This is a genomic window from Pseudomonas sp. SA233 (assembly GCF_054792385.1).
The window spans coordinates 4,925,001-5,152,892 of record NZ_CP096449.1 but is presented as its reverse complement, the minus strand read 5'-3'; the positions used below and the strand labels follow the sequence as shown (position 1 = coordinate 5,152,892).

The following is a 227,892-nucleotide window of genomic DNA, read 5'->3' as shown; positions in this document are numbered from 1 at the left end:
AGGCCTACACCCAGGACGCTGATTTCTATGCGTTCTACCGTAGTCTGCAGGCGTACCGCGAGAGCTTCTCGAGCAAGAGCGACGTGCTGGTCCTGGATCCGAAGAACGAGTTCTTCCGCTTCCTGGACAAGAGCAGGCCGTGATGCTCAGGCCCTGATTTTCATGCGGCGGCGCCCCGCCTGGCAGCTAAAACGCCAGGCGGGGTGCATCCTGAATGAAAAGGGGTGTATGATGAGGCAGCCGGGAAATTTCCCGGCTTTTTTGCGTCTGCAAGGTTGATTGGCAAACCGCCAGTTGGCGGATTGGTCAGGTCGCAAGGCAATTCGAGGGTGTCGGGTACGGTGGCTGCGCTGGGATCAGTGCTGCCCGCTGCTGTGCGCGATACCGGCTTTACTGACGGCTCGCCTGCTGGCAAGCCGCCCGGACCAGAGGGGAAATGGCGTAATGGCAACGGTAGACCGCTGGCTGCTGCCAGATGGCATCGAGGAAGTACTGCCACCTGAGGCCGCGCGAATCGAGATCGCGCGCCGCCAGGTGTTGGACCTGTTCCAGAGTTGGGGCTACGAGCTGGTCGTCACCCCGCATATCGAGTACCTGGAGTCGCTGCTCACCGGCGCCGGCCAGGACCTGGATCAGCGCACCTTCAAGGTAGTAGACCCGCAGTCCGGTCGCCTGATGGGCTTCCGCGCCGACTTCACCCCGCAAGTGGCGCGCATTGACGCCCACACCCTGCGCCGTGAAGGCCCGAGCCGCCTGTGCTATGCCGGCAGCGTGCTGCACGCCCAGCCGCGTGCCCTGTCCACCTCGCGCAGCCCGATCCAGCTGGGTGCCGAGCTGTACGGCGATGCCAGCCCCACCAGCGATGTCGAAGTCATCAGCCTGATGCTCGCCACGCTGCAGCTGACCGATGTGCCGGATGTGCACATGGACCTGGGCCACGTCGGTATCTACCGCGGCCTGGCCCGTGCTGCCGGCCTGTCCGGCGCGGTCGAGCAGCAGCTGTTCGACGCCCTGCAGCGCAAGGCCGTGGATGAGGTTCAGGTGCTGACCGCCGACCTGCCGAAGGACCTGGGCAACATGCTGCGCGCGCTGGTGGAACTGTGCGGTGGTCGCGAAGTGCTGGCCGAAGCCCGTGTGCGCCTGGGCCGAGCCCCGGCCAGCGTGCTGGCGGCGCTGGACGACCTGCTGGCGATCGCCGATCGCCTGGCGTCGCGCTTCCCGGACCTGCCGCTGTACTTCGACCTCGGCGAGCTGCGCGGTTACCACTATCACACAGGCGTGGTGTTCGCCGTGTTCGTGCCGGGCGAAGGCCAATCGATCGCCCAGGGCGGGCGCTATGACGACATCGGCGCCGATTTCGGCCGGGCCCGCCCGGCCACCGGTTTCTCCACGGATTTGAAGACCCTGGTCACACTGGGGCGAGCGGAGGTCGTATTGCCAACTGGCGGCATCTGGATGCCGGACAGTGGCGACGCGGCCCTCTGGCAGCAAGTCTGCCAGTTGCGCAACGAGGGCCAGCGTGTGGTCCAGGCCCTGCCTGGCCAACCGTTGAGTGCTGCTCTCGAGGCGGATTGTGATCGGCAATTGATTCAGCAAGACGGGCGCTGGCAGGTTCTGCCGCTGGCCCAGTGAGTTTCTGCGCCGGCAGTAGGCCGGCAACCAAGTTTGCGTGAATGAGGACCAATGTAATGGGTAAGAATGTCGTCGTCCTGGGCACCCAGTGGGGTGATGAGGGCAAAGGCAAGATCGTCGATCTGCTGACCGAACATGCTGCCGCCGTAGTGCGCTACCAGGGTGGCCACAACGCGGGTCACACCCTGGTGATCAACGGTGAAAAGACCGTTCTGCACCTGATTCCGTCCGGTATCCTGCGTGAAGGCGTACAGTGCCTGATCGGCAACGGCGTGGTCGTTGCCCCGGATGCCCTGATGCGTGAAATCACCAAGCTGGAAGAGAAGGGCGTACCGGTGCGCGAGCGCCTGCGCATCAGCCCGGCTGCACCGCTGATCCTGTCGTACCACGTTGCCCTGGACCAGGCCCGCGAAAAAGCCCGCGGCGAAGCCAAGATCGGTACCACCGGTCGCGGTATCGGCCCAGCCTACGAAGACAAGGTCGCACGCCGCGGCCTGCGCGTGGGCGACCTGTTCCACCGCGAGCGTTTCGCCGCCAAGCTGGGTGAGCTGCTGGACTACCACAACTTCCAGCTGGTGAACTACTACAAAGAGCCGGCCATCGACTTCCAGCAGACCCTGGACGAATGCATGGCCTACGCCGAACAGCTCAAGCCGATGATGCTCGACGTCACTGCCGAGCTGCACAACCTGCGTCGCGCCGGCAAGGACATCATGTTCGAAGGCGCCCAGGGCTCGCTGCTGGACATCGACCACGGTACCTACCCGTACGTCACCAGCTCCAACACCACCGCTGGCGGTATCTCCACTGGTTCTGGCGTTGGCCCGATGTACCTGGACTACATCCTGGGTATCACCAAGGCCTACACCACTCGCGTAGGTTCCGGTCCGTTCCCGACCGAACTGTTCGACGAGACTGGCGCTACCCTGGCCAAGCGTGGCCATGAGTTCGGCTCCACCACCGGCCGTGCGCGCCGTTGCGGCTGGTTCGATGCCGTGATCCTGCGTCGCGCCATCGACGTCAACAGCATCTCGGGCATCTGCCTGACCAAGCTGGACGTACTGGATGGCCTGGAAACCATCAACATCTGCGTTGGCTACAAGAACGAGAACGGTGCCGTCATCGACGCGCCTTCCGATGCCGACAGCTACATCGGCCTGGAGCCGGTGTACGAAGAGATGCCAGGCTGGAGCGAGTCGACCCTGGGCGTGAAAACCCTGGAAGAACTGCCAGCCAACGCTCGCGCCTACATCAAGCGCATCGAAGAGCTGATCGGCGCGCCGATCGACATCATCTCCACCGGCCCGGACCGCAACGAGACCATCGTGCTGCGTCATCCGTTCGCCTGATCTGCCTTCCAGGCTGATCTGACGCCGTAGCCCTGAAAGGGGCTGCGGCGTTTTCATTTGTGGGGTCTGCCTGTCCCGGCCCTTTCGCGGGTAAACCCGCTCCCACAGGTCCTGCACAGTCCTCAGGACCTGCGCGGTCCATGTGGGAGCGGGTTCACCCGCGAAGAGGCCCGTGCGGGCAACCTCATTGCTAGACCTTGGCACATTTCCCTGCTGCCCCCGGCACAACCCTTGCTGTAAGAAGTTTCTGTAGATGCCATCAGAATAGTGGCGCCAGAAAACACGAGGGTTACACCGTGTCTGCCATCCTCTCACTGTTACGAAGCCGCCTTTTGCGGCCTGTGTTTGTTGCCCTTGGTATCGCTCTTTTGGTGCAGGTGCTGGTCGCCGTTGCGCTTACCCGAAGCACGGTCACCGCCCTGGAAGCCGACCTGGGTGAACGCCTGGGCAATGACAGCCGCCAACTCGCCAGTGAGTTGGAGCAAGCCGGGCAAGATGTGCGCTCAGGCCTCGACGGCCTCTCCAGCAGCACCCGCCAGCGCCTGAGTGCAGGTTTGTCGGCACGCCTGCAAAGCGAGCAGCAGCAGCTGCGGAGCACGCTGGAGAAGAACCTCAAGGACTCCGCTAACGATATGGCCGAGCTGCTGGCTTCGGTCGCCCCGCGGGCGATCTGGGACAACGATGTGCCGGTGCTCTCCGACTTCGCGCGCCGCGCCCAGCGCAACCCCAACGTGCTTTTTGTGGTTTACGACGACGCTCAGGGCCAGCACCTTACCCGCTACCTGAACCGGCAGAACCCGATCAACCAGGCGTTGATGGAAAAAGGTCAGGGCGAGCGTGCGCTGGACAAGGTGATCGACGCGGCACGGCGGGACCCGGCGGTGTACTTCGTCGAGGCCTCGATCAGCCCCAATGGTGCGGAAATCGGCAAGGTGGTGATGGGTGTTTCCACGGCTGGCATCGACCAGGAGCTCAAGGCGCTCGACCAGCGCTTCGCCGCCCTTATCACCAGTGGCGAGCAACTGGTCGGTGACAGCCTGGTCGGTGCTGCGGCCGAGAGTGGCAACACCCTGCGCGAGCGTTTGGAAAAGGCCCAGGGCAGCGCCGCCGCGATGCAGGCCAATACAGCACAGACGGTTCGCGATGCTGCTGCAGAGCTGCGTTGGCGCATCGGCCTGGGGCTGGTGCTGGTCGGCCTGGGGGTGCTGCTGGTGGTAGCCGTGGTGCTTGGCCGGCGGGTGTTGAGCAAGCTGCGCCTGCTGATCGCTGCACTCGACGACCTCGCTGCCGGTGAAGGCGACCTGACCAAGCGCGTGCTGCTCGACAGCCGCGATGAAATCGGCGACATGGCCTCGGCGGTGAACCGCTTTGTCGACAAGCTGCAGCCCATCGTGCGCGAGGCCGGCGAGGTGGCGCAGCGTACCGGCGTTGAGATTGGCGCAATGGCCCAGCGCAATGCCGGCGCCGATGCTGCCGCTGCGCTGCAACGCGATGAAGTGGCGGCCAGCCTGCGCGACCTGTCAAGCATGGCCGACGAGGCCCAGGCTGAAAGCCACGCGATGCAGGCAGCCCTGCAGCAGGTGGTGGATATCCGCCAGGCAACTGACGAGAACAGCCGCACATCAACCCAGCTAGCCGGTTTGATCGAGAACCTGGCCGGGCAGGTGGAGGCCGGCTCCCAGGTGATCGAGCGCCTGGCCAAGCAGAGCGAGCAGATCGAAGTGGTGCTGACGGTGATCCACGGCATTGCCGAGCAGACCAACCTGCTGGCCTTGAACGCGGCCATCGAAGCCGCCCGTGCTGGCGAAACCGGGCGCGGGTTTGCCGTGGTGGCCGATGAGGTGCGGGCGCTGGCGAGCAAGACGCAAAGTTCCACGGGTGATATCCAGGCGCATATCGCCGCGCTGCAGAAGGGCGCCAAGGAAGCCGTCGCCACCATCAGCCAGGCGGGTCTCAAGGCCAGTGAAGGCTTGCTGGTGCTGCGTGACAACGAGCGCCGCCAGCAGTCGGTGCAGGCAGCGGTGGAGCAGGTGCATGCGGCCATCGGCCTGGCCACCCGGGCGGCCGAGCAGCAGGCGAGCGGGGCGCAGGCAGTGCGTGGACGGGTGGAAACCATACACGCCCAGGCCGAACGCTCGGCCGAGGTGGTGATGCAGACCACCGCCAGCAGCAAGGTGCTGGATGACCTGGCCGCACAGCTGCGTGCCAGCCTGGGGCAATTCAGAGCCTGATGCGGTCCCTGTAGGAGCGGCCTTGTGTCGCGAAAGGGCTGCGCAGCGGCCCCGGGACTTCTGCTTGAACGCTGAAATTGCCGGGGCCGCTGCGCAGCCCTTTCGCGACACAAGGCCGCTCCTACAGCGAGTCATGTTGCTAAGCTGTCGGCGACACATGACAAAGGGAGTTGCTCATGTCCGCCCAACTGGTCGCCGCCAAGGCATGCCTGGATTTTCTCCACACTGACAGCGTGCAGCTGACGGTACCGCTGACCGCCCTGCAAGCCTACTGCGCCATGACCTCGGACGTCCCCGGCTGGCTGGCCTTGGGTTTTCACATTCGCGACTTCATCTCACGTCGTTTCAATGTCGCCGATATCCACGGCTTCACTCGCCGCGATCCAGAGCATGTACCAGCCGTCGGCGAGGGTCTGGACTTCTTCACTGTCGAGGCCATCAGCGACCAGCAACTGGTGCTGACCTCGCGCGATACGCACCTAGCCGTCATGGTCTGCATGGATGTGTCGACAGGGGAGTGCGGCTTCCCGCAGTTGAACGTGACCACCTCGGTGAAGTGCTTCAACACCTTTGGGCGTTTGTACATGGTACCGGTTGGATGGGTTCATGGCGTGATCGTGCGGCGGATGCTGAGCAACTTGCAGGGCCATCGTTTCGAGCGTCGATAAGCAGCAGATTCTTACCTGATAAATCAGAATTTTTACCTGATGTTGTAGGTAACTTCCCAAAGTCTGCCTTGGTGAGCGCGTGCTATTGCGTGGCTTGGCACAGGGAACTAGTGTCAACCGGGCCTTGAGGCGACAGCGCTAATCCGCCGTGAGCTTTTCAGGCACAACCGCAAGACGACAATGTCAGAGCGTTGTCGTTATCAGCCCAAACATTACCAGGGAGAGGTAAGCATGGCTTTCGATGCTTATATTCAAATCAACGAAATCGCTGGTGAGGCGCTGGACGAGCAGTTCACTAACTGGATCGAGATCGCTGGCTATAAGTTTGGTGCCAACCAGAGCACCTCTGCCACCGCCAGTTCTGCGGGCGGCGCATCATCAGGCCGCACCACCCTCACCAACTTCTCTTTCACCAAGCACCTGGACAGCGCCAGCTGCAAGTTGCTGGAAGCCAGTTGTGCCGGCCAGCACCTGAAAGAAGTGAAGTTGGTGCTGTGCCGAGCGGGCGGCGACAAGTTCAAGTACTACGAGGTCGTCCTCGAAGAAGTGATTATCGCCGACTACACCCAGAGCGCCAGTGCCGGCGTGCCGATGGAGGTGGTGCAACTGAACTATGGCCGCATCAAGACCACCTACACGCGTCAGAAACGCCTCGATGGCGGTGCCGGCGGCAATGTGACCGGCGGCTGGGATCGCATCAGCAACAAGAAATATGCGTGAGGTGCGACCATGTCCGAGGCACGTAGCTTCATCAATCCCCAGGCACAATCCTATGAGTCGTTGAAGGCCGGCACGCCGATGTCGGCCAATCAGCGGGCCAAGTTTGATGTGTTGAATGCGCATATCGTCAATAGCGTGGTTGTCGGAGGGGAGCTGGTGATTGTTGGAGATCCCAGTACCCCATCCTGTACGAGCCATGAAGCATATTTGATGGCAGAGGCGGCGGGGATACACCATCAGCTTGAGATCAATGGCGCTGGGGTGGATGACTTCTTTCTGGATAACTATGAGATGTTGAAAGGCTTGCTCTCTCATACCTCCATGGGGGCAGGCGTTGTGAGCGATGGTTGGAGCAGATACCTCGATGCGATCAAGAGGACGTTGGAAGAAATCGAGATATTACATCGGGAGTATTTGAAAAACGGCACGCTAAAAGCGCGTGACGAATTTTATGCCAAGAGAGTGGCATTGTTTATGAAGTTGGAAGGGCAGTTGAACAACATGGCTGCGTATGGTTCGGGCCTGCAAAATAAGGGATCGGTGAAAAGAGCGCTCGAGATATCTACCAAGAGCTACCTACATACAGGTGAGATTGCTGGATATGCCGAAAAGATTGCTGGCGTCTCGAAAGCGGCAAGTCTGATAAAGAAGGGCACTTATATCGGCTTGGGGCTCGACGTGGCTTCAACAGGGCTAAGTATCCATCATGCATGTACCTTTGGACGCTCTGAAGATTGCAGAAAGGCCAAGTATGTGGAAGGAGTCTCTCTGGTCGGCAGTACGGGGGGGCTCGATCGCGGGCGGGTCGATTGGTGGATTTCTAGGGGGAACTGGATGCGTACTTTTCCTCGGAGTGACGACAGGCGGTCCGGGGGCCCTCGCGTGTACTGTCATTGGAGGCGCCGTGGGTGGTGCTGCAGGCGGTTCGGTCGTAGGTGATATCGGTGAGATGTTTGGTGAGTTGTTATATGAGGTGATGCAATGATTGGCTTCGACGCCAGGTGGTTAGGTCTTCCTTTAATGATGGCTATGTTCATGGTCATATTTATATGGGTTTATATTTCAGTTCGCTATGTGAGTTACATAGAGTCGTTGCTTTCTAATAGTTCAATGGTTTCTGGTAATAAAAAGATTTTTGGTCAGGCGGGTTTGCTGGGTAAAGTGATGCGTACCGGCTCCGCATCCGTAATGTTGTCGATGAGGGCGATTTGCATTCGTAAAGGCCTTTTGGATCTTCAGGATGTAAAGAAATTTCCTGGTGGTTTGCGCCGTATGCTTGTGGGCTTGTGGTTTGTTCATGTCGCTATTTTTTTGTCGCTCATAGGTCTTTGGAGTTGGTTGAAATTGGAAGGCTATTAATTTGGTGTGTGGGTAGGCGAGTTTGCGCCGATCGCCGGCAGCACGGTGCCGGCGGCGGTGGAGCAAGTGCAATCTCCAGGCGCAATCGTATGAGTCGCTGAAGGCCGGCACGCCGATGTCGGCCAATCAGCGGGTCAAGTTTGATGTGTTGAATGCGCATATTGCCAATAGCGTCGTTTTCCCTGGCGAACTCGTGATCGTGGGTGATCCAAGCACCCCCTCCTGCACTAGTCATGAAGCTTTTCTCATGGGTAAGGCGGCTGGGATACACCTTGATATCGAGTTGAACGGAGGGGGAATCGATGGATTCTTCCTAGAGAACTATGACCTGTTGCAGAGCTTGTTGACCCGTGCGTCTATAGGTGCAGGTGCAGCCAGTGATGCCTGGAACAAGCATCTTGAGGCTATCAAGAAAACGCTAGAGGAGATTGATCAACTGCATCACAGCAGGTGCAGGGGCTGTCGCTTGCGTGGTGCTCGGCGGGGTGGCTGGAGGTAGTGTAGGTGGGGCGTTAGGAAAAATGGGTGGCGAGTTTCTTGGAGAAGTTTTATATGAGGTGCTGTAATGACCAATGTGCAGGTCGCGGTGCTCGGAGTGTGTTTGTTTGCATCACCATTTTTAATGTTTGGAACGTGGATTGTAATTGCATACCGCTTCCTTGATAAGGTCGAGGCAAGCTTCTCAAATAGTCCCATGGTTGTGGGAAACAAAGCAATGTATGCCCGTGCTGGTATGCTTGGGCAGATTATGCGTTTGGGGTCAGTTTCCGCGATGCTATCAATGAAGGGTTTTTGCATTCGCAAAGGTATGTTGGACAGTGAAGATGTCCGCAATGCCCCTCAAAGCCTTAAAAAGCTACTGGTTTGGTTATGGCATGCTCACGTGCTGCTTTTTGTCTTGCTGGCTATGTTCTGTGTTTGGATAAGGTTTCTGAGATGACGGGTATATATTAATGAAATCGGGTTGGTCACCAGTCTGGACTCGTTCTCCGCCTTATTCAAATACATCCGTATAGTCAGCAAATACACCGGTAACCCGATGCCACGATCTACAACGCCGCATAAGGCGCCGCCGCCGCGAAACAGCAGGTGCTTAGCCGGATGGCGTTGAGCGCACGTTATCGCGGGCAGTATTTACAAGCATAGACGCCAGGGGGCGTAACAGACATGCTGGAGAACGAAACCTTCAATCGACTCGGAACCAATCATAAAATATCGGCGAGCATCTACAATCTGATCCTCGGCGCAGTGCTGCTGTGGGGCTTCTTCGTCAACTGGTATCTGGTAATCACGGTGCCGCCCGATATTGTTCGGTCCATCCCCATGATGCTGTTCCTGGTTGGTTACCTGATCACCGCGTTAGCGGGTGTCGCGATCATCTTCAAATCTGAAAAGCCGTTGTACAGTTTCCTCGGCTACAACCTGATCGTGATTCCGGTCGGGTTGCTGCTTGTCATCGTCCTCCCAAAGTACTCACATGAAAACATCGTGAATGCCTTGCAGGCGACCGTCTTGCTAACCGTTACCATGATGTTGCTGGGGTCTGTATTCCCCCGCTTCTTCAAGCGCATCAAGGCGTCATTATGCATAGCTTTGATAGCTGTGATCTTCGTTGAATTGGCGCAGGTTTGGTTATTCGGTATCCATCTCGGGGTAATGGATTGGATCACTGCACTGATCTTCTGTGGCTATATCGGGGTTGATTGGGGGCGTGCGAACCAGATTGAGCGTACCGTGGATAATGCAATAGACAGCGCTGCATCGCTGTATCTAGACATTATCAATCTGTTTCTGCGGGTCTTGCGGATCATGTCCAAGAAGTGAGTTGCCCAAGTGGCTTAATGCCCAGGCCGCATGGCGGCCTGGGCAAGCTTTCAAGTCTTGTTCAAATACATCCGCGTAGTCAGCAGATAAACCGGCAACCCCGAAACCACAATCAACAACGCCGCATAAGGCGCTGCCGCCGCGAACTCGACGTTGGCCGTGTGCGCCCACACCTCGGTGGCCAGGGTGGTCATGCCGGTCGGGCTGAGCAGCAAGGTAGCTGTCAGTTCCTTCATGGCATCCAGGAACACCAGGGCAAAAGCTGCCGCCATGGCCGGGAAGATGATCGGCAGGGTCACCCGGCAGAACGCGGCAAAGCTGCTTGCGCCCAAGGTCCGTGCCGCTTCCTCCAGGGTAGGTGAAGCCTTGTTCAGTGCGGTGCGCACCGGCGACTGCGCCAGCGGCAGGAACAGCAGCGCATAGGCCAGCAGCAACAGTGCCGTGGTCTGGTACAGCGCTGGCACGTAATGCAGGGCGAAGAACACCAGGGTCAGGGCAATCACCAGGCCGGGCAGGGCGTGCAACAGGTATGGCAGGCGCTCGGCCCAAATTGCCAGGCGGCCCTTGTAGCGCACCACCAGGAAGCTGATTGGCAGGGCCAGTAGCACGCAGAAGCCGGCGCCGCTCAGCGACACCGACAACGAGGTGAACAGCGCCTTGGAAATGGCTGCCACTGGGAATGCCGCCGATGAACCCACGCTCAACCAGTAGCCAAGCATGGCCAGAGGGATACCGCTGCCTAACACCGCCAGGCCCACGCAGAACAGTTGCGCCAGCACTGCCCAGCCACGCAGCCGCACCGGTTGTGCTCGCCGCGCCACACCCTGGCCGATGCGCACGTGACGGGCCTTGCCACGTACCCGCAGTTCAAGCCACAGCATCACCAGGCACATCGCCAACAGTACGGCGGACAGCATGGCCGCGTTGGCATTGCTGAACTCCAGTTCGAACTGCTGGTAAATCGCCGTGGTGAAGGTTTGCAAGCCGAGGATCGACAAGGCGCCGAACTCCACCAGCATGTGCAGGGCGATCAGCAGCGCGCCGCCCAGCATCGATGGCCACAGCAGCGGCAGAGTGACCTTGATGAATACGCCCCAGCGGCTGCAGCCCAGCGTACGTGCCGATTCCTCCAGCGAGGTATCGAGGTTGCGCAGGGTCGCGGCCACCGGCAGGAACACCAGTGGGTACTTGGACAGGGCCATGACCATGATCGCCCCGCCCAGCCCTTCGAAGTCCGAGCTCAGCGACACCCAGGTGAAGCTGCTGACGAACGACGGCACGGCGAACGGCAGGCACAGCACCACGCCCCACAACCGCCGGCCGGCCAGGTTGCTGCGCTCCAGCAGCCAGGCCAGGGCCAGGCCGACCACCATGCAGGTCAGCGTCACCCCGACCATCAGCATCAGGGTGTTGCGCATCAGCCCCCAGACAAACGGCCGCCACAGCAGGTGCAAGGCTTCGCGCCAGCCGGCCTCCCAGGCTTTCATGGCAACGTACAGCAAAGGCAGCAAGCTCATCGCTACCAGGAACAGCACAGGCAGCACCACCCAGACAGAGGGGCGCTTGCGGCGCGGTACGAAGCGAACCGGCACCGGTTCGGACAGGGCGGCAGTCATCAGAGCAGGCCGACCTCGCGCTCAAGCTCGATCGCTTCCTCGGCATTGCCCAGGTCGGCTGGTGAGATCTTCGGTGGGCGCAGGTCTTCGAACGGCTTCAGGCCGCGGTCGGAGACCATGCCTTTGTGCAGCGGGTACTCGGCGGTGGTCTGGGTGATCACGCGCTGGCCTTCTTCGCTGGCCATCCAGTTGAGCAGCGCCTGGGCTTCTTTCGGGTGCTTGCTGGCCTTGACCACGGCTGCGCCGGAAATGGTGACCAGGTTGCCGGCATCGCCATCGGCCAGGTAGTAGAGCTTGGTATCCAGCTTGCCGCGCTCGCGCTCCAGCGCATACCAGTAGTAGTTGTTCACCAGTACCGCAGCCACTTCGCCTTTTTCCACGGCTTTGAGGGCGACCATGTTGTTGGTGTAGGTCTTGCCGAATGCCTTCAGGCCGGTCAGCCATTCTTCGGTGGCTTCTCGCCCGTGCATCTTCAGGATGGCCACGGCCTGTTCCTGGAAGGCGCCGCTGGTGGGCACATAGCCAACGCGGCCTTCCCACTCGGGGTTGGCAAAGTCCATCACTGTGGTCGGCAGGTCTTTCTCGTCGACCTTCTTCGGGTTGAACACGACGATGCGCGTACGGGCGGTAATGCCCATCCAGGTGCCGTTGGCGCCAACGTACTCCTTGGGCATCATGTTCGCGGTGGCGTCGTCGATCTTCGCCAGCAGGCCCAGTTCGCCCAGGTTGTTCAGGGGAGGGGACTCTTCGGTGTAGATGATGTCGGCCGGTGAGCGTTCGCCTTCCTCGATGATCTGGCTGGCCAGCTGGTTGCTGCTGCCCTTGCGGATATCGATGTGGATGCCGGTCTTGGCCTCGTAGGCCTTGGCGATGGCCTCGCCGATTTCCTTGTGCTGACCGTTGTACATGGTCAGGGTGACCGGTGCGTCTGCCATGGCGGCCGGAGCGCCGATGGCCAGGCTCAGCACGGCGGCGGCCAAGGTACGCATCAGCGGTTGCGGGCGGATCGTCATGCGGGTACTTCCTCGCTTACGGCTACATATTTGGAAACAATGGTAAACGAAATCGTTTCTCAAGTGGCCGGGTGACGAGAAATTCATGGTCAGACCATGGTGCAAGAGTCTGAAGGTGTCAGGTATTTCACTAGCCGGAAGGCCTGTGATGATTCTGTGGGAGCGGGCGCGCCCGCGAAGAGGCCGGCACAGGTTTGCACCTATGACCGAAAAGAGGAGGGATACAAAAATCGCAGGCAAGAAAAAACCCACTAGCAAGCTAGTGGGTTTTTGTATGGTGCCCAGGAGAAGACTCGAACTTCCACGACCGTTAAGTCACTGATACCTGAAACCAGCGCGTCTACCAATTCCGCCACCTGGGCAAAGCTTTACATCATCTGAGGAAGGCGACTATCGTTCGCTTTCACACAGTAGTAACAGATCCTTGGTCATCTGTTACTTGAAAATATTTGGTGCCCAGGAGAAGACTCGAACTTCCACGGCCGTTAAGCCACTGATACCTGAAACCAGCGCGTCTACCAATTCCGCCACCTGGGCACACATTCGAGATTACTTGATGCTTTACAGCGCCGCTCATCTCTACTACAACTTCGGGGTTGTCCGTCGTTGTGGTGCGCACTATACGGACGGTCCGGGGGGCTGTAAACCCCCCAAGCAAAAAAAATTTCAAAAAATTCAACTTGTTGATTCCGCAGGCCTATTCGTCCTCGCCAGACACGCCGGTGGGGCTGTCCAAGGCTGACATTTCCGGTTTCAATACGCCTATGCCAGAATTCCTATCTATATACCCCAAGGTGAACCCCTTCTGATGGCCGATTGGCAATCCCTCGATCCCGAGGCCGCTCGCGAAGCGGAAAAATACGACAACCCCATTCCCAGCCGTGAGCTGATCCTGCAGCGCCTCGCCGACCGTGGCGAACCGGCCGCACGCGAGGAGCTGGCGGCCGAGTTCGGTCTGTACGACGAAGACCAGATCGAAGCCCTGCGCCGCCGCCTGCGTGCCATGGAGCGCGATGGCCAGCTTATCTATACCCGGCGCGGCACTTATGCCCCGGTAGACAAGCTGGACCTGATCTGCGGCCGCGTCTCCGGTCACCGCGACGGCTTCGGCTTCCTTATTCCGGACGACGGCAGCGAAGATCTGTTCCTCAGCCCGTCGCAAATGCGCCTGGTGTTCGACGGTGACCGCGGCCTGGCCCGCGTCTCTGGCGTCGACCGCCGTGGCCGCCGTGAAGGCGTGCTGGTCGAAATCATCTCCCGCGCCCACGAAAGCGTGGTCGGCCGTTACTTCGAAGAAGGCGGTATCGGCTACGTGACCCCGGACAACCCGAAGATCCAGCAGGAAGTGCTGGTCACTGCCGGGCGCAACGGCGGTGCCAAGATCGGCCAGTTCGTCGAGATCAAGATCACCCACTGGCCGACCCCGCGCTTCCAGCCGCAAGGCGATGTGGTCGAGGTCATCGGCAACTACATGGCGCCGGGCATGGAAATCGACGTTGCCCTGCGCAGCTACGATATCCCGCACGTCTGGCCCAAAGAGGTGATCAAGGAAGCGCGCAAGTTCCGCTCCGAAGTCGAAGAGAAGGACAAGGAGAAGCGCGTCGACCTGCGCCACCTGCCGTTCGTCACCATCGACGGCGAGGACGCCCGCGACTTCGACGATGCCGTCTATTGCGAGCCGCTGGGCAAGCTGCGCCTGTTCTCCGGTGGCTGGCGCCTGTATGTGGCCATTGCCGACGTGTCCAGCTATGTGCGCCTGGGTTCGGCCCTGGACGTCGAGGCCCAGCAGCGCGGCAACTCGGTGTACTTCCCCGAGCGCGTGGTACCGATGCTCCCCGAAGAGCTGTCCAACGGCCTGTGCTCGCTGAACCCGCATGTCGATCGCCTGGCCATGGTCTGCGAAATGACCATGAACAAAGCCGGCCAGATGGTCGACTACCAGTTCTACGAAGGCGTCATCCACTCCCACGCCCGCCTGACCTACAACAAGGTCAGCAGCATGCTCGAGCACTCCCGCACCCGTGAGGGCAAGGCGCTGCGCGAGGAGTACAAGGCAGTCGTCCCGGACCTGAAGAACCTGTACAACCTGTACAAGGTGCTGGTGGAGGCCCGTCACACCCGTGGCGCGATCGACTTCGAGACCCAGGAAACCCGCATCATCTTCGGTGACGAGCGCAAGATCGCGGAAATCCGCCCGACCGTGCGCAACGACGCCCACAAGCTGATCGAAGAATGCATGCTGGCGGCCAACGTGGCCACCGCCGAATTCCTGCAGAAGCATGGGGTGCCGGCCCTGTACCGCGTCCACGACGGCCCGCCGCCGGAGCGTCTGGAAAAGCTGCGCGCCTTTCTGGGCGAACTGGGCCTGACCCTGCACAAGGGCAAGGACCCGTCGCCGAAGGATTACCAGGCACTGCTGGCGAGCATCGCCGGGCGCCCGGACTTCCACCTGATCCAGACCGTGATGCTGCGTTCGCTGAGCCAGGCGGTGTACAGCACCGACAACAACGGCCACTTCGGCCTGAACTACGAGGCGTACACCCACTTCACCTCGCCGATCCGTCGCTACCCGGACCTGCTGGTGCACCGCGCCATCCGCAGCATCATCCGTTCCAGGGTCGACACCCCGCACGTCAAGCGTGCTGGCGCCATGAGCATTCCCAAGGCGCGTATCTACCCGTACGACGAGAACACCCTCGAGCAGCTCGGCGAGCAGTGCTCGATGACCGAGCGCCGGGCCGATGAAGCCACCCGTGACGTGGTCAACTGGCTCAAGTGTGAGTTCATGAAGGACCGCGTCGGCGAAACCTTCCCGGGTGTGATCACTGCGGTAACCGGTTTCGGCCTGTTCGTCGAGCTGACCGATATCTATGTGGAAGGCTTGGTGCACGTCAGTGCGCTGCCGGGTGACTACTACCACTTCGACCCGGTGCACCACCGCCTGTCTGGCGAGCGTACCGGTCGCAGCTTCCGACTGGGCGACACGATCGAGGTCAAGGTCATGCGCGTCGACCTGGACGAACGCAAGATCGACTTCGAAGTGTCGGAAAAGACCCTCGCCGCCCCGATCGGCCGCAAGCAGCGTGGTGCCGCACCGGCTGCCGGCCAGGCCGAGCAGGCCCCGGTCGAGGCCAAGGCCACACCGAAGCCGCGCAGCCGCAAGAGCGAGACCGCCGAGGCGTACTTCCCGAAAGACGCTGTGCAGCGTAACGCCGAAGTGCGCAAGAGCCGCGAAATGAAGAAGGCGCTGATGAGCGAGGCGCGCAGTGGCGGCCATGCCAGCAGCAAGTCGGACAAGGGTGGCAAGGCCTCCGGCAAGCCGACCAAGCACCGTAAAGGCCCGTCGAAGTCCGGCGCGCCACGCAAGAGCAAGAGCAAGTCATGAGTCAGCTGGAAAAGATCTACGGCGTGCACGCCGTGCAGGCATTGCTGCAGCACCATCCGAAGCGGGTCAAGCAGATCTGGCTGTCGGAAGGGCGCAGCGAGCCTCGCCTGCAGGCGTTGCTGGCGCTGGCTGCGGAAAATCGCGTGGCGGTCGGCCAGGCCGAGCGTCGTGAGATGGATGCCTGGGTAGAAGGCGTGCACCAGGGTGTGGTCGCCGAGGTGAGCCCGAGCCAGGTCTGGGGCGAGTTGATGCTCGAGGAGTTGCTCGAACGCACCGAAACACCCCCGCTGATCCTGGTGCTGGATGGCGTGACCGACCCGCACAACCTTGGCGCCTGCCTGCGTACCGCCGATGCCGCCGGTGCCACGGCAGTGGTGGTGCCCAAGGACAAGTCCGCAACCCTGACGCCGGTCGTGCGCAAGGTGGCCTGCGGCGCGGCGGAGGTGATCCCGCTGGTGGCCGTGACCAACCTGGCGCGCACCCTGGAAAAACTGCAGCAGCGTGGCCTGTGGGTGGTAGGTACCGCCGGCGAGGCCGAGCAGGAGATCTACCAGCAGGACCTGACCGGGCCGTTGGTGATGATCATGGGCGCGGAAGGCAAGGGCATGCGCCGGTTGACCCGCGAGCATTGCGATTTCCTGGTGAAGTTGCCGATGGGCGGTAGTGTCAGCAGCCTGAACGTGTCGGTGGCGACTGGCGTGTGCCTGTTCGAGGCTGTGCGTCAGCGTCAGGCCAAGCGCTGATCTTCAGCCTGTACCGGCCTCTTCGCGGGTAAACCCGCTCCCACAGGGATCGCACAAGGCCTAAGCACTGTGGGGTATCTGTGGGAGCGGGTTTACCCGCGAAAGGGCCGGCAGTCTGTAATGTGTTTCAGGCTGTTCAAATATTCACCAATCACCTTGCTTGTATGCCTCGCCTTCTCTACAATTGCGCCCCTTGCCGAGCTGGCAGGCGCTCATGTGCCTCCCCTCCGTGCAAGACATACAGTGTCATTCACTCCTTGTCTGACCAGATTCGCTGGCAGACTACTAACCCGTAAGGAGCATTCATGCGTCATTACGAAATCATCTTCCTGGTTCACCCGGACCAGAGCGAGCAAGTCGGCGGCATGGTTGAGCGTTACACCAAGCTGATCGAAGAAGATGGTGGCAAGATCCACCGCCTGGAAGACTGGGGCCGTCGTCAACTGGCCTACGCAATCAACAATGTTCACAAGGCTCACTACGTGATGCTGAACGTTGAGTGCACCGGCAAGGCCCTGGCCGAGCTGGAAGACAACTTCCGCTACAACGATGCCGTTATCCGTAACCTGGTCATCCGTCGTGACGAAGCCGTTACCGGCCAGTCCGAGATGCTGAAGGCTGAAGAAAACCGCAGCGAGCGCCGTGAGCGTCGTGAGCGTCCTGAGCATGCTGAATCCGCCGACGGCGACGACAGCAATGACAGCGACTCCAGCGATAACGCTGACGAGTAATCCACGGACCTTTAGAGGAGCCTATTAAATGGCACGTTTCTTCCGTCGTCGTAAATTCTGCCGCTTCACTGCTGAAGACGTGAAAGAGATCGACTTCAAAGATCTCAACACCCTGAAAGCTTACGTATCCGAAACCGGCAAGATCGTTCCAAGCCGTATCACCGGTACCAAAGCTCGTTATCAGCGTCAGCTGGCTACCGCTATCAAGCGCGCCCGCTTCCTGGCCCTGCTGCCCTACACCGACAGCCACGGCCGCTGAGACCGGGTCGTCGACAAGCAGTAAGGGATTAGCATGCGAGCGTTAGCAAGTTTCATCATGCGCGGTCGTGTGCAGGCCACCCTGGTGGTGGTCATCAGCGCGGTACTGCCGCTGCTGTTCTGGTTGAGTGCCGCTGCCGGCAGCCTTGTGCTGCTGCGGCGTGGGTTCAAGGATGCTACAACGGTCATCGCCGGCGGCCTGCTGGCCGGGCTGGCCGTGTGGGTCATGGGCGATCCCATCACCTTTCTGGTGATCGCGGGTGCCCTGGGCTTGGCTGCGCTGTTGCGCGCCGAGCATCCCTGGAGCCGGGTGTTGCTGGTCAGTGCCGTGTTCGCCGTGGCTTTCAGCCTCGTGCTCGATCTGGCGCTGGCGCAAACCTTCGATGTACTGGCCAAGGCCTTTGCCGAAGCCATGCCGAAAATCGAGGGGCAGCCGGTGCTCTCCGGTGAGCTGATCCGCCCTGTGCTGGTCGCTTCCACAGCAGTGACGGTGCAATTGTTCAGTGTGCTGGCCTTGGTGCTGGCGCGCTACTGGCAGGCAGCGTTGTACAACCCTGGAGGCTTCGGTCGCGAGTTTCGCGCCCTGAAGTTGCCGAAACAGACCATGGCGGTCTTGGTGGCAGTGATGGTGGTGGCCCCGTTCATCGGGCCGCAGTTCATCGTCCTGGCATCGGCCTCGAGCCTGGTACTGGTGCTGGCCGGCATCGCCTTGATGCACGGGCTGGTGGCACAGGGGCGACTGGCCGGTTTCTGGCTGGTGGGCATGTACGTGACGTTGCCGCTGATCATGCAGCTGATTTATCCGTTGCTGGTGGTTCTGGCCATTGTCGACAGCCTGATTGATTTTCGCGGTCGCAAGTCCCCCAAGGGGAATGACTCCGCGAACGGTGAAGGTTAAAAGTTAAGAGGTTTTACCAAATGGAACTGATCCTGCTGGAAAAAGTCGCTAACCTGGGCAACCTGGGCGACAAAGTAAAAGTTAAGGCTGGTTACGGCCGTAACTTCCTGCTGCCATTCGGCAAGGCCACCGTTGCCAACGCCGCCAACCTGGCTGCGTTCGAAGAGCGTCGCGCCGAGCTGGAAAAAGCAGCTGCTGACAAGAAAGCTTCGGCTGAAAGCCGCGCTGCCCAACTGGCCGAGCTGGAAGTGACCATCACTGCCACCGCTGGCGACGAAGGCAAGCTGTTCGGTTCGATCGGCACCCACGACATCGCTGACGCCCTGACCGCCTCCGGCGTTGAAGTGGCCAAGGCTGAAGTTCGTCTGCCGAACGGCACCATCCGTCAGGTTGGCGAATACGACGTAGCCGTGCACCTGCACAGCGACGTTGAAGCCACCGTACGCGTGGTCGTCGTAGCTGCCTAAGCTGCGCTGACTGTCTGGCTCCTTGTGGGGCAGGCGGTTAACATCGGGCACGGTCCTGTTTTCGACAGGCCGTGCCCTTTGTCTTTTTCATCCTCCAGAATTCTTTCGTGGCCATGAACGAGATCACCACTTCCGAACAGCTTGACCTGCAAACCGCAGCCCTGAAGGTGCCGCCGCATTCCATCGAGGCCGAACAGGCCGTGCTCGGTGGCCTGATGCTGGACAACAACGCCTGGGAGCGGGTGCTGGACCAGGTATCGGATGGCGACTTCTACCGGCATGACCACCGCCTGATCTTCCGTGCCGTGCACAAGTTGGCCGACGCCAACCAGCCATTCGACGTGGTGACGCTGCACGAGCAGTTGGACAAGGAAGGCCTTTCTTCGCAAGTCGGTGGGTTGGCTTACCTGGCCGAGCTGGCCAAGAACACCCCGTCGGTGGCCAACATCAAGGCCTACGCCGCGATCATTCGCGAGCGCGCCACCCTGCGCCAGCTGATCAGCATCAGTACCGATATCGCCGACAATGCGTTCAACCCGCAAGGGCGCAACGCCGAAGAAATTCTCGACGACGCCGAGCGGCAGATCTTCCAGATCGCCGAGGCTCGCCCGAAAACCGGCGGCCCGGTTGGGGTCAACGAACTGTTGACCATGGCCATCGACCGCATCGACACGCTGTTCAACTCCGACAGTGACATCACCGGCGTATCCACCGGTTTCACCGACCTCGACGAGAAGACCAGCGGCCTGCAGCCAGCCGACCTGATCATCGTCGCCGGCCGACCGTCGATGGGTAAGACCACTTTCGCCATGAACCTGGTGGAAAACGCCGTACTGCGTACCGACAAGGCGGTACTGGTGTTCTCCCTCGAGATGCCAGGTGAATCGCTGATCATGCGTATGCTCTCGTCCCTTGGCCGTATCGACCAGACCAAAGTGCGTTCCGGCCAGCTGGACGACGATGACTGGCCGCGCCTGACCTCGGCGGTGAACCTGCTCAACGACCGCAAGCTTTTCATCGACGATACTGCCGGTATCAGCCCCTCTGAAATGCGCGCGCGTACCCGTCGTCTGGCCCGCGAGCACGGCGAAATCGCCATGATCATGGTCGACTACCTGCAGCTGATGCAAATCCCGGGCTCGGCCGGTGACAACCGGACCAACGAGATTTCCGAGATCTCCCGCTCGCTCAAGGCTTTGGCCAAGGAATTCAACTGCCCGGTCATCGCCCTGTCGCAGCTGAACCGCTCCCTGGAACAGCGCCCGAACAAACGCCCTGTGAACTCCGACTTGCGTGAATCCGGTGCGATCGAGCAGGACGCCGACGTGATCATGTTCGTCTACCGCGATGAGGTGTACCACCCCGAGACCGAACACAAGGGGGTGGCGGAAATCATCATCGGTAAACAGCGTAACGGCCCGATCGGCTTCGTGCGGCTAGCGTTCATCGGTAAGTACACCCGCTTCGAGAACCTTGCACCGGGCATGTACAACTTCGACGACGACGAATAAGCCACCGGCCTCATCGCCGGCAAGCCATGAATCCGACAACCATCGTCGGATTTGGTCAAAATTTGTGCTATATTCCGCGCCCGCGATTTCCCTGCACACCAGAACCGGTCACTGACATGCAAGCAGCCAAACCACTCTACGACTATCCCAAGTACTGGGCCGAATGTTTCGGGCCAGCACCTTTCCTGCCGATGAGCAGGGAGGAGATGGATCTGCTCGGCTGGGATTCCTGCGACATCATCATCGTGACCGGTGATGCCTACGTCGACCACCCGTCGTTCGGCATGGCCATCATCGGCCGCCTGCTGGAGGCACAGGGCTTCCGCGTAGGCATCATCGCCCAGCCGAACTGGCAGTCGAAAGACGACTTCATGAAGCTCGGCGAGCCGAACCTGTTCTTCGGTGTGGCCGCGGGCAACATGGACTCGATGATCAACCGCTACACCGCGGACAAGAAGATCCGTTCTGACGACGCCTACACCCCTGGTGGCCTGGCCGGCAAGCGTCCGGACCGTGCCAGCCTGGTGTACAGCCAGCGTTGCAAGGAAGCCTACAAGCACGTGCCGATCGTACTGGGCGGCATCGAGGCTTCGCTGCGCCGCATCGCCCACTACGACTACTGGCAGGACAAGGTCCGTCACTCGATCCTGATCGACGCCAGCGCCGACATCCTGCTGTTCGGCAACGCCGAGCGCGCGGTGGTCGAGGTGGCCCAGCGCCTGTCCAACGGCGAGAAGATCGAGACCATCACCGATGTGCGCGGCACTGCTTTCGTGCGTCGCGACACGCCTCAGGGCTGGTACGAGATCGATTCGACCCGCATCGACCGCCCGGGCCGCGTCGACAAGATCATCAACCCGTACGTGAATACCCAGGACACCCAGGCATGTGCCATCGAGCAGGCCAAGGGCGACCAGGAGGACCCGAACGAAGCCAAGGTCGTACAGATTCTCGACAGCCCGAGCATGACCCGGGAAAAGTCGGTGATCCGCCTGCCGTCGTTCGAAAAGGTGCGTAACGACCCGGTACTCTATGCCCATGCCAACCGGGTGCTGCACCTGGAGACGAACCCGGGCAACGCCCGCGCCCTGGTACAGAAGCATGGCGAAGTGGATGTGTGGTTCAACCCGCCACCCATCCCCATGAGCACCGAGGAAATGGACTACGTGTTCGGCATGCCCTATGCCCGTGTGCCGCACCCGGCCTACGGCAAGGAGCGCATCCCGGCCTACGAGATGATCCGCTTCTCGGTGAACATCATGCGTGGCTGCTTCGGTGGCTGCACCTTCTGCTCGATCACCGAGCACGAAGGCCGCATCATCCAGAACCGCTCGCACGAGTCGATCCTGCACGAAATCGAAGAGATGCGTGACAAGGTGCCGGGCTTCACCGGCGTGGTCTCCGACCTTGGCGGCCCGACTGCCAACATGTACCGCATCGCCTGCAAGAGCCATGACATCGAGAAGCACTGCCGCAAGCCGTCGTGCGTATTCCCGGGCATCTGCGAAAACCTCAACACCGACCACAGCTCGCTGATCGAGCTGTACCGCAAGGCTCGTGCCCTGCCGGGTGTGAAGAAGATCCTGATTGCCTCTGGCCTGCGTTATGACCTGGCGGTGGAGTCGCCGGAGTACGTCAAGGAGCTGGTCACCCACCATGTCGGTGGTTACCTGAAGATTGCCCCTGAGCACACCGAGCGTGGCCCGCTGGACAAGATGATGAAGCCGGGTATTGGCACCTATGACCGCTTCAAGCGCATGTTCGAGAAGTTCTCGAAAGAGGCGGGCAAGGAGCAGTATCTGATCCCGTACTTCATCGCCGCCCACCCAGGCACCACCGACGAAGACATGATGAACCTGGCCCTGTGGCTGAAGGGCAACGGCTTCCGTGCCGACCAGGTGCAGGCGTTTTACCCGTCGCCGATGGCTTCGGCCACGGCCATGTACCACTCGGGCAAGAACCCGCTGCGCAAGGTGACCTACAAGAGCGAGGGTGTGGAGATCGTCAAGAGCGAGGAGCAGCGTCGTCTGCACAAGGCGTTCTTGCGTTACCACGATCCGAAGGGCTGGCCGATGCTTCGTGAGGCGCTGCAGCGCATGGGCCGTGCCGACCTGATCGGGCCGGGCAAGCACCAGCTGATCCCGCTGCACCAGCCGCAGACCGATACCTACCAGAGTGCTCGCCGCAAGAACTCGACCCCGGCGGGTAGCCACAAGGTGGGCAAGGAGCAAAAGGTCCTTACCCAGCACACCGGCCTGCCGCCGCGTGGCAGTGATGGCAGCAAACCGTGGGACAAGCGTGAAAAAGCCAAGGCCGAAGCGTTTGCACGTAACCAGCAGGCGGCCAAGGAGCGCAAGGAAGCGGCCAAGGGTGGCAAAGGCAACAAGAAGCCGCGTCAGCCAGTGATCCCGCGCTGATCTCGGGGGCCGCTTTGCGGCCCAATCGCCGGCAAGCCCACACACAGGATTTGCACAAAGCCCAAGGCTTGCACTGTACTTGTGGGAGCCGGCTTGCCGGCGATCGGGCTGCAAAGCAGCCCCTGTTACAGGTTTAGTCGGGCTTCTTGTCGACCCACTTCGGCGCCACCGGCGCAACAAAGCTGTCCATCCCGTCCAGCAGCTCATCGGGCTGCTGCCCCAGCAGCAACATCGCCCGATGCTGCGGCCGCACGAAGCCTTCTTCGACGATATGGTCGAGGAACCCGCCCAGCTTCTCGTAGAAACCGTTCACATCCAGCAGCCCCAGCGGCTTGGCGTGATAGCCCAATTGCCCCCAGGTCCATACCTCGAACAACTCCTCCAGCGTACCCAGCCCACCGGGCAGGGCGATAAAGGCGTCGCTCAGTTCGGCCATGCGTGCCTTGCGCGCGTGCATGCCGTCGACCACTTCCAGGCGGCTGAGGCCCTTGTGGCCGATTTCGGCATTCATCAGGCTCTCGGGGATGATTCCGATCACTTCGCCACCGGCCGCCATGGCCGCGTCAGCGACGGTGCCCATCAGGCCAACTGCGCCGCCGCCATAGACCAGGGTCAGGCCGCGACGGGCTATCGCCTGGCCAAGCGCGATGGCTGCTTCACGGTAAGCGGGGTTGGCACCAATGCTGGCGCCGCAGAACACACAAACGGAACGTACGGGCATTGCTCATCTCCAGTCACTCAGGCTGACAGGGTAAGGCCCATGTCCTACAGTTCCAAGGCTGGTTTCACTCCGGTCGGGAGAATTCGCAGATGGCGCCGGTCGCTCCATGGGCGTAGGCCGCCAGCAGGCTGTTCATCAGGCTACCAAGGGTCATTTCGTATTGCTCCTAAATGAGAGGTTGTCCCATCGTCCAATAAAAGGGCATGATGTGCCCTTGAATTGGTTGTATACAATCCATTGAACAATTCTACTGGCTGGCCTCTTGACAGCCCCTTGACCCATATCAGCAAGGGGCTGAACGGTTTCAGGCAGTCTCGCAATTGATAAAACCCTGCCAAGGAGATTCATGATGTTTGCGAAAGCTGTAGCGGTATCCCTGCTGACCCTCGCCAGCGCTTCTGTCTTCGCAGCCGAGTGCTCGGTGACTGTCGACTCCACCGACCAGATGTCCTACAACACCAAAGAAATCACCGTCGACAAGAGCTGCAAGGAATTCACCGTCAAACTGACCCACTCCGGTAACCTGCCGAAGAACGTCATGGGCCACAACCTGGTGATCAGCAAGACTGCCGACATGCAGGGCATTGCCACCGAAGGCATGAGCCAGGGTCTGGAAAAGGACTACATCAAGGCTGACAACGCCGCGATCATCGCCCACACCAAGATGATTGGTGCTCCTGAGAAGGAGACCGAGGTGAAGTTCGACGCTACCAAGCTGGAAGCCGGTGGCGACTACAGCTTCTTCTGCACCTTCCCGGGCCACATCTCGATGATGAAGGGCAAGGTCGTCGTCAAGTAATCAAAGGCTGACGGTGAACCCTGTGGGAGCGGGTTCACCGGGGCGCCGAACCCGCTCCCACAGGTCTTTCTACAGCCTGATCAAGGGGCGAACGGCAGTTCGCGCTTGTGCTGGGTCTTGCGGTAGGTAGCGACGATGATATCGAACGCTTCCTGGTCAACCGGCTGCCCATGCAGGAAGGCATCGATCTGCTGGTAGGTCACGCCATGGGAGGCTTCGTCCGGCTTGCCCGGTGCCAGGTCTTCCAGGTCCGCAGTCGGCACCTTCTCCACCAGTGACTCCGGCGCACCGAAGCTGCGCGCAATCGCCCGCACCTGGTTCTTCACCAGCCCGCTCAGCGGCGCCAGGTCGCAGGCACCATCACCGAACTTGGTAAAGAAGCCCATCACTGCCTCGGCGGCGTGGTCGGTGCCGATCACCAGGCCTGCGCGGGCACCGGCGATGGTGTACTGGGCGACCATGCGGGTGCGTGCCTTGACGTTGCCGACCACGAAGTCCACCAGCGTCGGCGAGCCGTTCTTCAACTCCACCACTTCAGCCGCCAGCGCCCGTACTGCCGGGGCGATATCCACGGTGTGCACTTCGTCGGCCTTGATCACTTCCAGGCACGCCTGGGCGTCATGCTCGTCATGCTGGACCTGGTAAGGCAGGCGTACGGCGATGAAGGTGTAGGCCTTGTCACCGGTTTCGGCGCGCAGCTCGTTGATGGCGCGCTGAGCGAGCAGGGCGGCGGTCAGTGAGTCGACGCCGCCGCTGATGCCCAGCACCAGGGTCTTGAACCGGGCGTTGGCCAGGCAATCCTTGATGAACGCCACACGCCGGGCGACTTCGGCCTCGAGCGCGGCGGCGTCGGCGAACGGCGGCTGTACCTTCAGCGCCTGGGCAATCTCTTGCTGAACCGCTTGCATGGGTTACTCCTTGCTGGGGACTTTGAATACATGGCGCATGTAGGCGACGAAGTTCTCGTCGCGGCATTGGGTCTTGGCGGCTTCGTCCGAGATCTTCGCTACCGGCGCGCCGTTGCAGTCGGTCATTTTAAGCACGATGCTCATCGGGGCCACACCCGGGATGTCGCAAGTCAGGTTGGTGCCGATGCCAAAGCTGACGTTGATGCGACCGCGCAGGGCTCGGAAGATTTCCAGCGAGCGGGTCAGGTTGAGACCGTCGGAAAACACCAGGGTCTTGGTCATCGGGTCGATACCCAGTTTCTGGTAATGGGCAATGGCTTTTTCCGCCCATGCCACCGGTTCGCCCGAGTCGTGGCGCAGGCCGTCGAACAGCTTGGCGAAGTACAGATCGAAATCGCCAAGGAAGGCATCCATGGTGATGCAGTCGGTCAGGGCGATACCGAGCAGGCCGCGGTACTCGCGCACCCAGCAGTCCAGCGCGGCGATCTGGCTGTCGATCAGTCGCGGGCCGAGTTGCTGGTGGGCCATGATCCATTCATGAGCCATGGTACCCAGCGGCTTGATATCCAGTTTCCATGCCAGGTCGACGTTGCTGGTACCGACGAAGCGGCCTGGGAAATCGTCGCGCAGCACGCGCACCACCTCTTCCTGCACGCGGCTGGAAAAGCGTCGGCGGGTGCCGAAGTCGGCCACCTGCAGTTCGGCCAGTTCATCTTCGTTGGCATGCGCGCGCAGCCAGTCGAACTTGCGGTATAGCTGGTCGCGGGCCTCGGCCAGGCGCATGCGCGGGTGCAGATGGCGGTTGCGCACTTCGCTGATGATCGCCAGCAGCGGCACTTCGAACAGGATCACATGCAGCCACGGACCTTTCAGGCGCAGGAACAGCTGGTCGTTATCTATCCCCAGGCGTACGTAGCGCAGGTTGAAGCGGAACAGGCGCAGAAAGCGCAGGAAATCTGGTTTGAGAAAGCTGATTCGTTCGAGAAAGGCCAGCTGGCCGTCATCCAGGGTGAGGTCGCTGAGCAGTTCTAGCTGGTTGCGGATCTCGCCGAGGTATGGGCGCAGGTCCTCGCCGTTGCGACAGCGGAATTCCCATTCAACGTCGGCATCCGGGTAGTTGTGCAGCACGCCCTGCATCATGGTGAGTTTGTAGAAGTCGGTGTCGAGCAGGTTGTGCACGATGCGCTCGGCGAATGCGCTCTCGCTCATCAGTGGGGCTCCGGAAGCGGCGAATGGCGGACATTGTGCCAGCCTTTTTGGCCTTGTTGTGTCTGGGCTGGCCTCTTCGCGGGTGAACCCGCTCCCACAGGGCCGCGTATCTGCCAAAACCGCGTGTTTTTTTCGTGCACCAGCTAGCCTTGAAACGGTGCCGCCTGTAGCAGTCGCGCACCAGCTGTGTGCAGTTCGGTGACGTCCGCTGTTACAGGGCGGTTGCACGTAAACACTTGCCAGGGTTGCAATGATGGCACTCGACGGTTGCTCCTTGTCTGTACGTCTGGTGGCGCCTGCCGCGTGGCAGACGGTTGCACGCTCAATAAAGAAAAGGCCGTCGGTCGCCTGCAGGCAACCTGCGCAGTGTGTTTTGCCGGAAGACAAAACCTATGGCACGGCCCTTGCTCTGAGCACAGGGCTGAGAAGTTGTAGTGCCAACCAAAAAAACTCTAGGAGCACCACCTCATGTCGCAGACGTTTTACAAGAAAGGTTTCCTGGCTCTGGCCGTAGCTACGGCACTGGGTGTTTCTTCGTATGTTCAGGCCGACGTCAAGATCGGTGTAGCGGGCCCGATGACCGGGGCTAACGCAGCGTTTGGCGAGCAGTACATGAAAGGTGCGCAGGCAGCGGCCGACAAGATCAACGCCGCCGGTGGCGTGAATGGCGAGAAAATCGTACTGGTCAAGGGCGATGACGCCTGCGAGCCGAAACAGGCCGTGGCCGTGGCCAACCGCCTGGTCGACCAGGACAAGGTGATTGGCGTGGTAGGCCACTTCTGTTCTTCCAACACCATCCCGGCCTCCGAGGTGTATGACGAGGCTGGCGTCATCGCCATCACCCCGGGCTCCACCAACCCACAGGTTACCGAGCGCGGTCTGGGCGCCATGTTCCGCATGTGCGGCCGTGACGACCAGCAGGGCATCGTCGCCGGCGATTACATCGTCGACGTGCTCAAGGGCAAGAAAGTCGCGGTGCTGCACGACAAGGACACCTACGGCCAAGGCCTGGCCGACGCGACCAAGGCACAGCTGGAAAAACGCGGCGTCAAGCCGGTGCTGTACGAAGGCCTGACCCGCGGCGAGAAGGACTTCAGTGCCGTGGTCACCAAGATCCGTTCCACCGGTGCCGACGTTGTCTACTTCGGCGGCCTGCACCCGGAAGCCGGCCCGCTGGTACGCCAGCTGCGCGAGCAGGGCCTGAAGGACGTCAAGTTCATGTCCGATGACGGCATCGTCACCGACGAACTGGTGTCCACCGCTGGCGGCGCGCAATACGTCGATGGCGTGTACATGACCTTCGGCGCCGACCCGCGCCTGCTCCCGGACAGCAAGGCGGTGGTGGAGGAGTTCCGCAAGGCCGGTACCGAACCTGAAGGCTACACCCTGTACGCCTACGCCTCGCTGCAGGCCCTGGCTGCCGCGTTCAACGGCGCCAAGTCGAACAAGGGCGAAGACGCTGCCAAGTGGCTCAAGGCCAACCCGGTGAAGACCGTCATGGGCGAGAAAAAGTGGGACTCGAAGGGTGACCTGACCGTCTCCGACTACGTGGTTTACCAGTGGGATGCCCAAGGCAAGTACCACCAGCTGGAAAAACAAAAATAACAACGGCCCACGGCCCGGGCGCGTCAGCCCCCGGGCCAAAGCCCCGCGGTACCTGTCTTTATCCGTAGATCTGCACAGTACTGCGCTGCGAGGGCCGCCTGTTCCAGGCCCGCCGTGGTCGGCGCTCGTGCAATCTCAATCAGGTGAGATTGCGTTATGGATGGTATTTTCCTGCAGCAACTGGTCAACGGCCTGACCCTCGGGTCGGTCTATGGCCTGATCGCCATCGGCTACACAATGGTCTATGGCATCATCGGCATGATCAACTTCGCGCACGGCGAGGTGTACATGATTTCCGCGTACCTCGCGGCGATCAGCCTGGCATTGCTGGCTTATTTCGGTATCGAGTCGTTCCCCCTGTTGATGCTGGGCACCCTGTTGTTCACCATCGTCGTCACCGGCGTGTACGGCTTCACCATCGAACGCATCGCCTACAAACCCCTGCGCAACTCCACCCGCCTGGCACCACTGATCAGTGCCATCGGCATCTCGCTGATCCTGCAGAACTACGCGCAGATCAGCCAGGGCGCCCGCCAGCAAGGCGTGCCAACCCTGCTGGAAGGCGCCTGGCGTGTCGAAGTGGGCACCGGCTTCGTGCAACTTACCTACACCAAGATCTTCATCCTGGTGGCAGCCTTCGTTGGCATGGGCCTGCTCACCTATGTGATCAAGTACACCAAGCTCGGCCGCATGTGCCGTGCCACCCAGCAAGACCGCAAGATGGCCTCGATCCTGGGCATCAACACCGACCGGGTGATTTCCTACGTGTTCGTCATCGGTGCGGTTATGGCTGCCCTGGCCGGCGTGCTGATCACCATGAACTACGGCACCTTCGACTTCTACGCCGGCTTCATCATCGGCATCAAGGCGTTTACCGCCGCGGTGCTCGGCGGTATCGGCTCGCTGCCTGGCGCCATGCTCGGCGGGATCATCCTGGGCATTTCCGAGTCGCTGTTCTCTGGCCTGATCAACTCCGACTACAAGGACGTGTTCAGCTTCTCGCTGCTGGTGATGATCCTTATCTTCCGCCCACAAGGCCTGCTGGGTCGCCCGCTCGTGGCTAAGGTGTGAACATGTCCATTGCCAAAACTGCCTCTGTTCCTGAAACCAAAAGTTTCGATATCAAACGCAGCCTGCTGGAGACCATCGTCGCCGGCCTGCTGGCACTCATCGTGTTCGGCCCTGTCGTTGGCGTGGTGCTCGACGGCTACACCTTCAATGCCGAGCCGCGGCGTGTGGCCTGGCTGGTTGGCGGGGTGATGCTGGGCCGCTTCCTGCTCAGCCTGTACTTGCAGACAGCTGCCGGCTCGCGCATGCTCCAGGGCTTCGAAAGCGGTGGCTCGGGCGTGCATGTGCGCGCGCCGAACTACGTATCGCGGCTGCGCTATATCATCCCGGCGCTGGTGGTGATCGCCATCGTCTTCCCGATCTTCGCCAACAAGTACCTGCTGACCGTCGTCATCCTCGGCCTGATCTACGTGCTGCTGGGCCTGGGGCTGAACATCGTGGTCGGCCTGGCCGGCCTGCTCGACCTGGGCTATGTGGCGTTTTATGCCATCGGCGCGTACGGCCTGGCGCTGGGTTATCAGTACCTTGGCCTGGGCTTCTGGAGCGTGCTGCCACTGGCGGCCATAGCTGCGGCGCTGGCGGGGTGCATACTCGGTTTCCCGGTGTTGCGGATGCACGGCGACTACCTGGCGATCGTGACCCTGGGCTTCGGCGAGATTATCCGCCTGGTGCTGAACAACTGGTTGTCGTTCACCGGCGGCCCCAACGGTATGCCGGCACCGGCGCCGACCTTCTTCGGCCTGGAGTTCGGCCGTAGGGCCAAGGACGGTGGGGTACCAATCCACGAGTTCTTCGGCTTCGATTACAACGCCAACCTCAAGTTCGTGTTCATCTACGCGGTGCTGTTCATCGTCGTGCTTGCAGTGCTCTACATCAAGCATCGCCTGACCCGCATGCCGGTCGGCCGTGCCTGGGAAGCGCTACGCGAAGACGAGATCGCCTGCCGCTCGATGGGCCTGAACCACGTACTGGTCAAGCTCTCGGCGTTTACCCTGGGTGCCTCCACCGCCGGCTTGGCCGGGGTGTTCTTTGCCACCTACCAGGGCTTCGTCAACCCGTCGTCGTTCACCTTCTTCGAGTCGGCGCTGATCCTCGCCATCGTCGTGCTCGGTGGTATGGGCTCGACCGTAGGCGTGGTGATTGCCGCCTTCGTGCTGACCGTGGCACCCGAGCTGCTGCGCAGCTTCTCCGAATACCGCGTGCTGCTGTTCGGTGTGTTGATGGTGCTGATGATGATCTGGCGACCGCGTGGGCTGATCCGCATCAGCCGTACCGGTGTGACCCCGCGTAAAGGAGTGGCGCCATGAGCGACGATATCATTCTCTCGGTCGACAACCTGATGATGCAGTTTGGCGGCATCAAGGCGCTCAGCGATGTCAGCCTGAAGGTCCGGCGCAACCAGATCTTCGCCCTGATCGGCCCCAACGGTGCGGGCAAGACCACGGTGTTCAACTGCCTGACCGGGTTCTACAAGGCCAGTGGCGGGCGCATCGAACTGAACGTGCGCGGTAGCCACACCAATGTCATCCAGCTCCTTGGCGAGCGCTTCCAGGCGGCAGACTTCGTCTCCCCGGCGCGCTTCGCCAACCGCATGTACTACAAGATGTTCGGCGGTACCCACCTGGTCAACCGCGCCGGCCTGGCACGCACCTTCCAGAACATTCGCCTGTTCAAGGAAATGTCGGTGGTGGAGAACCTGCTGGTGGCGCAGCACATGTGGGTCAACCGCAACCTGCTGGCCGGGGTACTCAACACCAAGGCCTACCGCAAGGCCGAGAGCGACGCGCTGGACCACGCGTTCTACTGGCTGGAAGTGGTCGACCTGGTCGATTGCGCCAACCGCCTGGCTGGCGAGTTGTCGTACGGCCAGCAGCGCCGCCTGGAAATCGCCCGGGCGATGTGCACGCGGCCGAAGATCATCTGCCTGGACGAACCGGCGGCTGGCCTGAACCCACAGGAAACCGAGGCCCTCAGCCGCATGATCCGCGTGCTGCGCGACGAGCACGACATTACCGTGGTGCTGATCGAACACGACATGGGCATGGTCATGAGCATTTCCGATCATATCGTGGTGCTCGACCACGGCAACGTGATTGCCGAAGGCGCGCCGCAGGATATCCGCCACAACCCGACGGTGATCGCCGCCTACCTGGGTGCAGATGAAGAGGAACTGGTATGAGTGCACCCATTCTGGAATTGAAGGACCTGGACGTGTTCTACGGCCCTATCCAGGCGCTGAAGAAAGTCTCGATGCACATCAATGAAGGTGAGACGGTCAGCCTGATCGGCGCCAACGGCGCTGGCAAGTCGACCCTGCTGATGTCGATCTTCGGCCAGCCGCGGGCGGCGTCGGGGCATATCGTGTACCGCGGCACCGACATCACTCGCAAGTCGTCGCATTACATTGCCTCCAACGGCATCGCCCAGTCGCCGGAAGGGCGCCGGGTGTTCCCCGACATGACGGTCGAGGAGAACCTGATGATGGGTACCATCCCCATCGGTGACAAGCATGCCGACGAAGACATGCAGCGCATGTACGAGCTGTTCCCGCGCTTGAAAGAGCGGCGTAACCAGAGGGCCATGACCATGTCTGGTGGCGAGCAGCAGATGCTGGCAATTGCCCGCGCGCTGATGAGCCGGCCAAAGTTGTTGCTGCTGGACGAGCCATCGCTGGGGCTGGCGCCGATCGTGGTCAAACAGATCTTCTCGACCCTGCGTGAGCTGGCCAAGACCGGCATGACCATCTTCCTGGTTGAGCAGAACGCCAACCATGCGCTGAAACTGTCGGACCGGGCTTATGTGATGGTCAACGGGCAGATTCGCATGAGCGGGACGGGTCAGGAGCTGTTGGTCAACGAAGAAGTGCGCAACGCCTATCTCGGCGGGCATTGAGTCGCATTCGGGGGCCGCTTTGCGGCCCTCGAAGCCAATGTGGACAACCTTTCGAACACCTCTCCCCAATTACTCCACAACCCCACCACAAACCCTTGTTTCCACAGGATCATTTTTTCCACGGTTAATGTGGAACCGCCTGTGGAAAACATGGTGGCATCTCGCTCAAGCCCTTTGATACCAAGCCCTGCAGCTTCATGATCATTTTTTGATCACAGGCGCCTTGTGGATGATTTTCCCAGGTTTTTCAAAGCCCTGCATTCATTCCAAGGCTCGCGCAAAACCTGTGGATAACCCTGTGAAAAAACCTTGGACAGACCGCTGCAGACGGCATGCTTGAAAGCCTTGCGCCATCACCGAAAAGATATCCACCGACCATAAGTCGCTGAAAGGGTTCCGTACCGTGGACAAGTTGCCCCCAATCCGTGGGGAAAGCCTTGTGGATAACGTGCGCATAGCTGGTGCCGAGCCGTCTGCTGTAAGGGTTTGCCACATATGAGCAAAAAATGAACAGTATTCCGGGCGGGTTGCTGCAAGCACGCGGCGCGGGCATGCTGCAAGACTGCCGATGACAATCCACCGTGAGGAACAGAGCATGACGTCCACCGTATTCATCACTGGCGCGACTTCCGGTTTCGGTGAGGCCACTGCCCGCCGCTTCGCCGAAGCCGGCTGGAAGCTGGTGCTCACAGGCCGCCGCAAGGAGCGCCTGGACGCCCTGTGTGCCGAGCTGTCTGCCAAGACCGAAGTACACGGCCTGGTGCTCGACGTGCGTGACCGCAAGGCCATGGAGCAGGCCATCGCCAACTTGCCGGCCGGCTTCGACAAGTTGCGCGGCCTGGTCAACAACGCAGGCCTGGCGCTAGGGGTGGACGCGGCGCAGAACTGCAGCCTGGACGACTGGGAAACCATGGTCGATACCAACATCAAGGGCCTGATGTACACCACTCGCCTGCTGCTGCCACGGCTGATCGCCCATGGCCGTGGGGCGTCGATCCTTAACGTAGGTTCCGTGGCGGGCAACTACCCGTACCCAGGCAGCAACGTGTATGGCGGCACCAAGGCCTTCGTCGGCCAGTTCTCGTTGAGCCTGCGCTGCGACCTGCGGGGTACGGGCGTGCGCGTGAGCAATATCGAGCCGGGCCTGTGCGAGAGCGAGTTCTCGCTGGTGCGCTTTGGCGGTGACCAGGCCAAATACGACGCCACCTACGCCGGTGCCGAGCCGATCCAGCCGCAGGACATCGCCGAGACCATCTTCTGGATCCTCAACCAGCCGGCGCATATCAATATCAACAGCCTCGAGCTGATGCCGGTGAGCCAGGACTGGGCAGGGTTCTCGATCGACCGGTCGGTCAAGGCCTGATCAAAAGGCGGGGCCGCTTTGCGGCCCATTCGCAGCACAAGGCTGCTCCTACAGGATTGGCACTGGTTTCAGGTGCGCCGCTTTCCCTGTAGGAGCAGCCTTGTGCTGCGAAAGCGTCAGCCCAGGCGCTGCAACCCTTCCAGGCAAGTCGCCAAGTGGTAGGGCGTAGTCGAAGGCATATCATGCCGGCTGACACTGCCTTGCCCATCCCGGCACTCATACCAGCCCGCCTCACGCAGGAACCGCGTTTCCAGAGCCTGCAACTGCCCGGCAAGCTTGCTCTCGCCCCCTGTCCGCAACACCAGCGCCCGCAGGTATTCCGCCTGTGCCCAGATCCGCTGGGTGGCGTCGAGCACCCGGCCATCCACATCCAGCATCGCCAGCACAGCGGCATCCTTCACCCCGTATTGCTCGGCGTAGCCGAAAGCCCGGTCGATGGACGCATGCAGCGGCGTATCTCGCAGCAGTGGCGAGGTATGCAGGAGGTAGAACCACTCGAACTGGTGCCCCGGCTCGAACCAGTTATCCACAGTGCCGCGTGGCTTTTCCAGCATCAGGCCGTGGGCGGGGTCGATGAAGTGTTCCTGCAGCGCGTCGCACAGGTGCAGCAAGGACTGCCGGGCATGCTTGTCGTCACGCACCGCCAGCACCTGCAGGAAGGCTTCGGCCAGGTGCATCTGCGGGTTCTGCAGCGGGCCGCTGCCAAGGTCTGCCCAGTCTTCAGCGAGGCTGGCTTCGTACAGGCCGTCGTCGCGGGCGAACTGCTGGTCGATGATGTCCAGCGCGGCGTTCAGCGTGGACTCCACCAGGTTTTCACGCACCTTGCCCCAGTAGTGCGCACAGGCGAAGACGATGAACGCGTGGGTGTAGAGGTCCTTGCGCCGGTCCAGCGGTTTGCCCTGGGCGTCGATGCTGTAGAACCAGCCGCCGTGTTCGGCGTCGTGGAAGTGCTTCTGCAACGAGCGGAACAAGGCCGCCGCACGCTCGGCTGCGCCCGGTTGCCCGATGCGGCTGCTGAACAGGTAAAGCTGACGCGCGCAGGCCATGGCCCGGTAGCGCTGCACCGGCAATGGCTGGTGCTGGGCGTCCAGTGCCTCGTAAGGCAGGGCCATGTCGGCGTTCCAGCCCGGGCCTTGCCACAACGGCACGATGCGTTCGGCGAAGTGCTGGTTGAAGCGGGCCAGTTCGGGCAGGGTGGGGCGGGGGTCGGACATTTCGGCGCTCGTCGCTGTCGGGCAGGGCGCCATGGTAGCAGAACAGGCTACCGATCAGCTCGGGTTGCCAAGCCCCTGCCAATGCCGCGCCCCTACGAAGATGAAGCGCAACTGCTGGGTGATCTTTTCCTGGGGCGTCAACGCCTGTGGATAACCCGCTTCGGGGCTGTCGATAAGCTCTGGCAAGGTGGCGAACACGGTTTTCACCACCAGGTCGGCCATCACCGCCAGCGCGGCGCTGTCCAGGTGCTGCCAGCGCTTCATCCGCGCCAGGTCGGTGGCCAGGTCGTCGCTGATGTCCTGGCGCAGGCGGGCAATGGCCTGGCGTACGGCCTGTGAACCGCCGTACTGCTCACGGGCGAGGAACAGGAACTGCGCACGGTGGGCGGCGACCACATCGAGAAAGATGCGCACAGAGGCGTCGGTGATGCCGCCCAGTTCGAATTCGTTCTGGCGCACCAGGCGGATGGTCTGGCGGAAGGTGGTGTCGACCTCGGCAACCAGGGCCAGGCCCAAGGCGTCCATGTCGGAAAAATGCCGGTAAAAACCGGTGGGTACGATGCCGGCCGTCTTTGCCACTTCGCGCAGGCTGATACTGCCGAAACCACGGCCACTCTCCATGAGCTGGCAGGCAGCATCGAGCAGGGCCTGGCGGGTCTGTAGCTTCTGTTCGGCGCGCGGCAGCATGGTGCGGGCTTCTATGGCGGTAAGGCTGGGCACTCTAGTTAAAAAAACAAAGCCCGGTCAATGGACCGGGCCTGGAGGGGAGCTGGCGTTGTGACATAGGTTGTTCTTTTCAGTCATGGCGATCAGCTCACACGGCTGATTTCAACCAGGCGATCGGAACCACCCTCGGCAACACGGCCAGTACGTTCGATCAGGCGATCGGAACCACCCTCGGCAACGCGACCAGTACGTTCGATCAGGCGATCGGAACCACCCTCGGCGACGCGGCCAGTACGTTCGATCAGGCGATCGGAACCACCTTCGGCAACGCGGCCACTACGTTCGATCAGGCGATCGGAACCACCCTCGGCAACGCGGCCAGTACGTTCGATCAGGCGATCGGAGCCACCTTCGGCAACGCGGCCAGTACGTTCGATCAGGCGATCGGAACCACCCTCGGCAACGCGGCCACTACGTTCGATCAGGCGATCCGAGCCGCCTTCGGCAACACGGCCACTACGTTCGATCAGGCGATCGGAGCCACCTTCGGCAACGCGGGCACTACGTTCGATCAGACGATCAGCACCACCTTCAGCAACGGTCTTCAGCGGCTGGGCGATTTGAGCAGCGCTGGAGCGCGATTCGGCGGTCAGGTGTTGCTCGTCGGCTGGCAGGGCAAAAGCGTTGGCAGCCAGGATGGACAGGGTCAGGGTCAGCAGATGGCGTTTCATGATTTCGGTGCTCCTCTCGGGGGCTGGAAAGTGGGTACGGAGCCAATGCTACGCCGCGTAACGCCAGAGAGAAGTTCATACGGGTAATGGTAACAATCGACCGTATTGATAGAGATTTAAAACTGCTCTAGAAAGTGCTTTACAGGCCGTTAGATGGCAATTTGATGGCGCTTTTTGCAGGTAACACGCACGGTCTGGCGCGACGATTTGCTGAGCAAAAGGCCAGGAAAAACTTCGCTATCATGGCGCCATCGATAAAACCCCACGGGTTTTCATCAGTCCGAGATATTGAACGCCACCGCTGCACCTGTTCTGTGCCATACCGCAAGGAGAATCACGCAATGACGCGTCCCGCCAGAATCCTCGTCTGGACCTTCACCAGCCTGCTGACCCTGCTGGCGATCCTGGTGGTGGTGATTGCCACCTTCGACTGGAACCGCGTCAAGCCCCTGCTCAACGAGAAAGTCTCCGAGGCTCTGCAGCGGCCCTTCGCGATCAATGGCAACCTTGCCGTGGACTGGCGCACCGAACCAGAAGAGGGGGGCTGGCGTGCCTGGGTGCCCTGGCCGCACTTCATTGCCGAAGACCTGACCCTGGGCAACCCCGAGTGGCTCAAGGAACCGAAGATGGTCGGCCTGGAGCGCGTGGCGTTCCGCCTGGCGCCGCTGCCGCTGCTGTTCCAGCAGATCAGCATCCCGCGCATCGACCTGACCAAGCCCACAGCCAGCCTCACCCGCCTGGCCGATGGCCGCGCCAACTGGGCCTTCGACTTCGGCCCCAAGGATGAAAATGCAGAGCCTTCCAAATGGCAGCTGGACATTGGCGCCATCGGCTTCGACCAGGGCAATGTCAGCTTCGATGACCAAACCCTGAAAACCAGCATGAAGGTGCAGATCGACCCGCTGGGCAAGCCTGTCCCGTTCAGCGACATCGTCGGCAAGGCCAGCGCCGAGAAGGCCGGTGCCGCGCAGGACTATGCCTTCGGGCTCAAGGCCCAGGGCCGCTACAAAGGCCAGCCGGTGTCCGGTACCGGCAAGATCGGCGGCCTGCTGGCCCTGCAGGACGCCAGCCAGCCGTTCCCGCTGCAGGCTGATGTGCGCATCGCCGACACCCATGTGGTGCTTGCCGGCACCCTGACCGACCCGCGCAACCTCGGCGCCCTCGACCTGCGCCTGCGCCTGTCCGGGGCCAGCCTGGGCAACCTCTACCCGTTGACCGGCGTAACCTTGCCCGACACCCCGGCCTACTCCACCGACGGCCACCTCAGCGCCAACCTGCACGCGGCGCAAGGGGCGACCTTCAACTACCAAGGCTTCAACGGCAAGATCGGTGACAGCGATATCCACGGCGACCTGGCCTTCGTTGCCAGCCAGCCACGGCCCAAGCTGTCCGGCAACCTGGTGTCCAACCAGTTGCTGTTCAAGGACCTGGCGCCGCTGATCGGTGCCGACTCCAACGCCGAGCAGAAAGCCCGCGGTGGTGCCAGCAAGCAGCCGGAGGGCAAGGTGCTGCCAGTGGAAGAGTTCCGCACCGAGCGCTGGCGCGCGATGGACGCCGACGTCACCTTCGCTGGCAAGCGCATCGTGCACAGCGCGCAACTGCCGTTCAACGACCTGTCGGCCCACGTGATCCTGGAGGACGGCCTGCTGCGCCTGGAGCCCCTGCGTTTTGGCGTGGCTGGCGGCAACCTGGCTTCCAGGATTCGCCTGGATGGCCGCAACGTACCGTTGCAGGGGCGTGCCCGGCTGACGGCGCGGGGCTTCAAGCTCAAGCAGTTGTTCCCCTCCTTTGCGCCGATGCAGACCAGCTTCGGTGAGTTGAATGGCGATGCCGATATCACTGGCCGGGGCAACTCGGTGGCCGCCTTGCTGGGCACGGCCAATGGCGACCTGCGCATGCTGATCAACGATGGTGCCATCAGCCGCAGCCTGATGGAGATTGCCGGGTTGAACGTGGGCAACTATGTGGTCGGCAAGCTGTTTGGCGATGAGGATGTGAAGATCAACTGCGCGGCGGCTGACGTGGGTATCAAGGATGGCCTGGCGACCACGCGCCTGTTCATCTTCGATACCGAGAACGCGATCATCTACATCAACGGCACGGCCAATTTCGCCACGGAGCAGCTGGACCTGAAAATTACCCCCGAATCGAAAGGGTTGCGGCTGTTCTCGCTGCGCTCGCCGCTGTATGTGCGCGGGCCGTTCGCCAAGCCCAGTGCGGGGGTGCAGGCGGTGCCGCTGGCATTACGCGGAGCGGGAATGGTGGCGTTGGGCGTGGTTGCCGGGCCGGCGGCGGGGTTGCTGGCGCTGATTGCGCCTAGCAGCGGGGATGATCCCAACCAGTGCACGCCGCTGTTGCAGCAGATGAAGGCGGGCAAGGCGCCGGCGGTGGTGAAAGAGAGGAAATAGCAGGGGGCCGCTTCGCAGCCCATCGCGACACAAGGCCGCTCCCACAGGTATTTCACAGCCCTAAAGACTTGTGGAATACCTGTGGGAGCGGCCTTGTGTCGCGAAAGGGGCGCAAAGCGCCCCCAAGAATCACAACCCTTGCAACAGGTCGGACATATCGTCCGCGTGCTCTTCTTCCTGCGCGAGGATGTCTTCAAAAATCCGCCGCGTAGTCGGATCTTTATCCCCGATGTACCGAATGATCTCGCGATAGCTATCGATGGCGATCCGCTCCGCCACCAGGTCTTCCAGCACCATCTCCTTCAATGAAGTGCCCGCCACATATTGGGCATGGGACCGCTTGCTCAGGTTGTCCGGGTTGAAATCCGGCTCTCCACCTAACTGCACAATCCGTTCGGCAAGCTTGTCGGCATGCTCGGCTTCCTGGTTGGCATGCTCGAGGAATTCATCGGCAGCCACGCTGGCCTTGATGCCGCTGGCCATGAAGTAGTGACGCTTGTAGCGCAGCACGCAGACCAGTTCGGTGGCCAGTGAATCATTGAGCAGGCGCAGGATCTGTTGGCGATCAGCATCGTAACCCTCGGTCACTGCACCTTGCTCGACATGCTGACGGGCACGTTCGCGCAGTGTTTGTACATCGGTCAGTTCATTCGCATTCATGTTCATCTCCTGGAACATCAGGGTGGTCATGGATATGGCCTGGAAGGCTTAGGCGCCGTGGACGGCGTCGCTGTCTTCTTCGCGTTGTTTGCAAGTCTTGAAGCCCTTGGCGTCGACATGGCCGGTGGCGTCGAAGCGCACGTAGTAGGGCTGCTGGTGGCCATCGTGGTTGAGGATGTAGTCGTTGCAGGTGCCGCCATGGGGGAGGTCGATGACGTTGGACGGGCTGCCGCCGATGGCGATGACTTTCTGCATGGTCATGCCTTTTTCCACCTGCTTGACCAGCGGTTCGTCGCGGTAGGTGACGTAGTCCACCGGGTTTTCCGGGCGGCTGCCGCAGGCGACGAGGGTGGCGCTTGCCAGAAGGATTGCCAGGGTCTGCTTGTACATGGTCCCGCTCCTTGCAAAGGGTCTGTGTGGTTTGGAACCGCAGCGCGCGGCGGGAGTTCGATTGCGATGGTCATCAAGGCCGCTGTAGTGTTGGCCGGTCGTCCACGGAAAGGGGCTGGGGCAATGCAGCAGGAATTGGCCACGCGATACCCGTTGGTGCTGGTGCCGGGCATGCTCGGTTTTGTCCGGGTAGTGCTCTACCCCTACTGGTTCGGCATCGTGCCGGCCCTGCGCCAGGGCGGGGCGCAGGTGTTCCCGGTGCAGGTTTCGCCACTGCATTCCAGCGAGGTGCGCGGCGAGCAGTTGCTGGCCATCATCGAAGACATCTGCCTGCGTACCGGAGCGGAAAAGGTCAACCTCATCGGCCACAGCCAGGGCGCCCTGAGCGCGCGCTACGCGGCTGCCAGGCGGCCTGGGCGGGTGGCTTCGGTCACTTCGGTGGCGGGGCCCAACCATGGCTCGGAACTGGCCGACTACCTGGAACGCACGGCACCGGGCGATTCCCCGCAGGGGCGCATCCTGAAGGCCGTGCTGCATGGCTTGGCCGTGCTGCTGGTGTGGCTGGAAACCGGCTGGCGCCGTGACCCGTTGCCGGTGGATGTACACGCCTCGCACCAGTCACTGACCAGTGCAGGTGTGGCGCTGTTCAACCAGGCTTACCCACAGGGGTTGCCAGACACCTGGGGCGGGGAGGGGGCCTATGAGGTCGATGGCGTGCGTTATTACTCCTGGTCCGGCACCTTGCAGCCCGGCCTGACCGACCAGCGGCGCAACCGTTTCGACGGCAGCAGCCACTTCTGCCGCCTGTTCGCGCGCAGTTTCGTCAAGGAAAAGGGCTATTGCGACGGAATGGTCGGGCGCTTCAGTTCGCACCTGGGGCAGGTGATCGGCGACGATTACCCGCTCGACCACCTGGATATCGTCAACCAGTCGCTTGGTGCGGTGGGCAAGGGTGCCGAACCGGTGCGGCTGTTCACCGAACATGCCGCCCGGCTCAAGGCGGCAGGGCTCTAGCGACGGATCGGTGTGGTCCAGCGCTCGGCCAGCACCACGCCCGCCAGGGTCAGCAGGCCGCCGACCAGGTGATAGCGGGCCAGCTGCTCATCGAGCACCACGGCGGCGATCAGTGCCGTCACCAGCGGCAGCAGGTTGAAGAACAGCGTGGTGCGGCTGGGCCCCAGGCGATGCACGGCCTGCATCCACACCAGGGGCGCGATCATCGAGGCCAGCACGCAGGCGTACAGCACCAGGCCGACGTTGCGGCTGTTCAGGCCAGTCTTGTCCGACAGCAGGAACAGCGGCAGCAACACGACGATGGCTACCAGCACCTGCAGGTACAGCAGCTGCATCGGCGGCAGGCGCAGCTGCCATTTCTTCAGCAGGAAGCTGTACAGCGCGTAGGCCAGTGTGGCCACCAGCATCAGCAGGTCGCCGCTGTTCAAGCCTTGTTGCAGCAGGCTGGCGGGGTGGCCGGCGCTGACCACTTCAAGCACGCCGAAAAATGACACCAGCGCGCCCAGCAGGGCACCGTAGCTCAGGCGCTGGCCCAGCCAGGCGATGGACAATGCCAATGACATCAGTGGCATCAGCGAAAGGATGATGCCCATGTTGGTGGCGCTGGTGATGCCGGCGGCAAAGTAGGCCAGGCTCTGATATAGCGCCATGCCCAGCACGCCCAGCACGAAAACCTTGCCCAGGTGTGGGCGAATGGCCGCGCGATTGCGCCACACGGCGGGCAGCAGGAACGGGGTGAACAACAGCGCAGCCAGCAGCCAGCGGTAGAAGCCGATCTCGGCGGGGTGGATGGCGCCGGCGGACATCTTGGTGACCACGGTGTTGCCGGCCCATATCAGGATGGCGGTCAGGGGGAACAGGTAGTTCATGTAGCGGCTTACTCGTTTTGGACTGATTGGGGCTGCTTTGCAGCCATCGCGACATACAGGTATCGCACAGGCCCGGAAGGCAACGCGGGTCCCTGTAGGAGCGGCCTTGTGTCGCGATGGCCTGCGCAGCAGGCCCCGATGGCAGCCATTATCAACTGTCTGTCCACAAGCCTATACTCCTATCCAGACAACCCACCCCGCAAAGCAGACAGCATGCCGCGCAAATACCTCGATATTCCCCAGTTCACCCGGCTCCCGGCCCCGGTGTACTTCCGCCACGACGAGTTCGGTGCCGACACCCGCAGCGCCCTGCATCGCCACGCCTGGGGCCAGCTCAACTACACCGCCCACGGCGTGATGCACCTGGAGGTAGCTGGCCAGCACTTCCTGTCGCCGCCGCAATACGCCGTTTGGGTGCCGCCCGACACCGAGCATGGCTGTTACAACCCGCAGGCCATCGTCTACCGTTCGGTCTACCTGGACCGCAGCCTGTGCGCCGCACTGCCGCAGCAACCGTGCAGCCTGATGATCAGCGACATCCTCAAGGCCATCCTCGCCGACTTCGCCCGGCGCGACCTGCGGGTGGCCGAGAGCGAGCGCGACCAGCGCCTGGCGCAGGTGCTGCTCGACCAGCTGCTGCTGGCGCCAACTCAGGCTTGCTACCTGCCGTTTGCCCACAGCGAGGGCTTGCGCCAGGTGCTCGATGCCCTTGGTGCCGAGCCGGGCGACAACCGCCCGCTGGGCGAATGGGCCGCCCAGATTCATGTCAGCGAACGTACTTTGGCCCGGCAGTTCCTGCGCGAGCTGGGCATCAGTTTTGGTGAATGGCGGCTGCGCCTGCGCTTTTTGCGCGCCATCGAGGCGCTTGAAGCCGGCCAGCCGATCCAGGCCATCGCCTTCGACCTCGGCTACAGCAGCGCCTCGGCGTTCATCGCCATGTTCCAGCGCCAGGCCCAGTGCACGCCCGAGCAATACCGTCGCCAGGCACGGGCAGGGCGTTGAGAATTCTTGGCTACACTCAGCTCGACCCCCGTGCATCGGGCGCGGAGCCAAGGAGATACTCCATGAAAGTGCTGCAAATCCCCTTACTGGTATTGGCGGTGTTGTTCAGCGCACAAGGCTTCGCCGCCAATACCGCGCAGCAGGAAAAGATGAAAACCTGCAACGCCGACGCCACCGCCAAGGCCCTCAAGGGCGATGAGCGCAAAGCCTTCATGAGCACCTGCCTGAAGAAGGATGTGCCACAAACCCAGCAAGAGAAGATGAAAACCTGCAACGCCGACGCCACCACCAAGGCCCTCAAGGGTGACGAACGCAAAGCGTTCATGAGCGACTGCCTGAAGAAGAAATGACCTGCGCCTATGCCTGCAGACGTAAGGCTGGCAGACTGCGGGTCTTTCCCGTTGTCTGCCGTTGAGGCTGTATGACCTTCACCCCCCGCCAGGTCACCCTGGCCAGCTGGATCATCGTATTTGCCGGCCTGTTGCTGGCGTTGCCCCTGAAATTGCTGCCAAGCCTGCTGGCCGGCCTGCTGGTGTTCGAGCTGGTCAACATGCTCACGCCGCGGCTGCAGCCGCTGCTCGCCGGGCAGCGCGCCCGCTGGCTGGCTGTGGCGCTGCTAGGCACGCTGGTAGTCAGTACCCTGACCCTGCTGTTTGCCGGTGCCTTCAGCTTTTTGCTGCACGAGGCGGAAAACCCCGGGGCCTCGCTGGACAAGTTCATGGCCCTGGTGGAGCGCGCCCGTAGCCAGCTGCCGCCGTTCATCGAAGGCTACCTGCCGGCCAGTGCGGCGGAGTTCAAGGTGGCCATCGGTGACTGGATCAAGAGCCACCTGAGCGACCTGCAGCTGGTGGGCAAGGGTATGGCGCACATGTTCGTCACCTTGTTGATCGGCATGATCCTCGGTGCCATCGTCGCCTTGCAGCGCATCCCCGACATATCCCGGCGCAAGCCGCTGGCAGCGGCGCTGTTCGAGCGCCTGAGCCTGCTGGTGAAGGCGTTTCGCAATATCGTCTTCGCGCAGATCAAGATTTCGCTGCTCAACACTACGTTCACGGGTATCTTCCTGGCCGTGGTGCTGCCGATGTTCGACGTGCACCTGCCGCTGACCAAGACGCTGATCGTGCTGACCTTCCTGCTGGGCCTGCTGCCGGTGATCGGCAACCTGATGTCGAATACCCTGATCACTATCGTCGGCCTGTCGCTGTCGATCTGGGTGGCGGCGGCGGCGCTGGGTTACCTGATCGTCATCCACAAGGTCGAGTACTTCCTCAACGCGCGGATCGTGGGCGGGCAGATCAGTGCCAAGTCTTGGGAACTGCTGCTGGCGATGCTGGTGTTCGAAGCGGCATTCGGGCTGCCTGGGGTGGTGGCGGGGCCGATCTACTATGCCTACCTGAAGAGTGAGCTGAAGCGGGCCGAACTGGTCTGATTCTTTGTTGACCACTACCGGCCTCTTCGCGGGTAAACCCGCTCCCACAGGACGCCACTTCTCTCAAGACTTGCGGGGACCCTGTGGGAGCGGGGTTACCCGCGAAGAGGCCGGCACAGGTGAAAGGGATGGCTCAGGCTACGCCGTAGCGCTTGCGCGCCTCGATGGCCAACCCGCTACCAATGCTGCCAAAGATGTTGCCTTCCACATGACGCGCATTCGGCAGCATCGCCGACACGCTGTTGCGCAGCGCCGGAATCCCGCTGGAACCGCCGGTGAAGAACACCGTATCGACCTGGGTCTCGCTCACTCCAGCCTTGGCCAGCAGTTCGCTCACGCTACCACGCACCCGCTCCAGCAACCCTTCGATAGCCCCCTCGAACAGCGCTCGGGACAGGTCCACGCCCAGATCGCGCTCGATGCGGCCTAGGTCGACGTGGCGGCTCTGCTGTTCGGTCAGCTCGATCTTGCTGGCCTCCACTTCCATCGCCAACCAGTGGCCGGCACGCTCTTCGATCAGTTTGAACAGGCGGTCGATGCCCAACGTGTCCTCGATGTCATAGCGCATGCTGCCCAGCGCCAGCTGCGACTTCTGCGAGTACAGGGCGTTGATGGTGTGCCAGGTGGCGAGATTGAGGTGATAGCTGGTCGGCATCAGCGCGCCGCTCTTCATGCGGCTGCCGTAGCCGAACAGCGGCATCACGCCCTGCAGGCTCAGCTGCTTGTCGAAGTCGGTACCGCCAATGTGCACACCGCCGGTGGCGAGGATGTCGCTCTGGCGCTCGGCGACCAGGTGGCGCTCGGGCGACAGGCGGATCAGGGTGAAGTCCGAGGTACCACCGCCGATGTCGACGATCAGCACCAGTTCTTCGCGGCTAATGCTCGACTCGTAGTCGAAGGCCGCGGCAATCGGCTCGTACTGGAAGGACACATCCTTGAAGCCGATCTTGCGCGCCACTTCGGCCAGGGTGTCCTCGGCCTCCTGGTCGGCGGCCGGGTCTTCGTCGACGAAGAACACCGGACGGCCCAGCACCACCTGCTCGAACTCCCGTCCAGCAGCGGCCTCGGCGCGTTTTTTCAGCTCGCCGATGAACATGCCCAGCAGGTCCTTGAACGGCAGGGCGCTGCCCAGCACGCTGGTATCGTGCTTGATCAGCTTGGAGCCCAGCAGGCTTTTCAGCGAACGCATCAGGCGGCCTTCGTAGCCTTCCAGGTACTCGTGCAGTGCCAGGCGGCCATATACCGGGCGACGCTCCTCGATGTTGAAGAACACCACCGAGGGCAACGTGATCTTGCCGTCTTCCAGGGCAATCAGCGACTCGGCGCCTGGGCGGTGCCAGCCGACCGTGGAGTTGGAGGTGCCAAAGTCGATGCCCAGGGCGCGGGCCGGGGATACGTCAGACATGGGAAATGAGCTTCCGGAGGCAAAACGGCCGCGCAGTGTATGCCAGTTGGCTACAGAATCAAGACCGATCGTCTGCCATGGAGCAACCCCAAGCTGGTCTTGAAAGGCTATGCTTGACCCCTATCTTCTCTTGCAACACGCACATTCACATTGGTGATCCATAGATGGACTTCAAAGACTATTACAAGATACTCGGCGTAGAGCCCGCGGCGGACGAAAAGGCGATCAAGGCCGCGTACCGCAAGCTGGCGCGCAAGTATCACCCCGATGTCAGCAAGGAGCGCGACGCCGAGGAAAAATTCAAGGAGGCCAACGAGGCCTACGAAGTGCTGGGCGACGCGCAGAAACGTGCCGAGTACGATGAAATCCGCAAGTACGGTGGCCAGCATGGCCGGCCGTTCCAGGCGCCACCGGGCTGGGAGAACCGTGGCGGTGGTGGCGGCTTCGAAGGCGGCGATTTCTCCGACTTTTTCAGCTCGATCTTTGGTGGCCGGGGGGGCAACCCGTTCGGTGGTGCCCGGCAGCAGCAACGCAGCGCCGGCAGGCGGGGGCAGGACGTGGAGCTAGAACTGGCGGTATTCCTTGAAGAGACCCTGAGCAAGGAGTCCAAGCAGATCAGCTTCCAGGTGCCGCAGACCAATGCCATGGGCCAGCGCACCGGCTTCACTACCAAGACCCTGAACGTGAAGATCCCGGCCGGTGTGACCGACGGCGAGCGCATCCGCCTCAAGGGCCAGGGCGCGCCGGGCAGTGGTGGCGGGGCCAATGGCGACCTGTTCCTGACCATTCGCATGGCACCGCACCCGCTGTTCGATGTCGAAGGTCATGACCTGATCATCACCGTGCCGCTGGCACCGTGGGAGGCAGCACTGGGCGCCAAGGTGGCCGTGCCGACCCTGGACGGCAAGATCAACCTCACCATCCGCCCCGACAGCCAGAGCGGCCAGCGCCTGCGCGTACCGGGCAAGGGCCTGGCCAACAAGAGTGGCGAGCGTGGCAACCTTTACGCGCAACTGAAAGTGGTCATGCCGCCAGCATCCGACGAGTCTGCCCGCGAACTGTGGACCAAGCTTTCCGAGAAGGCTGCGTTCAACCCGAGGACACAATGGAGTAAGTGATCATGAGCAGCACCCTGATCGTTCAACTGGACATGCGTACCTTGTGTCAGGAGGCCGATCTCACGGCTGACTGCGTGATCGAAATCGTCGAGCACGGCATTGTCGAACCTTCCGGGCGAACGCCGGAGGACTGGTTGTTCGACGATCAGGCGCCGTTGCTGGCCAAACGCGCGGCGAAGCTGCATCAGGAGCTGGAACTGGAGTGGGAAGGGGTGGCGCTGGCGCTGGAGTTATTGCAGGAAGTGCGGCAGCTGCGCAGCGAGAACAGCATGCTGAGGCAGCGGTTGGGCAGGTTTACCCAGATGTGAGGTTTGCAGGCCCGGCCTCTTCGCGGGTGAACCCGCTCCCACAGGGATCGCACGATTTCTGAGATGTGTGCAGTACCTGTGGGAGCGGGTTTACCCGCGAAGAGGCCAGTACAGGCAAAATCGAATTCAGCTTGGTTCTGCACCCGGGTTCAGCACCAGCTGCATGAAGGTCAAGTCCAGCCACCGGCCAAACTTCACCCCCACCTGCGGCATCTGCCCGGTTACCACGAAGCCCAGCCGCTCGTGCAGGCGCACCGACGCTGCATTGCCGCTCTCGATGGCCGCCACCATGACATGCTTGCCACACTCGCGCGCACGCTCGACCAGCGCTGCCATCAGCACCGGCCCCAGCCCCTTGCCACGCTGGTCGCCGCGGATATACACCGAATGCTCAACGGTAAGGCGAAAGCCCTCGAACGGCCGCCAGTCGCCAAACGACGCATAGCCCAGCACACCGCTCCCATCCACCGCCACCAGGATCGGGTAGCCCTGCTGCGCCCGTGCGGCGAACCAGGCCAGGCGGTTGGCCAAATCCACCGGGGTTTCGTTCCAGATCGCCGTGGTGTTGCGCACCGCGTCGTTGTAGATGTCGAGGATGCCCGGCACGTCGGTAGGCAGGGCGTCGCGGATTTCATGACTCATGACAGCGTCTCGCAGGGTCGTTGCTTGCAGATTAAATGGTTACCAGCCCACGCACACCCTCGGCTTGCATGTTTTCGCCACGGCCCCGCTGGATGATCTCGCCACGGGCCATCACCAGGTACTGGTCGGCCAGCTCCTCGGCGAAGTCGTAGAACTGTTCCACCAGCAGGATGGCCATGTCGCCACGCTCGGCCAGGCGGCGGATGACTGCGGCTATCTCCTTGATCACCGAAGGCTGGATGCCCTCGGTGGGCTCGTCGAGGATCAGCAGGCGCGGGCGGCAGGCCAAGGCGCGGCCGATGGCCAGCTGTTGCTGCTGGCCGCCGGACAGGTCACCGCCACGGCGTTGTTTCATCTGCTCCAGCACGGGGAACAGTTCGTAGATGAAGGGCGGTACCTCCCGAGCTTCACGGGCGGGGAAGCGCGACAGGCCCATCAGCAGGTTTTCCTCGACAGTGAGGCGGGGGAAGATCTCGCGGCCCTGGGGCACGTAGGCGATGCCGGCGTGGACCCGTTGCTGGGGCTTGAGGCTGGTGATCGGCTTGCCTTCCCATTCGATGCTTCCGTCGCGGGCGGGTACCAGCCCCATCAGGCAGCGCAGCAGGGTGGTCTTGCCCACGCCGTTGCGGCCCAGCAGGCAGGTGACTTCGCCGACCTTGGCTTCGAAGGACAGGCCCCGGAGGATGTGGCTGCCGCCGTAATACTGGTGCAGGGTGTCGATCTTGAGCATGTGTGTATTCCTGAAATTGTTGCTGTGCCTGTGCCGGCCCTTTCGCGGGTAAACCCGCTCCCACAAGGACCGCGCAGCTCTTCAGGCCTGTGTGGGAGCGGGTTTACCCGCGAAGAGGCCGGCACAGGTTTCAATGTCTAGCGGCCCAGATACACCTCGACCACCCGCTCATCCGCCTGCACCTGCTCCAGCGACCCTTCCGCCAGCACGCTGCCCTGGTGCAGCACGGTCACATGGTCGGCAATGCTGCCGACAAACCCCATGTCGTGCTCCACCACCATCAGCGAATGCTTGCCAGCCAGCCCCTTGAACAGCTCGGCGGTGAACTCGGTCTCGGCATCGGTCATGCCCGCTACCGGCTCGTCCAACAACAGCAGTTGCGGCTCCTGCACCAGCAGCATGCCGATCTCCAGGAACTGCTTCTGCCCATGCGACAGCAAGCCCGCCTGGCGCTGGGCCAGCGGCAGCAGGCGCAAGGTGCCCAACACCTCCTCGATGCGCTGGCGCTGCTCCCCACCCAGGCGCGCTGCCAGGCTGGCCCATACCGACTTGTCGGTCTTCAGCGCCAGCTCCAGGTTTTCGAACACCGTCAGCGCCTCGAACACCGTGGGCTTCTGGAACTTGCGGCCTATGCCGGCCTGGGCGATCTGGTATTCGCTCATGCGGGTCAGGTCGAGGGTGTCGCCAAAATAGGCCGTACCGGTGTCGGGCCTGGTCTTGCCAGTGATCACATCCATCATCGTGGTCTTGCCGGCACCGTTGGGGCCGATGATGCAACGCAGCTCGCCCACGCCGATGTACAGGTTCAGCGCGTTCAGTGCCTTGAAGCCATCGAAGCTGACGCTGATGTCTTCCAGGCTCAGCACCGTACCGTGGCGGGTGTCGAGGCCGGTCTTGCGGCTTTGGCCCACGCCGATGGCGTCGCGGCTGGCGCCGAGGTTGTCGAACACCGGTTCGAGCATGAATTCCGGGTGTACCGGGGGCACGCCTCTCATGGCTGGCTCCTTTTCTTCAACAGGCCGACCACGCCCTTGGGCAGGTACAGAGTGACGAGGATGAACAACGCGCCGAGGAAGAACAGCCAGAACTCCGGGAAGGCCACGGTGAACCAGCTTTTCATGCCATTGACCAGGCCGGCGCCGAGCAGCGGGCCGATCAAGGTGCCGCGCCCCCCCAGGGCCACCCACACGGCGGCTTCGATGGAGTTGGTCGGCGACATCTCGCTGGGGTTGATGATGCCCACCTGCGGTACGTACAGCGCACCGGCCAGGCCGCACAGTACGGCGCTTAACACCCACACCAGCAGCTTGAAACCGCGTGGGTCGTAGCCACAGAACATCAGGCGGTTCTCGGCGTCGCGCACGGCGGTGAGCAAACGGCCGAACTTGCTGCGGGTGAGGCGCCAGCACAGGTACAGGCTGGCCAGCAGCAGGCCGACGGTGAGCAGGAACAGCACCGCGCGGGTGCCTTGGGCGGCGATGTCGAAGCCAAGGATGGTGCGGAAGCTGGTAAAGCCGTTGTTGCCGCCAAAGCCGGTTTCGTTGCGGAAGAACAGCAACATGCCGGCGAAGGTCAGCGCCTGGGTCATGATCGAGAAGTACACGCCCTTGATCCGCGAGCGGAAGGCGAACCAGCCGAACACCAGCGCCAGCAGCCCGGGCGCCAGCACCACCAGGCACAGGGCCCAGGCGAAATGCTGGGTGCCAGCCCAGTACCACGGCAGCTCGCTCCACGACAGGAAGGTCATGAACCCTGGCAGGCCGTCACCCGCGGCCTGGCGCATCAGGTACATGCCCATGGCGTAGCCACCGAGGGCGAAGAACAGCCCGTGGCCCAGCGACAGCAGCCCGGCGTAGCCCCAGACTAGGTCCAGGGCCAGCGCGACGATGGCGTAGCAGAGGATCTTGCCGACCAGGGTCAGGGTGTAGGCCGACACTTGCAGGGCATGGTCCGCCGGCAGCAGCGACAGCAGCGGCAGGGCAACCAGCAACAGGACGACGACGGCGCCGATGGCCAGGGTCAGGCGTGGCCCGGCCTTTTGCGTAGCGGTGACAAGCAGTGGCTGGTTCATCAGTCGATTACCCGTCCCTTGAGGGCGAACAGGCCTTGCGGGCGCTTCTGGATGAACAGAATGATCAACGCAAGGATGAGGATCTTGCCGAGCACGGCGCCGATCTGCGGCTCCAGCAGCTTGTTGGCGATGCCAAGGCCGAAGGCTGCCCACAGGCTGCCGGCCAATTGGCCGACGCCGCCGAGCACCACCACCAGGAACGAGTCGATGATGTAGCTCTGGCCCAGGTCCGGGCCGACGTTGCCGACCTGGCTCAGGGCAACGCCACCAAGCCCGGCGATGCCCGAGCCGAGGCCGAAGGCGAGCATGTCGACGCGCCCGGTGGACACGCCGCAGCAGGCGGCCATGTTGCGGTTCTGGGTGACCGCGCGCACGTTCAGGCCCAGCCGCGTGCGGTTGAGCAGCAGCCAGGTGAGCAGTACCACGGCCAGGGCGAAGCCGATGATCACCAGGCGGTTGTATGGCAGTACCAGATTGGGCAGCAGCTGGATGCCCCCCGACAGCCAGGCCGGGTTGCTGACTTCTACGTTCTGCGCGCCGAACAGCAGGCGGATGGCCTGGATCAGGATCAGGCTGATGCCCCAGGTCGCCAGCAGGGTTTCCAGAGGGCGGCCATACAGGTGGCGGATTACCGTGCGCTCCAACGCCATGCCGACGCCGGCACTGACGGTGAAGGCCACCGGCAGGGCGATCAGTGGGTAGAACTCGATGGCGCCGGGGGCGTAGCGCTGCAGCAGTACCTGGACCATGTAGGTGCTATAGGCGCCGAGCATCAGCATTTCGCCGTGGGCCATGTTGATCACCCCGAGCAGGCCGAAGGTGATGGCCAGGCCAAGGGCTGCCAGCAGCAGGATCGAGCCCAGCGACAGGCCGCTGAAGGCCTGGCCGAGCAGTTCGCCGGCCAGCAGCTTGCGCTGCACCTGGGCCAGGCTGGTTTCGGCGGCGGTGCGCACGCCCGGGTCGGTTTCCGCGTTGGGTTGCAGCAAGGCTTCGAGGCGGGTGCGGGCCAGCGGGTCACCGGTTTCGCCGAGCAGGCGAACGGCGGCCAGGCGTACTGCCGGCTCACTGGCGCCCAGTTGCAGGTTGGCCAGGGCAAGGCCGAGGGCGGCGTGCACGGCGGCATCCGGTTCGCTGGCGAAGCGCCGGTCGAGGAAAGCCATTTGCGCCGGTTGCGCGCTTTTCTGTAGTTGTTGGGCAGCGGCCAGGCGGATGTCGCTGTTGTCGCTGAGCAACTGGTGGCTAGCCAAGGCATTGTCGATCAGGCCACGCAGGCGGTTGTTCATGCGTACCTTGCGCGTGTCGTCGGCGGCGATGCGGCCCTGGCGCAGGTTGTCCAGCAGCGCCAGGCGCGCGGTATCGGGCTGTGCGGCCCAGCCTTCGAGCAGGCGGGCTTGCTCGGCGGGCTTGGCAGCGAGGAAGAATTCGCCCTCGCTGGCCTGGGTTGCCAAGGGCATCAGCAGGAGAAGAGTTAGCAGGAGTCTAAGCATGCGAGCAATCCTGGAATACAGCGGTGGATTCTTCGCGGGTAAACCCGCTCCCACAGGGACCGCACAGGTTTCGAACCTTGCATCGAACCTGTGGGAGCGGGTTCACCCGCGAATGGGCCGCAAGGCGGCCCTAACGGCTCTCAGTTACCTTTCACGGCGTAATCAGGGCGCTTGTCGTTGCCGGGAATGAACGGGCTCCATGGCTGCGCCCGCAGCGGTTGCTCGGTCTCCCACACCACGCTGAACTGCCCGTCATCCTGGATCTCGCCGATCATCACCGGCTTGTGCAGGTGGTGGTTGGTCTTGTCCATGGTCAGGGTGAAGCCGGACGGCGCCTCGAAACTTTGCCCGGCCAGTGCCTCGCGCACCTTGTCGACATCGGTGGACTTGGCTTTCTCCACCGCCTGCGCCCACATGTGGATGCCCACGTAGGTGGCCTCCATCGGGTCGTTGGTCACCGCCTTGTCGGCGCCTGGCAGGCCCTTGGCCTTGGCGTAGGCCTTCCAGTCGGCGACGAACTTCTGGTTGACCGGGTTATCCACAGACTCGAAGTAGTTCCACGCCGCCAGATGGCCCACCAGCGGCTTGGTGTCGATGCCGCGCAGTTCTTCTTCGCCCACCGAGAACGCCACCACCGGCACGTCGGTGGCCTTCAGGCCCTGGTTGGCCAGCTCCTTGTAGAACGGCACGTTGGAGTCGCCGTTGACCGTGGAGATGACGGCGGTCTTGCCTCCGGCGGAGAACTTCTTGATGTTGGCGACGATGGTCTGGTAATCGCTGTGGCCGAACGGCGTGTACACCTCTTCGATGTCCTTGTCGGCCACGCCCTTGCTGTGCAGGAAGGCACGCAGGATCTTGTTGGTGGTGCGCGGGTAGACGTAGTCGGTGCCCAGCAGGAAGAAGCGCTTGGCGCTGCCGCCGTCCTCGCTCATCAGGTACTCAACGGCCGGGATGGCCTGCTGGTTGGGCGCGGCGCCGGTGTAGAACACGTTCGGCGACATCTCTTCACCCTCGTACTGCACCGGGTAGAACAGCAGGCCGTTGAGCTCTTCGAACACTGGCAGCACCGATTTGCGCGACACCGAGGTCCAGCAGCCGAACACCACTGCCACCTTGTCCTGGGTCAGCAGCTGGCGGCTTTTTTCAGCAAACAGCGGCCAGTTGGAGGCCGGGTCGACCACCACCGGTTCGAGCATCTTGCCGTTCACGCCGCCCTTGGCGTTGATCTCGTCGATGGTCATCAAGGCCATGTCCTTGAGCGAAGTCTCGGAAATGGCCATGGTCCCCGACAGCGAATGCAGGATGCCGACCTTGATGGTTTCGGCGGCCTGGATGCTCCAGCTCAGGCCCATTGCGGCAATCGATGCGCTAAGGGTGAAGGCCTTGATCAGACTGCGTCGCTTCATGTGCTCTCTCCGCTGAGTTTTTATGTGTTGGGCAAGCGGGGAGGGGTGTTGCAAGGGGTGTGCCTAACGGCGGAAGGTGCGCAATAGAGGGGTTGTGCGAGGTGTTGGGGCGTTGGTTGGATCCAGGTTGGTGCCTGATGGATTTGTGTGCACAGGATTGGGGCTGCAGAGCAGCCCCCAGGGTCATCAGCCGTTACGCACTGCCGTGCGCGGATGGCGCTTGCTACGCACCCCCTGATAGGTCACCGCCAGCAGCACGAACCAGATCGGCGTCACCAGCAACGCCGCGCGGGTATCGTCCTCCAGGCTCAGCAACACCAGGATGAAAGCAAAGAACACCAGGCATACGTAGCACATGAAGCGCCCGCCCGGCATCTTGTACTTCGACGCCTGGTGCAGTGCCGCGCGGTTTTTGCGGTACTGCAGGTACGACAGCAGGATCAGCGTCCAGACGAACATGAACAGCACCGCCGAAACGGTGGTGACCAAGGTGAATGCCTCGACCACGTTCGGCACCAAATAGATCAGCACTGCACCCAGCAGCAGGCAGGTGCAGGAGAAATACAGGCCGTTGGCAGGTACCGAGCGGCTCGACAGTTTCTCGAATGCCTTGGGTGCGTCACCCTCCTGGCTCAGGCCGTAGAGCATGCGGCTGGTGGAGAACACGCCGCTGTTGGCCGACGAAGCCGCCGAGGTCAGCACCACGAAGTTGATGATGCTCGCCGCCGCTGGCAAGCCGGCTAGCACGAACAACTCCACGAAAGGGCTCTTGCCCGGCACCACGTCGCGCCATGGGGTCACGGCCATGATCGCGATCAGCGCCAGCACATAGAACACGATGATGCGTACCGGGATCGAGTTGATCGCCCGTGGCAGGGTGCGTTCCGGGTTCTTCGCTTCGGCGGCGGTTGTACCCACCAACTCGATGCCGACGAAAGCGAACACGGCGATCTGGAAGCCGGCGAAGAAGCCCATCAGGCCATTGGGGAACATGCCGCCGTCATTCCACAGGTTGGCCAGTTGCGCGGTGCGCCCGCTGGGCGAGGTGAAGCCGGTGATGACCATGTACAGGCCGGTGGCGACCAGGCCGATGATGGCGACGATCTTGATCAGGGCGAACCAGAACTCCATTTCACCGAACATCTTCACCGTCACCAGATTCAGCGACAGCAGCAGCCCTACGCAGGTCAGCGCCGGTATCCACTGCGGCAGTTCGGGGAACCAGAACTGCGTATAGGCCGCGATCGCGACCACGTCGGCGATGCCGGTGACCACCCAGCAGAACCAGTAGGTCCAGCCGGTGAAGTAGCCTGCCCAGGGGCCGAGCAGGTCGGCGGAAAAATCGATGAACGACTTGTAGTTGAGGTTCGACAGCAGCAGTTCGCCCATGGCGCGCATGACGAAGAACAGCATGAAGCCGATGATCATGTAGACGAAGATGATCGACGGCCCGGCCAGGCTGATGGTCTTGCCCGAGCCCATGAACAGGCCGGTACCGATTGCGCCGCCAATGGCGATCAGCTGGATGTGGCGGTTGGTCAGGTTGCGCTGCAGATGCTGTTCATCTGGCGCTGTGGGTGAGGTTTGCGTCATAGGCTGCATTCCGTTGGACGGTCGGTCGTCTTGTCAGAGGTAGCCGGCTAGGCTAACACGCGCGTTCCAGTTCGGGGCGCGACAGATCGACTCGACTTTTGGGTAGCAGTCTCATGCCTGTGCCGGCCTCTTCGCGGGTGAACCCGCTCCTACAGGGACCGCGCTGCCCTCAGGCCTGGCGCAGAACCTGTGGGAGCGGCTTTACCCGCGAAAGGGCCGGCACAGACAAAGCAAGGCTCAAGCGCTGGCCAGCACCCGGCCGCGCCTGACCACCAGGCTATCCACCAGCCACATCACCACCATCGACACCCCCACCAGCGGGAACATCAACCCCAGCACCAGCATCACCCCCACCGCCGCCTTCCAGCGCGGCAGGTCATGGCGCAGCGGCGGCACGCCCAGCCCGCCGGCCGGCCTGCGCTTCCACCACATCACCAGCCCGCTCACCGAGCCCAGCAGGATCATCAGGCACACCAGCAGGATGATGATCTGGTTGAGCGCCCCGAACATCTTGCCTTCATGCAGCATCACGCCCAGTTCGGTAGCGCGCGCCACCGGGCTGTAGTCCTGCCAGCGCACATCGGCCAGCACCTTGCCGGTGTACTGGTCGACATGCAGGGTGGCGTCGTTGCGTGGGTCGTCGGCGAACACCGCAATGGTGAACACGCCATCGGCCGTGGTCGGCGCGGTAATGCTGTAACCCGGCTCGACCTGGCGCGCGGTTGCGATGTCTTCGACTTGCTGCAGGCTTACCTGTGGCGCTGCGGGCGCGCTCGACGTCATGTGATGCCCGGCATGTTCGGCGTGTGCACCGGACTGTGGCATCGGCGTGTTTTCCATCGCCCACGGCACGGTCTGGCGGTGTGCGCTGTTGAGTTCACCCGCCTGCTGGTCCGATTTGGGCACGTCGTTCCACATGGCCGCCGGAAAGCGGTTCCACAAGTCGGCGTACTGCTTGCCCCACAGGCCGGTCCAGGTCATGCCGCTGAGCAGCATCAGCAACAACAAGGCCGAGCCCCAGAAACCGGTCACCGCATGCAGGTCGCGCCAGAACATTCGGCCGCGTGCCGAGAGCCGTGGCCACAGCACGCCAGCGCCATTGCGCCCGCGTGGCCACCACAAGTACAGGCCCGACACCACCAGCACGATGCCCCAGCCCGCGGCCAGTTCTACCAGGCGGTCACCGATCGTGCCGACCATCAGTTCGCCATGCAGGGCGCGGGCGATGGCCTGCAGGTTCTGCTTGCCATCCTGTACGCCAAGGACTTTGCCGCTGTAGGGGTCGACGAAAACGTTCAGTTCGCGCCCGGCGTCATGTACCACGAATTGCGCGCTTCGCTCGGCGTCCAGCGGCGGCAGGTACTGGCCAACGTGGCCCTCGGGGTAGGCCTTGCGCACTTCGGCCAGAATCGTGTCCGCGCCCTGTCGGTGGTGGCCGGCTTCGACCACCATCAGCTCGCGGTACAGCAGCGGGTCGAGCTGCGGCTTGAACAGGTAGATGATCCCGGTGATTGCCAGCAGGATCATGAACGGGGCCACGAACAGCCCCGCATAGAAGTGCCAACGCCAGGCCAGGTTGTAGAAGTTGATGCGTGTTCCTCTCATGGGAACCTCCTGTTTGACCAGCAGATGGGCGCGACCTGCGCCGCGCCCGTTGTTGTTGTCAGAAGCTGAAGTCGACCTTGGTCCAGAAGGTCCTGCCTGGCTCGTTGACCGGCTGTGGATCGCTAGCCGGGTAGCCGAACCCGGCGTTCCCGGCCAGGTTCAAGTGCTCGGCGTAGGTTTTGTCGAACAGGTTGTCGACCCCTGCGCTGAGCTTGAGGTGGTTGCTTACCTTGTAGGCGCCATTGAGCGAGAACACGCCGAAGCCCGCGCTGTTGTCGTAGTCCTTGCCGACCACGTTGCCCTGGTTCTCGGCGATGCGGTTCTGCGCCGCCACCAGCCGCCACAGTGCGCCGACGCTCCATGCATCGCGGCTGTAGGTCAGGCCCAGGCGGCTTTCCAGAGGCGGCATTTGCGGCAGTGCTGTGCCGTCACTGCTGTTCTTGCCCCAGGCGTAGGCCAGCGTGGCGTCGGCCTTCCAGTTTTCCGTCAGCTGGTAGGCCGCGCCCAGTTCGCCGCCCATGATGCGGGCGTCGATGTTGCGAGCCTGGGAGCTCATTCCCTGGTAGTCGAACAGGATGTAGTCACGGATCTGCCCGATGTAGCCAGACGCCCAGGCTTCCATGCGCTCGTCGCGGTACTGGACACCGAAGTCGAGCTGGGTGGTCTTCTCTGGTTTGATACCGTCGAAAGCATTGGCCGCACCGGGTGGTGCCAGCTTGGGCGAGAACAGCTCCCAGTAGTCGGGGAAACGCTGGGCATGACCAAGGCCGATGTACGTGGTGGCCGGGATGGCTGCCAGGTCGTGCTCGTAGCGGACGAAACCGCTGGGCAGGGTATCGGCGCGGGTGTCGCCGTTGGTGGCGCTGGTTGCGCGGAAGTCGCGGGCCGAGGCGCGGTCCAGGCGGGCACCGGTAATCATGCGGTCCTCACCGCTGACGTACCAGGTCAGCTCGCCGAAGGCACCGTAGTTGTGGAAGTCGGCGTCCTTGGTCCAGGCCTGGCCCTTGTGCGCGTCCACACCCATGCCGCCGCGTTTGCGATGTTCGTTGGTCTGCGCGTCGATGCCGCCGATCAGTTGCACATCGGCCCAGCGCCAGGTGGCCTTGATGCGCGCGCCCATGGTGCGGCGGTCGACGTTGCTGACCATCGGCATGCCCATCATGCCGCTGCCCGAAGGCGTGCGCAGGCTGTAGTTGTCCATCACGTGGTCGGCGTAGTTGTAGTAGACCTGCGCCTCGACCTTGTCGAGCACCTCGCCGAGGTTGGACTTTTCAAACCGCAGGCCCAGGCTTTCGCGCTTGAACTGCGAGCCGTCCATGCCGCGCCCGGCATAGCGGGCCTCGCCATCGCCCTTGCCGGCGGTGAGTTCCAGCAAGGTGTCCTGGTCGGGCGTCCAGCCGAGGGCGACATCGCCGTTCCATTTGTCCCAGCGTGACGGCACGGTGTTGTCGCTGCCGTCATGGTAGTCGTCCGAGCGCGACTGGTTGCCGACGAAACGGGCGTAGCCCAGGTTGTTGCCGGCGGCGGCGTCCAGCACCTTGTCGAATCGGCCGTTGGAACCGGCCAGCAGGCTGGCGTTGACCCGGCTGCCGAGGGTGCCGAACTTCTCCGGCTCGCGCTCGAAGAGGATGGTGCCCGCCGAGCCGCCCGGGCCCCAGATCACGCTTTGCGGGCCTTTGATCACGGTCAGGCGGTCGTAGGTTTCCGGCGAAATATACGACGTGGGGGCATCCATGCGGTTGGGGCAGGCGCCCAGCATCAGGCCGCCATTGGTGAGGATGTTCAGGCGCGAGCCGAACATGCCGCGCAGTACAGGGTCGCCGTTGGTGCCGCCGGCGCGGATGGCCGAGAAGCCGGGGATGGTCTTCAGGTAGTCGGCGCCATCGCTGGCCGGCACCGGCTGGCGCGGGTCTTTCGGGTTGGTGACCACGGTCAGCGGCGAGCTCGGGGCCACGGCGGTGATCACCGTCGGGCTCAGCTCGGGGGCGTCGTGTGCATGGCCTTCATGGCCTGGGTCGGTGGCCAGGGCCACGGGCGCGAGCAGCGAGCCGCACACGGCGGCGATGGTCCCACGCAGGGACAAGGCAAAAACAGGGGTGCAGCCGGACATAATGATTCCAGTCGATCAGTCATGGGTCAGCGCGAAGCCTCCTGGCTCCGTGCGCAAAAAATGTGGGTTCAGACGTTGATCGAGGAAGGTGGGGCGCGGCTGCGCGCGCCGGGGAATACAGCCTGCCGGGCATGGCCCTGGCGCGTGGGTGCGAACAGGTGGGTGGTGGGTACGACGCTGCTGGCACTGAGCGGGCTGAGGGCCTGGGGCAGGGCCGGGCAGTTGAACAACAGGCTGCAGTAACCGCACTTTTCCCACATCACATGCAGCTGGCCATCGCCAGTCTGGCCGTGATGGGCGTCGCCGCCATGCTGATGGGCGGTGGCCATCGGCATGTCCATCGGCATGCTCATGCCGGCGTGGTGGTCCATCGGCATCGACTGGGAAATCAGCGGGCCGATGAAGATCATCCACATGGCGAACAGGCTCAGCCATCCGCCACCGGCGCGCCTGCGGTCAGGGCGGGTGGTACGGCTGATGCTGTTGCGCGGCAGGCTCATGACGAGTGCCTTTCAGCGGGTGATCAGTGCGCGTGTTCGTGGGCTTGCGGCTGGTCCGTCGGCGCCTGCTTCTGCACGGCCACATCGACGGTGATATCGCCGGCCTTTTCGAAGTGCAGGGTCAACGGGAAGCGCTTGCCGTCGCTGAGCAGGCTGCGGTCCTTGGGCTGCATCAGCATCACATGGTAGGCGCTGGGGGCGAAGGTCAGGTCCTTGCCGGCGGGCACCACCACGCTGGGTACCTGCTGCATCTTCATGGCACCGCTGGCGCTCATGGCATGCTCGTGCAGTTGTGCGTCATCGCTGATGGGGCTGTCGACACCGAGCAGGCGGTCGTCGGCCTGGCCATTGTTGTGCACCACGAAATACGCCGCGACGTTGGGGGCGTTGGGGGGCAGCTGCAGTGACCAGGGGTGGGCGATGTGCAGGTCACCCACGCTGTATTCATGGGCATTGGCAAAGGCGCCGGGCAGCAACAGGGCGGCCATGACGAGGGCGTGCTTGAGCATGGTGAATCTCCGTTTCTGTTCAGGTTCAGGCAGACAGCGTGATGAACTCAGGCCAGCGGAGAGGCACGGGGGTTGAGCGCCGGCCAGAGTTGGCGCGGCGTGGCGTGGTAGTCGGCGGGTGGCGGCAGCAGGCCGGCCAGCAGTATCGGCGGGTTGTGCAGCTGCGGCGGGTAGCCGGGCAAGGCCAGCAGTGGCGCGGCACCGGAGCAGCACCAGCAATTCATCATGCTGGCGCTGTCGTCGCTTTGCGGGCCGAGGTCGATCTTGGCCAGGGCCTGGACGTCGACCTTGGCCTTGTTGGCCATGCTGGAACAGAAGGCCCCCCACAGCAGCTGCTCGGCCGGGCCCTTGGGCGCGGCGGAAGACAGCGGCATGGCCAGCAGGTTGAACAGCACTGCAAGGCAGGCTATCCAGGCGATGTGCCGACGTGGGGGCATGGAGAGATCCGGTCAGGAATCGTGGTGGGTATTGTAAGGCGGAGTATAGGTAAAAATGGCGGGGTGCGGTGAAGTGACGCAGGCCGGGCCCTTCGAGGGGCAGCTTTGCAGCCCAATCGCCGGCAAGCCAGCTCCCACGGGGACCGCACAGATTTCAGGACCTGTGGTAAACCTGTGGGAGCTGGCTTGCCGGCGATGAAGATCAAAGTACCCTCAAGCCTTGTTGCGGCCCATCAACCCTCGCACGGTCTCCTGCAGGTCCGCCGGCAGCACCACCACCTTGGCATTGCTGCTGCCCGCCAGGTTCTCCATGGCCCCCACATAGCGCTCGCCCAACAGGTACATCGCCGGCACGGTCTCGTTGCCGACCGCGTCCTTGACCAGCGAAATCGCCCGTGCCGAGGCCTCGGCCAGGCTGATCTGCGCTTCGGCATCCAGCCTGGCAGCCTGCAAGCGTGCTTCTGCTTCCAGGATCGCCGCCTGCTTGGCCCCTTCGGCACGGGTCACATCGGCCTTTCGTTCACGCTCTGCTGCAGCTTGGCGCTCCATGGCCAGTTGCATGTTCTCCGAGGGTTTGATGTCCTGGATTTCCACCGAGCGTACGGTCACGCCCCAGTCTTCGGTCTGCTCGGACATCGCCTCGCGCAGGCGCGCCTTGATCTGCTCGCGGCTGGACAGCGCTTCGTCAAGGTCCATGGCGCCGACGATGGCGCGCAGCGAGGTCATGGTCAGGCTGGTGACGGCGAACGAGAAGTCCTGCACACCGTAGGAGGCTTTCTGCGGGTCGACCACCTTGGCGAAGCACAGGGCGTTGGCCACGATCACCGCGTTGTCCCTGGTGATGATTTCCTGCTGCTGTACATCGAGGATGATGTCCTTGGTCGGCAGGCGGTAGGCGACCACATCCATGTACGGGATGACGATGTTCAGGCCGGGCTTGAGCGTGCTGTGGTAGCGGCCCAGGCGCTCGACGATCCATTCCTCGCCCTGGGGCACGATGCGTACCCCCTTGAACACGGTGATCAGGACGAACAGGGCAATGGCGGCGACGACGATGAGGCTGGTCATGGTGCGAAATTCCTTTTAGTGCGGACTCAGGCCCGGATGACCCGGGCGATGTTCCCTTCGATGGCGGTCAGGCGTACCCGCTCGCCGGCCGCGATCTCGCTGTCGGCGATGCAGGTCCATTCCTCGTTGCCGAGGATAGGCTTCTGGAAGCGCACACGGCCTTTCTGGAACTCCGATACACCAGCAGTCAGCAGCCCCATTTCACCGATCACGCTTTCGGCGGTCCAGCGCACGTCTGGTTGCTTGCGCCGGAACAGCTTGAACCACAGTGCCGTGGTGACTGACGACATCAGCACCCACAGCAGCACCTGCATGTCCAGTTGCAGGCTGGGGGCGGCCAGTGAAATGAGCGACACCAGCACGGCGCCGATGCCGAACCAGAGGATGAAGAACGTCGGCAGGACCAGTTCGAGCAGGATCAGCGCGATGCCGAAGACCAGCCAGATCCACCATTGCATTTCCATATGGGTAGCGCCTTCCGGGGGGGAGTGCCGAGTTTAAGGTAGCAGTGCGGCACATGGCCACTTCATGGTTTGCAAGAAAAGTCCGAAATGGCTGTAGGAGCAACTGTCTTGTGCAAATACATGAAAGTTGCCGCGTCCCCTGTGGGAGCGGGTTCACCCGCGAACACCGGCGAAGCCGGTGCCATGCACCGCGTTGATTTCTTCGCGGGTAAACCCGCTCCCACAGGAATCTGCGGTGCGCTTGCGGAGTTTGTCATCCGCGCAGGTCGAGTGCTGCAGCCAGGTCGGCTGGCGAATCGAATGTCCGGTCCACATCCGGCAAAGCCGGTCGCTTCAGGATCAGCACAGGTATCCCCAGCTCCCGCGCCACCTCCAGCTTCGGTTCGGTCGCTACGCTGCCGCTGTTCTTGCTGATCAGCACATCGATCTTGCGGCGCTGGAACAACGCCCGCTCATCCTCGATATGGAACGGCCCGCGCGCGCCAATCACTTCGCAGCGATCGTTGCCAGGGCACGTTTCCAACGCACGCAAGGTCCAGAACTGCTCCAGCGGTATCTCGTCCAGATGTTGCAGCGGCTCACGCCCCAGCGTGAACAATGGCCTGCGAAACGGCTTGAGTGCCTCGATCAACCCCGCCCAGTCCTCGACCTCGCGCCAGTCGTCCCCCGCTTGTGTCTGCCAGGCCGGGCGGTGCAAGGCCCAGCACGGGATACCAGCCATGCGTGCGGCGTTGGCCGCATTGCGGCTGATCTGTGCGGCATAGGGATGGGTGGCGTCGATCAGCAACGTGATACCCGCCTCGAGCAGGTAGTCGGCCAGGCCCTCGGTGCCGCCAAAGCCGCCGACCCGAACCTGGCATTGCAGGTCCTGCGGCACCCGGCCGATGCCCGCCAGGCTGTAGACATGCTGTGGGCCCAGGCGGCGAGCGATGGCCAGGGCTTCGGTGACGCCGCCCAGCAGCAGGATGCGCCCGTTCATTGCACACCCGCCCGGCCGACGATGCCACCCTGGCGATCGATGGCGAACACCTCCACCTGCACCTGCGCCGGCACCACGCTGCGGGCGAAGGCCAGGGCGTGGGCGCACACCGCGTCACCCAAGGGAATGCCGGCTGCATGGGCCAGTGCCAGGGCCTGTTGGCTGGTGTTGGCAGTAATGATCGATGCCTGCAGCGCAGCGTCGGCGCCGATGTCCGCCGCCCAGCCGGCCAGTTGCGGCAGGTCGATGCTGGAATGACGGCTGTGCAGGTCCATGTGCCCGGCAGCCAGCTTGCTGATCTTGCCGAAACCGCCGCACAGGGTCAGGCGTGGCACCGGTACTTTGCGCAGGTGCTTGAGCACCGCACCGACGAAGTCGCCCATTTCGATCAGGGCTATTTCCGGCAGGCCATAGACGCGGCGCATGGTGTCTTCGCTGGCGTTGCCGGTGCATGCAGCGATATGCGTGTAGCCGTTGGTGTGGGCGACATCGATGCCTTGGTGGATCGAGGCAATGTAGGCCGCGCAGGAAAACGGCCGCACGATGCCGCTGGTGCCGAGGATCGACAGACCGCCGAGAATGCCCAGGCGCGGGTTCATGGTCTTCAGGGCCAGTTGCTCGCCGCCCTGCACATTGACCGTCACCTCGAAGCCGCCGGGATAGCTGCATTCGTCCGCCAGGCGTTGCAGGTGTTCGCTGATCATGCGCCGTGGCACCGGGTTGATGGCCGGCTCACCCACCGCCAGCACCAGCCCCGGGCGGGTCACGGTGCCGACGCCGGTGCCGGCGACAAAACGGATGCCAGGTTCGGCCAGCAGGCGAACCTGGCTATAGAGCAGGGCGCCGTGGGTCACGTCCGGGTCGTCGCCGGCGTCCTTGAGCGTGCCCGCTTCGGCACCTTGGCTGGTTAGGCGGCAGAACTCCAGGCGCATCTGCACCACCTTGCCCTTGGGCAGGGTGATGCTGACGGCGTCGTTGCTCTCGCCACCGAGCAGCAAGCGTGCTGCCGCCAGGCTGGTGGCAGTGGCGCAGCTGCCGGTGGTCAGGCCGCTGCGCAGGGGGGCGGGCTGTTCGCGGGTTTCTTCACGCATCGGCGGGTTTCACCACGTCCAGCAAGGTGATCGGCAGCGCCTGGCGCCAAGTGTCGAACGCGCCCAATGGCTGGGCATGGGCGACATGGATGCGGGTCAGCTCGCCGCCGTGGCGTTCACGGAAATGCGCCAGGGCCAGTTCGCTTTGCAGGGTCACCGCATTGGCTACCAGCCGGCCGCCGGGGCGCAGGTTTGCCCAGCACAGGTCGAGCACACCTTCGCGGGTGACGCCGCCACCGATGAAGACAGCATCCGGTTGCTCCAGGCCCTCCAGCGCCGCTGGTGCCTTGCCGCGGACCAGTTGCAGGCCGGGTACACCCAACGCATCGCGGTTGTGTTCGATGAAGCCCTGGCGGCCTTCGTCGGCCTCGATGGCCAAGGCGCGGCAGGCCGGGTGGGCGCGCATCCATTCGATGCCGATCGAGCCGCAGCCGGCGCCCACGTCCCACAGCAGTTCGCCGGGCTGTGGTGCCAGGCGGGCCAGGGTAATGGCGCGGACGTCGCGCTTGGTCAGCTGGCCGTCATGCCGGAAGGCGCTGTCCGGCAGCCCGGCCAGCCGGTGCAGGCGCGGCGCCTCGGGCGTGGCCAGGCACTCGATGGCTACCAGGTTGAGCGCGGCGACGTCGCTGTGCGGCCAGCCCTGGGCGGTGCCGGCCAACTCACGTTCGTCCACGCCACCCAAGTGTTCGAAGACTCGCAGGCGGCTTGGCCCGAAGCCCCGCTCGCGCAGTTGCGTGGCAATTGCTGCCGGGCTGTCGCCGTCGTTGCTCAGCACCAGCAGGCGCACACCGCTGTGCAGATGGGCATTGAGCGCTGCCAGGGGCCGAGCGACCAGCGATACCACCTGCACGTCCTGCAGTGGCCAGCCCAGGCGGGCGGCGGCCAGGGCGCAGGAGGAGGGCATCGACAGCACGCGTATTTCAGCGGCGGGCAGTTGGCGCGCCAGGCTGGCACCGACGCCGTAGAACATCGGGTCGCCGCTGGCCAGCACGCACACCGGCTGGCCGCGCAGGGCCAGGACCGGGGCCAGCGAGAACGGGCTTGGCCAGCCCAGCCGTTCGCCGGCCACGCAGCGTGGCAGCAAGGCCAGCTGGCGCGGGCTGCCGAAGATCCGCGCAGCGCCCAGCAGCGCGCGCCGGGCCTGCTTGCCCAGGCCGCTGAAGCCGTCTTCGCCGATACCTACTACTGTCAGCCAGGGTGCCATGTATTTCATTCCGCCATTTTTGGGGCCGCTGCGCGCCCCTTCGCGGGCTCGCCCGCTCCCACAGGTACAGCGCTGCCGTTGAGGGCAGCGGTGATTCTGTGGGAGCGGGCATGCCCGCGAAGAAGGCGACGCGGTCCTTAATTTCTACTCGATCGTCGATGATGCTCGACCACCGGCTTTTCATGCCGCCGGACAAAGCAGGCATAATACCGCGCCTTCTACACTCAAGCGCATTTTCACAGATTGCCGGACGCCCCTTTGACCCAGGCCCATGCCTCCCATGTATCGCCCCGTCCCTCGGCCTGCCCGGGGTTGTGGCGCATCGTCAGTGCCCGTGATGGCGGCATCTGCCGCATCAAGCTGCCGGGCGGCCTGCTGCTGGCCGACCAGGCCGACGCAGTGGCGGCGGCTGCCGAGCGTTTCGCTGGTGGCGTGATCGAGGCCACCAACCGCGGCAACCTGCAGATTCGCGGCATCGGCAGCGAGCATCGCGGCCTGGTCGAGACACTGCTCGCTGCCGGCCTGGGCCCACGTGATGCCGCCGGTGACGATGTGCGCAACCTGATGCTCAGCCCGCTGGCCGGGCATGACCCGGCGATGCTGCTGGACGCTCGACCGTTGGCCGGGCAGATCCTCGACCTGCTGGAGGGCACCCCGCGTTTTCACCAGTTGTCGGCCAAGTTTGCCGTGCAGCTGGATGCCGGCGAAAACCTGGCCATGCTCGAACACCCCCATGACCTGTGGCTGTCTGCCCTGCGCCTGGGGCAGCAGACCTGGCTGGCGTTTGGCCTGGCGGGTTGCCCGGCAGACGGCCAGGTGCTCGGCGCGGTGCCGGCGGACCAAGGCCTGGTGCTGGTGCGTGCGGTGCTGGAGCGCTTTCTCGACCTGACCACCCCGGCACAGTCGCGCATGCGCCAGTTGCTCGAGGTATGTTCGGCAACCGATTTCATCGACGGGCTCGGCCTGGCCATCCGCCGCGATGCCGCCGTGCTCGCATGGCGACGTGAACCGCGCAGCGCCTCGTGGCTGGGCGTTCTGCCCCAGGCGCAGGGCATCGCCTTGGGCGTTGCCCCGCCGCAGGGGCGCCTGACCCCGGCCATGCTGCGTGGCGCTGCGTGCGTTGCTCGTGAACATGGCGATGGCAGCCTGCGGCTGAGCCCCTGGCAAAGCCTGGTGCTGACCAACCTGCAAGCGCAACACATCGATCACGCCCAGGCCGGGTTGTCCGCACTGGGCCTGCTATGCCATGACCATGAGCCACTGGCCCGCATAAGCGCTTGTACCGGCGCCAGTGGCTGTGCCAAGGCCCTGGGCGAGACCAAGGCCGACGCCGTCACCCTGGCTGCACTGCTCGGCCCTGGCGTGCCCGGCAGCGTGCACCTCTCCGGTTGCCCCCGATCCTGCGCCGTGGCCCATGTTGCCCCGGCCACCCTGCTGGCGCGCGCGCCGGGCCGTTACGACCTGTACCTGCGTGATGCGCGCCAGCCGGGCTTCGGCGCCCTGCGCGCCACCGACCTTACCTTGAATGAAGCAGGCGCCATGCTCGACCTGCCGACGGAGCACCTTGATGATTGACTATATCCGCGATGGTCAGGAGATCTATCGCAATTCCTTCCGGATCATCCGCGAGGAAGCCCGACTCGAGCGGATCCCCGCAGACCTCGAAAAGCTCGCCGTGCGCGTGATCCACGCCTGTGGCATGGTCGACGCCATCGATGGCCTGCAGTTCTCCGAAGGCGCCGGCCGGGCCGGGCGCGAGGCGTTGCTGAACGGCGCGCCGATTCTGTGCGATGCGCACATGGTCGCCGAAGGTATTACCCGCGCCCGGCTGCCCGCCGACAACAAGGTCATCTGCACCCTGCGCGACCCGAGCGTACCGGGCCTGGCGAAAGACGCCGGCAACACCCGTTCCGCCGTGGCCCTGGAGCTGTGGCGACCGCACCTGGAAGGCAGTGTGGTGGTGATCGGCAACGCGCCTACCGCACTGTTCTACCTGCTGGAAATGCTCGACGCCGGCGCCCCGAAACCAGCACTGATCCTCGGTTTCCCGGTCGGCTTCGTCGGTGCCGCCGAGTCCAAGGCGATGCTCGCCGCCGACAGCCGTGGCGTGCCGTTCGTGATCATGCAGGGCCGCCTGGGCGGCAGCGCGATGGCCGCCGCCGCGGTCAATGCCCTCGCCACGGAGGTGGAATGATGGTGCCGCGTGGACGTCTGCTGGGCCTGGGCGTGGGCCCTGGCGACCCTGAACTGATTACCCTCAAGGCCTTGCGCCTGCTGCGTGAAGCGCCCGTGGTCGGCTACTTCGTGGCCAAGGGCAAGCGCGGCAACGCCTTCGGCATCATCGAGGCGCACCTGCAGCCCGAGCAGACCTTGCTGCCGCTGGTCTACCCGGTAACCACCGAAGCGCTGCCAGCGCCGCTGTCCTATGAACAGGTGATCAGCGACTTCTACGACGAGGCCAGCGTGCAGGTGGCCGAGCACCTGGATGCCGGCCGCGACGTGGCGGTTATCTGTGAAGGCGACCCGTTCTTCTATGGTTCCTACATGTACCTGCACGACCGCCTGGCGCAGCGCTACGAGGCCGAAGTGATTCCCGGCGTCTGCTCAATGCTCGGTGGCGCCTCGGTACTGGGCGCGCCGCTGGTGTACCGCAACCAGAGCCTGTCGGTGCTGTCTGGCGTGTTGCCGGCCGAAGAGCTCAAGCGTCGCCTGGCCGATGCCGACGCGGCGGTGATCATGAAGCTTGGCCGCAACTTCCCCAAGGTGCGCGAAGTGCTGGCCGAACTGGGCCTGGACGGGCGCGCGCTGTATGTGGAGCGGGCGACCATGGCCAACCAGAAAATCGTGCCGCTGGATCAGGTCGACCCACAGTCGTCGCCGTACTTCTCGCTGATTATCGTGCCGGGTGAAAAATGGCAGGGCTGAACATGCACCAGGCACCGGCGATCGTCATCCTTGGCCAGGGCAGCCTGGCCACGGCGCAGCGTATCCAGCAGTGTTATCCACAAGCATCGATCCATGGGCTGGAAGGACGGGTCGAGGGTGCCGACCTTTGCTACACCGCGTTCGGCGATACCCTGCGTGGGCTGTACCAGCAGAACACTCCGATCATTGCCTTGTGCGCGGCGGGTATCGTCATCCGCAGCCTCGCCAGCCTGCTCAGCGAGAAAGGTGTCGAGCCGCCGGTACTGGCCGTGGCCGAAGACGGCAGCGCGGTAGTGCCGTTGCTCGGTGGCCTTGGCGGTGTGAACGTGATGGCGCGCGAAATCGCTGAAGCACTGGGCGTTGCTGCGGCGATTACCACCAGCGGCGAGTTGCGTTTCGGCACCTGTCTGCTGAACCCACCGCAAGGTTACGCGTTGGCGGATATCGAGCAAGGCAAGCGCTTCGTCTCCGACCTGCTGGCTGGCGAGGCGGTGCGCATCGAAGGTGACGCGCCGTGGCTGCAGCAGGCGCAGCTGCCTGCCAGCGAGGCGGCCCGGCGTACCATCCATGTGGGGCACCAGGCGCGCCCGGCCAGCCGCGACGAGCTGCTGATCCACCCGCGTTCGGTGGTGGTGGGTGTTGCTGGCGGTAGCCTGGCCAGTATCCGGTCGGCATTGCAGCAGGCCGGCATCGCCGAGCCGGCAGTGGCCTGCCTGCTGGCCGACGAGCAAGCCATGGCCGATAGCGCCCTGTACGAGGCCGCACAGGCCCTGGGGGTTGCCTTGCGCTTTGCTGCCAGGACGCATGATCTCGCCAGCATGGTTGCCGCGGCATTGCCTGCTGCGCAGCTGATCGAGGTGGCAGACGTGGTCATCGCGGTGGCGCCTGCCCCGGTCGAAGTGGCGCAGATCGGTCGTCGTCGGGGTCGTTTGGCGGTCATCGGCCTGGGGCCGGGTGCAGCCGAGCTGATGGTGCCGGCGGTCAAGGCCGAGCTTGCGCGGGCCGAGGATGTGCTCGGTTACGAAACCTACGTGCGCATGGCCGGCCCGTTCCGTGACGACCAGGTACTGCACTGCACCGACAACCGTGAAGAGATGCAGCGTGCTCGGCATGCCTTCGAACTCGCGGCCCAGGGCCGTTCGGTGGTGGTGGTTTCGTCGGGCGACCCGGGGGTGTTCGCCATGGCGGCTGCGGTACTTGAAGCGCTGCACGAGTCCACGGACCCGGCTTGGCACCGGGTGGATCTCGAGATCCTGCCAGGGGTGTCGGCCTCGCTCGCGACGGCCGCCCAGGCGGGCGCGCCGCTGGGGCATGACTTCTGTGTGATGTCGCTGTCCGACAACCTCAAGCCGTGGTCGATCATTGAAAAGCGCCTGGACCTGGCGGCCCAGGCCGACCTGGTGCTGGCATTCTACAACCCGATTTCCAAGGCCAGGCCGCACCAGCTTGGGGTAGCGCTGGAGGTCGTGCGCCGGCACCGCGAGGGGAACACGCCTGTAGTCCTTGGCCGTGACATCGGTAGGCCGGGGCAGACGCTGAGGGTCGTCACATTGGCCGAGCTGCTGCCGGAAATGGTCGACATGCGCACCATGGTGCTGGTGGGTTCATCTACAACCTGCGTGTTTCCTCGCTTGTCGGGCGGGGTGTGGGCCTACACCCCGCGTTGGTACCCGTCGGCTGACTAGTTGCACCGGAAACCCTTCAGCGCGCTGCATCCTGGGCGTGCTGGCTAAGGTGGTCGCCCCTGACTCGGGGGGCAACCATCTAGGAGTTTCCACATGTCCACAGAAACACAAGTCACTGCGACCGACACAGCCATCCTGGTCGAAGGCAACCTGCTGGCCTGCGGCGCAGGCATGTCTTCGCAAAGCCGTCATGACGTAAAGAACGCCTTCCACTTTGCCACCTTGGTGGCTGACAAGTCCTTCGATGCCGAAAAACAGAGCAGGGAGTGGTACGACCGGTTCATCGATGTCATGCGTGATCTTGGCTTTACCATCCCTCGTCGCACCTTCGAGCTGGAAACCTCTGCCGAGTTGTCTGTCACCGTGGGCGCTGTCGCTATACGGGCGATCGGTGCGGTCGGCAATGCAGTGCTGGGTGGTACCAAGTTGGGTGTGCTGGCCAAGGCGGCTTTCGACAAACTCACCACCGTCGAAAATGACGTCAAGGTGGTCGATCACAAGCGCAAGAACAAGGTCAGGGGCATGGTCGGGATGGCCGCCTGCGTCGAAACCGACAACAACGATGTGGTCATGGTGGTGAGCTGCATCCAGGCCTCTGCCCCCAAACTGGAGGATGACATCCTGGGTATCCAGTGGAAGCTGGAAAAGACCGAGTACTACGCCGGCATGGCTGTGCTCACCCTCAACACTTTCGTCTACGACAAGGTCCGCGAAACCGTGGAAAACAAACTCGGCGTGCGCAGCGTCGAGAACGTTCTCCAGTACGACTTCTGATTGCAGGGCGGCGTTGTTGCAACGCCGCCTTGTTCGGCTCTTTGTGACGAGGCAATGCAATGGACAGAACAGCTGAACAACTGATGTTGATTGGCGGGACTGCATTACTGTATCGCGCGGACGCTGGCCAGATTCAACGCCAGGCTGCTTTCGACTCCATCCTTTACGCCCAGTTGGTGGCCAACAGGAATGCGGGGTCACGCTTTGACAACTATGAAGCCTGGTATGACGCCTATCGCGAGGCATACCGGCAACTGGACTGGATCAAGCTGGCCAGTACGCATGACTTGAAACAGCTGGGGCAGCCCGCGCCCAGCGCGCAGATACAGCCACTCGAGGCGTGGCTGAAGATGCGCTCGATCCGTCATGAGGCTGTGCTGGCTGCAGTAAGAAGTGGCCTGGGCCGATCGATCGAAGGTTTTCGTCACCAGCTGAAGTTCAGCACGCAGGGTTCGCAACTGGTGATCGAGCTTGGCTTGCTCAAGCCGGGCCCGACCCTCGATCTTTGCAGTATCACCTTCCAATTCGACGCACCGATCGCCGGCATACCCCAGGACATGCTGCTGGTCGAAAAGGCGTTGGAGGGTGAAGCCGGGTTCAATGGCGTTTCCTTGCAGCTGGATAACGGGCGTTTCCAATACCAGCGAGATGAGCTGGAGGCATTGATGAAAACCAAGGATGCACAAGGGGAGTATCGGTTCGACCTGCATTAGGCAATGGCTATGGCGCCAGGTAGCCTTTGATACCGGTAAAGATGATTTGCGCAGCCAGGGCGCAGACGAACAGCCCCATCAGCCGGCTGACGATCTGCAGCCCCTGGTCGCCGAGGATGCGCTCGATACGGTGTGACAGGTACAGCACCAGGCCGACGGTGAAGCTGGCCAGGGCGATGCTGATGATGGCCAACAGCTTGTCGTCCCAGTGCGGGTGGCCGACGCCCATTACCAGCAGTGCACCGATGGTGCCCGGGCCGACGGTGAGCGGGATGGTCAGCGGCACGATGGTGACATCCTGCTGCACGTTGTCGGCCTGTACCGCAGACTTGCCTTGGGCCATGCCCAGTGCCGAAATGAACAGCACACTGCCAGCGCCGATGCGGAAGGCGTCGGCGGTGATGCCGAAGATGCCGAAGATTGCCCGACCGAACAGGTACAGCAAGACACTGGCTATGAGTGCGGCGATGGCCACCTTCCATGCCAGCTGCTTGCGCTCCTTGCTGGAATGGCCGCGGGTCAGGCTGATGAAGCACGACAGCACGAAGAACGGGCTGTAGAGCACGAGCATTTTCAGGTAGACGCTGAACAACTCATGGAGCATGGGGGCTAGTCCAGGCAGTTATGGCTGGGCAGAGTTTATCAGCAGATTCTGTTGATAGCCTGTACCGGCCTTTTCGCGGGTGAACCCGCTCCCACAGGGATAGCATTGCCTTCAGGCCTTATGCAGTACCTGTGGGAGCGGGTTCACCCGCGAAGAGGCCGGCACAGGCGCCTCAGGTCAGGAACTATGCACCGGATCCACCTTGGCTTCCCGGTGATTGGCCCAGTACTGGATCAGCTCTCGCAACTGCGACAGTTCCACCGGTTTGGCCATGTGCCCGTCCATGCCCGCCAGGCGGGCGCGTTCCTTGTGTTCGGCAAGTATGTGCGCGGTCAGCGCCACCACCGGGGTGCGCTGGCGCTGGTTGGCGGTTTCCCAGGCGCGCAGCTGCTGGGTGGCCGAGAAACCGTCAAGTATCGGCATTTCGCAGTCCATCAGCACCAGGTCATAGCGCTGCGCCTTCATCGCCTGCAAGGCCTCTTCACCATTGCTGGCGGTGTCGGGCTCGAGGTTGAGCTTGCCAAGCATGCCGCGGATCACCTTGGTCGAGATGCTGTTGTCCTCGGCGACCAGCACGCGGAAATCGCCGGGCAGGTCCAGTGCCTGGGGGATGCCGGGCAAACTGGCTGGTACGGCTTGCTCGCGGCCGCGCTGGGCCAGTTCTTCGGCCAGGGTGGTTTTCAGCGTGTAGCCGGCCACCGGCTTGGCGAGGATCCGCTTGACCCCGGCGTTGCGCGCAATGACCTTGCTCGGCGCGTTGCTGATGCCGGTGAGCATCACCACCAGGATGTCGTGGTTCAGGCTCGGGTCTTCCTTGATCTTGGCGGCCAGCTGCATGCCGGTCATGCCCGGCATGTTCTGGTCCAGCAGCACGGCATCGAAGTAGTCGCGCAGGTGGGCCTTGGTGCGCAGCAGGGCCAGTGCTTCCTTGCCCGACGGGACCGCGCTGACGTTCATGCCCCAGGCGCTGCACTGCTGTACCAGCACCTTGCGGCAGGTGTCGTTGTCGTCCACCACCAGTACGCGAGCATCACGCAGCGGGCTGTCGAGGTCGGCCGGTGGCTGTTCCAGGCGCGAAGGGTCCAGCGGCAGGGTCAGCCACAGGGTATTGCCCATGCCGGTGCTGCTCTTGATGCCGAACTCGCCCTGCATCAGCCCGATCAGCTGCTTGGCGATGACCAGCCCCAGGTGGCCGCCCAGCTTGTTGCTGGACAGGAAGTGGTGGCTGTGCAACTCGGCCTGCAGCAAGGCTTCGCGGTCAGCGGCCGGCAACGGTTCGCCGCTGTCCTGCACGGCGATGCGCAGGCGCGGTACCTCGCCGCGCTGGTCCAGCGCCACTACCAGCAGGATCTCGCCCTGGTCGGTGTTTTTCAGGGCATTCTCCAGCAGGCTCGACAAGGCCTGGCGCAGGCGCGTCGGGTCGCCGCTGATCACCCGTGGTACCTGCGGTTGGGTGAAGCTGATCAGTTCGATGTTCTGCTGTTCGGCCTTGGCGCGGAAGATGTTCAGGCAATCTTCGATCAGCGCGTTGAGGTCGAACTGCACGTCATCGAGTTCGATCTGCCGGGATTCCAGCTTGGAAATGTCGAGAATCTCGTTGATCAGCGTCAGCAGTTCGTTGCCGGCGCTGTGAATGGTCTGCACGTAGTCGCGTTGCTTGACCGACAGCGGCGTGCCCAGTAGCAGCTCGGTCATGCCCAGCACACCGTTCATGGGGGTACGGATTTCGTGGCTGATCTTGGCCAGGAACTCGGCCTTGGCGTTGATTTCGGCATCGCTGGCGGCCAGTGCGCGGCTGGCGCTGAAGCGCTCCTCGCTAATGCGCCGCAGGCGTTCACTGACGGCCAGGTTGAGCAGCAGGCCGCTGGCCACGGTCAGGCCCAGCAGGATGCACAGCAGCCAGGGCGTCGAGGTACGGGTCAGGCCCAGCAGCGCTGGCAGCAGCACCAGGCCACCGAGGTTGAACACCACCATGGCCAGGCTGAACAGACGTGCGGGCGCATAGCCCTTGTACCAGTGGTAACTGCTGACCAACAGCATGCTCACGCTGCCCAGGGCCATCAGGGCATAGGTCATCAGGTTGAGGGGCAGGGTGTCGACGAACAGCAGCACCAACCCGCTCACCCCGACCAGCAGCATCTCGCCCTGCAGCAGACGGTTTAGCCGTGGCGAGTTGCATGGCGAGAAGAAATGCTGGGTGAAACCCAGCCCCGCCAGGCCGGCCAGGACCAGCGTCAGGTATGCGGCGGGTGTTTGCGCGCTATGCCAAACGTGCCACCAGGGGCCGCTGAGGTTCAGCAGGATCAGGCCGCTGAGCAGCATCAGGCCGTGGTACAGCGCCAGGATCAGGGTGGTGCTGGAGCGGCTGTAGAGGAAACGGATCAGGTTGTGCATGATCAGCATCACCAAGCCGCCGAACAGCATGCCGAACAGCAGTGGCTGGCGCTGGTCGGAGGCTGCCACGGCCGCAGGCTCCAGGCTGATGGCCGGGCGCAACTGGTGCTCGGAAACCAGGCGCAGGTAGATATCCAGGGGTTGCTTGCTGTTGGGCAGGGGTAGTACATGGTCGCTGCCACGCAGGGTCGGGCTGGCATTGCCTGCCTGGCGCCCGTGGTGCAGCTGACGCAGAAGCTTGTCGCCCTCGAGGGCGTAGAGGTCCAGGCCAGAAAGGTCTGGGGCGAAAACCCGCAGCAGTTTTTCCTGCTCGCCGGGCTCCAGGCGGTAGTGCAGCCACAGGGCCTGTTCCGCAGGAGCGGCATCCAGGTCGGCAAGTACCAGCGGGCTGAACTGGTTGCGGTAACGTTCGGAGCGCACGTCGCTCAGTTGCAGGTTGGCCTGTTCGTCGAGCATAACGGCCCAGCCTCCGTCATGTTCGGCCGCCGCCGGGAACATGCAGAGCAAGGTCAGCAAGCTGACGATCAGAGCTGAGGCAATCCGAAGCCGACGCACTACGAAATCCCTTCTTAGCCTAGGTGCCGGGTATTAACTATGCGCGGCGCGCCAAGTCGAAGGCAAGGCCCCTTGGGGCCCTGTCGACGAGCCGGATGCCGCAGGCGCAAGGTGCTGGGGCGCGCTGCGGACGTCCGGTACAACTTACTGCTGGTGCTCACCGCGTTCGCGGGCGATGGCCCGGTAGCCGATATCGGTGCGGTAGAAACTGCCGTTCCAGCTTACTTCCTTGGCCAGGCGGTAAGCCTGCTGCTGCGCGTCGGCAACGGTGCTGCCCATGGCGGTGGCACACAGCACGCGCCCGCCGTTGGTGGTCACCTTGCCATCCTTGAGTGCGGTACCGGCGTGGAACACCTTGCCTTCGATCTTCGCGGCAGCGTCCAGGCCGTTGATCACGTCACCCTTGGCGTAGTCGCCCGGGTAGCCGCCGGCAGCCAGTACCACGCCCAGGCTCGGGCGCGGATCCCACTGTGCTTCGACCTTGTCCAGCGCCTTGGCGAAGGCGGCCTCTACCAGCAGTACCAGGCTAGACTCCAGGCGCAGCATGACCGGCTGGGTTTCTGGGTCGCCGAAGCGGCAGTTGAACTCGATGACCTTGGGGTTGCCCGCCTTGTCGATCATCAGGCCGGCGTAGAGGAAGCCGGTGTAGACGTTGCCTTCCTCGGCCATGCCGCGCACGGTCGGCCAGATCACCTGGTCCATCACGCGCTGGTGAACTTCGGCGGTGACTACCGGGGCAGGGGAGTAGGCACCCATGCCGCCGGTGTTCGGGCCGGTGTCCTGGTCGCCGACACGCTTGTGGTCCTGGCTGGTGGCCATGGGCAGCACGTTCTGGCCGTCGACCATGACGATGAAGCTGGCTTCCTCGCCGTCGAGGAACTCCTCGATCACCACGCGGGAGCCCGCATCGCCGAAGGCGTTGCCGGCCAGCATGTCACGCACAGCGGCTTCGGCTTCTTCCAGGGTCATGGCGACGATCACGCCCTTGCCCGCGGCCAGGCCGTCGGCCTTGATCACGATCGGCGCGCCTTTTTCCTGCAGGTAGGCCAGCGCCGGCTCGATTTCGGTGAAGTTCTGGTAGTCGGCGGTCGGGATCTTGTGACGCGCCAGGAAGTCCTTGGTGAAGGCCTTGGAGCCTTCCAGCTGGGCCGCGCCCTTGGTCGGACCGAAGCAGTCCAGGCCGCGGCTGCGGAACAGGTCGACCACGCCGATGACCAGCGGTGCTTCCGGACCGACGATGGTCAGGTCGACGTTCTTCTCGGCGAAGTCAGCCAGTTGCTCCAGGGCGCACACGTCGATGGCGACGTTCTCGCACTTGGCTTCAATGGCGGTGCCGGCGTTGCCCGGGGCAACGAAGACTTTCTCCACGCGTGGGTCCTGGGCGACTTTCCAGGCCAGGGCGTGCTCACGGCCGCCGCTGCCGATGATCAAAACTTTCATGTCAAAACCTCTGTTTGGCGGCAATCCTCGTACCCTGTGGGAGCGGGTTCACCCGCGAATGCGGCGGTGAATCCAACATCGCATTCGCGGGTGAACCCGCTCCCACAGCGGCCTAGGATCGGCCGGCCATCTTGATTAGTGGCGGAAGTGGCGCATACCGGTGAAGACCATGGCGATGCCGGCTTCGTCAGCGGCAGCAATCACCTCGGCATCACGCATCGAACCACCTGGCTGGATCACGGCGCTGATACCCACTTTAGCCGCATTGTCGATGCCATCACGGAACGGGAAGAACGCATCCGACGCCATGACTGCACCCTGCACCTGCAGGCCGGCATGCTCGGCCTTGATTGCAGCAATGCGCGCGGAGTTGACGCGGCTCATCTGGCCGGCGCCGACGCCGATGGTCTGGCGCTGCTTGGCGTAGACAATGGCGTTGGACTTGACGAACTTGGCCACTTTCCAGGCGAACACCAGGTCGTTGATCTCTTGCTCGGTTGGCGCACGCTTGGTGACGATCTTCAGGTCATCGGCAGTGATCATGCCGATATCGCGGCTCTGCACCAGCAGGCCACCGTTGACGCGCTTGAAGTCCCAACCGGCAGCGCGCTCGGCAGGCCACTCGCCGCACTCCAGCAGGCGTACGTTCTGCTTGGCGGCAACCACTTCGCGGGCAGCCTGGGAAATTTTCGGGGCGATGATCACTTCGACGAACTGGCGGTCGACGATGGCCTTGGCGGTTTCGCCGTCCAGTTCGCGGTTGAAGGCGATGATGCCGCCGAACGCCGACTCGGTGTCGGTGGCATAGGCCAGGTCGTAGGCCTTGCGGATGCCGCCTTCGTCTTCAGGTACCACGGCCACGCCGCACGGGTTGGCGTGCTTGACGATGACGCAGGCCGGCTTGACGAAGCTCTTCACGCACTCCAGCGCGGCATCGGTGTCGGCCACGTTGTTGAACGACAGTTCCTTGCCCTGCAGCTGGATGGCGGTGGAAACGCTGGCTTCGCCTTTCTTCGCTTCTACGTAGAACGCCGCGCTCTGGTGCGGGTTTTCGCCGTAGCGCATTTCCTGGGCCTTCACGAACTGGCTGTTGAAGGTGCGCGGGAACTCGCTGCGGCCTTCAGTGCTCAGGGTTTCTTTGGCCTGGTCGATGGTGCCCATGTAGTTGGCGATCATGCCGTCGTAGGCAGCGGTGTGCTCGAACGCCTTGAGCATCAGGTCGAAGCGCTGGGCGTAGGTCAGGCCACCGGCCTTGAGGCCTTCGACGATGCCGGCGTAGTCGCTGGCATTGACCACGATGGCCACGTCCTTGTGGTTCTTGGCAGCCGAGCGGACCATGGTCGGGCCGCCGATATCGATGTTCTCGATGGCGGTCGGCAGGTCACAGCCAGGCTTGGAGATGGTGGCTTCGAACGGGTACAGGTTGACTGCTACCAGGTCGATCGGCTTGATGCCGTGCTCGTTCATGATGGCGTCGTCGGTGCCGCGACGGCCGAGGATGCCACCGTGGATTTTCGGGTGCAGGGTCTTGACCCGGCCATCCATCATTTCGGCGAAGCCGGTGTAGTCGGCCACTTCCACCGCATTGACGCCGTTGTCCTTGAGCAGCTTGTAGGTGCCGCCGGTGGACAGGATCTCGACACCGAGCTGCTGCAGCTCACGGGCAAATTCGAGGATACCGGTCTTGTCGGAGACGCTGATCAGGGCGCGGCGGACTGGCAGGCGGGTAGTCTGGTCGGTCATTTCGGGTTCCAATAACGCGGTGGAGTCAGCAAAAAAGGCGCCTCTGTTCAGGGAGCCGCCTTTTCTGGTTGGGATTCTGGCTTACAACAAGTCGTACTGCTTGAGCTTCTTGCGCAGGGTGCCTCGGTTCAGCCCGAGCATCTCGCTGGCCTTGGTCTGGTTGCCCTTCACGTAGTTCATCACGCTTTCGAGCAGGGGCGCCTCGACTTCGGAGAGCACCAGGTTGTACACGTCCGTCACGGTCGCGCCTTCCAGGTGGGCGAAGTAGTTGTGCAGCGCCTTCTCGACGCTGTCGCGAAGGGTTTGGCCCTCTTCGCTCGGCGTGTTGAGGTGCTGTTTCAGGTTGGCGTTGTCGCTCACGGGCGTTGTTCCACTCACAAATGTCTCGGTCATCATCGTCATGCGGCCACCCCTTGTCCGTCCTCTGTCTCAAGGCTCTGTCGACGTTCGCTGAAAAACGCGCGAACGTTGGCGCACTGCGCTTGTGTGTCTTCCAAAGCGTTGAACCGGGAGCGAAACTCCTTGCCGCCGGGTCGTGTTGCCAGGTACCAGCCAACGTGCTTGCGGGCGATACGTACGCCCATCACATCGCCATAGAAGGCATGCAGCGCGGCCAGGTGCTCCAGCAGGATGCGTTCCACTTCCTCCAGCTGCGGCGCTGGCAGGTGTTCGCCAGTGCGCAGGTAATGCTCGATCTCGCGAAAGATCCATGGCCGCCCCTGGGCGGCCCGGCCGATCAACAGGCCATCGACCCCGGTGGCGTCCAGCACCGCCCGGGCCTTTTCTGGCGAGGTGATATCGCCGTTGGCAAAAACCGGGATCGACACCGCCTGCTTGATGGCAGCGATGGTGTCGTATTCGGCTTCGCCGGTGTACAGGTCGGCGCGTGTGCGGCCATGCACCGCCAGCGCCTGGATGCCGGCCTGCTCGGCAATCTTCGCCACGTTCAGGCCGTTCTTGTTCGCCCGGTCCCAGCCGGTGCGGATCTTCAGGGTCACCGGGACGTCCACGGCGCCGACCACGGCGTGGAGAATCTCGCTGACCAAGGCTTCATCTCTCAATAAAGCAGAGCCTGCGGCTTTGTTGCAGACTTTTTTTGCCGGGCAGCCCATGTTGATATCAATGATCTGGGCGCCTGCATCGACGTTGGCCTTTGCCGCCGCTGCCATCATCTGCGCATCACCACCGGCGATCTGTACCGAGCGTGGCTCGGGATCACCTTCATGGATGCGGCGCAGGCTCGACTTGCGGCTGTTCCAAAGGCTCATGTCACTGGAGACCATTTCCGACACCACCATGCCGGCGCCCAGGCGCTGGCAAAGTGTACGGAAAGGCTGGTCCGTGACCCCGGCCATGGGCGCGAGGATCAGGTTGTTACGTAGTGTGTATGGGCCGATGCGTACCGCCGACATAGGTGATCCCTGTTGTGGGGCCGAATCTTGGAGTTCGAAAAAGGGTTGGCATGATACCCGCTCTCGGTGACCGGATAAAGATGGATTTGGATAAAATCTGAACAGTTGTCGGCTTATGACTTTTGGTATGGGTGAGTATCCAGGACCTTGCGCGGCCCCTGTGGGAGCGGGCCTGCCCGCGAAGCAGGCGGCGCAATGGATGGCACGGGCTTCGCCCGTGTTCGCGGGAACGCCCGCTCCCACAGGGCTGCTGGTTACTCCGGCGAACGGAAGCTCAAGCTGTAATTAACGGCCTTCGGCCCTGGGTCGAGGATGTCCAGGGCGATGTGGATCGGTGTCTGGCTTGGCATTTCGCCGCGCCCGGCCAGTTCGCCGGACAGGTATTCGCTGGGCTTGAAGCGACGGCTGGCGATCAGCTGGCCATTGAGGTCGGCGAAGCGCAGCTCCAGCAGCGGGAACGGCTGGGCGAACGGCGCGCGGTTGTAGATGATCGCATCGACGATCAGTGCGCCCTTGAAGTCCGGGTGGCTGCGTACTACCAGGTTGCTGCTCTTGATTCGAGCGATATCGACGCGGGTCGGCACTTCGCAGCCGACCAGCGGGCAGACTTGCTGGAAGAGCGGCCGGTACTGGTCCTGGCGGGCCATTTCGTCGAAATGGAACCAGACATACTGGAACGCAAGCAAGCCAGCGGCCAGCAGTGTCAGGAAACCCCACAACAAGCGCTTGCCCCAGTTGGGCGCGGGCTGTTCCCAGCCCAGTTGCAGTGGGTCGTCGACCACATCTACCAGCGGCTCCTTGCGCGCCGGGCGCTCGGCTTTGCCGGCAAGGCCTGGTTCCAGGCGTTCGTCGGGAAGCGGCTCGACAGGTTCGTCGTCGCGCGCTGACAGGCGCAGCTCCAGCGGCTCGTCGTCCCGGGCGCTCAGGCCCCGTACAGGGGCCTCATCATCGCTGGCCCGCAGCGGGTCGTTGAATTCGGGGTGGTCATCGATTGCGGCGGTACTGTGTACCGGTGGTTCGTCGTCGATGTCCAGGTCAAGATTGCCACCTAACGTCGGCTCGGTACGCTCGCCTGGGGCGGGTTCCAGGTCCAGCTCCAGGGGCTCCGGCTCCCGCAGCACGGGCGTGGGTTCTACCGCCTGTTGCGGCTCGAACGGCTCATCGGTTGCCGTACCGAACAGGTCGTCGGCATGTTCGTCCGGGTGCAGTTCGTCACGCCGCGCCTGCAGGCCGTCATCCTGGCTTGCCGGGCGAGCCGAGGCCGGTTGGCCGCGGCGCTCCAGGCGCTCCAGTTCCATGTCGAGGTCGAGCGATTCCAGCGCCTGGGTGGTGAGCGCCCAGTCCTCGTCCGAGGGGGCGCTGGGCTCGCTGGCGACTGGCTGGGGTGCGATCGCCGGTTCGACCAGCGGTTCGGCAGGTGCAGCTGGTATCGGCACCGCAGGTGCGCTGGCTCCGCTGGCGCGGTTCTGCTCCAGCAGCTGCCTGGCGGCGTTGAACACCTGCAGGCAGTGGCCACAGCGCACTACACCGCGGGCCACGCTCAACTGGTGGTGGGTGACGCGAAAGCTGGTCTGGCAATGCGGGCACTGGGTGACGAAACTGTCGGTCATGCGGCAATCCGGGAGCTGTGCAGAAAAGTATTCTAGGCCCGCTTAACGGCGGCGACCACTGATGCGCACCCAGCCATCGCGAACGACGATCGGGTCCAGTTCGAAGTCGGCGGCATAGGCTGCGGCCACTTCCTCACCTTGCTCGGCGAGGATGCCCGACAGCGCCAGCAGGCCACCTTGGCGGACCAGGCCGGACAGTTGCGGTGCCAGCGACACCAGCGGGCCGGCGAGGATGTTGGCGACCAGCACATCGGCCTGCATGGCCGGCATGTTCACTGGCAGGTACAGCGCCAGCTTCTCGTCGGCGATGCCGTTGCGCTGGGCGTTGTCGCGAGAAGCCTCGATGGCCTGTACGTCGATGTCGGTACCGACCGCCTCACGGGCGCCCAGCAGCAACGCGGCGATGGCCAGAATGCCCGAGCCGCAGCCGAAGTCCAGTACTTGGGTGCCTTCGAGTTGCTGGCCGTCGAGCCATTCCAGGCACAGGGCGGTGGTCGGGTGGGTGCCGGTGCCGAACGCCAGGCCCGGGTCGAGCAGCAGGTTCACCGCGTCCTGTTCCGGGGCCTCGTGCCAGCTGGGCACGATCCACAGGCGGCGGCCGAAGCGCATCGGCTGGAAGTTGTCCATCCAGCTGCGTTCCCAGTCCTGGTCCTCGATCACCTCGGCCTGGTGCTCGGGCAGCTCGGCGCCGGTCAGCAGGCGCAGGTGGGCGAATACCTGCTCAGGGTCGGCATCGGCCTCGAACAGGGCCAGCAGGTGGGTGTGCGACCACAGCGGAGTGGTGTTGAGGTCTGGCTCGAAGATCGGTTGATCCTCGGCGTCCATGAACGTGACCGAGACGGCACCCACTTCGAGCAGGGCATCTTCGTAGGTTTCGGCTTGTTCCGGGCTGATGGCCAGGCGTACTTGCAGCCAGGGCATGGCGGGCACCTTTGGTAAATCGACAGGGGCAGCCCTAGGCTGCGCGAAGGCTGGCAGTTTACGCGAGTGCGGGGGATTTGTGGATCTGGGCTGCTGTGCAGCCCATTCGCAGCACAAGGCTGCTCCTACAAGAGATCACATACCCCTGTAGGAGCAGCCTTGTGCTGCGAATAGGGCGCGAAGCGCCCCCGGAATGCATCAGACAAAACAGAGGGAAAGCGACTCAGCTATATAAGCAGGCTTCTCCTCACCGTCGATCTCCAGCGTGGCAATCGCCTTTAGCAGCCATTGCCCCGGTCTCTTTTCCGTCACCTCGGCCAGGTCCACCTTCAGCCGTACCTGGCTGTCGACCTTGACCGGCTGGATGAACCGCACGCTGTCCAGCCCATAGTTCACCACCATCTTCAGCCCTTCCGGCAGAACCAGGATGTCCTCGATCAGCTTGGGAATCAGCGACAATGTCAGGAAACCGTGGGCGATGGTGCAGCCGAACGGGGTTTTTGCCGCCTTTTCCGGGTCAACATGGATGAACTGGAAATCGCCCGTGGCTTCGGCGAACAGGTTGATGCGTTGCTGGTCGATCTTCAGCCAGGCCGAGCGGCCCAGTTCCTTACCAACGTACTGCGAAAGCTCTGTAACCGGTACATGGGGCATCGCGGACTCTCCGGGTTGTCAGTTGGTACGAAAGTGCAAGATCAGCACGGCGAACCGTTTCAGTCAAGTTGCACGTTTTTCGACGAATATCGGTATATGACGGCACATGCTTATAATGGCGGCCATGCCCGAGGGAGATGCTTATGCTGTTGCGTGGTTTGACCTGGCTGGTGCTATTCCAGCTGCTGGGGACGGCAATCAACCATCTGTTGGTGCCGTTTCTGCCGGGGCCGATCATCGGCCTGTTGCTGCTTTTGTTCTTCCTCATGGCCCGTGGTGAGGTGGGCAAGCCGCTGAACGAGGCCGCCAGCAGCCTGCTGCGTTACCTGCCGCTGTTGCTGGTGCCACCAGCGGTGGGGGTGATGGTGTATGCCAGGGATATCGCCGCCGACTTCTGGGCCATTGCCGGTGCCTTGCTGATCTCCTGCCTGGTGACCCTGGTGTTCGTCGGCGTGTTGATGCAAAAGCTCATCCACCGTCAGGGCCGGAGCGAGGAGCAGCCATGATGCTCGACTGGCAAGGCGCACTGGATGCGGTCGTTCATCATCCCTTGTTCGGTATCGGCATCACGCTTGGTGCCTACCAGGTGGTGCTGGCGGCCTACGAGAAGACCCGCTGGATCTTCCTGCAGCCGGTACTGGTCTCGATGCTGCTGGTGATCGGCGTGTTGCTGGTGTGTGGCATCGACTACAGCGAATATCGCAAGAGCACCGAAATCATGAACATCCTGCTGGGGCCTGCCACCGTAGCCCTGGCTGTGCCGCTCTACCTCAACCTGCGGCGTATCCGACAGCTGTTCTGGCCCACATTTACTACGCTGGTAGTCGGGGGCCTGTTCGCCACGCTGTGCTGCCTGTTGCTGGGCTGGTGGTTCGGTGCCGAGCACATGATCCTGATGACCATGGCTCCGAAGTCGGTCACTTCGCCGATCGCCATGCTGGTGGCTGAGCAGATTGGCGGCGTGGCTGCCTTGGCGGCGGTGTTCGTGCTGATTACCGGGGTTATCGGGGCAATCTTCGGCCCGGCGTTGCTGAGCCGTTTTGGCGTGCATAGCCCCGAGGCCCGTGGCATGTCTTTGGGCGTGACCGCGCACGCAGTGGGCACTTCGGTGGCCCTGCAGGAAAGTGACGAATGCGGCGCCTTTGCCGCGCTGGCGATGAGCCTGATGGGGGTGGCCACGGCGGTGTTCCTGCCGCTGGCGGTCAGCCTGGTGGCTTGAGGACTTGTGATGACGCTACCGCTGTTTCCTCTCAATACCGTGCTGTTTCCTGGTTGTTTCCTCGATTTGCAGATTTTCGAGGCACGCTATCTGGACATGATCGGGCGCTGCATGAAGCGGGGCGAAGGTTTTGGTGTGGTGTGCATCCTCGAAGGCGAGCAGGTCGGCAAGGCGCCGCCGGTGGTCGCCTCGATCGGCTGCGAGGCGGTGATCCGTGACTTCGTGCAGCAGGATAACGGCTTGCTGGGTATACGCGTCGAAGGCGTGCGGCGCTTCAACCTGGAAAGCACCGAGGTGCAGAAGGACCAGTTGCTGGTGGGGCAGGTGCAATGGCTGCCGGAGCAGGCGGACAGCCCGTTGCTCGAGGCGGACGAAGACCTGCTGGCGTTGCTGGTGGCCCTGGGTGAACACCCGATGGTCGAAGCCCTGGACATGCCGCGGCCTGTGGACGGGCGGCAGACGTTGGCCAACCAGTTGGCGTACCTGCTGCCCTTCATGGAAGAGGACAAGCTGGATCTGCTGACCCTCGACTCGCCACAGGAGCGGTTGGGGGAAATCCAGAAGCTGCTGGAGCGGATTCAGGGTGAATTGTTTGCCTGATACTGCTGTGTTGCCAGTGCCGGCCTCTTCGCAGCACAAGGCTGCTCCTACAGGCTGACGAGAGCCCTGTAGGAGCAGCCTTGTGCTGCGAAGAGGCCGGTACAGGTGACATCAATATTGATACCGCAGCAAAGCCTGCGGCAGCGCATGCATGGCAAAGAACGCCAGCAACGCGACACACGCCGGCAAAACCAGCCACCACACCCGCAGCGGCAAGGCCGGGAGGGTCTGGTGACGCTGCGCCAGTGCCAGGCTGAGCGCGCACACACAGCACGCCAGCAAGGCCCCGGCGAGGATGTCGGTCGGCCAGTGCGCCCCGAGGTACACCCGTGACAGGGCAATCGCCAGCGCCGGAATGCAGCCCAGCATCACCCAGGTCAGGCGCATCCGCGGCGGCTGACCGCGACCGGCCAGCACTGCCATTACCAGGAAGAACGCGAACGACGCCGAACTGTGCCCACTGGGCATGCTGTAGCTGGTCAGCGGGTCGCTCAGCACTTCCGGGCGGGCCCGGGCGAACAGCCACTTCAGCGTGCCGTTGGCAAACGCCGTACCCATCAGTGCGCCCGCAGCGAACATGGCATGCCGCCACTGCCGGGCAAGCAGCAGCAGGCCCGTCAGCAGCCCGCCGAGGAATAACTGAGTGCGGAAATCGCCCAGCCGGGTCACCAGCACCACTGTGCCATCGATGGCCTGGCTGCGGTGCTCCTGCACCAGTGTCATCACGCCCTGATCGAACTCGTGCAGGTAGGGCCAGCCGAGGAAGACCCCGGCCAAGGCCAGGAAACTCATGCCGGCGATCAGCCGGGTACCGTGGCGTTGATCACGAATGCTGGTGTTCAGGCTCAGCCCGATGATGACTGCCAGGGTGCCGGCGATGATCCCGGCATCCAGCCAGAAGCCTTCCGGCAAGGGCAGGCGCATGGCTGCGCCGGTAGCCCAGCCGGGCAGCAGGTAGGCCACTGCCCAGCCGGCACCGGCCACCAGGCTGACGGCGATGAAGCGCGGCAGCGGCATGTCGAACATGCCGGCGACCATTGGCAGCATAGGCCGCAGCGGCCCGATGAAGCGCCCTACCAGCAGGCTGGCGATGCCGTAGCGCTGGAAGTAGGCCTCGGCGCTGCCGATCCATTCCGGATGGTGGCGCAGCAGGGGCAGCCTGCGAATGTTTTGGTGGAAGTACTTGCCCACCGTGTACGACAACGCATCCCCCACCAGGCCGCCGAGAAAGCCCAGCAGCAGCGTTTCGCCCAGGCTGAAGGCGCCGCTGCCGGCCAGTACCGCGACCGCGAACAGCAGCACGGTGCCTGGCACGATGATGCCGGCAATGGCCAGGCACTCGATGCAGGCCACCAGGAATATCGCCAGGCCAAGCCACTGCGGGTTGGCGCTGAGCCAGCCAGTCAGGCTGTCGAGCCATTGGCCCATGGTTCAGCTTCCTTGTTCCAGAATGAAGAAGTCGCGGCCTTCGACTTGGCCGCGACGTAACGGGTTCCGCGTGCAGAAACGGGCGTAATCGGCATCGACGAAACGGTAGGGCAGGTGCTCGTCGCGGCCATGCGGGATGCCCAGGCGGGCGGCCTGGATCACCCGTGGCACGATGTTGCCGCAATCCTCCACGTACAGGCGCTCGGCGTCAAAACGCTGGGCGTCCCAGTGCGGCACCTTCAGGCCCAGGGCCCGGCACAGCAAGGTCTGGCCCGCGCACAGGCGCTCGGGCGGGCGGAGGCTGCCGCTGGCATCGGGGTTGTTCAGTTGCATCTGTGCCAGGCTGTTCGGCCCCGAGCGGGCGTCCTGCCAAGGATAGGCCGACTTGATGAGCACCGCGTTGCCTGGCCCGTGGGCGCTGAAGTTCAGCGAGTCGCCGCCGCGCGCGTAGTACATATAGATGTGCCCGCCATCGAGGAACAGCGCCTTGCGCTTTTCGGTGTAGCCGAGCGAGGCGTGGCTGCCTTTGTCGGTGAGGTAGTAGGCCTCGGTCTCGATGATGCGCGCGGCCAGCCACAGGTCGCCGTGGCGATGGCGGATGACTTTGCCCAGCAGGGCCTTGGCCAGGGTCTGGGCGTCGCGATCGAAAAAGCTGTCGGGCAAGGCTGGCATGCGGGCGGTTCGTGGCTGGGACGGCGGGGATGATAGCAATGAATAGCTTAATCGAGGCTGAATCGAGTGGGATGTTGGCAGTGCCGGCCCTTTCGCGGGCTCGCCCGCTCCCACAGGTACCTCGGAGGTCCCAGGCCTTGTGCAATCCCTGTGGGAGCGGGTTTACCCGCGAAAAGGTCCTGACAGGAGATAGAAATTTCGATAACCCCGGTTACATCTTTCCTAAACAATGCCCCCAGCCATTTTCTACCATCCGCCACCCGCCGCTGGGCGTACACCTGCGCGCCAGTTATAATCAGCCGATTTCCCCTTCGCCAAGACACCGAACCCATGACTGAGTCCGTTCTTGACTATATGACCCGCCTGGGTCGCGCTGCCCGTGAGGCTTCCCGGGTGATCGGCCGTGCCAGCACCGCGCAGAAGAACCGCGCCCTGCAAGCTGCCGCCGACGCACTGGACGCCGCTCGTGCCGAGCTGACCGCAGCCAACGAGCTGGACCTGGCCGCCGGCCGTGCCAACGGCCTGGAGCCCGCGCTGCTCGACCGCCTGGCGCTGACCCCGGCGCGTATCAACGGCATGATCACCGGCCTTCGCCAGGTGGCTGGCCTGCCGGACCCGGTCGGTGCCATCCGCGACATGAGCTACCGCCCATCCGGTATCCAGGTCGGCAAGATGCGCACGCCGCTGGGGGTGATCGGGATCATCTACGAATCGCGCCCAAACGTGACCATCGATGCTGCCAGCCTGTGCCTGAAGTCGGGTAACGCGACCATCCTGCGTGGCGGCTCCGAAGCCATCCACTCCAACCGCGCCATCGCCACCTGCATCCAGCGTGGCCTCGCCGCCGCCGGCCTGCCGGCAGCCGTGGTGCAGGTGGTCGAGACTACCGACCGCGAAGCCGTGGGCGCGCTGATCAGCATGCCGGAATTCGTCGACGTCATCGTGCCGCGCGGTGGCCGTGGCCTGATCGAACGCATCAGCCGCGATGCCCGCGTGCCAGTGATCAAGCACCTGGACGGTATCTGCCACGTCTATGTCAGCCAGCACGCCGACCTGGACAAGGCCTGGCGCGTGGCGTTCAACGCCAAGACTTACCGCTATGGCATCTGTGGTGCCATGGAAACGCTGCTGGTCGACCAGCAGGTGGCCGAGCGCTTCCTGCCGGAAATGGCCAGTCGCTTCCAGGAGAAGGGCGTCGAGCTGCGTGGCTGCGAGCGCACCCGGGCGATCATCGACGCCAAGCCCGCCACCGAGGCCGACTGGCACACCGAATACCTGGACGCAATCCTGTCGATTCGCGTGGTCGATGGGCTGGACCAGGCCATCGAGCACATCAACCACTATGGCTCGCACCATACCGACTCGATCATCAGCGAACACCAGGGTGAAGCCCGCCAGTTCATGGCCGAGGTCGACTCGGCGTCGGTCATGCTCAATACCCCGACCTGCTTCGCCGACGGCTTCGAGTACGGCCTGGGTGCGGAAATCGGCATTTCCACCGACAAGCTGCATGCCCGCGGGCCGGTTGGCCTGGAAGGCCTGACCTGCGAGAAGTACGTGGTGATCGGTGATGGCCAGCTGCGCGGCCAGGAGTCCTGCTGAGTTGAGCAAGGCCCAGGCAGTCCGGCGTATCGGCATTCTTGGCGGCACCTTCGACCCCGTGCACATCGGCCACCTGCGCAGCGCGCTGGAAGTGGCCGAGTTCATGGGGCTGGACGAGCTGCGCCTGCTGCCCAACGCCCGGCCGCCGCACCGCGACACCCCGCAGGTGGCCGCGCAGGACCGCCTGGCCATGGTGCAAGGCGCTGTACAGGGCGTGCCCTGCCTGAGCGTGGATGCCCGCGAACTGGCGCGCGACAAACCGTCGTACACCATCGACACGCTGGAATCGATCCGCGCCGAACTGGCCGCTGACGACCAGTTGTTCCTGGTGCTGGGCTGGGATGCCTTCTGTGGCCTGCCCGGCTGGCACCGCTGGGAAGAATTGCTGCAACACTGTCACATCCTGGTGCTGCAACGCCCGGATGCCGACGTAGAACCCCCTGACGAGCTGCGCAACCTGCTGGCTGCGCGCTCGGAGAGCGATCCCACCGCCTTGTCCGGCCCGGCGGGAAACATTTCGTTCGTCTGGCAGACGCCGCTTGCGGTGTCGGCTACACAGATCCGACAGCTGCTGGCCAGCGGCAAATCGGTGAGGTTCCTGGTGCCGGACGCCGTACTGGCCTACATCGAGGCGCACGAACTGTATCGTGCACCTAACTGACGGTGCCTCTGGCGCCTCATCCAACGAGTTGAACGAGTTTTATATGACCAAGCAGAAAATCCACGGCGAAGAACTGGTCGCCCTGACCAAGGCAGCGCTGGAAGACGTCAAGGCCCAGGACATCCAGGTCATCGACGTGCGCGAAAAGCACAGCCTGACCGACTACATGATCATTGCCACCGGTACCTCCAACCGCCAGATCAACGCGATGCTGGAAAAGGTCCGCGAAGCGGTCAAGGCCAAGGGTGCCCAGCCACTGGGTGAAGAAGGCAAGGGCGACAGCGACTGGGTCCTGCTGGACCTGAACGACGTCATCGTGCACATGATGACCGCCGCTGCCCGCCAGTTCTACGACCTGGAGCGCCTGTGGCAGGGTGCCGAGCAAAGCCGTGCTGCCGATGGCAAGCACCACAGCCCGGACCATGCCCACGAGTACTCCGACAAGCTCAAGGACCGGGAATAAGGAAAGCGCTGTGCGTCTGCGCCTGATCGCGGTTGGCTCGCGCATGCCGAAGTGGGTCGAGGAAGGCTGGCATGAATATGCCAAGCGCCTGCCCGCCGAGCTGTCGCTGGAGCTGGTGGAAATCCCGCTGAACACCCGTGGCAAGAATGCCGACGTCGCCCGCCTGATCCGTCAGGAGGGCGAAGCCATGCTGAGCAAGGTTCAGCCAGGGGAACGCATCGTCACCCTCGAGGTCCATGGCAAGCCCTGGAGTACCGAGCAGCTGGCGACCGAGCTGGACCGCTGGCGCCTGGATGCGCGCACGGTGAATTTGATGGTGGGCGGCCCGGAAGGCCTGGCGCCCGAGGTCTGTGCGCGCGCCGAGCAACGTTGGTCGCTGTCGCCGCTGACCTTGCCGCACCCATTGGTAAGGATACTCATCGGCGAGCAGATCTACCGCGCCTGGACCGTGCTGTCCGGGCATCCTTACCATAAATGAGCCTGTAAGCAGTCCGATGTCGCAGCCGATCCGTCTCAAGGACCACGAGAAAGACGCCCGCCTGGTGCGCAACCGCGTCGTGGTCGGCGCAGTCGCGATCATGCTGCTTATCTGCGTGCTGATTGCGCGTCTGTACTACCTGCAGGTCATCCAGCACGACTATCACTCGACGCTGTCGGAGAACAACCGGGTGCATGTGCAGCCGATCCCGCCGACCCGCGGGCTGATCTTTGACCGCAACGGGGTGATCGTCGCCGACAACCGGCCCAGCTTCAGCCTGTCGATGACCCGCGAACGTGCGGGTAACTGGCAGGAAGTGCTGGATACCATCGTCGAAGTGCTGGAGTTGACGCCCGACGACCGCGCCCTGTTCGAGAAGCGCATGCGCCAGGGCCGCCGGCCGTTCGAGCCGGTGCCGATCCTGTTCGAACTCAACGAAGAGCAGATCGCCCGTGTGGCGGTGAACCAGTTCCGCCTGCCGGGCGTGGAAGTGGTAGCCCAGTTGGTGCGCCATTACCCGCAGGGCGCGCATTTCGCCCATTCGGTGGGGTATGTGGGGCGGATCAACGAGAAAGAGCTGAAAACCCTCGACCCGGTGAACTACAGCGGCACCCACCACATCGGCAAGACCGGCATCGAGCGCTTCTACGAAGCCGACCTGCATGGCCAGGTGGGCTACGAGGAAGTCGAGACCAACGCCCGCGGCCGCGTGCTGCGGGTGCTCAAGCGCACCGACCCGAAACCGGGCAAGGACATCGTGCTGAGCCTGGACATCAAGCTGCAGGAGGCCGCCGAGGCTGCCCTGGGTGGCCGGCGTGGTGCGGTGGTGGCGCTCGACCCGCGTACCGGCGAGGTGCTGGCGATGGTCAGCCAGCCCAGCTTCGACCCCAACCTGTTCGTCACCGGTATCGGCTTCAAAGCCTATGCCGAACTGCGCGACTCGATCGACCGACCGCTGTTCAACCGCGTGCTGCGCGGCCTGTACCCGCCAGGTTCGACCATCAAACCGGCGGTGGCCATCGCCGGCCTGGACAGCGGCGTGGTCAATGCCGGCAGCCGGGTGTTCGACCCGGGCTACTACCAGTTGCCCAACTACGACCACAAATACCGTAACTGGAACCGCTCGGGCGATGGCTGGGTCGACCTGGACACCGCGATCATGCGCTCCAACGACACCTACTTCTACGACCTTGCCCACAAGATGGGCATCGATCGGCTGTCCAGCTACATGAACAAGTTCGGCATCGGCCAGCGGGTTTCCCTCGACATGTTCGAGGAATCCGCCGGGCTGATGCCATCGCGTGAATGGAAGCGCGCCACCCGCCGCCAGGCCTGGTTCCCCGGCGAAACCCTGATCCTCGGCATCGGCCAGGGCTACATGCAGGCCACGCCGCTGCAACTGGCCCAGGCCACTGCGCTGATCGCCAACAAGGGCGTGTGGAACCGCCCGCACTTGGCCAAGAGCATCGAAGGCCAGCCGCCGGTGGACGACAACCCCATGGAAAACATCGTGCTGCGTGACAAGTCCGACTGGGCCAAGGTCACTCATGGCATGGAGCAGGTGATGCACAATGCTCGCGGTACCGCACGCAAGGCGGCCATCGGCTCGCAATATCGCATTGCCGGCAAGAGTGGTACCGCCCAGGTGGTGGCGATCAAGCAGGGCGAGAAGTACGACCGCAACAAGCTCCAGGAGCGCCACCGCGACCACGCCCTGTTCGTCGCCTTCGCCCCGGCCGAGGACCCGAAGATCGTGGTTTCGGTGATGGTCGAGAACGGTGAGTCCGGCTCGGGCGTTGCCGCCCCAGTGGTGCGCCAGGTGATGGACGCCTGGTTGCTCGACGAAAACGGCCGGCTCAAGCCCGAGTTCGCGCCTGCCACCGTTACCCAGGAATCAGCCCTGTGATGAACAATTTCGATCGCATGCTCTCCAGCGAGGATGTGATGCGTCGGCGCGCCAGCTTTCTGCAGCGCATCCACGTCGACGGCCCTTTGCTGATCATTCTGCTGACCCTCGCGGCCGGTAGCCTGTTCGTCCTGTATTCGGCCAGTGGCAAGAACTGGGACCTGCTACTCAAGCAGGCCACCTCGTTCGGCATCGGCCTGGTGTCGATGTTCATCATCGCCCAGCTGGAGCCGCGCTTCATGGCTCGCTGGGTGCCGCTGGCCTACCTGGCCGGGGTGCTGTTGCTGGTGGTGGTGGACGTGATGGGCCACAACGCCATGGGCGCCACGCGCTGGATCAACATCCCCGGGGTGATCCGCTTCCAGCCCTCGGAGTTCATGAAGATCATCATGCCGGCGACCATCGCCTGGTACCTGTCCAAGCGCACGTTGCCGCCGCATCTGAAGCATGTGGCGATCAGCCTGGTGCTGATCGGCGTGCCGTTCATCCTGATCGTGCGCCAGCCCGACCTGGGCACGGCGCTGCTGATCCTCGCCTCCGGGGCCTTCGTGCTGTTCATGGGCGGCCTGCGCTGGCGCTGGATCCTCAGCGTGCTGGCGGCTGCGGTGCCAGTGGCGGTGGCGATGTGGTTCTTCGTCATGCACGACTACCAGAAGCAACGGGTACTGACCTTCCTCGACCCGGAAAGCGACCCGTTGGGCACTGGCTGGAACATCATCCAGTCGAAGGCGGCGATCGGCTCGGGCGGTGTGTTCGGCAAGGGCTGGCTGCTCGGCACCCAGTCGCATCTGGATTTCCTGCCGGAAAGCCACACAGACTTCATCATCGCCGTGCTCGGCGAGGAATTCGGCCTGGTCGGCATCTGCCTGCTGCTGATCGTCTACCTGCTGCTGATCGGCCGTGGCCTGATGATCACCGCCCAGGCGCAGACCCTATTCGGCAAGCTGCTGGCGGGCAGCCTGACCATGACCTTCTTTGTGTACGTGTTCGTCAATATCGGTATGGTCAGCGGCCTTCTGCCCGTGGTGGGCGTGCCGCTGCCCTTCATCAGCTATGGCGGAACTTCGTTGGTGACGCTGCTGTCAGCGTTTGGCGTTCTGATGTCGATCCACACGCACCGCAAATGGATCGCTCAGGTTTGAATAAGGTGAAGAACTTCATGCAAGCAGTGCGTAACTGGGCTGCCCGTTGTGCGCCGTGGATCGGCGCGGTGGGCCTGTTCGGCGCTGTACAGCTGGCCCATGCCGGCGATTATCAGGGCTCACCGCAGGTGGCCCAGTTCGTTGGCGAAATGAGCCGCGACTATGGCTTTGCCCCTGAGCAGCTGATGGGTGTGTTCGCGGAGGTGCAGCGCAAACAGTCGATCCTCGACGCCATTTCGCGCCCGGCCGAACGGGTAAAGCCGTGGAAGGACTACCGGCCGATGTTCATCACTGACGCGCGTATTGCCCGCGGTGTGGACTTCTGGCGCCAGCACGAGGCGGTGCTGGCCCGTGCCGAGCAGGAATATGGCGTGCCGGCGCAGTACATCGTTGCCATCATCGGCGTGGAAACCTTCTTTGGCCGCAACACCGGTAACTACCGAGTGATCGATGCCTTGTCGACCCTGGGCTTCGACTACCCGCCACGGGCGGAGTTCTTCCGCAAGGAGCTGCGCGAATTCCTGCTGCTGGCCCGTGAGGAACAGCTCGATCCGCTGACGCTCAAAGGCTCCTACGCTGGTGCAATGGGCCTGCCGCAGTTCATGCCGAGCAGCTTCCGCAACTTCGCGGTGGACTTCGACGGCGACGGCCACATCAATATCTGGAACAACCCGGACGACGCCATTGGCAGCGTGGCCAGCTACTTCAAGCGCCACGGCTGGGTGGCCGGCGAAGGTGTGGTCAGCCGCGCCTGGGTGGACGGTGGGCGCGCCGACGAAGGCCTGACCACCGGCATCGAGCCGGTAAAAACCGTTGGGGAGTTGCGCACGCTTGGCTGGTCGGTCCATGATTCGTTGCGCGATGATCTGCCGGTTACCGCCTTTCGTCTCGAGGGCGACAATGGCCCCGAGTACTGGATGGGCCTGAAGAACTTCTACGCGATCACTCGCTACAACCGCAGCGTGATGTATGCCATGGCGGTGCATCAGCTATCGGAACAGCTGGTTCAAGCACGGGGCGTCAAGTAATGCGCGCAATCATCTCTGGCAAGTCTTTCAAGCTGCTCACCTGCCTCGCCGTGGGCGTGGTGCTGGCCAGCTGTTCGTCCAACCGCCCGCCCCAGCAAAGCAGTGGCAACGTGGTGCGCACCCAGCCGGGCCTGGACATCAACCGCGCGCACAAGGACGGCGCGCCGTGGTGGGACGTGGATGTGAACAAGATCCCCGACGCCACGCCAACCGTGCACACCGGCAACTACAAGGCCAACCCGTACACGGTGCTGGGCAAGACCTACTACCCGATGCAGGACTCGCGCAATTATCGCGCGGAAGGTACCGCGTCGTGGTATGGCACCAAGTTCCACGGCCAGAACACCGCCAACGGCGAGCTGTACGACCTGTACGGCATGAGCGCGGCGCACAAGACCCTGCCGCTGCCGGCCTACGTGCGGGTGACCAACCTGGCCAACGGCCGTAGCGTAATCCTGCGGGTGAACGACCGTGGGCCGTTCTATTCGGACCGCATCATCGACCTGTCCTATGCCGCGGCGAAAAAGCTCGGTTATGCCGAGATCGGTACCGCGCACGTGCGCGTCGAAGGCATCGACCCGCAGCAGTGGTGGGCCCAGCGTGGCCAGACGCCACCGATGGTGCTCAAGGAGCCCCAGGTGGCCCAGACCCAGGCGATCCCGGCCAGTACCGGGCGCGTCGAGCAATGGACCCCGCCGCCCCAGCAGCATGCGGCGCCGGTGGTGCCGGTGCAGGTGGCTGGCAACAACGTGCCGGTCGGCAGTGGCGGCAGCTTCCTGCAGGTGGGTGCCTTCGCCAACCCGGACGCCGCCGAACTGCTGCGCTCCAAGCTCAGCAGCATGGTCAGCGCGCCAGTGTTCATCAGCTCGATCGTGCGTAACCAGCAGACCCTGCACCGCGTGCGCCTCGGGCCGATCAACAGCCAGGGCGAGATCCAGCAAGCGCAGGACAGCATCCGCCTGGCGAACCTTGGGCAGGCCAAGCTGGTCACAGCTGACTGACCGCGTTGCCTTCGTCGCGGGCACGCCCGCTCCCGCAGGGCATGCGAAACCCTGTGGGAGCGGGCGCGCCCGCGAAGAAGGCAACACCAAACTGTCGGTTTTGTCATGAATTGACGGGCGCGGGCATGTACAATGTCGGCTTTTGCCCGCAGCGACATAAAGCCGCACATTGCGAGCCAGGCCTACGGCCGCAAAAACTAGACTGACTGGCGCTGGGCACATGATCTTGCCCAGGGAACATCAGACCATTAGCGATTTTCGAGAGACGGATGAACATCACCAACCTTGCCAAACGACTTTGCCTGCCCGTACTGCTGATGATCACGCCTGCCGCCTTCGCGGCTGAGCAGATGACGCCGGCGCCACCGCAACTGGCAGCCAAGTCCTACGTACTCATGGATGCGTCCAGCGGCAACGTGCTGGTCGAGAACAACGGTGACGAGCGCCTGCCGCCTGCCAGCCTGACCAAGCTGATGACGGCCTACATCGCCACCTTGGACATCCGTCGCGGCCAGATCGGTGAAAACGACCCGGTTACCGTCAGCGAAAACGCCTGGCGGACCGGCGGTTCGCGCATGTTCATCAAGGTGGGCAGCCAGGTGACCGTCAGCGACCTGCTGCATGGCATCATCATCCAGTCCGGCAACGACGCCTCGGTTGCCCTGGCCGAGCACATCGCCGGCAGCGAAGACGCCTTCGCCGACATGATGAACAAGACCGCTGCCGACCTGGGCATGGCCAACAGCCACTTCATGAACCCGACCGGCCTGCCGCACCCGGACCATTACTCGTCGGCCCACGACATGGCTACCCTGGCCCGTGCGATCATCAATGTCGACCCGGCCCACTACGCCATCTACTCGCAGAAAGAGTTCTTCTGGAACAACATCAAGCAGCCAAACCGCAACCTGCTGCTGTGGCGTGACAAGACTGTCGACGGCCTGAAGACCGGCCACACCGACGAAGCCGGCTACTGCATGGTGGCTTCGGCCGTTCGCGATGGCCAGCGCCTGATCGCCGTGGTCTTCGGCACCAACAGCGAGCAGTCGCGTGCTGCCGAGACCCAGAAGCTGCTGACCTATGGCTTCCGCTTCTTCGAAACCCAGACCTTCTACCAGAAGGGTACCGAGCTGACCAAGTCGCCGGTCTGGAAAGGCGCGACTGGCGAAGTGAAAGCTGGCCTGGCCAACGATCTGACCCTGACTATGCCTAAAGGCCAATTGAAGCGCCTGCAGGCTTCGATGACCATGAACCCGCAGCTCACCGCGCCAATCGCCAAAGGTGACGTGATCGGCAAAGTGGAAGTCAAACTGGACGAGAAAGTGGTTCACAGCGCCGACCTGATCGCCCTCGATGGCGTCGAGGAAGGTGGTTTCTTCCGCCGTATGTGGGATAGCATCCGTCTATTCTTCTACGGGTTGTTCAACTGATACGTGACCTGCATGCCCCCGCGTATCCAGCGGGGGCGTTGTTGTTGCCACGGCTTACGAGGCCGTTTCCGCCATGAGCGAACCAGACGTCAAGTCGCACAAGATCGAATTCCCCTGCGACGATTACCCGATCAAGGTCATCGGTGACACCGTTGTCGGCTTCAAGGACACGGTGATCGAGATCCTGAGCAAGCACGCGAAGGTCGACCTTTCCACCCTGGCCGAGCGCCAGAGCAAGGAAGGCAAGTACACCACCGTGCAATTGCACATCGTTGCCGAAAGCGAGAACCAGCTGCACGATATCAACAGCGCCCTGCGCGCTACCGGCATCGTGAAAATGGTGCTCTGATGTCCGCCTGCCTCGGTTTTCGCGAGCTTGGCCTGCAGCCCTACGAACCGGTGCTGGAGGCCATGCGTCGCTTCACCGAGCAGCGCAGCCCGGACAGCCAGGATGAAGTCTGGCTGGTCGAGCACCCCGCGGTCTTCACCCAGGGCCAGGCCGGCAAGGCCGAGCACCTGCTGGTGCCGGGCGACATCCCGGTAGTGCAGACCGATCGCGGTGGCCAGGTGACCTACCATGGCCCCGGGCAGCTGGTGGCCTACCTGCTGCTGGATGTGCGCCGGCTGGGCTTTGGCGTGCGTGAGCTGGTCAGCCGTATCGAGCAGACCCTCATCGACCTGCTCGCCAGTTACGATGTCCAGGCCGCGGCCAAGCCCGATGCCCCGGGCGTCTATGTCGACGGAGCGAAAATCGCCTCCCTCGGCCTGCGAATCCGCAACGGCCGTTCGTTCCACGGCCTTGCCCTGAACGTGGACATGGACCTCGCGCCATTCCGCCGAATCAACCCCTGCGGCTATGCGGGGCTGGCGATGACCCAGCTGCGCGACCTGGCAGGTCCGATCGAACTCGACGAGGTCAGGACAAGGCTGCGCGGACAGCTGGTCAAGCACCTCGACTACGCTGAGCAGACGACCCTCACGGGCGGAATCGACTGAATATGACAACTGTGCAAGAAGCCGTGCCGAACCTGATACCTACCCAGGATGCCACCCCGCGCCCAGCGCCGAAGAAGGTGGAAGCCGGGGTCAAGCTGCGTGGTGCCGAAAAGGTGGCGCGCATCCCGGTGAAGATCATCCCCACCGAAGAGCTGCCGAAGAAGCCCGACTGGATCCGCGTGCGTATCCCGGTGTCGCCCGAGGTAGACCGCATCAAGCAGCTGCTGCGCAAGCACAAGCTGCACAGCGTATGCGAAGAGGCATCCTGCCCGAACCTGGGCGAGTGCTTCTCCGGTGGTACCGCCACCTTCATGATCATGGGTGACATCTGCACCCGTCGTTGCCCGTTCTGCGACGTTGGCCACGGCCGGCCGAAACCGCTGGACCTGGACGAGCCGAAGAACCTGGCCATCGCCATCGCCGACCTGCGCCTGAAGTACGTGGTGATCACCTCGGTGGACCGCGACGACCTGCGTGACGGTGGTGCCCAGCACTTTGCCGACTGCATCCGCGAAATCCGTGCGCTGTCGCCGGGCGTACAGCTGGAAACCCTGGTGCCGGACTACCGTGGGCGCATGGATATTGCCCTGGAGATCACCGCGCAAGAGCCGCCGGATGTGTTCAACCACAACCTCGAGACCGTACCGCGCCTGTACAAGGCCGCGCGCCCGGGTTCGGACTACGACTGGTCGCTGGACCTGCTGCAGAAGTTCAAGCAGTTGGTGCCGCACGTACCGACCAAGTCGGGCCTGATGCTCGGCCTGGGCGAGACCGACGAGGAAGTGATCGAAGTGATGCACCGCATGCGCGAGCATGACATCGACATGCTCACCCTCGGCCAGTATCTGCAGCCGTCGCGCAGCCACCTGCCGGTGCAGCGTTTCGTTCACCCGGACACCTTCGCCTGGTTCGCCGAGGAAGGTTACAAGATGGGCTTCAAGAACGTCGCTTCCGGCCCGTTGGTGCGTTCTTCGTACCACGCTGACCAGCAGGCTCACGAAGCCAAGATCAAGCTCTGAGCCAAGCACAGAGCCACGCATGCCGATGCGCGCCGAAGGGCCGCATCGGCATTTTTCTTTGTGCCACACGCGCTGCAAGGAGCCGCGATGAATTGCGCCGAAACCTTCCAACCCAGCCTGCCAGCCGCGCTGCCGCGTGATGCCTGTTTTGCCATTGTCGCCCCGGCGGGCGCGGCGCGGCTGGATACGCACAAGGTCAACCAGTGGTTCGTTGATAGAGGCTACAGCTGCCGCATCTATCCGGGAGCCCTTCAGGCTCAGGGCTATCTGGCGGGGCCGGACCGGCAGCGGTTACAGGACCTGCATGATGCCTTTGCCGACCCGGCTATCGACGCCATTCTGTGCATGCGTGGGGGGTACGGTAGCATGCGGCTGCTCGACCAACTCGATTTCGAACTGATCCGGCGCAACCCCAAACCGCTGATCGGTTACAGCGACATAACCGCGCTGCACACGGCGATCTACCGGCATACCGGGCTGCTCACCTTCCATGGCGGGATGCTCAATGCCGACCTGCTGGGGGCCAAGTTGCCGCCAACCGAGACTTCGTTGCTGGCGCAGCTGGGTGGGCATGTGCGGGCAGGGGAGCAGATCGTGCACCCTGCTGACTTCGCCTTGAGCAGTGTGTTGCATGGGGTGGCCAGCGGGCCGCTGCTGGGCGGCAACCTGTCGATGCTGGGCGCGACCCTGGGGACGATTGCCGAGCTGGATACGCAGGGCTGCATCCTGTTCATCGAGGACGTCAACGAGCCGCTTTACCGGGTGGATCGCTTGCTGACCCAGCTGCGCCTGGCAGGCAAGCTGGAGGGGGTGAAGGGTGTGCTGGTGGGGGACTTTGCCGGGATTACCACTGCGGCGTTGACGCCCCTGCTGGAGGATATCTTCGCGCCGCTGGGTGTGCCGGTGCTGGCCGGGTGGCGCAGTGGGCATTGTGACCCGAATGTGTGCTTGCCGTTGGGGGCTCAGGTAATGCTGGATAGCGGGAGGCAGACATTGGTGTTGGAGCAGGATTTGTTCAAGGCTTGAGATCGCCGGGGCTGCTTTGCAGCCCATCGCGACACAAGGCCGCTCCCACAGGAGAAGTGTTATCGCTTGTGGGAGCGGCCTTGTGTCGCGAAAGGGGCGCAACGCGCCCCCAGCAATCTCACTATTTGCGCAGGCTCTCGAGCAGCTTGTGGGTCGGATACCCATCCGCCGGCCACCCCAGCCCCTGCTGGGCATTGCGGATCGCCTTGCGGGTATTGGCGCCAATGATGCCATCGGCATTGCCGGCTTCGTGCCCGTTGCTGTTCAGCAGGTTCTGCAGCTCCATGCGCTCGCTGCGGCTGAGGGGCAGGTCTTCTTTCGGCCAGCTGCCGGCAATGAAGCCCCAGCCCGTGAAGCGATCACCCAGCAGGCTTACTGCCAGCGCGTAGGACGACGAATTGTTGTACTTGAGGATGGCGCGGAAGTTGTCCAGCACCAGGAACGCCGGGCCACGCGCGCCCGCGGGCAGCAGCAGTGCGGCAGACAGCTGGTTGCTACCCACCGGCAACTGGGTACCGGCAGGCAGTTTCACGCCCATCGCCAGCCACTCGCTCACCGGCTTGCGCAGGGCGCCATCGGCCTGCCAGTAATCGAAGCCAGGCGGCACCTGTACCTCGAAGCCCCACGGCTGGCCACGCTTCCAGCCCGAACTCTGCAGATAGTGCGCGGTCGAGGCCAAGGCGTCTGCCGTGCTGTTCCAGATGTCGCGGCGGCCATCGCCGTCGAAGTCCACGGCATGGGTGTTGTAGGTGGTCGGGATGAACTGGGTCTGGCCCATGGCACCGGCCCACGAGCCACGCATGGCCTCAGGCTGGATGTCGCCGTGCTGAATGATCTGCAGCGCGGCGATCAGCTGGTCCTGGGCGAACTGCGGGCGTCGGCCCTCATAGGCCAGAGTAGCCAGCGAGCGGATCACCGACTTGTTGCCCTGAAACTGGCCGAAGTTGCTTTCCATGCCCCATACCGCGACCAGCACCTGGCGATCGACACCATAGCTTTGCTCGATGCGGGTCAGCAGTTCGGCGTTCTGCTCCAGCAGCTTCTTGCCGTTGCGCACGCGCAGAGGCGACAGGGCGCCTTCGAGGTATTCCCATACGGGGCGGGTGAACTCCGGCTGGCTGCGATCGGCCTTGATCACGTCCATGTCGGGGGTGACGCCGAGGAAGGCGCGGTCGAACGTATCCTGCGAAATGCCGGCTTGCAGGGCTTGCTGGCGAAAGCCTGCTTGCCATTGCGCGAAGGTTTGCAGAGGCTGGATTTCAGTGCTGGTGTCGGGCGTCGTGCCGGGCAGGGTCACCACAGGGGTGGGCTGGGCGGGGGCCAGCGGCAGGGCGTCGGCGGCGGTGGGCTTTTCTGCGCAGGCCACGAGCAGGATGAAACTGGAGGCCGCGATCAGCTGGCGGGTTTTCCAGCGAGGGAGAAGACTGAGGAGCATTCACAGATCCAGAATTGCAGGTCAGGTGACGACCATATCATGCCTGCGCTCTCGATGCTTTCATGCAGCCAAAAAGTAGGAAGCCTCCCAATCTCTCGATTGGAAGGCTTCGCGGCGGTAGCTGCCTTTGCCCTTGTTCGGCTGTTCCTGGCGGCAGCGGAACAGCGGTTGGGCGATGATCGACTTGGCCTTGTTGGGGCCGTGCTTTTTCGGCTTTTTGCTCATGGCGGGGTTCCCCGGTTGGGTGGGTTTCGCAGCGCACTGTAGGGCTTGGGGCAGGGTGGGGCCAATTGATTGTGTATATGGCCGAATACCTGGTTCTTATGGATTTGGCAGGGCCCTTGTAGGAGCAGCCTTGTGCTGCGAAGAGGTCTGTAAGGCAGAAGACTTTCTTCGGCACTTATGGCCTCTTCGCAGCACAAGGCTGCTCCTACAGGGCACTGAGGCAGTCTGGAGGACGATTTACTCGGGCGGGAGTGTCAGGCGCTGGCCGGCCATCAGCAGCGACAAGCGCGCCAGGCCGGTCCACGGCGAGCCCTCGGCCTGCCCCTTGATCTGTGCATCGATACGCTGGGCATCCTGCAGCAACTGCGCCCAACGCTGCGCCGACAGGCGCTGCAGGGCCTTGCTGACCAGTGGCCGGCGTTTGTCCCAGACCGGTGGGCGGGCCTGGCTGAAGGCCTTGTCCAGCGGTACACCTTGGCTGAACTGTTGGGCCAGCCCCGCCAGTTGGCGCAGCTCTCGGGCAAGGGCCCAGAGAATCACTGGTGGCTCCACGCCTTCACCGCGCAAGCCTTCGAGCATACGCAAGGCATGCGCAGCTTCGCCGTTGAGAATGGCATCGACCAGGCCGAAGACATCGAAGCGGGCGCTGTCGGCGACGGCGGCCTGCACGGTCTCCACGGTGATCTGGTTGCCCTCGGCAAGCAGCTTGAGCTTTTCGATTTCCTGTGCGGCCGCCAGCAGGTTGCCTTCCACGCGCGCGGCAATCAGGTCGACGGCGTCACGCTGTGCCGACAGGCCGGCCTGCTGCAGGCGCTGGTTGATCCACTGCGGCAGCTGGTGCACATCCACCGGCCAGATCTGGATGAACTGGCAGTGGGCACCTTCGATCAGCGCCTTGCCCCACTTGGTCTTCTGTGCGCTGCCGTCGAGCTTGGGCAGGCTGACCAGCAGCAAGGTGTCTTCGGCAGGGTTGGCGCAGTATTCCATCAGCGCAGCAGCGCCCTTGTCACCAGGCTTGCCCGAGGGCAGGCGCAATTCCAGCAGGCGGCGCTGGGCGAACAGGGACAGGCTGGCGCCAGCCTGGAGCAGGGTGCCCCAGTCGAAGTTGGCGTCGGCACTGAATACCTGGCGTTCGTCGAAGCCCTGCTGGCGCGCGGCGTTGCGGATGGCGTCGGCGGCTTCCTGGCACAGCAGCGGGTCGTCGCCGCTGACCACGTAGACCGGTGCCAGGGCGCCTTGCAGATGCTTGTTGAGTTGGGCGGGAGCGAGCTTCATGGGAAACAGGCGGGGTACCCGAAGGTACCCCGCTCGGGCTTAGTTGCCCGGTACTTCCAGTGGCGACTGCTGAGGCGTTTCGGCCTGCTGGCGGCGAGCGGCCTCCAGCGCAGCGGCTTCGGCCTTGGCACGCTCGTCGGCTTGACGCTGCAGCTCGTCCAGCTGGGACGGGGTCAGCATCTGCAGGCGAACGACCATGGCGTTGACCAGGTCGCGACGCATTTCTTCGCGGGCGCGGTTGGCTTCCTGTTCGGAGCCGGTGATGTTCGAGCCGTCCCGCAAGTAGATCTTGCGCACTTCCAGCTTGTCGCTCATCAGCTCCAGGTTGTTCAGGCCCTGGATGCTGTAGTTCAGCACGGTGGTCAGCTCGTACTCGGCGGTACGGTTGCCACTGTTGTAGGTCGCCGAGCGCTCGCGCTCCTGCTCGTTGGTTAGCACCAGTCGGTACGGTGCGCCAGCGTGCACGTTGACGCCGCTACGCTGCAGTACTTCACGCAGCTGGACCACGGTCGGGCCGTAGGCGTTGCGTGCGCTTACGTCCATTTCCTTCACGCTCAGCTCGGTGGAGCCGGTGCCACGCAGCTGGAAACCGCAGGCGCTGAGCATGACCGCCAGGCCAATTACCAGCAAATTGCGTTTGATCATGTTGTTGCTCCCTTGTGGGCCTGTTCGCCCGCCCGCAGTGCCTGCGGGCGGGCGTTGCCATCAGTTGGCGACGATGTTGACCAGCTTGCCCGGAACCACGATGACCTTGCGGATGGTCAGGCCATCGATGAAGCGCAGGACGTTCTCGTTGCTGCGCGCGGCGGCTTCGATTTCTTCGCGGCTGGCGGCGGCCGGCATTTCGACCTGGCCACGCAGCTTGCCGTTGACCTGCACCACCAGGGTGACGGTGTCCTGTACCAGGGCTGCCTCGTCGACGGCTGGCCAGCTGGCGTCGATGACGGCCTGCTGGTGGCCCAGCTGTTGCCACAGCTCGTGGGAGATGTGCGGGGTGATCGGCGCCAGCAGCAGGGTGACGGCCTCCAGGCCTTCCTGCAGCAGGGCACGGTCCTGTTCAGTGGCTTGCGGGGCCTTTTCCAGCACGTTCATCACGGTCATCACCTGGGCGATGGCGGTGTTGAACTTGTGGAACTGACCCACGTCGGTGCTGGCCTGCTTGATGGCGGCGTGGATGGCGCGGCGGATGACCTTCTGCGCGTCGTCCAGGGCGGCGACATCCAGCTTGCCCGGCAGGCCTTGGGCTACATGAGCCTGGGCCAGGCGCCAGACGCGGCGCAGGAAGCGGCTGGCGCCCTCGACGCCGGAGTCGGACCACTCCAGGCTCATGTCGGGCGGCGAGGCGAACATCATGAACAGGCGGCAGGTATCGGCGCCGTACTGGTCGATCATCGATTGCGGGTCGACGCCGTTGTTCTTCGACTTCGACATCTTTTCGGTGCCACCGATTTCCACCGGCAGGCCGTCGGTCTTCAGGCGAGCGCCAATGATCTTGGCCTTGGCATCACGCTCGACTTCGACATCGGCCGGGTTGAACCAGTCCTTGCCGCCGTTGCTGGCCACACGGTAATAGGTTTCGGCCACCACCATGCCCTGGGTCAGCAGGTTCTTGAACGGCTCGTTCGAGGTGACCAGGCCTTCGTCACGCATCAGCTTGTGGAAGAAGCGCGCGTACAGCAGGTGCAGGATGGCGTGCTCGATACCGCCGATGTACTGGTCGACCGGCAGCCAGTGGTTGGCCGCTTTCGGGTCGACCATGCCACCTTCGTAGTTCGGCGAGGCGTAGCGGGCGAAGTACCAGGACGACTCGACGAAGGTGTCCATGGTGTCGGTTTCGCGCTTGGCCGCGGTGCCGCATTTCGGGCAGCTGCACTCGTAGAATTCAGGCATGCGCGCCAGTGGCGAACCGGCACCGTCCGGCACCACGTTCTCCGGCAGGGTGACCGGCAGCTGGTCTTCCGGCACCGGTACGTCGCCGCAGGATGGGCAGTGGATGATCGGGATCGGGCAGCCCCAGTAGCGCTGGCGGCTGATACCCCAGTCACGCAGGCGGAACTGGGTACGCGATTTGCCCAGCTCCTTGCGGATCAGGGCGGCTTCGATGGCGTCGAAGGCACCGGCGAAGTCCAGGCCGTCGAATTCGCCGGAGTTGATCAGTTGGCCGTGCTCGCCATAGGCGGCCAGCCACTCGCTGCCGACTTCGTCGCCAGCGCTGGTGCGCACCACGGCCTTGACTGGCAGGTTGTACTTGTGGGCGAACTCGAAGTCGCGCTCATCGTGGGCCGGCACGGCCATGACGGCGCCATCGCCGTAGTGCATCAGCACGTAGTTGGCGACCCATACCGGCAGCTTCTCGCCGGTCAGCGGGTGCTCGACCAGCAGGGAAGTGGCCATGCCCTTCTTCTCCTGGGTGGCCATGTCGGCTTCGGCAACGCTGCCGCTCTTGCACTCGTCGATGAACGCCTGCAGCGCCGGATTGCCCTGGGCGGCCTGGGTGGCCAGCGGGTGTTCGGCGGCGACGGCGACGTAGGTGGCGCCCATCAGCGTGTCGGGGCGGGTGGTGAAGACCTTGAGGGTGCCTTCGTGGCCGATGCTGGCCAGGTCGTACGGGAACTGCACTTCCATGCCGCGCGACTTGCCGATCCAGTTGCGCTGCATGGTCTTGACCTGCTCAGGCCAGCCCGGCAGCTCGTCGAGGCTTTCCAGCAGCTCGTCGGCGTAGTCGGTGATGCGGAAGTAGTACATCGGGATTTCGCGCTTCTCGATCAGCGCGCCCGAACGCCAGCCACGGCCGTCGATGACCTGCTCGTTGGCCAGTACGGTCTGGTCCGCCGGGTCCCAGTTCACGGTACCGTTCTTGCGGTAGATGATGCCTTTCTCGAACAGGCGGGTGAACAGCCACTGCTCCCAGCGGTAGTAGTCGGGCTTGCAGGTGGTGACTTCACGTGCCCAGTCGATGGCCAGGCCCAGGCTCTTGAGCTGGGTCTTCATGTAGTCGATGTTTTCGTACGTCCACTTGGCCGGGGCGACGTTGTTCTTCATCGCCGCGTTTTCCGCGGGCATACCGAATGCGTCCCAGCCCATCGGCTGCAGGACGTTCTTGCCCAGCATGCGCTGGTAGCGGGCAATCACGTCACCGATGGTGTAGTTGCGCACGTGGCCCATGTGTAGCTTGCCGCTCGGGTACGGGAACATCGACAGGCAGTAGTAGGTGTCCTTGCCTGGCTGTTCGGTAACAGCGAACGATTGTTGCTCGTCCCAGAACTTCTGGGCGGCGGCTTCGATATCACGGGGCGTGTATTGTTCGTGCATGGCTACTTTTTGCTGAGAGGGAAGAGACCTTGTTCCAGGCAGCGGAACCTCGCTGCGTCCGGCACTCCGGTGTCGTTTAGAGTGAACGCCGTAGCATACAGCAGCGCCGCGCATCGTGGGAAACCTTCGTTGCGAATGCCCGCTGGTCGCGGCACACGGCTGCTTTTTTCAACGACGCTAAGCTCAGGTGTGGGGGGAGATATTCTTATCTTCAATGAGGTGAACGGATGGGAGAGACGCAGCTACCCGCAATCAGACCGGAGCTATACGAACGCCTGATCGACCGGCTTGGCCTGGCGCTGGAAGTGGCCAGGACCTCGGTGCGATTGCGCGACGAAATGCCAGCCGAGCTGGAGTTGCGTGGCCTGAGCCACGCAGAGTTCGAACTGATCAAGGCCTACCTGGATTCCCTCCCGGAGCGCCACAATGCCTGTGTCGGCAGTTACCCACAAGCGGAGCCGACATCGGCCAAGATCATCTGGCTCAAGGACAAGAAACGCCCCGCCAGCACGGCGAGATCCAGGACGCTGCCGCATCGCTAGCCGTTCAGGACGCCAGGCGCAGGCAATCGCGCGCCGGTTCTTAAATTTTGCACAGCTCACGATTGGCGCCGGCCACACCCTTGTTGACCGGCGTCGATCCTTCTAGGCTGCACGCCTGCCAAGGAGGTGTGGCCAATGCCGATCCGATTCTTCGTCAAACAATGGCTGATGCCGCCAGGCGTCCTGTTCCTGCTGCTGCTTGTGGCGTGGTGGCTGCGTCGCCGCCGGCCCAGGCTGGCAGCGCTGTGTTTTGCCGTGGGCCTTGGTGGCCTGTGGCTGATGAGCCTGCCGCTGGTGGTGCAGGAAACCGCCCGTGCGCTGGAGACGGAAGCGCCGCTGGCGGTAAGCGATTGGGCCGGCCTGGCAAGCCGGGCGGATGCCATCGTGCTGCTGGGCGCGGGGCGTGAGCGAGGTGACCCGGCCTGGGGTGGTAGCGACCAGCCCACGGCCACGGCGCTGGAGCGCATGCGCTTCGCCGCGCGGCTGGCCAAGGCTTCGGGCTTGCCGGTGCTGACCAGTGGCGGGTTGCACTATGGCACGCCGCCGAGCGAGGCGCGGTTGATGGCTGATCGCCTGCGTGAAGATTTCGGTGTCGAGGTGAAATGGCGGGAGGAGGGCAGCCGCACGACCTGGGAGAATGCCCGGCTAACGGCCAAGGTGTTGCAGCCGTTGGGGATGCGCCGGGTGGTCGTGGTGACCCAGGCCTGGCACATGCAGCGCTCGCGCTGGAGCTTCGAGCAGGCGGGGTTCGAGGTGGTGCCGGCGCCAGTCGGGTTCCTCGGGCGCGATCATGCGCGGCCGTTCGGCGGGTTGCTGCCGGAGAGCCGGGCGATGTGGCAGAGCGGGCAGTTGCTCAATGAAGTGGCCGGGTTGGTGGGGTATCGGCTGTTCTACTGATTTACCGGCTTACGCGATCCCTTGTAGGAGCGGCCTTGTGTCGCGATGGGCTGCATGGCAGCCCCAGATTTCAGCTTCTATGCCGGGAATGCCGGGGCCGCTTTGCGGCCCTATCGCGACACAAGGCCGCTCCTACAGTGATCTGCGTCGCCTGGTTAAACAGTCTTGGCTATACGGCCTGCCAGCAACGCCCAACCCAGCAGCAATGCACAGAAAATCGCCAGCGGCCACGACCGCCATTGCAGGTACGGCGTCAGCTTCTGCATCGGCACCACCTCGCCATACAGCACCGCCTGCTGGAACTGCGGTACCTGCGTGGTAATGCGGCCAAACGGGTCGATCAGCGCGGTCACGCCATTGTTGGTGGCGCGGATCATCCAGCGCCCGGCTTCCAGCGCGCGCATCTGTGCCATCTGCAGGTGCTGCAACGGGCCGATCGAGGTACCGAACCAGGTGTCGTTGCTGATGGTCAGCAGCAGGTCGCTGCGGGACGCCAGGCCTGCGGCGAATTCGGGATAGACCACCTCGTAGCAGATGTAAGGCGCAATCTGGTAGCCCTTTGCCTGCAGCAGCGGCTGGTCTTCCGGCCCGCGGGCGAAGTCCGACATGGGCAAGTTGAAGAACTCGATCAGGCCACGCAGCATGTCCTGCAGCGGCACATACTCGCCAAAAGGCACCAGCTTCTGCTTGAGGTAGGTGCCATCGCCTTCACCAGTGACGGTGATGCCGTTGTAGTAGCGGCGCTGGTGATGCACCACTTCACGCACCGGTACGCCGGTAATCAGCGCCGAATGCCGCTCGGCGGCAAACCGGCCCATCACGTCGATATAGCCTTGGGCCTGGTCCTTGAGCACCGGGACCGCGGTTTCCGGCCACACCAGCAGGTCTACCGGCCTGGAACTGAAGCTCAGGTCACGGTACAGCGCCAGCTGCGCATCGATGTGCGCCGGGTCCCATTTCAGGTCCTGCTCGACGTTGCCCTGGATGGCCGCCACTTTCAGTGGGTCGCCCGCCGGCTTGGTCCAGGCATGGCCCTTGAGCGCCAGGCCCAGCACCCACGGGGCCAGCAACAGCAGGCAGCCCACCGCGAGGAACGAGGGGCGGGCGCGCAGGCGGTGCACATTGCACAGCAGGGCAGCGGTCAGGGCCAGTGCGAAGGAAATCAGCCACACGCCACCCAGCGGTGCCAGGCCGGCCAGCGGGCCGTCCAGCTGGCTGTAGCCGGCGTAGAGCCAGGGGAAGCCGGTCAGGAACCAGCCGCGGAAGGCCTCTTGCAGCAGCCACAGGGCGGCAAAGCACAAGGCGTCGGCCAGTGGTGCTTCGGTGCGGCGCAGCCAGCGTGCCCACAGCCAGGTGGGCAGGGCGAAGAACCAGGCCAGGGCGGCGAAGAAGGCCAGCAGCAGCAGGATCGCCAGCAGCGGCGAGGCACCGCCGTAGGTGTTCATGCTGACGTAGATCCACCAGGTACCGGCACCGTACAGACCGAAGCCGAACCACCAGCCGCGCCACATGGCCTGGCGCGGGCTGAGCTCGCGCAGGCCGAGGTAGAGCAGGGCGATGGACAACACGGCCAAGGGCCAGATGTCGAAAGGCGCCAGGGCCAGGAGGGTGGAGGCACCGGCCGCCAGGGCCAGCAGGTTACCGGGCCAGCCGGGGCGGGTGATCCAACGCATGTTTGTCCTTAACGGGTGATCGGTGTCAGGCGCAGCAAGTGTATCCGCCGGCTATCGGCATTGAGAATACGGAACTTGTAAGGGCCGATCTCGGTGGTCTCGTTGCGCTTGGGCAGGTGACCGAAGGCGCTCATTACCAGGCCGCCGACGGTGTCGAACTCGTCATCGGAGAATTCGCTGTCGAAGAACTCGTTGAAGTTTTCGATCGGGGTAAGCGCCTTGACCAGGAAGTCGCCGCTGGGCAGCGGTTTGATGTAGCTGTCTTCCTCGACGTCGTGCTCGTCCTCGATGTCGCCGACGATCTGCTCCAGCACGTCCTCGATGGTGACCAGGCCGGCCACGCCGCCGTACTCGTCGATGACGATGGCCATGTGGTTATGGTTGGCGCGGAACTCGCGCAGCAGCACGTTCAGTCGCTTGGACTCGGGCACGAAAGTGGCCGGGCGCAGCAGGTCCTTGATGTTGAAGCTGTCGCCATTCTCCTTGAGGATCAGCGGCAGCAGGTCCTTGGCGAGCAGGATCCCGAGCACATCGTCGTGGCTTTCGCCGATCACCGGGTAGCGCGAGTGCGCGGCGTCGATCACCGCCGGCAGGAACTCGCGAGGCGACTGGCTGGCCTTGATGCTGATCATCTGCGAACGCGGCACCATGATGTCGCGAACCTGCAGGTCGGCCACCTGGATGGCGCCTTCGACGATGGTCAGCGCTTCGCTGTCCAGCAGTTTGTTCTGATGGGCTTCGCGCAGCAGTTCAAGGAGTTGCTGGCGGTTTTTCGGCTCATGGGCAAAAGCCTGGGTCAGTTTACCCAGCCAGGACTTCTGCCCGTTGCTCGATCGATCTTCGCTCATGGCGGTTCTCGTGATCCTTCGTGTTTCAGTGTGTGATGGTGTCGGTTTCATCGTCGGCGTACGGGTCGGGATGACCCAGTTCTGCCAGCAATTCCCGTTCCAGGCCTTCCATTTCCTCGGCTTCCTCATCCTCGATGTGGTCGTAGCCGAGCAGGTGCAGGCAACCGTGTATGACCAGGTGTGCCCAGTGCGCTTCCAGCGACTTGCCTTGATCGGCGGCTTCGCGCTCGACCACTGGCACGCAGATCACCAGGTCGCCCAGCAACGGGATATCGAGCAGGTCGTCGGGGACGTCGGCCGGGAACGACAGCACATTGGTCGCGTAGTCCTTGTGCCGGTAGGTGTGGTTCAGCTCGCGGCCTTCGGCTTCGTCGACCAGGCGAATGGTCATTTCCGAATCGGCGCTGCGCTGGCGCAGGGCCAGTTCGCACCAGCGGCGAAAGGCGGTGTCATCCGGGGCGGCAGCATCCGTGGCCCGTTGAATATCGAGTTCAAGCATCTTTGCCGGGCGCCTCGGGCTTGGCCTGGCGGGCATCGAAGCGGTCGTAGGCCTCGACAATGCGCTGCACCAGTGGGTGACGAACCACATCTTTGGGTTGGAAGTGGGTGAAGCTGATCCCCGGAACGTCCTTCAGCACCTCGATGACGTGTGCCAGACCTGACTTGGTGCCACGGGGCAGGTCGACCTGGGTGATGTCACCGGTGATGACAGCGGTGGAGCCGAAGCCGATACGGGTGAGGAACATCTTCATCTGTTCCAGCGTGGTGTTCTGGCTCTCGTCGAGGATGATGAAGCTGTTGTTCAGGGTGCGGCCACGCATGTAGGCCAGCGGGGCGATCTCGATCACCTGGCGCTCGATCAGCTTGGCCACGTGTTCGAAGCCGAGCATTTCGTACAGGGCGTCGTACAGCGGGCGCAGGTACGGGTCGATCTTCTGGGCCAGGTCGCCGGGCAGGAAGCCGAGCTTTTCGCCCGCCTCTACCGCAGGTCGCACCAGCAGGATCCGGCGCACCTGTTCGCGTTCCAGCGCGTCCACGGCGCAGGCCACGGCCAGGTAGGTCTTGCCGGTACCGGCAGGGCCGATGCCGAAGTTGATATCGTTGGCCAGGATTTCCTTGACGTAGCGTTGCTGGTTGACCCCGCGCGGGCGGATGTTGCCCTTGCGCGTGCGCAGCGACACGCTGACCTCGTTGACGGCCGGGTTGTCGATGTTCTCGACGGTCGATTCCTGCAGGTACAGATGCACGGTTTCCGGCGACAGGTCGCTGGCCTTTGTCTCGCGGTAGAGACGGCGCAGCAGTTGTTCGGCAGCGGAGGTGGTCTTGGGTTCGCCGATCAGTTCGAACTGATTGCCGCGGTTGCGGATCTCGATGGCCAGGCGCTGTTCGATCAGGCGCAGGTGCTCGTCGAACTGGCCGCACAAGTTGGCGAAACGGTGGGCCTCGAAGGGTTCGAGGATGAAGCGATGGGGTTGTATGGGTGCGTTCAAGGTCGTTTTTAGCCGCTCGACGGCAATGGATGTGAACTCAAGAATAACCCTTGAATGGCAGTGGCGAAAGCACTGAAACGTTCAACGGTATGTATGGCCTGTTCCGGCCTCTTCGCGGGCACGCCTGCTCCCACAGGTACCGCACCGCTTCGAAGGTGGGCGCAATACCTGTGGGAGCGGGCTTGCCCGCGAAGGGGCCGGTACAGGTATGATGCCCGCCTTTTCTTACGCATGTGTTATCCCGACGAACATGAGCAAACGCGAACCTGCCATCTATAAAGTGATCTTCCTCAACCAGGGGCAGGTCTTCGAGATGTATGCCAAGCAGATCTACCAGAGCGACCTGTGGGGGTTCCTGGAAATCGAGGAATTCGTGTTCGGCGAGGGTTCGCAGCTGGTGGTGGACCCGAGCGAGGAGAAGCTGAAGAGCCAGTTCGATGGGGTGATCCGCAGCTTCGTGCCGATGCACTCGATCGTGCGCATAGACGAGGTGGAGCGCCTGGGCACGGCGAAGATCAGCGAAGCCAAGGGCGGCGGCAACGTGATGCCGTTCCCCATGCCGATGCCGGAAAAGTAACCCTCAGGGGAGTGGCGAGAACGGCGTGCGCCCTTCGGCGTTCTGCAGTTCCAGCAGGTATTTGCGGAAGATCTGGCCGAGCACCTGGGTGGCATGCTCCAGCTCGTCGCGGGGCATTTGCTCGGTCACTTCGTCGGCCATGTCCAGCGCATCCTCGGCGCCGTTGACCGCGGCCATCTTCAGCAGGATGTAGGCCTGCACATTGTTGGCCTTGACCCCTTCGCCACGGAAGAACATGGCGCCCAGGCGGTACTGGGCCTCGGCATGGCCTTGCAGCGAGGCCTTTTCGAACCAGTTCAGGGCTTTGCCCAGGTTTTTCGGCGTTTGCGTGTAGTAGTACTCGCCCAGTTCGAATTGCGCCTGGGCATCCCCCGCCGTTGCCGTCTGCTCACAAGCCTTGAGGGCGTTTGCCAGGTCTTCAGGCTGGACATTCAAGGTGCAGCGGCCCGTCGCCGGAATGAGCAACGAGTTACCGCCCTCCGCCAGGGCCAGCAGGGGCTGAAGAAGCAACAGGCAGCCCAGGGTCAGGGCGCGGCCGGTGCGGTTCATGGGGATCGACTTACCTCTGCAAAGCTGCGGCCAATGTCTCTGGTGGCACATTATGGGATAAGCAGCGCCAACCTTACAAAGTTTTACTCGAATTTCTGCTTGGTTGGGGAAGTCAGCTGATTGTGCATGGGTATTTGTTGCCTGTACCGGCCTCTTCGCGGGTAAACCCGCTCCCACAGGGACCGCACCGCTTTCACGGGTGCGCAGTCCCTGTGGGAGCGGGTTTACCCGCGAAGAAGCCGGTACAGGCTGACAATTACTTCAGGGCTGCAAAAGCCTTTTCAGCCGCATCCAGGGTGATCTGCAGCTCCTTGTCCCCATGGGCGATGGAGGTGAAGCCGGCCTCGAACGCGCTTGGCGCCAGGTACACGCCACCATCGAGCATCAGGTGGAAGAAGCGCTTGAAGCGCTCGGCATCGCTGGCCATCACGTCTTCGAAGGTGACGATGTCGTCGGCACCGCTGAAGTACAGGCCGAACATGGCACCGGCCTGGGTAGTGACGAACGGCACGCCAGCGGCATCGGCGCGCTGTTGCAGGCCGTCGAGCATGCGGCTGGTGTAGTCGGTCAGCTCGGCGTGGAAGCCCGGGCGGCTGATCAGCTTCAGGGTGGTCAGGCCGGCGGCCATGGCCAGCGGGTTACCCGATAGGGTACCGGCCTGGTAGACCGGGCCGAGCGGGGCGATGCAGCCCATGATTTCACGCTTGCCGCCGAAGCAGCCGACCGGCATGCCGCCGCCGACGATCTTGCCGAAGGTCGACAGGTCCGGCTTGATGCCGTAGTGGCCCTGGGCGCCGCCGAGCGAAACGCGGAAACCGGTCATCACTTCGTCGAAGATCAACACCACGCCGTGCTTGTCGCACTGCTCGCGCAGGCCTTCGAGGAAGCCTGGCGCCGGCGGTACGCAGTTCATGTTGCCGGCTACCGGCTCGACGATGATGCAGGCTACGGTCTGGCCGACTTCGGCCAGGGTCTTCTCGACGGCGGCGATGTCGTTGAACGGCAGGGTCAGGGTGTGCTTGGCGAAGTCCGCCGGCACGCCCGCCGAGCTCGGCACACCCTGGGTCAGCAGGCCGGAGCCTGCTTTTACCAGCAGGCTGTCGGAGTGGCCGTGGTAGCAGCCTTCGAACTTGATGATGGCGTCACGGCCGGTGTAGCCACGGGCCAGGCGGATGGCGCTCATGGTGGCTTCGGTGCCCGAGCTGACCATGCGCACCATCTCCATGGATGGCACCAGCGAGCAGACCAGGTCGGCCATCTCGGTTTCCATGGCGGTCGGGGCGCCATAGGACAGGCCGTGCTCCAGCTGCCTGCGTACCGAGTCCAGTACCTCCGGGTGGCCGTGGCCGAGGATCATCGGGCCCCAGGAGCCGACGTAGTCGACGTAGCGCTTGTCATCCTCGTCAACGACGTAGGCGCCTTCGGCATGCTTGAAGAACAGCGGCGTGCCGCCAACGCTCTTGAAAGCGCGGACCGGCGAGTTGACGCCACCGGGGATGTGCTTCTGGGCTTGGGCGAACAGGGCTTCGGAACGGGACATGGGGATCTCTCGAATCAGGATGCGAACAAGGCGTTGAAGGCGCGGGCGCGGCGGGTGACTTCCTGCGCGCTGTCGGCACCGAACAGGCCGTGGATCACCGCCAGCAGGTCGGCGCCATGGGCGACCAGCGGGGCGGCGTTGTCGAGGGTAATGCCGCCGATCACCGCGATCGGCAGTTTCACCTGGGCGCGGGCCTGCTCCAGCAATTCGATGTTGGCAGCGGGTGCACCCGGCTTGGTGACAGAATTGAAGAAGCGGCCAAAGGCCACGTAGCTGGCGCCTTCGCTGGCAGCCTGCGCGGCCAGCTCGAGGCTGGCGTGGCAGGTGGAGCCGATGATTGCCTGGCGTCCGAGCAATGCGCGGGCCGGGGTCAGCGGGCCGTCGGTCTGGCCCAGGTGCACGCCGACGCCCAGGCGCGCGGCCAGTTCGGCGTCGTCGTTGATGATCAGCTGAGTGCCGTAGCGCTCGCAGAGCTGCATCAGCCCTTCAGCTTCGCGCAGGCGGCGTGCCGCGTCGTCACTTTTGTCGCGGTACTGCAGCAGGCACACGCCGCCTTCCAGTGCCGCCTCGACATGGGACAGGAAACGGCCAGCGAGCAGCTGGCTGTCGGTGATGGCGTACAGACCGCGTAGCTTCATTGGAGGCCTCGTGTCAGGAGCAGAAATCCAGCGGCAGGCGGCGCGGCACGAACTGGCCCTTGCCCAGCTGTTCGGCGTCACGCAGGGTGCGCCAGGTGTAGTCCAGGGCGCTGCGGACGGCGCTTTCCAGCTGCTCGCCAAGGGCCAGGCGGCCGGCCAGGGCACTGGCCAGGGTGCAGCCCGAACCGTGGTAGCTGCCCGGCAGGCGCTGGCAGGTCCAGGTGTGGTGCTGGCCGTCGCGGCTGTACAGGCGGTTGTGAATTTCGTCTTCGTCGCCGTGACCGCCGGTAATCAGCAGGTGTCTACAGAACGGCAACAGTTTCTCGGCACACTCGTCGGCGGTGCCTTCGGGCAGTTCGGCAAGGATGCGGGCTTCGGGCAGGTTCGGCGTGGCGATGGTCGCTAGCGGCAGCAGGCGTTCGCGCAGGGCGTAGCCCACTTCGTCCTTGCCCAGGCGACCACCACCACCGGCACGCAGCACTGGGTCGCAGACCAGCGGCAGATGCGGGTGGGCCGCCAGCAGTTCGGCGACGGTGTCGACCATTTCGATCGAACCGAGCATGCCGAGCTTGACGGCGGCCACCGTGGAGTCCGCCAGCACGGCGTTGGCCTGGGCCAGCACCCACTCGCGGTCGAGCACGCGGAAGTCGGAAACGTTGACGGTATCCTGCACGGTCAGGGCGGTCACTGCGGGTGCGGCGTGACAGCCTTGGGCGATCAGGGCTTCGATATCTGCCTGCAGGCCGGCGCCGCCACTGGGGTCGTGGCCGGAGAGACAGAGGACAACGGGGCGGGAGCTGTAGGTATTCATGGTCGGCGAGCTTACCACCAATCCTGTTTGGGCGGATCGTCCTACAAACGAGTTTTGTTGATCATAAGGTCAGATTTTTGCCGGTTTAATTTCTGAAAGTATTGATTTAGAGCCTTTTCTTTGTGATTGGATATGGTCGATTGCCAGGTTGCGAAGCTATGCTAGAGTGCTCGGATAACTCTACAAACGGGTTCTGCCGGATCGTGTCGTCTCAAACGGATGGGAGGCAACCGCGACTCGACTGGACAGGCCATGCTGGGGCTGTATGCGCTATTTGCTGATTGTGCTTCTGGGCTTGCTGCCCGTGCTGGCCGGGGCAGTCGATTTCGACGACGCTACGCAGCATCTTCCGCTGGGCAAGGCCATGCAGGTTTATGAAGACCCCGATGGCAGCGCCAGCATCGCCCAGGTCAGTGCCCCTGGGTTCGCCAAGCATTTTCGCCCCCACCATGAAGACGTGCTGAACGCCGGTTACTCCACCTCGGTGTTCTGGCTCAAGGTCGAACTGCGCCCTGTCGCCGCGCCCGGCGCCGCCCCACGGCAATGGCTGCTGGAACTGGCCTATCCGCCGCTGGACCACCTCGAGCTGTACCTGCCCGACAGCAGTGGCAGTTACCGCCTGGCCCGGCGCACCGGCGACGCCTTGCCCTACCAAAGCCGGCAGATCCTGCAGAACAACTACCTGTTCGAACTGCTGCTGCCGCCTGGCCAGGTGACCACCGCCTACCTGCGCCTGCACAGCCAGGGCTCGGTGCAGGCGCCGCTGGCGCTTTGGTCCGCCCAGGCCTACATGGAGGAGCAGCCCACGCGCCTGTATGTGCTGGGGATGATCTACGGCGTGTTGCTGGTGATGCTGGTGTACAACCTGTTCATCTACCTCAGCGTGCGCGACGTCAGCTACCTCTATTACATCCTCTATATCGCCTCGTTCGGCTTTTACCAGGTGTCGGTGAATGGCGCCGGTGTGGCCTACTTCTGGCCGGACAGCCCGTGGTGGGCGAATGCTTCGACGCCGTTGTTCATCGGTGCCGCTGGCCTGTTCGGCTGCCAGTTCGCCCGGCATTTCCTGCAACTGGGCAGCATCAGCCGTGGTTTCGACCGGCTGCTGCAGCTGCTGATGCTGGGTGGCGCGCTGGTCATGGTGCTGGCGGTGACCATGCGCTACGGTGTCGCTTTGCGCATGGCCACGGTGCTGGCGTTGCTGTTTACCGTGAGCATCTTCGCTGCCGGGCTGTACGCCTGGTGGCGTGGCTTGCGCGTGGCACGCTGGTTCATCATCGCCTGGACGGCGTTCCTGCTCGGTGGCCTGGTCAACACCCTGATGGTGCTGGGCTACCTGCCGAACGTGTTCATCACCATGTATGCCAGCCAGCTGGGGTCGGCGCTGGAGGTGGCCTTGCTGTCGCTGGCGCTGGCCGACCGCATCAACAGCCTGCGCGAGCAGCAGGCGCAGACCTTGCGAGACACCGGGCGCACGCTGGAGCAACTGAACCTGCAACTGGCCAGGAGCAACCGGCTGAAAGACGAATTCCTGGCCAGCGTGACCCATGAACTGCGCACGCCGATGAATGGTGTGATCGGCTCGCTGGAGCTGATGCACACCCTGCCGATGGAGGCCGAGATGGCCCAGTACCACCGCACGGCGGTGGGCTCGGCCCAGGGCATGATGGATATGGTCGATGCCATACTTACCCTCTCCGAACTACAGGCCGGCCGCCTGCGCGCGCAGTCGGCGCCATTCAGCCTGCGTGACCTGCTGCAGGGCGTACGTGCCGGTTATGCCGGGCAGGCTTTGGGCAAAGGCTTGTACCTGAGCCTGGACATCCCGGCCGATGTGCCGGACGGGTTGCAGGGTGATGCTCAGAAGCTGGCCCGCTGCCTGGGGTGCCTGGTGGACAACGGTTTGAAGTTCACCCACCAGGGCGGGGTGATGATCCAGGTGCGCGGGCGCCGGGTGGGGCCTGACGACCTGGCGCTGACCTTCATGGTCAGCGACAGCGGTATCGGCTTCGATGACCTCGACCAGGCGACCCTGTACCAGCGCTTCTTCCAGGTCGATGGCTCGATGACCCGGCGTTATGGCGGGCTGGGGATTGGTCTGTCGATCTGCCGGCAGATGGGGGAATTGCTGGGGGCACGGTTGTCGCATGAGTCGACGCGGGGGTTGGGGAGCCGGTTCGAGTTGAGTTTGAACATGGCTATTGCGCAGGTGCAGATGAGCCCGCACATACTGCAGGCGCGGCAGTCGCTGTGAAGGCATGGCATTTGGTTGTGGCGAACACCTCTCAGCCCCGCTGCATCCTCAACACATGCGCCCGCCACCACATGTTTAGTCATTAATGTCACTTTGACTGACTCGTACAGAGTGCTTCACTGGGTTTCTCAAGCCTACCCGGATCCAGGAGCCCTCGATGAACCTGCACCAGTACGCTGAAACTCACGAAGTCACCAACCAGCCACCGCCCCTCGACGGTGCCAACCTTTACCGCCTCGACCTGCCGCTACAGGAATGGTCGCGGCGTTTCGGTGCGGGTTGGGCCGAATCGCGGATCGATGCCTACGGGGCACTGGCCGGCGGCCCGCTGATGCAGGCGGGCTTCCTGGCCAATGCGCACAAGCCGGAGTTCAGCAGCCACGACCGCTACGGCCATCGCATCGACCTGGTCGAGTTCCACCCCGCCTACCACGAGCTGATGCGCACCGCCGTCGAGCACGGCCTGCCGTCGCTGCCATGGGCCGAACCCCGCGCAGGCGCCCATGTGGCGCGGGCTTCGATGACCTACCTGCACAGCCAGGCCGAGGCCGGTACCGGCTGCCCGCTGACCATGACCTTCGCCGCCGTGCCAGCGCTGCGGCTGCAACCCGAATTGGCCGAATACTGGCTGCCGAAAATCCTCGCCTGCGAGTACGACCCGCGTAACGTCGGCGACCGTCACAAGGCCGGTGTCACCCTGGGCATGGCCATGACCGAGAAGCAGGGCGGCACCGATGTACGCGCCAACACCACCCGGGCTTATCCGGTCGGCGCCGCGGGCCCGGGGCAGCCCTACGAGCTGATCGGCCACAAGTGGTTCTGCTCGGCGCCGATGTGCGATGCCTTCCTGACCCTGGCCCAGACCGAAAAAGGCCTGAGCTGCTTCCTGCTGCCGCGTCACCGTCCGGATGACAGCCGCAACCAGTTCTATATCCAGCGCCTGAAGAACAAGCTGGGCAACAGTTCCAACGCCTCCAGCGAGGTGGAATTCCGCGGTGCCCTGGCGTGGATGGTCGGGGAAGAAGGGCGGGGCGTGCCGACCATCATCGAAATGGTGGCCATGACCCGCTTCGACTGCATGGTCGGCTCCAGCGCCTTGATGCGCCAGGCGCTGACCCAGGCGACCCACCATTGCGCGCACCGCAAGGTCGGCGGGCGGCTGCTGAGCGAGCAGCCGTTGATGCAGAACGTGCTGGCCGACCTGGCGTTGGAAAGCGAGGCCGCGCTGGCCCTGAGCCTGCGCATGGGGCAGGCGCTGGAGCAGCTGGAAGACCCGCAGCAGGCGCATTTCGCCCGGCTGGTCACGGCGGTGGGCAAGTACTGGATCTGCAAGCGCGCGCCGGCCATGATCAACGAGGCCGCCGAGTGCCTGGGCGGGGCGGGTTATGTGGAAGACAGCATCCTGCCACGGCTGTACCGCGAAGCGCCGGTGAACTCGACCTGGGAAGGTTCGGGCAATGTGCAATGCCTGGACGTGCTGCGGGCCTTGTCCAAGGAGCCGGGCGTGCTCGATGCGCTGTTCGCCGAGCTGGGCGATGGCCACGGGGACCCGCGCCTGGCGGCGCACATCGGCAACCTCAAGGGGGCGTTTGCCGACACTGGCGACATGCAGTACCGCGCGCGGCAGCTGACCGAGGATATTGCCCTGGCGCTGCAGGCCAAGCTGCTGCTGGAGGCGGGCAATGCGGTGGTCAGTGATGCGTTTATCGACAGCCGCTTGACGGGGGGCGGGCGCGTGTACGGGGCGTTGCCGCGGGGTGTGGATGTGGCGGCATTGGTGGCCAGGGCTACGCCAACACAGGACCTGTAGGAGCGGCCTTGTGTCGCGATAGGGCTGCGAAGCAGCCCCAGGGGATCAGCGCAGATGCACAAATTGCCGGGGCTGCTTTGCAGCCCTATCGCGACACAAGGCCGCTCCTACAGGGACCAGCGCTGGCCTGCTGATTAACACCGATCAATGGGGGTGTATTTAGCCAAGAAGGCAGGCAAGATGGTTCACATGCATGTCCAGACAGGAAGCACAGTGTGAGCCAAGCTTTTGTAGTCGTTGATACCCCCGAACAGGCCGTCGACCGTCTGGCGGCCCTGCATGACCAGGCCACCGGGGCCCTTAGCCAGGCCCTCAAGCGTTACCTGAAGGACCGTACCGAGCCGGGCGCCGAAGAGCGCGACCTGTTCCGCTACCCGGCGCTGCGCCTGACCTATTACAGCCATGGTGAAGTCGCCGCCACCACGCGGGCCTACGCCAAGGTTCAGGTGGCAGGTACCTACAGCGTCACCATCACCCAGCCTGCTGCTTTTCGTGGTTACCTGCTGGAGCAACTGCGCCCGCTGATGCACGACTACACCGTCACGGTAGAGGTCGGCGTCAGTGAACAGAACATTCCTTACCCCTACGTGGTCGATCAGGGCGACGAACTGGCCGGCAGCGGCATCACCGCCGCGCAGCTGGCGCGGGTGTTCCCCAGCACCGACCTGTCGGCTGCGACCGACAACATCGCCGACGGCCTGTATGACTGGGGCAGTGCCGAGACTCTGCCGCTGGCGCTGTTCGATGCCGCGCGGGTCGACTTCTCGCTGCGCCGTCTGGTGCACTACACCGGCAGCGACTGGCGCCATGTACAGCCGTGGATCCTGCTGACCAACTATCACCGCTATGTCGACCAGTTCATCAGCCACGGCCTCGACCAATTGCGTGACGACCCTCGCTTCGTGCGCATGGTCCTGCCAGGCAATGTGGTGATCGAAAAGGGCATGGACCATGGTGAAACCCAGGCCCTGGTGGCCAGCGTGGTCTGGCACCGCTATCAGATGCCGGCTTATCACCTGATCGCCGCCGACGGCGACGGCGTCACGCTGGTCAACATCGGCGTCGGCCCGTCCAATGCCAAGAACATCACCGACCACCTGGCCGTGCTGCGCCCGCACTGCTGGCTGATGATCGGCCACTGCGGCGGCCTGCGGCAGTCGCAGACCATCGGCGATTATGTGCTGGCACACGCCTACATGCGCCGTGACGGTATTCTCGACCGGGTGGTGCCGCCGAACATCCCGATTCCGGCCCTGGCCGAGGTGCAGTTGGCCTTGCAGGAAGCAGCTGCGCAGGTCACCGGCGAGCGTGGTGAACAGCTGAAGAAGCGCCTGCGCACCGGCACGGTGCTGACCTACGACGACCGCAACTGGGAGCTGCGCTGGGCCCAGGAGCGGCCGCTGATCAACCTGTCGCGTGCCGTGGCGGTGGACATGGAAAGCGGTACCATTGCCGCCCAGGGTTACCGCTTGCGCGTGCCGTACGGCACCTTGCTGTGTGTATCCGACAAACCGCTGCACAGCGAGATCAAGCTGCCGGGTTCGGCCAACGCCTTCTATAACCGGGCGGTCAGCCAGCATCTGAAGATCGGCATTGCCGCCCTCGACCTGCTGCGCACCGAGCTCAACTCGCTGCACTCGCGTAAACTGCGCAGCTTTGATGAGCCGCCGTTCCGCTGAGGATCCATGTCACTGCCACCCCGTTCCAAGCCGCGCCGCCCCCAGGCGCGGCCTACCACCGGCCCGCGTCGCCAGCCCAAGGCGCCACCGGCCGAGCCGCGCCTGATCCTGTTCAACAAACCGTTCGACGTGCTGACCCAGTTCAGCGACGGCGACGGGCGCGCGACGCTCAAGGACTACATCGACATCCCCGGCGTGTACCCGGCCGGGCGGCTGGACCGCGACAGTGAAGGCCTGTTGCTGCTGACCAACGATGGCGGCCTGCAGGCGCGCATTGCCGACCCGAAGCACAAGCTGGCCAAGACTTACTGGGTTCAGGTGGAGGGGGAGCCGAGCGAGGAGCAGTTGCGGCGCTTGCGCGATGGCGTGGAACTGAACGATGGGCCGACCTTGCCGGCCGAGGCGCGGCGCCTGGACGAGCCGGCGCTGTGGCCGCGCAACCCGCCGGTGCGTTTTCGCAAGAGCGTGCCGACCAGCTGGCTGGAGCTGGTGATTCGCGAAGGGCGTAACCGCCAGGTGCGGCGGATGACGGCGGCGGTGGGGTTGCCGACCTTGCGCCTGGTGCGGGTGCGGATTGGCGACTGGGCGCTGGATGGGTTGGAACAGGGCTGCTGGCGAGAAGTCCCGGCGAAGTTGCAGCGCTAGGGGGCCGCTTTGCGGCCCATCGCGACACAAGGCCGCTCCTACAGGTGCAGCGCAAACTCAGGCATTGTGCGATCCCTGTAGGAGCGGCCTTGTGTCGCGAAAGGAGCGCAAAGCGCTCCCGGCTTTCTTGAGCCTTACACCCCTTCGAGAAACCCCACCACCACGCTCTTGATGATAAAGGCCAACACCCCCAGCCCCAGCACGAAGAACAGGATCAGCGTCCCGAACCGCCCGGCCTTGGACTTTTTCGCCAGGTCCCAGACGATGAAACCCATGAAACCGATCAGCACGGTGACCAGGATGATCATCATCCACTCTTCGAATACGGCGGGATCCATCGGTGTTCTCCAGGCGGGTTGAGCGTCCGATTATACGCCTGCTGGCGCAGGCAATTAACGCAGGTGGGTCAAGGGCAGCTCGGTGCTGGCCAGCACCTGGTTCAGCACGAAGCTCGAACGCACGCTGGTGACGCCTTCAATGCGGGTCAGGCTGCCTAGCAGCAGCTTCTGGTAGTGGTCCATGTCGGGCACCACCACCTTCAGCTGGTAGTCGGCATCCATGCCGGTGACCAGGCTGCATTCAAGCACCTGTGGCAGGTTGCGGATGGCCGCCTCGAAGGTTTCGAAACGCTCCGGGGTGTGGCGGTCCATGCCGATCAGCACGTAGGCAGTCAGGCTCAGGCCCAGCTTCTTGCGGTCGAGCAGGGCTACCTGGCGCGAGATGTAGCCATCGTCCTCCAGTTGCTTGACCCGACGCGAGCATGGCGAAGGCGACAGGCCGATGCGTTCGGCCAGTTCCTGGTTGGAAATGCGCGCATCGCGCTGCAATTCGGCGAGGATACTCAGGTCGTAGCGGTCAAGTTTGCTCATGGGTTATGCCTTTTCTGTTCAGATTGCGATGAATTATCGATCCAGGGTGAAAAATTGCGCAAGTGCTATTTATCTGAGCAATCTTCGCAATCATCTGTCGCATCCTGTCCGGTATCTTTATCCACAGAATCACTGCCCGGACATCAGTCCACGGCGACGCGTCCTAGGCGGGCGGTCGCGGCCAGCCATCCAACAGGATCTGCAGGCCCCCGGGCTACACACCTTCCAGAAGACGGTGTGAGGTGAGCCGGCGCCACAAGTGCCGAGCACGGACGACAATTCCTGAAGGGAGGCCCTGTGGCCTCCCTTTTTTCATGTCCGGAATTTAATTGGCGTGCGTGACAGGCGCGGTAGACTGGCTGTGGTTGCCTTATTTTCTACCGAGAGGAACAGCATGAAGTCGCGCATCTGGCAGTTGGCAGGTGTTGGTGTGTTGGGGTTGAGCATCTGCCTTGGGGCCATGGCCGAAGGGCCGGGCGAGGGGGCGCCGGGCCGCTCGCTCAATTCGCGTGACGAAGTGCAGCAGACCCAGCCGCCACGCCAGGGCTATTACCAGGACATTCCCCGCCGTCATGGCGATAACCGCCACTGGGAAGCCGGTGGCCCGGGGCAACGGCCCGGTGGTGACTGGCAAGGGCGCCCGGATGGTCATGGCAATGGCTGGGGGCCGGGGCCGCAGTATCACCCTGGGCACACCATCGATCATTTCCCGGACCGCTACTGGAAAGTGCCCTACCGTGGCGATGACTACTTCTACTCCGGTGGTTACTGGTATCGCCCCCATGGTGGCCGTTATGTCGTGGTGAGCCCGCCCTACGGCGTGCGGGTCGACTACCTGCCGCCTTATGCGCGGGAAGTCTGGTTGGGCGGGGCGCTGTTCTTCCTGGTGGCCGATACCTATTACCAGTACCTGGCCGACAGCCGCGAGTACGTGGTGGTCAACCCGCCGGTTGCGGCGCCGGCACCTGTAGGCGGTGGGTATGACGTGGTGGCCTACCCGATGTATGGGCAAGGGCAGGAACAGCAGGACCAGGACCGTTACCAGTGCCACCGTTGGGCGGTGAGCCAGTCAGGGTTCGACCCGGCGACGGCGACTTATGCGCCGCCGGCCAATGTGGCGGACAACTACCGGCGGGCGCTGGGCGCGTGCTTCAGTGGCCGAGGCTACAGCATCAACTAAAGCGGGACATGCGGTGCATGGCACCGGCTGTGCCGGTGTTCGCGGGTAAACCCGCTCCTACAGCTACGCTCACTGATTCACACCGGATCCGCATGCACCATCACATCCGCCTGTGGATAACGCTGGCGGATCACCTTCGAGGCCTCCACGCACAAGGCATGCGCCTCATGCAGCGGCAACTGCCCCGGCATCTCCAGATGCAACTGCACGAACCACTGGTTGCCCGACACCCGTGTACGCAGGTCGTGCACGCCTTTGACCCCGGGAATGGCCAGCACCAGCGCAGCCATGGCCTCGCCGACATCACCGGGCAGTTCCTGATCCATCAGGATGGCCGTGCTTTCCCGTGCGATCTGCAGCGCGCTCCAAAGGATATACACAGCGATGCCCAGGCCGAACAGCGCATCCAGTTGCGGCCAGCCAAAGCGTGCCAGCAGCAGGGCAAGCAGGATGCTTCCGTTGAGCAGCAGGTCCGAGCGGTAGTGCAGGGAGTCGGCCCGCACCGCCGTGGAGCCGGTCAGGCGGATGACCTTGTGTTGCAGTGCCAGCAGGGCAAGGGTCAGCACCAGCGACAGCAGCATTACCCCGATACCGACGGCGGTATCGCCCAAGGGTTGCGGGGTGTGCAGGCGTTCAACCGCCTGCACACCGATCAGCACCGCACTGACCCCGATGAACAGCGCCTGCGCCATACCGGCCAGGGCTTCGGCCTTGCCATGGCCGAATCGGTGGTCGTCGTCGGCCGGGCGCAGGGCATAGTGCACGGCGAGCAGGTTAAGGAACGAGGCAACGGCATCCAGTGCCGAGTCGGTCAGCCCGGCCAGCAGGCTGACCGAGCCGCTCAGCCACCAGGCCAACGCCTTGCTCAGGACCAGGATACTGGCCACCGCCAGCGATGCGCGAGTGGCCAGACGTAGCAGGCGTTGGTGTTCAGCCGGGGTGGTCATCATCCGTGGGTAGTGTCCCTGTGCTTCAGGCCGCAGGCACCAGGCCCAGGCTGGCCAACTGCTCGATGCTGCCGCGATGCTGGATCAGCCGTGGGTCGTTCAGCGGCAGGCGCTGGCCCAGTTCGCTTTCCAGAATGGCCTGCAACTTCAGGTTGTCGACCTTGCCATCGGGGCTCACGGCCTCACGCAGCTTGACCGGGTCAACCTGGGCGGATCGCCCGCCTGAGTAATAGATGGCGCCCGTGGCAAAGTCGATACCGAAGGCGATCAGCCCCGGGATCACATAGAACAGGATGCCGATGGCATCCATTGCGGCAACCACTGGGTCGATCTTGCCGCCGATCTGGCCGCGCCGTTCCGGGTAGAGAATGGTGCCGCAGGCGGTCAGTTGGGTCAGCAAGGTGACGATGAGGGCGCCACCGATGACGCGGGTTGGGATGCGCATGTAAATCTCCGAAAAGGTATCCAGCAGGGCAAGCGAAGCGCCTGCACCTGAAGCTAAGACCATGATAGAGCAGGCTGGGTTCGCCGTTATACTCGCGGGACTGTTCGAGGACCACCATGATTTCATTACCGATCGATGCTGTCTTGCCCGCCCTGCGCCAGGCCCTGGAAAACCGTGACGAAGCGGTGCTCGAGGCGCCACCTGGCGCGGGCAAGACCACCCGCGTGCCGCTGGCGCTGCTCAACGAGCCGTGGCTGGCCGGGCAGAGCATTCTCATGCTCGAGCCCCGCCGCCTGGCAGCGCGGGCTGCGGCCGAGCGCCTGGCCAGCGAACTGGGCGAAAAGGTCGGCGAGACCGTGGGCTATCGCATCCGCCTGGACAGCAAGGTCGGGCCGAAAACCCGCATCGAGGTAGTGACCGAAGGCATCCTCACCCGCCGCCTGCAGGCCGACCCGGCGCTGGAGGGTGTGGGGCTGGTGATCTTCGACGAATTTCACGAGCGCAGCCTTGATGCCGACCTGGCCCTGGCATTGAGCCTGAATGGCCGGGAATTGCTGCGGGACGATCCGCCGCTGAAGGTTTTGCTGATGTCCGCGACCCTGGAGGGCGAGCGCCTTTCGCGGCTGCTGAATGATGCCCCGGTGGTGAGCAGCGAAGGCCGCATGCACCCCGTCGACATCCGTTGGGGGCGGCCTTTCCAGCCGGGTGAGTTCATCGAGCCTCGGGTAGTGGACAGCGTGTTGCAGGCACTGGCTGACCAGACCGGCAGTTTGCTGGTATTCCTGCCGGGTCAGGCCGAGATCCGCCGGGTTCACCAGAGCCTGCAGGAAACGTTGGGCGAGCGTCCCGAGGTCCTGCTCTGCCCGCTGCATGGCGAGCTCGATCTCGACGCCCAACGTGCGGCCATCGACCCGGCGCCCGAGGGCCTGCGCAAGGTGGTGCTGGCCACCAACATTGCCGAGACCAGCCTGACCATCGACGGCGTGCGCGTGGTGATCGACGCAGGCCTGGCCCGGGTACCGCGTTTCGACCCCGGCAGCGGCATGACCCGCCTGGACACCCAGCGCATATCCCGCGCCAGTGCTACCCAGCGCGCCGGCCGCGCCGGGCGCCTGGAGCCCGGCGTATGTTATCGACTTTGGTCCGAGGCCCAACATGACCAGCTGGCCGCCCACGGCAGCGCAGAGATCCTGCAGGCCGACCTGGCCGGCCTGGCCCTGCAACTGGCACGCTGGGGCGTTACGCCCGAGCAGTTGCGCTGGCTCGACCAGCCCCCCACTGCAGCCTTCACCCAGGCCCAGGACCTGCTGGCACGGCTCAATGCCTTCAAGCCCGGCAGCCGTGACAACCTCAGCGAACACGGCCTGGCCATGGCCGAGCTGCCCGCGCATCCACGTATTGCGCATTTGCTGTTGCGCGGCCAGGACCTGGGCCTGGCACAGATGGCCTGTGATGTGGCTGCGCTGCTGGGCGAGCGGGATATCCAGCGCGGCGGTGGCGCCGACTTGCACAGCCGGCTGGCGCTGGTCAGTGGCGAGAGCAGGGCCGCCCGTGGCAGCCACGGTGGTGTGCAGCGTGCGCGCCAATTGGCCCGCCAGTACCGTGGCCTGCTGCGTGGCAAACCAGGCGCGCCGGTTGTGGACCCTGATCACCCGCGCTGGCTGGGCGCGCTGCTGGCGCTGGCCTACCCCGACCGCGTCGCCCAGCAGCGCCGCGAAGGGGGGGCGGAATATCGGCTGGCGAACGGCCGGGCGGCGCTGTTTGCCGAAGTCGATGCACTGATGAAGTGCCCGTGGCTGGTCATCGCCGACCTGGGCAGCCGCCAGGGCCAGCGCGAAGAACGCATCTATCTGGCCGCCGAGTTCGATCCGGCGCTGTTCGAGGGCGTGCTGGCCGAACAGGTCGAGCGGGTCGATATTCTTGATTGGGACGAGCGTGAGCAGGTGCTGCGTGCCGAACGCCAGATCAAGGTCGGCGAGCTGGTACTGGGGCGCGAACCGTTACCCAACCTGGATGACGATGCCCGCGGCAAAGCGTTGCTTGGCCTGGTGCGGCGCAAGGGCCTGAACGTGTTGACCTGGACCCCGGAACTTCGCCAATGGCAAGCACGGGTGGCGCTGTTACGTCAGCTTGATCTGGACAAAGAGGGGCAAAGCGAATGGCCTGACCTGGGGGACGAAGCGCTGCTGGCGACCCTGGAAGACTGGCTGCAGCCATACTTGGGCAAGGTCTCGCGGCTGAGCCATTTCGCCGCCCTGGATTTGTCCTCGATCTTGCGCAATCTGCTGCCTTGGCCATTGCCACAGCGCCTGGACGAATGGGCACCGGCGCATCTGGCGGTGCCATCCGGCTCGAACATTCGCCTGGACTACAGTGAAAACCCACCGATTCTCGCCGTGCGTCTGCAGGAACTCTTCGGCCTCGCCGATACTCCGCGCATTGCCCAAGGCCGTCAGCAGGTGAAGTTGCATTTGTTGTCACCGGCACGGCGGCCGGTACAAGTGACCCAGGACTTGGCCAACTTCTGGCGCACGACGTATGCGGAGGTGAAGAAGGATTTGAAAGGGCGTTATCCCAAGCACTATTGGCCGGATGACCCCTTGGTGGCCGAAGCGACCGCGCGGGCGAAGCCGCGCGGCACCTGAATGTGACGCAGAGCGGTAGCCAGATCGAGGCGGATGATCCATTGGGCGCAGGTGATGTTGGTCTGAATGTTCAGGTCTGCAGTCACCCAATCGGTTGCGTTATTCAGAGGGATCGGGATCTGGCTATCCTCATGAATCATGTAGATTCGGCCAAGGAAACTTTGTGAAGGCAAAGAAGCACACAATAGATGTGCGCTTCATCGAAGTGTTTCCTATGAACTAATATTTCGTCAGCTCGAAGGTGACGACTTGACCTTTCTTGACGTTCAGCGGGGCTAACGTTTCTTGGTCGACGTCTCGTTTGTAGTCAATAGCGCCCACGCTCTGCCCGCTTTGGTCACGCAGATGACAGATGAGAGATCCATCGAGCAGGTGCAGTGGCTCGATCATCCAGTAATCGGTGACTTCGGCATACTTGTAGAAGCCGAGGTAGCCATTGCGGCTGACACCCAACTTCTTGTCCGGTTGTTCCCAAAGGTGGATGTGATAATGCAGGCGATCTTCGGTTTTGGAGATATAACGGAACTCCAACAGTGGCGGCAACATGCGTCCGCCCAATATTAACCAGTCATTCCCAGAGGCGAAATCAAAGAAACCCTCATCGGTTTTGTCGCCACTACGACTAAGCCGAGTATTGGCATAACCACCGTCAAGGTACATTAAAAGCCGGCCTCGAAACGACTCGGCATATTGAGTGCTGATTTTTTGGTCCATGACGTTTCCCTCTAATGGCATTGGTGTGTTTACACTAATGCCACCGTCGGGCGTGCGAGCAGAATGAAGATTTTCCCGGATGCCTCAAGCCCCGGCTTCACCTTCCAGCAGCATGAACAGGCGATACAGCACCACGGTACTGAACAGCTGCAGGAAGCCGCTCAGGCTGTCCATGGCCAGTTGGGCACCCGCTGAGGGTTCGGGAAAAGCCATCAGCAATAGCCCGTCGATCAGCCAGATCGGTGCCAGCACCCCCAGCACGCAGATCATGATGCGCATGAAGTGACCGGTGGTCATGCTTGCACTGTCGCGCATCGACTGCACCACCGGCCGGCCACGCAGTACCAGCAGGTACTCGGCGAACACCAGGTTGATCATGATCCACACGCCCGGGAAGATGAACAGCGCCAGGCCGGCCATGATCAGCAGCGAGCTGATCAGGATCAGCAGGGCCAGCTGTGGCCACAGTTGCAGGGCGCGGGCGAACAGGTCGCGCTTGGCGATTTCCTGGCCGTTGCTGCGGGTGTCGAGGTACAGGATCAGCGCTGCGCTGTACAGCGGGTAGAACAGCAGGCTGACCAGCGTGCCGTAGGCCGGCGATGCCTGGTCGCCCATCTGCCGGTACAGCAGTTGGGTGAGCAAGGCTTCCAGAACCACCAGCGGCAGGCACAGCTGGAGGATGTTCGGCAGGTGGCGGCGGAAGAAGTACAGGGAGTCGCGCAGGACGCTCAGCGGATTCATCAGTCTACATCGCATGGCAGTAAAAACAGGGGCATAACTTTAGCCCAAAGCAGGCCTGGGGCTGTCACTTGCTGAAAAAAGTTTCACGCCGCCGGTGATTGAATCCCACGCCTGTACGCCCCATCTTTGACGCTGTCCGTTGTCCGCTACCCCACGAGGTCGCCCCATGAATACTGAAGAACAAACCCTGATCGACGGCCTGTTCGGCCGCCTCAAGCAAGCCGAGGACCCGAGCCAGCCACGTGATGCGCAGGCCCAGGCATGCATCGAGGAACATGTGCGTCAGCAGCCGGCGGCGCCTTATTACATGGCCCAGGCGATCCTGGTGCAGGAGGCTGCGATCAAGCGCCTCGACGAGCAGAACAAGCAACTGGAAGCCGAACTGAAGCAGGCCCGTGCCCAGGCCGAGGCCGCCCGTGCCGGCAGCGCGCCGAGCAATGGCGGTGGTGGTTTCCTGTCCAGCATCTTTGGTTCGTCTGGGCGCAATGCGGCCCCGGCCGTGCAACCGCAGCGTCCCGCTGCAGCCCCCGTGGCATCTGGTGGTGGCTGGCGCGAGCCTTCGGCGCCGGGCTTTTCCCAGCCACAAGTGCAGCAGCCTGGCTTTGGCGCTGCACCAGCACGCAGTGGTGCCAGCAGCTTCCTCGGCGGTGCGATGCAGACTGCGGCCGGTGTTGCGGGTGGTGTGTTGCTGGCGCAGGGCATCAGCAGCCTGTTCAACCACAACTCGCAGCCGGAAGAGGTGGTAGAGGTGATCAAGGAAGAGCCGGCGCCGGCCAGTGACAGCGGAGGCTGGAACGACTCGGGGGCGCAGCAGGTAGCTGACAACGGTGGCTGGGGCGGCGACCAGGGTGGTTATGCCGACAGCGGTTATGGCAGCGATGATGGCGGGTTCTTCTCGGACGACGATTCGTACGTCTGACAGGTCTGGCATACTGCTGGCAATTTGGGGGGCTGCAAAGCAGCCCCCCAGCATTCCAGGCCGACCAAGGGGTTCCAAGGTGAAAAAGATCGCGCTGTTCGCCGATGTGCAGAACCTCTACTACACCGTGCGCCAGGCCCACGGCTGCCATTTCAACTACACCGCCCTGTGGGCCGATGTCAGCCGCGAAGGTCAGATTGTCGAGGCCGTGGCCTATGCCATCGACCGTGGCGACAGCAAGCAGCAGCAGTTCCAGCAGATCCTGCGCAACCTCGGTTTCGATGTGCGCCTCAAGCCCTTCATCCAGCGCAGCGATGGCTCGGCCAAAGGTGACTGGGATGTGGGTATTACCCTGGATGTGATCGACGCCGCCAGCCGCGTCGACCAAGTGGTACTGGCCTCCGGCGATGGCGATTTCGACCTGCTGCTGGAGCGTGTGATACAGCGCCATGGCACCGAGGCAGTGGTGTATGGTGTGCCCGGGCTTACCGCACTGTCGCTGATCCGTGCTGCCACCCGTTATGTGCCCATCGAGGGTGCGCTGTTGCTCAAACACTGAGATTTTTCATGGAACGTATCGCTGTCATCGACTTTGAAACCACCGGCATCAGCCCCGGCGCCGGCTGCCGCGCCACTGAGGTGGCGGTGGTGATGCTGGAGGGCGGGCGCATCGTCGAGCGCTACCAGAGCCTGATGAACGCGGGTGTGCCGGTACCGGCATTCGTCGCCGGGCTCACTGGCATCACCACCGCCATGCTGCGCAGTGCGCCGCCGGTGGACAAGGTGATGAACGAAGTGGCCGAATTCGTCGGTGGTACCCCGCTGCTGGCACACAATGCCGCCTTCGACCAGAAGTTCTGGGACTACGAACTGGGCCGCATCGGCCGTAGCCGCAGCCAGGCCTTCGCCTGCTCCCTGCTGCTGTCACGGCGCCTGTTGCCGGCGGCACCGAACCACAAGCTGGGCACCCTGACCCGCTGGGCCGGGCTGCCGGATACCGGTACCGCGCACCGGGCCATGGCCGATGCCGAAATGGCCGCCAACCTGCTACAACACCTGGCTGGCGTGCTGCGCCAGGGCCATGGTGTACAGCAACTCTCGCACGACCTGCTCTGCCGCCTGCAGAAAACCCCTGCCGCCAAGGTTCGTGAAACCCTGGCCAGGTTCTGTTAGGGCTTCTTCTCCAGTTGCGCCAGCGGCACCCGCCGCTCCACAGCGCTGGAGAGAATGATCGAGGTCTTGCTGAAGCCGAACTGCGCGACCCGGTTGATCAGTTCTTCCAGCTCCGGCATCGAACCCACCGCTGCCTGCATGATGACGCAGGGGTCGCCGGTTACCCGGTGGCATTCGGTCAACTGGGGGATCTGGGTCAACGCTTCGTAGGCCTGCTGGTTGCCGTGGCTGGCCAGGCGCAGTTCGATCACGCACTGGATCGGCAGGCCGATCTTGCTCATGTCGACCTTGGCCTGGTAGCCGGTGATAACCCCGCTGGCCTCGAGCTTGGCCACCCGCTCGGCCACCGCCGGCGCCGACAGGTTCACCTGGCGCGCCAATTGCGCGAAGGTGGCGCGGCCATTGTCGAGCAGGGCGGCGAGCAGCATGCGGTCGTACTTGTCCATGGGTTATTCCTGCCTGGTTTCGATTCGATTGAAAAGCATCCGAATAACCATGCAATGCAAAGTGTTCGGGCAATTTAAAGCTGTTTTGTAACTTAAGTTTACACGATGGCCTTTCTAAACTAAGCCACCCGTAAACGGATTTCGAGTGTTTCCCATGCCTGCCTCCCGTCGCTTCCCGTTGTTGCTCATTGGCGCTTTCCTGGCCTTGTACCTGGTCTGGGGCTCCACCTACCTGTTCATTCGCATAGGCGTCGAGAGCTGGCCACCGATGCTCATGGCCGGGGTGCGCTTCCTGATTGCCGGGGGCCTGCTGTATGGCTTCTTGCGCTGGCGCGGTGTGCCGGCACCGACCTGGCCGCAGTGGCGGGCTGCGGGGGCGATTGGTTTCCTGCTGCTCAGCTGTGGTAACGGTGGCGTGACCGTGGCCGAGCATGCCGGTGTGGCCTCTGGCGTCGCTGCGCTGGCGGTGGCGACGGTGCCGCTGTTCACGTTGCTGTTCGGCCTGCTGTTCGGGCACCGCAATTCGAAGCTGGAGTGGGCGGGGATCGCCCTCGGGTTGGTGGGTATCGGCCTGCTGAACCTGGGCTCCAACCTTCAGGCAAGCCCGATTGGCGCAGCGCTGATCATCTTTGCGGCGGCGTCGTGGGCGTTCGGCTCGGTGTGGAGCAAGACCTTGCCGCTGCCCCAGGGGCCCATGGCCAGCGCCGCGGAAATGCTCGTTGGTGGCGCTGTGTTGCTGCTCGGCAGCGCGCTGTCTGGCGAGCGCATGACGCAGATGCCGACCGCTGCCGGCTGGGGGGCACTGGCCTACCTGGTGTTCTTCGGTTCGATCCTGGCGTTCAGTGCCTACATGTACTTGCTCAAGCACGTGCGCCCCGCAGCTGCCACCAGCTATGCCTACGTCAACCCAGCGGTGGCCGTGCTGCTGGGCATCGTCTTTGCCGGTGAGCAGATTGGTGCCGAAGAATGTGTGGCGATGGCGGTGATCATTGGCGCGGTGGTGCTGATCGGCCTGCCGCAGTGGCGCAAGGCACCTGAGCCGGCGCAGCCGTTGAAAGGCGAAATCTGCAAGTAGGCAGGGGTGATGCGGTAAACTTGCCGCCTTCGCTGAACCCCCTGACGGTATTGCCATGAATTTCGCCAAACTCGGCCTGATCGAACCGTTGCTGCGCACCCTGCAGCAACTGGACTACACCACCCCGACCCCGGTGCAGGCCAAGGCCATCCCCGCCGTGCTGGCCGGCCGCGACCTGATGGCCGCGGCCCAGACCGGCACCGGCAAGACCGCGGGCTTTGCCCTGCCTGTGCTGCAGCGCCTGGCGCTGGAAGGCGAAAAGGTGGCCAGCAACTCGATCCGCGCGCTGGTGCTGGTGCCCACTCGTGAGCTGGCCGAGCAGGTGCACAACAACGTGCGCGAGTACGCCGAGAACCTGCCGCTGAGCACCTACGCGGTGTATGGCGGGGTCAGCATCAACCCGCAGATGATGCGCCTGCGCCGTGGCGTCGACCTGCTGGTGGCCACCCCGGGGCGCTTGCTCGACCTGTTCCGGCAGAACGCCGTGAAGTTCAACCAGGTGCAGACCCTGGTGCTGGACGAAGCCGACCGCATGCTCGACCTGGGCTTTGCCGAAGAGCTGCAGTCGGTGTACGCCGCGCTGCCACGCAAGCGCCAGACGTTGCTGTTCTCCGCCACTTTTTCCGAGCAGATCCGCATGCTGGCGGGGCTGGCCCTGAACGACCCGCTGAGCATCGAAGTCAGCCCGCGCAATGCCACGGCCACCAGCGTCAAGCAGTGGCTGGTGCCTGTGGATAAAAAACGCAAGGTCGACCTGTTCTGCCACCTGCTGCGCAAGCAGCGCTGGAAGCAGGTGCTGGTGTTCGCCAAGACCCGTAATGGCGTCGATCAACTGGTGGAGCGCTTGCTGGCCGAGGGTGTGAATGCCGACGGTATCCACGGTGACCGCCCGCAGGCCACTCGCCAGCGCGCGCTGGACAGCTTCAAGGCCCGCGAAATCCAGGTGCTTGTGGCGACCGATGTGGCGGCCCGCGGCCTGGATATCGATGACTTGCCGCTGGTGGTCAACCTTGACCTGCCGATCGTTGCCGAGGATTACGTGCACCGCATCGGGCGTACCGGGCGGGCGGGCAACAAGGGCGAGGCGATCTCGCTGGTGTGTGCCGATGAAGTGCAGCTGCTGGCGGCGATCGAAGTGCTGACCCGGCAGACCCTGCCGCGTCATGAAGAGCCGGACTTCATCCCTGACCACCGGGTGCCGATGACCGACGCCAGTGGCCAGGTGATCAAGAAGCCGAAGAAGCCCAAGAAGCCGAAGGAAAACAGCGCCAAGCGCGGCTTGGGGCGCTGGATGGACAGTGCTGAATCAGGCAGTGCGGAGCCGGCGGTGAAGGCGGTGCGCAAGGTGCCGAGCTTCAATGGTGGGGCGCGCAAGCGTAAGCCGTAGATTTGCAGTGAACGCGGACTCTGTGGGAGCGGGTTTACCCGCGAAGAATGCGACTCGGTGCATGGCACGGGCTTCGCCCGTGTTCGCGGGTAAACCCGCTCCCACAGGGGACAGTGTCAACCTTTGGATTTAAGCCAATCCGCCGCCGCCCGCCCGGCGCGCAAGCCGCTGGCAAAGCACGCTGTCAGCAGATACCCCCCAGTCGGCGCCTCCCAGTCCAGCATCTCGCCGGCACAGAACACCCCCGGCATGCCCTTGACCATCAAGCCTTCATCCAGCCCCTCGAAACGCACCCCACCCGCGCTGCTGATCGCTTCATCCAGCGGCCGCGTGCGTACCAGTGTTATCGGCAAGGCCTTGATCGCTTTCGCCAAGGCATCAGGGTTGGCAAAGGTCGACTGATCGGTCAGCTCGCGCAACAGCGCCGCCTTGACCCCATCGATACCCAGCTGGCTGTGCAGGTGCTTGGCCATGGAGCGCGAACCCCGTGGTTTGGCCAGCGCCTGGGCAATCTTGTCCACAGGCTTGTCCGGCACCAGGTCGAGCAGCAACACCCCGTGGCCCTCACGGTTGATGGCCTCGCGCACCGGCGCTGACCATGCATACACCAGGCTGCCTTCCACACCCTGCGCGGTGAGGATGAACTCGCCCTTGCGCGGCACGCTGCCGGGAACGCTAAGGGCAATGTTCTTCAACGGCGCACCGGCGAACTTGTCCTTGAGCAGCGCGCTCCAGCCTGCCACTTCAAAACCGCAGTTGCTGGGCTGCAAGGGCGAGATATCCACAGCCCGTTCGGCCAGCAGCGGCTGCCAACTACCGTCCGAGCCCAGTCGCGCCCAGCTGCCGCCACCCAGCGCCAGCACCACCACGGCGGCCTTCACCAGCCGCTCGCCTTGTGGATAAGCAATCCGCAATGCACCCTCGGCATTCCAGCCCAACCAGCGGTGACGGGTGTGGATAACTACTCCGCTGTCGCGCAGGCGCTTGAGCCAGGCGCGCAGTAGTGGCGCGGCTTTCATGTCGGTGGGGAACACCCGGCCCGAGGTGCCGACGAAGGTTTCGATGCCCAGGCCGTGAATCCACTGGCGCAAGGCGTCGGCATCGAAGTCGTGCAGCAGCGCGGCGATTTCGCCCTGGCGCTCGGCATACCGGCTGACGAACGCCGGGTAGGGCTCGGAATGGGTGATGTTCATGCCACCGACACCCGCCAGCAGGAACTTGCGACCCACCGAAGGCATGGCATCGAACACCTCGACCGCCAGGCCCGCCTGGGCCAGTGCTTCGGCGGCCATCAGGCCGGCTGGGCCGCCGCCGATGACGACTGCGAGGGGAGGGGAGGCGGGGCTCAGATCAGGCATGGTGGGCAGCAGGCTGTGGAAAAGAGGCGCATTCTAGCGCAGCGCGGCCTGTGGAAGCACTGCTCAAAAAATGATCAGAGCTTTGCAGGCCTTGCCTGTAAAGGGCTGCAGCGCCTTTCCCGCAGGTTATCCACAAGCGGTTCCACAGTCATTGTGAACAACCGATGACGCGTGCCGCGCTGTGATGAAGGATGCCATGGCGCCTGGCCAGGGCTGCGCGGTCCTTGCTGTAGCCACCGCCGATCACGCCCACCACCGGGATGTCGCGGCCCAGGCAGTGGCGCAGCACCGCTTCGTCACGGGCGGCAACGCCTGCATCGGTCAGTTGCAGATAGCCCAGGGCGTCGTCCTTGTGCACATCGACCCCGGCGTCGTACAGCACCAGGTCGGGTCGATAGAGTGGCAGCAGGTAGTTGAGGGCGTCGTCCACCACCTTCAGGTAGGCCATGTCGCCCATGCCGCGGGGCAGGGGGATGTCCCAATCGCTTTGCGCCTTGCGCGCCGGGAAGTTCTGTTCGCAGTGCAGCGAGACGGTGATGGCGTCTGGTGTGTCGTGCAGGATGCGCGCGGTGCCGTCACCCTGATGCACATCGCAGTCGAAGATCAGCACCCGGTGTACCCGGCCAGCCTCCAGCAGGTAGCGGCTGATCACGGCGAGGTCGTTGAAGATGCAAAAGCCGGCAGGGTGGTCGTAATGGGCGTGGTGGGTGCCGCCGGCAAGGTGGCAGGCGATGCCGTGCTGCAGCGCCATCTCGGCGCTCAGCAGGGAGCCGCCTACGGCGCGCACGGTACGCCGGGCCAGGGCCTCGCTCCAGGGCAGGCCGAGGCGGCGCTGGTCCTCGCGTGACAGGTCGCCGTTCATGTAGCGCTCGATGTAGCTGCGGTCGTGGGCCAGGGCGAGGATGTCGTTGGGACAGATGTCCGGGCGCAGCAGGGCTTGGTCTGTGGTCAGCCCGCTGTCGATCAAGTGGTCGTGCAGCAGGCGGAACTTGTCCATGGGGAAGCGGTGTTCGGCAGGGAACTCCGGGCTGTAGTCTTCGTGGTAGATCAGCGGCAACGGCATGGGTGGGGTCGCAATCGGGGCCAGTGCTGATCTTGCCATGGCTGGAGACTGCTGTGGGAGAACCTGCCAGGCATCAATCTCCTGGCCAGCACCGGCCTTTGTAGGAGCGGCCTCGCGTCGCGAAAGGGCTGCGCAGCAGCCCCGGGGTATCAGCGCAAATGCACAAATTGCCGGGCCTGCTACGCAGCCCTTTCGCGACGCAAGGCCGCTCCTACAGGGCGTGTATGCCACGAGGGGCGTTATTTCGTGGTACTGGCCAGCACCCGCTGCCAGTCCGGCTCGTTCAGGCGGCCGAGGATGCGTGTCTTGCCATTGCCATCCACCGAAACGAACAGCGCACTGGCATAGCCGCTCTCACGCTCGCCCCCCGCAACTTTCTGCTGGCGGGCAAAATGGTCGATGCAGCCGTTGTGGGTCACCAGCACCAGGTTATGCCCCGGTCGTTTGTGTGCCAGCGCTTCGCTGGCGAACTGGCTGTCACAGCTTTCCAGCCAGCCCTCACTGGCCACCGCCTGGCCAAGGATGAAATGCGCGGTTTGCCGTGTGCGCAGTTTCGGGCTGCTGAGCATATCGGCGTTGTTAAGGCCCAGCTGGTGCATCCCTTGGCCAACACGCCCGGCAGCCTGGCTGCCGGCCACGGTTATGCCGGTGGGGTCGTCCAGGCACGGGCCGGGGGCGCTGTCGCAGCGCTCGGCGTGGCGGATCATCACGATCACCGCACCGTCGGCCCAGTCCTGCAGCAGGCCGCTGTCACTCAATTGTCGTTCGTTGCCAAGGTCCACGATGTGCGTCCTCGTCGCCAGCCAGGTGCTCAACGCCGCCACGACCATGCACAGGCCAAGGGCGGCACCGAGGGCTTTGCGGGTCAGGCGTCGCTTGCGCCGGGCGTGGATGGCAGGGTGTCCAAGGGTGTTGCTCGATAGCATGCGTTGCTCCGTTGGCATGGTCGCGGCTGGCGCGGCGGTGTTGGCTGGCATCCTGCCAACTGGCCTGTCGGGGGGCGGTGAAGGGCGTGTGAAAATTGCATTCGGGCGCGCCGGTTGGGTGAAACCTGCACCCGCGCCTACGCTGTAAACTGCAAGACGGTAAAACCGGAGCACGCCCGATGACCCCTATCCTGCAACTGGAAAGCGCGCGGCTGGTACTGCGCCAATGGCACGACGACGACCTGCGCGAGTTCGCCGCCCTGTGTGCCGACCCGCAGGTGATGCGCTACTTCCCGGCGCCGCTGACACGCCTGGAGGCAGCCGCGCTGATCGGCCGCGTGCGCGGGCATTTCAATGAGTACGGCTTTGGTCTGTGGGCTCTAGAGCGCAAGGACAGTGGTGCCTTCATCGGCATGACCGGGTTGCTGCACGTGGGCTTCGATGCCGATTTTGCGCCGGCGGTGGAGATCGGCTGGCGCCTGGCACGCCGCCACTGGGGCCTGGGTTTCGCCAGCGAGGCGGCGTGGACATGCCTGCGCTGTGCTTTCGCCCAATTGCGCCTGGAGGAAGTGGTGTCGTTCACTAGCGAGAGCAACCTGCCCTCGCAGAAGGTCATGCAGGCCATCGGTATGCAGCAGGACCTGAATGGCAGTTTCGAACACCCGCGCCTGCCCGTGGGCCATCCGCTGCGCCCGCATGTGCTGTACCGCATCGATCGCGCTCACTGGGAGCGTACCCTGCGCGCCTGAATGCATGGCCATGCCCGGCGCGAATGACAAACCCTGTATCATTCCCCTAATGGAGGGCGCTTGCCGCAAGATGTTCAGCGCCTATGAGATCGAGCGCCGCCTGGGCGGTGCATCGCGAGCAAGACTCGCTCCTACGGAGAACCCCCGATGAGTCATGTGTTGGACAACCTGGTCGACCTGTTGAGCCTCGAGTCCATCGAGGAGAACCTGTTCCGTGGCCGCAGCCAGGACCTGGGCTTTCGCCAGCTGTACGGCGGGCAGGTGCTGGGCCAATCGTTGTCGGCGGCCAGCCAGACGGTCGAGGATGCACGCCATGTGCATTCGTTGCACGGCTACTTCCTGCGCCCTGGCGATGCCAGCCTGCCGGTGGTGTATTCGGTGGACCGCGTGCGCGATGGCGGCAGCTTCAGCACCCGGCGGGTGACTGCGATTCAGAAGGGCCAGCCGATCTTCACCTGCAGCGCCTCGTTCCAGTACGACGAGGACGGTTTCGAGCACCAGGCGCAGATGCCCGATGTGGTCGGCCCGGAGAACCTGCCCACTGAAGTCGAGCTGGCCCGGGCCATGGCTGACCAGTTGCCCGAGCGCATTCGCGACAAGGTGCTGTGCGCCAAGCCGATCGAGATTCGCCCGGTCACCGAGCGCGACCCATTCAACCCCCAGGCTGGCGACCCGGTGAAGTACGCCTGGTTCCGCGCCGACGGCAACCTGCCCGATATCCCCGCCCTGCACAAATACCTGCTGGCTTACGCCTCGGACTTCGGCCTGCTGACCACTTCGTTGCTGCCCCATGGCAAATCGGTGTGGCAGCGTGACATGCAGATCGCCAGCCTCGACCATTCGCTGTGGTTCCATGGCAACCTGCGTGCCGACGAGTGGCTGCTGTATGCCACCGACAGCCCCTGGGCGGGCAATGCCCGTGGCTTCTGCCGCGGCAGCATTTTCAACCAGGCCGGGCAACTGGTGGCGTCGTCGTGCCAGGAAGGCCTGATTCGCCATCGCAAGGACTGGGCATGAGCCTGGGCGAGGTGCGCAACTGGGTGTTCGACATGGACGGCACCCTGACCGTGGCCGTGCACGATTTTGCCGCCATCCGCGTAGCGCTGGATATCCCGGCCGAGCACGACATCCTCACCCACCTGGCAGCCTTGCCGGCGGACGAGGCGGCGGCCAAGCATGCCTGGCTGCTGGAGCACGAGCGTGACCTGGCGATTGCTTCCACGGCGGCCACCGGGGCGGTGGAACTGGTGCGCGAACTGGCCCAGCGTGGTTGCCGGCTGGGCATTCTGACCCGCAATGCCCGTGAGTTGGCGCATGTGACGCTGGAGGCCATCGGCCTGGCGGACTGCTTCCCGGTGGAGCACATTCTGGGGCGTGACGAAGCGGCGCCCAAGCCAAGCCCGGATGGGCTGCTGAAGATTGCCAATGCCTGGGGTGTGACACCGGGTGAGCTGGTGATGGTGGGGGATTACCGGTTTGACCTGGACTGTGGGCGTGCCGCAGGGGCGCGCACGGTGCTGGTGAACCTGCCGGACAATCCGTGGCCGGAACTGGTGGATTGGCATGCGGCCGATTGCCGGGCATTGAAGGTGATGCTGGGCTGAGTTTTTGTGTCGCCTGTGCGGGCCTCTTCGCGGGTAAACCCGCTCCCACAGGGACCGCGCCGAGCTCAAGTCCAGCACTCAACCTGTGGGAGCGGGTTCACCCGCGAAGAGGCCGGACCTGTCTATGCTGAACCCCAATCTATTCCCTGAACGGAGACCTACCCATGACCAGCAAGGCCATCTACGTAAAACCCGGCGGCGGCTACGACAAGGTCGAGGTCGGTACCAGCGAGGCTCTCGCACCCCAGGCCGGCGAAATCACCGTGCGCCTGCACGCCAGCTCTCTCAACTACCACGATTTCGCCGTTGTCAGCGGCATGTGGGGCCCGAGCGAGCGGCGCATCCCCATGGCCGATGGCGCTGGCGAAGTGGTCGCGGTGGGGAGCGGCGTCACCGAGTTCCAGGTCGGCGACAATGTGGTCAGTACCTTCTTCCCCGACTGGCTCGACGGCCAGGCAAATGTGGAAGGCTTCGCCAAGGTGCCCGGCGACGGTATCGATGGTTACGCCCGTGAACAGGTCACTGCTCGTGCCAGCGCCTTCACCTTGGCGCCCAAGGGCTTCAGCCATGCCGAAGCTTCCACTCTGACCACGGCAGGTCTCACGGCCTGGCGCGCGCTGATGTGCGACGACCACCTCAAGCCCGGCGATACGGTGCTGGTGCAGGGCACCGGCGGTGTGTCGATCTTCGCCCTGCAGTTTGCCAAGCTGGCCGGCGCGACGGTGATCGCCACCTCGTCCAGCGATGCCAAGCTGGAGCGCCTGAAGGCCCTGGGTGCCGACCATCTGATCAACTACAAGAGCACTCCGGCGTGGGGTGAGAAAGTGCGCGAGCTGACCGGCAACCGCGGCGTCGATCATGTGATCGAAGTGGGTGGCCCGGCGACGCTGGAGCAATCGATGATCGCCGCGCGCATTGGTGGGCATGTGTCGTTGATCGGCATCCTCACCGGCGTGGCCGGGCAATTGCCGCTGGTGCAGGCGCTGGTGCGGCAGATACGCCTGCAAGGCGTGCTGGTGGGCAGCCGCGCCCAACAGCAGGCGATGGTGCGGGCGATCGCTGCCAACGGCCTGCGGCCGGTGGTGGACAAGCATTTCGAGCTGGAGCAGATCGTCGAGGCGTTCCGTTATCAGGAGAGCAACCGGCATTTCGGCAAGATCTGCCTGACCTGGTAACAGGGCCTGATGCGGTTCTCTTTGTAGGAGCGGCCTTGTGTCGCGAAAGGGCCGCAAAGCGGCCCCCGGCCTGCAATTCTGTAGCTGAAATCGAGGGGCTGCTGTGCAGCCCTTCGCGACACAAGGCCGCTCCTACAGGGGATCGTGTCAGGCCTGTTCGGGCAGTAGTCGGTCGCGGCTATTGGACAGGTGCAGGCACACCGCTGCCCGCGCCGCGTCCGGGTCCTGCCGGCGGATGGCATTGAGGATCGCCTCATGCTCGAGGTTGGCCAGGTACGCCTGCCGCGCCAGCTTCGCCCCGCTGCGTTCGGCCAGGGCCATGCGGTTGCGCGGGATCAGGCCGTTGCCTAGCTGCAACAGCATTTCAGTGAAGTACAGGTTGCCAGTGGCCTCGGCAATCAACAGGTGAAAGCGCCGGTCGGCCTCGATGCAGCTGTCGCCAGCGGCGGCCAGGTCCTGGTAGTCATCCAGCGCCTGGCGCATGCGCCTCAGGTGCCCCTCGTCACGGCGTAGCGCGGCCAAGGCGGCAGCCTGGCCTTCCAGGCCGATGCGCAGCTCCAGCAGGTCGCGCACATTCGCCGCGCTTTCCGCAGCGATGCGCAGGCCGGCCTGGGCCTGGCGCTCCATCACGAACGTACCGATACCGTGGCGTGGCTCCACCAGCCCCGAAGCCTGCAATTTCGACAGGGCCTCGCGGACCACGGTGCGGCTGACCCCATGCTCGCGCACCAGGCTGTTCTCCGAGGGCAACTTGTCGCCTGGCTTGAAGGTGCCCAGCAAGATCTGTTGAGTCAGGCTGGAGACCAGGTCATGGGCACGGCTGTGGCCGCGTTTGTGGGCTTGTTCGGTGGCCATGTTGTGATCCGATTGTTGTTGTGCTTGTACGACAAGTTAATCGATATAAATATTTTTTGCCGATTTTTCCTGTGGTCAAGTCAGCGAGTAGTTTGTCTATTTTTGCAAGATCGACGCATATAGGCTTTGCGGTAGCTTGTATTTTGTGATTTTACCGATGTTGCTGATCTTGTCGTACAACTGCGCTGCGCATATGCTCCTCCCCACTGCCATGTCAGACAACCTCGACCCGCACAAAAACAATTAGTGGGAGATCCGCAAGTGAACGATACCCTCGCTCCGTCTGCCCGGAATGAAGGCGACGCCCTGGCCAGCGCCGTGGCCAAGGTCAAGCGCCACGTCCTGCCGCTGTTCGTCATCATGTTCATCGTCAACTACCTGGACCGCGTCAACATCGGCTTCGTCCGCCCCCATCTGGAAAGCGACCTGGGCATCAGCGCCGCCGCCTATGGCTTTGGCGCCGGCCTGTTCTTCATCGGCTACGCGCTGTTCGAGGTGCCCTCGAACATGCTGCTGCAGAAGGTCGGCGCACGGTTGTGGCTGACCCGCATCATGTTCACCTGGGGGCTGGTGGCCACGGCCATGGCCTTCGTGCAGAACGAAACCCAGTTCTACGTGCTGCGCTTTCTGCTGGGCGTTGCCGAAGCGGGCTTCTTCCCCGGGGTGATCTACTACTTCACCCGCTGGTTGCCGGCCGCCGAGCGTGGCAAGGCGATTGCCATCTTCCTCAGCGGCTCGGCATTGGCGTCGCTGATTTCCGGGCCGCTGGCCGGCGCGCTGATGCAGATCCAGGGCCTGGGCATGCATGGCTGGCAGTGGATGCTGTTCATCGAAGGCATGGCCTCGGTGACGCTGTGCTTCTTCGTGTTCTTCTGGCTCGACTCCAGGCCGCAGGACGCCAAGTGGCTGAGCCAGGCCGAGCAGGAAGCACTGGTGGCCGCCATCGATCGCGAGCAACTTGAGCGCGAAGCGGTCGGCGCGGTCAGGCCATCGGCCTGGAGCCTGCTCAAGGACCGCCAGATCCTGCTGTTCTGCCTGATCTACTTCTGCATCCAGCTGACCATTTACGCCGCCACCTTCTGGCTGCCGAGCATCATCAAGCGCATGGGTGACCTCAGCGACCTGCAGGTCGGCTTCTTCAACTCGATCCCGTGGTTGATCTCGATCCTGGCCATGTATGCCTTCGCCGCCGGCTCGGCGCGCTGGAAGTTCCAGCAGGCCTGGGTCGCAGGTGCGCTGGTGATCGCTGCCATCGGCATGTTCATGTCCACCACGGGTGGGCCGGTGTTCGCCTTTGTCGCGGTGTGCTTCGCGGCGATCGGTTTCAAGTCGGCATCGTCGCTGTTCTGGCCGATCCCGCAGGGCTACCTGGATGCCCGCATCGCCGCAGCGGTGATCGCGTTGATCAACTCGGTCGGCAACCTTGGCGGCTTCGTCGCCCCCACCACCTTCGGCCTGCTGGAGCAGCAGACCGGTTCGATCCAGGGCGGCCTGTACGGCCTGGCGGTGACCTCGGTGCTGGCGGCCATTGCCATCTTCTTCGTACGCACTCGCCCAAAGGGCGTCCCTTCCGATGACCTCAAGGCCCCTTCGGCCCTGGGTCAGAGCCATTGATGATTGCGAGACAACAACCATGAACATGCAGACCCTTCACACCAGCACCCCCGTGGTCACTGATCTGCGCGTGATCCCCGTCGCCGGGCACGACAGCATGCTGCTCAACCTCAGCGGTGCCCATGGCCCGTTCTTCACCCGCAACGTGGTGGTGCTGCGTGACAGCGCCGGCAATACCGGGTTGGGCGAGGTGCCCGGCGGCGAGAAGATCCGCCAGACACTGGAGGACGCCCGCAGCCTGGTGGTCGGCCAGCCGATCGGCCATTACCAGCGCGTGCTCAATGCCATGCGCCAGACCTTCGCCAACCTTGACTCGGCTGGTCGCGGCCTGCAGACCTTCGACCTGCGCATCACCGTGCATGCGGTCACGGCCATCGAGTCGGCGCTGCTCGACCTGCTCGGCCAGCACCTGAACGTGCCGATGGCGGCACTGCTGGGCGAGGGGCAGCAGCGCGAGGCGGTGAAGATGCTCGGTTACCTGTTCTACATCGGCGACCGCCAGCAGACCGACCTGGCCTACCGCAACGAAGCCGATGCCGAGGACGACTGGTTCCGCCTGCGCCACGAAAAGGCCCTGACCCCGGACGCGGTGGTGCGCCTGGCCGAGGCCGCCGAGGCGCGCTATGGCTTCAGCGACTTCAAGCTCAAGGGCGGGGTGTTGCGCGGCGAGGAGGAGATGGAAGCGGTAACGGCGCTGGCCGAACGCTTCCCCGAAGCCCGCATCACCCTCGACCCGAATGGTGCCTGGTCATTGAAGGAGGCCATTGCCCTGTGCCGCGACAAGCACGATGTGCTGGCCTATGCCGAAGACCCGTGCGGTGCCGAGAACGGCTACTCGGGCCGTGAGGTGATGGCCGAGTTCCGCCGCGCCACCGGCCTGCCCACCGCCACCAACATGATCGCTACCGACTGGCGGCAGATGGGCCATGCGATCCAGTTGCAGTCGGTGGACATTCCGCTGGCCGACCCGCACTTCTGGACCTTGCAGGGTTCGGTACGGGTGGCGCAGATGTGCAACGACTGGGGGCTGACCTGGGGTTCGCATTCCAACAACCACTTCGATATCTCGCTGGCAATGTTCACCCAGGTGGCGGCTGCGGCGCCGGGGGAAATCACTGCGATCGACACCCACTGGATCTGGCAGGACGGCCAGCGCCTGACCCGCGAACCACTGCGCATCGTCGACGGGCATGTGCACGTGCCGGCGCGACCGGGGCTTGGGGTGGAGCTGGATGAAGACCAGCTGGCCAAGGCGCATGAGTGCTACCGCAACATGGGGTTGGGCGCGCGGGATGACAGCGTGGCAATGCAGTTCCTGATTCCGGGGTGGAGCTTCGATAACAAGCGGCCTTGCCTGGTGCGTTGAGGCTGCTGGCCTCTTCGCGGGCTTGCCCGCTCCCACAGGTACACCACAGGTTTGAGGGGGTGGAGTACCTGTGGGAGCGGGCGAGCCCGCGAAAGGGCCAGTACAGCCACAACACACCCAAATGAAAAACAAAAGCTCCAGACGGCCTGGTGACGGGATCGGGAATGCCATTCGCGACTTCTGACGTTAATGGGGATGCCCTGTCGTGATCGAACAGTTCCGGGGCGTTCTCGTGTAATTTCCCACAGCCCTGCGGGGCTTAAATGAAGCCCGACCTGCGCTGACACGTTGCTCTGTGACGCGTGCCAAATATCAACAACAGAGCGCGAGTAACGTGTCGACTTATTGATTTCAAAGGAGATATTTTCGCCTACACCTGCCCGTCCATCCTTGTGTCAGTAAAAAGAGAACAACATCAATGAACACCGTGGGATCTGATGGCAACCTTGCACAAGGTTTCAAGCCACGTCACGTAACGATGCTGTCCATCGCCGGCATCATCGGCGCCGGACTTTTCGTCGGCTCTGGCCACGCCATCGCGGCAGCCGGGCCAGCTACCATAATTTCCTATTTCGTGGCCGGGACCTTGGTGGTACTGGTCATGCGCATGCTCGGCGAAATGGCCGTGGCACACCCGGACACCGGATCGTTTTCCACCTACGCCGAGCAGGCCATCGGCCGCTGGGCCGGCTACACCATCGGTTGGCTGTACTGGTGGTTCTGGGTACTGGTAATCCCGATCGAAGCGCTGGCCGCCGGGCATGTGCTGAACGCCTGGTTCCCGCAGGTGGACAGCTGGATTTTTGCCCTGGCTTCGGTGCTGCTGCTGGCTGGTACCAACCTGTTCAGCGTGGCCAAGTACGGTGAGTTCGAGTTCTGGTTCGCCATTCTCAAAGTCACGGCCATTCTCGGTTTCATCGGCCTGGGTTTCGCCGCACTTATGGGCTGGCTGCCCAACCGCGAGGTCAGTGGCCTGAGCAGCTTGATGGCCGAGCACGGCGGCTTCGCGCCGAAGGGCTGGTCGGCCGTGGTGGGTGCGTTCATCACCGTGATGTTCAGCTTCATCGGCACCGAAGCGGTGACCATCGCCGCGTCCGAATCGAGCGACCCGTCGCGCAACATCGCCAAGGCCACTCGCTCGGTGATCTGGCGCATCAGTACCTTCTACATCCTGTCGATCTTCGTGATCATTTCGGTGGTGCCGTGGAACGACCCGCAGCTGGCGGTGGTGGGCTCTTACCAGCGTGCGCTGGAGATCATGAACATCCCCAACGCGGCCTTCATGGTCGACCTGGTGGTGCTGGTGGCAGTGACCAGCTGCATGAACTCTTCGATCTACATTGCCTCGCGGATGATGTACTCGCTGGCCAAGCGCGGTGACGCACCGGCCATGCTCAACAAGACCTCCAAGGTCGGCGTGCCACGCGCTGCGGTATTCGGCAGCACGTTGATCGGCGCGGCCATTGCCATCCTCAATTACTTCGCGCCGAAGGGTGTGTTCGAGTTCCTGCTGGCCAGCTCCGGTGCCATTGCCTTGCTGGTGTACATGGTCATCGCCATTTCGCAGCTGCGCATGCGTCGTCGCCTGGAGCGGGAAAACACCGAGCTGAAGTTCCGCATGTGGCTGTTCCCGTACCTGACCTGGGCGGTGATCCTGTTCATTGGCGGGGCACTGGCGGTCATGATGTTCACGCCTGAACACCGGGCAGAGGTGAGCTCGACATTGGGCCTGGCGATCGTGATTTCCTTCCTGGGGATCGTGACCACGCGGGGCAATGCGCAACCTGTGGGGGTGCGTTCGATGGGGTGATTGAGTTCACCTGGCGGTAGGGCAAAGGGCACCAGTGGATGGGTGCCCTTTGTTTTTTCAGCCTTTCATCATCTTGATGTATCTGATTGCCGCTGGCGCTTTCTCGAAGCGCCGGTAGATCAGGCTAAGCCACGAGCTGGCCTGGCAGTCGACAATACGCCGGTAGTGCACCTGCGGCAGGCTGATGCGCTGCACCACCGATTCCGGCACCACTGCGATGCCTTGGCCGAGTGACACCAGGGTGATCACTGCCACCAGGCTGCCCGGCTGAGGGCCGAGCCTCGGGACGAAACCACCTTGTGCGGCCACCTCCAGCGTGCCGGAGATCTGTTCGGGCAGGATGAAGGTTTCATTGGCCAGGCGCGAGGCCGGGATCTGCGGCACTTCATTTATCCGTGAGCTGGCGGGCAGGGCGAGGACGAACCCTTCCTGGTGCAAGGCGATGGCTTCGAGTTCCTCGGGCAGCTCCATCGGCGAGCGCACATAGGCAAGGTCAAGCAGGCCGTCGCGGACCATACCGGGCAGTTCGGCCATGGGCAGTTCGCGAATGTTCAGGCGTACGCCGGGGCAGGTTTCGCTGTAGCGGCCGACTTGCTGCTGGAGCATGCCCGAGTACGCGGCCGAAGCCACATAGCCCAGTTCGATGCGCCCGCTTTCGCCTCGAGCGGCCCGTTGCGCGCCCAGTTGTGCAGCATCGAACTGGCGCACGGCATGTTCGGCCTCGATCAAAAGCGCCTGGCCCGCTGCGGTGAGGTTGACCTCGCGCTGGTTGCGCTCGAACAGGCGCACGCCCAGTTCGCGCTCCATGTCCTGGATCTGCCGGCTGAGCGTGGGTGGGGCGATGCCCAGCTGTTCGGCGGCACGGGTGAAATGGCCGTGGCGGGCGACGCAGAGGAAGTAGCGGAAATGGCGGATTTCCATGGGTGTTACCTGCAGGGTAATGACGCGAGCCGCCGTGGCTAACAAGCCTGGGGGCTGGTGGCGTTATGGTGAGGCCAACACTACAAGGCTGGTGGCTTGGCGGCAAAGGCTGCCTGGGAATTGCAAGGGACCGCTTTGCGGTCCATCGCAGGCAAGGCAGCCCCGGCGATTTGACCAACCAGCCCTGCATCCGGAGCCTCACCATGCCCTCTGCGCGTTTCACCCTGCTCACCGCCTCCCTGGTCTGTGCCCTGATCATCCTCGACACCAACATCGTCGCGGTCAGCCTGCCCAGCATCGCCCGCGACCTGTCCGGCTCGTTTGCCGACATCGAATGGGTGGTCAGCGCCTACCTGCTGGCCTTTGCCGCCTGCCTGCTGCCCGCTGGCAGCCTGGCCGACCGCTTTGGCCGCCGCCGCATGCTGCTGCTCGGCCTGGCCCTGTTCGGCCTCGCCTCGCTGGCCTGTGGCGCGGCGCCCAACCTGCTGTTCCTCGACCTGGCCAGGGCAGCCAAGGGCGTTGGCGCGGCATTGCTGCTGACCTCGGCCCTGGCCGCGATCGGCAATCGCTTCCACCAACCCCAGGAACGCATGCGCGCCTGGGCCTTCTGGGGCGCCTGCATGGGCGCCACCATCACCTTTGCGCCGCTGCTGGGCGGGTTGATCGCCAGCACCCTTGGCTGGCGCTGGATCTTCTACATCAACTTGCCGTTGGTGGCAGTGCTCGCAGTGATGGTGCTGCGCAGTGTCGAAGAGTCCCGTGACAGCGCTGCGGCCCGGCTCGACCCATGGGGCAGCCTGACTTTCGCCGGCAGCCTGGGTTACCTGATCTGGGCAATGATCGATGCCAACCAGGTGGGCTGGGGCAGTGCGCAAACCCTGGGACGGCTGGTGATCAGCGCCTTCCTGTTCGGCCTGTTCGTCATGGTCGAGCGCAGCCAGGAACGGCCGATGATCGACCTGCGGCTGATGCGCAGCGGGCGCTTCGTTGGCGCCTTGCTGGGGATGTTTGCCTATGCTGCCTGCGCCCAGGTGATGATGACCCTGCTGCCGCTTTACTTGCAGAACGGCCTGCAGCTGTCGGCCCTGGCCGCAGGGGCGGGCATGCTGCCGTTTGCCGTGGCCATGCTGCTGACGCCACGCCTGGGCATGCGTCTGGCTGCACACTTGAGCCCGGCGCAGGTATTCGCGCTAGGCCTGGTTTTGGTCGGGGCGGGTAACCTGCTCTGTGCCTGGGCCACTCAGCAAGGCGGTTACGGTACATTCGCCCTGGCAAGCCTGGTGCTGGGTGCCGGTGCCGGGCTGCTGAATGGCGATACGCAGAAGAACATCATGGCTTGCGTACCGCGTGAGCGTACCGGCATGGCTTCGGGGTTGAGTACAACCACGCGGTTCGGGGCGATCGTGCTGGCCATCGGTGGGTTGGGTGGTGTGCTGGCTGCACGTAGTGGGCAGTTGCTGTATGAGGCCATGGCTGCCGTGGCGCCTGGGCAATCGGGCCAGGTTGCGGCGATGGCTATCCGGGTTGCCGCGGGTGATTTGCAGGCGGCGTTGGCGTTGCTTGAGCCCGGGTTGCGGGAAACGGTGGCACCCTTGGCCCGCCAGGCGTTCATCGGGGGCTTCGATGCCGTGTTGCAGGTCGCCGGTGTGGCGGCGCTGCTGTTTGCGGTGCTGGTCGGCGTGTTGCTGAGCCGGCCGCTGCCGGCCATGCCGGAAGTGTTGCTGGCTGAGAGGCAATCATGAAGCTGGCGGCGGGCATCACGACTTGGCGACTGGGGCGACCAGCGCTTGCTGTCACTCACGTGGTGGAAGCCGTGTTTGGGTTGAGAGACCGGTGAAGAGCAAACCGGCGCAGGGAGTATCTTTGGGAAACGCCCTATGCGGAAAAGCCTGATTCTGACTTTATGGGCTCGCACAACCCAAAATCCAGGCACAAAAAAAGACGCCCGAGGGCGTCTTCTTCTTTGGAATTTGGTGGAGCCGGGGGGATTTGAACCCCCGTCCGCCAGTACTCCGCTGTCGGTACTACATGCTTAGCCGTGTCTACTGAGTTAATCCGCAGCCGCCCGACGGGCAGGGTGCTTTGGACGAGTTGGGTAAGTTTTAGTCGCTTTGCCCCCAACGTGCTACACGACGATCCTGTTCTGTATGACAATCATTTCGGGTTTACAGGCATCCCCTGATGATTGCTGGAGCCGAAGCTACCAGAAGGTCGGGCTCGGCTGCTTACGCAGCGAGAGCGTACTCCGCCTCGAAGTTTTCGTCATTGGCAACTATAGAAAGTTGCAACAGTGGATTTACGAGTTCTGTTACCAACTCGGCATGCACCTAGAGTTTCGCTACCGGCGTCGAATCCTGATCGGCCCCACACTAGCTCTAAGCTAACGCACCTTACGGTACGTGAGGCTGAGTATACGCCATTGCGCGGGCGACGTCGACAGCCGGTCCGGTCGCCCGCTTTTGGGCTCACGCGCCGCTACCGCCGCCGCTGGTGCCGCTGCCTTTCTCCGTTTTTTCCAACCGCTCCAGGACTTTGCTGGTGATGGCGATGCATTCCTTGGTGTCCCCCGATGCCTGGGCAGCCTTGGCTTTGTCGACGTGCTCGGTGATGGCCTTGTCCAGGCCTTCGGAGGTAGCGCCGGCGGTGGCCATGCTGTCGTCGATCTTTTGCAGGTTGGCGGTGCAGAGGTCTTCGGCGGCGAATACCGGCGAAGCCAGCAGGGTGGCGGCCGCGAACAGGGCCGAAAGCGCGGTACCTTTCATGGGAGTCTCCTTCTGGGCCTCTGGAAGGTGGGCCTGTAAGGATGGACTGTAGAGGATTGGCGGGGGTTCAATCGGATGCTGGCGGGGGATGGCACCGGCTTTGCCGGTGTTCGCGGCTGAAGCCGCTCCTACAGGTACGGCGTGGGCCCAAAGCCGGCGCGGTCCCTGTGGGAGCGGGCATGCCCGCGAAGCAGGCTGCGCGGTGTATGGCACCGGCTGCGCCGGTGTTCGCGGGCTTGCCCGCTCCCACAGGGATTGCGGCAGCTATCAGGTTTTGCGTTAAACGGTCATATGCTACGCGGCCGAGTGACGCGGTCTACAAGGTAGACCAGCCCGTGGTAATCGATGCCACTATGGCTGGACAGGCCGATCTCGCAGGTGCGGCTGGTGGAGATGCCTTCGCTGCAATATTGCACCGCATCCTTCAGGCTGCGCAGCGAGTGGGCGTTGAGCTCGGGGGTGGTGAAGCCTTTGTCACCGGCAAAGCCGCAGCAATGTATGCCCTCCGGGATCACCACCTGTTTGCTGCACCGCCGCGCCAGGTCGATCAGCGCCTGGCTTTCGCCCAGGTGCTGGGTGCTGCAGGTCACATGCACGGCCACTGGTTCGTCCTGGGGGGTGAACTCCAGGCGCTCAAGCAGATGGGTGCGGATGAAGCGCACCGGGTCGTACAGGTCCAGCCGGGTGTCGCCCAGGTCCTGCACCAGGCGCAGGGTGCAGGGGCTTGTATCGCAGTAGATAGGGTCGAGGCCGCCGCGGCTGGCGTGCAGCAGGGCGGCAAGCAGTTCCTGGCGTTTGTGTTCGGCCTGCTCGGGGTAGCCCTTCGAGGCGAACGGTTGGCCGCAGCACAGGCTGTCGGCGTTGTCAGGGAACACCACCTGGTAGCCGGCTTTTTCCAGCAGGGCGCGGGTCTTGTCCAGCAGCGAACTCTGCTCGCGGTCGGCATAGGCCGGGCCCATCACCCGCGAGACGCAGGCAGCCAGGTACACCACGCGAGGGCGGGCGTCGTTGCTGGCCGGGCCGAAGTCCAGTGGGCGCAGTGGTTGTGGCATCGCCGGGGTCCACTTTGGCAGGCGGCCTTTGCTGGCTTTGTTCAGCGAGGCGCTCAGGCGGCCCAGGCGTGGGGCGCCGAGCAGCTTGCGTGCGGTATTGGCGGCGGTCAGGGTCAGGCGCGCGCCGCCCAGGGCGGTGTGGAAGTGATCGGCTAGCCAGTCGGCGGTTTTTTCGTGTTCGGCGGCCTGGCTGCGCAGTTTCTTCACCAGTTCGCCGGTGTTGATGCCGACCGGGCAGCGCTGGGCGCACAGGCCGGTGGCGGCGCAGGTGTCGATGCCCTGGTACTGGTAGGTCTGGCGCAGTTCGCGGGTGTCGATGCCGGCGCGCTGTTTGGCCTGGATGTCACGCCACATGACGATGCGCTGGCGTGGGCTGAGGGTCAGGCCTTTGGAAGGGCACACCGGTTCGCAGAAGCCGCACTCGATGCACTTGTCGACGATCTCGTCGGCAGCGGGCAGCGGCTTGAGGTTTTTCAGGTGGATGTCCGGGTCTCCACTGAGCACCACGTCAGGGTTGAGGATGCCGTTGGGGTCGAGCAGGCGCTTGAGCTTCCACATCAGTTGATAGGCGTCGTGGCCCCACTCCAGCTCCACGAACGGTGCCATGTTGCGCCCGGTGCCGTGCTCGGCCTTGAGCGAGCCGCCGAACTCCACCGCCACCAGTTGCGCCACGTCGTCCATGAAGGCCTGGTAGCGTGCGACTTCCTCGGCGCTGTTGAAACCCTGGGTGAAGACGAAGTGCAGGTTGCCTTCCAGGGCGTGGCCGAAAATGATCGCTTCATCGTAGCGATGCTTGTCGAACAGCTGGATCAGGCGGTTGACGCCTTCGGCCAGTTGCTCGATGGGGAAGGTGACGTCTTCGATGATGACGGTGGTGCCGGTCTGGCGTACGGCGCCGACGGCGGGGAAGGTGTCCTTGCGGATTTTCCACAGCTGGTTGTACACGGCGGGGTCTTCGCTGAAGTCCACCTGCTGTTCCAGTGGGAAGTCGGCGATCGAGGTCATCACCTGTTGCAGCTGTTCATGCAGCAGGCTCTGGCTGGCGGCACGGGACTCGATCAGCAGGGCGCAGGCGTTGTCCGACAGGCCTTTTACCCACAGTGGCATGCCGGGCATGTTCTGCACCGAGCGAAGGCTGCGGCGGTCGAGCAGTTCAACGGCAGAGACCGGCTGGCGCTTGAGCACGGTCACCGCGCGGCAGCAGCTTTCCACGCTGGGGAAAACCAGCAGTGCGCTGGCCTTGTGCGGGTGGTCGGGCACGGTGTCGTAGGTGACGGCACTGATGAAGCCCAGGGTACCTTCGGAGCCGACCAACAGGTGCTGCAGGATATCCAGTGGCTGGTCGTAGTCCACCAGTGCGTTCAGCGATAGGCCAGTGGTGTTCTTCAGCCGGTATTTGTGCCGGATGCGCTCGGCGAGTGCAGTGTTGGCGCGGGTCTCGCGGCCCAGGCGGGCCAGTGCTTCCAGCAGGCCGGCGTGGCTGGCCTCGAACGCGGCGACGCTGGCCGGGTCTTCGCTGTCCAGGCGCGTGCCGTCGGCCAGCACCAGGCGCAGGCCGGCCAGGGTGTGGTAGGTGTTCTGCGCGGTGCCGCAGCACATGCCGCTGGCGTTGTTGGCGACGATGCCGCCGATCTTGCAGGCGTTGATCGACGCCGGGTCGGGGCCGATCTTGCGCCCGAAGGGAGCCAGCCAGGCATTGGCCTGGGCGCCGATGACGCCGGGCTGCAAGCGGATCTGCTCGCCTTGGCCGCGGATTTCGCGGCCGTTCCAGTTATCGCCCAGCACGATCAGCACCGAGTCACTGATGGCCTGGCCGGACAGGCTGGTGCCGGCGGCGCGGAAGGTGACCGGCACCCGCTCGCGCTGGGCCAGTTTGATCAGGCCGACCACTTCGTCTTCTGACTCGACGCGCACCACCAGCTTGGGGATCAGCCGGTAGAAGCTGGCATCGGTGCCGAAGGCCAGGGTGGAGGTGGGGTCGTCGAAGCGGCGTTCGGCGGGGATCAGGCGCTCGGCATCACGCAGGAACGCGGCGGGCAGGCTCATGCAGTCTCCTCGCGGGGCCGTGGCGTCTGTGCGCCACATGCCCCGGGTCAATCAGGCGGTCGTTCTTGCGGGCGGTCAGGCGCCCAGTTCGCGTACCAGCGAGTCGCGGGTGATCTCGCTGATCGACTTGGCGCCGGTCAGCACCATCGCTACGCGCATTTCCTTTTCGAACAGCTCCAGCAGGTTTTTCACCCCGGCCTGGCCGTGCACGGCAAGGGCGTAGAGGAAGGCGCGGCCGATCAGTACGGTATCGGCGCCGAGGGCGATCATGCGCACCACGTCGAGGCCGCTGCGGATGCCGGAATCGGCGAGGATCTTCAGGTCACCTTTGACCGCATCGGCAATTGCCGGCAGGGCGCGGGCGCTGGACAGCACGCCGTCGAGCTGGCGGCCGCCGTGGTTGGACACGACGATGCCGTCGGCACCGAACCTGACCGCATCGCGGGCGTCATCGGCATCGAGAATGCCTTTGATGATCATCGGGCCGTCCCAGAACTCGCGGATCCACTCCAGGTCTTTCCAGGAGATCGACGGGTCGAAGTTGTTGGCCAGCCAGCCGATGTAGTCGGCAAGGCCGGTGGGGTTGCCACGGTAGGTGGAAATGTTGCCCAGGTCGTGTGGGCGCCCCATCACGCCGACATCCCATGCCCACTCGGGGTGGGTCATGGCTTGCAGCACGCGGCGCAGCGGGCCGTTCTTGCCGCTCATGCCAGAATGGGCGTCGCGGTAGCGGGCGCCGGGTGTCGGCATGTCGACAGTGAACACCAGGGTCTTGACCCCGGCAGCCTTGGCCCGCTCCAGGGCGTTGCGCATGAAGCCGCGGTCCTTGAGAACGTACAGCTGGAACCACATCGGCCGGTCGATGGCCGGGGCCACTTCTTCGATCGGGCACACCGACACCGTGGACATGGTGAACGGAATGCCGTGGGCCGCCGCCGCACGTGCCGCCTGCACTTCACCACGGCGGGCGTACATGCCGGTGAGGCCGACCGGGGCCAGGGCCACCGGCATGCTCAGGGTTTCGTCGAACAGCTTGGTCTGCAGGCTGAGCTCGGACATGTTCTTCAGCACGCGCTGACGCAGGGCAATGCTGGCCAGGTCCGAGACGTTGTGGCGCAGGGTGTGCTCGGCGTAGGCGCCGCCGTCGGCATAGTGGAACAGGAAGGGAGGCAGCTTGCGTTGGGCCGCGGCGCGATAGTCGGTAGAGGCAGAAATGATCATGGATTCTCGCAGCGTTGCGTGTGGGATCGCCGGGCGCGCGATGGCGCCCGGCCCCTTTCACTTTAGTGATGAACCAGCATGCCGGTCAGCCAGTAGGCCTGGATCAGGGTGATCAGGCCGACGATGGTGGCGAAGAACAGGCTGTGCTTGACGGTAAAGCGGAACAGGTCGGATTCCTTGCCAACCAGGCCGGTGGCGGCGCAAGCCACGGCGATCGACTGCGGCGAGATCATCTTGCCGGTCACGCCGCCGCTGGTGTTGGCCGCTACCAGCAGAGTGTCGTTGACCCCGATCTGGTGCGCGGTGGTGGCCTGCAACGAGCTGAACAGGGCGTTGGACGAGGTGTCGGAACCGGTCAGGAACACACCCAGCCAGCCGAGGAACGGCGAGAAGAACGGGAACGCGGCACCGGTACCGGCCAGCACCAGGGCCATGGTCGAGGACATGCCCGAGTAGTTGGTGACGAAGGCGAAGGCCAGCACCATGCCGATCGACAGGATTGGCCAGCGCAGCTCCCAGAAGGTTTCCTTGAAAGTGGTCAGACCAGTTTTGAGGTTGATCTTCAACACGGCCATGGAGATCAGCGCCGAGAGGAAGATCGCGGTGCCGGTGGCAGAGATCGGGTCGAGCTTGAACACCGCTGGCATGGCGGTTGGCGCGGCGACGATCGGTGCGGACTTGATCACCAGTTGGTCGAGGTGCGGGATAGCGAAGTTGAACACGAAGTTGTACATCGCGCCGCCCGGGGCGAAGGCCGCCTTGAACGGTTTCAGGGTCCAGATGGTGACCAGCACGGTGAGGATCAGGAACGGCGACCAGGCCTTGAAGATCTCGCCAAAGCTGTAGGGGCTTGGCTGGCTGCCGCTTGGCTGAACCACGGCGGCGCCGACGCTGCCTTTGGCTTCGGCGAACGAACGCTTGGGCTGCCAGACTTTCAGGAACAGGGTCAGGGCGATCAGGCTGGCCAGGGCCGAGGTGATGTCCGGAAGCTCCGGGCCGATGAAGTTCGAGGTGAAGTACTGGGTGACGGCGAAGCTCAGGCCGGCGACCAGGGCGGCAGGCCAGGTTTCCTTCACGCCACGCAGGCCGTCCATCATGAATACCAGCCAGAACGGTACGAACAGCGACAGCAGCGGCAGCTGGCGACCGGTCATGGCGCCAATGTGGAAGGCGTCGATACCGGTGACCTGGCCGGCCACGATGATCGGGATGCCCAGGGCGCCAAAGGCCACTGGCGCGGTGTTGGCGATCAGGCACAGGCCGGCGGCGTACAGCGGGTTGAAGCCCAGGCCCACCAGCAGCGCGGCAGTGATTGCCACCGGTGCACCAAAGCCCGCCGCACCTTCCAGGAAGGCACCGAAGCAGAAACCGATCAGCAGCACTTGCAGGCGCTGGTCGTCGGTAATCGACAGCACCGAGCTGCGGATCACTTCGAACTGGCCGCTCTTGACCGTGAGTTTGTACAGGAACACCGCGGCAACGATGATCCAGGCAATCGGCCAGAGGCCGTAGAGGAAGCCATAACCTGCAGCGGCGAATGCCATGTCGACAGGCATCTGGAAGGCGAAGATCGCCACCAGGATCGACAATGCGAGGGTGATGCTGCCGGCCACGTGGCCTTTGAGGCGGAACACGGCGAGGGCAAGGAAGAAGAAGACGATGGGGATGACCGCCGCCAGTGCGGACAGGCCAAGACTACCAAGCGGACTATAGATTTGTTGCCAGGTTTGCATATGGGGTGGCCCCTAATTGTTGTTGGTCAGGCACTGGCATTGGATAATTGGTAAGACCAATTTACAATGGCTGGGTGCTAGGTTAAAAGCGTCTTCGTGGGTGTGTCAATTTGTCCCGTGCAAAACTTTGGTCGTGTGCCGATGAGTGGGCATCTGATGGGCGGGGAAAATCGTCGCCTGGTGGGTGTTTGCAAGGCCCGGATCGGCGAGAATAGGCGCCCCCTGAAATCTGCCGGGGGTTTGTGGAGAGCATGTGATGGTTTTTGATCAGGTCCGCCAACGGCGCCTGTCCGACGACATCGTCGATCGGTTGGAAGGGATGATTCTGGAAGGTACGCTGACCTCGGGTCAGCGGCTGCCGGCCGAGCGCGTCCTTGCCGAGCAGTTCGGCGTGTCCCGCCCGTCACTGCGTGAGGCGATCCAGAAGCTGGTGGCCAAGGGGCTGCTGGTCAGCCGCCAGGGTGGGGGCAATTTTGTCGCCGAGTCTCTGGGGTCCACTTTCAGCGACCCATTGCTGCAACTGCTTGAGCACAGTGCCGAGGCGCAGCGTGACCTGCTCGAATTCCGCCATACCCTGGAGGCGTCCTGCGCCTACTACGCGGCCCAGCGCGCCACCCAGCCGGACCGGGCACGCCTCAAGGCGGCCTTCGATGCGCTGCAGGACTGCTATGCCAGGGCCGACGAAGTGACCCGGGCGGAGGAAGGCGCGGCCGATGCGCGCTTCCACCTGGCGATTGCCGAGGCCAGCCATAATGCCGTGTTGCTGCACACCATTCGGGGCTTGTTCGACCTGCTCAAGCGCAACGTGGTGACCAACATCGGCGGCATGTACCAGCAACGGACGGAGACCCGGGACATGCTGATAAGTCAGCACCGGGAGCTGTACCTGGCGATAGTCGAGGGCAGGGCAGAGGATGCGCGGGAAGTGTCCAGCCGGCACATTCTGTATGTGCAGGAGGTGCTGGAAGAGGCGCATGAAGAAGCGCAGCGAGTGGCGCGGGCGGAGCGGCGTAGCGGGCGTTGAGATTTGTACTGGCAGTGCTGGCCTCTTCGCGGGTAAACCCGCTCCCACAGAGACCGCACCGAATCTGAACTCAGTGTTAATCCTCTGGGAGCGGGTTTACCCGCGAAGAGGCCGGAACAGGCTAAGAAGAGGTATTACTCTTCCTTGCCCTTGTTCCGCACAGCCCGCTGCAGCTCGCGGTTGGAATCGCGCTCGCGCATGGTGTCGCGCTTGTCGAATTCCTTCTTGCCCTTGCCCAGTGCGATTTCGCACTTGATCAGGTGCTTGCTCCAGTACAGCGCCAGGGCCACGCAGGTGTAGCCTTTTTGCGCCACGGCCGCTTCCAGGCGCTCGAGCTCGCGCTTGTTCAGCAGCAGCTTGCGAGTGCGGATGGGGTCGGCTATGACGTGGGTGCTGGCCGTGGTCAGCGGGGTGATGTGGCTGCCGAACAGCCAGGCCTCACCGTCCTTCAGCAGCACGTAGCTGTCAGTCAGGTGCGCCTTGCCGGCTCGCAGGCTTTTTACTTCCCAGCCGGACAGGACCAGCCCGGCCTCGAACTTGTGTTCGATGAAGTAATCGTGTCGCGCCTTCTTGTTCTGCGCGATGGTCCCGGTCGGATGTTTCTTTTGTTTAGCCATAGGGGCGGCATTATAGGCAGTCGCCGCGTCGTCGGCTATGGGATTTCGGTGTGCTTGAGCCACTGCAATGAATACCGGACAATACAGCCCCTGTCTTTGCGACAGAACCTGTTTTCGGCACGCTGCGAAGCGCCGCCACCCAGCCTTGGAAGTGATGCCTGGATGACTACCCATATTCAACGCTCCGCCCTGCTGCCGTATCCCGCCCAGGCGCTCTACGATCTGGTCAACGATGTGGCCAGCTACCCGCAGTTTCTGCCTTGGTGCTCGGCCTCGACGGTGATCGAAGCCAGCGACACGCACATGCGTGCCAAGCTCGAAGTAGCCAAGGGCGGCATGAGCCAGCACTTCGTCACGCGCAATGTACTGGTGCCGGGGCAGTCTATCGAGATGAACCTGGAGGAGGGGCCGTTCACCCAGTTGCATGGCCTTTGGGTGTTCAAGCCGCTGGGTGAAAAGGCCTGCAAGATCAGCCTGGACCTTTCGTTCGACTATGCTGGCCCGCTGGTGCGCGCGACTTTGGGGCCGCTGTTCAACCAGGCGGCAAATACGCTGGTGGATGCGTTTTGCCAGCGTGCCAAGCAACTGAATGCCTGACTGAAACAGCGGCAACAAAAAGCCCGGACCAGGTCCGGGCTTTTTTGTATCTGCTCGCCGCTTATTGAGGCGAGGTTTCCAGCGGCGCTGGAGTCGGGACCGGGGTGGTCTCGATGGTGTCGATTTCGCGCTGGATAGATTCTTCCACCGAACCTGGCTTGGCCGGTTTTTCTTCAGGCTGCACGGTTGGCTGCTCTGGCTGGTTGGCCGGGCTGACCGTGGTGTCGCTGCTGCCACCGAGGATTTCCTGGTCGCGGCTGACGCCTGGCATGAAGTCGCCGGACAGGCTCACCAACTGGTCGCTTTCGTTGAAGAACACGCTCATGCGTTCCTGCTGGCGTTTGCCGCCGCCTGGCTGCAGGCTGTACAGGTAATCCCAACGGTTGGTGTTGAAGGTGTCCTGGATTAGCGGGTTACCCATGATAAACCTTACTTGCCGGCGGGTCATTCCGGGGCGCAATTGGTCTATCATGTCTTGCGTAACGACATTGCCCTGCTGGATGTCGATTTTGTAAACCCCGGGAAACGAGCAACCGGCGAGTGCGAGCAGTCCCACTAGGGTGAGGCTGGTTAGCAAGAGCTTGGTGTTTTGCATCGGTGGGCGACTTCCACTATCTTGGCTGGACAACGTAAACCCCGATCATACCCGTATTAAGAGAAGCTGCGAAGCAGCATCGGCGAGAAAGCTGACCATGGTTGAAAATAGCGAATTGCGCAAAGCCGGTCTCAAGGTGACCCTGCCTCGAGTCAAGATCCTTCAGATGCTCGACTCCACCGAGCAGCGTCACATGAGCGCCGAGGATGTCTACAAGGCGCTGATGGAGGCTGGCGAGGACGTAGGCCTGGCCACCGTCTACCGCGTACTGACCCAGTTCGAAGCGGCGGGTCTGGTGGTTCGCCACAACTTCGACGGCGGTCATGCGGTGTTCGAACTGGCCGATGGCGGTCATCACGACCATATGGTCAACGTGGAGACCAGTGAAGTCATCGAGTTCATGGATGCCGAGATCGAGAAACGCCAGCGCGAAATCGTGGCCGAGCATGGCTACGAGCTGGTGGATCACAATCTGGTCCTGTACGTACGTAAAAAGAAGTAACGATTTCTTATCGTTATAAATGACAAAGGCGACCTTCGGGTCGCCTTTGTGCTTTCTGAGGCAGAGAGCGGTGTCGTTTGTGCCGACCTCTTCGCGGGTAAACCCGCTCCCACAGGTACTGCGCAGGCTCAGGTCCGGTGAATATCCTGTGGGAGCGGGTTTACCCGCGAATGGGCCTGAAAAAAGCAGGGTTCAGGCCTTGCCGCTCACAACCATCTTGCGCGCATGCGCCAGGGATTCCTTGGTCAGGTCTATGCCGCCCAGCATCCGCGCCACTTCCTCTACTCGCTCGCGCTTGCCCAGGTTGGCCACGGCGGTGTGGGTGGTGTCGCTGTTGCGCACCTTGTGCACGAACAGGTGGTGATGCCCTTGTGCCGCCACCTGCGGCAGGTGGGTTACGGTCAGCACTTGGCCTCGCTCGCCTAGGCGGCGCAGCAATTGGCCGACGATTTCGGCAGTAGGCCCGCCGATACCGACGTCGACTTCGTCGAACACCAGGGTGGGAATGCGCGAGGTCTGCGCGGTAATCACCTGGATCGCCAGGCTGATGCGGGACAGTTCACCGCCTGAGGCCACCTTGGCCAGGCCCTTGAGCGGCTGGCCAGGGTTGGCGCTGACCAGTAGCTCGATCTGCTCCAGGCCATGGGGCGAAAGGTCTGCTCCTTCATTGGGTGTAAGTGCGATACAGAAGCGCCCGCCAGGCATGCCCAGGCGCTGGATCTCCTGCTCGACGGCCACCGCCAACTGCTGGGCAGCCTGCTGGCGCAGCGCGCTGAGCTCGAGCGCCTTCTCTTTATAATGCTGGGCGAAAGCGGCCAGTTCTTCACCCAATCGCTCGATCGACTCATCACTGGCGTTCAGGCCCTCCAGCTCTTCCATCAGTTGCTGCTGCAGGTGGGGCAGTTCGGTTGGGTGCACTCGGTGTTTGCGTGCCAGCGTATAGATAGTGTCGAGGCGTTCTTCCAGTGCCTGCAGGCGCATGGGGTCGGCGTCGAAGTTGTCGAGGAAACGGTTGAGCTCGCCCACGGCTTCCTCGACCTGAATCTGCGCGCTGGCGATCAGGTTGGCCGCTTCGCCCAGTGCCTTTGGCGAATTGGGGGCGGCACCCAGGCGGTTGAGGCTGGAGGTGAGGGCGCTGAGCACGTTGCCCGAATCGCTTTCGCTGCACTGGTCGATGACCTGGCGGCAGATGCCGAACAAGGCTTCGGCGCTGGTCAGGTTCTTGTGTTCCTGCTCCAACTGCTCCAGTTCGTATTCACCCAGGCCGAGGTTGTCCAGTTCCTCCAGCTGGTAGCTCAGCAGCTGATGGCGGGCGCGCTGCTCATCGCCGGAGTTGGACAGGCGCTCCAGCTCCAGGCGGGTCTGGTTCCAGCGCTTGGCCGCCAGCTGTACCTGACGGGCCAGGTCGACGGCGCCGGCGTACTCGTCGAGCAGGCGGCGATGGGTGTCGGTCTTGAGTAGTGACTGGTGCTCGTGCTGACTGTGGATATCGATCAGCAGCTCGCCCAGTGCCTTGAGGTCGCCGAGCGGGCAGGGGGTGCCATTGATGTAGCCGCGGCTGCGGCCTTCGGCGGTGATCACCCGGCGCAGGATGCACAAGCCGTCGTTGTCCAGGTCACGCTCGGCCAGCCAGGCATGCGCCTCGGGGATGTCCACCAGGTCGAAGGTGGCGAGGATGTCTGCCTTGTCCGTGCCGGGGCGCACCACGCCACTGTCGGCCCGGTCGCCCAGGGCCAGACCGAGGGCATCGAGCATGATCGATTTGCCTGCACCGGTCTCACCGGTGATGACGGACATGCCTCGGGCGATCTCGAGGTCGAGGTGCTCGACGATGGCGTAGTTGTGAATGGACAGGTGCACCAGCATGGGGCGGCTCCCGAAAGTCAGGTCTGGTTATTTATACAGTACTTTTTTCAGGCCTGCCAATGCCCCTTGGCAGATTCTGTTGCAGCCGGGAAAACGACCTTGCCCCTTGAAGCTGGTTTTTCCGGCCCCATATAGCCGACATCAATGGCGAGCCTGGCTCGCAGTCCACAAAATTGCGCAGGAGAGACCCCATGGCTGACGAACAGCTGAACGAGAAAGACCTTAACGTCGAAGAGACCGGTGCAGGTAATGCTGCCGATGCCCGCGTCCTGGAACTCGAGGAGCAGCTGGCCGCCGCCAAGGACCAGGCGCTGCGCGCCGTTGCCGACGTGCAGAACGCTCGTCGTCGTGCCGAGCAGGATGTCGAGAAAGCCCACAAGTTTGCCCTCGAGAAGTTCTCGGGCGACCTGCTGCCGGTGATCGACAGCCTGGAACTGGCCCTGGCGCACTCCAGTGCCGACGATGAGCACGTCAAGCAGATCCGCGAGGGTGTCGAGCTGACCCTGAAGATGTTCCAGGACACTCTCAAGCGCTACAACCTCGAAGCAGTCGACCCGCACGGCCAGCCGTTCAACCCAGAGCACCACCAGGCCATGGCCATGCAGGAAAACGCCGAAGTTGAGCCGAACAGCGTGCTGAACGTGTTCCAGAAGGGCTATCTGCTCAACGGTCGTCTGCTGCGCCCCGCCATGGTGGTGGTCAGCAAGGCGCCAAGCGCGGCGCAACCCTCGATCAATGAGAAGGCTTGAAATCCATCCGGGCATCCCCATCTAGGTGTCAAGCCTTCAAGTATTACCGCAGTTGGCCAAAGTAGTCGCTGCTACCAAATTCAAGTTTCGGGAGAGTTAACATGGGTAAAATCATCGGTATCGACCTGGGGACCACCAACTCGTGCGTCTCTGTTCTGGAAAACGGTAACGTCAAGGTCATCGAAAACGCCGAAGGTGCGCGTACCACCCCTTCGATCGTGGCCTACGCCAATGACGGCGAAATCCTGGTTGGTCAGTCGGCCAAGCGTCAGGCGGTCACCAACCCGCACAACACTCTGTTCGCAGTGAAGCGCCTGATCGGCCGCCGCTTCGAAGAGGATGTTGTACAGAAAGACATCAAGCTGGTGCCTTACAAGATCGTCAAGGCCAGCAATGGCGACGCCTGGGTACAGGCCAGTGGCAAGGACATGGCTCCGCCGCAGATCAGCGCCGAAGTCCTGAAGAAAATGAAGAAAACCGCCGAAGACTACCTCGGCGAGCCAGTTACCGAAGCGGTCATCACCGTTCCGGCCTACTTCAATGACAGCCAGCGTCAGGCCACCAAGGATGCCGGTCGCATCGCTGGCCTGGATGTAAAACGCATCATCAACGAGCCAACTGCCGCTGCACTGGCTTACGGCATGGACAAGGCCAAGGGCGACCACACCGTCATCGTTTATGACCTGGGTGGTGGTACCTTCGACGTTTCGGTCATCGAGATTGCCGAAGTCGATGGTGAGCATCAGTTCGAAGTACTGGCTACCAATGGCGACACCTTCCTGGGTGGCGAAGACTTCGACATGCGCCTGATCGACTACCTCGTCGACGAGTTCAAGAAAGAGTCCGGCATGGACCTGAAGAACGATCCGCTGGCACTGCAGCGCCTGAAAGAAGCCGCTGAAAAGGCCAAGATCGAACTGTCCTCCGCTCAGTCGACCGACGTAAACCTGCCGTACATCACTGCAGACGCTACCGGTCCGAAGCACCTGAACGTGAAGATTTCCCGCGCCAAGCTGGAATCGCTGGTCGAAGACCTGGTTGCCCGTACCATCGAGCCTTGCCGTATCGCCCTGAAGGACGCCGGTATCGATGCAAGCAAGATCGACGACGTGATCCTGGTCGGTGGCCAGACCCGTATGCCGCTGGTGCAGAAAGCCGTTGCCGACTTCTTCGGTAAAGAAGCGCGCAAGGACGTCAACCCGGACGAAGCCGTGGCCATGGGTGCAGCCATCCAGGGCGCGGTGCTGGCTGGTGACGTCAAGGACGTACTGCTGCTGGACGTCAGCCCGCTGACCCTTGGTATCGAAACCATGGGTGGCGTGATGACTTCGCTGATCGAGAAGAACACCACCATCCCGACCAAGAAGTCGCAGGTGTTCTCGACTGCCGACGACAACCAGGGTGCCGTGACCATTCACGTGCTGCAGGGTGAGCGCAAGCAGGCTGCACAGAACAAGTCGCTGGGCAAGTTCGACCTGGCTGACATTCCGCCGGCTCCACGTGGCGTTCCACAGATCGAAGTAACCTTCGACATCGACGCCAACGGCATCCTGCACGTCAGTGCCAAGGACAAGGCTACCGGCAAGTCGCAGTCGATCGTGATCAAGGCCAACTCCGGCCTGTCGGACGAAGAGATCGAGCGCATGGTGCGTGACGCCGAGGCCAACGCCGAGGAAGACCGCAAGTTCGAAGAGCTGGCCGCTGCCCGTAACCAGGGTGATGCGCTGGTTCACTCGACCCGCAAGATGGTCGCTGACGCTGGTGACAAGGTTACCGCTGAAGAGAAAGCCGCCATCGAGGCTGCGGTTGTTGCCCTGGAAGCCGCTGTCAAAGGCGACGACAAGGCTGCCATCGACGCCAAGGTCGAGGAGCTGTCCAAGGTTTCGGCGCCGGTTGCCCAGAAGATGTACGCCGAGCAGTCGGCCGAACAGCCTCAGGGCGGCGCGCAGCAGGCCGAGCCGGAAGCCAAGCACGATGACGTGGTTGACGCTGAGTTCGAAGAAGTGAAAGACAACAACAAGCAGTAATCCCTGCATGTTGTCGGCCAGTTCACCGCCGTTTGGTGGTGAGCTGGTAGGATGTCGCCGCGCGGGGGCTTGCTCCCGCGTTGGCGTATCTGGAATTCGAGAATTTTTACAGCATCTGTCGGTGGCCCTGGTGGGCAAAGGGCGGGTGCTGATGGCGTGGCGCAGATGCCAGACGCCCAACAAGGTGCAAATGACCTATGTCCAAGCGTGATTATTATGAGGTATTGGGTGTCGAGCGCGGCGCCAGCGAATCAGACCTCAAGAAGGCTTACCGTCGCCTGGCGATGAAGTACCATCCGGACCGCAACCCAGGCGACAAAGAGTCGGAAGACAAGTTCAAGGAGGCCAACGAGGCCTACGAAGTGCTGTCTGACGCCAGCAAGCGTGCTGCGTTCGACCAGTACGGTCATGCGGGTGTGGACCCGAGCATGGGTGGTGGTGGCGCCGGTTTCGGTGGTGCCAACTTCTCCGACATCTTCGGTGATGTGTTCAGCGACTTCTTCGGGGGCGGCCGTGGCGGCTCGCGTGGTGGTGCTCAGCGCGGCAGTGACCTGCGCTACACCCTGGAACTGAACCTGGAAGAAGCGGTACGTGGCACCACGGTCAGCATCCGTGTGCCGACGCTGGTCAACTGCCAGCCGTGCGACGGCTCTGGTGCCAAGAAGGGCTCGACCCCATCTACCTGCCCGACTTGTGGCGGTATCGGCCAGGTGCGCATGCAGCAAGGCTTCTTCTCGGTACAGCAGACCTGCCCGCGCTGCCATGGCCAGGGCAAGATCATTACCGACCCATGCACCTCGTGCCACGGCGAAGGCCGTGTCGAGGAATACAAGACGCTGTCGGTCAAGGTGCCGGCAGGTGTCGATACCGGCGACCGCATCCGTCTGTCGGGCGAGGGCGAGGCCGGTACCCATGGTGGCCCTACCGGCGACCTGTATGTGGTGATCAACGTGCGTGAGCACGAGATCTTCCAGCGAGATGGCAAGCACCTGTACTGCGAAGTACCGATCAGCTACACCGATGCCGCCTTGGGTGGCGAGCTGGAAGTGCCGACCCTCGATGGGCGGGTGAAGCTGAAGATCCCGGAAGGTACCCAGACCGGCAAGCAGTTCCGCCTGCGCGGCAAGGGTGTTGCCCCGGTGCGCGGTGGTGGTGCGGGTGACCTGCTGTGCCGCGTGGCGGTGGAAACCCCGGTCAACCTCAGCCGCCGCCAGCGCGAGTTGCTCGAAGAGCTGCGTGATTCGCTGGAAGGCGATAGCTCCCACTCGCCCAAGGCCAGTGGCTGGTTCGATGGCGTGAAGCGCTTCTTCGGCGATCTCTGACAAGGAAATGGCTATGCGACGTATTGCAGTGATGGGCGCGGCAGGGCGGATGGGCAAGACCCTCGTCGAGGCCGTGCAGCAACAGGCTCCCCAGGCGGGCCTGACGGCGGCGATAGACCGCCCGGACAGCTTGCTGGTTGGGGCTGATGCCGGTGAGTTGGCGGCCCTGGGCCGTATTGGTGTGCCGATTTCCGACGACCTGTCCAAGGTGGTCGACGAGTTCGACGTGCTGATCGATTTCACTCACCCTTCGGTGACCTTGAAGAACCTGGCGTTCTGCCGCAAGGCGGGCAAGGCCATGGTCATTGGCACTACTGGCTTCACGCCGGAAGAGAAGCAGCTGCTGGCCGAGGCCGGCAAGGAAATCCCGATCGTTTTTGCCGCCAACTTCAGTGTCGGCGTCAACCTGTGCCTTAAGCTGCTGGATACCGCAGCGCGCGTGCTGGGTGACGATGTGGATATCGAAATCCTCGAGGCGCACCACCGGCACAAGGTTGATGCGCCGTCGGGCACCGCGCTACGCATGGGTGAAGTGGTTGCCCAGGCGCTGGGTCGCAACCTGCAGGAAGTGGCCGTGTATGGCCGTGAAGGGCAGACCGGTGCACGTGAGCGTCAGACCATCGGCTTCGCCACCGTGCGTGCTGGAGATGTGGTGGGTGACCATACCGTGCTGTTCGCCGCTGAAGGCGAGCGCGTCGAGATTACCCACAAGGCTTCCAGCCGCATGACCTTTGCCAAGGGCGCCGTGCGTGCGGCGCTGTGGCTGGACGGGCGCGAGCCTGGCCTGTACGACATGCAGGATGTGCTCGAGCTGCGTTAAGCAGTTTGAACTGTGTTGGCTTCTTCGCGGGTAAACCCGCTCCTACAGGTACAGCGTTGCCCTCAGGCATGGCGCTATCCCTGTAGGAGCGGGTTTACCCGCGAAGAAGCCGGCACAGATGTCAGCCTGTCGCATTGATGTGTTTTAGAGGCACATCCGCGGTAGACCGAAAACGCACTTTTCTGTAAGCTACAGCTTTAGTGTGTCCACTAAAAGCGCGCAGCGAATTGAATTCAGCACATGAAAGCGGGGTGACGTGTCCATACGTCACTCCGCTTTTTTGCAACCTGCGATCGCCCTTTCATGCTTGATTTACGGGAGGTCTTCTTGACAAAGCCAGCCATACTCGCCCTTGCCGACGGCAGTATTTTCCGCGGTGAAGCTATCGGTGCCGACGGTCAGACCGTTGGTGAGGTGGTATTCAACACCGCTATGACCGGCTACCAGGAAATCCTTACAGACCCTTCCTATGCGCAGCAAATCGTTACCCTGACCTACCCGCACATCGGCAATACCGGTACTACCCCGGAAGACGCCGAGTCGAACCGCGTCTGGTCCGCTGGCCTGGTCATTCGTGACCTGCCGCTGCTGGCCAGCAACTGGCGTAACACCCAGTCGCTGCCTGAGTACCTCAAGGCCAACAACGTCGTCGCCATCGCCGGCATCGACACCCGTCGCCTGACCCGAATCCTGCGTGAAAAGGGCGCTCAGAACGGTTGCATCCTCGCCGGTGACAACATCAGCGAAGAGGCCGCCATCGCCGCTGCCCGCGCCTTCCCGGGCCTGAAGGGCATGGACCTGGCCAAGGTCGTTTCCACCAAGGAACGCTACGAGTGGCGCTCCAGCGTGTGGGAACTGAAGACCGACAGCCATCCGACCATCGAAGCCGCTGACCTGCCTTACCACGTGGTCGCCTTCGACTACGGCGTCAAGCTGAACATCCTGCGCATGCTGGTTGCCCGTGGCTGCCGCGTGACCGTGGTGCCGGCCCAGACTCCGGCCAGCGAAGTGCTGGCACTCAACCCGGACGGCGTTTTCCTGTCCAACGGCCCTGGTGACCCCGAGCCTTGCGACTACGCCATCCAGGCGATCAAGGAAATCCTCGAGACCGAGATCCCGGTATTCGGCATCTGCCTGGGCCACCAGCTGCTGGCCCTGGCTTCTGGCGCCAAGACCGTGAAAATGGGCCATGGCCACCACGGTGCCAACCACCCGGTCCAGGATCTGGACACCGGTGTGGTCATGATCACCAGCCAGAACCACGGCTTTGCCGTTGACGAGGCCACCCTGCCGGGTAACGTCCGCGCCATCCACAAGTCGCTGTTCGACGGCACCCTGCAGGGTATCGAGCGCACCGACAAGAGCGCGTTCAGCTTCCAGGGCCACCCTGAAGCGAGCCCAGGCCCGACCGACGTCGCGCCACTGTTCGATCGTTTCATCGATGCCATGGCCAAGCGCCGCTGAGCATCCTGCTTCAAGGCCCCGGGCCGGCTTGCGCCGCGCCCGGAAGCGCCTGACCCAGATTGTTCAAAGCGGCTTGCCGACTGACCCCGGATTTGAGTGACAACCATGCCAAAACGTACAGATATCAAAAGCATCCTGATTCTCGGCGCTGGCCCGATCGTGATCGGCCAGGCCTGCGAATTCGACTACTCCGGCGCCCAGGCCTGTAAAGCCCTGCGCGAGGAAGGTTTCCGCGTCATCCTGGTGAACTCCAACCCAGCCACCATCATGACCGACCCGGCCATGGCCGACGCCACCTACATCGAGCCGATCAAGTGGCAGTCGGTGGCCAAGATCATCGAGAAAGAGCGCCCGGACGCACTGCTGCCGACCATGGGTGGCCAGACTGCACTGAACTGCGCCCTGGACCTGGAGCGCCACGGTGTTCTGGAAAAGTTCGGCGTGGAAATGATCGGTGCCAATGCCGACACCATCGACAAGGCCGAAGACCGCTCGCGCTTCGACAAGGCCATGAAAGACATCGGCCTGGAGTGCCCGCGCTCCGGTATCGCCCACAGCATGGAAGAAGCCAACGCCGTCCTCGAGCGCCTGGGCTTCCCGTGCATCATCCGTCCGTCGTTCACCATGGGCGGCACCGGTGGTGGTATCGCCTACAACCGTGAAGAATTCGAAGAAATCTGCGCCCGTGGCCTGGACCTGTCGCCGACCAAGGAACTGCTGATCGACGAATCGCTGATCGGCTGGAAGGAATACGAGATGGAGGTTGTCCGCGACAAGAAGGACAACTGCATCATCGTCTGCTCGATCGAGAACTTCGACCCGATGGGCGTGCACACCGGTGACTCGATCACTGTCGCCCCGGCACAGACCCTGACCGACAAGGAATACCAGATCATGCGCAACGCCTCCCTGGCGGTGCTGCGTGAAATCGGTGTTGAAACCGGCGGTTCCAACGTTCAGTTCGGTATCTGCCCGAACACAGGCCGCATGGTCGTGATCGAGATGAACCCGCGCGTTTCGCGTTCCTCGGCGCTGGCATCCAAGGCCACCGGCTTCCCGATCGCCAAGATCGCTGCCAAGCTGGCTGTCGGCTACACCCTCGACGAACTGCAGAACGACATCACCGGCGGCCGCACCCCGGCGTCCTTCGAGCCGTCGATCGACTACGTCGTCACCAAGCTGCCGCGTTTCGCCTTCGAGAAATTCCCGAAAGCCGACGCCCGCCTGACCACCCAGATGAAGTCCGTGGGTGAAGTCATGGCCATCGGTCGTACCTTCCAGGAGTCTCTGCAGAAAGCCCTGCGCGGCCTGGAAGTCGGCGCCTGCGGCCTCGACCCGAAAGTCGACCTGGCCAACCCTGAAGCCAGCAGCATCCTCAAGCGCGAGCTGACCGTACCGGGCGCCGAGCGTATCTGGTACGTGGCCGACGCCATGCGTGCCGGCATGACCTGCGAGCAGATCTTCGACCTGACCGGCATCGACATGTGGTTCCTGGTGCAGATGGAAGACCTGATCAAGGAAGAAGAGAAGGTCAAGACCCTGGCCCTGTCGTCGATCGACAAGGACTACATGCTGCGCCTCAAGCGCAAGGGCTTCTCTGACCAGCGCCTGGCCAAGCTGTTGGGTATTACCGACAAGAACCTGCGCCGTCACCGCCACAAGCTGGAAGTGTTCCCGGTGTACAAGCGCGTCGACACCTGCGCTGCCGAATTCGCTACCGACACCGCCTACCTGTACTCCACCTATGAGGAAGAGTGCGAGGCCAACCCGTCGACCCGCGACAAGATCATGATCCTGGGTGGCGGCCCTAACCGTATCGGCCAGGGTATCGAGTTCGACTACTGCTGCGTACACGCCGCACTGGCGCTGCGTGAAGACGGTTACGAGACCATCATGGTCAACTGCAACCCGGAAACCGTCTCCACCGACTACGACACTTCCGACCGCCTGTACTTCGAGCCGCTGACCCTGGAAGACGTGCTGGAAGTGTGCCGTGTCGAGAAGCCGAAAGGCGTGATCGTCCACTACGGTGGCCAGACCCCGCTGAAACTGGCTCGCGCGCTGGAAGAAGCCGGCGTACCGATCATCGGTACCAGCCCGGATGCCATCGACCGCGCTGAAGACCGCGAGCGCTTCCAGCAGATGGTTCAGCGCCTGAACCTGCTGCAGCCGCCAAACGCCACCGTGCGCAGCGAAGAAGAAGCCATCAGCGCTGCTGGCGGCATCGGCTATCCGCTGGTAGTGCGCCCGTCCTACGTACTGGGCGGCCGTGCCATGGAAATCGTCTACGAGCTGGACGAGCTCAAGCGCTACCTGCGCGAAGCCGTGCAGGTGTCCAACGACAGCCCGGTACTGCTCGACCACTTCCTCAACTGCGCCATCGAGATGGACGTGGATGCGGTGTGCGACGGCACCGATGTGGTGATCGGCGCCATCATGCAGCACATCGAGCAGGCCGGCGTTCACTCCGGCGACTCGGCATGCTCGCTGCCACCTTACTCGCTGAGCAAGGAAGTGCAGGACGAAGTCCGCGTACAGGTCAAGAAAATGGCTCTGGAGCTGGGCGTGGTCGGCCTGATGAACGTGCAGCTGGCCCTGCAGGGCGACAAGATCTACGTGATCGAAGTCAACCCGCGCGCTTCGCGTACCGTGCCGTTCGTCTCCAAGTGCATCGGCACCTCCCTGGCGATGATCGCGGCCCGCGTCATGGCCGGCAAAACCCTGAAAGAGCTGGGCTTCACCCAGGAAATCATCCCGAATTTCTACAGCGTCAAGGAAGCCGTCTTCCCGTTCGCCAAGTTCCCGGGGGTTGACCCGATCCTCGGCCCTGAGATGAAATCGACCGGTGAAGTCATGGGTGTCGGTGACAGCTTCGGTGAAGCCTTCGCCAAGGCCCAGATGGGTGCCAGCGAAGTACTGCCGACCGGCGGTACCGCATTCATCAGCGTGCGTGACGACGACAAGCCTCAAGTGGCTGGCGTTGCCCGCGACCTGATTGCCCTGGGCTTCGAAGTGGTCGCCACTGCCGGAACCGCCAAGGTTATCGAAGCGGCCGGCCTTAAAGTGCGCCGTGTGAACAAGGTGACCGAGGGTCGCCCGCACGTGGTCGACATGATCAAGAACGACGAGGTGTCGCTGATCATCAACACCACCGAAGGCCGTCAGTCGATCGCCGATTCCTACTCGATTCGTCGCAATGCGCTGCAGCACAAAATTTACTGCACCACCACCATTGCGGCCGGTGAAGCCATCTGCGAGGCGCTGAAATTTGGTCCGGAAAAGACCGTTCGCCGCCTGCAGGATCTGCATGCAGGACTGAAAGCATGAGCATTACCAAGTACCCGATGACCGTCCAGGGCGCTCGCGCCCTGGAAGAGGAGCTGCTCTTCCTGAGCAAGACCGAGCGCCCGCGCCTGAGCCAGGCCATTGGTGAAGCGCGCGAACTGGGTGACCTGAAGGAAAATGCCGAATACCACGCTGCTCGTGAAGAGCAGGGCATGGTCGAGGCGCGTATCCGCGATATCGAAGGTCGTCTGCAGAACTCGGTGGTGATCGATGTGACTACCATTGCCCACACCGGCAAGGTCATCTTCGGCACCACCGTGGACCTGGAAAACACCGAAACCGGTGACCAGGTGACCTACCAGATCGTTGGCGAGGATGAGGCCGACGTGAAGAAGGGCAAACTGTCGAACAGTGCGCCGATCGCCCGCGCCATCATTGGCAAGGAAGAAGGGGATACCGTTGTCGTCAAGACGCCGAACGGTACGGTCGAGTACGAGATTGTCGAAGTCAAGCACATCTGACCGGCGCCTGCGGGCGCCATCCCTCGAGGGGATCCTCTGGCAACTGGCCCAGGTTTTCTGGGTCGGCGGCTTGTGGGTGTTTCACGTGGGGTTGGTGCCCGCGCTCAAGGTCAGTGGCCTGGCGCCGCTGCTGGTGCAGGATGTCGCCGGGCAGATCGACCGCTGGTTGATCGGCGTGGCGCTGCTTGGCTTGTTGACCCAGCTGGCGGTGCTGGCAAGGGTGGACGGCCTGTCGGCCTGGTGGCGGCAGTTCCGCGGCCAGATGCTGCTGCTCGGCTTCGGTGCCTGCGTGGGGTATTACACCTTGCGCTACGGTATTTCCGTTGGCGAGCGTTGGCAGCTGCTCTGTTTCCTGGTGCTGGGCTTTTCCGGCATCGTGCTGGTGGCCCAGCCGGTTCCGGTCAAGGTGCGCCGCTAAGCGGCTCGAGATCGCTGGAGCCGCTTAGCGGCCCATCGCCGGCAAGCCGGCTCCCACACCGACCGCATCGAATTCAGGCCATGCGCCGTACCTGTGGGAGCTGGCTTGCCGGCGATGGGCTGCGCAGCAGCCCCTTTGCCGTTACTTGTAACGGTGGATATTGGACAGTTGCTTGTTCGGCTGTGGGTTCTTGCGGTAGATCAGCGCTTTCTTGCCGATGGTCTGCACCAGTTCGGCACGGCCGGCCTTGCACAGTTCGGCAATGGTCTCGGCGCGCTCTTCGCGGTCTTCCGAGCGAATTTCGACCTTGATCAGCTCATGGTCGACCAAGGCGCGCTCCAGTTCGGCGATGACGCCTTCATTCAAACCGTTGCCAGCGACGATCAGGACCGGCTTCAGGTCATGACCAATGGACTTGTATTGCTTCTTCTGCTCGTTATTGAGCGGCATAATCTGACCCTTTCCGTCTGATTCTGTAAAATTGACCGGCATTTTACCCGAGGGCCACCGGCTCCGCCCAGTCAATCACGACGCATATCATCGAGGTGCCCCGTGGTACAACGTTCCAAAAGCAGCGCAAACTGGCTGCGAGAGCATTTCAACGATCCTTTTGTGAAACAGGCACAAAAGGACGGCTACCGCTCGCGTGCGAGCTACAAACTGCTGGAGATCCAGGAAAAGGACCGGCTGATCCGCCCAGGTATGAGCGTGATCGATCTCGGCGCTGCCCCTGGTGGCTGGTCGCAGGTGACCAGTCGTCTGATTGGTGGCCAGGGCCGCCTGATCGCGTCCGACATCCTGGAGATGGACTCGATCCCCGATGTGACCTTCATCCAGGGCGATTTCACCCAGGATGAAGTGCTGCAGCGCATTCTCGAGGCCGTCGGCGATTCGCACGTAGACCTTGTGATTTCAGACATGGCCCCCAATATGAGTGGTACGCCTGCGGTGGACATGCCGCGTGCCATGTTCCTCTGCGAGCTGGCCCTCGATCTGGCAACCCGCGTGCTAAAGCCCGGCGGCGATTTCCTGATCAAGATTTTCCAGGGCGAAGGTTTTGACGTGTACCTCAAGGACGTGCGCAGCAAGTTCGACAAGGTACAGATGCGCAAGCCGTCGTCGTCGCGTGACCGTTCCCGCGAGCAGTACCTGCTGGCCAGGGGTTTCAAAGGGGCATGAAAGGCGTGAAGCGTGGTGGCCGATAGTTATTTCCAATCGGCCGCCGCGTCAGGATCGTCCGAACTTCGTGTAGTCTAGCTTTCACAAAGGGTTACAGACGGTGCCTGCGGCTGCGTAGGTAATGTAGTAAGTTAGGGCGATGAATATCATGCGAGGAACGGCTGCGTCGTGCGCCGACCTCAGAGGGTAGCGAATTGAACGACATGGCAAAGAATCTGATCCTGTGGTTGATCATCGCAGCTGTCCTGGTGACAGTGATGAACAACTTCTCCAGCCCTAACGAGCCGCAGACCCTCAACTATTCCGACTTCATCCAGCAGGTCAAGGATGGCAAGGTCGAGCGTGTGACCGTCGACGGCTACATCATCACCGGCAAGCGCGCCGATGGCGACAATTTCAAGACCGTGCGTCCGGCCATTACCGACAACGGCCTGATTGGCGACCTGGTCGACAATCACGTCATCATCGAAGGCAAGCAGCCTGAGCAGCAGAGCATCTGGACACAACTGCTGGTAGCGAGCTTCCCGATCCTGGTGATCATCGCCGTGTTCATGTTCTTCATGCGCCAGATGCAGGGCGGAGCGGGGGGCAAGGGCGGGCCGATGAGCTTCGGCAAGAGCAAGGCGCGCCTGCTGTCCGAAGACCAGGTCAAGACCACCCTGGCCGACGTTGCAGGTTGCGACGAAGCCAAGGAAGAAGTCGGCGAGCTGGTCGAGTTCCTGCGCGACCCGGGCAAGTTCCAGCGCCTGGGCGGCCGTATCCCGCGTGGCGTGCTGATGGTCGGCCCGCCCGGTACCGGTAAGACCTTGCTAGCCAAGGCCATCGCCGGCGAGGCGAAGGTGCCTTTCTTCACCATTTCCGGTTCGGACTTCGTGGAAATGTTCGTCGGTGTCGGTGCCAGCCGTGTGCGCGACATGTTCGAACAGGCCAAGAAGCACGCCCCGTGCATCATCTTCATCGACGAGATCGACGCCGTTGGTCGCCACCGTGGCGCTGGCATGGGTGGTGGTCACGACGAACGTGAGCAAACCCTCAACCAGTTGCTGGTGGAGATGGACGGCTTCGAGATGAACGATGGCATCATCGTCATCGCCGCTACCAACCGTCCGGACGTGCTCGACCCGGCGCTGCTGCGCCCCGGCCGCTTCGACCGTCAGGTGGTGGTGGGCCTGCCGGATATTCGTGGTCGCGAACAGATCCTCAAGGTGCACATGCGCAAGGTGCCGGTCGGCGAGAACGTCAACCCGGCGGTCATTGCCCGTGGTACCCCTGGCTTCTCCGGTGCTGACCTGGCCAACCTGGTCAACGAGGCCTCGCTGTTTGCCGCGCGCGCCAACAAGCGCCTGGTCGAAATGAAAGAGTTCGAACTGGCCAAGGACAAGATCATGATGGGCGCCGAGCGCAAGACCATGGTCATGTCCGAGAAAGAAAAGCAGAACACTGCCTACCACGAGGCTGGCCACGCCATTGTCGGTCGCCTGGTGCCTGAGCACGATCCGGTCTACAAGGTTTCGATCATTCCGCGTGGCCGTGCCCTGGGCGTGACCATGTTCCTGCCGGAAGAAGACCGCTACAGCCTGTCCAAGCGCGCACTGATCAGCCAGATCTGCTCGCTGTACGGCGGCCGTATCGCCGAGGAAATGACCTTGGGCTTCGACGGCGTCACTACCGGTGCGTCCAACGACATCATGCGTGCCAGCCAGATCGCCCGCAACATGGTGACCAAGTGGGGCCTTTCCGAAAAACTCGGGCCGCTGATGTACGCCGAGGAAGAAGGCGAGGTGTTCCTGGGGCGCAGTGCTGCGAGCCAGCACGCCAGCGTTTCCGGCGAAACCGCCAAGCTGATCGACTCGGAAGTGCGCAGCATCATCGACCAGTGCTACGCCACGGCCAAGCAGCTGCTCACCGACAACCGTGACAAGCTCGATGCCATGGCCGAAGCGCTGATGAAGTACGAGACCATCGACGCCGAGCAGATTGACGATATCATGGCTGGCCGTACCCCCCGCGAACCGCGCGACTGGGATGATGACTCGGCTTCGGGCAAACCAGCTGCCCAGGGTGATCGCCCGGAATCGCCGATCGGCGGTCCAGCGGCTCAACACTAAGGGCATCTATGAGCTCAGTGCAGTACCCGACCCGGTTGCCTTGCGGCAACCGGGTTCTTGATCTGTCGCGTACCCATGTCATGGGTATTCTCAATATCACCCCTGATTCCTTCTCCGATGGCGGGCGCTTCAACCAGCGCGACGAGGCGTTGCGTCATGCCGAAGCTATGGTTGCCGCAGGCGCCACGCTGATCGACATCGGCGGCGAGTCCACGCGGCCGGGCGCGCGCGCGGTATCGGTAACCGAGGAGCTGGAGCGGGTAGCCCCCATGGTCGAGGCGATCAACAGCCGCCTCGATGTGGTCATCTCGGTCGATACCTCCACCCCAGCGGTCATGCGTGAATCGGCGCGCCTCGGTGCTGGGCTGATCAACGACGTGCGAGCCCTGGAGCGCGATGGCGCCCTGGATGCTGCTGCGGATACCGGCCTGCCGGTATGCCTCATGCACATGCGTGGCGAGCCGGGTAACATGCAGGACGACCCGCATTACGAAGATGTGACCGCCGACGTTACGCGCTACCTTGAACAGCGAATGGTCGCCTGCGCCGCGGCGGGCATCGACGCAAACAGAATCATCCTTGATCCGGGCTTCGGTTTCGCCAAGACACTGGCGCACAATCTGAGCCTGTTCAAGCACATGGAAGCGCTCTATCGCCTTGGGCGCCCGCTGCTGGTGGGTGTTTCGCGCAAGAGCATGATCGGCCTGACGCTGGAACGTCCGGTCGGCGAGCGGTTGTATGGCAGCCTTGCGCTGGCGGCGTTGGCCATGACCAAGGGGGCGAGCATCCTTCGTGTCCATGACGTGGCCGAAACCGTTGATGTGGTGCGCATGATCGCTGCGGTGCAAAACGCCGAATAAGAACATTGGAGTCCCTATGAGCAGAAAATACTTTGGTACCGACGGCATTCGTGGCCGCGTCGGCGAATACCCGATCACGCCTGACTTCATGCTGAAGCTTGGCTGGGCGGCCGGCATGGCCTTCCGCAAGCAAGGCCACTGCCGGGTGCTGGTTGGCAAGGACACGCGTATCTCCGGCTACATGTTCGAGTCCGCACTCGAAGCCGGCCTGTCCGCGGCAGGTGCCGATGTGATGCTGCTCGGGCCGATGCCTACGCCGGCCATCGCCTACCTGACGCGTACCTTCCACGCCGAAGCCGGCATCGTCATCAGCGCCTCGCACAACCCGCACGATGACAATGGCATCAAGTTCTTCTCGGGCCAAGGGACCAAGCTGCCGGACGAAGTCGAGTTGATGATCGAGGAATTGCTCGATCAGCCGATGACCGTTGTCGAGTCGGGCAAGCTGGGCAAGGTTTCGCGCATCAACGATGCAGCCGGCCGCTACATCGAGTTCTGCAAGAGCAGTGTGCCGACCAGCACCAGCTTCGACGGCCTCAAGCTGGTTGTCGATTGCGCCCACGGTGCCACCTACAAGGTCGCGCCAAGCGTTTTCCGCGAGCTGGGTGCCGAAGTGACCGTGCTGCATGCCCAGCCAGACGGCCTGAACATCAACGAAGGCTGTGGCTCGACTCACATCGAATCGCTGCAGGCTGCCGTGCTGGTCGGTCATGCCGACCTGGGCATCGCCTTCGACGGTGATGGCGACCGCGTGCTGATGGTCGACCACACCGGTGCCATCGTTGATGGTGACGAACTGCTGTTCATCATCGCCCGCGACCTGCAGGAGCGTGGCAAGCTGCAGGGCGGGGTGGTGGGCACGCTGATGAGCAACCTGGGCCTGGAGCTTGCGCTGAAGGAGCTGGATGTTCCGTTCGTGCGGGCGAAGGTCGGTGACCGTTACGTCATGGCAGAGCTGCTGGAGCGTGAGTGGCTGGTCGGTGGCGAAAACTCCGGGCACGTCGTGTGCTGCAACCACACCACCACCGGTGATGCGATCATCGCAGCGCTGCAGGTATTGATGGCACTCAAGCGTCGTGGCGAAACCCTGGCGCAGGCTCGTCAGGCCCTGCGCAAGTGCCCGCAGGTGCTTATCAACGTGCGCTATGGCGCCAGCAAGGTCGACCCGCTGGAGCACCCGGCGGTCAAGGAGGCCAGTGCCAAGGTGACCGAGGCCTTGGCAGGTCGCGGCCGCGTGCTGCTGCGAAAATCCGGTACCGAGCCGTTGGTGCGGGTGATGGTCGAGGGCGAGGACGAAAGCCAGGTGCGTGCGCACGCAGAAGCGTTGGCCAAACTGGTCGGCGAAGTTTGTGTCTGAAGGCGCTTGCCAGCGCAGATAGGGTTGGGTACTATCTGCGCCCACTTTGACCGACGAGGTAAAGCATGCGTCGCCCTATGGTAGCTGGTAACTGGAAGATGCACGGTACCCGCGCTAGCGTCGCTGAGCTGACCGAAGGCTTGAGAAATCTGGCCTTGCCGAGCGGAGTGGAAGTCGTTGTATTTCCACCGGCCTTGTTCATCAATCAAGTGATCGATGGCCTGGCAGGTAAGGAAATTACTGTCGGCGCACAGAATTCTGCAGTACAACCCGAACAGGGTGCGCTGACCGGAGAAGTTGCTCCGGAACAGCTGGTTGAAGCAGGCTGCAAGTTGGTGTTGATTGGTCATTCGGAGCGTCGCCAGGTCGTTGGTGAAACCGACGAAGTGCTCAATCGCAAGTTTGCAGCGGCCCAGGCCAAAGGTTTGAAACCAGTGCTTTGCATCGGGGAAACCCTTGAAGAGCGCGAGGCTGGCAAAACGCTCGAAGTTGTCGGGCGTCAACTAAGCAGTATCATCGAGGCATTCGGTGTTAAGGCTTTTGCCAATGCAGTAATTGCCTATGAGCCTGTATGGGCCATCGGTACCGGCCTTACGGCCACGCCACAGCAGGCCCAGGATGTGCACGCAGCCATCCGTAGCCAGTTGGCGGCAAAAGATGCTGAAGTGGCTGCGAAGGTGCAGTTGCTCTACGGCGGCAGCGTGAAGGCGGCCAATGCGGCCGAACTGTTCGGCATGCCGGATATCGATGGGGGGCTCATTGGTGGAGCTTCCCTGAACGCAGACGAATTCGGTGCAATTTGTCGCGCCGCAGGAAACTGAACAAATGCTGGAAACAGTCATCGTTGTTTTTCATCTGTTGGCAGCGCTGTCGCTTGTAGTGCTGGTTCTGTTGCAACAGGGTAAAGGTGCGGAAGCAGGTGCATCTTTCGGCGCGGGTGCTTCAAATACCGTGTTCGGGAGCCAGGGTTCTGCAACGTTTCTGAGTAAATTAACTGCTATACTCGCTGCCACTTTCTTTTTGACAGCACTTGGGTTAGGATACTTCGCGAAGCAACAAGCTCACCAGCTTAGCCAAGCAGGTCTTCCAGATCCAGCAGTGCTAGAAGTGAAAGAGCCGCAGAAACCGGCAGTTAATGATGATGTACCGGTGCTCCAGCAGCAGAAGAGTGAAACCACTCCTAACACGGGTGATGTACCTCCTACGGCACAAGAGCAGAAGTAACGGGTTTCAAGTAGTAGTATTGCCGAGGTGGTGGAATTGGTAGACACGCAACCTTGAGGTGGTTGTGCCCATAGGGTGTAGGGGTTCGAGTCCCCTTCTCGGTACCAATTAAAGCTTGAGAGCCCGCTTTAGCGGGCTTTCTTGCAGGTGAAGGTTCGGATTTGACCCTCAAGAGGGTTCGGTCTTATACTTTTGCCCCAGCTTTGTCGCGGGGTGGAGCAGCTTGGTAGCTCGTCGGGCTCATAACCCGAAGGTCGTTGGTTCAAATCCAGCCCCCGCAACCAGCTTCAGCGGAGCCCCTTTTCAGGGGCTTTTTGCTAACCGAACAGTTTTCGGCGTCGTTGTCCAACGGCGCTTTCAGGGATGGGCGCTTCGCCCATTTTTTATTTGCACAGCATGCACGAGGGGGTTCAGGTGTCGAGCAAGCTAGAACAGTTGCAGGCCTTGTTGGCCCCGGTTGTCGAGGGTCTGGGCTATCAATGCTGGGGGATCGAATACGTTTCCCAGGGTAAGCATTCGGTACTGCGCATCTACATCGACAAGGAAGGCGGCATCCTGGTGGACGACTGCGAAGCGGTCAGCCGTCAGGCCAGCGCAATTCTCGATGTGGAAGATCCGATCAGCAGTGAATACACCCTCGAGGTGTCTTCTCCAGGCATGGATCGCCCACTGTTCACTCTGGAACAGTTTGCCTCGCATGCCGGCGAACAAGTGAAGATCAAGCTGCGCTCACCCTTCGAGGGTCGTCGTAACTTCCAGGGCCTTCTCCGCGGTGTGGAGGAGCAGGATGTGGTGGTCCAGGTGGACAATCAAGAATTCCTGTTGCCGATCGACTCGATCGACAAGGCCAATATTATTCCCAGTTTTGACTGAGACGTGCCGGGCCCGGCGGACTATCCGGGCCCAATGGCTTGCGCAAGGCGAGGCGTACGATGAGCAAAGAAGTACTGCTGGTTGTTGAATCGGTATCCAACGAAAAAGGTGTACCGCCCGGCGTCATTTTCGAAGCGCTGGAAGTGGCACTGGCCACTGCAACCAAAAAACGTTTTGAAGACGAAGTCGACCTGCGTGTGGAAATCAACCGCCACACCGGTAGCTACGAGACCTTCCGTCGCTGGACCGTGGTCGACGAAGCCGATCTTGATGATCCGGCGATCGAGACCTGGTTGAGCAAGATTCACGAAACCCACCCTGAAGCCAAGGTTGGTGACGTGATCGAAGAGAAGATCGAGTCCATCGAATTCGGTCGTATTGCCGCCCAGACCGCCAAGCAGGTCATCGTGCAGAAGGTCCGTGAGGCCGAGCGTGCCCAGGTGGTCGATGCCTACCGCGAGCGCGTTGGCGAGATCATCTCCGGTACCGTCAAAAAGGTTACCCGCGACAACGTCATCGTTGACCTGGGCAACAACGCCGAGGCCCTGCTGGCCCGCGAAGACATCATTCCGCGCGAGACCTTCCGTGTTGGCGTGCGCCTGCGTGCGCTGCTCAAGGAAATTCGCACCGAGAACCGTGGCCCACAGCTGATCCTGTCGCGCACCGCGCCACAGATGCTGATCGAGCTTTTCCGCATCGAAGTGCCGGAAATTGCCGAGGGCCTCATCGAAGTCATGGCTGCATCCCGTGATCCGGGTTCGCGAGCCAAGATCGCCGTCCGCTCCAAGGACAAGCGCATCGACCCGCAAGGCGCCTGTATCGGCATGCGTGGTTCGCGCGTCCAGGCCGTATCCGGGGAGTTGGGTGGTGAGCGTGTGGATATCGTCCTGTGGGACGATAACCCGGCGCAGTTCGTCATCAACGCCATGTCGCCGGCTGAAGTCGCGGCGATCATCGTTGATGAAGATGCCCATGCCATGGACATCGCCGTTGCCGAGGACAACCTGGCCCAGGCCATTGGTCGTGGCGGTCAGAACGTTCGCCTGGCCAGTCAGCTGACCGGCTGGACCCTGAACGTGATGACCGAGAAGGACATCCAGGCCAAGCAGCAGGCCGAAACCGGTGACATCCTGCGCAATTTCATCGATGAACTGGAAGTCGACGAGGAGCTGGCCCAAGTGCTGGTCGACGAAGGCTTCACCAGCCTCGAAGAAATTGCCTACGTACCGTTGGAAGAAATGCTCAACATCGATGGCTTTGACGAAGATATCGTCAACGAGCTCCGCGCTCGAGCCAAGGACCGTTTGTTGACCAAGGCCATCGCTACCGAAGAAAAACTGGCAGACGCCCATCCGGCTGACGACCTGCTCTCCCTCGAGGGTATGGACAAGGACCTGGCGGCGGAACTGGCGGTGCGCGGCGTGGTTAACCGCGAAGACCTGGCCGAGCAGTCGATCGACGATCTGCTCGACATCGACGGCATCGACGAAGAGCGTGCCGGCAAGTTGATCATGGCCGCCCGAGCCCACTGGTTCGAGTAATTAGGCGCGGCCTGAGGAGAGAAGTGCATGACGCAAGTCACGGTGAAAGAACTGGCCCAAGAGGTCGAGGCACCGGTAGAGCGCCTGCTGCAGCAGATGCGTGAGGCAGGTCTGCCGCACACCGACGCCGGTCAGGTAGTGACCGACAATGAGAAGCAGACCTTGCTGACTCATTTGAAGAGCAGCCACAAGAGCAAGGCGGAAGAGCCGCGCAAGATTACCTTGCAGCGCAAAACCACCAGCACCCTGCGTGTCGCCGGTAGCAAGAGCATCAGCGTAGAAGTACGCAAGAAGAAAGTATTCGTGCAGCGCAGCCCGGAAGAAATCCAGGCTGAGCAGAAGCGTGAGCTGGAAGAGCGCCGCGCGGCTGAAAACGCCGCTCGCGAGAAGGTCGAGGCCGAAGTTCGCCAGCGCAACGAAGAGCAGGCTCGCCGTCAGGCCGCCGAAACCGCTGCTGCAGCCCCTGCGCCTGCCGCCAAGCCAGAGGCGGCACCGGCCGCTGCCCCGGCCCCGGTAGTTGCCGACGCCCCGGCGTCCGAAGACGCCGCAGCCCGTGCTGCCGAGCGCAAGAAGGACGAAGCCCGTCGCAACGAAGGCCGCACCCGTGACGAAGACCGTCGTGGTGGCGAGCGTCGTGGCGAGGCCCCGCGCGTGTCGATCAAGGTCAAGGTCAAGGAGAAGGAAAAGGCTCCGACTCCTCGTGCCGCACCGCGCACCACCGATGAAGAGAGCGATGGCGTACGCCGTGGCCGCGGTGGCAAGAGCAAGCTGAAGAAGCGCAACCAGCACGGCTTCCAGAACCCGACCGGTCCAGTCATCCGTGACGTGACCATCGGCGAGACCATCACCGTCTCGGAACTGGCCCAACAGATGTCGGTCAAGGCCGCTGAAGTGGTCAAGTTCATGTTCAAGCTGGGTACCCCGGTCACCATCAACCAGGTGCTCGACCAGGAAACCGCTCAGCTGGTCGCCGAAGAACTGGGCCACAAAGTGACCCTGGTCAGCGATACCGCCCTGGAAGACTCCCTGGCCGAATCGCTGAAGTTCGAAGGTGAAGTCGAATCGCGTGCGCCGGTCGTTACCGTCATGGGTCACGTTGACCACGGTAAGACCTCGCTGCTCGACTACATCCGTCGTGCCAAGGTTGCCGCTGGCGAAGCCGGTGGTATTACCCAGCACATCGGTGCCTACCACGTGGAAACCGACCGCGGCATGGTCACCTTCCTCGATACCCCAGGCCACGCTGCGTTCACCGCGATGCGTGCCCGTGGTGCCAAGGCTACCGACATCGTCATCCTGGTGGTGGCGGCGGACGACGGCGTGATGCCGCAAACCCGCGAAGCCGTTCAGCATGCCAAGGCAGCTGGCGTTCCGCTGGTGGTTGCAGTGAACAAGATCGACAAGCCGGGTGCCGATATCGATCGCATCCGCAACGAGCTTGCTGTCGAAGGCGTGACCTCCGAGGACTGGGGTGGTGATACTCCGTTCGTCAAGGTTTCGGCCAAGATGGGTACCGGCGTCGACGAACTGCTCGAGGCTGTACTGCTGCAGGCCGAGATCCTGGAACTGACCGCTACCCCGACCGCTCCAGGTCGTGGTGTGGTTGTCGAATCTCGCCTGGACAAGGGCCGTGGCCCGGTGGCGACCATCCTGGTTCAGGACGGTACCCTGCGTCAGGGCGACATGGTCCTGTGCGGTTCCAACTATGGCCGCGTGCGCGCCATGCTCGACGAGAACGGCAAGCCTGTGAAGGAAGCCGGCCCTTCGATCCCGGTCGAAATCCTCGGCCTGGACGGTACCCCGGAAGCCGGTGACGAGCTGTCCGTGGTTGCCGACGAGAAGAAGGCTCGTGAAGTTGCCCTGTTCCGTCAAGGCAAGTACCGCGAGGTCAAGCTGGCCCGTGCTCACGCCGGCAAGCTGGAAAACATCTTCGAGACCATGGGTCAGGAAGAGAAGAAGACCCTCAACATCGTCCTCAAGACCGACGTGCGTGGTTCCCTGGAAGCACTGCAGGGTTCGCTGTCGGGCCTGGGCAACGACGAAGTTCAGGTGCGCGTGATCGGTGGCGGCGTCGGTGGTATCACCGAAAGCGACGCCAACCTGGCGCTGGCTTCGAATGCAGTACTGTTCGGCTTCAACGTGCGTGCCGATGCCGGCGCGCGCAAGATCGTCGAGCAGGAAGGTCTGGATATGCGTTACTACAACGTGATCTACGACATCATCGAAGACGTCAAGAAGGCCCTGACCGGCATGCTCGGCAGCGATGTTCGCGAGAACATCCTGGGTGTCGCCGAAGTACGTGACGTGTTCCGTTCGCCGAAGTTCGGCGCCATCGCTGGCTGTATGGTCATCGAGGGTACCGTGTACCGCAACCGTCCGATCCGCGTACTGCGCGAAGACGTTGTGATCTTCGAAGGCGAACTGGAGTCGCTGCGTCGCTTCAAGGACGACGCCTCCGAAGTACGTAACGGCATGGAGTGCGGTATTGGCGTGAAGAGCTACAACGACGTCAAGGTCGGCGACAAGATCGAAGTCTTCGAGAAAGTCCAGGTTGCTCGTACCCTTTAAGGGTGAGCAGGGCGCCAGCCCCGCCGCAGGGCGGTGGGCAGTGCCTCAGTAGGTAGCGCCCGGTCAGGCTTCAGCCTGACCGGGCGTTTGCCGCTTTAAGTTACAGGTAGCAAGAATGGCAAAAGAATATAGCCGTACCCAACGCATCGGCGACCAGATGCAGCGCGAGCTGTCGGAGCTGATCCGCCGTGAAGTCAAAGACCCGCGCGTCGGCCTGGTGACCATCACTGCCGTCGATGTCAGCCGTGATCTTGGCCACGCCAAGGTGTTCATCACCGTGATGGGCCAGGACGGCGCCGACGCCGTACCGCAGACCCTCAAGGCCCTGACCAGCGCCGCGAGCTTCCTGCGCCTGCATCTGGGCCGTGTGATGCAACTGCGCAGCGTGCCGCAACTGCACTTCCACTTCGACGAAAGCGTCAGCCGTGGTGCCCACCTGTCGGCACTGATCGAGCGCGCGGTCGCCGAAGACCGTCTGCACAAGGATGCCGACAAGCTGGACGCCGAGGAGTAAGCGGTGGCCCAGGTCAAACGTATCCGCCGCAACGTCAGCGGCATCATCCTGCTCGACAAGCCGCTGGGCTTCACCTCCAACGCCGCCCTGCAAAAGGTGCGCTGGCTGCTCAACGCGGAAAAGGCCGGTCACACCGGCAGCCTCGATCCGCTGGCAACCGGCGTGCTGCCGCTGTGCTTTGGCGAAGCGACCAAGTTTTCGCAGTACCTGCTCGATTCCGACAAGGGCTACGAAACGGTCATGCAGATGGGGCAGACTACCAACACCGGCGATGCCGAAGGTGAAGTGCTGCAGACCCGTGAGGTGACCGTTGGTCGCGCCGACATCGAGGCCCTGCTGCCGCGTTTTCGTGGCCAGATCAGCCAGATACCGCCGATGTACTCGGCGCTCAAGCGTGATGGCCAGCCGCTTTACAAGCTGGCACGTGCAGGAGAGGTAGTGGAGCGCGAGGCGCGTTCTGTTACTATTGGCCGCTTGGAGTTGCTCGAGTGCGAAGGCACCCGTGCACGGCTGAGCGTAGGATGCAGCAAAGGCACCTATATCCGCACCCTGGTGGAGGATATCGGTGAGGCCCTTGGCTGCGGCGCCTATGTCGCCGAGCTGCGCAGGACCCAGGCCGGGCCTTTCGCGCTGGCACAGACGGTCACCCTCGAGGAACTCGAACAGGCCCACGCCGAAGGCGGCAACGAAGCGCTCGACCGCTTCCTGATGCCTTCGGACAGCGGCCTGCAGGACTGGCCACTGGTTTGCCTGTCCGAGCACAGTGCGTTCTACTGGCTGCATGGGCAGGCGGTACGCGCGCCGGACGCGCCGCAATTTGGCATGGTCCGGGTACAGGATCACAATGCGCGCTTCATCGGTATCGGTGAAGTGAGCGAAGACGGGCGCATTGCGCCGCGTCGGCTGATTCGGTCGGAATGACCGAAACCGCGGGGTCGGGCAATTGCCAGGCCCCACGGCACCAAGGGTGGCTGTCAGTAGGCACGGTCACACCTTTTTTATTAATACAGGGATTTGTCCCTGGCCTATTGGACCCCGCATGCGGGATCCGTTATCAGGAGAAGCCAAATGGCCCTCAGCGTTGAAGAAAAAGCTCAGATCGTTGCCGAATACCAGCAAGCCGCCGGCGATACCGGTAGCCCGGAAGTGCAGGTTGCTCTGCTGACCGCCAACATCAACAAGCTGCAAGGCCACTTCAAGGCCAACGATAAAGACCACCACTCCCGTCGTGGTCTGATCCGTATGGTCAACCAGCGTCGTAAGCTGCTGGACTACCTGAAGGGCAAAGACACCACTCGTTACAGCGCCCTGATCGGTCGCCTGGGTCTGCGTCGCTAATAGCGGCCTGGCCAGTGGTGTGCATGGCGTGTCGCAGGCTTCGGCAGGGCTGTTTTGCAGTGCTGCCGTTGGACACGCCACGCGTATCTCCGAGGTTGGCAGCCTGGCAATGCTGAGCGGATTTTCCGCTTGGTGCCAGGCTCCCAGCCTCGTGTTGTATCTGGACGGTCAATGGGGCCGATTCCCCGTTCTGCCCAAGAATTCGCAAGAAACCAGTTCCCCCAGAGCCACTGAAAAAAGGTAGGAAACCGTGAACCCGGTAATCAAGACATTCCAGTTCGGTCAGTCAACCGTTACTCTCGAAACGGGCCGTATTGCCCGTCAGGCAACCGGCGCCGTGCTGGTTACCGTCGACAACGACGTCACCGTGCTGGTGACCGTGGTCGGTGCCAAACAGGCCGATCCAGGCAAGGGCTTCTTCCCGCTGTCGGTCCACTACCAGGAAAAGACCTACGCCGCCGGCAAGATCCCGGGTGGCTTCTTCAAGCGTGAAGGCCGTCCTTCCGAGAAAGAGACCCTGACCTCGCGCCTGATCGACCGTCCGATCCGTCCGCTGTTCCCGGAAGGCTTCATGAACGAAGTGCAGGTTGTCTGCACCGTGGTTTCCACCAGCAAGAAGACCGACCCGGACATCGCTGCGATGATCGGTACCTCGGCCGCCCTGGCCATCTCCGGCATTCCGTTCGAAGGCCCGATCGGCGCCGCTCGCGTTGCCTTCCACGAAAGCACCGGCTACCTGCTGAACCCGACCTACGAGCAACTGGCTGCCTCGAGCCTGGACATGGTCGTTGCCGGTACCGAATCGGCTGTACTGATGGTTGAGTCGGAAGCCAAAGAGCTGACCGAAGACCAGATGCTGGGCGCCGTGCTGTTCGCCCACGACGAATTCCAGGCCGTGATCCAGGCCGTCAAGGAACTGGCCGCCGAAGCCGGCAAGCCGACCTGGGACTGGCAGCCAGCCCCGGCCAACGTCGAGCTGATGAACCTGGTACGTGCCGAGTTCGGCGAAGCCGTTTCGCAGGCCTACACCATCACCCAGAAGGCTGACCGCTACAACCGCCTGGGCCAGCTGCGCGACGAGGCTGTTGCCCGTCTGAGCAACGAAGAGACCGGCCCGTCCGCCGGCGCCATCAAGGAAATCTTCGGCGAGCTGGAATACCGCACCGTCCGTGAGAACATCGTCAACGGCAAACCACGTATCGACGGTCGTGACACCCGCACCGTGCGCCCGCTGAACATCGAAGTCGGCGTATTGCCGAAGACTCACGGTTCGGCGCTGTTCACCCGTGGCGAAACCCAGGCCCTGGTCGTTGCGACCCTGGGTACTGCCCGTGACGCCCAGCTGCTGGACACCCTGGAAGGCGAGAAAAAAGACCCGTTCATGCTGCACTACAACTTCCCGCCATTCTCGGTGGGTGAGTGCGGTCGCATGGGCGGCGCTGGCCGTCGTGAAATCGGCCACGGTCGCCTGGCCCGTCGTGGCGTGCAGGCCATGCTGCCGAGCGACAGCGAGTTCCCGTACACCATCCGCGTGGTATCGGAAATCACCGAATCCAACGGTTCCAGCTCCATGGCTTCGGTCTGTGGTGCTTCCCTGGCCCTGATGGACGCTGGTGTACCGATGAAGGCACCGGTTGCCGGTATCGCCATGGGCCTGGTCAAGGAAGGTGACAAGTTCGCCGTCCTGACCGACATCCTGGGTGACGAAGACCACCTGGGCGACATGGACTTCAAGGTAGCCGGTACCGCCAAGGGTGTTACCGCGCTGCAGATGGACATCAAGATCAACGGTATCACCGAAGAGATCATGGAGATCGCCCTGGGCCAGGCCCTGGAAGCGCGCCTGAATATCCTCGGCCAGATGAACCAGATCATCGCCCAGTCGCGTAGCGAGCTGTCGGCCAACGCCCCGACCATGATCGCGATGAAGATCGACACCGACAAGATCCGTGACGTCATCGGTAAAGGCGGCGCCACCATTCGCGCCATCTGCGAAGAGACCAAGGCTTCGATCGACATCGAAGACGATGGCTCGATCAAGATCTTCGGCGAAACCAAGGAAGCGGCAGATGCTGCCAAGCAACGCATCCTGGGCATTACCGCCGAAGCCGAGATCGGCAAGATCTACGTCGGCAAGGTCGAGCGCATCGTCGACTTCGGTGCGTTCGTAAACATCCTGCCTGGCAAGGACGGCCTGGTGCACATCTCCATGCTGAGCGATGCTCGCGTCGAGAAAGTCACCGACATCCTGAAAGAAGGCCAGGAAGTCGAAGTACTGGTACTGGACGTGGATAACCGCGGCCGTATCAAGCTGTCGATCAAGGACGTTGCCGCGGCCAAGGCCTCGGGCGTCTAAGCGACCGCCACGCAACAGGAAAAGGGCCCTTCGGGGCCCTTTTTTCATGGGCGAAAGGGAACCTTTTGCGGACTTGCATCTTGCATGCAGGTTTACCGTGCAGATTGCAAAATGCACGACGACGGGAATGCTGGTTTTTCGCTAACTTATTGATTTGAAAGAAAACAAGCGAGACGGAAAAGCTGGCACAGCGCATGCAACTACCTCCATATCTGACGCCAGGACATACGGCGCAGACCTTTCGAAAAAACAGGAGTGACTCACATGAAGAAGTTCGCCATTGCTGCCGCTACTGCTACCGCCCTGACCCTGACCATGGCTAACGGCGCATTCGCTGCGGAGCCAACCCAGGCTCCAGTCATGTTGGCTGCCAACACCGTGGATAACGCCAAGCAGGAAGGTTCCGACACCTGGATCACTACCAAGGTGAAAGCGGACCTGCTGACTGAAAAAGGTATTCCAGGCAGCGACATCAAAGTCGAGACCAGCCAAGGCGTCGTCTCGCTGTCGTCTGACGTGGCGATCACTCAATCCCAGAAAGAAGAAGCAGTACGCATCACCAAGAACATCAAGGGCGTGAAAAGCGTCATGTCTGACGGCCTGAAAGCCGAATAAGGAATGTCCCGTCGGCCAAACGGATTTGGCCACCTTCGCTCCGAGCCCCGGCTATTTGCCGGGGCTTTTCATTGGCGGCTAGTACACCGGGTTACGCGCGATCACATCGCTCTCGAAGCATTCCTGCTCGACGATCAGCGGCTCGACCAATGGCCGGCTATCGCGAAAGTGCGCGGTCTGGGTATGCGCTTCATAGGCTGCATCGTCGCGGTAGATCTCGTACAGGTAGATCACCTCCGGGTCGACCCGGTCCTGCGACACATCGAACACCAGGCAACCAGGTTCGGTGGCGACGGAAGCCGCGGCATTGACCTTGATCGCGGTCAGGAAATCCTCGGCGCAACCGGACTTCACACGGGTCTTGATGAACAGACTATACACAAGGCTCTCCTTTTGTTTTAAATTCTATTTTGAATTGTATACAAAAATGGAGCCTCGCCAATGTCCGAATTGCCTGCACGCCCTGGCCGCCTGAACGGCCTGCGCCATATTGCCTTGTTGGTGCCCAACCTGGAGGAGTGCGAACGCTTCTACGTCGATGTGCTGGGCATGGAAGTGCTGAACCGCGCCAACGAAGACCTGGTGTATCTCACTTGTGGTAACGACAACCTGTCGCTGGGGCGCGGGGCTGGAGCGGCCAATGGGTTGCAGACCTTGGACCACTATGGGTTCATCGTCGATAGCGTGGAGGAGCTGGAGGCCTGGTACCAGTATTTCAAGGCCCATGGCGTGACCCTGCTGGACCGGCCGTTCAACCATGGTGACGGGGCGCGCAGCTTCCACCTGCTGGACCCGGCAGGGAACAAGGTGCAGCCGTTGTACCACCCGGCGGTGTCGGGGCAGCGGTTGGTGTGAGGCCTGTACCGGCCTCTTCGCGGGCTTGCCCGCTCCCACAGGGATTGCGCACAGCTCAAGGCCGGCGCATACCTTGTGGGAGCGGGTTTACCCGCGAAGAGGCCAGCCCTGCTAGTAGAAGTTACTCGGCATCCAGATGCATCGGCGTCACCACCCGCCCATCGCTCTCGGCCTGGCCCAGGTTGGTATCGATGAAGTACACCCGGTCATCTTCCAGCTGGCCTTTGTCTACCAGGTAATCCTTGATGCTGCTGGCCCGCTCCTGGCCCAGCGTGCGCAGTAGCGCAGTACTCTCGGCCCAGGACTTGATCACCGCCTCGCGCAGCTTGGCGGTGCGCTCGTCGCGGCCCAATTGCTCCCATTCCGCAGGCGGCTGTTGCTTCAGGCGGTTACGGTAGATGCCTTCGAGCATCGCCGGTTTTTCGCTGTCGTCGACCACCAGCATCGAGGCATTGGCCGGTACCTTGTCACCGCGGCGCTGCAGGATCTTGTACCAGGTGGCCTGGTACTCACGCTCCAGGCGCTGCTGGGCGATCAGCGGGCCGTCGCTGGCCTGGGCGCTGGTGCCTTCGATTTCCAGGCGCAGCTCCGGGCGTTCCTTCAGGGCCGACGCCAATTTGTCCAACGATGCCTGAGCGTCGCCACTAAGCTCGCTGGAGCCCGGGGCGAAGGACACATTGCCCAGATCTTCCGAGCCACCGCCGGCAACCAGCCCGCCAATGAACTTGAACGGCGCCTGCGCCGCACGCAACACCAGGTTGCGCAGGGTTTGCCAGACGATCGGCATCACGCTGAACTGCGGGTTGTTGAGGTCTCCGGATACTGGCAGCTCGATCGAGATCTTGCCTTCGGTATCCTTCAGCAGTGCCACCGCCAGGCGGATAGGGAGGTCCACTGCGTCCGGGCTGTCGACCTTCTCGCCCAACTGCAACTGCTCAACCACCACCTTGTTCTCGGCCTTCAGCTGGCCATTGGTGATCAGGTAATGCAGGTCGAGGTTGAGCCGGCCCTTGCGGATACGGAAGCCGGCGAACTTGCCGGAGTAGGGTGTGAGTGTGGTCAGCTCGACCCGCTTGAAGCTGGTGGCGATATCCAGGCTGGCCAGCGGGTTGAACGGGTTGAGGGCGCCTTTGATGGTGACCGGTGCGTAGCGGTCGACCTTGCCCTTGACGTCGACCTTGGCCGGCACCGGCTTGCGATTGTCGATGGTGCCGATCCGGCCGTTCAGCTGCTGGATGGCCGTGGCGAAGTTGGGGGTGAGGGACAGGTCGGCGAAGTTGGCCGAGCCGTCGTTGATGTCGATCTGGCCGATGTGGATGCCCAGCGGCTTGTCGTTGCCGGCGGAGGCCGGCTTGGACTGGCTGGTCGCCGGGGCGCCGGCCGGCTGCGGGATCAGCAGATCGTTGATGTTGGTCGTGCGGTCTTCGTTGATGATGAAACGCGCATAGGGTTGCAGCAGGGTCACTTTGTCGATCGACAGCGCATCGCCGTGCACGTAGGACAGGCCGTCGACGTTCACCTGCTGCCATTTGACGAAGTCACGGCTCTTGATGGTGTCGAGGGTGTGCAGCTGGCTGACCTGTGCCTTGCCGGTAACACTGAAGGCCAGTGGTGCGGTGTTCTTCAGGTCGACCTTGAGGTCGCTGGCGAGCATGCCGCTGCGCAGCTCCAGCAGGATGAACGGGCTGATATAGGCCTGGGCCACTCGCAGGTCGATATCGCGGGTGCTCACGTCCAGCTTGGCCCAGATGGGCGCCAGGTTGACCTGGCCGGCCGCTTGCAGTTTGCCTTGCTTGCCCACGCCGGTATCGAGCTTGAGGGTGAAGGGCGATTTGTTGAGGCTGTCGAAACCTTGCAGGTCGGCGTTGAGCGGGCCGACGTCGAGGGCCACCGGCTCCTTCTGGGTACGGTCTGCCAAGTGCACCAGGTAGTTACGCAGTTGCACATCCTTGAGCAGCACCTGCCAGGGTTTGCTCGGCTCCTTGGCGGCTTGCTGTTCGGGCGTGGGCTCGGCGGCGGCCGGTTCGGCCTTTTCCTTCGGCGTAGCCTTGGCCGGCTGGCTGGCGAACAGTTTCTGCCAGTCGAGCTGGCCGTCCTTTTCCAGCGCGGCCCAGGTTTCCAGTTTTTCGCTGCGGATCTTGCCCACGGTGACCAGCTGCTTGACCAGGTCGACCGAGGTTTCGCTTACCTCCAGGCTGGCCAGGCGTGCCAGCGGGCGGCCATCCGGGGCCTTGATGGCAAACGGGGCGATGCGCACCGACGCGTTGTCCAGCAACAGTTCGGTCTGTTTGGCGAGGTTGAGCTTGTAGTGGGTGTCGAGGCTGACCACGCCGTCTTCCAGCACCAGTGGCACGGCATCGCGCACATAGGGCCAGAATGCCTTCATCTTGCCTTCGGTGATCTTCAGTGTGCCTTCAGAGGCGATTGGCGCCAGGCTAAGGGTGCCTTTCCAGTCGATGCGCCCGCCGTTGGGGCCGATGGCCACCAGGGTCATGTCGGCATTGTCGTTGGGCAGGGTGCTGAGATTTTTCAGCTCCAGGTTCATGTTGTCGTAGAGGAACTCGATCGGCTCGCTCGGGCGCAGGTCCTCGAAGTGCAGGTAGCCATCGCTGAGCTTGATGCTGCCGATGCGTAGCGGGAACGGGTCGCTGGGTGGCTCGTCAGGCTTGGCTTCGCTGGCTGGCAGTTTGAACAGGCGGGTCAGGTTGAGAGTACCGTCCTTGGCGAACAGCACTTCGTTGCGCGGTTTGACCAGTTCCACTGCGTCCAGGTGCAGGGCACCGCTCCATAGACTGTCGAGCGAAAGGTTGGCGTACAGCCGGTCGAAGCCGACCTGCTCCTTGCCAGGCTCGCCGATCTGCAGGCCCCACAGTGTCAGCTCGAGGCTGAAGGGGTTGAATTCGATCCGTTCGAGGTGGGCAGGCACGGTTGCGTACTGGGCCAACTGTTGGTTGGCGATGCGCAGCGCGACACCGGGGAGAACGAAATAGCCAAGAAGGCTGTAGAGGGCTACCAGGGCCAGCAGTGCGCCAGCGGCGCGAGTCAATCCTTTGTACATGTGTCGCTTCGTCTGTCTAAGCAGGAGAGCTTGGAGTATGGCACGTTAAATCAGTTCCGCTGAGGCGACCAGTTGACCTCATTCGATACCCATGCGCCGTTTGGCCCGGTGCGCCGAGCCGTCGCGCATCGCCCAGCGCAGTACTGGCGCAGTGCGTTGCAGGCCCAGGCGGATCATGCGCCGCTGCAACGGACCGTGCTGTAGCCCGAGCATGGTCTGGGCCCAGCCCGGCAGCAGGTCGATGCCGGCGTGCAGCATCAGCTTGCCCACCGGCTGTGCCAGTCGGCTGGGGGCGGGGGCATCGAGGAGGATGCCGACCACCTCATGGCTGCGTGCGTCGCAGTGCAACTGCGGACGCATGTGCTGCAGATAGTCCTCGACCTGCTGGCACGAGCGCGGCACGTCGCGGGCGCCAAGGCGCTCGGCAATCAATGCGATCTCTGCGTAGTAGGCATCCTGCTCGGCGCGCGCTAGTTGCGGGTTGCGGTAACGCAGGTGGGCGGCGAGAAAGCTGCTGACTTCCGCCACGTGCACCCAGGTCAGCAGGTCCGGGTCGCTGGCCGCATACGGGCGGCCATCCGGCGCGGTGCCGGTTACCTGCAGGTGGATGGTACGCACCTTGTCGATCAGCCACTCGGCATCGCGGGTGGCGCCGAAGGTGGTGCCCGAGATGAATTGGCTGGTGCGGCGCAGGCGACCGAGCAGGTCTTCACGGAAGTTGGAATGGTCCCACACCCCGGCCAGGGCCAGCGGGTGCAGCAACTGCAGCATGAGGGCACTGATGCCACCGACCAGCATGCTCGGGAAGTCGCCATGTATCCGCCAGCTGATGCTGTGCGGGCCGAACAGCCCGGGGTCACCTTTGGGCGATTCCAGGTCGAGCTGGCCGAGGGCCAGCCCGGTAAGGCTCATGACCTGGGTTTCGATGCGGCGGCGAAGGGCTTCCATGGCGACCTGTGGTTCAGGGCGGCCATGGGCAACGGCCGCCGGTTACTGGTTGAGGCGTTTGTCGATCAGGCCCTGCACCACGCTGGGGTCGGCCAGGGTCGAGGTATCGCCCAGGTTGTCGAGTTCGTTGCAGGCGATCTTGCGCAGTATACGCCGCATGATCTTGCCTGAGCGTGTCTTGGGCAGCGCCGGAGCCCACTGGATCAGCTCGGGCTTGGCGAAACTGCCGATTTCCTTGCTGACCAGGGCCAGTAGCTCGGCCTTGAGCGCGTCGTCCGGTGTTACACCATTCATCGGTGTGACGAAGGCGTAAACGCCTTGGCCCTTGAGGTCGTGGGGGTAACCGACCACCGCCGCTTCGGCAACGCTGTCATGCAGCACCAGCGCGCTTTCCACTTCGGCGGTACCGATACGATGACCGGAAACGTTGATCACGTCATCGATACGCCCGGTGATCCAGTAGTCTCCATCGGCATCGCGGCGGGCACCGTCGCCGGTGAAGTAATAGCCGGGCATCGGCTTGAAGTAGGTGTCGACCATGCGCTGATGGTCGCCATAGACACTTCGGATCTGCCCGGGCCAGCTGGCCTTGATCGCCAGCAGGCCGGCACCGGGGCCCTCGATGAGCTTGCCCTTTTCGTCCAGCAGCACTGGTTGTACGCCGAACATGGGCTGGGTGGCACAGCCGGGCTTGAGCGACTGCGAGCCGGGCAGCGGGGTGAGCATGATGCCGCCTGTCTCGGTCTGCCACCAGGTATCGACGATGGGGCAGCGCTTTTGCCCGACTTCTTCGAAATACCACTCCCAGGCTTCCGGGTTGATCGGCTCGCCGACGCTGCCCAGCAGGCGCAGGCTCTGGCGTGAAGTACTCTGCAGCGGCGCGGAGCCCTCGCGCATCAGCGCGCGCAGGGCGGTCGGGGCGGTGTAGAAGATGTTCACCTTGTGTTTGTCCACCACTTGCCAGAAGCGCGAGGTGTCCGGGTAGTTGGGCACGCCTTCGAACATCAGCGAGATCGCGCCATTGGCCAGCGGACCATAGACGATGTAGCTGTGGCCGGTCACCCAGCCGACATCGGCGGTGCACCAGAACACCTCGCCGTCACGGTAGTCGAACACCACCTTGAAGGTGAGGGTGGCCTGCAGCAGGTAGCCGCCGGTAGTGTGCAGCACGCCTTTGGGTTTGCCGGTGCTGCCGGAGGTGTAGAGGATGAACAGCGGGTCTTCTGCACCCATCGGCTCGGGAACGCAGTCGTCGCCGGCCTTTTCCGTTGCCTCGTGGTACCAGAGGTCACGGCCTTCGGCCCAGACGACATCGCCGCCGGTACGGCGCACCACGAATACGCTGCTGACCGCGGGGCAGCTGGCCAGGGCCTTGTCGACGTTCTGCTTCAGTGGGATGCGTTTGCCGCCGCGCACACCTTCATCGGCGGTGATCACCGTACGGCAGTCGGCATCGAGGATACGGTCGCGCAAGGCATCGGGCGAGAAGCCGCCGAACACCACCGAGTGGATGGCACCGATGCGGGTGCAGGCAAGCATGGCGAAGGCGGCCTCGGGGATCATCGGCATGTAGATGCACACCCTGTCGCCTTTCTTCACCCCGCGTGCTTTCAGTGCATTGGCCAGGCGGCAGACCTGGCGGTGCAGTTCGCGGTAGGTGATGGCCTTGGAATCCTTGGGGTCATCGCCTTCCCACAGCAGGGCGGTCTGTTCGCCGCGTCGGGCCAGGTGGCGGTCGACGCAGTTGTAGCTGACGTTGAGCTGGGCGCCGTCGAACCAGCGGGCGCTGCCGGTCTTCAGGTCGCATTGCTGCACGCTCGACCAGGGCTTGAACCACTCCAGGCGCTTGGCCTGTTCGGCCCAGAATGTGTCGGGGTCATCCACCGACTGGCGGTAGAGGCGGTGGTACTCGTCGGGGGTTAGGGCGGCGGACTGGCTGACGGCCAGGGCCTGGGGGTAGTTGCGGATATCGAACATGGCGGGTGGTCCTGCTCTTGTAAGGGGCGATGGACTGCAACGGCTATTCGATAGGACAGTGTAGCCAGAGGTGATGTTCCTTGAGGGTAGACTCGGTCCCTGTAGGAGCGGCCTTGTGTCGCGATGGGCCGCAGAGCGGCCCCGGGATTTCAGCGCTGGCGCATCAATTGTTGGGGCCGCTCTGCGGCCCATCGCGACACAAGGCCGCTCCTACACGAAGCGACCGTGTGACGGCTTTGGGATCAACCGCGGTGACGGCCGCGGAAGTAGTTGATCAGGCCTTGGGTGGAACCATCTTCGGCGCTGTCTTCCAGGCTGCCGACCAGGCGTTGGTAAACGCCCTTGCCCAATTCTTTGCCCAGCTCCACGCCCCACTGATCGAAAGCGTTGATGCCCCAGATCACGCTCTGCACGAACACCTTGTGCTCGTACATCGCCACCAGCGCGCCCAGGCGGCGCGGGCTGATGCGTTCCACCACCAGGGTGTTGCTCGGGCGGTTGCCCGGGATCACCTTGTGCGGGGCCAGCTTTTCGATGTCCGCTTCGTTCAGGCCTTTGCCACGCAGCTCTGCCTCGGCTTCCTCGCGGGTTTTGCCCAACATCAGCGCCTGGCTCTGCGACAGGCAGTTGGCGTACAGCCACTGATGATGGTCGGCCACCGGGTTGAAGCTCACCACCGGCACGATGAAGTCGGCCGGAATCAGCTGAGTGCCCTGGTGCAGCAGCTGGTGGTAGGCATGCTGGCCGTTGCAGCCGACGCCACCCCAGATAACCGGACCGGTGTCGGTCTTCACCGGGGTGCCGTCCTGCAGCACGCTCTTGCCGTTGGACTCCATGTCCAGCTGTTGCAGGTGCTTGGTGATGTTGCGCAGGTAATGGTCGTACGGCAGGATCGCGTGACTCTGGGCGCCCCAGAAGTTGCCGTACCACACGCCCAGCAGGGCCAGCAGCACCGGCATGTTCTTGTCGAACGGCGCGGTCTGGAAGTGCTGGTCCATGGTGTAGGCACCGGACAGCAGTTCCTTGAAGTTGGCGGTACCGATGGCCAGGGCGATCGGCAGGCCGATGGCCGACCACAGCGAGTAGCGCCCGCCCACCCAGTCCCACATCGGGAAGATGTTTTCTTCGCGGATGCCGAAGGCCACGGCGGCGGCCTTATTACTGGAAACGGCGATGAAGTGGCGATACAGCTCGGCTTCCGAGCCGCCTTGGGCCAGGTACCAGGTACGCGCGGCCATTGCGTTCTTCAAGGTCTCGAGGGTGTTGAACGACTTCGACGAGACGATGAACAGGGTGGTTTCGGCGCGCAGGTTGGCCGACAGCTCGTGGAACTCACTGCCGTCGATGTTCGCCAGGTAGTGGCAGCGCACGCCGCGCTGGGCGTAGGGCAGCAGCGCCTCGGACACCAGTTCGGGGCCGAGGAACGAGCCGCCGATGCCGATGTTGACCACGTCGGTGATCGGTTTTTCGCTGTAGCCGCGCCACAGGCCGTCGTGAATGCGGCCGACCAGTTCGGTGATCTGGTTGAGTACCTTGTGTACTTCCGGCATGACGTTCACGCCGTTGACGCTGAGCTTGTCGCCTACCGGCCGGCGCAGGGCGGTGTGCAGCACCGGGCGACCTTCGGAGGCGTTGATGATTTCGCCGCTGAACATCGACTTGATGGCGTCCTGCAGGCCCACTTCGTTGGCCAGGTTCACCAGCAGGTCGCGGCTTTGTTCGGTGATCAGGTTTTTCGAATAGTCGAGGAACAGGCCGCAGGAGCTCAGGGAGAACTGGTCGAAGCGCTTGGTATCGGCGGCGAAGGCTTCGCGCATGCTGAAACCTTGCATGGCGTCGCGGTGTTGCTGGAGCGCCTGCCAGGCGGGCAGGGCCGTGACATCGTGGGGTGTACGGTAATACGCCATTGCGCGGGGTTCCCTTGGTGCGTGGTGAGACCTTGGACACGGCACTCATTGCCGGGTTCAGGCTGGCACCATTATAGGCAAAGGCCACTTGCAGGGAATGGGTATGGCGGGGGAATTTGGGGGCGCTTTGCGCCCCACTCGCAGCACAAGGTTGCTCCTACAGAAGAAGGTGGTTTCTGTAGGAGCAGCCTTGTGCTGCGAATGGGCTGCAAGGCAGCCCCGGGCCGTTACGCGGTCTTCTCTTCCAGATGAAGGTACAGGTTGTCGATCAACCGTGTGTTACCCAGGTAAGCCGCCGCAATCACCACCAGATCACGATCATCGATCATCGCGGGTCGCAGGCTTACCGCATGACGCACCTCAAGGTAATCCGGGCGGAAACCCGCGGCGGTCAACTGCGCCTTGCCTTCGGCAACCAGTGCGGCAAAGTCCCGCTGGCCATGGCGGATGGCACCAGCGATATGCTGTAGCGTGCGGTACAGCGCAGGTGCCGTAGCACGCTGCTCCGGCGTGAGGTAGCCGTTACGCGACGACAGCGCCAGGCCGTCCTCGGCCCGCACGGTGGGCTCGCCGATGATCTGGATCGGCATGTTCAGGTCGCGCACCATGGCGCGGATAACCGCCAGCTGCTGGAAGTCCTTTTCACCGAACACGGCAAGGTCGGGCTGGACCATGTTGAACAGCTTGCTGACCACGGTGGCCACGCCTTCGAAATGGCCGGGCCGGCTGGCGCCGCACAGGCCTTCGGAAAGGTGGGGTACGCTGACGCGGGTTTGCACGCTCATGCCGTCGGGGTACATCTCTTCGACGCTGGGAGCGAACAGCAGATTGCAGCCAGCCTGGAGCAGGCGCTCCTGGTCGGCGGCCAGGGTGCGCGGGTACTTGTCGAGGTCTTCGTTGGCGCCGAACTGCAGTGGGTTGACGAAGATGCTGGCGACCACGAAATCGGCGCGCTGTGCAGCCTTGGTCACCAGGGCGGCATGGCCGCTGTGCAGGTTGCCCATGGTAGGCACGAAGCCGATGCGCTTGCCTTCACCGCGGGCGCGGGCGACTGCGGCGCGCAGTTCGCGGACGGTCTTGACTGTATTCATGCACTGAACCCGTGTTCGCTGCCTGGGAAGCTGACTTGCTTGACCGCCTCGACGTAAGCGACGAGGGCGCTGTGGATATCCGGCTGGCCTTGCATGAAGTTCTTCACGAACTTCGGTACGCGGCCGCTCAGCGACAGGCCGAGCATGTCGTGCAGGACCAGGACCTGGCCATCGGTGCCGTTGCCAGCCCCAATGCCGATCACCGGGATGGATACGGCACTGGTGATTTCTGCCGCCAGTTCGCTGGGCACGCATTCGAGCAGCAGCATGGCTGCACCGGCCTGTTCCAGGGCGATCGCGTCGGCGCGCATCTGCCGGGCCTGGGCTTCCTGGCGGCCCTGGACCTTGTAGCCGCCCATCACGTTGACAGTCTGCGGTGTCAGGCCCATGTGCGCGCATACTGGCACGCCACGCTCGGCCAGCAGGCGGATGGTCTCGGCCAGCCAGGCCGCGCCTTCGATCTTGATCATGTGGGCGCCGGCCTGCATCAGCGTGGCGCTGTTGGCAAAGGCCAGCTCTGGTGTGGCGTGCGCCATGAACGGCAGGTCGGCAAGGATCAGCGCACCGTCGTTGCCACGTTTAACGCTGGCTGTATGGTAGGCCATGTCCGCGGTGGTCACCGGCAGTGTGCTGTCGTGGCCTTGCAGGACCATGCCCAGCGAGTCGCCCACCAGCAACACTTCGACACCGGCCTGGCTGGCAGCCTTGGCGAAGGTCGCGTCGTAGCAGGTCAGCATGGTGATTTTTTCACCCTTGGCCTTGAGGCCATTGAGGGTGGTCAGGGTTACTTCAGGCATGTAGGAAATTCCTCGTTCAGGCGCTGTAAGAAACGACTGCATTCAACGCGTGTAGTCATTTTCCGGAGCGGCACATCATCGCGCGTGATGTTCGGGCACAGGTCCGTCCGGGCCTAAATACGGGTATGCGGCACTTTGGTGCCACACGGGACGCCTATAGTCGTGAGCGAGGTGGGGGAAGTCAATCACCCTGTTACCGCATTGTTACGATCAGGGTGTTACTGGCGTTACCGCGCCAGTGTGCAAGGCTGGAACGCCCGGTTTACAGGCGTTCCAGGCCGACGAACGGGCAGTCGTCGAGCAGTTGCGCAAGGGCGCGGCCGTCGGCCAGGCGGAAATCGCCCGGTACCAGTTCCGCCAGCGGGTACAGCACAAAAGGCCGGGCATGCATGTGGTAATGCGGCACTTTCAGGCGTGGCTCATCAAGCACCTGGTCGCCGAACAGCAGGATGTCCAGGTCCAGTGTGCGCGGGCCCCAGCGTTCCTTGCGCACGCGGCCCTGATCGTTCTCGATGGCCTGCAGTGCATCGAGCAGGGCCAGCGGTGGCAGGGCGGTGTCCAGGGCGGCGACGGCGTTGGTGTAGCGCGGCTGGCCGGGCAGCAGCGAATCGCTGGTATACAGGGCCGAGGCCGCCACCAGGCGTGTGGCTTCGACCTGGTCGAGGGCCTGCAAGGCGCTGCGCAGCTGCTCGGCAGGTGCGTCCAGGTTGCTGCCCAGGCCGATATAGGCGCGGGTACTCACTCGAACGCCTCGTCGCCACTGCGCTTGCGCTTGCCACCGCTGCGCTTGCGTTTGCGCGGGCCGGCGCCGGTGCCTTCGTCACGGCTGCCCAGTTCGCGGATCATCTCGCGGCGCTCGCTGTCGTTGGCATCCTGGTAGTCGGTCCACCACTGGCCGAGGTCGTCGGTTTCTTCCCCGGCGCTTTCCCGCAGCAGCAGGAAGTCGTAGCCGGCGCGGAAACGCGGGTTGTCCAGCAGCACATCGGCGCGCTTGCCGCTGCGGCGTGGCAGGCGCTCCTGCATGTCCCAGATCTCGCGGATCGGCAGGGTGAAGCGCTTGGGGATGGCGATGCGTGCGCATTGCTCGGCGATCAGGTCGTGGGCCGCACCGTTCATGGCCGGGATCGGCGGCACGCCTTGGTTCTGCAGGTGCAGCACGCGGGCCGGCAGGGCTGGCCACAGCAGCGCGGCGAAGAGGAAGGCCGGGGTTACCGGTTTGCCTTGCTTCACGCGCAGGTCGGTGTTGTTCAGCGCTTGGCTGATCAGCGTGTGGGTGTAGGTCGGGCGCTCGTCCAGGGCATGCGAACTGGCCGGGAACAGCGGCTCGAACAACTGAAGGTCGACCAGCATTTCGAAGACGATGGCCCCCTGGCCGGAGAGGAACAGCTTGAGGCTCTCTTCGAACAGGCGCGCTGGCGGAATTTCGCGCAGCAGTGGGGCCAGCTCTCGAATCGGCTGGACCGTGTGTTTTTCGATGCCGAAGTCGAGCTTGGCGGCGAAGCGCACCGCGCGCAGCATGCGCACCGGGTCTTCCTGATAGCGGTGGGTAGGGTCGCCGATCAGGCGCAGCAAGCGGTTGCGGATATCGTGCACGCCGTTGGCGTAGTCGAGGATGCGCTCGCTGACCGGGTCGTAGTACAGGGCGTTGATGGTGAAGTCGCGACGTTGCGCGTCCTCTTCCAGGGTGCCGTACACGTTGTCACGCAGAATGCGGCCACTGGCATTGTGCGACGAACGGTGGCTGTCGCCCTGGTCGTCTTCCGAATGGTGGGCGCGGAAAGTTGCGACTTCGATGATTTCACGTCCGAAATGCACGTGGACCAGCTTGAAGCGGCGGCCAATGATGCGTGCGTTGCGGAACTCGGCACGGACCTGTTCAGGAGTGGCACTGGTGGCGACGTCGAAGTCTTTCGGCGTGATGCCCAGCATCAGGTCGCGGACACAGCCACCGACCAGGTAAGCCTGGTAACCGGCGCTCTGCAGGCGTTCCACGATGTTCACCGCATGGCGGCTGAATTGGTGGCGTTGCAGCGAGTGCTGGCTCTTGTTGATCACCTCAGGCGTGGTGCGCCTGTGGTGCGGGCCCGGTACGGGCGGGCGGAACGACTGGAACAGCTTCTTCAGCATGGGATGCACTGTTTGAAGGAATGTTCGGCCAAGAATAGGAGAATGGCCGCATGATGGGCGGGGATTCTAGCATTTACTCAAGGAATGGTGTAGGCGGGTAGCAGGATGCCTGCCAGAAGGGTAGAAACGACAAGGGGAGCCTAAGCTCCCCAAGAAGTCGTTGCGTGCTCTTATTGTTTTTCTGCTGGGCTTCTTGTTTTTGTTGAGTGCCCTGTCCACAAATCTCGAAGCTTGTGGACGACCCCCAATCCAGGGGTTAAGAGCAAACGGATTGCTTTGGTCGCTGATGTCACGTTGATCTGTCGATCCAACCAGTTCAGGCGCTGCTTTTTAGTGCAGTTTTTATTGTTCTCTGCCTGGTTGTGGGGCAAGCCCCAAACACGCATCCTCTCCAAAAGAATCAGTTAGCTGCGCCTCCGCCGTCTTGTTTTTATTGTGCGTGAGCCGTTTCGTCTTGTTCTTATTCTGAGTTGCAGTGCTTGTTATTGTTCTTGTACCAGACATATAGCAGGTGCCGTGCCAACTTTTGCAAACCCAGTAAAATCAATGGGTTGGAGGTGGCGAGCAGTTTTTCAGCGGTCGAAAATGTCGAAATTTCGTTACCGTACGCCTCGGGAACTGTTACGGCGGAAAGCTTGGGTAACAGATTTTTGCGGGGGCTGATGTGTTACCGGGGTGTGTGCGCTGGCTTTGCTGGCCCTTTCGCGGGCACGCCCGCTCTCACAGGGGGGGCGCCACCCTTTAGGGCAGTGAAATTCCTGTGGGAGATTGCCCAGCCCTTTGGGCTGCGCTTTCGCGCAGAGAACCAATATCGCTCGATTGACGCGTCCTATGTAGGAGCAGCCTTGTGCTGCGAAGAGGCCGGTACAGCCAATAGACAGGCTTTGTCAGCCCCGGCCTCTTCGCAGCACAAGGCTGCTCCTACAGAACCTCGCCGAACCAATGAGTCATGTGTTGTTCTATGAGAGCGGGCATGACCGCGAAGAGGCTGGAGAGGTTGTAGACAGGGGCAGGAGGAGCCTCCCGCCCAGGCAGCGCGGTTACTCGCTGGTAGCGTTGCTCTTGCGCCGCGGGATACCCAGGCGCTGGCGGCGTTCCCACAGGCACTTGCGGCTGACTCCGAGCTTGCGGGCCAGCTCGGTCTCGGTCATGTGGTCCTGATGCTCGAGCACGAAGTGCTGGAAGTAGTCTTCCAGCGACAGGTCCTCGGTCGGCTCATGGCTGGCATTGGCCGTACTGGCCCCGACCAGGGCGTTATCGAGGATTTCGTCCTCCTCCAGGTCACCCAGCTCGATGTCGATGCCCAGCAGGTCGGCGGAAATTTCCGCACTCTCGCTGAGGATCACCGCACGCTCCACGGCGTTCTCCAGCTCTCGCACGTTACCCGGCCAGCTGTAGTGACGAATGGCCTGCTCGGCTTCGGCCGAGAAGTGCAGGTCGTCGCGGCCGATGCGCGCGCTCTGGCGGGCTAGGAAGGCGCTGGCGATCTCGTTGACGTCGCTGCCGCGCTCGCGCAGGGCAGGCAGTTTCAGGGCGATCACGTGCAGGCGGTAATACAGGTCTTCACGGAACTGGCCGGCCTTGGCCAGGTTCTTCAGGTCGCGGTGGGTCGCGGCGATCAGGCGTACATCGACCTTTTGCGACTGTACCGAACCCACCCGGCGAATCTCGCCTTCCTGCAGCACGCGCAGCAGGCGGGCCTGGGCTTCCAGCGGCAGTTCGCCGATTTCGTCGAGGAACAGGGTACCGCCATCGGCAGCCTCCACCAGGCCAGCGCGCCCGGCGCTGGCGCCGGTGAACGCGCCTTTCTCGTGGCCGAACAGCTCGGACTCGATCAGTGTCTCGGGAATGGCCGCACAGTTCACCGAAATCATTGGTGCCTTGGCCCGACGCGACAGGTTGTGCAGGGCGCGTGCGACCAACTCTTTACCGGTGCCCGACTCGCCCTGGATCAGCACGTTGGAATCGGTGGGCGCGACCTTGCGGATCTTGCTGTACATGTCCTGCATCGGCGGGCACGAGCCGATGATGCCGATTTCGCCGTTGGCGGCTGCCGCGCTGCCTTTGTCGGCCGGGGCGGCCTTGCCATTGGTGGCGCGTGGCTCGGCCGCCGGTGCGGCAGCCGGAGCGTTCTGCCGGTCGCGCAGGATACGCGCCACCGCTTGCAGCATCTCGTCGTGGTCGAAGGGCTTGGCGATGTAGTCCACCGCGCCCATTTTCATCGAGTCTACCGCCGAGCGCAGGCTGGCGTAGCTGGTCATGATCAGCACCGGGGTGCCTTGGCCGAGCTTGATCAGTTCGGTGCCGGGTGCGCCTGGCAGGCGCAGGTCGCTGACGATCAGGTCGAAGGTGGCAATGCTGAAGCGTTCCTGGGCTTCCTGCACCGAGCCGGCTTCGCTGACCTGGTACTGGTTCCGTTCGAGCAGGCGACGCAAGGCCGAGCGGATGATGGTTTCGTCTTCGACGATCAGAATGTGCGGCATTGATTCAATTCTCTCGACGGTCTCGAATTTCAGGGGACGTCGCTACGACATGCCGGGGCAGGGTCACGCGGATCCGGGTGCCACGTTGCCGTTCGATATCGGCCGGGCTGTCGATGGTGATTTGCCCATAATGCTCTTCCACGATGGAATAGACCAGAGCAAGCCCCAGTCCGGTTCCTTCGCCCGGGTCCTTGGTGGTGAAGAAGGGTTCGAACAGGCGGTCCATGATGTTCTTCGGGATCCCGCTGCCCTCATCTTCGACGATCAGGTCGACGGTGTGCTCGCTGACTTCGCTGCGCACGCGCACGGCGCTGCCGGGCTTTGATGCGTCGCGGGCGTTGGAGAGCAGGTTGATCAGCACCTGGGCCAGGCGCTGCGGGTCCCCTTCGGCCCAGTGCTCCGGGTCGCAGAGGTTGAAGAACTGTACTTCGAAATTGCGCCGGTTCAACGCCAGCAGACCGATGGCGTCCTGCGCCACTTCGGCCAGGCATACCGGTTCTTCGCTGTTCTGGTGGCTGCCGCCGGCATGGGCGAAACTCATCAGCGACTGGACGATGCGCGATACCCGCTTGGTCTGTTCGAGAATCTGGCTGGACAGCTCGATGATTTCGCCATCGCCCTCACGCTCTTCGCGCAGGTTCTGCGCCAGGCAGGCGATGCCGGTGATCGGGTTGCCGATTTCGTGGGCCACGCCGGCGGCCAGACGGCCGATGCTGGCCAGGCGTTCGGAGTGCACCAATTTGTCTTCCAGGGCCTGGGTTTCGGTAAGATCCTCCACCAGCAGTACCAGGCCGCTGTTGCCCGGGGCCAGCGGCTCGTCGATGGCCGCCTTGTGCAGGTTCAGCCAGCGCGGCTGGCCGTCCAGCGCCAGGCGCTGCTTGTGCAGGTGCTCGTCTGGCACGTTGATGAAGCCTTGTAGCAGGCCGCGCCAGGGTTCGCTGATGGTGACCAGGCGCGAGCCGACCACGTGCTTGGCGGCGATGCCGGTGAGCTCTTCCATGGCCTTGTTCCACATCAGGATTTCCTGGTCCTTGGCCAGCGAGCAGACGCCCATGGGCAGTTCCTGCAGGGTCTGGCGGTGGTAGCGGCGCAGGGCGTCAAGCTCGGCGGCCAGGCCGGTCAGGCGGGAGTGGTAGTCTTCCAGGCGGCTTTCGATAAAGTGGATGTCCTCGGTCACGTAGTTTTCGTTACCGGACTTGTACGGCAGGAAGGTCTCGACCATGTCCTGGGCCACGCTCGGCCCCATCAGGCCGGACAGGTTGGCCTCGATGCGGTCGCGCAGGCGGCGCAAGGCATAGGGGCGGCGCTCGTCGAACGGCAGGTAGAGATCGCGCAGGGCCTGTTCCACTTCCTTCTGTGCGGCCTTGGCGCCCAGCGGCTTGGCCAGTTGGGTGGCGAACTCCTGTGGCGAGGCGGCGTGCAGCTCGCGGCGTTGCGGGCGGCGCACATTGTCCACTGCGCAGGCTTCGGCGGCGCTTACCTCTTCGTTGCTGGCGTTGGTGAACAGCGAGATCAGGGTGAACAACAGCACGTTGGCCGCCAGCGAGGCGATGGCCGCCATGTGCCAGCTGGTGTCGTCCAGCACGTAGATCATGTCCAGCAGCGGGATGTAGAAGCCCTGCAGGTTGCCCAGCAATGGCAGCAGCATGGTCACCATCCACACCAGGGTGCCGGCCAGCAGGCCGGCGATGAAGCCACGGCGGTTGGCAGTCGGCCAGTACAGCACCGACAGCACGCCCGGCAGGAACTGCAACGTGGCCACGAAGGCGACGATGCCCAGGTTGGCCAGGCTCTGGTGGTTGTTCTGGGTGAGGTAGAACATGAAGCCCGCGGTGATGATGGCGACGATCAGCGCGCGGCGGGTCCACTTCAGCCAGCGGTAGATGTTGCCTTCGGCCGGCGGCTGGTACAGCGGCAGCACCAGGTGGTTGAGGGCCATGCCCGACAGCGCCAGGGTTGTGACGATGATAAGCCCGCTGGCGGCCGACAAGCCGCCGATGTAGGCCAGCAGCGCCAGTGCCTGGTTGTTGGCGGCAAGCCCCAGGCCCAGGGTGAAGTATTCGGGGTTGGTGGTGGCGCCCAGGCGCAGGCCGGCCCACAGCACCAGCGGCACGGCCAGGCTCATCAGCAGCAGGAACAGCGGCAGGCCCCAGCTGGCGCTGACCAGCGAGCGCGGGTTGAGGTTTTCGGTGAAGGCCATGTGGTACATGTGCGGCATGACGATGGCCGAGGCGAAGAACACCAGTAGCAAGGTGCGCCATGGACCTTCCTGCAGCGGCGTATGCAGAGCGGCCAGGGCGGTCTGGTTCTGCAGCAGCCACACTTCCAGTTCGTGCGGGCCGCCGAACACGCCATACAGGGCATACAGGCCGATACCGCCCAGGGCCAGCAGCTTGATCACCGACTCGAAGGCGATGGCGAACACCAGCCCTTCGTGCTTTTCGCGTGTGGCGATGTGCCGCGAGCCGAAGAAGATGGTGAACAGGATGATGAGCGTACAGAAGGCGAAGGCCACCCGTGCCTTGACCGGCTCACCGGTAAGGATACTGATCGAGTCGGCTACCGCCTGGATCTGCAGGGCCAGCAAGGGCAGAACGCCGATGAGCATGATGATGGTGGTCAGCGCCCCGGCCCAGGTGCTGCGAAAGCGGAACGCCAGCAGGTCGGCCAGCGAGGACAGCTGGTAGGTACGGGTGATCTTCAGGATCGGATAGAGCAGCACTGGCGCCAGCAGGAACGCGCCGGACACCCCCAGGTAACAGGCAAGGAAGCCGTAGCCGTACTGGTAGGCCAGGCCCACCGAGCCATAGAAGGCCCAGGCACTGGCGTATACGCCCAGCGACAGGGTGTAGGTCAGCGGGTGGCGAATGATCGAGCGCGGGATCAACCCCCGCTCGCTGATCCAGGCCACACCGAACAGCACCATGAGGTACGCGGCGCTGATCAGGATCATCTGGGTCAGGCTAAAGCTCATCGGCATCTCGTTGGCTCTGCAGGATGAAGGTGACGACGATCAGGATCAGCCAGAGCAGGTAAGGGCGGTACCAGGCTCCGGTCGGTTCGATCCACCAGTCCATGATGGCCGGGGAGAACAGGTAGATCCCCACGACCAGAAGCAGGACCAAACGATAGATGTACATGCTGGCCTCGATGGTTGGGCGCTGCGGGCTTGGACTTATTATTGGCGCAAATGGCTGGGGGGATGCTAGCGGGAATCCATAGTGTTCGCCAAGAGGTTGAATTTATTGAGCTTTTGTTTTTGAGGGGTGGGTTGCTTGTGCCGGCCTCTTCGCGGGTGAACCCGCTCCCACAGGTAATGCGCTTTCCTCAGGTGTGGTGAGGGCCCTGTGGGAGCGGGTTTACCCGCGAAAGGGCCGGGCCTGCCTCAGCGCAAATCAGCCTCTGGCACCGTGGTCCGCTGTGCAATCGCCTCGGGCCGCCACTGTTTGCGAGCTACCGCCAATACCTCCGCCGGCGTTGCCAGCAACAACTCGGGGTCTGCTTCCTGCCCCAGCGCCCGCAACGCCCGCAGCAACAGCGGTGTCGCCTGGTCCGCCTGCAGCGGCGGCGAGCGGTACGACTTGCCCAGCTTGTGCCCGTCCGGCTGCACGATCAGCGGAATATGCAGGTAACGCGGCTGCGAGAAGCCCAGCAACTCTTGCAGGTACAGCTGGCGCGGGGTGTTGTCGAGCAGGTCGGCGCCACGCACGATGTCGGTAACACCTTGCCAGGCATCGTCCAGTACCACCGCCAGTTGGTAGGCATACAGCCCGTCGCGGCGCTGGATGACGAAATCGCCCACTTCACGCCCCAGGTGCTGCTGGAACTCGCCCTGTACGCGGTCGGTAAAGCGGTAGATCAGCTCTGGCACGCGCAGGCGGATCGCTGCGCCATCCCTAGCATGCCCGGCATTGCGGCAAAGGCCCGGGTAGATACCGTTGTAACCCTCAAGCTGCTTGCGCGAGCAGGTGCAGGCGTAGGCCAGGCCCATGTTGAACAGGCGGTCGACTACCGCGGCATAGGCATCGTGCCGCTGGCTCTGGAACACCACTTCGCCGTCCCACTCCAGGCCGTAGCGCTCCAGGGTCTGCAGGATCGCATCGCGAGCACCGGGCATTTCCCGAGGCGGGTCGGTGTCTTCCATGCGCAGCAGCCAGCGGCCGTTCACGGCGCGGGCATCGAGCCAGGAGGCGAGGGCGGCGACCAGCGAGCCGAAGTGCAGGAAGCCGCTGGGGGTGGGGGCGAAACGCCCGATGTAGCTTGAGTGGGTCATGGTCAGGCTGGGCATATAAAATGAAACGGGGCGCATGATGCGCCCCGTTCAGGTGGAAAGAAAGATCAGCCTTTGCCGACCGTCTTTTCCTTTTTCTCGGCGATTTCCTTGCAGTCGAAGCACAGGTCGGCGGTAGGGCGGGCCTCCAGGCGACGCAGGCCGATCTCGATGCCGCACGATTCGCACCAGCCGTACTCGTCGGCCTTGATCTTGTCGAGGGTCTTGTCGATTTTCTTGATCAGCTTGCGCTCGCGATCGCGGTTGCGCAGCTCCAGGGCGAATTCTTCTTCCTGACTGGCACGGTCGGCCGGGTCGGGGAAGTTGGCTGCCTCGTCCTTCATGTGGTCCACAGTGCGGTCCACACTGGTCATCAGCTCTTGCTTCCAGGCGCCGAGAAGCTTGGTGAAGTGCTTCTTCATGGGCTCGCCCATGTACTCTTCACCTTTGGATTCTACGTAGGGCTCGACACCGTACATGGTCTGGGCTTTTTGCTTTTCTACGGTGGACATGAATAGACCGCCTCTCACTCATCTGATCCAATGCGCAGGCTGCTCCATCTCCGGCACCCGCCGGCCCTGCGACTGCGAGCCGCCGAACTTACCAGATAGATCGGGGGTGCGCTACCCCGCCCGATCCTGGTAATTGACAGCGGCCTGAGCCGCACGTTCGGTGGCGTGCAGAGGTAGAATCTCCAGTTTAGACCCAATTGAGAGAAGGTCATGGCCCACCCCTACAGTGCGCGCAGCCGCGCCATCGAACCCTTCCACGTCATGGCGCTGCTGGCCCGGGCCAACGAGCTGCAGGCGGCCGGACACGATGTGATCCACCTGGAAATCGGCGAGCCGGACTTCACCACGGCCGCGCCCATCGTTGCCGCCGGCCAGGCAGCACTGGCCGCCGGGCACACCCGCTACACCGCCGCACGCGGCCTGCCGGCACTGCGCGAAGCCATTGCCGGGTTCTATGGCCAGCGTTACGGCCTGAGTGTCGACCCTGAACGCATCCTCATCACCCCGGGGGGCTCCGGTGCGCTGCTGCTGGCCAGCAGTCTGCTGGTCGACCCAGGCAAACATTGGCTGCTGGCCGACCCAGGCTACCCGTGCAACCGCCACTTCCTGCGCCTGGTCGAGGGCGGGGCGCAGCTTGTGCCGGTGGGTCCGGACGTGAATTACCAGCTGACTGCCGACCTTGTCGACCGCTACTGGGACAAGGACACGGTCGGAGCCCTGGTCGCCTCGCCGGCCAACCCGACGGGCACGGTGCTGGGGCGGGACGAGCTGACCAGTCTGTCCCGCGCCACCCGTGAACGGCATGGCCATCTGGTTGTGGACGAGATTTACCACGGGCTGACCTATGGCATGGACGCGCCCAGCGTGCTGGAAGTGGACGACTCGGCATTCGTCCTGAATAGTTTTTCCAAGTATTTCGGCATGACCGGTTGGCGCCTCGGCTGGCTGGTGGCGCCTCCTGGCGCGGTGGCCGACCTGGAGAAGCTGGCACAAAACCTGTACATCAGTGCGCCAAGCATGGCCCAACATGCCGCGCTGGCGTGTTTCCAGCCCGAAACCCTGGCCATTTTCGAGGAGCGCCGCGCCGAGTTCGCCCGCCGCCGCGACTACCTGTTGCCCGCCCTGCGCGAACTGGGTTTCCGCATTGCCGTCGAGCCGCAGGGGGCGTTCTACCTGTATGCCGACATCAGTGCCTTTGGCGGTGACGCGTTCGCCTTCTGCCGGCACTTCCTGGAGACCGAGCACCTGGCCTTCACCCCGGGCCTGGACTTCGGCCGTCACCTGGCCGGCCACCATGTGCGCTTTGCCTACACCCAGAGCCTGCCGCGCCTGGAAGAGGCGGTGCAGCGGATTGCCCGCGGCCTGCGGAGCTGGCAAGGCTGATGCAGTTCCATCCCCCACTCGAACAGGGCCGCCTGCTGCGCCGCTACAAACGCTTTCTGGCGGATATCGAACTGCCCGGCGGCGAACAACTCACCATCCACTGCCCCAACACCGGCTCCATGCTCAACTGCATGCGTGAAGGCGGGCAGGTGTTGTTCAGCCGCTCCAACGACCCCAAGCGCAAGCTCCCGGGCACTTGGGAAATCAGCGAAACCCCGCAGGGGCGGCTGGCCTGTGTGAATACTGGGCGGGCCAATGCGCTGGTAGAAGAGGCACTGCATGCCGGCATCATCGCCGAACTGGCCGGCTTCAGTGCGCTAAGGCGTGAGGTGGCCTACGGCGAGGAAGGCAGCCGCATCGACTTTCGCCTGGAGTTCGACGGTGCCCCGGCCTATGTCGAGGTGAAGAGCGTGACGCTGGGCTACCCAGCCAGCACGGTCGCGGCCTTTCCTGATGCGGTGACCCAGCGCGGCGCCAAGCACCTGCGAGAGCTGGCGAAGTTGGCCAGGCAGGGCGTGCGGGCTGTGCAGCTGTATTGTGTGAACCTGACCGGTATCGACGCGGTGCGCCCGGCCGAGGAAATCGATGCGGCTTATGCCCAGGCCCTGCGCGCGGCAGTTTCAGATGGCGTGGAGGTGCTGGCCTACGGCGCACGCCTGGACTCCGAAGGCATTGTCATCGACCGCCGCCTGCCGGTGCTGCTTACCCCTTGAGCCAGATGCCCTGGCTGTCCTCGTGGCAGCCCAGGGCCTGCAGTTGCTCGCCTTCGCACGGCCCGGCCACGCATTCTCCACTTTCGATCAGGAACAGCGCGCCATGATGGGCGCAGTGAATCAGGCTGGCGCTGTCATCGAGAAACGCATCTTCCACCCAGTTCAGCGGGATACCGCGGTGCGGGCAACGGTTGCGGTAGAGGTACACCTGGCCCTGGCGGCGCACGCCGAACAGTTCGATGCCGTCTACGCTGAAGGCTCGGCTATGGCCTTCGGCCAGGCCGTGGGAGGTACAAAGGAAGTGCATGGCAAGGACGACTCGTGGAACAAGTGATGGCTTGACGCTTCAATGCGAATAATTATCAAATTGTCCATATTCGCTGCGCCCGGCTGCCTATGGTGCGCAGTTCCGTCGCTCGCCACAAGGCGCGCGGCTCGCCTGCAGAAGGAACCCGATGATGCGCCGTCCTGTCGCCTTGCTCGCTCTGTGCGCGAGCGTTGTGCTGTCCACCCAGGCCCTCGCGGCCGAGCTGCCGCAGCGTTGGGTCAGCGCTGGTGGCGCACTGAGCGAATGGATCAGCGCACTTGGCGGTGAAGCGCGCTTGGTGGGTGTGGACACCACCAGCCAGCACCCGCAATCGCTGAAGTCACTGCCTAGCGTCGGCTACCAGCGGCAGTTGTCTGCGGAAGGCGTTCTAAGCCTGCGCCCGGATGTGCTGGTGGGCACCGAAGAAATGGGGCCGCCACCGGTACTGGCGCAAATCCGCAAGGCTGGCGTGCGGGTCGAACTGTTCTCCAGCAAAGCCGAGGTGGCGGCGGTGGATGAAAACCTCAAGCATCTGGGGCAATTGCTGGGCGCAGAAGAGCAGGCCGCGGTCTTGGCGTCGGGTTACCACCAGCAGCTCGATGCCTTGCAGGCCAGGGTCAGGCAGGCCCAGGCCGGGCAGAAGGCGCCAGGAGTGTTGCTGCTGGTCGGGCATGCGGGTGCCAAGCCGCTGATCGCCGGGCAGGGTACCGCCGGCGACTGGCTGCTGAGCCAGGCAGGCGGGCGCAACTTGGCAGAACATCAGGGCTACAAGAATTTCTCTAGCGAAGCACTGGCTGCGCTGGACCCGGATGTGATCGTGTTTTCCGACCGGGCGCTGGCCGATGACCAAGCCTTGAAGGCGTTGCTCAAAGAAAACCCCGCGCTGGCGACCTCGCGCGCCGTGCGAGAGAAACGCCTGGTATCGCTTGACCCGACACTGTTGGTCGGCGGGCTCGGGCCACGCCTGCCGGCAACACTTCGGTTGCTTGCGGCTACCTTCTATCCGGCCGCCAAGATCAGCCTCTACCAATGAAACAACGGGTCCGGCCACGCACACTGTTCGTTTGCCTGGGCCTGTTGTGCCTGTTGGCGGTGTGGTTGTCTTTGGCCTTGGGGCCGGTCAGCCTGCCGTTGTTCGATACCCTGCGTGCCGGCTTGCGCCTGCTGGGGTTGCCCATTGCCGCTGACGGCCTGCAGCAGGCCGAGATGATCCTCGGCCAGATCCGCCTGCCGCGCACCTTACTGGGGTTGGCGGTCGGCGCGGTGCTGGCGCTGTCTGGTGTGGCCATGCAGGGGCTGTTCCGTAACCCTCTGGCCGACCCCGGGCTGGTAGGGGTTGCCGCCGGAGCAGCGGTGGGCGCGGCGGTGGCCATCGTTGGCGGCAGTTGGCTGGGCGGCATGCCGGATGTGCTTGCCCCTTACCTGTTGTCGCTGTGCGCTTTCATCGGCGGGCTGGGCGTGACTGCGCTGGTTTATCGTCTGGGGCGACGCGACGGCCAGACCAACGTCGCCACGATGCTGCTGGCCGGTGTGGCCATGACCGCGCTGGGCGGTGCTGCCGTGGGGTTGTTCTCCTACCTGGCCGACGACGCCACGCTGCGCACGCTGACCTTCTGGAACCTGGGCAGCCTCAATGGTGCCAGTTACCAGCGGCTGTGGCCTTTGCTGCTGGTGGCTGCGGGCGTGGCAGTGTGGTTGCCATGTCGGGCCAAGGCGTTGAATGCCATGCTGCTTGGTGAATCGGAGGCGCGTCACCTGGGCATTGACGTGGAGCGGCTCAAGCGCGAGCTGGTGTTCTGCACGGCGCTGGGCGTGGGTGCGGCGGTGGCGGCAGCAGGGCTGATCGGTTTCATCGGCCTGGTGGTGCCGCACCTGGTGCGCCTGCTGGCCGGGCCTGATCACCGTGTGGTGCTGCCAGCCTCCTTGTTGGCTGGCGGTGCGCTGATGCTGTTCGCCGATTTGGCGGCGCGGCTGCTGCTGGCGCCTGCCGAGCTGCCGATCGGCATCGTCACGGCCTTTATCGGCGCACCGTTCTTCCTGTTCCTGCTGATACGAGGGCGCAGTTGATGTTGCAAGCCGAGGGGCTGTACTTGCGGCGGGGCAGCAACGAAGTGCTGCATGACATTCATCTGCAGCTGAGCCAGGGGCAGGTGGTGGGCGTGCTCGGCCCCAACGGTGCCGGCAAGAGCAGCCTGCTAGGAGTACTGTGTGGTGAGCTGGCGCCCGATCACGGGCGGGTGACGCTACAGGGCAGGCCACTGGCGGACTGGGCAGGGCAGGAGCGAGCCAGGCGCCTGGCGGTGTTGCCGCAGGTGTCCAGCCTGGGGTTCTCGTTCCGGGTCGAGGAAGTGGTGGGTATGGGGCGCATGCCCCATGGCACCGGGCAGCGGCGCGATGCTGAAATCGTCGAAGCGGCCTTGCGGGCAGCGGATGCCTGGCACCTGGTGGCGCGTAGTTACCTGGCGTTGTCTGGCGGCGAGCGGCAAAGAGTGCACCTGGCTCGGGTGCTGGCGCAGCTGTGGCCGGGCGAGGCGGGTTCAACGCTGCTGCTGGACGAGCCAACCTCGATGCTCGACCCGTTGCACCAGCACACCACCCTCGAAGCCGTGCGCCGCTTTGCCGACCGTGGCGCCGCGGTGCTGGTGATCCTGCATGACCTGAACCTGGCGGCGCGCTACTGTGATCGTATCCTGCTGCTGGAGCAGGGGCGCTGCCATGCCTTTGCCTCACCCGAAGCAGTGCTGACGCCGGCGGCGTTGAAGGCGGTATACGGGATCGACGTACTGGTACAGGCGCACCCGGAGCGTGGGCATCCGCTGATCATCACCCGCTAACGCTGGCGCGATCTTTGTAGGAGCGGCCTTGTGTCGCGAAAGGGCTGCAGAGCAGCCCCGGCAATTTGTGCATCACTGCTGAAAATCTGGGGCCGCTTTGCGGCCCTTTCGCGACACAAGGCCGCTCCTACAAGGGCTCGTGCAGGCCATGAATGGAGGTATTGCCCATGCGACATCCGCTGCTGTCCGCTTTCTCGCTGTGCCTGGTGCTGGAGCTGGTTGGCTGCCAGGCCAGCCTGCCGCCCCTGCCCGCCTGGCAGAGCAGTGAGGGGCGCAGCCATGCCGAGCTGGGGCATATCGTCGATCTTGCTGATGGTCAGCTGATCAGCCCTGAGCAACTGGTGCAGCGCCTGTCTACCGCTCCCCGGGTACTGGTCGGCGAGAAACACGACAACCCCGACCATCACGCACTGCAGCTGTGGATGCTGCGCGCCCTGCAAGGCCAACGTGTGCAGGGCAGCCTGCTGCTGGAAATGCTGCAACCCGAGCAGCAACCGCTGCTGGACGAGCTCGCGGGGCAACCTTTGCCGGCAGACCTGCCCAAGGCCCTGGCCTGGCAGGACGGCTGGGATTGGCAGCTGTACGGGCCAATCGTGACCGAGGCTTTGCAGCAGCGGGTGCCTGTGCTGGCCGCCAACCTCTCGCCCGGCGAGATGCGCCAGGCCTATCGTCAGCCGGCTTTGTTACCGGGCGAACGCTCCAATGCGCCGACGGTCAAGGCCGCCTTGCTGGAGCATGTGCGTGCCGGGCATTGCGGGATGCTGCCAGAAAGCCAGTTGCCGGCGATGCTGGCCGTGCAGCAGCAGCGCGACCGGCGCATGGCCGAGCGCTTGCTGGCGGCGCCGCAGCCAGCACTGCTGCTGGCCGGGGCCTATCACGTGCGCAAGGACCTGGGTGTACCGTTGCACTTGGCTGACCTGCAAGCGCAGGGGGAGAGCAAGGTGCTACTGCTAGCCGAGGTTGGTGAGCAGGTCGAGGCAGGCGAGGCTGATTTTGTGTGGTACACGGCAGCGATGCCGGAGCAGGACTATTGCGCGCAACTGCGGTGACGGGGCTGTAAAAGGCAAAAAAAGACCCGGCAAATTGCCGGGTCAATAACCGTGATTAGCCTGATGAGGAGATAATCTGAGAGTCCGAACCAGGGGCTCTTAGCTTATCCAACCAGTCTCGCGACCAGTTGTGATAATCATAACTATTCTCATTTCGACGTCAATCCCTTTCCCGAGATTATTTCTGATTTTTTTGCGCAGGGCTTTTCGCATCCAGTTGTTGGTTGAGCGCTTCTTTGCGCTCCAGCGGCAAATCGTTCCAGTGCATGTCCAGCAGGGCGCCTTCAATGGCATACAACAGCACCTTCGATGCGCGGAACCCTCGTGTCTTCACGGCCTGGTACGCACCTACCGCGCCCAGGCGGCGCAGATCCGATGCACTGTGGATGCCGGCTGCATGCAGCCACTGCGCAGAGGTCTTGCCAAGGTTCTTCAGATGCTGCAATTCATCGTTCATCGAGCCTCCTTGCGATGGCTGAACGGGGATTGGGGGATAAATCGCGAGCAGGTCAGAGAGGAGTGTAGCGGGGGATAGGAAATGCGCGGCCTTTTGCCATAGGGGGCGACGAGATGTCCTGTGCCGGCCTCTTCGCGGGTAAACCCGCTCCCACAAGGTTATCTGCAAGCCTCACGACTGAGGCAGTACCTGTGGGAGCGGGTTCACCCGCGAATAGGCCGGCACAGGAAAGCGCCGACCTTACAGCCCAGGCAAGCGCTGGCGAATCTGCTCGATCACCTGGTCCATGCTCCCGGCGCTCTGGGTATCGACGCGGGTGCTCTGCACCAGCTCCTGCGCATCCAGTGGCTCACGACTGGCCTGCTGAGCTTTGACCACTTCCAGGGTGGCATCCGACGGGTCGGTATTTTCTGCCTGGCGCTGCTCCAGCCAGCTGGCGATGACCGCATCTGGCGCATGGCAGTCGAGGATCAGGAACGGCACGCCCGTCTGGCTGGCGATGTCCGCTGCGGCCTGGCGCTGATCACGTTTGAGGTAGGTGGCATCCAGCACCACCGGGAAGCCGGCCCGCAGTACGGTCGCTGCCACCTCGTGCAGGCGCTGGTAGGTCGCGACACTGGCGTCCTGATCATAGATGCCGGTACTCAGCTGGCCAGCCTCAGCCTGCTGCTGTTCACCGAACAGGCGCTTGCGCTCCACATCCGAACGCACGCGGACGGCGCCAAGGGCTTCGACCATGCGCATGGCCACGTGGCTTTTGCCCACAGACGAAACACCGTGGGTAATGGCCAGCAGGCGCGACGGGATGGCGCTGTAGCTTTCTGCCAGGTTGGCATAGTTGCGGTAGGTGCGAAGAGTGGTGGCGCGCTGCACGCCATCGGCATCGGCTGGCATGCTGAACAGTGCAACCTTGGCCCGCACCAGCGCGCGGTAGGCTTTGTAGAAGTTGAGCAGTTCCAGGCCTTCGTAGTCGCCGGTCAGTTCCAGGTACTGGCTGATGAAGCGGCGGGCCAGGCATTTCAGGCCGCGGTCTTCCAGGTCCATGGCCAGGAAGCCGGTATCGGCGTACACATCGGTCAGGCGGAACGGTTCGTTGAACTCGATGCAGTCGAAGATCACCACCTTGCCGTCGATCAGGGTGGCGTTGCCCAGGTGGATGTCACCGTGGCACTCACGGATGAAACCATTGGCCTTGCGCTTTTCCAGCAGGCCATGCAGGCGCTCGAAGCTGCTGCGTGCCCAAGCCTGCAGGGCGTCGAGTTGCTGCAGGTCGGCCTTGTCGCTGAGGAACGGGCGAATCTGCTCGAAGTTCTGCTCCACAGGTGCCATCACGCTGTCCGGCGTGCCCAGTGGGTGCTCCACCGGCACGCGTGGGGCCTGCAGGTGGAACTCGGCGATCTGCCGGGCCATCTGGTCGATGTGCGCGGCGTTCAGTTCGCCATTGGCCTGCAGGGTGTTGAGCATCTGCCCCTGCGGGAACTGACGCATCTTCAGCACGTACTCGATGGCTTCACCTTCACCACCGATCTGCGGCGCGTCGACGCTACCGGTGATCGGCAACACTTCAAGGTACAGGCCGTCGGTCAGGCGCTGGTTCAGGCGCAATTCTTCGTTACAGAAATGCTGGCGCTGGTCCAGGCCGGTGAAGTCGAGGAAGCCGAAGTTCATCGGCTTCTTGATCTTGTAGGCATACTCGCCGGTGAGCAGGACCCAGGAGATATGCGTCTCGATGAGCTGGAACCCATCCACGGGGTGAGGGTACAGGGCTGGGTTCTGCAACGCAGTGATAAGGGCTTGGCTCACGGGAAATCCTTCCGGGGGCAGGGAATTCGAATGCGCCATTATGGTCAATGGTGCCGCCCCTGCCTACCGCCGTGGGCGTCTGCCCAGCCTTTATAAAGTGCGTATAATCCGCCGCCATGACCCGAACTCGAAATCCCCGTACCCCTCAGAAACGCCCGACCGGCCGCTCCCGCGCCTGGCTGGGCTGGGCTTTGAAGCTCAGCCTGGTCGGCCTGGTGATAGTCGCCGGCTTCGCGGTTTACCTCGATGCCGTTGTCCAGGAAAAGTTTTCCGGCAAGCGCTGGACCATCCCGGCCAAGGTGTACGCCCGGCCGCTGGAGCTGTTCACCGGCCAGAAACTGAGCAAGAACGACTTCCTCACCGAGCTGGACGCGCTCGGCTACCGGCGTGAAAGCGCGGCCAACGGCCCGGGAGCGGCGGCAGTCAACGGCAATACCGTCGAGCTCAATACTCGTGGTTTCCAGTTCTACGAGGGCATGGAGCCGGCGCAATTCGTGCGTGTGCGCTTCTCCGGCGATTACGTGGCGGGCCTTTCCGGCGCCAACGGCAAGACGCTCGACGTAGTGCGCCTGGAGCCGCTGATGATCGGCGGCATCTACCCGAAAAACCTCGAAGACCGCATCCTGATCAAGATCGACCAGGTACCGCCGTACCTGCTCGAAACCCTGGTGGCGACGGAAGACCGCGATTTCTACAGCCACTTCGGGGTGTCGCCCAAGTCCATCGCCCGAGCCATGTGGGTCAATACCTCGGCAGGTTCCATGCGCCAGGGTGGCAGCACCCTGACCCAGCAGTTGGTGAAGAACTTCTACCTCACCAGCGAGCGCAGCCTCAGCCGCAAGCTGACCGAGGCGATGATGGCCGTATTGCTGGAGCTGCACTACGACAAGCGCGAGATCCTCGAGGCCTACCTCAACGAGGTGTTCGTCGGCCAGGATGGTCAGCGTGCGGTGCACGGCTTCGGCCTCGCCAGCCAGTTCTTCTTCAGCCAACCGCTGTCTGAGCTGAAGTTGCACCAGATCGCTTTGCTGGTGGGCATGGTCAAGGGGCCGTCCTACTACAACCCGCGTCGCTATCCGGACCGCGCCCTGGCCCGCCGCAACCTGGTGCTCGACCTGGTGGCCGAGCAGGGCGTGGCCAGCCAGGCAGAAGTCGATGCAGCGAAGAAGATGCCGCTGGGCGTGACCAAGCGCGGCAGCCTGGCAGACAGCTCGTTCCCGGCCTTCCTCGACCTGGTCAAGCGTCAGCTGCGCCAGGACTACCGCGATGAAGACTTGACCGAAGAAGGCCTGCGCATCTTCACCAGCTTCGACCCGATCCTGCAGATGAAGGCCGAAACCTCGATGAGCGAGACCTTCAAGCGCCTCGCGGGGCGCAAGGGGGCGGACGAGGTTGAGTCGGCGATGGTCGTGACCAATCCGGAAACCGGTGAGGTGCAGGCGCTGATCGGCAGCCGCCAGGCCGGCTTCGCCGGCTTCAACCGCGCCATTGATGCCGTGCGGCCGATCGGTTCGCTGGTCAAGCCAGCGGTGTACCTGACCGCGCTGGAACAACCGACCAAGTACACCTTGACCAGTTGGGTGCAGGACGAGCCGTTCTCGGTCAAAGGTGCCGACGGCCAGGTCTGGCGCCCGCAGAACTACGATCGTCGCCCGCATGGCACCATCTACCTGTACCAGGGGCTGGCCAACTCCTACAACCTGTCGACTGCCAAGATCGGCCTGGAAGTGGGTGTGCCCAACGTGATCAAGACCATTGGCCGGCTGGGAGTGAACGTTGACTGGCCAGCCTTCCCGGCCATGCTGCTGGGTGCCGGCGGCATGTCGCCAATGCAGGTTGCGACGATGTACCAGACCATCGCCAACGGCGGCTTCAATACCCCGATGCGCGGTATCCGCAGCGTGCTCACCGCCGAGGGCGAGCCGCTAAAACGCTACCCGTTCCAGATCCAGCAAACCTTCGATCCGGGGGCCATCTATCTGGTGCAGAACGCCATGCAGCGGGTGATGCGCGAAGGCACCGGCCGCTCGGTGTACAACACTTTGCCGCGTAATCTCACCCTGGCGGGCAAGACCGGCACCAGTAACGATTCGCGCGACAGCTGGTTCTCCGGGTTCAGCCAAGACCTGCTGGCCGTGGTATGGATGGGCCGTGACGATAACGGCAAGACGCCATTTACTGGTGCTACCGGCGCCCTGCAGGTGTGGACCAGCTTCATGAAGAAGGCCGACCCGCTGCCGCTGGACATGCCGCAACCGGACAACGTGGTGCAGGCCTGGATTGACCCGTACAGTGGCCATGGGTCTGATGGCAGCTGTCCGGGAGCGGTGCAGATGCCGTATATTCGCGGGAGTGAACCGCCCGCCGGCGCGACCTGCGGCGGCGAGCAGGATCCAGTTGAATCGGTCATGGACTGGGTCAAGGGCTGGATGAATTAAGCACAGGCTGCATTGATGAGGTGTGACGTGAACAAGTGGCTGTTTCCTGCCGTGACGGCGCTGGCTGTGCTCCAGGGGTGCGCCAGCGTCCCGCGCGGCAATATTCCGGTGGTCGACTCGAGCACCCGGGTGTCCAACAGCGAACGCGTGACGGCCAATCGCTCTGCGGGTGGCTATAACGCGGGTACTGCGCAGGCTCAAACGCTGCCTGAAGACTCCGGCGTGACCGTGATGATCCCGCAGGGCGCTGGCGCTTCGGGCATCCAGACGTTCCCGGCGGCCAATGGCGCGGCGCCAATCAGCACCTCGCCGATTACCCCGGGGCCGATCACCCCAGGCCCAATTACCACTGGGCCGGTCACTTCGGCACCAATGACCACCAATCCCAACCCGATCGCCGACGAACCCTTCGACATCGCGGCGATGAACAGCGCCCCGCAAAGCACCAGCGCGCCAACCGGTATTCCGCGTAGCGGTGCTGCTACCGGTGGCCTGTCGGCCGACGAGCAGCTGGACGGCCCGGTGCTGGCGCTGCTGACCACCGCGAAGACCCAGCAGGGCAGCGGTGACTTCAACGGTGCCGCATCGAGCCTGGAGCGTGCTCAGCGCATTGCCCCGCGCGAGCCACAGGTACTGTACCGTCTGGCCCAGGTACGCCTGTCGCAAGGTGATGCACCGCAGGCCGAGCAGTTGGCGCGTCGTGCCCTGACTTACGCCAACGGCCGCCCGAGCCTGCAGGCCGAGCTGTGGAACACCATCGCCCAGGCTCGCGAGAAGCAGGGTGACAGCGCTGGTGCCGCACTGGCCCGGCAAAAGGCACGGGTCAATTCGTGATGATCGAGCAGCGCATTCTGGATGTTGCCGACCACTTGCTGCTGATCGAACGTGAGCTGCAGGTGCAAGGCTGGTGGGATGACGAGCCGCCAAGCGATGAGGCACTGGCCAGTACGGTGCCTTTCGCAGTCGATACCCTCAGTTTCGAGCAGTGGCTCCAGTGGATCTTCCTGCCGCGGATGAAGATCATCATCGAGCTGGGCCACCCGCTGCCCAATGCGTCCGGCATCCTGGTAATGGCTGAAACGGTATTTACCGACCGGCCAGAGCAAAGTCGTGAGCTACGCCGCCTGTTGGCAGCATTTGACCAATTGATTGCTCCTTCCGCCTGATTTCTTCAGTTTTTCCTTCAAGGGCCGCAGATTGTGGCCCTTTTTTGTGGAAATCTTATTTATTCTGCTGCTGAAGCGATTTTTAGTGGTGGCAGGAATTCATCTTGGGGAAAAATTGGCAATAATTTTTCTTGACTTGTTGGCGCCGAATCAGAAGAATCCAATCTCCGCTGTAGAGGGACTGCCAGAAGCAGACCCGCTAAGCAGATCATGAGGCGCACACCCGCGCCGACCTGTTACACCCCGCAACGCGTTACCTCGCGCTGGGTGGGAAAACCCCGCAACACTCTGGGGCGCTCCCAATACTTGCTCAGTCAGTGCTGACGTTCGCTCATGCTCTGCTTGGCAGTAAACCTATTAAGACCCGTCCAGTGAGGGCGGTATTCTGGCGTTTTAGAGGTGAACAACGTGGAGCTTTTATCTGGCGCTGAGATGGTCGTCCGCTTCTTGCGTGACGAAGGCGTTAAGCACATCTACGGGTACCCTGGTGGTGCTCTCCTGCATGTTTACGACGCGCTGTTCAAGGAACCGGAAGTCGAGCACATCCTGGTTCGTCATGAGCAGGCGGCTACCCATATGGCGGACGGCTACGCCCGCGCCACCGGCAAGGCCGGCGTGGTGCTGGTAACCTCCGGCCCGGGCGCGACCAATGCCATTACCGGTATTGCCACCGCCTACATGGATTCGATTCCGATGGTCATCCTGTCCGGCCAGGTGCCTAGCACCATGGTGGGTACCGATGCCTTCCAGGAAACCGACATGATCGGTATTTCGCGGCCGATCGTGAAGCACAGCTTCATGATCAAACATGCCAGCGAAATCCCCGAAGTTCTGAAAAAAGCATTCTACCTGGCGCAATCCGGTCGCCCAGGTCCGGTCGTGGTCGACATTCCAAAAGATATGACCAACCCGGCCGAGAAGTTCGAATACGTCTACCCGAAAAAGGTCAAGCTGCGCTCCTATAGCCCAGCGGTACGCGGCCACTCCGGCCAGATCCGCAAGGCTGCCGAGATGCTGCTGGCGGCCAAGCGCCCGATCGTCTACTCCGGTGGCGGCGTGATCCTCGGTGGTGGCTCCGAAGCCCTGACCGAAATCGCCAAGTCGCTCAACCTGCCGGTCACCAATACCCTGATGGGTCTGGGTGGCTTCCCGGGTACCGACCGCCAGTTCCTCGGCATGCTCGGCATGCACGGCAGCTTCACTGCCAACATGGCCATGCACCATGCCGACGTCATCTTCGCCGTCGGTGCCCGTTTTGACGACCGCGTGGTCAACGGCCCGGCCAAGTTCTGCCCGAACGCCAAGATCATCCATATCGACATCGACCCGGCGTCGATCTCCAAGATGATCAAGGCCGACGTGCCGATCGTCGGCCCGGTCGACAGCGTGCTCAGCGAAATGCTCGGCATCCTCAAGGAAATCGGCGAGCAGCCTGACAAGGCGGCGTTGGATGCCTGGTGGAAGCAGATCGACGAATGGCGTGGCAATGGCGAGCTGTTCCCTTACGACAAGGGCGACGGCAATGTCATCAAGCCGCAGAAAGTCATCGAGACCCTGTGCGAAGTGACCAATGGCGATGCCTTCGTCACCTCCGACGTGGGTCAGCACCAAATGTTCGCGGCGCAGTACTACCGCTTCAACAAGCCGAACCGCTGGATCAACTCCGGTGGCCTGGGCACCATGGGCTTCGGCTTCCCGGCGGCGATGGGCGTCAAGCTCAACTTCCCGGACCAGGACGTGGCCTGCGTGACCGGCGAAGGCAGCATCCAGATGAACATCCAGGAGCTGTCCACCTGCATGCAGTACGGGCTTCCGGTGAAGATCGTCAACCTGAACAACGGTGTGTTGGGCATGGTCCGCCAGTGGCAGGACATGGCGTACAACGGTCGTCACTCGCACTCATACGTCGAGTCGCTGCCTGACTTCATCAAGCTGGCCGAGGCCTATGGCCATGTGGGTATCCGCATCACCAGCCTGAAGGACCTCAAGCCGAAGCTGGAAGAAGCGTTTGCGATGAAGGACCGCCTGGTGTTCATCGACATCGCGGTTGACCGCAGTGAGCACGTCTATCCGATGCAGATCAAGGATGGCTCGATGCGTGACATGTGGCTGAGCAAGACGGAGCGTACCTGATATGCGGCACATCATCTCCCTGCTGCTGGAAAACGAACCAGGTGCGTTGTCCCGCGTGGTCGGCCTGTTCTCCCAGCGTAACTACAACATTGAAAGCCTGACCGTGGCGCCGACCGAAGACCCGACCCTGTCGCGTCTGACGCTGACCACCGTTGGCCATGACGAAGTGATCGAACAGATCACCAAGAACCTGAACAAGCTGGTCGAAGTGGTCAAGCTCGTCGACCTGTCGGAAAGCGCTCACATCGAGCGTGAACTGATGCTGGTCAAGGTCAAGGCCACCGGTGCCCAGCGCGCCGAGATCAAGCGCACCACGGATATCTTCCGTGGCCAGATCGTCGATGTGACTGCCAGCGTGTACACCGTGCAGCTGAGCGGCACCAGCGACAAACTGGACAGCTTCATCCAGGCGATCGGCACTGCATCGATTCTCGAAACCGTGCGCAGCGGCGTTACCGGCATTGCCCGTGGCGACAAAGTGCTCAGCATCTGAATTCAAAAATTAGCGATGGCTCCGCAGGGGCCGAGATATAACCAGGGGTATTTTCATGAAAGTTTTCTACGATAAAGACTGCGACCTTTCCATCATCCAGGGTAAGAAAGTCGCCATCATCGGTTACGGTTCCCAGGGCCACGCTCAGGCGTGCAACCTGAAGGACTCCGGTGTAGATGTCACCATCGGTCTGCGTAAAGGTTCGGCCACCGTTGCCAAGGCAGAAGCCCATGGCCTGAAAGTGACCGACGTTGCCTCTGCCGTCGCTGCTGCCGACCTGGTCATGATCCTGACCCCGGACGAGTTCCAGGGCCAGCTGTACAAGCAGGAAATCGAGCCGAACATCAAGAAGGGCGCTACCCTGGCCTTCTCCCACGGCTTCTCGATCCACTACAACCAGGTTGTTCCACGTGCCGACCTCGACGTGATCATGATCGCGCCGAAGGCCCCGGGCCACACCGTTCGCTCCGAGTTCGTCAAGGGCGGCGGTATCCCTGACCTGATCGCCATCTACCAGGACGCCTCCGGCAACGCCAAGAATGTTGCCCTGTCGTACGCTTCGGGCGTAGGCGGCGGCCGTACCGGCATCATCGAAACCACCTTCAAGGACGAGACCGAAACCGACCTGTTCGGTGAGCAGGCTGTTCTGTGCGGCGGTACCGTAGAGCTGGTCAAGGCCGGTTTCGAAACCCTGGTCGAAGCTGGCTACGCGCCGGAAATGGCCTACTTCGAGTGCCTGCACGAGCTGAAGCTGATCGTTGACCTCATGTACGAAGGCGGCATCGCCAACATGAACTACTCGATCTCCAACAACGCCGAGTACGGTGAGTACGTAACCGGTCCGGAAGTCATCAACGAAGAATCCCGCAAGGCCATGCGCAACGCCCTGAAGCGCATCCAGGACGGCGAGTACGCGAAGATGTTCATCTCCGAAGGTGCTACCAACTACCCATCGATGACCGCCAAGCGCCGCAACAACGCCGCTCACGGCATCGAAATCATCGGCGAGCAGCTGCGCTCGATGATGCCGTGGATCTCGGCTAACAAAATCGTCGACAAGACCAAGAACTAAGTCTTATCGAAAGATGAAAAACGCGGCTTCGGCCGCGTTTTTTCGTTCTGACAGTCAGCTTCTGGTATAAAGCAGACCAGTGGCCTGCCGTCAGAACCTGTTTTGCAGGCCCGTGTCGAACATTTTCCATCCTGTTGCAAGGTACCCTCCATGAGCGAACGTCCCGAAGAGCCGAACAAGCCCTCCGACGCCGAAAGCCTGCTACCTGTCGATGAGCACGTTGAAGAAGGGCATGACGCCGAAGGGCGCAAGGTGCGCCATCGTGGCATCTACCTGCTGCCCAATCTGTTTACCACCGCCAACCTGTTTGCCGGTTTCTATTCCATCATCAGCTCGATGAGCGCGCAGAGCGCCCTGAGCGCCGGTGACCCGCGCGAGGCGAGCAAGTACTTTGCCTTCGCTGCGATCGCCATCTTCGTGGCCATGGTGCTCGACGGCCTGGATGGCCGTGTCGCGCGCATGACCAACACACAGAGCGCCTTTGGTGCCGAGTACGACTCACTGTCGGACATGGTTGCCTTTGGTGTCGCTCCGGCCTTGCTGGCCTTTGGCTGGGCGCTGGGCGACATGGGCAAGGTTGGCTGGATGGTCGCTTTCATCTATGTGGCCGGTGCAGCACTGCGCCTGGCACGCTTCAATACCCAGGTCGGCACCGCCGACAAGCGCTACTTCATCGGCCTTGCCAGTCCTGCTGCTGCGGGGGTGGTCGCGGGTACCGTGTGGGCGTTCAGCGACTACGGCATCCAGGGCTCCAAGCTGTCGTTCCTGGTGGCGCTGCTGGTGGCTGCTGCCGGCATGCTGATGGTCAGTAACATCAAGTACAACAGCTTCAAGGAGCTGGACCTGAAGGGGCGTGTGCCGTTCGTGGCTATCCTGGCCGTGGTGCTGGTGTTTGCCGTAGTGTTCAGCGACCCGCCGCGTATCCTGCTGCTGATCTTCCTTGCCTATGCGGCTTCGGGCCCGATTCAGTTCCTGCTGAAGTCACGCCGTCGCAAAGCGTGACAATCATTTAATGCTGGAATAACCCGCCGGCTCCATAGTCTTACTGGTACATCCGTTATCCAGTGCTGTGGAGCCGCTCATGCTCATCAAGCTTCCCAGGTCTTCCGAGTGCAAGGCGTCGGAGATCACCCCCGAAGGCATCTACCTCTCCCGTCGTACCCTGCTGGGTGGCTCGTTGGCTGGCCTGGCCCTTGGCGCTTTGCCGAGCATGGCGCGCGCAGCTGAAGCCAGCCGTTACGCCGATGTCGAGGCGGGCAGGGCGCCTGGCTGGTTCAATGAAAAGCTCGCAGCTACCCGATGGCAGGCAGTAACGGTCAAGGGTGAGGCAATCACGCCGTTCAAGGATGCTACCCACTACAACAACTTCTACGAGTTCGGGCCCGACAAGGGTGACCCGGCGGCCAATGGCGACAGCCTGAAAACCGAACCGTGGAGCGTTGTGGTCGATGGCGAAGTGAGTAAGCCCGGCCGCTATGCGCTGGAGGACTTCGTCAAACCGTACCAGCTCGAGGAGCGCATCTATCGGCTGCGGTGCGTGGAGGCGTGGTCGATGGTCATTCCGTGGCTGGGCTTCCCGTTGGCGCAGGTGCTCAAGCAGGTCGAGCCGACATCCAAGGCGCGTTATGTGCGCTTCGAAACCCTGAAAGACCCGGAACACATGCCGGGGCAGCGCTCGGGGTTCGCCTTGATCGACTGGCCTTATAGAGAAGGCTTGCGCCTGGATGAGGCAATGCATCCTTTAGCGATCCTGGCAGTCGGGATGTATGGCCGGGAGCTGCCCAACCAGAATGGCGCGCCGTTGCGGCTGGTGGTGCCGTGGAAGTATGGCTTCAAGAGCATCAAGTCGATCGTGCGTATCAGCCTGGTGGCGGAGCAGCCGGGCACCACCTGGGAAGGGCTGGCGCCGGATGAATATGGGTTCTATGCCAATGTTAACCCGACGGTCGACCACCCGCGTTGGAGCCAGGCGCGTGAACGGCGGCTGCCCAGCGGGCTGTTCAGTCCCAATGTGCGGGAAACCCAGATGTTCAATGGCTATGCCGATGAAGTGGCGTCGCTGTATACCGGGCTTGATCTGCGGAAGAACTACTGATGCGTTACCCCTGGTTTCGTCTGGCCATCTTCATCGTGGGATGCCTGTTCCCAGTCTGGTGGTTGTATGAGGCGGCGATGAATCTGCTAGGGCCTGATCCCGGAAAGATCATGATGGACCGGCTTGGGCTCGGGGCGCTGACCTTCCTGCTGGTTACCTTGGGCATGACGCCGCTGCAGAAGCTGACGGGATGGTCGGGCTGGATCGTGGTGCGCCGGCAACTGGGGTTGTGGGTGTTTGCCTATATAGTGCTGCACATCCTGGCTTACCTGTTCTTCATCCTTGGGTTGGACTGGGGGCAGTTGGCGGTGGAGTTGCGCAAGCGGCCATACATAATTGTGGGTGCGCTTGGGTTTCTTGGGTTGCTGGCTTTGGCGGTTACCTCGAATCGGTATAGCCAGCGGCGCCTGGGTATGCGTTGGAAGAAGCTGCACCGGTTGGTGTACGTGATACTTGGGTTGGGTTTGCTGCATTTTCTGTGGATCGTGCGCTCGGATTTGCGGGAGTGGGCGATTTATGCGGTTATTGGGGCTGTGTTGATGGTGTTGCGGGTTCCTGCTGTTGCGCGGGTGCTGCCCAGGATTGGCCGGAGATAGGGGAGGGGGCAAGGGCCTGTCTTGAGATGGCATTGCCTTTGAAATGTGCCTGCCTTGAGTTTTCTGGCGCCTATGAGATCGAGCGCCGCCCGCGCGGCGCTTCGCAGCACAAGGCTGCTCCTACATCTGTTTCGGGCCAATTATTCCTGCGCCATTGGCGCGCGCACCCTGGGTGCATGGCAGGAGATTGATGAAGAGCAGCAGGCGCAACCTTCGATGTTGAATGGAACAGACAAGGCGGTCGCGCGCGCCAGGCACAGGAGAGACTGGCCCGAAACAGATGTAGGAGCAGCCTTGTGCTGCGAAGCGCCGCGCGGGCGGCGCTCGATCTCATAGGCGCAGAAGGTGTTGTGGCGAGCACCTGGTAGCCTTGATAAGGTCTTCGCCTGGAACATTTCAAATAAATGAAATTAAAGGTTGACGCCCTCTCGAATCCCCTTATAATGCGCCCCACTTCCAGCGACATCGGAACGACAAACTTCTTGAAATTCAACAAGTTAGGTTGTTCAGAAAGAGTTGAAAGGGCTACGATCAAATGATCGCCGGCGGTTGAGATGATGGTTGACAGCGCTTCTAAACGCTGTATGATTCGCCTCCCGCTACGAGAGATCGCAGCGAGTCAAGTGTTTGAAGCTAAACGAGTTTCTCGCAAAAAACTTCAAAATAAACGCTTGACAGCAAATGAGGAAAGCGTAGAATGCGCGCCTCGGCTGAGACGAAACGCTCTTAACCAAACGCTCTTTAACAAATCGAATCAAGCAATTCGTGTGGGTGCTTGTGAGTACGGACTGATAGTCACAAAGATTATCAGCATCACAAGTGGCCATGCGAGAAATCACATAGTCATTTGAGATTGCTGAGCCAAGTTTAGGGTTTCTTAAAAACCCAAGCAGTATTGAACTGAAGAGTTTGATCATGGCTCAGATTGAACGCTGGCGGCAGGCCTAACACATGCAAGTCGAGCGGATGACGGGAGCTTGCTCCTTGATTCAGCGGCGGACGGGTGAGTAATGCCTAGGAATCTGCCTGGTAGTGGGGGACAACGTTTCGAAAGGAACGCTAATACCGCATACGTCCTACGGGAGAAAGCAGGGGACCTTCGGGCCTTGCGCTATCAGATGAGCCTAGGTCGGATTAGCTAGTTGGTGGGGTAATGGCTCACCAAGGCGACGATCCGTAACTGGTCTGAGAGGATGATCAGTCACACTGGAACTGAGACACGGTCCAGACTCCTACGGGAGGCAGCAGTGGGGAATATTGGACAATGGGCGAAAGCCTGATCCAGCCATGCCGCGTGTGTGAAGAAGGTCTTCGGATTGTAAAGCACTTTAAGTTGGGAGGAAGGGCAGTAAGTTAATACCTTGCTGTTTTGACGTTACCGACAGAATAAGCAC

206 protein-coding genes, 4 tRNA genes, 1 rRNA gene, 1 other RNA gene and 3 pseudogenes (2 of these 215 running past the window's edge) are annotated in these 227,892 nt (G+C 63.0%); 122 read left to right on the top strand and 93 right to left on the bottom strand.

Features of this window, described 5'->3' with window-relative positions; genetic code table 11:
* From hflC to M1D87_RS23615, 12 genes and pseudogenes are all read left to right on the top strand, one after another.
* Positions 1-143: the 3' portion of a protease modulator HflC gene (gene hflC, locus M1D87_RS23670; RefSeq protein ID WP_013974432.1), read on the top strand. The gene continues 727 nt to the left of window position 1, outside the view; the window shows 143 of its 870 coding nt (coding positions 728-870); its start codon lies beyond the left edge, outside the window; it ends in the stop codon at positions 141-143.
* Positions 144-444: 301 nt separating this feature from the next.
* A complete protein-coding gene (locus M1D87_RS23665) occupies positions 445-1,632 on the top strand; it encodes an ATP phosphoribosyltransferase regulatory subunit (protein WP_013974431.1) in 1,188 nt (395 codons plus the stop codon).
* Between the two features lie 56 nt (positions 1,633-1,688).
* Positions 1,689-2,981 carry an adenylosuccinate synthase gene (locus tag M1D87_RS23660; protein WP_013974430.1) on the top strand — a complete coding sequence of 431 codons (1,293 nt, stop codon included), beginning with the start codon at positions 1,689-1,691 and terminating at the stop codon, positions 2,979-2,981.
* Between the two features lie 632 nt (positions 2,982-3,613).
* A pseudogene (locus M1D87_RS23655) lies at positions 3,614-4,306 on the top strand (methyl-accepting chemotaxis protein); the annotation flags it as partial.
* A gap of 21 nt (positions 4,307-4,327) precedes the next feature.
* Entirely contained in the window at positions 4,328-5,212 is an 885-nt protein-coding gene (locus M1D87_RS23650) for a methyl-accepting chemotaxis protein (protein WP_371034222.1), read from the top strand.
* Positions 5,213-5,388: 176 nt separating this feature from the next.
* Positions 5,389-5,880 carry a DUF2867 domain-containing protein gene (locus M1D87_RS23645; RefSeq protein ID WP_123084750.1) on the top strand — a complete coding sequence of 164 codons (492 nt, stop codon included), beginning with the start codon at positions 5,389-5,391 and terminating at the stop codon, positions 5,878-5,880.
* A gap of 231 nt (positions 5,881-6,111) precedes the next feature.
* Complete coding sequence (locus M1D87_RS23640) at positions 6,112-6,600, top strand: Hcp family type VI secretion system effector (protein ID WP_123084749.1); 489 nt, start codon at positions 6,112-6,114, stop codon at positions 6,598-6,600.
* Positions 6,601-6,609: 9 nt separating this feature from the next.
* A pseudogene (locus tag M1D87_RS23635) lies at positions 6,610-7,585 on the top strand (hypothetical protein).
* Positions 7,582-7,959, top strand: a complete 378-nt coding sequence (locus M1D87_RS23630; protein ID WP_015271999.1) for a hypothetical protein — start codon at positions 7,582-7,584, stop codon at positions 7,957-7,959. The pseudogene M1D87_RS23635 and the gene M1D87_RS23630 overlap by 4 nt, the downstream one beginning before the upstream one ends.
* 22 nt (positions 7,960-7,981) lie before the next feature.
* A pseudogene (locus tag M1D87_RS23625) lies at positions 7,982-8,401 on the top strand (hypothetical protein); the annotation flags it as partial.
* Between the two features lie 123 nt (positions 8,402-8,524).
* Complete coding sequence (locus M1D87_RS23620; protein ID WP_013974425.1) at positions 8,525-8,899, top strand: hypothetical protein; 375 nt, start codon at positions 8,525-8,527, stop codon at positions 8,897-8,899.
* Between the two features lie 227 nt (positions 8,900-9,126).
* A complete protein-coding gene (locus M1D87_RS23615; RefSeq protein ID WP_123084747.1) occupies positions 9,127-9,783 on the top strand; it encodes a Bax inhibitor-1 family protein in 657 nt (218 codons plus the stop codon).
* Positions 9,784-9,833: 50 nt separating this feature from the next.
* On the opposite strand, the gene M1D87_RS23610 is transcribed toward M1D87_RS23615, so the two are convergent.
* The 4 genes from M1D87_RS23610 to M1D87_RS23595 all read right to left on the bottom strand — a co-directional run bounded on the left by M1D87_RS23610 (position 9,834) and on the right by M1D87_RS23595 (position 12,949).
* Positions 9,834-11,399, bottom strand: a complete 1,566-nt coding sequence (locus M1D87_RS23610; RefSeq protein WP_123084746.1) for an ABC transporter permease — start codon at positions 11,397-11,399, stop codon at positions 9,834-9,836.
* On the bottom strand, positions 11,399-12,412 hold the full coding sequence (locus M1D87_RS23605) for an extracellular solute-binding protein (protein ID WP_013974422.1): 1,014 nt from the start codon (positions 12,410-12,412) through the stop codon (positions 11,399-11,401). The genes M1D87_RS23610 and M1D87_RS23605 overlap by 1 nt, the downstream gene beginning before the upstream one ends.
* A gap of 275 nt (positions 12,413-12,687) precedes the next feature.
* Positions 12,688-12,774 (bottom strand) — tRNA-Leu (locus tag M1D87_RS23600).
* A gap of 88 nt (positions 12,775-12,862) precedes the next feature.
* Positions 12,863-12,949, bottom strand: a tRNA-Leu gene (locus tag M1D87_RS23595).
* Between the two features lie 271 nt (positions 12,950-13,220).
* Here M1D87_RS23595 and rnr point away from each other — a divergent pair.
* The 8 genes from rnr to M1D87_RS23555 all read left to right on the top strand — a co-directional run bounded on the left by rnr (position 13,221) and on the right by M1D87_RS23555 (position 22,822).
* Positions 13,221-15,797, top strand: a complete 2,577-nt coding sequence (gene rnr / locus M1D87_RS23590) for a ribonuclease R (RefSeq protein ID WP_015271993.1) — start codon at positions 13,221-13,223, stop codon at positions 15,795-15,797.
* Positions 15,794-16,540 carry a 23S rRNA (guanosine(2251)-2'-O)-methyltransferase RlmB gene (rlmB, locus tag M1D87_RS23585; protein ID WP_003259007.1) on the top strand — a complete coding sequence of 249 codons (747 nt, stop codon included), beginning with the start codon at positions 15,794-15,796 and terminating at the stop codon, positions 16,538-16,540. Before rnr ends, rlmB begins: the two co-directional genes overlap by 4 nt.
* 305 nt (positions 16,541-16,845) lie before the next feature.
* Complete coding sequence (rpsF, locus tag M1D87_RS23580) at positions 16,846-17,271, top strand: 30S ribosomal protein S6 (protein WP_013974420.1); 426 nt, start codon at positions 16,846-16,848, stop codon at positions 17,269-17,271.
* A 28-nt stretch (positions 17,272-17,299) separates the two neighbouring features.
* Positions 17,300-17,530 carry a 30S ribosomal protein S18 gene (gene rpsR / locus M1D87_RS23575; protein ID WP_003249563.1) on the top strand — a complete coding sequence of 77 codons (231 nt, stop codon included), beginning with the start codon at positions 17,300-17,302 and terminating at the stop codon, positions 17,528-17,530.
* Positions 17,531-17,563: 33 nt separating this feature from the next.
* A complete protein-coding gene (locus tag M1D87_RS23570; RefSeq protein ID WP_003259010.1) occupies positions 17,564-18,427 on the top strand; it encodes a hypothetical protein in 864 nt (287 codons plus the stop codon).
* Between the two features lie 20 nt (positions 18,428-18,447).
* A complete protein-coding gene (gene rplI, locus M1D87_RS23565; RefSeq protein ID WP_003249568.1) occupies positions 18,448-18,894 on the top strand; it encodes a 50S ribosomal protein L9 in 447 nt (148 codons plus the stop codon).
* Positions 18,895-19,007: 113 nt separating this feature from the next.
* Positions 19,008-20,405 carry a replicative DNA helicase gene (gene dnaB / locus M1D87_RS23560; protein WP_015271992.1) on the top strand — a complete coding sequence of 466 codons (1,398 nt, stop codon included), beginning with the start codon at positions 19,008-19,010 and terminating at the stop codon, positions 20,403-20,405.
* A 116-nt stretch (positions 20,406-20,521) separates the two neighbouring features.
* Entirely contained in the window at positions 20,522-22,822 is a 2,301-nt protein-coding gene (locus tag M1D87_RS23555; protein WP_013974417.1) for a YgiQ family radical SAM protein, read from the top strand.
* Positions 22,823-22,955: 133 nt separating this feature from the next.
* Here M1D87_RS23555 and M1D87_RS23550 read toward each other — a convergent pair whose 3' ends face one another.
* Complete coding sequence (locus M1D87_RS23550; RefSeq protein WP_023660590.1) at positions 22,956-23,543, bottom strand: LOG family protein; 588 nt, start codon at positions 23,541-23,543, stop codon at positions 22,956-22,958.
* A 349-nt stretch (positions 23,544-23,892) separates the two neighbouring features.
* Between M1D87_RS23550 and azu the strand changes: the two genes are divergently transcribed.
* Positions 23,893-24,342 (top strand): azurin, encoded by a 450-nt coding sequence (gene azu / locus M1D87_RS23545; protein WP_015271990.1) that lies wholly within the window; start codon positions 23,893-23,895, stop codon positions 24,340-24,342.
* An 80-nt stretch (positions 24,343-24,422) separates the two neighbouring features.
* Here the strand turns inward: azu and nadE are convergent, their stop codons facing one another.
* Positions 24,423-25,250: an ammonia-dependent NAD(+) synthetase gene (gene nadE, locus M1D87_RS23540; RefSeq protein WP_421091548.1), complete on the bottom strand. Its 828-nt coding sequence runs from the start codon at positions 25,248-25,250 to the stop codon at positions 24,423-24,425.
* A 3-nt stretch (positions 25,251-25,253) separates the two neighbouring features.
* Complete coding sequence (pncB, locus tag M1D87_RS23535; protein ID WP_182328894.1) at positions 25,254-26,459, bottom strand: nicotinate phosphoribosyltransferase; 1,206 nt, start codon at positions 26,457-26,459, stop codon at positions 25,254-25,256.
* A gap of 468 nt (positions 26,460-26,927) precedes the next feature.
* On the opposite strand from pncB, the gene M1D87_RS23530 reads away from it, so the two are divergent.
* The 6 genes from M1D87_RS23530 (at position 26,928) to M1D87_RS23505 (ending at position 33,387) form a co-directional block, all read left to right on the top strand.
* A complete protein-coding gene (locus M1D87_RS23530) occupies positions 26,928-28,064 on the top strand; it encodes a branched-chain amino acid ABC transporter substrate-binding protein (protein WP_013974412.1) in 1,137 nt (378 codons plus the stop codon).
* A gap of 156 nt (positions 28,065-28,220) precedes the next feature.
* Positions 28,221-29,135 carry an ABC transporter permease subunit gene (locus M1D87_RS23525; protein ID WP_013974411.1) on the top strand — a complete coding sequence of 305 codons (915 nt, stop codon included), beginning with the start codon at positions 28,221-28,223 and terminating at the stop codon, positions 29,133-29,135.
* A 2-nt stretch (positions 29,136-29,137) separates the two neighbouring features.
* The gene (livM, locus tag M1D87_RS23520; RefSeq protein WP_015271987.1) at positions 29,138-30,439 is read left to right on the top strand and encodes a high-affinity branched-chain amino acid ABC transporter permease LivM; all 1,302 of its coding nucleotides are present in this window, start codon (positions 29,138-29,140) and stop codon (positions 30,437-30,439) included.
* Positions 30,436-31,311 carry an ATP-binding cassette domain-containing protein gene (locus M1D87_RS23515; RefSeq protein ID WP_010955466.1) on the top strand — a complete coding sequence of 292 codons (876 nt, stop codon included), beginning with the start codon at positions 30,436-30,438 and terminating at the stop codon, positions 31,309-31,311. Before livM ends, M1D87_RS23515 begins: the two co-directional genes overlap by 4 nt.
* Positions 31,308-32,024 (top strand): ABC transporter ATP-binding protein, encoded by a 717-nt coding sequence (locus tag M1D87_RS23510; RefSeq protein WP_015271986.1) that lies wholly within the window; start codon positions 31,308-31,310, stop codon positions 32,022-32,024. The genes M1D87_RS23515 and M1D87_RS23510 overlap by 4 nt, the downstream gene beginning before the upstream one ends.
* A gap of 595 nt (positions 32,025-32,619) precedes the next feature.
* Positions 32,620-33,387 carry an SDR family oxidoreductase gene (locus M1D87_RS23505; protein ID WP_123084744.1) on the top strand — a complete coding sequence of 256 codons (768 nt, stop codon included), beginning with the start codon at positions 32,620-32,622 and terminating at the stop codon, positions 33,385-33,387.
* Positions 33,388-33,503: 116 nt separating this feature from the next.
* Here the strand turns inward: M1D87_RS23505 and M1D87_RS23500 are convergent, their stop codons facing one another.
* The 3 genes from M1D87_RS23500 to M1D87_RS23490 form a co-directional block, all read right to left on the bottom strand.
* The gene (locus M1D87_RS23500; RefSeq protein ID WP_123084743.1) at positions 33,504-34,601 is read right to left on the bottom strand and encodes an AGE family epimerase/isomerase; all 1,098 of its coding nucleotides are present in this window, start codon (positions 34,599-34,601) and stop codon (positions 33,504-33,506) included.
* 54 nt (positions 34,602-34,655) lie between these two features.
* Entirely contained in the window at positions 34,656-35,288 is a 633-nt protein-coding gene (gene fabR, locus M1D87_RS23495) for an HTH-type transcriptional repressor FabR (protein ID WP_003259042.1), read from the bottom strand.
* A 122-nt stretch (positions 35,289-35,410) separates the two neighbouring features.
* Positions 35,411-35,998 carry a phage infection protein gene (locus tag M1D87_RS23490; protein ID WP_232880741.1) on the bottom strand — a complete coding sequence of 196 codons (588 nt, stop codon included), beginning with the start codon at positions 35,996-35,998 and terminating at the stop codon, positions 35,411-35,413.
* Between the two features lie 341 nt (positions 35,999-36,339).
* Here M1D87_RS23490 and M1D87_RS23485 point away from each other — a divergent pair, with 341 nt between their 5' ends.
* Positions 36,340-38,406 carry an AsmA family protein gene (locus tag M1D87_RS23485; protein ID WP_039613529.1) on the top strand — a complete coding sequence of 689 codons (2,067 nt, stop codon included), beginning with the start codon at positions 36,340-36,342 and terminating at the stop codon, positions 38,404-38,406.
* Positions 38,407-38,535: 129 nt separating this feature from the next.
* On the opposite strand, the gene M1D87_RS23480 is transcribed toward M1D87_RS23485, so the two are convergent.
* The gene (locus M1D87_RS23480) at positions 38,536-39,066 is read right to left on the bottom strand and encodes a ferritin-like domain-containing protein (protein WP_015271981.1); all 531 of its coding nucleotides are present in this window, start codon (positions 39,064-39,066) and stop codon (positions 38,536-38,538) included.
* Between the two features lie 48 nt (positions 39,067-39,114).
* A complete protein-coding gene (gene osmE / locus M1D87_RS23475; RefSeq protein ID WP_003258245.1) occupies positions 39,115-39,456 on the bottom strand; it encodes an osmotically-inducible lipoprotein OsmE in 342 nt (113 codons plus the stop codon).
* Positions 39,457-39,579: 123 nt separating this feature from the next.
* Between osmE and M1D87_RS23470 the strand changes: the two genes are divergently transcribed.
* The gene (locus M1D87_RS23470; protein WP_015271979.1) at positions 39,580-40,470 is read left to right on the top strand and encodes an esterase/lipase family protein; all 891 of its coding nucleotides are present in this window, start codon (positions 39,580-39,582) and stop codon (positions 40,468-40,470) included.
* Here the strand turns inward: M1D87_RS23470 and M1D87_RS23465 are convergent.
* Positions 40,467-41,339, bottom strand: coding sequence for a DMT family transporter (locus tag M1D87_RS23465; protein ID WP_054572742.1), 873 nt, complete (start codon positions 41,337-41,339; stop codon positions 40,467-40,469). The two genes, M1D87_RS23470 and M1D87_RS23465, sit on opposite strands and share 4 nt — an antisense overlap.
* A gap of 213 nt (positions 41,340-41,552) precedes the next feature.
* On the opposite strand from M1D87_RS23465, the gene M1D87_RS23460 reads away from it, so the two are divergent.
* From M1D87_RS23460 to M1D87_RS23450, 3 genes are all read left to right on the top strand, one after another.
* Positions 41,553-42,341: an AraC family transcriptional regulator gene (locus M1D87_RS23460; protein ID WP_123084741.1), complete on the top strand. Its 789-nt coding sequence runs from the start codon at positions 41,553-41,555 to the stop codon at positions 42,339-42,341.
* 62 nt (positions 42,342-42,403) lie between these two features.
* A complete protein-coding gene (locus M1D87_RS23455) occupies positions 42,404-42,691 on the top strand; it encodes a PsiF family protein (protein ID WP_003258250.1) in 288 nt (95 codons plus the stop codon).
* Positions 42,692-42,762: 71 nt separating this feature from the next.
* Complete coding sequence (locus M1D87_RS23450; protein WP_015271976.1) at positions 42,763-43,770, top strand: AI-2E family transporter; 1,008 nt, start codon at positions 42,763-42,765, stop codon at positions 43,768-43,770.
* Between the two features lie 133 nt (positions 43,771-43,903).
* On the opposite strand, the gene M1D87_RS23445 is transcribed toward M1D87_RS23450, so the two are convergent.
* The gene (locus M1D87_RS23445; RefSeq protein ID WP_013974398.1) at positions 43,904-45,175 is read right to left on the bottom strand and encodes an Hsp70 family protein; all 1,272 of its coding nucleotides are present in this window, start codon (positions 45,173-45,175) and stop codon (positions 43,904-43,906) included.
* 164 nt (positions 45,176-45,339) lie between these two features.
* Here M1D87_RS23445 and cbpA point away from each other — a divergent pair, with 164 nt between their 5' ends.
* Together cbpA and M1D87_RS23435 are read left to right on the top strand one after the other, a co-directional pair.
* A complete protein-coding gene (gene cbpA / locus M1D87_RS23440) occupies positions 45,340-46,293 on the top strand; it encodes a curved DNA-binding protein (RefSeq protein WP_013974397.1) in 954 nt (317 codons plus the stop codon).
* Positions 46,294-46,295: 2 nt separating this feature from the next.
* Positions 46,296-46,601 (top strand): chaperone modulator CbpM, encoded by a 306-nt coding sequence (locus M1D87_RS23435; RefSeq protein WP_015271974.1) that lies wholly within the window; start codon positions 46,296-46,298, stop codon positions 46,599-46,601.
* A 126-nt stretch (positions 46,602-46,727) separates the two neighbouring features.
* Here M1D87_RS23435 and M1D87_RS23430 read toward each other — a convergent pair whose 3' ends face one another.
* The 17 genes from M1D87_RS23430 to cbiE form a co-directional block, all read right to left on the bottom strand.
* Positions 46,728-47,243 carry a GNAT family N-acetyltransferase gene (locus tag M1D87_RS23430; protein ID WP_123084740.1) on the bottom strand — a complete coding sequence of 172 codons (516 nt, stop codon included), beginning with the start codon at positions 47,241-47,243 and terminating at the stop codon, positions 46,728-46,730.
* Between the two features lie 31 nt (positions 47,244-47,274).
* Positions 47,275-47,973, bottom strand: coding sequence for an urea ABC transporter ATP-binding subunit UrtE (gene urtE, locus M1D87_RS23425; RefSeq protein WP_123084739.1), 699 nt, complete (start codon positions 47,971-47,973; stop codon positions 47,275-47,277).
* Between the two features lie 137 nt (positions 47,974-48,110).
* Positions 48,111-48,968 (bottom strand): urea ABC transporter ATP-binding protein UrtD, encoded by an 858-nt coding sequence (gene urtD / locus M1D87_RS23420; protein ID WP_421091549.1) that lies wholly within the window; start codon positions 48,966-48,968, stop codon positions 48,111-48,113.
* Entirely contained in the window at positions 48,965-50,044 is a 1,080-nt protein-coding gene (gene urtC, locus M1D87_RS23415) for an urea ABC transporter permease subunit UrtC (RefSeq protein WP_025340800.1), read from the bottom strand. Before urtC ends, urtD begins: the two co-directional genes overlap by 4 nt.
* Entirely contained in the window at positions 50,044-51,531 is a 1,488-nt protein-coding gene (urtB, locus tag M1D87_RS23410) for an urea ABC transporter permease subunit UrtB (protein WP_123084738.1), read from the bottom strand. Before urtB ends, urtC begins: the two co-directional genes overlap by 1 nt.
* Before the next feature lie 140 nt (positions 51,532-51,671).
* A complete protein-coding gene (gene urtA, locus M1D87_RS23405; RefSeq protein ID WP_123084737.1) occupies positions 51,672-52,937 on the bottom strand; it encodes an urea ABC transporter substrate-binding protein in 1,266 nt (421 codons plus the stop codon).
* A gap of 186 nt (positions 52,938-53,123) precedes the next feature.
* Positions 53,124-54,530: a D-serine/D-alanine/glycine transporter gene (gene cycA, locus M1D87_RS23400; protein ID WP_123084736.1), complete on the bottom strand. Its 1,407-nt coding sequence runs from the start codon at positions 54,528-54,530 to the stop codon at positions 53,124-53,126.
* Positions 54,531-54,767: 237 nt separating this feature from the next.
* On the bottom strand, positions 54,768-56,135 hold the full coding sequence (locus M1D87_RS23395) for a PepSY-associated TM helix domain-containing protein (protein WP_123084735.1): 1,368 nt from the start codon (positions 56,133-56,135) through the stop codon (positions 54,768-54,770).
* 58 nt (positions 56,136-56,193) lie between these two features.
* The gene (locus M1D87_RS23390; RefSeq protein WP_123084734.1) at positions 56,194-58,245 is read right to left on the bottom strand and encodes a TonB-dependent copper receptor; all 2,052 of its coding nucleotides are present in this window, start codon (positions 58,243-58,245) and stop codon (positions 56,194-56,196) included.
* A gap of 68 nt (positions 58,246-58,313) precedes the next feature.
* A complete protein-coding gene (locus tag M1D87_RS23385; RefSeq protein ID WP_061550627.1) occupies positions 58,314-58,745 on the bottom strand; it encodes a DUF2946 domain-containing protein in 432 nt (143 codons plus the stop codon).
* 23 nt (positions 58,746-58,768) lie between these two features.
* Complete coding sequence (locus tag M1D87_RS23380; protein WP_003257539.1) at positions 58,769-59,254, bottom strand: copper chaperone PCu(A)C; 486 nt, start codon at positions 59,252-59,254, stop codon at positions 58,769-58,771.
* 47 nt (positions 59,255-59,301) lie between these two features.
* The gene (locus M1D87_RS23375) at positions 59,302-59,691 is read right to left on the bottom strand and encodes a DUF2946 domain-containing protein (protein ID WP_024087799.1); all 390 of its coding nucleotides are present in this window, start codon (positions 59,689-59,691) and stop codon (positions 59,302-59,304) included.
* Positions 59,692-59,904: 213 nt separating this feature from the next.
* Positions 59,905-60,759, bottom strand: a complete 855-nt coding sequence (locus M1D87_RS23370) for an SPFH domain-containing protein (RefSeq protein ID WP_085720933.1) — start codon at positions 60,757-60,759, stop codon at positions 59,905-59,907.
* A gap of 26 nt (positions 60,760-60,785) precedes the next feature.
* Entirely contained in the window at positions 60,786-61,223 is a 438-nt protein-coding gene (locus tag M1D87_RS23365) for an NfeD family protein (RefSeq protein WP_085720934.1), read from the bottom strand.
* Between the two features lie 253 nt (positions 61,224-61,476).
* Positions 61,477-62,202 (bottom strand): cobalt-precorrin-6A reductase, encoded by a 726-nt coding sequence (locus M1D87_RS23360; protein ID WP_123084733.1) that lies wholly within the window; start codon positions 62,200-62,202, stop codon positions 61,477-61,479.
* Positions 62,199-63,293 carry a cobalt-precorrin-5B (C(1))-methyltransferase gene (locus tag M1D87_RS23355; RefSeq protein WP_013974382.1) on the bottom strand — a complete coding sequence of 365 codons (1,095 nt, stop codon included), beginning with the start codon at positions 63,291-63,293 and terminating at the stop codon, positions 62,199-62,201. The genes M1D87_RS23360 and M1D87_RS23355 overlap by 4 nt, the downstream gene beginning before the upstream one ends.
* The gene (gene cbiE / locus M1D87_RS23350) at positions 63,286-64,497 is read right to left on the bottom strand and encodes a precorrin-6y C5,15-methyltransferase (decarboxylating) subunit CbiE (RefSeq protein WP_232880739.1); all 1,212 of its coding nucleotides are present in this window, start codon (positions 64,495-64,497) and stop codon (positions 63,286-63,288) included. The genes M1D87_RS23355 and cbiE overlap by 8 nt, the downstream gene beginning before the upstream one ends.
* Before the next feature lie 243 nt (positions 64,498-64,740).
* Here cbiE and cobG point away from each other — a divergent pair, with 243 nt between their 5' ends.
* From cobG to M1D87_RS23320, 6 genes are all read left to right on the top strand, one after another.
* Positions 64,741-66,072, top strand: coding sequence for a precorrin-3B synthase (gene cobG / locus M1D87_RS23345; RefSeq protein WP_332880276.1), 1,332 nt, complete (start codon positions 64,741-64,743; stop codon positions 66,070-66,072).
* Positions 66,065-66,691, top strand: a complete 627-nt coding sequence (locus tag M1D87_RS23340) for a precorrin-8X methylmutase (RefSeq protein WP_003257545.1) — start codon at positions 66,065-66,067, stop codon at positions 66,689-66,691. Before cobG ends, M1D87_RS23340 begins: the two co-directional genes overlap by 8 nt.
* On the top strand, positions 66,688-67,422 hold the full coding sequence (locus M1D87_RS23335) for a precorrin-2 C(20)-methyltransferase (protein WP_013974378.1): 735 nt from the start codon (positions 66,688-66,690) through the stop codon (positions 67,420-67,422). The genes M1D87_RS23340 and M1D87_RS23335 overlap by 4 nt, the downstream gene beginning before the upstream one ends.
* Positions 67,410-69,107 carry a precorrin-3B C(17)-methyltransferase gene (cobJ, locus tag M1D87_RS23330; RefSeq protein WP_082810493.1) on the top strand — a complete coding sequence of 566 codons (1,698 nt, stop codon included), beginning with the start codon at positions 67,410-67,412 and terminating at the stop codon, positions 69,105-69,107. The genes M1D87_RS23335 and cobJ overlap by 13 nt, the downstream gene beginning before the upstream one ends.
* Before the next feature lie 93 nt (positions 69,108-69,200).
* A complete protein-coding gene (locus M1D87_RS23325) occupies positions 69,201-69,881 on the top strand; it encodes a hypothetical protein (RefSeq protein ID WP_023662437.1) in 681 nt (226 codons plus the stop codon).
* A gap of 59 nt (positions 69,882-69,940) precedes the next feature.
* Positions 69,941-70,594 carry a hypothetical protein gene (locus tag M1D87_RS23320; RefSeq protein WP_421091550.1) on the top strand — a complete coding sequence of 218 codons (654 nt, stop codon included), beginning with the start codon at positions 69,941-69,943 and terminating at the stop codon, positions 70,592-70,594.
* A gap of 7 nt (positions 70,595-70,601) precedes the next feature.
* Here M1D87_RS23320 and M1D87_RS23315 read toward each other — a convergent pair whose 3' ends face one another.
* From M1D87_RS23315 to M1D87_RS23275, 9 genes are all read right to left on the bottom strand, one after another.
* Entirely contained in the window at positions 70,602-71,198 is a 597-nt protein-coding gene (locus M1D87_RS23315) for a MarC family protein (RefSeq protein ID WP_013974374.1), read from the bottom strand.
* Between the two features lie 177 nt (positions 71,199-71,375).
* Positions 71,376-74,147, bottom strand: coding sequence for a hybrid sensor histidine kinase/response regulator (locus M1D87_RS23310; RefSeq protein ID WP_039613546.1), 2,772 nt, complete (start codon positions 74,145-74,147; stop codon positions 71,376-71,378).
* A gap of 144 nt (positions 74,148-74,291) precedes the next feature.
* Positions 74,292-75,587 carry a phosphoribosylamine--glycine ligase gene (gene purD, locus M1D87_RS23305; RefSeq protein WP_075046492.1) on the bottom strand — a complete coding sequence of 432 codons (1,296 nt, stop codon included), beginning with the start codon at positions 75,585-75,587 and terminating at the stop codon, positions 74,292-74,294.
* 135 nt (positions 75,588-75,722) lie between these two features.
* Positions 75,723-77,330 (bottom strand): bifunctional phosphoribosylaminoimidazolecarboxamide formyltransferase/IMP cyclohydrolase, encoded by a 1,608-nt coding sequence (purH, locus tag M1D87_RS23300; RefSeq protein ID WP_123084730.1) that lies wholly within the window; start codon positions 77,328-77,330, stop codon positions 75,723-75,725.
* 81 nt (positions 77,331-77,411) lie between these two features.
* Positions 77,412-77,732, bottom strand: a complete 321-nt coding sequence (gene fis / locus M1D87_RS23295; RefSeq protein WP_012274390.1) for a DNA-binding transcriptional regulator Fis — start codon at positions 77,730-77,732, stop codon at positions 77,412-77,414.
* Entirely contained in the window at positions 77,729-78,742 is a 1,014-nt protein-coding gene (gene dusB, locus M1D87_RS23290) for a tRNA dihydrouridine synthase DusB (RefSeq protein WP_013974369.1), read from the bottom strand. Before dusB ends, fis begins: the two co-directional genes overlap by 4 nt.
* A gap of 254 nt (positions 78,743-78,996) precedes the next feature.
* The gene (locus M1D87_RS23285) at positions 78,997-80,352 is read right to left on the bottom strand and encodes a DUF3426 domain-containing protein (protein ID WP_123084729.1); all 1,356 of its coding nucleotides are present in this window, start codon (positions 80,350-80,352) and stop codon (positions 78,997-78,999) included.
* 42 nt (positions 80,353-80,394) lie between these two features.
* Positions 80,395-81,273: a 50S ribosomal protein L11 methyltransferase gene (prmA, locus tag M1D87_RS23280; protein ID WP_123084728.1), complete on the bottom strand. Its 879-nt coding sequence runs from the start codon at positions 81,271-81,273 to the stop codon at positions 80,395-80,397.
* A 198-nt stretch (positions 81,274-81,471) separates the two neighbouring features.
* A complete protein-coding gene (locus tag M1D87_RS23275; protein WP_039613549.1) occupies positions 81,472-81,927 on the bottom strand; it encodes a MaoC family dehydratase in 456 nt (151 codons plus the stop codon).
* 143 nt (positions 81,928-82,070) lie between these two features.
* On the opposite strand from M1D87_RS23275, the gene M1D87_RS23270 reads away from it, so the two are divergent.
* From M1D87_RS23270 to M1D87_RS23260, 3 genes are read left to right on the top strand one after another with little or no spacing between them, the layout of a single operon-like run.
* Complete coding sequence (locus M1D87_RS23270) at positions 82,071-82,433, top strand: CidA/LrgA family protein (RefSeq protein WP_003257558.1); 363 nt, start codon at positions 82,071-82,073, stop codon at positions 82,431-82,433.
* Positions 82,430-83,146, top strand: a complete 717-nt coding sequence (locus tag M1D87_RS23265) for an LrgB family protein (RefSeq protein ID WP_013974365.1) — start codon at positions 82,430-82,432, stop codon at positions 83,144-83,146. The genes M1D87_RS23270 and M1D87_RS23265 overlap by 4 nt, the downstream gene beginning before the upstream one ends.
* 9 nt (positions 83,147-83,155) lie before the next feature.
* Positions 83,156-83,746, top strand: a complete 591-nt coding sequence (locus M1D87_RS23260) for an LON peptidase substrate-binding domain-containing protein (RefSeq protein ID WP_039613550.1) — start codon at positions 83,156-83,158, stop codon at positions 83,744-83,746.
* 111 nt (positions 83,747-83,857) lie between these two features.
* Here the strand turns inward: M1D87_RS23260 and M1D87_RS23255 are convergent, their stop codons facing one another.
* Entirely contained in the window at positions 83,858-85,174 is a 1,317-nt protein-coding gene (locus M1D87_RS23255; RefSeq protein WP_123084727.1) for a bifunctional DedA family/phosphatase PAP2 family protein, read from the bottom strand.
* A gap of 3 nt (positions 85,175-85,177) precedes the next feature.
* On the bottom strand, positions 85,178-85,846 hold the full coding sequence (locus tag M1D87_RS23250; RefSeq protein WP_123084726.1) for a DNA-3-methyladenine glycosylase: 669 nt from the start codon (positions 85,844-85,846) through the stop codon (positions 85,178-85,180).
* A 330-nt stretch (positions 85,847-86,176) separates the two neighbouring features.
* Here M1D87_RS23250 and M1D87_RS23245 point away from each other — a divergent pair, with 330 nt between their 5' ends.
* From M1D87_RS23245 to M1D87_RS23185, 13 genes are all read left to right on the top strand, one after another.
* A complete protein-coding gene (locus M1D87_RS23245) occupies positions 86,177-87,448 on the top strand; it encodes a glutamate-5-semialdehyde dehydrogenase (protein WP_123084725.1) in 1,272 nt (423 codons plus the stop codon).
* The gene (gene nadD, locus M1D87_RS23240) at positions 87,417-88,109 is read left to right on the top strand and encodes a nicotinate-nucleotide adenylyltransferase (protein WP_052261051.1); all 693 of its coding nucleotides are present in this window, start codon (positions 87,417-87,419) and stop codon (positions 88,107-88,109) included. Before M1D87_RS23245 ends, nadD begins: the two co-directional genes overlap by 32 nt.
* Positions 88,110-88,152: 43 nt before the next feature.
* Positions 88,153-88,572, top strand: coding sequence for a ribosome silencing factor (gene rsfS, locus M1D87_RS23235; RefSeq protein WP_013974359.1), 420 nt, complete (start codon positions 88,153-88,155; stop codon positions 88,570-88,572).
* A 10-nt stretch (positions 88,573-88,582) separates the two neighbouring features.
* Positions 88,583-89,050, top strand: coding sequence for a 23S rRNA (pseudouridine(1915)-N(3))-methyltransferase RlmH (gene rlmH / locus M1D87_RS23230; protein WP_003249722.1), 468 nt, complete (start codon positions 88,583-88,585; stop codon positions 89,048-89,050).
* Positions 89,051-89,066: 16 nt separating this feature from the next.
* Positions 89,067-90,956 (top strand): penicillin-binding protein 2, encoded by a 1,890-nt coding sequence (gene mrdA / locus M1D87_RS23225; protein WP_061303523.1) that lies wholly within the window; start codon positions 89,067-89,069, stop codon positions 90,954-90,956.
* A gap of 38 nt (positions 90,957-90,994) precedes the next feature.
* Entirely contained in the window at positions 90,995-92,098 is a 1,104-nt protein-coding gene (rodA, locus tag M1D87_RS23220; protein WP_015271941.1) for a rod shape-determining protein RodA, read from the top strand.
* A 17-nt stretch (positions 92,099-92,115) separates the two neighbouring features.
* A complete protein-coding gene (gene mltB, locus M1D87_RS23215; protein WP_038410161.1) occupies positions 92,116-93,126 on the top strand; it encodes a lytic murein transglycosylase B in 1,011 nt (336 codons plus the stop codon).
* Positions 93,126-94,127, top strand: a complete 1,002-nt coding sequence (locus M1D87_RS23210) for a septal ring lytic transglycosylase RlpA family protein (protein WP_123084724.1) — start codon at positions 93,126-93,128, stop codon at positions 94,125-94,127. The genes mltB and M1D87_RS23210 overlap by 1 nt, the downstream gene beginning before the upstream one ends.
* A gap of 269 nt (positions 94,128-94,396) precedes the next feature.
* A complete protein-coding gene (locus M1D87_RS23205; RefSeq protein WP_013974353.1) occupies positions 94,397-95,557 on the top strand; it encodes a D-alanyl-D-alanine carboxypeptidase family protein in 1,161 nt (386 codons plus the stop codon).
* Between the two features lie 73 nt (positions 95,558-95,630).
* On the top strand, positions 95,631-95,906 hold the full coding sequence (locus M1D87_RS23200; RefSeq protein WP_003249736.1) for a DUF493 domain-containing protein: 276 nt from the start codon (positions 95,631-95,633) through the stop codon (positions 95,904-95,906).
* The gene (lipB, locus tag M1D87_RS23195; RefSeq protein WP_013974352.1) at positions 95,906-96,553 is read left to right on the top strand and encodes a lipoyl(octanoyl) transferase LipB; all 648 of its coding nucleotides are present in this window, start codon (positions 95,906-95,908) and stop codon (positions 96,551-96,553) included. The genes M1D87_RS23200 and lipB overlap by 1 nt, the downstream gene beginning before the upstream one ends.
* A 2-nt stretch (positions 96,554-96,555) precedes the next feature.
* Entirely contained in the window at positions 96,556-97,572 is a 1,017-nt protein-coding gene (gene lipA / locus M1D87_RS23190) for a lipoyl synthase (protein ID WP_003257574.1), read from the top strand.
* 87 nt (positions 97,573-97,659) lie between these two features.
* A complete protein-coding gene (locus tag M1D87_RS23185) occupies positions 97,660-98,598 on the top strand; it encodes a S66 peptidase family protein (protein ID WP_123084722.1) in 939 nt (312 codons plus the stop codon).
* Positions 98,599-98,719: 121 nt separating this feature from the next.
* On the opposite strand, the gene M1D87_RS23180 is transcribed toward M1D87_RS23185, so the two are convergent.
* The 5 genes from M1D87_RS23180 to leuS all read right to left on the bottom strand — a co-directional run bounded on the left by M1D87_RS23180 (position 98,720) and on the right by leuS (position 104,845).
* Complete coding sequence (locus M1D87_RS23180; protein WP_013974349.1) at positions 98,720-100,033, bottom strand: lytic murein transglycosylase; 1,314 nt, start codon at positions 100,031-100,033, stop codon at positions 98,720-98,722.
* Between the two features lie 60 nt (positions 100,034-100,093).
* The gene (gene arfA / locus M1D87_RS23175) at positions 100,094-100,258 is read right to left on the bottom strand and encodes an alternative ribosome rescue factor ArfA (RefSeq protein ID WP_003257578.1); all 165 of its coding nucleotides are present in this window, start codon (positions 100,256-100,258) and stop codon (positions 100,094-100,096) included.
* Between the two features lie 237 nt (positions 100,259-100,495).
* Positions 100,496-101,533 carry a DNA polymerase III subunit delta gene (holA, locus tag M1D87_RS23170; protein WP_039613557.1) on the bottom strand — a complete coding sequence of 346 codons (1,038 nt, stop codon included), beginning with the start codon at positions 101,531-101,533 and terminating at the stop codon, positions 100,496-100,498.
* Between the two features lie 39 nt (positions 101,534-101,572).
* Positions 101,573-102,178, bottom strand: coding sequence for an LPS-assembly lipoprotein LptE (locus M1D87_RS23165; protein WP_003257580.1), 606 nt, complete (start codon positions 102,176-102,178; stop codon positions 101,573-101,575).
* Positions 102,179-102,238: 60 nt separating this feature from the next.
* A complete protein-coding gene (gene leuS, locus M1D87_RS23160; RefSeq protein ID WP_085720945.1) occupies positions 102,239-104,845 on the bottom strand; it encodes a leucine--tRNA ligase in 2,607 nt (868 codons plus the stop codon).
* Between the two features lie 227 nt (positions 104,846-105,072).
* On the opposite strand from leuS, the gene M1D87_RS23155 reads away from it, so the two are divergent.
* Complete coding sequence (locus tag M1D87_RS23155; RefSeq protein WP_003257582.1) at positions 105,073-105,387, top strand: hypothetical protein; 315 nt, start codon at positions 105,073-105,075, stop codon at positions 105,385-105,387.
* A gap of 135 nt (positions 105,388-105,522) precedes the next feature.
* On the top strand, positions 105,523-106,284 hold the full coding sequence (locus M1D87_RS23150; protein WP_039613559.1) for a YdcF family protein: 762 nt from the start codon (positions 105,523-105,525) through the stop codon (positions 106,282-106,284).
* A gap of 155 nt (positions 106,285-106,439) precedes the next feature.
* Here the strand turns inward: M1D87_RS23150 and lnt are convergent, their stop codons facing one another.
* Genes lnt through M1D87_RS23130 form a run of 4 tightly spaced genes read right to left on the bottom strand, consistent with a single transcriptional unit; the run spans position 106,440 to position 110,295 of the window.
* On the bottom strand, positions 106,440-107,957 hold the full coding sequence (gene lnt, locus M1D87_RS23145; protein WP_123083955.1) for an apolipoprotein N-acyltransferase: 1,518 nt from the start codon (positions 107,955-107,957) through the stop codon (positions 106,440-106,442).
* A gap of 8 nt (positions 107,958-107,965) precedes the next feature.
* Entirely contained in the window at positions 107,966-108,805 is an 840-nt protein-coding gene (locus M1D87_RS23140) for an HlyC/CorC family transporter (protein ID WP_003257584.1), read from the bottom strand.
* 25 nt (positions 108,806-108,830) lie between these two features.
* Positions 108,831-109,304 (bottom strand): rRNA maturation RNase YbeY, encoded by a 474-nt coding sequence (ybeY, locus tag M1D87_RS23135; RefSeq protein ID WP_013974343.1) that lies wholly within the window; start codon positions 109,302-109,304, stop codon positions 108,831-108,833.
* Positions 109,297-110,295, bottom strand: coding sequence for a PhoH family protein (locus tag M1D87_RS23130; protein WP_013974342.1), 999 nt, complete (start codon positions 110,293-110,295; stop codon positions 109,297-109,299). Before M1D87_RS23130 ends, ybeY begins: the two co-directional genes overlap by 8 nt.
* A 250-nt stretch (positions 110,296-110,545) precedes the next feature.
* Here M1D87_RS23130 and M1D87_RS23125 point away from each other — a divergent pair, with 250 nt between their 5' ends.
* Positions 110,546-110,872, top strand: coding sequence for a DUF1820 family protein (locus M1D87_RS23125; RefSeq protein ID WP_421091551.1), 327 nt, complete (start codon positions 110,546-110,548; stop codon positions 110,870-110,872).
* A gap of 3 nt (positions 110,873-110,875) precedes the next feature.
* Here M1D87_RS23125 and M1D87_RS23120 read toward each other — a convergent pair whose 3' ends face one another.
* The 4 genes from M1D87_RS23120 to M1D87_RS23105 form a co-directional block, all read right to left on the bottom strand.
* Entirely contained in the window at positions 110,876-111,421 is a 546-nt protein-coding gene (locus M1D87_RS23120) for a tetratricopeptide repeat protein (RefSeq protein ID WP_003257587.1), read from the bottom strand.
* A 256-nt stretch (positions 111,422-111,677) separates the two neighbouring features.
* Positions 111,678-112,961 (bottom strand): glutamate-1-semialdehyde 2,1-aminomutase, encoded by a 1,284-nt coding sequence (gene hemL / locus M1D87_RS23115; RefSeq protein ID WP_013974339.1) that lies wholly within the window; start codon positions 112,959-112,961, stop codon positions 111,678-111,680.
* A 14-nt stretch (positions 112,962-112,975) separates the two neighbouring features.
* The gene (gene thiE / locus M1D87_RS23110; protein WP_003257589.1) at positions 112,976-113,599 is read right to left on the bottom strand and encodes a thiamine phosphate synthase; all 624 of its coding nucleotides are present in this window, start codon (positions 113,597-113,599) and stop codon (positions 112,976-112,978) included.
* A gap of 13 nt (positions 113,600-113,612) precedes the next feature.
* Positions 113,613-114,410, bottom strand: a complete 798-nt coding sequence (locus M1D87_RS23105; protein ID WP_061550648.1) for a hydroxymethylpyrimidine/phosphomethylpyrimidine kinase — start codon at positions 114,408-114,410, stop codon at positions 113,613-113,615.
* 265 nt (positions 114,411-114,675) lie between these two features.
* Here M1D87_RS23105 and M1D87_RS23100 point away from each other — a divergent pair, with 265 nt between their 5' ends.
* The 4 genes from M1D87_RS23100 to M1D87_RS23085 all read left to right on the top strand — a co-directional run bounded on the left by M1D87_RS23100 (position 114,676) and on the right by M1D87_RS23085 (position 120,798).
* Positions 114,676-116,664, top strand: a complete 1,989-nt coding sequence (locus tag M1D87_RS23100; RefSeq protein ID WP_123083953.1) for a sensor histidine kinase — start codon at positions 114,676-114,678, stop codon at positions 116,662-116,664.
* Between the two features lie 157 nt (positions 116,665-116,821).
* Positions 116,822-118,474, top strand: coding sequence for an acyl-CoA dehydrogenase family protein (locus tag M1D87_RS23095; protein WP_123083952.1), 1,653 nt, complete (start codon positions 116,822-116,824; stop codon positions 118,472-118,474).
* A gap of 215 nt (positions 118,475-118,689) precedes the next feature.
* Entirely contained in the window at positions 118,690-120,153 is a 1,464-nt protein-coding gene (amn, locus tag M1D87_RS23090) for an AMP nucleosidase (RefSeq protein ID WP_015271928.1), read from the top strand.
* A gap of 6 nt (positions 120,154-120,159) precedes the next feature.
* Positions 120,160-120,798: a pseudouridine synthase gene (locus M1D87_RS23085; RefSeq protein ID WP_123083951.1), complete on the top strand. Its 639-nt coding sequence runs from the start codon at positions 120,160-120,162 to the stop codon at positions 120,796-120,798.
* Between the two features lie 134 nt (positions 120,799-120,932).
* Here M1D87_RS23085 and M1D87_RS23080 read toward each other — a convergent pair whose 3' ends face one another.
* Positions 120,933-121,136: a DUF2788 domain-containing protein gene (locus M1D87_RS23080; RefSeq protein WP_013974331.1), complete on the bottom strand. Its 204-nt coding sequence runs from the start codon at positions 121,134-121,136 to the stop codon at positions 120,933-120,935.
* A gap of 54 nt (positions 121,137-121,190) precedes the next feature.
* Positions 121,191-121,667: an Lrp/AsnC family transcriptional regulator gene (locus M1D87_RS23075; RefSeq protein ID WP_003249795.1), complete on the bottom strand. Its 477-nt coding sequence runs from the start codon at positions 121,665-121,667 to the stop codon at positions 121,191-121,193.
* A 394-nt stretch (positions 121,668-122,061) separates the two neighbouring features.
* Between M1D87_RS23075 and M1D87_RS23070 the strand changes: the two genes are divergently transcribed.
* Positions 122,062-122,847: a DUF6515 family protein gene (locus tag M1D87_RS23070; protein WP_123083950.1), complete on the top strand. Its 786-nt coding sequence runs from the start codon at positions 122,062-122,064 to the stop codon at positions 122,845-122,847.
* Positions 122,848-122,924: 77 nt separating this feature from the next.
* On the opposite strand, the gene M1D87_RS23065 is transcribed toward M1D87_RS23070, so the two are convergent.
* Both M1D87_RS23065 and M1D87_RS23060 read right to left on the bottom strand, forming a co-directional pair.
* Positions 122,925-123,797, bottom strand: coding sequence for a cation diffusion facilitator family transporter (locus tag M1D87_RS23065; RefSeq protein ID WP_013974329.1), 873 nt, complete (start codon positions 123,795-123,797; stop codon positions 122,925-122,927).
* A gap of 22 nt (positions 123,798-123,819) precedes the next feature.
* Positions 123,820-124,239: a hypothetical protein gene (locus tag M1D87_RS23060; protein WP_013974328.1), complete on the bottom strand. Its 420-nt coding sequence runs from the start codon at positions 124,237-124,239 to the stop codon at positions 123,820-123,822.
* Positions 124,240-124,355: 116 nt separating this feature from the next.
* Here M1D87_RS23060 and hrpB point away from each other — a divergent pair, with 116 nt between their 5' ends.
* Entirely contained in the window at positions 124,356-126,884 is a 2,529-nt protein-coding gene (gene hrpB, locus M1D87_RS23055; RefSeq protein ID WP_123083949.1) for an ATP-dependent helicase HrpB, read from the top strand.
* 219 nt (positions 126,885-127,103) lie between these two features.
* Here hrpB and M1D87_RS23050 read toward each other — a convergent pair whose 3' ends face one another.
* The gene (locus tag M1D87_RS23050; protein WP_421091552.1) at positions 127,104-127,598 is read right to left on the bottom strand and encodes a hypothetical protein; all 495 of its coding nucleotides are present in this window, start codon (positions 127,596-127,598) and stop codon (positions 127,104-127,106) included.
* A gap of 84 nt (positions 127,599-127,682) precedes the next feature.
* A complete protein-coding gene (locus M1D87_RS23045) occupies positions 127,683-128,339 on the bottom strand; it encodes a YciC family protein (protein ID WP_123083948.1) in 657 nt (218 codons plus the stop codon).
* A gap of 166 nt (positions 128,340-128,505) precedes the next feature.
* Between M1D87_RS23045 and M1D87_RS23040 the strand changes: the two genes are divergently transcribed.
* From M1D87_RS23040 to M1D87_RS23030, 3 genes are all read left to right on the top strand, one after another.
* A complete protein-coding gene (locus M1D87_RS23040; RefSeq protein WP_123083947.1) occupies positions 128,506-129,258 on the top strand; it encodes a DUF2076 domain-containing protein in 753 nt (250 codons plus the stop codon).
* Between the two features lie 79 nt (positions 129,259-129,337).
* On the top strand, positions 129,338-129,817 hold the full coding sequence (locus M1D87_RS23035) for a LabA-like NYN domain-containing protein (protein ID WP_004576858.1): 480 nt from the start codon (positions 129,338-129,340) through the stop codon (positions 129,815-129,817).
* 8 nt (positions 129,818-129,825) lie between these two features.
* Entirely contained in the window at positions 129,826-130,431 is a 606-nt protein-coding gene (locus M1D87_RS23030; protein WP_039613572.1) for a 3'-5' exonuclease, read from the top strand.
* On the opposite strand, the gene M1D87_RS23025 is transcribed toward M1D87_RS23030, so the two are convergent.
* Positions 130,428-130,877 (bottom strand): Lrp/AsnC family transcriptional regulator, encoded by a 450-nt coding sequence (locus M1D87_RS23025; protein ID WP_015271918.1) that lies wholly within the window; start codon positions 130,875-130,877, stop codon positions 130,428-130,430. The genes M1D87_RS23030 and M1D87_RS23025 overlap by 4 nt on opposite strands.
* A gap of 154 nt (positions 130,878-131,031) precedes the next feature.
* On the opposite strand from M1D87_RS23025, the gene yedA reads away from it, so the two are divergent.
* The gene (yedA, locus tag M1D87_RS23020; protein WP_015271917.1) at positions 131,032-131,952 is read left to right on the top strand and encodes a drug/metabolite exporter YedA; all 921 of its coding nucleotides are present in this window, start codon (positions 131,032-131,034) and stop codon (positions 131,950-131,952) included.
* Positions 131,953-132,007: 55 nt separating this feature from the next.
* Entirely contained in the window at positions 132,008-133,339 is a 1,332-nt protein-coding gene (locus M1D87_RS23015) for a DEAD/DEAH box helicase (RefSeq protein WP_015271916.1), read from the top strand.
* 116 nt (positions 133,340-133,455) lie between these two features.
* Here the strand turns inward: M1D87_RS23015 and M1D87_RS23010 are convergent, their stop codons facing one another.
* From M1D87_RS23010 to pmrG, 3 genes are all read right to left on the bottom strand, one after another.
* Positions 133,456-134,697, bottom strand: coding sequence for a TIGR03862 family flavoprotein (locus tag M1D87_RS23010; protein ID WP_123083946.1), 1,242 nt, complete (start codon positions 134,695-134,697; stop codon positions 133,456-133,458).
* A 148-nt stretch (positions 134,698-134,845) separates the two neighbouring features.
* On the bottom strand, positions 134,846-135,760 hold the full coding sequence (locus M1D87_RS23005) for a histone deacetylase family protein (RefSeq protein WP_015271914.1): 915 nt from the start codon (positions 135,758-135,760) through the stop codon (positions 134,846-134,848).
* 239 nt (positions 135,761-135,999) lie between these two features.
* Positions 136,000-136,686: a lipopolysaccharide core heptose(II)-phosphate phosphatase PmrG gene (pmrG, locus tag M1D87_RS23000; protein WP_015271913.1), complete on the bottom strand. Its 687-nt coding sequence runs from the start codon at positions 136,684-136,686 to the stop codon at positions 136,000-136,002.
* Between the two features lie 179 nt (positions 136,687-136,865).
* Between pmrG and M1D87_RS22995 the strand changes: the two genes are divergently transcribed.
* From M1D87_RS22995 to M1D87_RS22980, 4 genes are all read left to right on the top strand, one after another.
* Positions 136,866-137,435: a GNAT family N-acetyltransferase gene (locus M1D87_RS22995; protein ID WP_013974316.1), complete on the top strand. Its 570-nt coding sequence runs from the start codon at positions 136,866-136,868 to the stop codon at positions 137,433-137,435.
* 147 nt (positions 137,436-137,582) lie between these two features.
* Positions 137,583-138,452: an acyl-CoA thioesterase II gene (gene tesB, locus M1D87_RS22990; RefSeq protein WP_123083945.1), complete on the top strand. Its 870-nt coding sequence runs from the start codon at positions 137,583-137,585 to the stop codon at positions 138,450-138,452.
* Positions 138,449-139,039, top strand: coding sequence for an HAD family hydrolase (locus tag M1D87_RS22985; protein WP_013974314.1), 591 nt, complete (start codon positions 138,449-138,451; stop codon positions 139,037-139,039). The genes tesB and M1D87_RS22985 overlap by 4 nt, the downstream gene beginning before the upstream one ends.
* A 164-nt stretch (positions 139,040-139,203) precedes the next feature.
* Positions 139,204-140,214, top strand: coding sequence for a zinc-dependent alcohol dehydrogenase family protein (locus M1D87_RS22980; protein ID WP_421091553.1), 1,011 nt, complete (start codon positions 139,204-139,206; stop codon positions 140,212-140,214).
* Between the two features lie 147 nt (positions 140,215-140,361).
* Here the strand turns inward: M1D87_RS22980 and M1D87_RS22975 are convergent, their stop codons facing one another.
* Positions 140,362-141,069 (bottom strand): FadR/GntR family transcriptional regulator, encoded by a 708-nt coding sequence (locus M1D87_RS22975; protein ID WP_015271910.1) that lies wholly within the window; start codon positions 141,067-141,069, stop codon positions 140,362-140,364.
* 261 nt (positions 141,070-141,330) lie between these two features.
* On the opposite strand from M1D87_RS22975, the gene M1D87_RS22970 reads away from it, so the two are divergent.
* From M1D87_RS22970 to gabP, 3 genes are all read left to right on the top strand, one after another.
* Positions 141,331-142,683: an MFS transporter gene (locus M1D87_RS22970; protein WP_123083943.1), complete on the top strand. Its 1,353-nt coding sequence runs from the start codon at positions 141,331-141,333 to the stop codon at positions 142,681-142,683.
* Positions 142,684-142,702: 19 nt separating this feature from the next.
* Positions 142,703-144,049 (top strand): glucarate dehydratase, encoded by a 1,347-nt coding sequence (gene gudD / locus M1D87_RS22965; RefSeq protein ID WP_123083942.1) that lies wholly within the window; start codon positions 142,703-142,705, stop codon positions 144,047-144,049.
* Positions 144,050-144,467: 418 nt separating this feature from the next.
* Positions 144,468-145,859, top strand: a complete 1,392-nt coding sequence (gene gabP / locus M1D87_RS22960) for a GABA permease (RefSeq protein WP_003258117.1) — start codon at positions 144,468-144,470, stop codon at positions 145,857-145,859.
* A 57-nt stretch (positions 145,860-145,916) separates the two neighbouring features.
* On the opposite strand, the gene M1D87_RS22955 is transcribed toward gabP, so the two are convergent.
* The gene (locus M1D87_RS22955) at positions 145,917-146,780 is read right to left on the bottom strand and encodes a LysR family transcriptional regulator (protein WP_123083941.1); all 864 of its coding nucleotides are present in this window, start codon (positions 146,778-146,780) and stop codon (positions 145,917-145,919) included.
* A gap of 203 nt (positions 146,781-146,983) precedes the next feature.
* On the opposite strand from M1D87_RS22955, the gene M1D87_RS22950 reads away from it, so the two are divergent.
* Entirely contained in the window at positions 146,984-148,522 is a 1,539-nt protein-coding gene (locus M1D87_RS22950) for an MFS transporter (RefSeq protein ID WP_123083940.1), read from the top strand.
* 229 nt (positions 148,523-148,751) lie between these two features.
* Here the strand turns inward: M1D87_RS22950 and ssrA are convergent.
* The 5 genes from ssrA to M1D87_RS22925 form a co-directional block, all read right to left on the bottom strand.
* Positions 148,752-149,146: a transfer-messenger RNA gene (gene ssrA, locus M1D87_RS22945) on the bottom strand.
* Positions 149,147-149,245: 99 nt separating this feature from the next.
* The gene (locus M1D87_RS22940; protein ID WP_013974305.1) at positions 149,246-149,542 is read right to left on the bottom strand and encodes a hypothetical protein; all 297 of its coding nucleotides are present in this window, start codon (positions 149,540-149,542) and stop codon (positions 149,246-149,248) included.
* 287 nt (positions 149,543-149,829) lie between these two features.
* Positions 149,830-152,640 (bottom strand): FAD-binding and (Fe-S)-binding domain-containing protein, encoded by a 2,811-nt coding sequence (locus M1D87_RS22935; protein WP_123083934.1) that lies wholly within the window; start codon positions 152,638-152,640, stop codon positions 149,830-149,832.
* A gap of 75 nt (positions 152,641-152,715) precedes the next feature.
* On the bottom strand, positions 152,716-153,861 hold the full coding sequence (lldD, locus tag M1D87_RS22930) for an FMN-dependent L-lactate dehydrogenase LldD (RefSeq protein ID WP_013974303.1): 1,146 nt from the start codon (positions 153,859-153,861) through the stop codon (positions 152,716-152,718).
* 62 nt (positions 153,862-153,923) lie between these two features.
* Entirely contained in the window at positions 153,924-155,594 is a 1,671-nt protein-coding gene (locus tag M1D87_RS22925) for a lactate permease LctP family transporter (RefSeq protein ID WP_123083933.1), read from the bottom strand.
* 256 nt (positions 155,595-155,850) lie between these two features.
* Here M1D87_RS22925 and M1D87_RS22920 point away from each other — a divergent pair, with 256 nt between their 5' ends.
* Positions 155,851-156,618: an FCD domain-containing protein gene (locus tag M1D87_RS22920; protein WP_013974301.1), complete on the top strand. Its 768-nt coding sequence runs from the start codon at positions 155,851-155,853 to the stop codon at positions 156,616-156,618.
* Between the two features lie 134 nt (positions 156,619-156,752).
* Here the strand turns inward: M1D87_RS22920 and smpB are convergent, their stop codons facing one another.
* Positions 156,753-157,235, bottom strand: coding sequence for an SsrA-binding protein SmpB (gene smpB / locus M1D87_RS22915; protein ID WP_013974300.1), 483 nt, complete (start codon positions 157,233-157,235; stop codon positions 156,753-156,755).
* A 162-nt stretch (positions 157,236-157,397) separates the two neighbouring features.
* Between smpB and M1D87_RS22910 the strand changes: the two genes are divergently transcribed.
* On the top strand, positions 157,398-157,832 hold the full coding sequence (locus M1D87_RS22910; protein WP_003258078.1) for a type II toxin-antitoxin system RatA family toxin: 435 nt from the start codon (positions 157,398-157,400) through the stop codon (positions 157,830-157,832).
* A gap of 61 nt (positions 157,833-157,893) precedes the next feature.
* Here M1D87_RS22910 and M1D87_RS22905 read toward each other — a convergent pair whose 3' ends face one another.
* Positions 157,894-158,427, bottom strand: coding sequence for an outer membrane protein assembly factor BamE (locus tag M1D87_RS22905; protein ID WP_025340711.1), 534 nt, complete (start codon positions 158,425-158,427; stop codon positions 157,894-157,896).
* Positions 158,428-158,524: 97 nt separating this feature from the next.
* Here M1D87_RS22905 and fur point away from each other — a divergent pair, with 97 nt between their 5' ends.
* Positions 158,525-158,929: a ferric iron uptake transcriptional regulator gene (fur, locus tag M1D87_RS22900; protein ID WP_015271870.1), complete on the top strand. Its 405-nt coding sequence runs from the start codon at positions 158,525-158,527 to the stop codon at positions 158,927-158,929.
* Positions 158,930-159,121: 192 nt separating this feature from the next.
* Here the strand turns inward: fur and recN are convergent, their stop codons facing one another.
* A complete protein-coding gene (gene recN / locus M1D87_RS22895; protein ID WP_061551376.1) occupies positions 159,122-160,795 on the bottom strand; it encodes a DNA repair protein RecN in 1,674 nt (557 codons plus the stop codon).
* Between the two features lie 191 nt (positions 160,796-160,986).
* On the opposite strand from recN, the gene grpE reads away from it, so the two are divergent.
* From grpE to M1D87_RS22855, 8 genes are all read left to right on the top strand, one after another.
* Complete coding sequence (gene grpE, locus M1D87_RS22890; protein ID WP_003258073.1) at positions 160,987-161,544, top strand: nucleotide exchange factor GrpE; 558 nt, start codon at positions 160,987-160,989, stop codon at positions 161,542-161,544.
* A 101-nt stretch (positions 161,545-161,645) separates the two neighbouring features.
* On the top strand, positions 161,646-163,571 hold the full coding sequence (gene dnaK, locus M1D87_RS22885) for a molecular chaperone DnaK (protein ID WP_015271867.1): 1,926 nt from the start codon (positions 161,646-161,648) through the stop codon (positions 163,569-163,571).
* A gap of 197 nt (positions 163,572-163,768) precedes the next feature.
* Positions 163,769-164,893 carry a molecular chaperone DnaJ gene (gene dnaJ / locus M1D87_RS22880; RefSeq protein ID WP_013974296.1) on the top strand — a complete coding sequence of 375 codons (1,125 nt, stop codon included), beginning with the start codon at positions 163,769-163,771 and terminating at the stop codon, positions 164,891-164,893.
* Between the two features lie 13 nt (positions 164,894-164,906).
* Positions 164,907-165,713 carry a 4-hydroxy-tetrahydrodipicolinate reductase gene (dapB, locus tag M1D87_RS22875; protein WP_421091554.1) on the top strand — a complete coding sequence of 269 codons (807 nt, stop codon included), beginning with the start codon at positions 164,907-164,909 and terminating at the stop codon, positions 165,711-165,713.
* 327 nt (positions 165,714-166,040) lie between these two features.
* The gene (gene carA, locus M1D87_RS22870) at positions 166,041-167,177 is read left to right on the top strand and encodes a glutamine-hydrolyzing carbamoyl-phosphate synthase small subunit (protein ID WP_013974294.1); all 1,137 of its coding nucleotides are present in this window, start codon (positions 166,041-166,043) and stop codon (positions 167,175-167,177) included.
* Between the two features lie 105 nt (positions 167,178-167,282).
* Positions 167,283-170,504 carry a carbamoyl-phosphate synthase large subunit gene (gene carB, locus M1D87_RS22865; protein WP_015271865.1) on the top strand — a complete coding sequence of 1,074 codons (3,222 nt, stop codon included), beginning with the start codon at positions 167,283-167,285 and terminating at the stop codon, positions 170,502-170,504.
* Entirely contained in the window at positions 170,501-170,983 is a 483-nt protein-coding gene (gene greA, locus M1D87_RS22860; protein ID WP_003258067.1) for a transcription elongation factor GreA, read from the top strand. The genes carB and greA overlap by 4 nt, the downstream gene beginning before the upstream one ends.
* Entirely contained in the window at positions 170,961-171,401 is a 441-nt protein-coding gene (locus M1D87_RS22855; RefSeq protein ID WP_052261053.1) for a hypothetical protein, read from the top strand. Before greA ends, M1D87_RS22855 begins: the two co-directional genes overlap by 23 nt.
* Before the next feature lie 141 nt (positions 171,402-171,542).
* Here M1D87_RS22855 and yhbY read toward each other — a convergent pair whose 3' ends face one another.
* Positions 171,543-171,851 (bottom strand): ribosome assembly RNA-binding protein YhbY, encoded by a 309-nt coding sequence (gene yhbY / locus M1D87_RS22850; RefSeq protein ID WP_003249945.1) that lies wholly within the window; start codon positions 171,849-171,851, stop codon positions 171,543-171,545.
* A 102-nt stretch (positions 171,852-171,953) separates the two neighbouring features.
* Between yhbY and rlmE the strand changes: the two genes are divergently transcribed.
* The 16 genes from rlmE (at position 171,954) to M1D87_RS22770 (ending at position 187,934) form a co-directional block, all read left to right on the top strand.
* A complete protein-coding gene (gene rlmE / locus M1D87_RS22845) occupies positions 171,954-172,580 on the top strand; it encodes a 23S rRNA (uridine(2552)-2'-O)-methyltransferase RlmE (protein ID WP_024087766.1) in 627 nt (208 codons plus the stop codon).
* Positions 172,581-172,783: 203 nt separating this feature from the next.
* The gene (ftsH, locus tag M1D87_RS22840; RefSeq protein WP_015271861.1) at positions 172,784-174,688 is read left to right on the top strand and encodes an ATP-dependent zinc metalloprotease FtsH; all 1,905 of its coding nucleotides are present in this window, start codon (positions 172,784-172,786) and stop codon (positions 174,686-174,688) included.
* Between the two features lie 8 nt (positions 174,689-174,696).
* Positions 174,697-175,548 carry a dihydropteroate synthase gene (gene folP / locus M1D87_RS22835; protein ID WP_024087765.1) on the top strand — a complete coding sequence of 284 codons (852 nt, stop codon included), beginning with the start codon at positions 174,697-174,699 and terminating at the stop codon, positions 175,546-175,548.
* 16 nt (positions 175,549-175,564) lie between these two features.
* Positions 175,565-176,905, top strand: a complete 1,341-nt coding sequence (gene glmM / locus M1D87_RS22830) for a phosphoglucosamine mutase (protein ID WP_013974287.1) — start codon at positions 175,565-175,567, stop codon at positions 176,903-176,905.
* 65 nt (positions 176,906-176,970) lie between these two features.
* Positions 176,971-177,726, top strand: a complete 756-nt coding sequence (gene tpiA, locus M1D87_RS22825) for a triose-phosphate isomerase (protein ID WP_123083932.1) — start codon at positions 176,971-176,973, stop codon at positions 177,724-177,726.
* A gap of 4 nt (positions 177,727-177,730) precedes the next feature.
* Positions 177,731-178,129 (top strand): preprotein translocase subunit SecG, encoded by a 399-nt coding sequence (gene secG, locus M1D87_RS22820; protein WP_421091555.1) that lies wholly within the window; start codon positions 177,731-177,733, stop codon positions 178,127-178,129.
* 21 nt (positions 178,130-178,150) lie between these two features.
* A tRNA-Leu gene (locus M1D87_RS22815) sits at positions 178,151-178,236 on the top strand.
* Between the two features lie 100 nt (positions 178,237-178,336).
* Positions 178,337-178,413, top strand: a tRNA-Met gene (locus M1D87_RS22810).
* A gap of 130 nt (positions 178,414-178,543) precedes the next feature.
* Entirely contained in the window at positions 178,544-179,002 is a 459-nt protein-coding gene (gene rimP / locus M1D87_RS22805; RefSeq protein WP_003249960.1) for a ribosome maturation factor RimP, read from the top strand.
* A 59-nt stretch (positions 179,003-179,061) separates the two neighbouring features.
* The gene (gene nusA / locus M1D87_RS22800; protein ID WP_003258062.1) at positions 179,062-180,543 is read left to right on the top strand and encodes a transcription termination factor NusA; all 1,482 of its coding nucleotides are present in this window, start codon (positions 179,062-179,064) and stop codon (positions 180,541-180,543) included.
* Positions 180,544-180,570: 27 nt separating this feature from the next.
* Positions 180,571-183,111 carry a translation initiation factor IF-2 gene (infB, locus tag M1D87_RS22795; RefSeq protein WP_024087764.1) on the top strand — a complete coding sequence of 847 codons (2,541 nt, stop codon included), beginning with the start codon at positions 180,571-180,573 and terminating at the stop codon, positions 183,109-183,111.
* A gap of 115 nt (positions 183,112-183,226) precedes the next feature.
* Positions 183,227-183,625: a 30S ribosome-binding factor RbfA gene (rbfA, locus tag M1D87_RS22790; RefSeq protein ID WP_003258061.1), complete on the top strand. Its 399-nt coding sequence runs from the start codon at positions 183,227-183,229 to the stop codon at positions 183,623-183,625.
* A gap of 3 nt (positions 183,626-183,628) precedes the next feature.
* Complete coding sequence (gene truB / locus M1D87_RS22785; RefSeq protein ID WP_013974284.1) at positions 183,629-184,546, top strand: tRNA pseudouridine(55) synthase TruB; 918 nt, start codon at positions 183,629-183,631, stop codon at positions 184,544-184,546.
* 147 nt (positions 184,547-184,693) lie between these two features.
* A complete protein-coding gene (gene rpsO, locus M1D87_RS22780) occupies positions 184,694-184,963 on the top strand; it encodes a 30S ribosomal protein S15 (protein ID WP_003249971.1) in 270 nt (89 codons plus the stop codon).
* A gap of 250 nt (positions 184,964-185,213) precedes the next feature.
* Positions 185,214-187,319 carry a polyribonucleotide nucleotidyltransferase gene (pnp, locus tag M1D87_RS22775; RefSeq protein ID WP_013974283.1) on the top strand — a complete coding sequence of 702 codons (2,106 nt, stop codon included), beginning with the start codon at positions 185,214-185,216 and terminating at the stop codon, positions 187,317-187,319.
* Between the two features lie 264 nt (positions 187,320-187,583).
* A complete protein-coding gene (locus tag M1D87_RS22770) occupies positions 187,584-187,934 on the top strand; it encodes a BON domain-containing protein (RefSeq protein WP_013974282.1) in 351 nt (116 codons plus the stop codon).
* A gap of 78 nt (positions 187,935-188,012) precedes the next feature.
* On the opposite strand, the gene M1D87_RS22765 is transcribed toward M1D87_RS22770, so the two are convergent.
* Positions 188,013-188,315 carry a putative quinol monooxygenase gene (locus M1D87_RS22765; RefSeq protein WP_123083930.1) on the bottom strand — a complete coding sequence of 101 codons (303 nt, stop codon included), beginning with the start codon at positions 188,313-188,315 and terminating at the stop codon, positions 188,013-188,015.
* A gap of 60 nt (positions 188,316-188,375) precedes the next feature.
* Between M1D87_RS22765 and M1D87_RS22760 the strand changes: the two genes are divergently transcribed.
* Positions 188,376-188,789 carry a VOC family protein gene (locus M1D87_RS22760; RefSeq protein ID WP_010955354.1) on the top strand — a complete coding sequence of 138 codons (414 nt, stop codon included), beginning with the start codon at positions 188,376-188,378 and terminating at the stop codon, positions 188,787-188,789.
* Positions 188,790-188,910: 121 nt separating this feature from the next.
* Here the strand turns inward: M1D87_RS22760 and M1D87_RS22755 are convergent, their stop codons facing one another.
* From M1D87_RS22755 to dksA, 13 genes are all read right to left on the bottom strand, one after another.
* Positions 188,911-191,847, bottom strand: a complete 2,937-nt coding sequence (locus M1D87_RS22755) for a DUF748 domain-containing protein (protein ID WP_123083928.1) — start codon at positions 191,845-191,847, stop codon at positions 188,911-188,913.
* A gap of 78 nt (positions 191,848-191,925) precedes the next feature.
* Positions 191,926-192,795, bottom strand: a complete 870-nt coding sequence (locus M1D87_RS22750; RefSeq protein ID WP_123083927.1) for an oxygenase MpaB family protein — start codon at positions 192,793-192,795, stop codon at positions 191,926-191,928.
* A 42-nt stretch (positions 192,796-192,837) separates the two neighbouring features.
* The gene (gene acs / locus M1D87_RS22745) at positions 192,838-194,772 is read right to left on the bottom strand and encodes an acetate--CoA ligase (protein ID WP_123083926.1); all 1,935 of its coding nucleotides are present in this window, start codon (positions 194,770-194,772) and stop codon (positions 192,838-192,840) included.
* A 242-nt stretch (positions 194,773-195,014) separates the two neighbouring features.
* A complete protein-coding gene (gene pgi, locus M1D87_RS22740; RefSeq protein ID WP_061551387.1) occupies positions 195,015-196,679 on the bottom strand; it encodes a glucose-6-phosphate isomerase in 1,665 nt (554 codons plus the stop codon).
* Positions 196,680-196,906: 227 nt separating this feature from the next.
* The gene (panC, locus tag M1D87_RS22735) at positions 196,907-197,770 is read right to left on the bottom strand and encodes a pantoate--beta-alanine ligase (protein WP_013974275.1); all 864 of its coding nucleotides are present in this window, start codon (positions 197,768-197,770) and stop codon (positions 196,907-196,909) included.
* Positions 197,767-198,567: a 3-methyl-2-oxobutanoate hydroxymethyltransferase gene (gene panB, locus M1D87_RS22730; RefSeq protein ID WP_023661348.1), complete on the bottom strand. Its 801-nt coding sequence runs from the start codon at positions 198,565-198,567 to the stop codon at positions 197,767-197,769. Before panB ends, panC begins: the two co-directional genes overlap by 4 nt.
* A gap of 262 nt (positions 198,568-198,829) precedes the next feature.
* On the bottom strand, positions 198,830-199,309 hold the full coding sequence (gene folK, locus M1D87_RS22725; protein WP_013974273.1) for a 2-amino-4-hydroxy-6-hydroxymethyldihydropteridine diphosphokinase: 480 nt from the start codon (positions 199,307-199,309) through the stop codon (positions 198,830-198,832).
* A complete protein-coding gene (locus M1D87_RS22720; protein WP_039615244.1) occupies positions 199,306-200,694 on the bottom strand; it encodes a polynucleotide adenylyltransferase PcnB in 1,389 nt (462 codons plus the stop codon). Before M1D87_RS22720 ends, folK begins: the two co-directional genes overlap by 4 nt.
* A gap of 1,040 nt (positions 200,695-201,734) precedes the next feature.
* Positions 201,735-203,177, bottom strand: coding sequence for a sigma-54-dependent transcriptional regulator (locus tag M1D87_RS22715; protein WP_061551391.1), 1,443 nt, complete (start codon positions 203,175-203,177; stop codon positions 201,735-201,737).
* 4 nt (positions 203,178-203,181) lie between these two features.
* Positions 203,182-206,157 (bottom strand): sensor histidine kinase, encoded by a 2,976-nt coding sequence (locus M1D87_RS22710; RefSeq protein ID WP_023661523.1) that lies wholly within the window; start codon positions 206,155-206,157, stop codon positions 203,182-203,184.
* A complete protein-coding gene (locus M1D87_RS22705; RefSeq protein ID WP_003250005.1) occupies positions 206,141-206,317 on the bottom strand; it encodes a hypothetical protein in 177 nt (58 codons plus the stop codon). Before M1D87_RS22705 ends, M1D87_RS22710 begins: the two co-directional genes overlap by 17 nt.
* 245 nt (positions 206,318-206,562) lie before the next feature.
* Complete coding sequence (gene gluQRS / locus M1D87_RS22700) at positions 206,563-207,450, bottom strand: tRNA glutamyl-Q(34) synthetase GluQRS (protein ID WP_161795766.1); 888 nt, start codon at positions 207,448-207,450, stop codon at positions 206,563-206,565.
* Positions 207,451-207,515: 65 nt separating this feature from the next.
* The gene (gene dksA / locus M1D87_RS22695; protein WP_003259209.1) at positions 207,516-207,959 is read right to left on the bottom strand and encodes an RNA polymerase-binding protein DksA; all 444 of its coding nucleotides are present in this window, start codon (positions 207,957-207,959) and stop codon (positions 207,516-207,518) included.
* Positions 207,960-208,169: 210 nt separating this feature from the next.
* Here dksA and M1D87_RS22690 point away from each other — a divergent pair, with 210 nt between their 5' ends.
* Together M1D87_RS22690 and sfsA are read left to right on the top strand one after the other, a co-directional pair.
* Positions 208,170-209,342 (top strand): pyridoxal phosphate-dependent aminotransferase, encoded by a 1,173-nt coding sequence (locus tag M1D87_RS22690; protein WP_061551392.1) that lies wholly within the window; start codon positions 208,170-208,172, stop codon positions 209,340-209,342.
* The gene (gene sfsA / locus M1D87_RS22685) at positions 209,342-210,055 is read left to right on the top strand and encodes a DNA/RNA nuclease SfsA (RefSeq protein WP_123085594.1); all 714 of its coding nucleotides are present in this window, start codon (positions 209,342-209,344) and stop codon (positions 210,053-210,055) included. Before M1D87_RS22690 ends, sfsA begins: the two co-directional genes overlap by 1 nt.
* Here sfsA and M1D87_RS22680 read toward each other — a convergent pair.
* Complete coding sequence (locus M1D87_RS22680; RefSeq protein ID WP_015271842.1) at positions 210,045-210,362, bottom strand: Rieske (2Fe-2S) protein; 318 nt, start codon at positions 210,360-210,362, stop codon at positions 210,045-210,047. The genes sfsA and M1D87_RS22680 overlap by 11 nt on opposite strands.
* Positions 210,363-210,510: 148 nt before the next feature.
* Between M1D87_RS22680 and M1D87_RS22675 the strand changes: the two genes are divergently transcribed.
* From M1D87_RS22675 to M1D87_RS22660, 4 genes are all read left to right on the top strand, one after another.
* Positions 210,511-211,395 (top strand): heme/hemin ABC transporter substrate-binding protein, encoded by an 885-nt coding sequence (locus M1D87_RS22675; RefSeq protein WP_123085593.1) that lies wholly within the window; start codon positions 210,511-210,513, stop codon positions 211,393-211,395.
* 50 nt (positions 211,396-211,445) lie between these two features.
* Positions 211,446-212,429 carry a FecCD family ABC transporter permease gene (locus tag M1D87_RS22670; protein ID WP_183596764.1) on the top strand — a complete coding sequence of 328 codons (984 nt, stop codon included), beginning with the start codon at positions 211,446-211,448 and terminating at the stop codon, positions 212,427-212,429.
* Positions 212,429-213,196 carry a heme ABC transporter ATP-binding protein gene (locus tag M1D87_RS22665; protein ID WP_123085591.1) on the top strand — a complete coding sequence of 256 codons (768 nt, stop codon included), beginning with the start codon at positions 212,429-212,431 and terminating at the stop codon, positions 213,194-213,196. The genes M1D87_RS22670 and M1D87_RS22665 overlap by 1 nt, the downstream gene beginning before the upstream one ends.
* Positions 213,197-213,363: 167 nt before the next feature.
* On the top strand, positions 213,364-214,245 hold the full coding sequence (locus M1D87_RS22660; protein ID WP_123085590.1) for a ChaN family lipoprotein: 882 nt from the start codon (positions 213,364-213,366) through the stop codon (positions 214,243-214,245).
* A gap of 178 nt (positions 214,246-214,423) precedes the next feature.
* Here the strand turns inward: M1D87_RS22660 and M1D87_RS22655 are convergent, their stop codons facing one another.
* Together M1D87_RS22655 and M1D87_RS22650 are read right to left on the bottom strand one after the other, a co-directional pair.
* Positions 214,424-214,702: a TfoX/Sxy family protein gene (locus M1D87_RS22655; protein ID WP_013974260.1), complete on the bottom strand. Its 279-nt coding sequence runs from the start codon at positions 214,700-214,702 to the stop codon at positions 214,424-214,426.
* A gap of 240 nt (positions 214,703-214,942) precedes the next feature.
* Positions 214,943-216,505: a bifunctional aminoglycoside phosphotransferase/ATP-binding protein gene (locus M1D87_RS22650; protein ID WP_123085589.1), complete on the bottom strand. Its 1,563-nt coding sequence runs from the start codon at positions 216,503-216,505 to the stop codon at positions 214,943-214,945.
* A 116-nt stretch (positions 216,506-216,621) separates the two neighbouring features.
* Here M1D87_RS22650 and mrcB point away from each other — a divergent pair, with 116 nt between their 5' ends.
* The 10 genes from mrcB to M1D87_RS22600 form a co-directional block, all read left to right on the top strand.
* Entirely contained in the window at positions 216,622-218,943 is a 2,322-nt protein-coding gene (mrcB, locus tag M1D87_RS22645) for a penicillin-binding protein 1B (protein WP_023661650.1), read from the top strand.
* 15 nt (positions 218,944-218,958) lie between these two features.
* Positions 218,959-219,777, top strand: coding sequence for a tetratricopeptide repeat protein (locus tag M1D87_RS22640; protein ID WP_039615235.1), 819 nt, complete (start codon positions 218,959-218,961; stop codon positions 219,775-219,777).
* Entirely contained in the window at positions 219,777-220,109 is a 333-nt protein-coding gene (locus M1D87_RS22635) for a YqcC family protein (RefSeq protein ID WP_031324603.1), read from the top strand. The genes M1D87_RS22640 and M1D87_RS22635 overlap by 1 nt, the downstream gene beginning before the upstream one ends.
* 408 nt (positions 220,110-220,517) lie before the next feature.
* The gene (locus tag M1D87_RS22630) at positions 220,518-222,242 is read left to right on the top strand and encodes an acetolactate synthase 3 large subunit (protein WP_015271834.1); all 1,725 of its coding nucleotides are present in this window, start codon (positions 220,518-220,520) and stop codon (positions 222,240-222,242) included.
* Between the two features lies 1 nt (position 222,243).
* Complete coding sequence (gene ilvN, locus M1D87_RS22625; protein WP_003250040.1) at positions 222,244-222,735, top strand: acetolactate synthase small subunit; 492 nt, start codon at positions 222,244-222,246, stop codon at positions 222,733-222,735.
* A gap of 55 nt (positions 222,736-222,790) precedes the next feature.
* Positions 222,791-223,807, top strand: a complete 1,017-nt coding sequence (gene ilvC / locus M1D87_RS22620; protein ID WP_013974255.1) for a ketol-acid reductoisomerase — start codon at positions 222,791-222,793, stop codon at positions 223,805-223,807.
* A 150-nt stretch (positions 223,808-223,957) separates the two neighbouring features.
* The gene (gene pssA / locus M1D87_RS22615; protein WP_009685387.1) at positions 223,958-224,809 is read left to right on the top strand and encodes a CDP-diacylglycerol--serine O-phosphatidyltransferase; all 852 of its coding nucleotides are present in this window, start codon (positions 223,958-223,960) and stop codon (positions 224,807-224,809) included.
* A 79-nt stretch (positions 224,810-224,888) separates the two neighbouring features.
* The gene (msrP, locus tag M1D87_RS22610) at positions 224,889-225,902 is read left to right on the top strand and encodes a protein-methionine-sulfoxide reductase catalytic subunit MsrP (protein WP_039615234.1); all 1,014 of its coding nucleotides are present in this window, start codon (positions 224,889-224,891) and stop codon (positions 225,900-225,902) included.
* Positions 225,902-226,498 carry a protein-methionine-sulfoxide reductase heme-binding subunit MsrQ gene (msrQ, locus tag M1D87_RS22605; RefSeq protein ID WP_123085588.1) on the top strand — a complete coding sequence of 199 codons (597 nt, stop codon included), beginning with the start codon at positions 225,902-225,904 and terminating at the stop codon, positions 226,496-226,498. Before msrP ends, msrQ begins: the two co-directional genes overlap by 1 nt.
* Before the next feature lie 897 nt (positions 226,499-227,395).
* Positions 227,396-227,892: ribosomal RNA gene (locus M1D87_RS22600) — 16S ribosomal RNA — on the top strand (it continues 1,040 nt past the right edge of the window).

Bases quoted from the DNA above. Each gene is read 5' to 3' on its own strand.
- M1D87_RS22720 (WP_039615244.1), bottom strand. From the start codon at position 200,694: ATGCTGAAGAAGCTGTTCCAGTCGTTCCGCCCGCCCGTACCGGGCCCG.
- hemL (WP_013974339.1), bottom strand. From the start codon at position 112,961: ATGTCCCGTTCCGAAGCCCTGTTCGCCCAAGCCCAGAAGCACATCCCC.
- M1D87_RS23080 (WP_013974331.1), bottom strand. From the start codon at position 121,136: ATGGATCCCGCCGTATTCGAAGAGTGGATGATGATCATCCTGGTCACC.
- M1D87_RS23325 (WP_023662437.1), top strand. From the start codon at position 69,201: ATGTCCACAGAAACACAAGTCACTGCGACCGACACAGCCATCCTGGTC.
- M1D87_RS23445 (WP_013974398.1), bottom strand. From the start codon at position 45,175: ATGTCTGACGTATCCCCGGCCCGCGCCCTGGGCATCGACTTTGGCACC.
- M1D87_RS22955 (WP_123083941.1), bottom strand. From the start codon at position 146,780: ATGGAAATCCGCCATTTCCGCTACTTCCTCTGCGTCGCCCGCCACGGC.
- M1D87_RS23460 (WP_123084741.1), top strand. From the start codon at position 41,553: ATGCCGCGCAAATACCTCGATATTCCCCAGTTCACCCGGCTCCCGGCC.
- rnr (WP_015271993.1), top strand. From the start codon at position 13,221: ATGGCCGATTGGCAATCCCTCGATCCCGAGGCCGCTCGCGAAGCGGAA.
- M1D87_RS23335 (WP_013974378.1), top strand. From the start codon at position 66,688: ATGATGGTGCCGCGTGGACGTCTGCTGGGCCTGGGCGTGGGCCCTGGC.
- pmrG (WP_015271913.1), bottom strand. From the start codon at position 136,686: ATGCTATCGAGCAACACCCTTGGACACCCTGCCATCCACGCCCGGCGC.
- yhbY (WP_003249945.1), bottom strand. From the start codon at position 171,851: ATGCCGCTCAATAACGAGCAGAAGAAGCAATACAAGTCCATTGGTCAT.
- M1D87_RS23030 (WP_039613572.1), top strand. From the start codon at position 129,826: ATGGAACGTATCGCTGTCATCGACTTTGAAACCACCGGCATCAGCCCC.
- M1D87_RS23380 (WP_003257539.1), bottom strand. From the start codon at position 59,254: ATGCTCAAGCACGCCCTCGTCATGGCCGCCCTGTTGCTGCCCGGCGCC.
- M1D87_RS23360 (WP_123084733.1), bottom strand. From the start codon at position 62,202: ATGAACGGGCGCATCCTGCTGCTGGGCGGCGTCACCGAAGCCCTGGCC.
- M1D87_RS23605 (WP_013974422.1), bottom strand. From the start codon at position 12,412: ATGACGATCCGCCCGCAACCGCTGATGCGTACCTTGGCCGCCGCCGTG.
- M1D87_RS23065 (WP_013974329.1), bottom strand. From the start codon at position 123,797: ATGATGACCACCCCGGCTGAACACCAACGCCTGCTACGTCTGGCCACT.
- ilvN (WP_003250040.1), top strand. From the start codon at position 222,244: ATGCGGCACATCATCTCCCTGCTGCTGGAAAACGAACCAGGTGCGTTG.
- arfA (WP_003257578.1), bottom strand. From the start codon at position 100,258: ATGAGCAAAAAGCCGAAAAAGCACGGCCCCAACAAGGCCAAGTCGATC.
- M1D87_RS22920 (WP_013974301.1), top strand. From the start codon at position 155,851: ATGGTTTTTGATCAGGTCCGCCAACGGCGCCTGTCCGACGACATCGTC.
- sfsA (WP_123085594.1), top strand. From the start codon at position 209,342: ATGCAGTTCCATCCCCCACTCGAACAGGGCCGCCTGCTGCGCCGCTAC.
- urtA (WP_123084737.1), bottom strand. From the start codon at position 52,937: ATGAAGCGACGCAGTCTGATCAAGGCCTTCACCCTTAGCGCATCGATT.
- ilvC (WP_013974255.1), top strand. From the start codon at position 222,791: ATGAAAGTTTTCTACGATAAAGACTGCGACCTTTCCATCATCCAGGGT.
- M1D87_RS23100 (WP_123083953.1), top strand. From the start codon at position 114,676: ATGCGCTATTTGCTGATTGTGCTTCTGGGCTTGCTGCCCGTGCTGGCC.
- M1D87_RS23555 (WP_013974417.1), top strand. From the start codon at position 20,522: ATGCAAGCAGCCAAACCACTCTACGACTATCCCAAGTACTGGGCCGAA.
- M1D87_RS23570 (WP_003259010.1), top strand. From the start codon at position 17,564: ATGCGAGCGTTAGCAAGTTTCATCATGCGCGGTCGTGTGCAGGCCACC.
- greA (WP_003258067.1), top strand. From the start codon at position 170,501: ATGAGCATTACCAAGTACCCGATGACCGTCCAGGGCGCTCGCGCCCTG.
- M1D87_RS22710 (WP_023661523.1), bottom strand. From the start codon at position 206,157: ATGCCGATGAGCTTTAGCCTGACCCAGATGATCCTGATCAGCGCCGCG.
- leuS (WP_085720945.1), bottom strand. From the start codon at position 104,845: ATGCACGAACAATACACGCCCCGTGATATCGAAGCCGCCGCCCAGAAG.
- M1D87_RS23070 (WP_123083950.1), top strand. From the start codon at position 122,062: ATGAAGTCGCGCATCTGGCAGTTGGCAGGTGTTGGTGTGTTGGGGTTG.
- gluQRS (WP_161795766.1), bottom strand. From the start codon at position 207,450: ATGACCCACTCAAGCTACATCGGGCGTTTCGCCCCCACCCCCAGCGGC.
- urtB (WP_123084738.1), bottom strand. From the start codon at position 51,531: ATGCTTAGACTCCTGCTAACTCTTCTCCTGCTGATGCCCTTGGCAACC.
- dksA (WP_003259209.1), bottom strand. From the start codon at position 207,959: ATGTCCACCGTAGAAAAGCAAAAAGCCCAGACCATGTACGGTGTCGAG.
- M1D87_RS23650 (WP_371034222.1), top strand. From the start codon at position 4,328: ATGGCCTCGGCGGTGAACCGCTTTGTCGACAAGCTGCAGCCCATCGTG.
- M1D87_RS23150 (WP_039613559.1), top strand. From the start codon at position 105,523: ATGCCGATCCGATTCTTCGTCAAACAATGGCTGATGCCGCCAGGCGTC.
- M1D87_RS22940 (WP_013974305.1), bottom strand. From the start codon at position 149,542: ATGAAAGGTACCGCGCTTTCGGCCCTGTTCGCGGCCGCCACCCTGCTG.
- nusA (WP_003258062.1), top strand. From the start codon at position 179,062: ATGAGCAAAGAAGTACTGCTGGTTGTTGAATCGGTATCCAACGAAAAA.
- M1D87_RS23390 (WP_123084734.1), bottom strand. From the start codon at position 58,245: ATGTCCGGCTGCACCCCTGTTTTTGCCTTGTCCCTGCGTGGGACCATC.
- M1D87_RS23075 (WP_003249795.1), bottom strand. From the start codon at position 121,667: ATGAGCAAACTTGACCGCTACGACCTGAGTATCCTCGCCGAATTGCAG.
- lipB (WP_013974352.1), top strand. From the start codon at position 95,906: ATGTCCGCCTGCCTCGGTTTTCGCGAGCTTGGCCTGCAGCCCTACGAA.
- M1D87_RS23500 (WP_123084743.1), bottom strand. From the start codon at position 34,601: ATGTCCGACCCCCGCCCCACCCTGCCCGAACTGGCCCGCTTCAACCAG.
- M1D87_RS22910 (WP_003258078.1), top strand. From the start codon at position 157,398: ATGACTACCCATATTCAACGCTCCGCCCTGCTGCCGTATCCCGCCCAG.
- cbiE (WP_232880739.1), bottom strand. From the start codon at position 64,497: ATGGCACCCTGGCTGACAGTAGTAGGTATCGGCGAAGACGGCTTCAGC.
- urtE (WP_123084739.1), bottom strand. From the start codon at position 47,973: ATGCTCAAGATCGACACCCTGCACCAGTATTACGGCGGCAGCCACATC.
- M1D87_RS23050 (WP_421091552.1), bottom strand. From the start codon at position 127,598: ATGGACCAAAAAATCAGCACTCAATATGCCGAGTCGTTTCGAGGCCGG.
- osmE (WP_003258245.1), bottom strand. From the start codon at position 39,456: ATGTACAAGCAGACCCTGGCAATCCTTCTGGCAAGCGCCACCCTCGTC.
- grpE (WP_003258073.1), top strand. From the start codon at position 160,987: ATGGCTGACGAACAGCTGAACGAGAAAGACCTTAACGTCGAAGAGACC.
- M1D87_RS22755 (WP_123083928.1), bottom strand. From the start codon at position 191,847: ATGTACAAAGGATTGACTCGCGCCGCTGGCGCACTGCTGGCCCTGGTA.
- M1D87_RS23275 (WP_039613549.1), bottom strand. From the start codon at position 81,927: ATGCCCCATGTACCGGTTACAGAGCTTTCGCAGTACGTTGGTAAGGAA.
- M1D87_RS23315 (WP_013974374.1), bottom strand. From the start codon at position 71,198: ATGCTCCATGAGTTGTTCAGCGTCTACCTGAAAATGCTCGTGCTCTAC.
- M1D87_RS22655 (WP_013974260.1), bottom strand. From the start codon at position 214,702: ATGAACGATGAATTGCAGCATCTGAAGAACCTTGGCAAGACCTCTGCG.
- M1D87_RS23085 (WP_123083951.1), top strand. From the start codon at position 120,160: ATGTCACTGCCACCCCGTTCCAAGCCGCGCCGCCCCCAGGCGCGGCCT.
- M1D87_RS22680 (WP_015271842.1), bottom strand. From the start codon at position 210,362: ATGCACTTCCTTTGTACCTCCCACGGCCTGGCCGAAGGCCATAGCCGA.
- M1D87_RS23430 (WP_123084740.1), bottom strand. From the start codon at position 47,243: ATGAGTCATGAAATCCGCGACGCCCTGCCTACCGACGTGCCGGGCATC.
- gabP (WP_003258117.1), top strand. From the start codon at position 144,468: ATGAACACCGTGGGATCTGATGGCAACCTTGCACAAGGTTTCAAGCCA.
- rpsO (WP_003249971.1), top strand. From the start codon at position 184,694: ATGGCCCTCAGCGTTGAAGAAAAAGCTCAGATCGTTGCCGAATACCAG.
- urtC (WP_025340800.1), bottom strand. From the start codon at position 50,044: ATGAACCAGCCACTGCTTGTCACCGCTACGCAAAAGGCCGGGCCACGC.
- M1D87_RS23270 (WP_003257558.1), top strand. From the start codon at position 82,071: ATGCTGTTGCGTGGTTTGACCTGGCTGGTGCTATTCCAGCTGCTGGGG.
- dusB (WP_013974369.1), bottom strand. From the start codon at position 78,742: ATGTCGGCGGTACGCATCGGCCCATACACACTACGTAACAACCTGATC.
- M1D87_RS23365 (WP_085720934.1), bottom strand. From the start codon at position 61,223: ATGGAAATGCAATGGTGGATCTGGCTGGTCTTCGGCATCGCGCTGATC.
- M1D87_RS23355 (WP_013974382.1), bottom strand. From the start codon at position 63,293: ATGCGTGAAGAAACCCGCGAACAGCCCGCCCCCCTGCGCAGCGGCCTG.
- M1D87_RS23370 (WP_085720933.1), bottom strand. From the start codon at position 60,759: ATGACCAGCCTCATCGTCGTCGCCGCCATTGCCCTGTTCGTCCTGATC.
- M1D87_RS23105 (WP_061550648.1), bottom strand. From the start codon at position 114,410: ATGAATACCTACAGCTCCCGCCCCGTTGTCCTCTGTCTCTCCGGCCAC.
- lldD (WP_013974303.1), bottom strand. From the start codon at position 153,861: ATGATCATTTCTGCCTCTACCGACTATCGCGCCGCGGCCCAACGCAAG.
- M1D87_RS22975 (WP_015271910.1), bottom strand. From the start codon at position 141,069: ATGGCCACCGAACAAGCCCACAAACGCGGCCACAGCCGTGCCCATGAC.
- M1D87_RS23045 (WP_123083948.1), bottom strand. From the start codon at position 128,339: ATGAATCCGCTGAGCGTCCTGCGCGACTCCCTGTACTTCTTCCGCCGC.
- M1D87_RS23480 (WP_015271981.1), bottom strand. From the start codon at position 39,066: ATGAATGCGAATGAACTGACCGATGTACAAACACTGCGCGAACGTGCC.
- M1D87_RS22675 (WP_123085593.1), top strand. From the start codon at position 210,511: ATGATGCGCCGTCCTGTCGCCTTGCTCGCTCTGTGCGCGAGCGTTGTG.
- M1D87_RS23010 (WP_123083946.1), bottom strand. From the start codon at position 134,697: ATGCCTGATCTGAGCCCCGCCTCCCCTCCCCTCGCAGTCGTCATCGGC.
- M1D87_RS22635 (WP_031324603.1), top strand. From the start codon at position 219,777: ATGATCGAGCAGCGCATTCTGGATGTTGCCGACCACTTGCTGCTGATC.
- M1D87_RS23040 (WP_123083947.1), top strand. From the start codon at position 128,506: ATGAATACTGAAGAACAAACCCTGATCGACGGCCTGTTCGGCCGCCTC.
- M1D87_RS22935 (WP_123083934.1), bottom strand. From the start codon at position 152,640: ATGAGCCTGCCCGCCGCGTTCCTGCGTGATGCCGAGCGCCTGATCCCC.
- M1D87_RS23245 (WP_123084725.1), top strand. From the start codon at position 86,177: ATGACTGAGTCCGTTCTTGACTATATGACCCGCCTGGGTCGCGCTGCC.
- M1D87_RS23095 (WP_123083952.1), top strand. From the start codon at position 116,822: ATGAACCTGCACCAGTACGCTGAAACTCACGAAGTCACCAACCAGCCA.
- panB (WP_023661348.1), bottom strand. From the start codon at position 198,567: ATGCCTGAAGTAACCCTGACCACCCTCAATGGCCTCAAGGCCAAGGGT.
- M1D87_RS23515 (WP_010955466.1), top strand. From the start codon at position 30,436: ATGAGCGACGATATCATTCTCTCGGTCGACAACCTGATGATGCAGTTT.
- M1D87_RS23665 (WP_013974431.1), top strand. From the start codon at position 445: ATGGCAACGGTAGACCGCTGGCTGCTGCCAGATGGCATCGAGGAAGTA.
- M1D87_RS22995 (WP_013974316.1), top strand. From the start codon at position 136,866: ATGACCCCTATCCTGCAACTGGAAAGCGCGCGGCTGGTACTGCGCCAA.
- M1D87_RS22705 (WP_003250005.1), bottom strand. From the start codon at position 206,317: ATGTACATCTATCGTTTGGTCCTGCTTCTGGTCGTGGGGATCTACCTG.
- M1D87_RS22640 (WP_039615235.1), top strand. From the start codon at position 218,959: ATGAGGTGTGACGTGAACAAGTGGCTGTTTCCTGCCGTGACGGCGCTG.
- tpiA (WP_123083932.1), top strand. From the start codon at position 176,971: ATGCGTCGCCCTATGGTAGCTGGTAACTGGAAGATGCACGGTACCCGC.
- M1D87_RS23610 (WP_123084746.1), bottom strand. From the start codon at position 11,399: ATGACTGCCGCCCTGTCCGAACCGGTGCCGGTTCGCTTCGTACCGCGC.
- M1D87_RS23435 (WP_015271974.1), top strand. From the start codon at position 46,296: ATGAGCAGCACCCTGATCGTTCAACTGGACATGCGTACCTTGTGTCAG.
- M1D87_RS23550 (WP_023660590.1), bottom strand. From the start codon at position 23,543: ATGCCCGTACGTTCCGTTTGTGTGTTCTGCGGCGCCAGCATTGGTGCC.
- M1D87_RS23620 (WP_013974425.1), top strand. From the start codon at position 8,525: ATGACCAATGTGCAGGTCGCGGTGCTCGGAGTGTGTTTGTTTGCATCA.
- M1D87_RS23375 (WP_024087799.1), bottom strand. From the start codon at position 59,691: ATGCCCCCACGTCGGCACATCGCCTGGATAGCCTGCCTTGCAGTGCTG.
- carB (WP_015271865.1), top strand. From the start codon at position 167,283: ATGCCAAAACGTACAGATATCAAAAGCATCCTGATTCTCGGCGCTGGC.
- dapB (WP_421091554.1), top strand. From the start codon at position 164,907: ATGCGACGTATTGCAGTGATGGGCGCGGCAGGGCGGATGGGCAAGACC.
- M1D87_RS23320 (WP_421091550.1), top strand. From the start codon at position 69,941: ATGGACAGAACAGCTGAACAACTGATGTTGATTGGCGGGACTGCATTA.
- M1D87_RS23140 (WP_003257584.1), bottom strand. From the start codon at position 108,805: ATGAGCGAAGATCGATCGAGCAACGGGCAGAAGTCCTGGCTGGGTAAA.
- M1D87_RS23385 (WP_061550627.1), bottom strand. From the start codon at position 58,745: ATGAGCCTGCCGCGCAACAGCATCAGCCGTACCACCCGCCCTGACCGC.
- M1D87_RS23180 (WP_013974349.1), bottom strand. From the start codon at position 100,033: ATGCTCCTCAGTCTTCTCCCTCGCTGGAAAACCCGCCAGCTGATCGCG.
- lnt (WP_123083955.1), bottom strand. From the start codon at position 107,957: ATGCGTTGGATCACCCGCCCCGGCTGGCCCGGTAACCTGCTGGCCCTG.
- M1D87_RS23455 (WP_003258250.1), top strand. From the start codon at position 42,404: ATGAAAGTGCTGCAAATCCCCTTACTGGTATTGGCGGTGTTGTTCAGC.
- rpsR (WP_003249563.1), top strand. From the start codon at position 17,300: ATGGCACGTTTCTTCCGTCGTCGTAAATTCTGCCGCTTCACTGCTGAA.
- dnaK (WP_015271867.1), top strand. From the start codon at position 161,646: ATGGGTAAAATCATCGGTATCGACCTGGGGACCACCAACTCGTGCGTC.
- msrP (WP_039615234.1), top strand. From the start codon at position 224,889: ATGCTCATCAAGCTTCCCAGGTCTTCCGAGTGCAAGGCGTCGGAGATC.
- M1D87_RS23255 (WP_123084727.1), bottom strand. From the start codon at position 85,174: ATGGGCCAATGGCTCGACAGCCTGACTGGCTGGCTCAGCGCCAACCCG.
- M1D87_RS23165 (WP_003257580.1), bottom strand. From the start codon at position 102,178: ATGATCAAACGCAATTTGCTGGTAATTGGCCTGGCGGTCATGCTCAGC.
- M1D87_RS23450 (WP_015271976.1), top strand. From the start codon at position 42,763: ATGACCTTCACCCCCCGCCAGGTCACCCTGGCCAGCTGGATCATCGTA.
- fabR (WP_003259042.1), bottom strand. From the start codon at position 35,288: ATGCTGCCGCGCGCCGAACAGAAGCTACAGACCCGCCAGGCCCTGCTC.
- rodA (WP_015271941.1), top strand. From the start codon at position 90,995: ATGCGTCGGCGCGCCAGCTTTCTGCAGCGCATCCACGTCGACGGCCCT.
- mrcB (WP_023661650.1), top strand. From the start codon at position 216,622: ATGACCCGAACTCGAAATCCCCGTACCCCTCAGAAACGCCCGACCGGC.
- purD (WP_075046492.1), bottom strand. From the start codon at position 75,587: ATGAAAGTTTTGATCATCGGCAGCGGCGGCCGTGAGCACGCCCTGGCC.
- M1D87_RS23660 (WP_013974430.1), top strand. From the start codon at position 1,689: ATGGGTAAGAATGTCGTCGTCCTGGGCACCCAGTGGGGTGATGAGGGC.
- hrpB (WP_123083949.1), top strand. From the start codon at position 124,356: ATGATTTCATTACCGATCGATGCTGTCTTGCCCGCCCTGCGCCAGGCC.
- M1D87_RS23005 (WP_015271914.1), bottom strand. From the start codon at position 135,760: ATGCCGTTGCCGCTGATCTACCACGAAGACTACAGCCCGGAGTTCCCT.
- ftsH (WP_015271861.1), top strand. From the start codon at position 172,784: ATGGCAAAGAATCTGATCCTGTGGTTGATCATCGCAGCTGTCCTGGTG.
- M1D87_RS23025 (WP_015271918.1), bottom strand. From the start codon at position 130,877: ATGGACAAGTACGACCGCATGCTGCTCGCCGCCCTGCTCGACAATGGC.
- M1D87_RS23285 (WP_123084729.1), bottom strand. From the start codon at position 80,352: ATGACCGACAGTTTCGTCACCCAGTGCCCGCATTGCCAGACCAGCTTT.
- M1D87_RS22660 (WP_123085590.1), top strand. From the start codon at position 213,364: ATGCGACATCCGCTGCTGTCCGCTTTCTCGCTGTGCCTGGTGCTGGAG.
- smpB (WP_013974300.1), bottom strand. From the start codon at position 157,235: ATGGCTAAACAAAAGAAACATCCGACCGGGACCATCGCGCAGAACAAG.
- M1D87_RS23640 (WP_123084749.1), top strand. From the start codon at position 6,112: ATGGCTTTCGATGCTTATATTCAAATCAACGAAATCGCTGGTGAGGCG.
- M1D87_RS23250 (WP_123084726.1), bottom strand. From the start codon at position 85,846: ATGCCAGCCTTGCCCGACAGCTTTTTCGATCGCGACGCCCAGACCCTG.
- M1D87_RS22905 (WP_025340711.1), bottom strand. From the start codon at position 158,427: ATGCAAAACACCAAGCTCTTGCTAACCAGCCTCACCCTAGTGGGACTG.
- purH (WP_123084730.1), bottom strand. From the start codon at position 77,330: ATGACCGACCAGACTACCCGCCTGCCAGTCCGCCGCGCCCTGATCAGC.
- M1D87_RS23265 (WP_013974365.1), top strand. From the start codon at position 82,430: ATGATGCTCGACTGGCAAGGCGCACTGGATGCGGTCGTTCATCATCCC.
- yedA (WP_015271917.1), top strand. From the start codon at position 131,032: ATGCCTGCCTCCCGTCGCTTCCCGTTGTTGCTCATTGGCGCTTTCCTG.
- M1D87_RS22770 (WP_013974282.1), top strand. From the start codon at position 187,584: ATGAAGAAGTTCGCCATTGCTGCCGCTACTGCTACCGCCCTGACCCTG.
- M1D87_RS23060 (WP_013974328.1), bottom strand. From the start codon at position 124,239: ATGCGCATCCCAACCCGCGTCATCGGTGGCGCCCTCATCGTCACCTTG.
- cbpA (WP_013974397.1), top strand. From the start codon at position 45,340: ATGGACTTCAAAGACTATTACAAGATACTCGGCGTAGAGCCCGCGGCG.
- thiE (WP_003257589.1), bottom strand. From the start codon at position 113,599: ATGAAGCTACGCGGTCTGTACGCCATCACCGACAGCCAGCTGCTCGCT.
- M1D87_RS23630 (WP_015271999.1), top strand. From the start codon at position 7,582: ATGATTGGCTTCGACGCCAGGTGGTTAGGTCTTCCTTTAATGATGGCT.
- dnaJ (WP_013974296.1), top strand. From the start codon at position 163,769: ATGTCCAAGCGTGATTATTATGAGGTATTGGGTGTCGAGCGCGGCGCC.
- M1D87_RS23205 (WP_013974353.1), top strand. From the start codon at position 94,397: ATGAACATCACCAACCTTGCCAAACGACTTTGCCTGCCCGTACTGCTG.
- fur (WP_015271870.1), top strand. From the start codon at position 158,525: ATGGTTGAAAATAGCGAATTGCGCAAAGCCGGTCTCAAGGTGACCCTG.
- M1D87_RS23470 (WP_015271979.1), top strand. From the start codon at position 39,580: ATGCAGCAGGAATTGGCCACGCGATACCCGTTGGTGCTGGTGCCGGGC.
- urtD (WP_421091549.1), bottom strand. From the start codon at position 48,968: ATGAGAGGCGTGCCCCCGGTACACCCGGAATTCATGCTCGAACCGGTG.
- rlmB (WP_003259007.1), top strand. From the start codon at position 15,794: ATGAGTCAGCTGGAAAAGATCTACGGCGTGCACGCCGTGCAGGCATTG.
- glmM (WP_013974287.1), top strand. From the start codon at position 175,565: ATGAGCAGAAAATACTTTGGTACCGACGGCATTCGTGGCCGCGTCGGC.
- ybeY (WP_013974343.1), bottom strand. From the start codon at position 109,304: ATGCTTGAACTCGATATTCAACGGGCCACGGATGCTGCCGCCCCGGAT.
- M1D87_RS23505 (WP_123084744.1), top strand. From the start codon at position 32,620: ATGACGTCCACCGTATTCATCACTGGCGCGACTTCCGGTTTCGGTGAG.
- M1D87_RS23185 (WP_123084722.1), top strand. From the start codon at position 97,660: ATGAATTGCGCCGAAACCTTCCAACCCAGCCTGCCAGCCGCGCTGCCG.
- M1D87_RS23490 (WP_232880741.1), bottom strand. From the start codon at position 35,998: ATGAAACGCCATCTGCTGACCCTGACCCTGTCCATCCTGGCTGCCAAC.
- panC (WP_013974275.1), bottom strand. From the start codon at position 197,770: ATGAATACAGTCAAGACCGTCCGCGAACTGCGCGCCGCAGTCGCCCGC.
- M1D87_RS23120 (WP_003257587.1), bottom strand. From the start codon at position 111,421: ATGAACCGCACCGGCCGCGCCCTGACCCTGGGCTGCCTGTTGCTTCTT.
- azu (WP_015271990.1), top strand. From the start codon at position 23,893: ATGTTTGCGAAAGCTGTAGCGGTATCCCTGCTGACCCTCGCCAGCGCT.
- holA (WP_039613557.1), bottom strand. From the start codon at position 101,533: ATGAAGCTCGCTCCCGCCCAACTCAACAAGCATCTGCAAGGCGCCCTG.
- M1D87_RS23465 (WP_054572742.1), bottom strand. From the start codon at position 41,339: ATGAACTACCTGTTCCCCCTGACCGCCATCCTGATATGGGCCGGCAAC.
- dnaB (WP_015271992.1), top strand. From the start codon at position 19,008: ATGAACGAGATCACCACTTCCGAACAGCTTGACCTGCAAACCGCAGCC.
- cycA (WP_123084736.1), bottom strand. From the start codon at position 54,530: ATGACGCAAACCTCACCCACAGCGCCAGATGAACAGCATCTGCAGCGC.
- prmA (WP_123084728.1), bottom strand. From the start codon at position 81,273: ATGCCCTGGCTGCAAGTACGCCTGGCCATCAGCCCGGAACAAGCCGAA.
- M1D87_RS22690 (WP_061551392.1), top strand. From the start codon at position 208,170: ATGGCCCACCCCTACAGTGCGCGCAGCCGCGCCATCGAACCCTTCCAC.
- M1D87_RS22715 (WP_061551391.1), bottom strand. From the start codon at position 203,177: ATGCCGCACATTCTGATCGTCGAAGACGAAACCATCATCCGCTCGGCC.
- nadD (WP_052261051.1), top strand. From the start codon at position 87,417: ATGGCCAGCTGCGCGGCCAGGAGTCCTGCTGAGTTGAGCAAGGCCCAG.
- nadE (WP_421091548.1), bottom strand. From the start codon at position 25,250: ATGCAAGCGGTTCAGCAAGAGATTGCCCAGGCGCTGAAGGTACAGCCG.
- rplI (WP_003249568.1), top strand. From the start codon at position 18,448: ATGGAACTGATCCTGCTGGAAAAAGTCGCTAACCTGGGCAACCTGGGC.
- M1D87_RS23615 (WP_123084747.1), top strand. From the start codon at position 9,127: ATGCTGGAGAACGAAACCTTCAATCGACTCGGAACCAATCATAAAATA.
- M1D87_RS23260 (WP_039613550.1), top strand. From the start codon at position 83,156: ATGACGCTACCGCTGTTTCCTCTCAATACCGTGCTGTTTCCTGGTTGT.
- rbfA (WP_003258061.1), top strand. From the start codon at position 183,227: ATGGCAAAAGAATATAGCCGTACCCAACGCATCGGCGACCAGATGCAG.
- tesB (WP_123083945.1), top strand. From the start codon at position 137,583: ATGAGTCATGTGTTGGACAACCTGGTCGACCTGTTGAGCCTCGAGTCC.
- M1D87_RS22980 (WP_421091553.1), top strand. From the start codon at position 139,204: ATGACCAGCAAGGCCATCTACGTAAAACCCGGCGGCGGCTACGACAAG.
- recN (WP_061551376.1), bottom strand. From the start codon at position 160,795: ATGCTGGTGCACCTGTCCATTCACAACTACGCCATCGTCGAGCACCTC.
- mltB (WP_038410161.1), top strand. From the start codon at position 92,116: ATGCAAGCAGTGCGTAACTGGGCTGCCCGTTGTGCGCCGTGGATCGGC.
- folP (WP_024087765.1), top strand. From the start codon at position 174,697: ATGAGCTCAGTGCAGTACCCGACCCGGTTGCCTTGCGGCAACCGGGTT.
- infB (WP_024087764.1), top strand. From the start codon at position 180,571: ATGACGCAAGTCACGGTGAAAGAACTGGCCCAAGAGGTCGAGGCACCG.
- M1D87_RS22925 (WP_123083933.1), bottom strand. From the start codon at position 155,594: ATGCAAACCTGGCAACAAATCTATAGTCCGCTTGGTAGTCTTGGCCTG.
- M1D87_RS23395 (WP_123084735.1), bottom strand. From the start codon at position 56,135: ATGAGAGGAACACGCATCAACTTCTACAACCTGGCCTGGCGTTGGCAC.
- pncB (WP_182328894.1), bottom strand. From the start codon at position 26,459: ATGAGCGAGAGCGCATTCGCCGAGCGCATCGTGCACAACCTGCTCGAC.
- pgi (WP_061551387.1), bottom strand. From the start codon at position 196,679: ATGGCGTATTACCGTACACCCCACGATGTCACGGCCCTGCCCGCCTGG.
- gudD (WP_123083942.1), top strand. From the start codon at position 142,703: ATGAACATGCAGACCCTTCACACCAGCACCCCCGTGGTCACTGATCTG.
- M1D87_RS23200 (WP_003249736.1), top strand. From the start codon at position 95,631: ATGAGCGAACCAGACGTCAAGTCGCACAAGATCGAATTCCCCTGCGAC.
- M1D87_RS22665 (WP_123085591.1), top strand. From the start codon at position 212,429: ATGTTGCAAGCCGAGGGGCTGTACTTGCGGCGGGGCAGCAACGAAGTG.
- M1D87_RS22985 (WP_013974314.1), top strand. From the start codon at position 138,449: ATGAGCCTGGGCGAGGTGCGCAACTGGGTGTTCGACATGGACGGCACC.
- msrQ (WP_123085588.1), top strand. From the start codon at position 225,902: ATGCGTTACCCCTGGTTTCGTCTGGCCATCTTCATCGTGGGATGCCTG.
- M1D87_RS22760 (WP_010955354.1), top strand. From the start codon at position 188,376: ATGTCCGAATTGCCTGCACGCCCTGGCCGCCTGAACGGCCTGCGCCAT.
- M1D87_RS23340 (WP_003257545.1), top strand. From the start codon at position 66,065: ATGATTGACTATATCCGCGATGGTCAGGAGATCTATCGCAATTCCTTC.
- M1D87_RS22950 (WP_123083940.1), top strand. From the start codon at position 146,984: ATGCCCTCTGCGCGTTTCACCCTGCTCACCGCCTCCCTGGTCTGTGCC.
- pssA (WP_009685387.1), top strand. From the start codon at position 223,958: ATGAGCGAACGTCCCGAAGAGCCGAACAAGCCCTCCGACGCCGAAAGC.
- M1D87_RS23530 (WP_013974412.1), top strand. From the start codon at position 26,928: ATGTCGCAGACGTTTTACAAGAAAGGTTTCCTGGCTCTGGCCGTAGCT.
- M1D87_RS23645 (WP_123084750.1), top strand. From the start codon at position 5,389: ATGTCCGCCCAACTGGTCGCCGCCAAGGCATGCCTGGATTTTCTCCAC.
- cobJ (WP_082810493.1), top strand. From the start codon at position 67,410: ATGGCAGGGCTGAACATGCACCAGGCACCGGCGATCGTCATCCTTGGC.
- M1D87_RS23510 (WP_015271986.1), top strand. From the start codon at position 31,308: ATGAGTGCACCCATTCTGGAATTGAAGGACCTGGACGTGTTCTACGGC.
- secG (WP_421091555.1), top strand. From the start codon at position 177,731: ATGCTGGAAACAGTCATCGTTGTTTTTCATCTGTTGGCAGCGCTGTCG.
- mrdA (WP_061303523.1), top strand. From the start codon at position 89,067: ATGTCGCAGCCGATCCGTCTCAAGGACCACGAGAAAGACGCCCGCCTG.
- M1D87_RS23525 (WP_013974411.1), top strand. From the start codon at position 28,221: ATGGATGGTATTTTCCTGCAGCAACTGGTCAACGGCCTGACCCTCGGG.
- M1D87_RS23485 (WP_039613529.1), top strand. From the start codon at position 36,340: ATGACGCGTCCCGCCAGAATCCTCGTCTGGACCTTCACCAGCCTGCTG.
- M1D87_RS23015 (WP_015271916.1), top strand. From the start codon at position 132,008: ATGAATTTCGCCAAACTCGGCCTGATCGAACCGTTGCTGCGCACCCTG.
- M1D87_RS23155 (WP_003257582.1), top strand. From the start codon at position 105,073: ATGGGAGAGACGCAGCTACCCGCAATCAGACCGGAGCTATACGAACGC.
- M1D87_RS23125 (WP_421091551.1), top strand. From the start codon at position 110,546: ATGAGCAAACGCGAACCTGCCATCTATAAAGTGATCTTCCTCAACCAG.
- fis (WP_012274390.1), bottom strand. From the start codon at position 77,732: ATGACGATGATGACCGAGACATTTGTGAGTGGAACAACGCCCGTGAGC.
- M1D87_RS23210 (WP_123084724.1), top strand. From the start codon at position 93,126: ATGCGCGCAATCATCTCTGGCAAGTCTTTCAAGCTGCTCACCTGCCTC.
- M1D87_RS22750 (WP_123083927.1), bottom strand. From the start codon at position 192,795: ATGGAAGCCCTTCGCCGCCGCATCGAAACCCAGGTCATGAGCCTTACC.
- rsfS (WP_013974359.1), top strand. From the start codon at position 88,153: ATGACCAAGCAGAAAATCCACGGCGAAGAACTGGTCGCCCTGACCAAG.
- livM (WP_015271987.1), top strand. From the start codon at position 29,138: ATGTCCATTGCCAAAACTGCCTCTGTTCCTGAAACCAAAAGTTTCGAT.
- rpsF (WP_013974420.1), top strand. From the start codon at position 16,846: ATGCGTCATTACGAAATCATCTTCCTGGTTCACCCGGACCAGAGCGAG.
- acs (WP_123083926.1), bottom strand. From the start codon at position 194,772: ATGTTCGATATCCGCAACTACCCCCAGGCCCTGGCCGTCAGCCAGTCC.
- lipA (WP_003257574.1), top strand. From the start codon at position 96,556: ATGACAACTGTGCAAGAAGCCGTGCCGAACCTGATACCTACCCAGGAT.